At 68.1% G+C, this 230,686-nt stretch carries 191 protein-coding genes, 4 tRNA genes and 1 other RNA gene (2 of these 196 only partly in view); 82 read left to right on the forward strand and 114 right to left on the reverse strand.

Annotated features, from left to right (window positions below; translation table 11 throughout):
• The 3 genes from BCL67_RS00245 to sucB form a co-directional block, all read left to right on the forward strand.
• Positions 1-901, forward strand: the 3' portion of a protein-coding gene (locus BCL67_RS00245; protein WP_106121479.1) for a leucyl aminopeptidase. 689 nt of this gene lie to the left of the window's left edge; the window shows 901 of its 1,590 coding nt (coding positions 690-1,590); the start codon falls outside the window, past its left edge; its stop codon occupies positions 899-901.
• A 143-nt stretch (positions 902-1,044) separates the two neighbouring features.
• Positions 1,045-2,424: a dihydrolipoyl dehydrogenase gene (gene lpdA, locus BCL67_RS00250; RefSeq protein WP_374955612.1), complete on the forward strand. Its 1,380-nt coding sequence runs from the start codon at positions 1,045-1,047 to the stop codon at positions 2,422-2,424.
• Positions 2,425-2,538: 114 nt separating this feature from the next.
• A complete protein-coding gene (sucB, locus tag BCL67_RS00255; protein WP_106121480.1) occupies positions 2,539-4,392 on the forward strand; it encodes a 2-oxoglutarate dehydrogenase, E2 component, dihydrolipoamide succinyltransferase in 1,854 nt (617 codons plus the stop codon).
• Positions 4,393-4,570: 178 nt separating this feature from the next.
• Here the strand turns inward: sucB and BCL67_RS00260 are convergent, their stop codons facing one another.
• On the reverse strand, positions 4,571-6,412 hold the full coding sequence (locus BCL67_RS00260) for a serine/threonine protein kinase (protein WP_181255825.1): 1,842 nt from the start codon (positions 6,410-6,412) through the stop codon (positions 4,571-4,573).
• 102 nt (positions 6,413-6,514) lie between these two features.
• Here BCL67_RS00260 and lipB point away from each other — a divergent pair, with 102 nt between their 5' ends.
• The 7 genes from lipB (at position 6,515) to BCL67_RS00295 (ending at position 14,312) form a co-directional block, all read left to right on the forward strand.
• Entirely contained in the window at positions 6,515-7,252 is a 738-nt protein-coding gene (lipB, locus tag BCL67_RS00265) for a lipoyl(octanoyl) transferase LipB (protein ID WP_106121482.1), read from the forward strand.
• Positions 7,249-8,256: a lipoyl synthase gene (gene lipA, locus BCL67_RS00270; protein WP_106121483.1), complete on the forward strand. Its 1,008-nt coding sequence runs from the start codon at positions 7,249-7,251 to the stop codon at positions 8,254-8,256. The genes lipB and lipA overlap by 4 nt, the downstream gene beginning before the upstream one ends.
• Positions 8,257-8,279: 23 nt before the next feature.
• Complete coding sequence (locus BCL67_RS00275) at positions 8,280-9,080, forward strand: DUF4191 domain-containing protein (protein WP_106121484.1); 801 nt, start codon at positions 8,280-8,282, stop codon at positions 9,078-9,080.
• Between the two features lie 308 nt (positions 9,081-9,388).
• Positions 9,389-10,021 (forward strand): 30S ribosomal protein S4, encoded by a 633-nt coding sequence (rpsD, locus tag BCL67_RS00280; protein WP_106121485.1) that lies wholly within the window; start codon positions 9,389-9,391, stop codon positions 10,019-10,021.
• Positions 10,022-10,207: 186 nt separating this feature from the next.
• Positions 10,208-12,907, forward strand: a complete 2,700-nt coding sequence (alaS, locus tag BCL67_RS00285) for an alanine--tRNA ligase (RefSeq protein WP_106121486.1) — start codon at positions 10,208-10,210, stop codon at positions 12,905-12,907.
• Positions 12,900-13,430 carry a Holliday junction resolvase RuvX gene (ruvX, locus tag BCL67_RS00290; RefSeq protein WP_258174633.1) on the forward strand — a complete coding sequence of 177 codons (531 nt, stop codon included), beginning with the start codon at positions 12,900-12,902 and terminating at the stop codon, positions 13,428-13,430. The genes alaS and ruvX overlap by 8 nt, the downstream gene beginning before the upstream one ends.
• Before the next feature lie 111 nt (positions 13,431-13,541).
• Positions 13,542-14,312: a hypothetical protein gene (locus BCL67_RS00295; RefSeq protein ID WP_146131038.1), complete on the forward strand. Its 771-nt coding sequence runs from the start codon at positions 13,542-13,544 to the stop codon at positions 14,310-14,312.
• Positions 14,313-14,375: 63 nt separating this feature from the next.
• Here BCL67_RS00295 and BCL67_RS00300 read toward each other — a convergent pair whose 3' ends face one another.
• The 8 genes from BCL67_RS00300 to BCL67_RS00335 form a co-directional block, all read right to left on the reverse strand.
• On the reverse strand, positions 14,376-16,640 hold the full coding sequence (locus BCL67_RS00300) for a RelA/SpoT family protein (RefSeq protein WP_106121700.1): 2,265 nt from the start codon (positions 16,638-16,640) through the stop codon (positions 14,376-14,378).
• A gap of 185 nt (positions 16,641-16,825) precedes the next feature.
• Entirely contained in the window at positions 16,826-17,953 is a 1,128-nt protein-coding gene (gene secF, locus BCL67_RS00305) for a protein translocase subunit SecF (protein WP_106121489.1), read from the reverse strand.
• A complete protein-coding gene (secD, locus tag BCL67_RS00310; protein WP_106121490.1) occupies positions 17,953-19,968 on the reverse strand; it encodes a protein translocase subunit SecD in 2,016 nt (671 codons plus the stop codon). The genes secF and secD overlap by 1 nt, the downstream gene beginning before the upstream one ends.
• Before the next feature lie 10 nt (positions 19,969-19,978).
• Positions 19,979-20,320: a preprotein translocase subunit YajC gene (gene yajC, locus BCL67_RS00315; RefSeq protein ID WP_106121491.1), complete on the reverse strand. Its 342-nt coding sequence runs from the start codon at positions 20,318-20,320 to the stop codon at positions 19,979-19,981.
• A 77-nt stretch (positions 20,321-20,397) separates the two neighbouring features.
• Complete coding sequence (gene ruvB / locus BCL67_RS00320; protein WP_106121492.1) at positions 20,398-21,390, reverse strand: Holliday junction branch migration DNA helicase RuvB; 993 nt, start codon at positions 21,388-21,390, stop codon at positions 20,398-20,400.
• A 35-nt stretch (positions 21,391-21,425) separates the two neighbouring features.
• Positions 21,426-22,031: a Holliday junction branch migration protein RuvA gene (ruvA, locus tag BCL67_RS00325; protein ID WP_106121493.1), complete on the reverse strand. Its 606-nt coding sequence runs from the start codon at positions 22,029-22,031 to the stop codon at positions 21,426-21,428.
• Between the two features lie 82 nt (positions 22,032-22,113).
• Positions 22,114-22,821, reverse strand: a complete 708-nt coding sequence (ruvC, locus tag BCL67_RS00330; protein WP_106121494.1) for a crossover junction endodeoxyribonuclease RuvC — start codon at positions 22,819-22,821, stop codon at positions 22,114-22,116.
• 10 nt (positions 22,822-22,831) lie between these two features.
• The gene (locus tag BCL67_RS00335) at positions 22,832-23,590 is read right to left on the reverse strand and encodes a YebC/PmpR family DNA-binding transcriptional regulator (protein ID WP_106121495.1); all 759 of its coding nucleotides are present in this window, start codon (positions 23,588-23,590) and stop codon (positions 22,832-22,834) included.
• A 103-nt stretch (positions 23,591-23,693) separates the two neighbouring features.
• On the opposite strand from BCL67_RS00335, the gene BCL67_RS00340 reads away from it, so the two are divergent.
• A complete protein-coding gene (locus BCL67_RS00340; protein ID WP_106121496.1) occupies positions 23,694-25,913 on the forward strand; it encodes a M3 family metallopeptidase in 2,220 nt (739 codons plus the stop codon).
• Between the two features lie 64 nt (positions 25,914-25,977).
• Here the strand turns inward: BCL67_RS00340 and BCL67_RS15320 are convergent, their stop codons facing one another.
• The 8 genes from BCL67_RS15320 to BCL67_RS00375 form a co-directional block, all read right to left on the reverse strand.
• Positions 25,978-26,148 carry a hypothetical protein gene (locus BCL67_RS15320; RefSeq protein WP_219886329.1) on the reverse strand — a complete coding sequence of 57 codons (171 nt, stop codon included), beginning with the start codon at positions 26,146-26,148 and terminating at the stop codon, positions 25,978-25,980.
• A 107-nt stretch (positions 26,149-26,255) separates the two neighbouring features.
• Entirely contained in the window at positions 26,256-27,140 is an 885-nt protein-coding gene (locus BCL67_RS00345) for a hypothetical protein (RefSeq protein ID WP_106121497.1), read from the reverse strand.
• Between the two features lie 224 nt (positions 27,141-27,364).
• Complete coding sequence (locus tag BCL67_RS00350; protein WP_258174634.1) at positions 27,365-28,144, reverse strand: DUF429 domain-containing protein; 780 nt, start codon at positions 28,142-28,144, stop codon at positions 27,365-27,367.
• 60 nt (positions 28,145-28,204) lie between these two features.
• The gene (gene pgsA, locus BCL67_RS00355; RefSeq protein WP_106121498.1) at positions 28,205-28,819 is read right to left on the reverse strand and encodes a phosphatidylinositol phosphate synthase; all 615 of its coding nucleotides are present in this window, start codon (positions 28,817-28,819) and stop codon (positions 28,205-28,207) included.
• Positions 28,820-29,362 (reverse strand): HIT family protein, encoded by a 543-nt coding sequence (locus BCL67_RS00360; RefSeq protein ID WP_106121499.1) that lies wholly within the window; start codon positions 29,360-29,362, stop codon positions 28,820-28,822.
• A gap of 6 nt (positions 29,363-29,368) precedes the next feature.
• Positions 29,369-31,438 (reverse strand): threonine--tRNA ligase, encoded by a 2,070-nt coding sequence (gene thrS, locus BCL67_RS00365; RefSeq protein WP_258174636.1) that lies wholly within the window; start codon positions 31,436-31,438, stop codon positions 29,369-29,371.
• Positions 31,439-31,512: 74 nt separating this feature from the next.
• The gene (locus BCL67_RS00370) at positions 31,513-32,415 is read right to left on the reverse strand and encodes an Fpg/Nei family DNA glycosylase (protein ID WP_106121501.1); all 903 of its coding nucleotides are present in this window, start codon (positions 32,413-32,415) and stop codon (positions 31,513-31,515) included.
• Positions 32,416-32,418: 3 nt separating this feature from the next.
• Positions 32,419-32,892 (reverse strand): ribose-5-phosphate isomerase, encoded by a 474-nt coding sequence (locus BCL67_RS00375; RefSeq protein WP_106121502.1) that lies wholly within the window; start codon positions 32,890-32,892, stop codon positions 32,419-32,421.
• 369 nt (positions 32,893-33,261) lie between these two features.
• On the opposite strand from BCL67_RS00375, the gene BCL67_RS00380 reads away from it, so the two are divergent.
• Positions 33,262-33,690 carry a globin gene (locus tag BCL67_RS00380; RefSeq protein ID WP_258174664.1) on the forward strand — a complete coding sequence of 143 codons (429 nt, stop codon included), beginning with the start codon at positions 33,262-33,264 and terminating at the stop codon, positions 33,688-33,690.
• A gap of 74 nt (positions 33,691-33,764) precedes the next feature.
• Here the strand turns inward: BCL67_RS00380 and BCL67_RS00385 are convergent, their stop codons facing one another.
• Together BCL67_RS00385 and BCL67_RS00390 are read right to left on the reverse strand one after the other, a co-directional pair.
• Positions 33,765-34,487 carry a hypothetical protein gene (locus BCL67_RS00385; protein ID WP_258174637.1) on the reverse strand — a complete coding sequence of 241 codons (723 nt, stop codon included), beginning with the start codon at positions 34,485-34,487 and terminating at the stop codon, positions 33,765-33,767.
• Positions 34,488-34,492: 5 nt separating this feature from the next.
• On the reverse strand, positions 34,493-35,191 hold the full coding sequence (locus BCL67_RS00390; RefSeq protein WP_106121505.1) for a FadR/GntR family transcriptional regulator: 699 nt from the start codon (positions 35,189-35,191) through the stop codon (positions 34,493-34,495).
• A 185-nt stretch (positions 35,192-35,376) separates the two neighbouring features.
• Here BCL67_RS00390 and BCL67_RS00395 point away from each other — a divergent pair, with 185 nt between their 5' ends.
• The 3 genes from BCL67_RS00395 (at position 35,377) to BCL67_RS00405 (ending at position 38,405) form a co-directional block, all read left to right on the forward strand.
• Positions 35,377-35,892: a gluconokinase gene (locus BCL67_RS00395; RefSeq protein WP_308737932.1), complete on the forward strand. Its 516-nt coding sequence runs from the start codon at positions 35,377-35,379 to the stop codon at positions 35,890-35,892.
• Positions 35,889-37,289, forward strand: a complete 1,401-nt coding sequence (locus tag BCL67_RS00400) for a GntP family permease (protein WP_106121507.1) — start codon at positions 35,889-35,891, stop codon at positions 37,287-37,289. Before BCL67_RS00395 ends, BCL67_RS00400 begins: the two co-directional genes overlap by 4 nt.
• Before the next feature lie 78 nt (positions 37,290-37,367).
• Positions 37,368-38,405 (forward strand): acyl-CoA thioesterase, encoded by a 1,038-nt coding sequence (locus BCL67_RS00405; protein ID WP_106121508.1) that lies wholly within the window; start codon positions 37,368-37,370, stop codon positions 38,403-38,405.
• A gap of 97 nt (positions 38,406-38,502) precedes the next feature.
• Here BCL67_RS00405 and BCL67_RS00410 read toward each other — a convergent pair whose 3' ends face one another.
• The 3 genes from BCL67_RS00410 to BCL67_RS00420 form a co-directional block, all read right to left on the reverse strand.
• Positions 38,503-39,789 carry a glycosyltransferase gene (locus tag BCL67_RS00410; RefSeq protein ID WP_181255827.1) on the reverse strand — a complete coding sequence of 429 codons (1,287 nt, stop codon included), beginning with the start codon at positions 39,787-39,789 and terminating at the stop codon, positions 38,503-38,505.
• A 78-nt stretch (positions 39,790-39,867) separates the two neighbouring features.
• Positions 39,868-41,325: a DUF2079 domain-containing protein gene (locus tag BCL67_RS00415; protein ID WP_258174638.1), complete on the reverse strand. Its 1,458-nt coding sequence runs from the start codon at positions 41,323-41,325 to the stop codon at positions 39,868-39,870.
• A 1-nt stretch (position 41,326) separates the two neighbouring features.
• A tRNA-Arg gene (locus BCL67_RS00420) sits at positions 41,327-41,399 on the reverse strand.
• Positions 41,400-41,652: 253 nt separating this feature from the next.
• On the opposite strand from BCL67_RS00420, the gene BCL67_RS00425 reads away from it, so the two are divergent.
• Positions 41,653-42,189: a single-stranded DNA-binding protein gene (locus tag BCL67_RS00425; protein WP_106121511.1), complete on the forward strand. Its 537-nt coding sequence runs from the start codon at positions 41,653-41,655 to the stop codon at positions 42,187-42,189.
• A 170-nt stretch (positions 42,190-42,359) separates the two neighbouring features.
• Here BCL67_RS00425 and ettA read toward each other — a convergent pair whose 3' ends face one another.
• Entirely contained in the window at positions 42,360-44,042 is a 1,683-nt protein-coding gene (ettA, locus tag BCL67_RS00430; RefSeq protein WP_106121512.1) for an energy-dependent translational throttle protein EttA, read from the reverse strand.
• 70 nt (positions 44,043-44,112) lie between these two features.
• Positions 44,113-44,922 (reverse strand): YaaA family protein, encoded by an 810-nt coding sequence (locus BCL67_RS00435; RefSeq protein WP_106121513.1) that lies wholly within the window; start codon positions 44,920-44,922, stop codon positions 44,113-44,115.
• Positions 44,923-44,999: 77 nt separating this feature from the next.
• Between BCL67_RS00435 and rnpB the strand changes: the two genes are divergently transcribed.
• Both rnpB and BCL67_RS00445 read left to right on the forward strand, forming a co-directional pair.
• An RNA gene (rnpB, locus tag BCL67_RS00440) (RNase P RNA component class A) lies at positions 45,000-45,405 on the forward strand.
• 145 nt (positions 45,406-45,550) lie between these two features.
• Complete coding sequence (locus BCL67_RS00445; RefSeq protein ID WP_106121514.1) at positions 45,551-47,050, forward strand: glyceraldehyde-3-phosphate dehydrogenase; 1,500 nt, start codon at positions 45,551-45,553, stop codon at positions 47,048-47,050.
• A gap of 412 nt (positions 47,051-47,462) precedes the next feature.
• Here BCL67_RS00445 and BCL67_RS00450 read toward each other — a convergent pair whose 3' ends face one another.
• From BCL67_RS00450 to BCL67_RS00460, 3 genes are all read right to left on the reverse strand, one after another.
• Positions 47,463-49,088: a dihydroxyacetone kinase subunit DhaK gene (locus tag BCL67_RS00450; protein ID WP_106121515.1), complete on the reverse strand. Its 1,626-nt coding sequence runs from the start codon at positions 49,086-49,088 to the stop codon at positions 47,463-47,465.
• Positions 49,089-49,474: 386 nt separating this feature from the next.
• Entirely contained in the window at positions 49,475-49,927 is a 453-nt protein-coding gene (locus tag BCL67_RS00455; RefSeq protein WP_106121516.1) for a reverse transcriptase-like protein, read from the reverse strand.
• Positions 49,928-49,990: 63 nt separating this feature from the next.
• Positions 49,991-50,878 carry a Nif3-like dinuclear metal center hexameric protein gene (locus BCL67_RS00460; RefSeq protein ID WP_106121517.1) on the reverse strand — a complete coding sequence of 296 codons (888 nt, stop codon included), beginning with the start codon at positions 50,876-50,878 and terminating at the stop codon, positions 49,991-49,993.
• A gap of 62 nt (positions 50,879-50,940) precedes the next feature.
• On the opposite strand from BCL67_RS00460, the gene msrA reads away from it, so the two are divergent.
• The 3 genes from msrA (at position 50,941) to epsC (ending at position 53,166) form a co-directional block, all read left to right on the forward strand.
• Positions 50,941-51,495: a peptide-methionine (S)-S-oxide reductase MsrA gene (msrA, locus tag BCL67_RS00465; RefSeq protein WP_106121702.1), complete on the forward strand. Its 555-nt coding sequence runs from the start codon at positions 50,941-50,943 to the stop codon at positions 51,493-51,495.
• Position 51,496: 1 nt separating this feature from the next.
• On the forward strand, positions 51,497-52,432 hold the full coding sequence (cysK, locus tag BCL67_RS00470) for a cysteine synthase A (protein WP_106121518.1): 936 nt from the start codon (positions 51,497-51,499) through the stop codon (positions 52,430-52,432).
• 146 nt (positions 52,433-52,578) lie between these two features.
• Positions 52,579-53,166: a serine O-acetyltransferase EpsC gene (gene epsC, locus BCL67_RS00475; protein WP_106121519.1), complete on the forward strand. Its 588-nt coding sequence runs from the start codon at positions 52,579-52,581 to the stop codon at positions 53,164-53,166.
• 73 nt (positions 53,167-53,239) lie between these two features.
• Here epsC and BCL67_RS00480 read toward each other — a convergent pair whose 3' ends face one another.
• From BCL67_RS00480 to zapE, 4 genes are all read right to left on the reverse strand, one after another.
• The gene (locus BCL67_RS00480) at positions 53,240-54,367 is read right to left on the reverse strand and encodes an NAD(P)H-dependent flavin oxidoreductase (RefSeq protein ID WP_106121520.1); all 1,128 of its coding nucleotides are present in this window, start codon (positions 54,365-54,367) and stop codon (positions 53,240-53,242) included.
• A 45-nt stretch (positions 54,368-54,412) separates the two neighbouring features.
• Positions 54,413-55,873 (reverse strand): NADP-dependent phosphogluconate dehydrogenase, encoded by a 1,461-nt coding sequence (gene gndA / locus BCL67_RS00485; RefSeq protein WP_106121521.1) that lies wholly within the window; start codon positions 55,871-55,873, stop codon positions 54,413-54,415.
• 234 nt (positions 55,874-56,107) lie between these two features.
• Positions 56,108-57,031 (reverse strand): polyphosphate kinase 2, encoded by a 924-nt coding sequence (ppk2, locus tag BCL67_RS00490; protein ID WP_106121522.1) that lies wholly within the window; start codon positions 57,029-57,031, stop codon positions 56,108-56,110.
• A gap of 108 nt (positions 57,032-57,139) precedes the next feature.
• A complete protein-coding gene (gene zapE, locus BCL67_RS00495) occupies positions 57,140-58,195 on the reverse strand; it encodes a cell division protein ZapE (RefSeq protein ID WP_106121523.1) in 1,056 nt (351 codons plus the stop codon).
• 88 nt (positions 58,196-58,283) lie between these two features.
• Here zapE and BCL67_RS00500 point away from each other — a divergent pair, with 88 nt between their 5' ends.
• Entirely contained in the window at positions 58,284-59,174 is an 891-nt protein-coding gene (locus BCL67_RS00500; protein WP_106121524.1) for a sulfurtransferase, read from the forward strand.
• Positions 59,171-59,644, forward strand: a complete 474-nt coding sequence (locus BCL67_RS00505; protein WP_106121525.1) for a SufE family protein — start codon at positions 59,171-59,173, stop codon at positions 59,642-59,644. The genes BCL67_RS00500 and BCL67_RS00505 overlap by 4 nt, the downstream gene beginning before the upstream one ends.
• On the opposite strand, the gene BCL67_RS00510 is transcribed toward BCL67_RS00505, so the two are convergent.
• Entirely contained in the window at positions 59,589-60,971 is a 1,383-nt protein-coding gene (locus BCL67_RS00510) for an alpha/beta hydrolase family protein (protein ID WP_146131039.1), read from the reverse strand. The two genes, BCL67_RS00505 and BCL67_RS00510, sit on opposite strands and share 56 nt — an antisense overlap.
• A 45-nt stretch (positions 60,972-61,016) precedes the next feature.
• On the opposite strand from BCL67_RS00510, the gene msrB reads away from it, so the two are divergent.
• The 6 genes from msrB to BCL67_RS00540 all read left to right on the forward strand — a co-directional run bounded on the left by msrB (position 61,017) and on the right by BCL67_RS00540 (position 67,295).
• Positions 61,017-61,433 carry a peptide-methionine (R)-S-oxide reductase MsrB gene (gene msrB / locus BCL67_RS00515; RefSeq protein ID WP_106121526.1) on the forward strand — a complete coding sequence of 139 codons (417 nt, stop codon included), beginning with the start codon at positions 61,017-61,019 and terminating at the stop codon, positions 61,431-61,433.
• A gap of 3 nt (positions 61,434-61,436) precedes the next feature.
• Positions 61,437-62,495 carry a threonine aldolase family protein gene (locus BCL67_RS00520; RefSeq protein ID WP_106121527.1) on the forward strand — a complete coding sequence of 353 codons (1,059 nt, stop codon included), beginning with the start codon at positions 61,437-61,439 and terminating at the stop codon, positions 62,493-62,495.
• 35 nt (positions 62,496-62,530) lie between these two features.
• The gene (locus tag BCL67_RS00525) at positions 62,531-63,232 is read left to right on the forward strand and encodes a DUF3000 domain-containing protein (RefSeq protein WP_308737933.1); all 702 of its coding nucleotides are present in this window, start codon (positions 62,531-62,533) and stop codon (positions 63,230-63,232) included.
• Between the two features lie 19 nt (positions 63,233-63,251).
• Positions 63,252-64,481 (forward strand): ribonuclease D, encoded by a 1,230-nt coding sequence (locus tag BCL67_RS00530; protein ID WP_106121705.1) that lies wholly within the window; start codon positions 63,252-63,254, stop codon positions 64,479-64,481.
• A 108-nt stretch (positions 64,482-64,589) separates the two neighbouring features.
• A complete protein-coding gene (locus tag BCL67_RS00535) occupies positions 64,590-66,767 on the forward strand; it encodes a 3-hydroxyacyl-CoA dehydrogenase NAD-binding domain-containing protein (protein WP_181255828.1) in 2,178 nt (725 codons plus the stop codon).
• A 96-nt stretch (positions 66,768-66,863) separates the two neighbouring features.
• Positions 66,864-67,295 (forward strand): Rieske (2Fe-2S) protein, encoded by a 432-nt coding sequence (locus BCL67_RS00540; RefSeq protein WP_181255829.1) that lies wholly within the window; start codon positions 66,864-66,866, stop codon positions 67,293-67,295.
• A gap of 53 nt (positions 67,296-67,348) precedes the next feature.
• Here the strand turns inward: BCL67_RS00540 and BCL67_RS00545 are convergent, their stop codons facing one another.
• The 7 genes from BCL67_RS00545 to dut all read right to left on the reverse strand — a co-directional run bounded on the left by BCL67_RS00545 (position 67,349) and on the right by dut (position 76,628).
• Positions 67,349-67,840 carry a hypothetical protein gene (locus BCL67_RS00545; protein ID WP_106121529.1) on the reverse strand — a complete coding sequence of 164 codons (492 nt, stop codon included), beginning with the start codon at positions 67,838-67,840 and terminating at the stop codon, positions 67,349-67,351.
• A 2-nt stretch (positions 67,841-67,842) separates the two neighbouring features.
• Complete coding sequence (dxs, locus tag BCL67_RS00550; RefSeq protein ID WP_106121530.1) at positions 67,843-69,858, reverse strand: 1-deoxy-D-xylulose-5-phosphate synthase; 2,016 nt, start codon at positions 69,856-69,858, stop codon at positions 67,843-67,845.
• 211 nt (positions 69,859-70,069) lie between these two features.
• On the reverse strand, positions 70,070-72,889 hold the full coding sequence (locus BCL67_RS00555; protein WP_106121531.1) for an aconitate hydratase: 2,820 nt from the start codon (positions 72,887-72,889) through the stop codon (positions 70,070-70,072).
• A gap of 127 nt (positions 72,890-73,016) precedes the next feature.
• Positions 73,017-74,558 carry a class I SAM-dependent RNA methyltransferase gene (locus BCL67_RS00560; RefSeq protein ID WP_106121532.1) on the reverse strand — a complete coding sequence of 514 codons (1,542 nt, stop codon included), beginning with the start codon at positions 74,556-74,558 and terminating at the stop codon, positions 73,017-73,019.
• Positions 74,559-74,565: 7 nt separating this feature from the next.
• Entirely contained in the window at positions 74,566-75,312 is a 747-nt protein-coding gene (locus BCL67_RS00565; protein WP_106121533.1) for a DUF3159 domain-containing protein, read from the reverse strand.
• Positions 75,302-76,156, reverse strand: a complete 855-nt coding sequence (locus BCL67_RS00570; protein WP_106121534.1) for a DUF3710 domain-containing protein — start codon at positions 76,154-76,156, stop codon at positions 75,302-75,304. The genes BCL67_RS00565 and BCL67_RS00570 overlap by 11 nt, the downstream gene beginning before the upstream one ends.
• 31 nt (positions 76,157-76,187) lie before the next feature.
• On the reverse strand, positions 76,188-76,628 hold the full coding sequence (gene dut / locus BCL67_RS00575; protein ID WP_258174639.1) for a dUTP diphosphatase: 441 nt from the start codon (positions 76,626-76,628) through the stop codon (positions 76,188-76,190).
• A gap of 60 nt (positions 76,629-76,688) precedes the next feature.
• Here dut and BCL67_RS00580 point away from each other — a divergent pair, with 60 nt between their 5' ends.
• Positions 76,689-77,216, forward strand: coding sequence for a DUF3093 domain-containing protein (locus BCL67_RS00580; protein ID WP_106121535.1), 528 nt, complete (start codon positions 76,689-76,691; stop codon positions 77,214-77,216).
• 76 nt (positions 77,217-77,292) lie between these two features.
• Here the strand turns inward: BCL67_RS00580 and BCL67_RS00585 are convergent, their stop codons facing one another.
• Positions 77,293-77,592: a DUF4193 domain-containing protein gene (locus BCL67_RS00585; RefSeq protein ID WP_106121536.1), complete on the reverse strand. Its 300-nt coding sequence runs from the start codon at positions 77,590-77,592 to the stop codon at positions 77,293-77,295.
• A 384-nt stretch (positions 77,593-77,976) separates the two neighbouring features.
• Here BCL67_RS00585 and sepH point away from each other — a divergent pair, with 384 nt between their 5' ends.
• Positions 77,977-79,485: a septation protein SepH gene (gene sepH, locus BCL67_RS00590; protein WP_106121537.1), complete on the forward strand. Its 1,509-nt coding sequence runs from the start codon at positions 77,977-77,979 to the stop codon at positions 79,483-79,485.
• Positions 79,486-79,561: 76 nt separating this feature from the next.
• Here sepH and BCL67_RS00595 read toward each other — a convergent pair whose 3' ends face one another.
• Positions 79,562-80,770: an alkaline phosphatase family protein gene (locus tag BCL67_RS00595; RefSeq protein WP_106121538.1), complete on the reverse strand. Its 1,209-nt coding sequence runs from the start codon at positions 80,768-80,770 to the stop codon at positions 79,562-79,564.
• Between the two features lie 13 nt (positions 80,771-80,783).
• A complete protein-coding gene (locus tag BCL67_RS00600) occupies positions 80,784-81,440 on the reverse strand; it encodes a DUF5998 family protein (protein ID WP_106121539.1) in 657 nt (218 codons plus the stop codon).
• Between the two features lie 62 nt (positions 81,441-81,502).
• Here BCL67_RS00600 and BCL67_RS00605 point away from each other — a divergent pair, with 62 nt between their 5' ends.
• From BCL67_RS00605 to BCL67_RS00620, 4 genes are all read left to right on the forward strand, one after another.
• A complete protein-coding gene (locus BCL67_RS00605) occupies positions 81,503-82,531 on the forward strand; it encodes a 3-oxoacyl-ACP synthase III (RefSeq protein ID WP_106121540.1) in 1,029 nt (342 codons plus the stop codon).
• Positions 82,525-85,305 (forward strand): alpha/beta fold hydrolase, encoded by a 2,781-nt coding sequence (locus BCL67_RS00610; RefSeq protein ID WP_106121541.1) that lies wholly within the window; start codon positions 82,525-82,527, stop codon positions 85,303-85,305. The genes BCL67_RS00605 and BCL67_RS00610 overlap by 7 nt, the downstream gene beginning before the upstream one ends.
• Positions 85,302-86,324 carry an NAD-dependent epimerase/dehydratase family protein gene (locus tag BCL67_RS00615; protein WP_258174641.1) on the forward strand — a complete coding sequence of 341 codons (1,023 nt, stop codon included), beginning with the start codon at positions 85,302-85,304 and terminating at the stop codon, positions 86,322-86,324. Before BCL67_RS00610 ends, BCL67_RS00615 begins: the two co-directional genes overlap by 4 nt.
• Before the next feature lie 132 nt (positions 86,325-86,456).
• A complete protein-coding gene (locus BCL67_RS00620; RefSeq protein WP_146131040.1) occupies positions 86,457-87,734 on the forward strand; it encodes a hypothetical protein in 1,278 nt (425 codons plus the stop codon).
• Here the strand turns inward: BCL67_RS00620 and BCL67_RS00625 are convergent.
• Positions 87,721-90,456: a bifunctional GNAT family N-acetyltransferase/acetate--CoA ligase family protein gene (locus tag BCL67_RS00625; protein ID WP_106121543.1), complete on the reverse strand. Its 2,736-nt coding sequence runs from the start codon at positions 90,454-90,456 to the stop codon at positions 87,721-87,723. The genes BCL67_RS00620 and BCL67_RS00625 overlap by 14 nt on opposite strands.
• 128 nt (positions 90,457-90,584) lie before the next feature.
• Between BCL67_RS00625 and BCL67_RS00630 the strand changes: the two genes are divergently transcribed.
• From BCL67_RS00630 to BCL67_RS00640, 3 genes are all read left to right on the forward strand, one after another.
• Entirely contained in the window at positions 90,585-93,161 is a 2,577-nt protein-coding gene (locus tag BCL67_RS00630) for a DNA gyrase/topoisomerase IV subunit A (protein WP_106121544.1), read from the forward strand.
• A 137-nt stretch (positions 93,162-93,298) separates the two neighbouring features.
• Positions 93,299-93,640 (forward strand): BlaI/MecI/CopY family transcriptional regulator, encoded by a 342-nt coding sequence (locus BCL67_RS00635; RefSeq protein WP_106121545.1) that lies wholly within the window; start codon positions 93,299-93,301, stop codon positions 93,638-93,640.
• Positions 93,641-93,688: 48 nt separating this feature from the next.
• Positions 93,689-94,744 carry a M56 family metallopeptidase gene (locus BCL67_RS00640; protein ID WP_258174643.1) on the forward strand — a complete coding sequence of 352 codons (1,056 nt, stop codon included), beginning with the start codon at positions 93,689-93,691 and terminating at the stop codon, positions 94,742-94,744.
• Between the two features lie 40 nt (positions 94,745-94,784).
• On the opposite strand, the gene BCL67_RS00645 is transcribed toward BCL67_RS00640, so the two are convergent.
• Entirely contained in the window at positions 94,785-95,546 is a 762-nt protein-coding gene (locus BCL67_RS00645; protein WP_106121546.1) for an SDR family oxidoreductase, read from the reverse strand.
• Positions 95,547-95,636: 90 nt separating this feature from the next.
• A complete protein-coding gene (locus BCL67_RS00650) occupies positions 95,637-96,344 on the reverse strand; it encodes a beta-ketoacyl-ACP reductase (RefSeq protein WP_106121547.1) in 708 nt (235 codons plus the stop codon).
• Between the two features lie 156 nt (positions 96,345-96,500).
• Between BCL67_RS00650 and BCL67_RS00655 the strand changes: the two genes are divergently transcribed.
• The 3 genes from BCL67_RS00655 to BCL67_RS00665 are packed head-to-tail and all read left to right on the forward strand — an operon-like array spanning position 96,501 to position 98,238.
• Positions 96,501-97,040 (forward strand): DUF3099 domain-containing protein, encoded by a 540-nt coding sequence (locus tag BCL67_RS00655; RefSeq protein ID WP_106121548.1) that lies wholly within the window; start codon positions 96,501-96,503, stop codon positions 97,038-97,040.
• Positions 97,040-97,309 (forward strand): acetone carboxylase, encoded by a 270-nt coding sequence (locus BCL67_RS00660; RefSeq protein WP_106121549.1) that lies wholly within the window; start codon positions 97,040-97,042, stop codon positions 97,307-97,309. Before BCL67_RS00655 ends, BCL67_RS00660 begins: the two co-directional genes overlap by 1 nt.
• The gene (locus BCL67_RS00665; RefSeq protein WP_106121550.1) at positions 97,306-98,238 is read left to right on the forward strand and encodes an SURF1 family cytochrome oxidase biogenesis protein; all 933 of its coding nucleotides are present in this window, start codon (positions 97,306-97,308) and stop codon (positions 98,236-98,238) included. Before BCL67_RS00660 ends, BCL67_RS00665 begins: the two co-directional genes overlap by 4 nt.
• A gap of 59 nt (positions 98,239-98,297) precedes the next feature.
• Here the strand turns inward: BCL67_RS00665 and BCL67_RS00670 are convergent, their stop codons facing one another.
• A complete protein-coding gene (locus BCL67_RS00670; RefSeq protein ID WP_106121551.1) occupies positions 98,298-99,896 on the reverse strand; it encodes an ABC-F family ATP-binding cassette domain-containing protein in 1,599 nt (532 codons plus the stop codon).
• Positions 99,897-99,960: 64 nt separating this feature from the next.
• Between BCL67_RS00670 and BCL67_RS00675 the strand changes: the two genes are divergently transcribed.
• Positions 99,961-100,650 carry an energy-coupling factor ABC transporter ATP-binding protein gene (locus BCL67_RS00675; protein WP_106121710.1) on the forward strand — a complete coding sequence of 230 codons (690 nt, stop codon included), beginning with the start codon at positions 99,961-99,963 and terminating at the stop codon, positions 100,648-100,650.
• Between the two features lie 38 nt (positions 100,651-100,688).
• On the opposite strand, the gene BCL67_RS00680 is transcribed toward BCL67_RS00675, so the two are convergent.
• The 15 genes from BCL67_RS00680 to BCL67_RS00750 all read right to left on the reverse strand — a co-directional run bounded on the left by BCL67_RS00680 (position 100,689) and on the right by BCL67_RS00750 (position 119,408).
• Entirely contained in the window at positions 100,689-102,149 is a 1,461-nt protein-coding gene (locus BCL67_RS00680; protein WP_106121552.1) for a sugar transferase, read from the reverse strand.
• Positions 102,146-103,276, reverse strand: coding sequence for an ATP-grasp fold amidoligase family protein (locus tag BCL67_RS00685; protein WP_106121553.1), 1,131 nt, complete (start codon positions 103,274-103,276; stop codon positions 102,146-102,148). Before BCL67_RS00685 ends, BCL67_RS00680 begins: the two co-directional genes overlap by 4 nt.
• 5 nt (positions 103,277-103,281) lie before the next feature.
• A complete protein-coding gene (locus BCL67_RS00690) occupies positions 103,282-104,271 on the reverse strand; it encodes an ATP-grasp fold amidoligase family protein (protein ID WP_146131041.1) in 990 nt (329 codons plus the stop codon).
• 5 nt (positions 104,272-104,276) lie between these two features.
• Positions 104,277-105,734 carry a hypothetical protein gene (locus BCL67_RS00695; protein ID WP_146131042.1) on the reverse strand — a complete coding sequence of 486 codons (1,458 nt, stop codon included), beginning with the start codon at positions 105,732-105,734 and terminating at the stop codon, positions 104,277-104,279.
• On the reverse strand, positions 105,727-106,686 hold the full coding sequence (locus BCL67_RS00700; protein ID WP_219886331.1) for a glycosyltransferase family 2 protein: 960 nt from the start codon (positions 106,684-106,686) through the stop codon (positions 105,727-105,729). Before BCL67_RS00700 ends, BCL67_RS00695 begins: the two co-directional genes overlap by 8 nt.
• Positions 106,686-107,429, reverse strand: coding sequence for a WecB/TagA/CpsF family glycosyltransferase (locus BCL67_RS00705; protein ID WP_106121557.1), 744 nt, complete (start codon positions 107,427-107,429; stop codon positions 106,686-106,688). Before BCL67_RS00705 ends, BCL67_RS00700 begins: the two co-directional genes overlap by 1 nt.
• Before the next feature lie 98 nt (positions 107,430-107,527).
• Complete coding sequence (locus BCL67_RS00710) at positions 107,528-109,096, reverse strand: polysaccharide biosynthesis tyrosine autokinase (RefSeq protein ID WP_106121558.1); 1,569 nt, start codon at positions 109,094-109,096, stop codon at positions 107,528-107,530.
• Positions 109,097-109,403: 307 nt separating this feature from the next.
• Complete coding sequence (locus tag BCL67_RS00715) at positions 109,404-112,340, reverse strand: helix-turn-helix transcriptional regulator (RefSeq protein WP_106121559.1); 2,937 nt, start codon at positions 112,338-112,340, stop codon at positions 109,404-109,406.
• 126 nt (positions 112,341-112,466) lie between these two features.
• A complete protein-coding gene (locus BCL67_RS00720) occupies positions 112,467-112,799 on the reverse strand; it encodes a metal-sulfur cluster assembly factor (RefSeq protein ID WP_106121711.1) in 333 nt (110 codons plus the stop codon).
• An 85-nt stretch (positions 112,800-112,884) separates the two neighbouring features.
• A complete protein-coding gene (sufU, locus tag BCL67_RS00725; protein WP_106121560.1) occupies positions 112,885-113,343 on the reverse strand; it encodes a Fe-S cluster assembly sulfur transfer protein SufU in 459 nt (152 codons plus the stop codon).
• The gene (locus BCL67_RS00730; RefSeq protein WP_106121561.1) at positions 113,343-114,692 is read right to left on the reverse strand and encodes a SufS family cysteine desulfurase; all 1,350 of its coding nucleotides are present in this window, start codon (positions 114,690-114,692) and stop codon (positions 113,343-113,345) included. Before BCL67_RS00730 ends, sufU begins: the two co-directional genes overlap by 1 nt.
• Positions 114,693-114,699: 7 nt before the next feature.
• Entirely contained in the window at positions 114,700-115,461 is a 762-nt protein-coding gene (gene sufC, locus BCL67_RS00735; protein WP_106121562.1) for a Fe-S cluster assembly ATPase SufC, read from the reverse strand.
• Positions 115,462-115,571: 110 nt separating this feature from the next.
• Positions 115,572-116,861 carry a Fe-S cluster assembly protein SufD gene (gene sufD / locus BCL67_RS00740; protein WP_106121563.1) on the reverse strand — a complete coding sequence of 430 codons (1,290 nt, stop codon included), beginning with the start codon at positions 116,859-116,861 and terminating at the stop codon, positions 115,572-115,574.
• A gap of 139 nt (positions 116,862-117,000) precedes the next feature.
• A complete protein-coding gene (sufB, locus tag BCL67_RS00745; RefSeq protein WP_106121564.1) occupies positions 117,001-118,458 on the reverse strand; it encodes a Fe-S cluster assembly protein SufB in 1,458 nt (485 codons plus the stop codon).
• Entirely contained in the window at positions 118,455-119,408 is a 954-nt protein-coding gene (locus BCL67_RS00750; RefSeq protein ID WP_106121565.1) for a helix-turn-helix transcriptional regulator, read from the reverse strand. Before BCL67_RS00750 ends, sufB begins: the two co-directional genes overlap by 4 nt.
• Positions 119,409-119,616: 208 nt before the next feature.
• Here BCL67_RS00750 and BCL67_RS00755 point away from each other — a divergent pair, with 208 nt between their 5' ends.
• Genes BCL67_RS00755 through BCL67_RS00765 form a run of 3 tightly spaced genes read left to right on the forward strand, consistent with a single transcriptional unit; the run spans position 119,617 to position 122,449 of the window.
• The gene (locus BCL67_RS00755) at positions 119,617-120,591 is read left to right on the forward strand and encodes an ABC transporter ATP-binding protein (RefSeq protein ID WP_258174645.1); all 975 of its coding nucleotides are present in this window, start codon (positions 119,617-119,619) and stop codon (positions 120,589-120,591) included.
• The gene (locus tag BCL67_RS00760; RefSeq protein ID WP_106121567.1) at positions 120,588-121,349 is read left to right on the forward strand and encodes an ABC transporter permease; all 762 of its coding nucleotides are present in this window, start codon (positions 120,588-120,590) and stop codon (positions 121,347-121,349) included. The genes BCL67_RS00755 and BCL67_RS00760 overlap by 4 nt, the downstream gene beginning before the upstream one ends.
• Positions 121,346-122,449: a COX15/CtaA family protein gene (locus tag BCL67_RS00765; protein ID WP_106121568.1), complete on the forward strand. Its 1,104-nt coding sequence runs from the start codon at positions 121,346-121,348 to the stop codon at positions 122,447-122,449. The genes BCL67_RS00760 and BCL67_RS00765 overlap by 4 nt, the downstream gene beginning before the upstream one ends.
• 12 nt (positions 122,450-122,461) lie before the next feature.
• On the opposite strand, the gene BCL67_RS00770 is transcribed toward BCL67_RS00765, so the two are convergent.
• Both BCL67_RS00770 and BCL67_RS00775 read right to left on the reverse strand, forming a co-directional pair.
• Positions 122,462-123,007 (reverse strand): redoxin domain-containing protein, encoded by a 546-nt coding sequence (locus BCL67_RS00770; protein ID WP_106121569.1) that lies wholly within the window; start codon positions 123,005-123,007, stop codon positions 122,462-122,464.
• Positions 123,004-123,480 carry a DUF3052 domain-containing protein gene (locus BCL67_RS00775; RefSeq protein WP_258174647.1) on the reverse strand — a complete coding sequence of 159 codons (477 nt, stop codon included), beginning with the start codon at positions 123,478-123,480 and terminating at the stop codon, positions 123,004-123,006. Before BCL67_RS00775 ends, BCL67_RS00770 begins: the two co-directional genes overlap by 4 nt.
• 245 nt (positions 123,481-123,725) lie before the next feature.
• Here BCL67_RS00775 and aceE point away from each other — a divergent pair, with 245 nt between their 5' ends.
• The 6 genes from aceE (at position 123,726) to fabF (ending at position 131,666) form a co-directional block, all read left to right on the forward strand.
• The gene (gene aceE / locus BCL67_RS00780; protein ID WP_106121571.1) at positions 123,726-126,467 is read left to right on the forward strand and encodes a pyruvate dehydrogenase (acetyl-transferring), homodimeric type; all 2,742 of its coding nucleotides are present in this window, start codon (positions 123,726-123,728) and stop codon (positions 126,465-126,467) included.
• Positions 126,468-126,645: 178 nt separating this feature from the next.
• On the forward strand, positions 126,646-127,821 hold the full coding sequence (locus BCL67_RS00785) for a PucR family transcriptional regulator (protein ID WP_106121572.1): 1,176 nt from the start codon (positions 126,646-126,648) through the stop codon (positions 127,819-127,821).
• A gap of 91 nt (positions 127,822-127,912) precedes the next feature.
• Positions 127,913-128,836 (forward strand): ACP S-malonyltransferase, encoded by a 924-nt coding sequence (locus tag BCL67_RS00790; RefSeq protein ID WP_106121573.1) that lies wholly within the window; start codon positions 127,913-127,915, stop codon positions 128,834-128,836.
• 142 nt (positions 128,837-128,978) lie between these two features.
• A complete protein-coding gene (locus tag BCL67_RS00795) occupies positions 128,979-129,983 on the forward strand; it encodes a beta-ketoacyl-ACP synthase III (RefSeq protein ID WP_106121712.1) in 1,005 nt (334 codons plus the stop codon).
• Between the two features lie 83 nt (positions 129,984-130,066).
• Complete coding sequence (locus BCL67_RS00800; RefSeq protein ID WP_106121574.1) at positions 130,067-130,312, forward strand: acyl carrier protein; 246 nt, start codon at positions 130,067-130,069, stop codon at positions 130,310-130,312.
• A 94-nt stretch (positions 130,313-130,406) separates the two neighbouring features.
• Positions 130,407-131,666 (forward strand): beta-ketoacyl-ACP synthase II, encoded by a 1,260-nt coding sequence (gene fabF / locus BCL67_RS00805; protein ID WP_106121575.1) that lies wholly within the window; start codon positions 130,407-130,409, stop codon positions 131,664-131,666.
• A gap of 255 nt (positions 131,667-131,921) precedes the next feature.
• On the opposite strand, the gene BCL67_RS00810 is transcribed toward fabF, so the two are convergent.
• The 14 genes from BCL67_RS00810 to ffh form a co-directional block, all read right to left on the reverse strand.
• Complete coding sequence (locus BCL67_RS00810) at positions 131,922-132,428, reverse strand: DUF3145 domain-containing protein (protein WP_106121576.1); 507 nt, start codon at positions 132,426-132,428, stop codon at positions 131,922-131,924.
• A 147-nt stretch (positions 132,429-132,575) separates the two neighbouring features.
• On the reverse strand, positions 132,576-133,535 hold the full coding sequence (locus BCL67_RS00815; protein ID WP_106121577.1) for a tyrosine recombinase XerC: 960 nt from the start codon (positions 133,533-133,535) through the stop codon (positions 132,576-132,578).
• A gap of 48 nt (positions 133,536-133,583) precedes the next feature.
• Positions 133,584-134,993: a DNA-processing protein DprA gene (locus BCL67_RS00820; RefSeq protein ID WP_106121578.1), complete on the reverse strand. Its 1,410-nt coding sequence runs from the start codon at positions 134,991-134,993 to the stop codon at positions 133,584-133,586.
• Between the two features lie 14 nt (positions 134,994-135,007).
• Complete coding sequence (locus BCL67_RS00825; RefSeq protein WP_106121579.1) at positions 135,008-136,639, reverse strand: YifB family Mg chelatase-like AAA ATPase; 1,632 nt, start codon at positions 136,637-136,639, stop codon at positions 135,008-135,010.
• Positions 136,639-137,019 (reverse strand): YraN family protein, encoded by a 381-nt coding sequence (locus BCL67_RS00830; protein WP_106121580.1) that lies wholly within the window; start codon positions 137,017-137,019, stop codon positions 136,639-136,641. Before BCL67_RS00830 ends, BCL67_RS00825 begins: the two co-directional genes overlap by 1 nt.
• A gap of 278 nt (positions 137,020-137,297) precedes the next feature.
• Positions 137,298-137,966: a ribonuclease HII gene (locus BCL67_RS00835; RefSeq protein WP_106121581.1), complete on the reverse strand. Its 669-nt coding sequence runs from the start codon at positions 137,964-137,966 to the stop codon at positions 137,298-137,300.
• Between the two features lie 28 nt (positions 137,967-137,994).
• The gene (gene lepB / locus BCL67_RS00840; RefSeq protein ID WP_258174649.1) at positions 137,995-138,750 is read right to left on the reverse strand and encodes a signal peptidase I; all 756 of its coding nucleotides are present in this window, start codon (positions 138,748-138,750) and stop codon (positions 137,995-137,997) included.
• Entirely contained in the window at positions 138,716-139,336 is a 621-nt protein-coding gene (gene lepB, locus BCL67_RS00845) for a signal peptidase I (protein ID WP_258174651.1), read from the reverse strand. The genes lepB (BCL67_RS00840) and lepB (BCL67_RS00845) overlap by 35 nt, the downstream gene beginning before the upstream one ends.
• A 158-nt stretch (positions 139,337-139,494) precedes the next feature.
• On the reverse strand, positions 139,495-139,890 hold the full coding sequence (gene rplS, locus BCL67_RS00850) for a 50S ribosomal protein L19 (RefSeq protein WP_106121584.1): 396 nt from the start codon (positions 139,888-139,890) through the stop codon (positions 139,495-139,497).
• 206 nt (positions 139,891-140,096) lie between these two features.
• Positions 140,097-140,831 (reverse strand): tRNA (guanosine(37)-N1)-methyltransferase TrmD, encoded by a 735-nt coding sequence (trmD, locus tag BCL67_RS00855; RefSeq protein WP_106121585.1) that lies wholly within the window; start codon positions 140,829-140,831, stop codon positions 140,097-140,099.
• 14 nt (positions 140,832-140,845) lie between these two features.
• Positions 140,846-141,430, reverse strand: coding sequence for a ribosome maturation factor RimM (gene rimM / locus BCL67_RS00860; protein ID WP_106121586.1), 585 nt, complete (start codon positions 141,428-141,430; stop codon positions 140,846-140,848).
• Between the two features lie 19 nt (positions 141,431-141,449).
• Positions 141,450-141,692, reverse strand: coding sequence for an RNA-binding protein (locus tag BCL67_RS00865; protein ID WP_036476533.1), 243 nt, complete (start codon positions 141,690-141,692; stop codon positions 141,450-141,452).
• A 17-nt stretch (positions 141,693-141,709) separates the two neighbouring features.
• Positions 141,710-142,117 (reverse strand): 30S ribosomal protein S16, encoded by a 408-nt coding sequence (gene rpsP, locus BCL67_RS00870; RefSeq protein ID WP_106121587.1) that lies wholly within the window; start codon positions 142,115-142,117, stop codon positions 141,710-141,712.
• Between the two features lie 230 nt (positions 142,118-142,347).
• Positions 142,348-143,952, reverse strand: a complete 1,605-nt coding sequence (ffh, locus tag BCL67_RS00875) for a signal recognition particle protein (protein WP_106121588.1) — start codon at positions 143,950-143,952, stop codon at positions 142,348-142,350.
• Between the two features lie 97 nt (positions 143,953-144,049).
• Here ffh and BCL67_RS00880 point away from each other — a divergent pair, with 97 nt between their 5' ends.
• The 3 genes from BCL67_RS00880 to BCL67_RS00890 are packed head-to-tail and all read left to right on the forward strand — an operon-like array spanning position 144,050 to position 150,256.
• Positions 144,050-147,070: a glycosyltransferase family A protein gene (locus BCL67_RS00880; protein WP_106121589.1), complete on the forward strand. Its 3,021-nt coding sequence runs from the start codon at positions 144,050-144,052 to the stop codon at positions 147,068-147,070.
• Complete coding sequence (locus BCL67_RS00885) at positions 147,063-147,455, forward strand: hypothetical protein (protein ID WP_106121590.1); 393 nt, start codon at positions 147,063-147,065, stop codon at positions 147,453-147,455. The genes BCL67_RS00880 and BCL67_RS00885 overlap by 8 nt, the downstream gene beginning before the upstream one ends.
• The gene (locus BCL67_RS00890) at positions 147,452-150,256 is read left to right on the forward strand and encodes a glycosyltransferase family A protein (protein WP_106121591.1); all 2,805 of its coding nucleotides are present in this window, start codon (positions 147,452-147,454) and stop codon (positions 150,254-150,256) included. Before BCL67_RS00885 ends, BCL67_RS00890 begins: the two co-directional genes overlap by 4 nt.
• Before the next feature lie 24 nt (positions 150,257-150,280).
• Here the strand turns inward: BCL67_RS00890 and BCL67_RS00895 are convergent, their stop codons facing one another.
• Positions 150,281-152,476, reverse strand: coding sequence for an acyltransferase family protein (locus BCL67_RS00895; protein WP_181255830.1), 2,196 nt, complete (start codon positions 152,474-152,476; stop codon positions 150,281-150,283).
• 203 nt (positions 152,477-152,679) lie between these two features.
• On the opposite strand from BCL67_RS00895, the gene wecC reads away from it, so the two are divergent.
• Positions 152,680-153,915, forward strand: coding sequence for a UDP-N-acetyl-D-mannosamine dehydrogenase (wecC, locus tag BCL67_RS00900; protein WP_106121593.1), 1,236 nt, complete (start codon positions 152,680-152,682; stop codon positions 153,913-153,915).
• A gap of 3 nt (positions 153,916-153,918) precedes the next feature.
• On the opposite strand, the gene BCL67_RS00905 is transcribed toward wecC, so the two are convergent.
• Positions 153,919-156,102: an acyltransferase family protein gene (locus BCL67_RS00905; RefSeq protein WP_181255831.1), complete on the reverse strand. Its 2,184-nt coding sequence runs from the start codon at positions 156,100-156,102 to the stop codon at positions 153,919-153,921.
• A 202-nt stretch (positions 156,103-156,304) separates the two neighbouring features.
• On the opposite strand from BCL67_RS00905, the gene ftsY reads away from it, so the two are divergent.
• Positions 156,305-157,504 carry a signal recognition particle-docking protein FtsY gene (ftsY, locus tag BCL67_RS00910; protein WP_106121595.1) on the forward strand — a complete coding sequence of 400 codons (1,200 nt, stop codon included), beginning with the start codon at positions 156,305-156,307 and terminating at the stop codon, positions 157,502-157,504.
• A gap of 57 nt (positions 157,505-157,561) precedes the next feature.
• On the opposite strand, the gene BCL67_RS00915 is transcribed toward ftsY, so the two are convergent.
• Positions 157,562-158,278: a FadR/GntR family transcriptional regulator gene (locus BCL67_RS00915; RefSeq protein WP_106121596.1), complete on the reverse strand. Its 717-nt coding sequence runs from the start codon at positions 158,276-158,278 to the stop codon at positions 157,562-157,564.
• Positions 158,279-158,803: 525 nt separating this feature from the next.
• Here BCL67_RS00915 and eat point away from each other — a divergent pair.
• The 6 genes from eat to BCL67_RS00945 all read left to right on the forward strand — a co-directional run bounded on the left by eat (position 158,804) and on the right by BCL67_RS00945 (position 165,833).
• The gene (gene eat / locus BCL67_RS00920; RefSeq protein ID WP_374955615.1) at positions 158,804-159,946 is read left to right on the forward strand and encodes an ethanolamine permease; all 1,143 of its coding nucleotides are present in this window, start codon (positions 158,804-158,806) and stop codon (positions 159,944-159,946) included.
• A 121-nt stretch (positions 159,947-160,067) separates the two neighbouring features.
• Positions 160,068-161,414, forward strand: a complete 1,347-nt coding sequence (locus BCL67_RS00925) for a glutamine synthetase family protein (protein ID WP_106121597.1) — start codon at positions 160,068-160,070, stop codon at positions 161,412-161,414.
• A gap of 85 nt (positions 161,415-161,499) precedes the next feature.
• A complete protein-coding gene (locus BCL67_RS00930; RefSeq protein ID WP_374955613.1) occupies positions 161,500-162,213 on the forward strand; it encodes a gamma-glutamyl-gamma-aminobutyrate hydrolase family protein in 714 nt (237 codons plus the stop codon).
• The gene (locus tag BCL67_RS00935; protein ID WP_106121599.1) at positions 162,210-163,568 is read left to right on the forward strand and encodes an aldehyde dehydrogenase family protein; all 1,359 of its coding nucleotides are present in this window, start codon (positions 162,210-162,212) and stop codon (positions 163,566-163,568) included. Before BCL67_RS00930 ends, BCL67_RS00935 begins: the two co-directional genes overlap by 4 nt.
• Before the next feature lie 48 nt (positions 163,569-163,616).
• On the forward strand, positions 163,617-164,393 hold the full coding sequence (locus BCL67_RS00940) for a 3-oxoacyl-ACP reductase (protein ID WP_106121600.1): 777 nt from the start codon (positions 163,617-163,619) through the stop codon (positions 164,391-164,393).
• 159 nt (positions 164,394-164,552) lie between these two features.
• On the forward strand, positions 164,553-165,833 hold the full coding sequence (locus BCL67_RS00945; RefSeq protein WP_106121601.1) for an ammonium transporter: 1,281 nt from the start codon (positions 164,553-164,555) through the stop codon (positions 165,831-165,833).
• A 165-nt stretch (positions 165,834-165,998) separates the two neighbouring features.
• Here the strand turns inward: BCL67_RS00945 and BCL67_RS00950 are convergent, their stop codons facing one another.
• Entirely contained in the window at positions 165,999-167,231 is a 1,233-nt protein-coding gene (locus tag BCL67_RS00950) for an MFS transporter (RefSeq protein WP_106121602.1), read from the reverse strand.
• Positions 167,232-167,365: 134 nt separating this feature from the next.
• Here BCL67_RS00950 and BCL67_RS00955 point away from each other — a divergent pair, with 134 nt between their 5' ends.
• Complete coding sequence (locus tag BCL67_RS00955; RefSeq protein ID WP_106121603.1) at positions 167,366-167,602, forward strand: hypothetical protein; 237 nt, start codon at positions 167,366-167,368, stop codon at positions 167,600-167,602.
• Between the two features lie 34 nt (positions 167,603-167,636).
• On the opposite strand, the gene smc is transcribed toward BCL67_RS00955, so the two are convergent.
• Both smc and wecB read right to left on the reverse strand, forming a co-directional pair.
• Complete coding sequence (gene smc, locus BCL67_RS00960; protein ID WP_181255832.1) at positions 167,637-171,377, reverse strand: chromosome segregation protein SMC; 3,741 nt, start codon at positions 171,375-171,377, stop codon at positions 167,637-167,639.
• 10 nt (positions 171,378-171,387) lie between these two features.
• The gene (gene wecB, locus BCL67_RS00965; RefSeq protein ID WP_106121604.1) at positions 171,388-172,560 is read right to left on the reverse strand and encodes a non-hydrolyzing UDP-N-acetylglucosamine 2-epimerase; all 1,173 of its coding nucleotides are present in this window, start codon (positions 172,558-172,560) and stop codon (positions 171,388-171,390) included.
• A 334-nt stretch (positions 172,561-172,894) separates the two neighbouring features.
• Here wecB and BCL67_RS00970 point away from each other — a divergent pair, with 334 nt between their 5' ends.
• The 5 genes from BCL67_RS00970 to BCL67_RS00990 are packed head-to-tail and all read left to right on the forward strand — an operon-like array spanning position 172,895 to position 179,410.
• A complete protein-coding gene (locus BCL67_RS00970; RefSeq protein WP_181255833.1) occupies positions 172,895-174,169 on the forward strand; it encodes a glycosyltransferase in 1,275 nt (424 codons plus the stop codon).
• A 38-nt stretch (positions 174,170-174,207) separates the two neighbouring features.
• Positions 174,208-175,245 (forward strand): hypothetical protein, encoded by a 1,038-nt coding sequence (locus BCL67_RS00975; RefSeq protein WP_146131044.1) that lies wholly within the window; start codon positions 174,208-174,210, stop codon positions 175,243-175,245.
• A gap of 7 nt (positions 175,246-175,252) precedes the next feature.
• Positions 175,253-176,860, forward strand: a complete 1,608-nt coding sequence (locus BCL67_RS00980) for a glycosyl hydrolase family 28-related protein (protein WP_146131045.1) — start codon at positions 175,253-175,255, stop codon at positions 176,858-176,860.
• A complete protein-coding gene (locus BCL67_RS00985; RefSeq protein WP_106121607.1) occupies positions 176,857-178,110 on the forward strand; it encodes a glycosyltransferase in 1,254 nt (417 codons plus the stop codon). Before BCL67_RS00980 ends, BCL67_RS00985 begins: the two co-directional genes overlap by 4 nt.
• Positions 178,111-178,141: 31 nt before the next feature.
• Positions 178,142-179,410, forward strand: a complete 1,269-nt coding sequence (locus tag BCL67_RS00990) for a polysaccharide pyruvyl transferase family protein (RefSeq protein WP_146131046.1) — start codon at positions 178,142-178,144, stop codon at positions 179,408-179,410.
• Here BCL67_RS00990 and BCL67_RS00995 read toward each other — a convergent pair.
• The 3 genes from BCL67_RS00995 to BCL67_RS01005 all read right to left on the reverse strand — a co-directional run bounded on the left by BCL67_RS00995 (position 179,364) and on the right by BCL67_RS01005 (position 185,034).
• Complete coding sequence (locus tag BCL67_RS00995) at positions 179,364-181,112, reverse strand: hypothetical protein (RefSeq protein ID WP_146131047.1); 1,749 nt, start codon at positions 181,110-181,112, stop codon at positions 179,364-179,366. The two genes, BCL67_RS00990 and BCL67_RS00995, sit on opposite strands and share 47 nt — an antisense overlap.
• The gene (locus BCL67_RS01000) at positions 181,109-181,891 is read right to left on the reverse strand and encodes a glycosyltransferase (RefSeq protein WP_181255834.1); all 783 of its coding nucleotides are present in this window, start codon (positions 181,889-181,891) and stop codon (positions 181,109-181,111) included. Before BCL67_RS01000 ends, BCL67_RS00995 begins: the two co-directional genes overlap by 4 nt.
• A gap of 377 nt (positions 181,892-182,268) precedes the next feature.
• Positions 182,269-185,034 (reverse strand): glycosyltransferase family 2 protein, encoded by a 2,766-nt coding sequence (locus tag BCL67_RS01005; protein WP_181255835.1) that lies wholly within the window; start codon positions 185,032-185,034, stop codon positions 182,269-182,271.
• Positions 185,035-185,220: 186 nt separating this feature from the next.
• Between BCL67_RS01005 and BCL67_RS01010 the strand changes: the two genes are divergently transcribed.
• The 3 genes from BCL67_RS01010 to BCL67_RS01020 all read left to right on the forward strand — a co-directional run bounded on the left by BCL67_RS01010 (position 185,221) and on the right by BCL67_RS01020 (position 189,473).
• Positions 185,221-187,353 carry an acyltransferase family protein gene (locus BCL67_RS01010; RefSeq protein WP_106121715.1) on the forward strand — a complete coding sequence of 711 codons (2,133 nt, stop codon included), beginning with the start codon at positions 185,221-185,223 and terminating at the stop codon, positions 187,351-187,353.
• Between the two features lie 147 nt (positions 187,354-187,500).
• Positions 187,501-188,439, forward strand: a complete 939-nt coding sequence (locus BCL67_RS01015) for an ABC transporter permease (RefSeq protein WP_106121612.1) — start codon at positions 187,501-187,503, stop codon at positions 188,437-188,439.
• A complete protein-coding gene (locus tag BCL67_RS01020) occupies positions 188,436-189,473 on the forward strand; it encodes an ABC transporter ATP-binding protein (RefSeq protein ID WP_258174655.1) in 1,038 nt (345 codons plus the stop codon). The genes BCL67_RS01015 and BCL67_RS01020 overlap by 4 nt, the downstream gene beginning before the upstream one ends.
• Before the next feature lie 101 nt (positions 189,474-189,574).
• On the opposite strand, the gene ndk is transcribed toward BCL67_RS01020, so the two are convergent.
• The 4 genes from ndk to ileS all read right to left on the reverse strand — a co-directional run bounded on the left by ndk (position 189,575) and on the right by ileS (position 195,291).
• Positions 189,575-189,988 carry a nucleoside-diphosphate kinase gene (gene ndk / locus BCL67_RS01025; protein ID WP_106121613.1) on the reverse strand — a complete coding sequence of 138 codons (414 nt, stop codon included), beginning with the start codon at positions 189,986-189,988 and terminating at the stop codon, positions 189,575-189,577.
• On the reverse strand, positions 189,981-190,460 hold the full coding sequence (locus BCL67_RS01030; RefSeq protein WP_106121614.1) for a DUF4233 domain-containing protein: 480 nt from the start codon (positions 190,458-190,460) through the stop codon (positions 189,981-189,983). The genes ndk and BCL67_RS01030 overlap by 8 nt, the downstream gene beginning before the upstream one ends.
• 86 nt (positions 190,461-190,546) lie before the next feature.
• Positions 190,547-191,923 carry a bifunctional folylpolyglutamate synthase/dihydrofolate synthase gene (locus BCL67_RS01035; RefSeq protein ID WP_106121615.1) on the reverse strand — a complete coding sequence of 459 codons (1,377 nt, stop codon included), beginning with the start codon at positions 191,921-191,923 and terminating at the stop codon, positions 190,547-190,549.
• Positions 191,920-195,291, reverse strand: a complete 3,372-nt coding sequence (gene ileS / locus BCL67_RS01040; RefSeq protein WP_106121616.1) for an isoleucine--tRNA ligase — start codon at positions 195,289-195,291, stop codon at positions 191,920-191,922. Before ileS ends, BCL67_RS01035 begins: the two co-directional genes overlap by 4 nt.
• A gap of 409 nt (positions 195,292-195,700) precedes the next feature.
• On the opposite strand from ileS, the gene BCL67_RS01045 reads away from it, so the two are divergent.
• A complete protein-coding gene (locus BCL67_RS01045) occupies positions 195,701-196,408 on the forward strand; it encodes an MgtC/SapB family protein (protein WP_258174657.1) in 708 nt (235 codons plus the stop codon).
• A 147-nt stretch (positions 196,409-196,555) separates the two neighbouring features.
• Here BCL67_RS01045 and BCL67_RS15325 read toward each other — a convergent pair whose 3' ends face one another.
• On the reverse strand, positions 196,556-197,641 hold the full coding sequence (locus BCL67_RS15325) for a thermonuclease family protein (protein WP_181255836.1): 1,086 nt from the start codon (positions 197,639-197,641) through the stop codon (positions 196,556-196,558).
• Between the two features lie 263 nt (positions 197,642-197,904).
• Positions 197,905-200,592 carry a valine--tRNA ligase gene (gene valS / locus BCL67_RS01055; protein WP_106121718.1) on the reverse strand — a complete coding sequence of 896 codons (2,688 nt, stop codon included), beginning with the start codon at positions 200,590-200,592 and terminating at the stop codon, positions 197,905-197,907.
• A gap of 81 nt (positions 200,593-200,673) precedes the next feature.
• Here valS and BCL67_RS01060 point away from each other — a divergent pair, with 81 nt between their 5' ends.
• Positions 200,674-201,438, forward strand: coding sequence for an SDR family oxidoreductase (locus tag BCL67_RS01060; RefSeq protein WP_106121618.1), 765 nt, complete (start codon positions 200,674-200,676; stop codon positions 201,436-201,438).
• A 100-nt stretch (positions 201,439-201,538) separates the two neighbouring features.
• On the opposite strand, the gene BCL67_RS01065 is transcribed toward BCL67_RS01060, so the two are convergent.
• Both BCL67_RS01065 and BCL67_RS01070 read right to left on the reverse strand, forming a co-directional pair.
• Complete coding sequence (locus tag BCL67_RS01065; RefSeq protein WP_106121619.1) at positions 201,539-202,141, reverse strand: mycothiol-dependent nitroreductase Rv2466c family protein; 603 nt, start codon at positions 202,139-202,141, stop codon at positions 201,539-201,541.
• Between the two features lie 147 nt (positions 202,142-202,288).
• Complete coding sequence (locus BCL67_RS01070) at positions 202,289-203,737, reverse strand: mycothione reductase (RefSeq protein ID WP_106121620.1); 1,449 nt, start codon at positions 203,735-203,737, stop codon at positions 202,289-202,291.
• Positions 203,738-203,900: 163 nt separating this feature from the next.
• Here BCL67_RS01070 and BCL67_RS01075 point away from each other — a divergent pair, with 163 nt between their 5' ends.
• Entirely contained in the window at positions 203,901-204,230 is a 330-nt protein-coding gene (locus BCL67_RS01075) for a putative quinol monooxygenase (RefSeq protein ID WP_106121621.1), read from the forward strand.
• A 65-nt stretch (positions 204,231-204,295) separates the two neighbouring features.
• Positions 204,296-205,081 (forward strand): ParA family protein, encoded by a 786-nt coding sequence (locus tag BCL67_RS01080; protein ID WP_106121719.1) that lies wholly within the window; start codon positions 204,296-204,298, stop codon positions 205,079-205,081.
• 104 nt (positions 205,082-205,185) lie between these two features.
• On the opposite strand, the gene BCL67_RS01085 is transcribed toward BCL67_RS01080, so the two are convergent.
• The 14 genes from BCL67_RS01085 to BCL67_RS01150 all read right to left on the reverse strand — a co-directional run bounded on the left by BCL67_RS01085 (position 205,186) and on the right by BCL67_RS01150 (position 217,450).
• A complete protein-coding gene (locus BCL67_RS01085; protein ID WP_106121622.1) occupies positions 205,186-205,794 on the reverse strand; it encodes a MerR family transcriptional regulator in 609 nt (202 codons plus the stop codon).
• Between the two features lie 193 nt (positions 205,795-205,987).
• A complete protein-coding gene (locus tag BCL67_RS01090; protein WP_106121623.1) occupies positions 205,988-206,491 on the reverse strand; it encodes a bifunctional nuclease family protein in 504 nt (167 codons plus the stop codon).
• A 14-nt stretch (positions 206,492-206,505) separates the two neighbouring features.
• A complete protein-coding gene (gene ftsR / locus BCL67_RS01095) occupies positions 206,506-207,270 on the reverse strand; it encodes a transcriptional regulator FtsR (RefSeq protein WP_106121624.1) in 765 nt (254 codons plus the stop codon).
• Between the two features lie 91 nt (positions 207,271-207,361).
• Complete coding sequence (locus tag BCL67_RS01100) at positions 207,362-207,805, reverse strand: FHA domain-containing protein (protein WP_106121625.1); 444 nt, start codon at positions 207,803-207,805, stop codon at positions 207,362-207,364.
• 36 nt (positions 207,806-207,841) lie between these two features.
• Positions 207,842-208,228: a glycine cleavage system protein GcvH gene (gene gcvH, locus BCL67_RS01105; protein ID WP_106121626.1), complete on the reverse strand. Its 387-nt coding sequence runs from the start codon at positions 208,226-208,228 to the stop codon at positions 207,842-207,844.
• A 183-nt stretch (positions 208,229-208,411) separates the two neighbouring features.
• The gene (locus BCL67_RS01110) at positions 208,412-209,659 is read right to left on the reverse strand and encodes an ABC transporter ATP-binding protein (protein ID WP_106121627.1); all 1,248 of its coding nucleotides are present in this window, start codon (positions 209,657-209,659) and stop codon (positions 208,412-208,414) included.
• A 21-nt stretch (positions 209,660-209,680) separates the two neighbouring features.
• Entirely contained in the window at positions 209,681-210,532 is an 852-nt protein-coding gene (locus BCL67_RS01115) for a carbohydrate ABC transporter permease (RefSeq protein WP_106121628.1), read from the reverse strand.
• Between the two features lie 2 nt (positions 210,533-210,534).
• The gene (locus BCL67_RS01120) at positions 210,535-211,545 is read right to left on the reverse strand and encodes a carbohydrate ABC transporter permease (RefSeq protein WP_106121629.1); all 1,011 of its coding nucleotides are present in this window, start codon (positions 211,543-211,545) and stop codon (positions 210,535-210,537) included.
• The gene (locus BCL67_RS01125) at positions 211,542-212,852 is read right to left on the reverse strand and encodes an extracellular solute-binding protein (RefSeq protein ID WP_106121630.1); all 1,311 of its coding nucleotides are present in this window, start codon (positions 212,850-212,852) and stop codon (positions 211,542-211,544) included. Before BCL67_RS01125 ends, BCL67_RS01120 begins: the two co-directional genes overlap by 4 nt.
• 136 nt (positions 212,853-212,988) lie before the next feature.
• Positions 212,989-214,281 carry an ATP-dependent Clp protease ATP-binding subunit ClpX gene (gene clpX, locus BCL67_RS01130; RefSeq protein ID WP_106121631.1) on the reverse strand — a complete coding sequence of 431 codons (1,293 nt, stop codon included), beginning with the start codon at positions 214,279-214,281 and terminating at the stop codon, positions 212,989-212,991.
• Positions 214,282-214,404: 123 nt separating this feature from the next.
• Positions 214,405-215,073 carry an ATP-dependent Clp protease proteolytic subunit gene (locus BCL67_RS01135; protein WP_106121632.1) on the reverse strand — a complete coding sequence of 223 codons (669 nt, stop codon included), beginning with the start codon at positions 215,071-215,073 and terminating at the stop codon, positions 214,405-214,407.
• 65 nt (positions 215,074-215,138) lie between these two features.
• Positions 215,139-215,747 (reverse strand): ATP-dependent Clp protease proteolytic subunit, encoded by a 609-nt coding sequence (locus tag BCL67_RS01140; RefSeq protein ID WP_036476421.1) that lies wholly within the window; start codon positions 215,745-215,747, stop codon positions 215,139-215,141.
• Between the two features lie 203 nt (positions 215,748-215,950).
• Entirely contained in the window at positions 215,951-217,336 is a 1,386-nt protein-coding gene (tig, locus tag BCL67_RS01145) for a trigger factor (protein ID WP_106121633.1), read from the reverse strand.
• Between the two features lie 40 nt (positions 217,337-217,376).
• Positions 217,377-217,450: transfer RNA gene (locus BCL67_RS01150), tRNA-Pro, on the reverse strand.
• A gap of 294 nt (positions 217,451-217,744) precedes the next feature.
• Between BCL67_RS01150 and BCL67_RS01155 the strand changes: the two genes are divergently transcribed.
• Positions 217,745-217,817: transfer RNA gene (locus BCL67_RS01155), tRNA-Lys, on the forward strand.
• A gap of 132 nt (positions 217,818-217,949) precedes the next feature.
• Here the strand turns inward: BCL67_RS01155 and BCL67_RS01160 are convergent.
• Positions 217,950-218,468 (reverse strand): hypothetical protein, encoded by a 519-nt coding sequence (locus tag BCL67_RS01160; protein ID WP_106121634.1) that lies wholly within the window; start codon positions 218,466-218,468, stop codon positions 217,950-217,952.
• An 89-nt stretch (positions 218,469-218,557) separates the two neighbouring features.
• Here BCL67_RS01160 and bcp point away from each other — a divergent pair, with 89 nt between their 5' ends.
• Complete coding sequence (gene bcp, locus BCL67_RS01165) at positions 218,558-219,025, forward strand: thioredoxin-dependent thiol peroxidase (protein ID WP_106121635.1); 468 nt, start codon at positions 218,558-218,560, stop codon at positions 219,023-219,025.
• A 182-nt stretch (positions 219,026-219,207) separates the two neighbouring features.
• A tRNA-Leu gene (locus BCL67_RS01170) sits at positions 219,208-219,291 on the forward strand.
• 72 nt (positions 219,292-219,363) lie between these two features.
• Here the strand turns inward: BCL67_RS01170 and BCL67_RS01175 are convergent.
• Positions 219,364-219,615, reverse strand: a complete 252-nt coding sequence (locus tag BCL67_RS01175; RefSeq protein WP_106121636.1) for a DUF4287 domain-containing protein — start codon at positions 219,613-219,615, stop codon at positions 219,364-219,366.
• Positions 219,616-219,785: 170 nt separating this feature from the next.
• Here BCL67_RS01175 and BCL67_RS01180 point away from each other — a divergent pair, with 170 nt between their 5' ends.
• From BCL67_RS01180 to BCL67_RS01190, 3 genes are all read left to right on the forward strand, one after another.
• Positions 219,786-221,432: an ABC transporter substrate-binding protein gene (locus BCL67_RS01180; RefSeq protein ID WP_146131049.1), complete on the forward strand. Its 1,647-nt coding sequence runs from the start codon at positions 219,786-219,788 to the stop codon at positions 221,430-221,432.
• 118 nt (positions 221,433-221,550) lie between these two features.
• Positions 221,551-223,062: a malate:quinone oxidoreductase gene (locus tag BCL67_RS01185; protein WP_106121638.1), complete on the forward strand. Its 1,512-nt coding sequence runs from the start codon at positions 221,551-221,553 to the stop codon at positions 223,060-223,062.
• Between the two features lie 3 nt (positions 223,063-223,065).
• Positions 223,066-223,854 carry an alpha/beta fold hydrolase gene (locus BCL67_RS01190; RefSeq protein WP_106121639.1) on the forward strand — a complete coding sequence of 263 codons (789 nt, stop codon included), beginning with the start codon at positions 223,066-223,068 and terminating at the stop codon, positions 223,852-223,854.
• An 8-nt stretch (positions 223,855-223,862) separates the two neighbouring features.
• On the opposite strand, the gene BCL67_RS01195 is transcribed toward BCL67_RS01190, so the two are convergent.
• Genes BCL67_RS01195 through BCL67_RS01205 form a run of 3 tightly spaced genes read right to left on the reverse strand, consistent with a single transcriptional unit; the run spans position 223,863 to position 229,593 of the window.
• Positions 223,863-225,167: a hypothetical protein gene (locus BCL67_RS01195; protein ID WP_146131050.1), complete on the reverse strand. Its 1,305-nt coding sequence runs from the start codon at positions 225,165-225,167 to the stop codon at positions 223,863-223,865.
• Positions 225,164-228,409, reverse strand: coding sequence for an AAA family ATPase (locus tag BCL67_RS01200; protein WP_146131051.1), 3,246 nt, complete (start codon positions 228,407-228,409; stop codon positions 225,164-225,166). The genes BCL67_RS01195 and BCL67_RS01200 overlap by 4 nt, the downstream gene beginning before the upstream one ends.
• Positions 228,406-229,593 (reverse strand): exonuclease SbcCD subunit D, encoded by a 1,188-nt coding sequence (locus tag BCL67_RS01205; protein ID WP_106121642.1) that lies wholly within the window; start codon positions 229,591-229,593, stop codon positions 228,406-228,408. The genes BCL67_RS01200 and BCL67_RS01205 overlap by 4 nt, the downstream gene beginning before the upstream one ends.
• Positions 229,594-229,660: 67 nt before the next feature.
• Here BCL67_RS01205 and BCL67_RS01210 point away from each other — a divergent pair, with 67 nt between their 5' ends.
• Positions 229,661-230,518, forward strand: coding sequence for an ADP-ribosylglycohydrolase family protein (locus BCL67_RS01210; RefSeq protein ID WP_106121643.1), 858 nt, complete (start codon positions 229,661-229,663; stop codon positions 230,516-230,518).
• Here the strand turns inward: BCL67_RS01210 and BCL67_RS01215 are convergent.
• Positions 230,502-230,686, reverse strand: partial view of an exonuclease domain-containing protein gene (locus BCL67_RS01215; protein ID WP_106121644.1) — the end only. It continues 907 nt past the right edge of the window; the window shows 185 of its 1,092 coding nt (coding positions 908-1,092); its start codon lies off the right edge, out of view — the gene reads right to left on this strand; it ends in the stop codon at positions 230,502-230,504. The two genes, BCL67_RS01210 and BCL67_RS01215, sit on opposite strands and share 17 nt — an antisense overlap.

The following is a 230,686-nucleotide window of genomic DNA, read 5'->3' on the forward strand; positions in this document are numbered from 1 at the left end:
CAAGCTCAAGATCAAGGTCTGGGGTGAGAAGGAGCTGGCCCGCGACGGCTTCGGCGGCATCCTCGGCGTCGGCGGAGGGTCCTCGCGCAAGCCGCGCCTGGTCCGGATGGAGCACTCCCCCGCCAAGCCGGTCGCGCACATCGCGCTGGTCGGCAAGGGCATCACCTTCGACTCCGGCGGGCTCTCGCTGAAGCCTGCCGCGGCGATGACCACCATGAAGCTCGACATGGGCGGCGCCGCCACGGTCGCCGCCGTCGTCCGGGCGGCCGCGGACCTGAACCTGCCGGTCAAGGTCACCGGCTGGCTCTGCCTGGCCGAGAACATGCCCTCGGACACCGCGCAGCGCCCTGAGGACGTCATCACCATCCACGGCGGCAAGACCGTGGAGGTGCTCAACACCGACGCCGAGGGCCGTCTGGTCCTGGCGGATGGAATCGTCGCCGCCTCCGCCGAGCAGCCCGACGCCATCATCGACGTCGCCACGCTCACCGGCGCGCAGATGATCGCCCTGGGAGTGCGCACCACCGGCGTCATGGGCAACGAGGACCTGCGTGAAGCCCTGGTCATGGCCTCGAAGGAGGCCGGCGAGAGCGTCTGGCCGATGCCGATCCCGGAGGAGGCCCGCTCCGGCTTCGACTCCGAGGTGGCGGATCTCACGAACCTCGGCGATCGCTTCGGCGGCATGATGAACGCCGCGGCCTTCCTGCGCGAGTTCGTCGGAGACCGCACCGGCGCGCCCACCGACCCGCTGGACCCCGAGACCACCCGCATCCCCTGGGCCCACCTGGACATCGCAGGTCCGGCGTTCAACGAGAAGGGCGCCTACGGCTACACCCCGAAGTCGGGCACCGGCGTGATGGTCCGCACACTGATCAGCTACCTCGAGGGCCTGAGCCGCTGATCCAGTGGCTGATGCCTGCGCACAAGCGATAGGCTGAATCCAGTGAACACCTGGGAGAGGCTCCTCGGCGGGCCTCAGCGCCTGCCGAGGGGCTCTTCCAGACCGAACAATGATCTTCACGTCTCACTCAATGCAAGGGAGCAATGACCGTGGCCGACCAGCCTCAGGAATTCGACGTACTCGTCCTCGGAGGAGGCAGCGCAGGCTATGCGGCCGCGCTTCGCTCAGTCCAGCACGGACTCACCGTGGGCCTCATCGAGAAGGACAAGCTGGGCGGGACCTGCCTGCACTGGGGCTGCATCCCGACCAAGGCGTACCTGCACTCCGCTGAGCTCGCCGACGAGGCGCGCAATTCGGAGAAGTACGGCGTGAAGATGAACTTCGAAGGCGTGGACATGGCCAAGGTCCGCGAGTACAAGGACGGCATCGTCGCCGGGAAGTTCAAGGGCCTGACCGGTCTGCTCAAGATGCGCAAGGTCACCGTGATCTCCGGCGAGGGCAAGCTGGTCTCGGAGAACGAGATCGAGGTCGACGGCACCCGCTACACCGGCAAGAACATCGTGCTGGCCACCGGCTCGACGTCGAAGACCTTCGGTCTGCCGCTGAGCAAGAAGATCATCACCTCCACCGAGGCCCTCGAGCTCGACTACACCCCGAAGTCGGCCATCGTGCTCGGCGGCGGCGTGATCGGCTGCGAGCTCGCCTCCGCCTGGACCTCCTTCGGCACCGAGGTCACCATCATCGAGGGCCTGCCCTCGCTGGTGCCCAACGAGGATCCCTCGATCGTCAAGCAGCTCGAGCGCAGCTTCAAGAAGCGCGGCATCACCTTCAACACCGGCACCTTCTTCAACGAGGTCAAGGAGACCGACGACGGCGTCACGGTCACCCTCGAAGACGGCAAGACCTTCGAGGCTGAGATCTGCCTCGTCGCGGTCGGCCGCGGACCCGTCACCGAGGGCTTCGGCTTCGAGGACGCAGGCATCACCCTGGACCGCGGCTTCGTGATCACCGACGAGCGGCTGCACACCGGCGTCGGCAGCATCTACGCGATCGGCGACATCGTCCCGGGTCTGCAGCTGGCCCACCGGGGCTACCAGCAGGGCATCTTCGTGGCCGAGGAGATCGCCGGAAACAAGCCGATGATCGTCGAGGACATCAACATCCCGAAGGTCACCTACTGCGAGCCGGAGATCATGTCCGTGGGCTACACCCAGCCCGCCGCCGAGGAGAAGTACGGCAAGGACAAGATCGAGATCACCGAGTACAACCTCGCGGGCAACGGCAAGTCCTCCATCCTGGGCACCGGCGGCCTGATCAAGATGGTCGGGGTCAAGAACGGCCCGATCGTCGGAGTCCACGGCATCGGCACCCGCATCAGCGAGCAGGTGGGCGAGGCCCAGCTGATCGTGAACTGGGAGGCCTACCCCGAGGACGTCGCGACCCTGCTCCACGCACACCCCACGCAGAACGAAGCCATGGGCGAGGCTGCGATGGCGCTCTTCGGCCACCCGCTGCACGGCTGATCGGCACCGCCCGCACTTCCCGGACCAGCTCCGGGGCCCGCCCAGAACCGCCCGTAGAGATAAATGTTCCAGCCGTGAGGCTGTGTCGAACTTTGAGAGTAGGAGTCGGACACCATGTCTGAAACCGTTAACCTTCCAGCCCTAGGTGAGTCAGTCACCGAGGGCACCGTAACCCGCTGGCTCGTCGAGGTCGGTGACACCGTCGAGGTCGACCAGCCGCTGCTGGAGGTCTCCACCGACAAGGTCGACACCGAGGTTCCCTCCCCGGCTGCCGGCACGATCGAGGAGCTCCTCGTCGCCGAGGACGAGACCATCGAAGTGGGCGCCCCGCTGGTAAGGATCGGCGACGGGTCCGGCTCCGATGACTCCGGCTCCTCCGATGACTCCGCGGAGGAGTCCGCCGAGTCGGAACCGGCCGAGTCCGAGCAGTCCAGCGACGACGCAGAAGACATCGAAGATGCCGCCACCGAGGCGGCACAGCCCGAGGCCACCGAGGAGGCCGCCGAGGAGAACACCTCCGACGAGTCCTCCTCGGACTCCTCCGAGGGCGGCGAGAGCCAGGAGATCACGCTCCCCGCACTGGGTGAGTCGGTCACCGAGGGCACCGTGACCCGCTGGCTCGTCGAGGTCGGCGACACTGTGGAGGTCGACCAGCCGCTGCTGGAGGTCTCCACGGACAAGGTGGACACCGAGGTTCCATCCCCCGTGGCAGGCACCATCCAGGAGATCAAGGTCTCCGAGGACGAGACCATCGAGGTCGGCGCCGTGCTCGCCCTGATCGGGTCGGGCTCAGGTTCCGGTTCTGGCTCAAGCGCGGGCGGCTCCACCGATTCCGCCGATGCCGAGCAGGACGCCGACGCCGAGGAGAAGGCCGCAGAGCCAGCCACCGAGGAATCGGCCCCGAAGCAGTCACAGGATGAGAAGACTGAGCCCGAGAAGACTGAGCCCGAGCAGGAGCCCGCTCCCGAGGAGCGGACCAAGCAGGAGTCCCCGGCCAAGAGCGAGCAGAAGAGCGACACCTCGGACTCCTCCGCGGAGGGCTACGTCACGCCGCTGGTGCGCCGCCTGGCCAAGAACGAGGGCGTGGACCTCGCCGACGTCAAGGGCACCGGGGTCGGAGGTCGCATCCGCAAGCAGGACGTGGTCGACGCCGCCGAGGCGAGCAAGTCTCAGGCACAGCCCGAGGCTCCCGCCGAGGCTCCTGCCGCCGCGAAGTCCGCACCCAAGGTCGAGGTGGACACCACCAAGCGCGGGACCACCGAGAAGGCACCACGCATCCGCCAGGTGATCGCCCAGCGGATGAACGAGTCCCTGGACATCGCCGCGCAGCTGACCCAGGTCCACGAGGTCGACATGACCCGGATCGTGAACCTGCGGGCCAAGGCCAAGGCGTCCTTCAAGGCGCAGAACGGTGTGAACCTCACCTACCTGCCCTTCATCGGCACCGCGGTCACCGAGGCCCTGAAGCAGCACCCCAAGCTGAACGCCGAATACGACGAGGCCAACCAGCAGATCACGTACCACGACAGCGAGCACCTCGCACTGGCCGTGGACACTGAAAAGGGCCTCCTCGTGCCGGTCATCAACGACGCCGGAGATCTCAGCATCGCCGGACTGTCCAAGAAGATCGCCGATGTGGCGGAGCGGACCCGCCAGTCCAAGATCGGTCCGGGTGAGCTCTCCGGAGGCACCTTCACGATCACGAACTTCGGTTCGGTCGGGGCGCTCTTCGACACGCCGATCATCAACCAGCCCCAGGTCGCGATCCTGGGCACCGGCACGATCGTGAAGCGTCCGATGGTCGTGACCGACGGCGACGGCAACGAGTCCATCGGCATCCGCCACATGATGTACCTCTCACTGACCTACGATCACCGACTGGTCGACGGCGCCGACGCGGGCCGCTTCATGCAGACGCTGAAGGCACGTCTGGAAGAAGGCAACTTCGAGGCCCAGCTGGGTCTGTAGCCGCCGCCAGACGTTCGGACGCTGACTTCAGCGGAGTCAGCGTCCGAACGTCTGGGCGTCAGGTGGCGGAGGCTCCTGCGCCTCCAAGTTCACCGCAGCGAACAGGGCTCGTCCATCCGGACGGGCCCTGTTCTGCGTCTCAGCCGACCACACCCCGCTCATCCGGTCTCAGTCCCGCTCAGCCGTCCTCAGCCGCCGAGGCGGACCCGCCCGCCGTCGCAGGGTCCACCTCGCGGACGGTGTGCAGCAGCCACCGGCCTTCCTGCCGCTGCAGCACCAGCACCACCTCCTGGGATTCGGGCGCGCCGCTGCCCATACCGGTGGCCGTCACCGTGGCCCGCAGCTCGGCGACCCTCCCCCGATCACCCTCCGCGTCACCGGCGCTCCAGCCGTCGGCCTCCCCGCCCTCCCGGCTCTCATCCCGGCTCTCAACCTCGCTCTCAACCGGGCCGGTGTCCTGATCAGACTGCTGGTCCAGGTCCGGCTGCTCGTCCCCGACGCTGATCACCAGGGGCTCCCCCCGATAGCTCAGCCCGGCCTCGGCGAAGTCTCGCACCAGGCGCACATCGGCCGCCCGAGCCGGGGCCTCCGCCACGGTGTAGCCCCGCACCTGCTCCACAGACGCCTCGCGGAGCGCCTGGGTCCGCAGCGCCGCGATGCCCTCCACCGCGCGCTCTGCGTCGGGGTGACCCAGCAGCTCCGCGGGACTGAGCCCGGCAGGATCCGGGGCGCGCGGGCGAGGATCCTCGGGGCTGCGCGGACCATCCGCGCTGCGCTGCTCCGTGGTCTCGGTCTCGGGCGGTGCTGTCTGTGCGATCGGCGCGAACGTCGTCGTCGGGGTGGGGGTGACGAGCCCGGCCGCGAACCAGAGCCCGAGGAACCCCAGCGCACCCAGAGCCAGGGCGCTGAGCCGGGGCGCCCGCCGTCGCGCGCTGGTCTCTGCTCCGGGCCGGGTCGGCAGCTCCGGCACCACCTCCTCGTGCACATGCGGCGTCAGGTCCAGCGCGGCCGGGGCGGAGCAGCGGAACAGCTCGACGGCGAAGTCCTGCGCGCTGGGCCGCAGACCAGGATCCTCCTGCAGGGCCGATTCCAGCAGCAGCGCGATGGTGTCCGGCAGCTCCGGGCGCAGGCTCGGCAGCGGCGCCCGCTGGCTGCTCCGAGCCGGAACCGAGCCGGTCAGCGAGAACCAGGCGACCGCCCCGAGAGAGTACACATCGGCTTCCGGGGACAGTCCGGAGCGAGCCTCACGCCGCGTGGCTGAATCGGCCCCTGGCGGCAGTCGTCCCTCCAGCTCACGCTCCGGTGCCGCGAACCCGGGAGTCCCGGACGCCGAGCGCGCGGTGCCCAGGATCGCGGCGTCGGCCAGGTCCCCCAGGGCCGGCTTGCCGTCCGCGGCGAGCAGGATGTTGCCCGGCGAGACGTCTCCGTGGGCCACACCGCCGAGATGCAGCGCCCCCAGGGCGGTCGCGATCGGAGTCAGCACGGTGACCACCTCCCCCAGGCTGAGCCTGCCGACGCTGCGCAGGAGCTGACCCAGCGACCCGGTGTTATAGGGCTCAAGCATCAGTCCGAGTCCCTGGGAGGTCTCCAGGGCGCCATAGGCCCGCACCAGATGCTCATGACGGAGCATGTCCAGCGCCTGAAGCTCCGCGGCGACTCGCTCCACCGGCTCCCGGCGCCGCCGCCCGGCCGTCTCGCCCGCTCCCCCGCCGACCTCCTGGCCTGCTCGCTGAGCTCGGGGAACCTTCAACGCGAAGGCCGCCGGCGGGCAGCCGTCGACCAGCTGCCAGTCCGGCTCATCGGGAGAGTCCCACCAGACCAGCCAGACCAGGGCGTTCCCGCCGGCGCCGAGAAGTCGCTCCACGGTGATGCCCGGGGCCGACGGAGGGTCCCAGCCGCGGGTGACGGAGTCGTCGAAGGTCCGCCGCATCCGCTCCAGCGGTGCGGCCTGCTCGGGGCTGCCAGCAGTGCGATGCGAGGTGCGGCGCCCCAGGAGGCGCCCGGTGATGTCACCGTTCATGACATCCATTCTCACCGGACGCAGAGCCGGTCTGCGGGTTATCCACAGGTCATCTCTGCATCAGGTTCCCGCCGCGTGGTCGGTTCGGTCTAGTCTGGTGTCATGGAGCTCACTTTCACGAGGCTGGGGTTCGATCCTGCGCTTCTCGACTACTCCGAGACGCTCGCCCTCCAGCGGCGTCTGCACACGGCGGTGCAGGAAGGCTCGGCGCCCTCCACCGTGCTGCTGCTCGAACATGCCGACGTCTACACCGCAGGTCGGCGCACCGAACCGGCTGATCTGCCCGAAGACGGGACCCCCGTGGTGGACGTGGATCGCGGCGGGAAGATCACCTGGCACGGCCGCGGACAGCTCGTCGGCTATCCGATCCTGCATCTGCGCGACCGGTCACTGGTCAAGGACTACGTCTGCGTGCTGGAGAAGACCCTGATCCGCATCCTGGCCACCGACTTCGGCATCACCGGCACCCAGGTGGCGGGACGCTCCGGGGTCTGGATCACCGGAGACGGCCCGGACCGGAAGATCGCCGCCATCGGACTGCGGGTGCACCGCTCGGTCACCATGCACGGGTTCGCGCTGAACTGCTCCAACGACCTCGCCCCGTTCGAGAACATCATCGCCTGCGGGATCACTGACGCGAAGACCACCAGCATCAGCGCCGAGCTGGGCCGGCAGGTCACCCCAGAACAGGTGGCCGACCGGGTCACCGAGGAGCTGCGCCATGCGCTGCCTCCGCTGCTGCACGACGACGACGCGCCCGTCCTTGCCGGATCCCCCGGCCTCGGCGCAGACCAGGACACCTGTGTGATGTCCCGAACAACAGAAGGAGCACCACAGTGACTGTGGCACCCGAAGGCCGACGCATGCTGCGCGTCGAAGCACGCAACGCCTCGATCCCCGTGGAGCGCAAACCCGAGTGGATGCGCACCAAGGTCAAGATCGGCACCGAGTTCACCGAGATGAAGAAGCGAGTGGGCGAGAAGGGCCTGCACACGGTCTGCGAGGAAGCCGGGTGTCCGAACATCTTCGAGTGCTGGGAGGACCGCGAGGCCACCTTCCTCATCGGCGGCTCCGCCTGCACCCGACGCTGTGACTTCTGCGAGATCGACACCGGCCGCCCCGGCGCCGTGGACGAGTCCGAGCCGCTGCAGGTGGCGCAGTCCGTCCAGGAGATGCAGCTGCGCTACGCCACCGTCACCGGCGTCGCCCGCGATGACCTCCCCGATGAGGGGGTCTGGCTCTACGCCGAGACCATCCGCAAGATCCACGAGCTCAACCCCGGCACCGGCGTGGAGATCCTGATCCCGGACTTCTCCGGGCGCGAGGAGAACATCGCCGGGATCTGCGAGGCCGCCCCCGAGGTGTTCGCGCACAACGTCGAGACGGTTCCCCGGATCTTCCGGCGCATCCGCCCGGCCTTCCGCTACGAGCGCTCCCTGGACGTGCTGACCCAGGGCCGCCGCCACGGGATGATCACCAAGTCCAACCTGATCCTCGGCATGGGCGAGACCCGCGAAGAGGTCTCCGAGGCGCTGCGCGACCTGCACGACGCCGGCTGCGACCTGCTCACCATCACCCAGTACCTGCGGCCCACCCCGCGGCACCTGCCGGTGGACCGCTGGGTCAAGCCCCAGGAGTTCCTCGACATCTCCCAGGAGGCCGAGGAGATCGGCTTCCTCGGCGTGATGTCCGGGCCCCTGGTCCGCTCCTCCTACCGTGCCGGATCCCTCTGGGCCAAGGCCATGCAGAAGAAGGGCTGGGAGATCCCCGCCGCGCTGGCGCACATCGAGCCCTCCGGAGCCACCAAGCAGGAAGCATCCACGCTGGTCGCCGCAGGGTACTGAGCCTGCGGTAGACTGAGATCACTATGGCACCAGCAGACTCCACTCCTCCCAAGGCTTCCTCCAAGGCAGAGGCAAAGGCCGCGCTCAAGAACCTCAAGGCCGAGCAGAAGGCCGAACAGCGGGACCGCAAGGCCCGCAAGAAGGCCAATAAGCAGGAGGGCTTCTTCGCGCGGATCAAGCAGGTCTTCACCATGACCCGCTCCTACGATCCGAACATCGGATGGTGGATGGCGCTGGCCTTCTTCGTCACCTTCGGCGTGTTCTTCCTGATCTTCACGTTGACGCTCAACTGGGTGACCGGTCTGCTGATCGGTCTGCCCTTCGGCCTGCTGGCCGCGATGATCATCATGAACCGCAGAGCCGAGAAGGCCGCGTTCTCCCGGATCGAAGGCCGCCCCGGTGCCGCCGCCGCGGCGCTGAGCACGCTCAAGCGCGGCTGGATCGTCACCGAAGAGCCGGTCGCGATGGACCCGAAGACCCAGGACGCGATCTTCCGAGTCCTGGGCAAGCCCGGTCTGGTGCTGGTCACCGAAGGCCCCGCCGGGCGGGTGAACAAGCTCGTGGAGAAGACCCGCAAGCGGTTCAGCCCGATCCTCCGTGACACCGGTGTGCCGATCCACGTCATCCAGTCCGGACGCGGCGACCAGCAGGTATCGCTGCAGAAGCTGGCCAAGACGATCAAGAAGCTCGACAAGAAGCTCACCAAGCACGAGGTCAACGCGGTGGACCGCCGGCTCACCGCGCTGCCGATCTCTCGGCCCCCGATCCCCAAGGGCGTGGACCCCTACCGCACCCGCCCCGATCGCAAGGCGTTGCGCGGATAGCTCCAGCCCCGTCTGATCTGCACCTCACAGAACCCCGATCATCCAGCTGATGATTGGGGTTCTGTCATCCCCGGTGCTAGGCTGTTGTGCTGTCTGGCAGGCTTCGCATCTTAACCGAAGATCCCCTGCACACAGGCTCCCCCTCCGGTTCATCCTGATGGGGTTCCCGTGTGCCGGTGCGACGTCGCAGTGCCGTGAGCCTTCGGCGGCTCACACTCTCCGAACCACGGATCTCGGAGGCCAGGTACCTGATCGTTTGTCGCGATCAGGAATAAACATCATTCGCCGACAAGACAGGAAGGCATTCAATGCCCACATCACCATTGCGCAGTCGTCGTACTGTGAAGGCATCGCGAGCCCTTGGCATCGCGCTGACCCCCAAGGCCCAGAAGTACCTGGATCGCCGCCCCTACGGCCCCGGCCAGCACGGCCGTACCCGTCGTCGCACCGACTCGGACTACGCGGTGCGTCTGAAGGAGAAGCAGCGTCTCCGCGCCCAGTACGGCATCCGCGAGGCGCAGATGCTGCGTTACTACGAAGAGGCCAAGCGCATGCACGAGGGCCTGACCGGTGAGAACCTGGTCGAGCTGCTCGAGTCCCGGCTTGACGCCCTGGTCCTGCGTTCGGGCTTCGCCCGCACCATCGCCCAGGCACGCCAGTTCGTGGTGCACCGCCACATCCTGGTCAACGGCAAGCGCGTGGACCGCCCGTCCTTCCGCGTGAAGCCGGGTCAGATGATCCACGTGCACGAGCGCTCCGAGGTCTTCGAGCCCTTCCAGGTGGCCGCCGCAGGCACCCACCAGGATGCGCTGCCCACGGTCCCCGGCTACCTCACCGTCGAGATCGAGAAGCTCCAGGCGACTCTTTCCCGCAAGCCCAAGCGCGAAGAGGTCCCGGTCACCTGCGAAGAGCAGCTCGTGGTCGAGTTCTACGCACGCTGATCCGCATCGGATCGCTCAGAACATCGTTCTGAAACCCACAGAGCCCGCTGCCCTCCCTCACCGGAGGCCGCAGCGGGCTCTGTGTTTCCACTAAGCTGGTCCCGGCGCAGATCCGTCGGTGGTCACAGACATGAGACCTCCACGGCCGACTCGCAGCGACCATCAGCAGGAGGACCCGAGAAACTCATGAAGACCGAGGACATCGCCCGGACGTGGTACGACTACTTCGCCGCCAAGGGGCATGAGCGCGTCCCCTCAGCATCGCTGATCTCTCCAGATCCCTCGGTGCTGTTCACCATCGCCGGGATGGTGCCGTTCATCCCGTACTTCATGGGCACCGAGAAGCCCCCCTACTCCCGCGCCGTCTCCGTGCAGAAGTGCATCCGCACCGCCGACATCGAAGAGGTCGGCAAGACCGCGCGCCACGGCACCTTCTTCCAGATGTGCGGCAACTTCTCCTTCGGCGACTACTTCAAAGAGACCGCCATCCCGATGGCCTGGGAGCTGCTGACCCACCCCCGCGAGACGGATCCGACGACGGGCCTGCGCGGCTACGGGCTCGACCCCGAGCGGCTCTGGATCACCGTCTACCAGGACGACGACGAGGCCTATGCCATCTGGCGCGATCAGGTGGGCGTGCCTGAAGCCCGGATCCAGCGCTTCGGCCCGGAGGACAACTACTGGAACACCGGTCAGCCCGGCCCGGGCGGCCCCTGCTCCGAGATCTACTACGACCGAGGCCCCGCCTACGGCGTCGAGGGCGGCCCCGCCGCCGACGAGACCCGCTACGTCGAGATCTGGAATCTGGTCTTCATGCAGTACCGGCTCTCCGCGGTGCATTCGAAGACCGAGTTCGAGGTGGCCGGCCCGCTGCAGAACAAGAGCATCGACACCGGCCTGGGCCTCGAGCGCCTCGCCATGGTCCTCCAGGGCGTGGAGAACATGTACGAGACCGACCAGGTCCGCCCGGTCCTCGACCGCGCCGCCGAGCTCGCCAGCATCGAGTACACCTCCACCGAGGACCCGGCCGACCCGCACCACGCCAATGACGTGCGACTGCGGATGATCGCCGACCACGTGCGCAGCTCGCTGATGCTGATCTCCGACGGCGTTCGCCCCTCCAACGAAGGCGGCGGCTTCGTGCTGCGCCGTCTGATCCGCCGCGTGATCCTCGCGATGCGGCTCATGGGTGTGGAACAGCCGGTGTTCGGTGAACTGGTCGGAGTGTCCAAGGACGCGATGAAGGGCACCTACCCCGAGGTCGAGACCGGCTTCGAGAAGATCCACCAGACCGCGGTCAAGGAGGAGCAGGCCTTCCTGCGGACCATCTCCGCCGGAACCGCGAAGCTGCAATCCGCCGTGAGCTCCGCGCAGACCGCCGGAGCAGCCGTCACCGGCGCCGACGCCTTCGCGCTGCACGACACCTACGGCTTCCCCATCGACCTGACCCTGGAGATGGCCGCCGAGGCCGGAGTCGGGGTGGACGAGACCCGCTTCCGCGAGCTGATGACCGAACAGCGCGAACGGGCCCGGGCCGACGCCAAGGGCAAGAAGTCCGGGCACGCCGACACCCAGGTGTACCAGGAGCTGCGCGCCGACTCCCCCACCCGCTTCACCGGCTACACCGAGCACACCACCGAGTCGCGGATCCGCGGCCTGCTGGTGGGCGGGGAGACGCGCAGCAGCGCCTCCGCCGGGGAAGACATCGAACTGGTCCTCGACGCGACCCCCTTCTACGCCGAAGCCGGCGGCCAGGCCCCGGACACCGGGCGGATCACCGGCGACGGGTTCGAGCTCGAGGTCCTCGACGTGCAGTCCCCGATCAAGGGGCTCTCGGTGCACCGCGCCCGGGTGCTCTCCGGTGAGGTGCCCGTGGGCGCCGAAGCCCTGGGCGCCATCGATGTGCGCCGCCGGCTGGACGCCGAGAAGGCCCACACCGGCACCCACCTCATCCACGCTGCCCTGCACGACGTGCTGGGACCCGAGGCGGTGCAGGCCGGCTCCTTCAACAAGGAGGGCTACCTGCGCTTCGACTTCACCTCCGAGGCCGCCATGAGCAGCGCCGCCCGGCAGGAGCTCGAAGCCGCCGCGAACCTGGCAATCCGCGACAACTACTCGGTGCAGACCCGGGTCACCTCCCTGGAGGAGGCCCAGGCGCAGGGCGCGATGATGCTCTTCGGCGAGAAGTACGGCAACGAGGTCCGGATGGTCGAGATCAACGGCGCCTGGTCACGCGAGCTCTGCGGCGGCACCCACGTGGACACCACCGCCGAGATCGGCACCCTGGCCCTGCTGTCGGAGGCCTCCGTCGGCTCGGGCAACCGCCGCGTCGAAGCGCTGGTCGGCCTCGACGCCTTCCACCACTTCGCCGCGGAACGCACCCTGGTCAACCAGCTCACCGAGATGCTCAAGGTCCCCGCCGACCAGGTCCCGGACCGGATCGCCGCGACCCTGGCCAAGCTCAAGGACGTGGAGCGCGAGCTGGAGAAGCTGCGCAGCGCCCAGCTGCGCGCCAAGGCCGGCGAGCTGCTCTCCCAGGCTGTGGATGCCGGTGGAGTCGATGTGCTCGCACACAACGCCGGCGCCGTGGCCGGGGCCGATGATCTGCGCGCCCTCGCGCTGGACCTGCGCGGACGCTTCGGCTCCCGCGCAGCAGCCGTCGCCGTCGCCGGCGAGTCCAAGGGCCGGCCGGTGATCGTGGTGGCCACCACCGAGGCCGCCCGTGAGCAGGGCGTCTCCGCCGGTGAGCTGGTCAAGCGCGCCTGCGCGGTGCTCGGCGGCGGAGGCGGCGGCAAGGCCGACCTCGCCCAGGGCGGCGGCCAGGATGCTTCCAAGATCCCGGCCGCGCTCCAGGAAGTCACCTCCGCGGTGGGCCAGCGTGGCTGATCACCCCGAACACGACGCCGCCGGCCCCGACTCTGCCGGGCCGAAGCCCAGGGCCGGGGTGCGGCTGGGAATCGACGTCGGCGATGCTCGGGTCGGGCTCGCTGCCTCGGACCCCGACGCGCTGATCGCCACCCCGGTGATGACGCTGCGCCGGGACCCCAACCGATCCTCGGACCTGACCATGCTGATCACGATCATCAGAGATCGGCAGGTCCGCGCGGTCTACGTGGGTCTGCCGATCTCGCTCTCCGGCAGCGAGACCCTCTCCACGAAGAAGGCCCGCGACTATGCCGGTCAGCTGGCCGGGATGATCGCGGCCGCTGAGCTGCCCACCGAGGTCTATCTCATCGACGAGCGGCTCTCCACGGTCTCGGCCGCGACCAAGATGCGCGCCTCCGGCGTCGCATCGAAGGATCAGCGCACGCGCATCGACCAGGCCGCTGCCGTGGAGATCCTCACCCACGCCTTGGACCTGCGTCAGTCCTGGGGCCGGGAGCCCGGCTCACCGGTCTCCGCGACCTGACCCGGCGGCGCCGCCGTCCACAGTCAGGCCGGAGCGGGTCTGCGCGCTGGTGTCCTCCACAGCCCTGCCCGGCCCCTGGGACCTGGCCTCCCGGTGCGCCAGGCTGTAACCATGCCAACCAGCCTCGCGCCGAGTCTTCCCCCGGGGTTCTACCGCCCGGGCTCCCGGTTCTCCGCCGCTGAGCTGCAGGTGATGGACCACGAGGGGGCGGTGCGCCCGCTGCTGGGCGACCTCTACATCTGCAGCGCTCTGCCGGATGCGCCGGGCCCCCGTGCTCTGGCGTGCCAGACCCTGCTCGGTGCCGGGCTGCGGGCACATGCAGTGCTCTGTGGCGAGTCCGCCGCCTGGGTGCATCTGGGCGCCGGGAACGCCCCGACACGGATCACCGTGATCACCGCGGGGGTGTATCGACGACGCACGGCGGGTCCGCTCCCCTGGCAGGTCCATCAGGTCCCGCTGGGCGCGGAGGAGCAGTCAGAGCTGCAGGGAGTGCCGGTGACCACCCCGCTGCGCACGGCAGCAGATCTCTTTCTGGGCATCGGCACCGTGGAGAGCCGCCGAGCCCTGGATGCGCCGCGAGCCACCGCTGCGCGCACGGCCGGTGCAGCCGCCCAGTCAGCAGCCGATCCAGCAATCGTTCCGGCTGCCGATCCAGCAGCCGGCCCGGAGGCGGGTCCAGCAGGGCTCAGCCGTGACAGCTCCGCTCAGCGCTGGGCGGCGATCCGTCGGCTCCGCCTGGCGAATCCCGAGCAGCTCCAGCTGAAGGCCCTCCTGCGGCAGATCACGGCGCAGCTGGAGCGGCGCCCCCGGGAGGCAGGCGCCACGAACCGACGTCTGGACCGGATCGAGGCGCTGCTCAGCACCCGCGTGTTCCACGGCTGAGCGACTCGGTGCGATCCGCTCCCCCGGTGTCGAGATCAGTGTTCCGGGGTCAACGTTCCGGGATCAGTGTTCCCGGCGTTTGCCCACCGTCCGGTAGACGTCGTAGACCCCGTCGATCCGGCGCACCGAGTTCAACACGTGGTTGAGGTAGCGCGGGTCTCCCATCTCGAAGGAGAACCGCGACAGCGCCACCCGATCCCGGGAGGTCTGCACGCTGGCCGAGAGGATGTTGACCTGGGATTCGGCGAGGATCCGCGTCACGTCGGAGAGCAACGACTTCCGGTCCAGCGCCTCGACCTGGATCTCGACCAGGAACACCGACGACTTGGTCGGGGCCCATTCCACCTCGACCAGGCGGCCTGGCTGTTCGCGCAGCTGCTGGACGTTGCGGCAGTCTGCCCGGTGCACCGAGACGCCCTGGCCCCGGGTGACGAATCCCTCGATCTCATCCGGGGGCACCGGGGTGCAGCAGCGGGCCAGCTTCACCAACACGTTGCCCGCGCCCTTGACGATGACTCCGGCGTCGGAATACTGGTTCGCCGGGGTGCCTGGGGAGGTGATCGGGGTGGTGTCGTGCTCCTCAGACTCTTCCTCCTCCGGCTCGAAGAGGGCGGTCAGGTGCTCGATGACGTTCTGGGTGGAGACGTGCTCCTCGCCCACACCGGCGTAGAGGCCGGCGACCTCCGTGTAGTGCAGCTGCTTGGCGACGGTGTCGAGCACCTCGGGGTTCATCACCTTCTGCAGCGGCAGCTGGGACTTACGGATCGCCTTGGTCAGGCTCTCCTTGCCGCGTTCGATGGACTCCTCGCGGCGCTCCTTGGAGAACCAGTGCCGGATCTTGTTCCGGGCGCGGGGGCTCTGGACGAACTGCAGCCAGTCGTTGCTGGGCCCGGCCGTCTCGGACTTGGAGGTGAAGATCTCGACCCAGTCACCATGCTGCAGCTCGGAGTTCAGCGGCACCAGCTTGCCGTTGACCCGGGCGCCGATGGTCTTGTGCCCGACGTCGGTGTGGATCGCGTAGGCGAAGTCCACCGGAGTGGAGCCCGCCGGGAGAGCCATGACCTCACCCTTGGGGGTGTAGACGAAGACTTCCTTGGCGTTGATCTCGAAGCGCAGCGAGTCCAGGAACTCGTCGGGGTCCTTGGTCTCGGACTGCCAGTCCACCAGGGACCGGAGCCAGCCGATGTCCTCGGTGGCCTGGGACTGCTGGGTCGCGGTCCCGGCCAGGGACCCGCCGGCCGGCTGGTTGGCCGGAGAGTGCGGCGCGGTGGATGAGAAGTCCTGCTTGTACTTCCAGTGGGCGGCCACGCCGTACTCGGCGCGGCGGTGCATCTCGTGGGTGCGGATCTGGATCTCCACCGGCTTGCCCGCCGGGCCCAGCACGGTGGTGTGCAGCGACTGGTACATGTTGTACTTCGGCATCGCGATGTAATCCTTGAACCGCCCGGGCAGCGGGTTCCAGCGTGCGTGCAGAGCACCGAGCACCGCGTAACAGTCCCGGATGGTGTCCACGAGCACCCGGACACCCATGAGGTCGTGGATGTCGTCGAACTCTTTTCCGCGCACGATCATCTTCTGATAGATCGAGTAGTAGTGCTTGGGCCGGCCGGTGATGGTGGCCGAGATGGAGGCCTCGTTGAGGTCATCGGCGATGGTCTCGCGCACCTCGGAGAGGAACTTCTCGCGCTGCGGGGTGCGGTCCCCCACAAGCCGGACGATCTCTTCGTAGACCTTGGGGTACAGGGCGGCGAAGGAGAGGTCCTCGAGCTCCCATTTGATCGTGTTCATGCCCAGCCTGTGAGCCAGCGGGGAGAAGATCTCCAGGGTTTCCTTGGCCTTGCGGGCGCTGGACTCTGCCGCCACATAGCGCCAGGTCCGCGCGTTGTGCAGCCGGTCGGCGAGCTTGATCATCAGCACGCGGATGTCCTTGGCCATGGCCAGGACCATCTTGCGCACGGTCTCAGCCTGCGCGGCGTCGCCGAACTTCAGCTTGTCCAGCTTGGTGACCCCGTCGACCAGCAGCGCGATCTCGGGACCGAACTCCTCGTTGAGCTGATCCAGCGAATAGGCGGTGTCTTCGACCGTGTCGTGCAGCAGCGCCGCGGCCAGGGTGGAGCCGGTCAGTCCGAGCTCGGCGAGAATCGTGGCCACCGCCACCGGGTGGGTGATGTACGGGTCCCCGCTCTTGCGCTTCTGGTCGCGGTGATGGTGATTCGCGACGTCGAAGGCGCGCTGGACCAGCGGGAAGTCCTGCTGAGAATCATTGGCCCGCATGGCGCGCAGAAGCGGCTCGAGCAACGGCGAGGATGAGGCCTCATCACTGACCATTCCGACGGCGCGAGCGCGCCGGACCACGGGCGGTGAGGCTGCGCTCGCTGCTGCGAGCTGCGTGTTGCCCTTTGCTGCCGGGCGTTCCTCGTTCACCAGTGCGGACCTGCTTTCCCTAGGGCTGAGTCGGGATGCTGAAGACGGCGTGTCGGCAATTGTAGCCCCATTTCAGCGGCTGCTGAGACTCAGTGCTCGTGCGGAGCCTGAATGACGACCTGGTAGTCATCCTCAGACTCCAGATCCTCCTCGGGTTCCGGCTCGGGAAGCGGCGGGAACTTCACCGGAGAGCCGGTCTCATCCAGCGCGGTGCCGGACCAGGTGACCGCGTAGACGCCTCGGAGCTCGCGCAGCCGCAGCACCTCTTCGGTGTGGGCCTTGATCTCGGGGTCGTTGCGGCGCATCCGCGCATAGAGCGGAGCCTGGACGAAGATCGTGGCGAAGGTGCCCACGATGATGCCCACGAAGAGTGAGAGCGAGATGTCGCGCAGCGTGCCCGCGCCGAGCAGGAACGCCCCGATGAACAGGATCGACCCGACCGGAAGGATGCCGACCACGGAGGTGTTCAGCGACCGGACCAGGGTCTGGTTCACCGCCAGGTTGACTCTCTCGGTGAACGTCTGGTCCTTCTGCGCGTGCAGCCCTTCGACGTTCTCGCGGATCTTGTCGAAGACCACCATGGTGTCGTAGAGCGCATAGGACAAGATCGTCAAGAACCCGATGATCGCGCTGGGGGTGACCTCGAACCCGGTCAGCGCGTAGATGCCGACCGTGGTGACCACCACGAACCCGAGTCCTACCATGGCCGCCAGGGACATGGTCCAGGTGCGGAAGTAGAAAGCCATGTAGAGCGCCACGAGCACCACGAAGATCACCAGGCCCAGCAGCATCTGTTGGGAGATCTGCTCACCCCAGACCGGACCGATGAAGGTGGAGCTGACCTGCTCATCGGAGACGCCGTACCCCTGCTGGAGCGCGTCGGCGACCTCGAGGGTCTCGGTGTCGGAGAGTTCAGCGGTCTGCACGCGCACCGTGTTGGGCGCGACGTTTGTGACCACTGCCTCCTGGCCGGAGATGTCCGACACCGCGTCCTCACCGATGGCGATGTCGGTGTTGTCGGTCTGCGAGACCGTGAACTCGGAACCGCCGGTGAACTCGATGCCGAGGTTGAAGCCGCCCCGGAAGAAGGGCACCGCGATGGAGGCGAGCACCAGGATCCCGGCGAGCAGGAACCAGAGGTTCGATCGCTGGATGAACGGGTAGGACCGTTCACCGGTGTAGAGCTGGTTGCCGGTCTTGGCGAATCCTGCAGCCATCAGCGGTCCTCCTCGGTCTCTCTCGATGTGGAAGTCCCTCGGGATGAATGCGCCTCACGGGATCCCGTGCGCTCATCCGAGGTCTCGGTGTCAGCCGCTGACTCGCCGACTTCGGGTGCGGAGCTGCGCTGGCGCGCGGCCTCGGCGCGGGCGCGGCGCCGTTCCGCGATGGTCATCCGGCTCCACTCGAGTTCCGAGATCTCCGGCAGCTCCTGGATCCGCGCCTGCTTCGCATCGTCGGGACTTATCGCCGAACGAGGCAGCGGAGTGCTCGGGGGACCCTCCTCGCCGGGGTCCGCGGTGGAGTCCCTCGGGGTCATCGGCCCCGCAGGGCCGGCGGAGACCACGTTGCTGCGCGCGAAGCGGCCGCGGCCGCGGTAGAGGACATCCACCCCGAGCTCCTTCTCGGAGAGGCCCGAGAAGCGCTTGCCCGCCGCGAAGAACTTCCTCCGGGCGATGAGCTGCATGAGCGGGTGGGTGAAGAGGAACACCAGGATGATGTCGATGATCGCGGTCAGGCCGAGGGTGAAAGCGAAGCCGCGGACGTTGCCCACCGCGACGAGGTAGAGCACCACGGAGGCGATGATGTTCACGGCCTTGGACGCCAGGATGGTCCGGCGGGCACGGGCCCAGCCGGCTTCCACCGCTCCGGGCAGGGATCTTCCCTCGCGCAGCTCGTCCTTGATGCGTTCGAAGTACACGATAAACGAGTCAGCTGTCAGACCGATCGACACGATCAGGCCCGCGATGCCGGCCAGCGAGAGGCGATAGCCGTCGCTCCAGCCCAGCAGGGCGATGGCCCACCAGGTCATGACGCCGGCGACCACCAGGGAGGCGATCGTGACCAGGCCCAGCGCGCGGTACTGGAACAGCGCGTAGCCGGCGACGAGCACCAGGCCGATGATGCCGGCCAGCAGACCGAGCCGCAGCTGCTCGTCACCCAGGGTGGCGGAGATCTGCTGCTCGGACTCGATCTCGAAGCTGATCGGCAGCGAGCCGTAGCGCAGCTGCTCGGAGAGCCCGCGGGCCTCCTCCTCGGTGAAGTCACCGGTGATCTGCGGGCGCCCGTCCACGATCGCTGCCTGCGTGGTCGGGGCCGAGATCACCTGTCCGTCGAGCATGATGGCGAACTGGTTGCGCGGGGGCTCGAGGTTGACCAGGCGGGTGGTGGTGTCGCGGAAGGCCTCGGTGCCGTCGGCGTCGAAGTTGATGGTCACGGCCCAGCGTCCGGTGGACTGCCCGCTGGGCGACTGCTCCATGCCAAAGCTGGAATCGGCGATGCTGGTGCCGGGCACCTCCACCGGACCCAGCAGGTACTTCACACCGCTGGTGGGGTCGCAGGCGCTCAGCGGCTCGTCGTCGGCCGCCTCGGCGCGCTCCTCAAGGCTGATCTCGGTGCTGCAGGTGAAGTTTGCGAAGTCCGCGGCCACCTCGGGGGTGATCCAGTTCGGGTCGGAGCCGTTCTCCGGCTCCGCCGTGGGCTCTTCGAAGTCCTCGGGCTGGGCGGCGGGCTCGTCGTCGCCCTCCTCCTCCGTGGCCGCGAGCTCCTCTTCGAGCGCCTCGGCCTCTTCCTCGGTGAGGTCCTCATCCTCGAGCAGCGTCTGCTGGAGGAAGTCCAGATCCTGCTCCACCTGGAGGACTGGACGGAACTCCATGTTCGCCGAGGCCTGGATCAGCTCTCGGGTCTCCTGGTCGGGCACGCCGGGCATGCCCACCACGACGTTCTCCGCGCCCTGGGTGGCGATCTCGGACTCGGTCACACCGGAGCCGTCGACGCGCTGGCGGATGATCTCCACGGCCTGGTCAAGCTGCTCGGCGTCGATCTCTTCTCCGCCCTCGACCTGGGGCGAGAGGACCATCTGGGTGCCGCCTTCAAGGTCCAGGGCGAGCAGCGGCGCCCATTGGGCGCGGCCGTCCTGGACGGCGAAGGCAAGAAGTCCGCCCATGCCGAGAAGCAGCACGAGCAGGGCGATCAGGGCGCCGCGGGCACTCGCGACGGGGGTGCGTGGAGCCATAGGAGGCGGATCAGTCCTCTGTGGTGACGGCGGGGTCAACCACCTGCTGGATGGCGCCGATCAGGAAGTCCACGCGGTCACCGGAGCTGAACTCCAGGGTGACCCGCTGGGCCTCCTCATCACGGGACACCACAGTCCCGACGATGCCGCCGGCGGTGACCACCTGGGCGCCCACCACGGCGCCGCCGCGGGCCTTGTTCTGCTCGTCGCGCATCTTCTTCCCGCGACGGAAGGTCAGGAACATGAAGATCGCCAGGATGGCGATCATGATCAGCAGGAACGGGTCCAGGGCGGGAGCATCCCCGCCGCCTTCAGCGGCTGACAGCTGGGCGTAGTAGAGCGAAGCGTTCACAGATTGGGCCAATCTCTCGTCGCGGGATGTTCTCGGCCAGCGGGCGGATGTTCAACCCCTGGGAGCTGGCCGGGCATTCAACCCGACAGACTATCAGGGTGACGCTCCGGCGGAGTCAGCCCCAGATGCCGCCAGGCCTGGTCAGTCGCGACGCGCCCGCGCGGGGTCCGGGCGAGCAGCCCCTCCCGGACCAGGTAGGGCTCGGCGACCGTCTCCACGGTCTCGGTCTCCTCCCCCACCAGCACCGCCAGCGTGGAGAGCCCGACCGGGCCGCCGTTGAACTTCAGGCACAGCGCCTCGAGCACCGAGCGGTCCAGCCGGTCCAGGCCGCGCTCGTCGACCTCGTACATCTCCAGCGCCTCTGCGGCGGTGGCCCGATCGACCTCGTGCACCTGATGGACCAGCGCCCAGTCCCGCACCCGGCGGAGCAGCCGGTTGGCGATGCGCGGGGTGCCGCGAGAACGGGCCGCGATCTCCGCGAAGCCCTGACCGGCGACGTTCATGTCGAGCATCGCCGATGAGCGGCGCAGCACCAGTTCGAGCTCCGCGGTGCTGTAGAACTCGAGCTGAGCGGTGAAGCCGAACCGGTCGCGCAGCGGCCCGGGCAGCAGGCCAGCACGGGTCGTCGCGCCCACCAGGGTGAAGGGCGGCAGCTCCAGCGGGATCGAGGTCGCCCCGGCGCCCTTGCCGACGATCACATCGACCCGGAAATCCTCCATCGCCATGTAGAGCAGCTCCTCCGCCGGACGGGACATCCGGTGGATCTCGTCGACGAAGAGCACCTCGCCCTCGGTCAGCGAGGACAGGATCGCGGCGAGGTCGCCGGCATGCTGGATGGCGGGTCCGGAGCTGATCCGCAGCGGGGCGTTCATCTCGGCGGCGATGATCATCGCCAGTGTGGTCTTGCCCAGGCCGGGCGGCCCGGAGAGCAGCACGTGGTCCGAGGCGGTGCCGCGGATCCGGGAGGACTCCAGCACCAGGGAGAGCTGACGGCGGACCGTCTGCTGGCCGACGAAGTCGCTGAGCGCCTTCGGGCGCAGCGCGGCCTCCATGGCGCGCTCCTCGGTCATCGAGTTCCCGCCCACGAGTTCGCGGGGAGCCTCGCTCACCGGGCACCCCCGAGGCTGCGCAGCGCCTGGCGCAGCACGGTGGAGACATCAGCGGTGATCAGCTCCGGCTGCGCGGCCAGCAGCTTCTCCACCGCGGTCCGGGCGTCCTTCTCGGTCCAGCCCAGGGAGACCAGCGCCTCCCGGACCTGCATGGCGACCTCGGGCTCCTCCGCTGCCGCGGCGGTCGGAGCCGGCGGGTCGATCACGAGCTTGCCGGCCAGCTCGAGCAGGATCCGCTGTGCGGTCTTCTTCCCGATGCCCGGGACCTTGGTGAACGCGTCGGTGTCGGACTCGGCGATGGCCTGATGGACCTCGCGCGGGGTGTGCACGGCCAGCACGGCCAGCGCCATCTTCGGGCCGATGCCGGAGATCGCGACCAGGGTGGTGAAGATGACCCGCTCGGAGAGCTCGGAGAAGCCGAAGAGCAGCGGCGCGTCGTCCTGGCGGGGCACGAAGCTGGTGTGCAGCCGCGCCTCGGTGCCGCGGTGGAGCTCTCCCAGGGTCCGCGGGGTGGCCGAGACGTGCAGGCCGAAGCCGGAGACCTCGACCACCGCGTGGTCGATGCCGACGTGGAGCACGTCGCCACGGATGGAAGAGATCATTTCTCACCTCACCGTCGCCGCCGGCGACTGGTCACGGACCAGGGGGTGACCCCGGCGCCATTAGAACATGTATTCGAACACTCTAGCGCGCTCGCTTCGCGGCTTCCATCCAGGCGCGCTGTGCGGGAGTCAGCGCGTCGCCAGACCCGGCCGCGACCGGCGCTGAGCCTCGCGGTGTCGAGCCGGCCGCCTGCTGAGCGCGCTGCAGCGCCGTGGTGGCGCCCTGATGGGTCTGCGTGGAGCCTGACATGTTGAACCGGGCGCCGATCCCGGAGCGCCAGCCGTGGCAGATGGCCACTGCGTAGGCGTCGGTGGCGTCCACCGGGGTGGGCAGCCCGGGGAGCTTCAGGATCCGCTGCACCATCCTCGCGACCGCCTGCTTGTCGGCGTTGCCGTCGTCGGTCACGGCGGCCTTGACCTCCGAGGGAGTGTGCCAGGCGACCGGGATCCCGCGGGCGGCGGCCGCCGCGATGATCACTCCGGAGGCCTGGGCCGTGGCCACCACGGTGGGCGCGTTGTTCTGCGCGAAGACCCGTTCGATGGCCAGCACGTCAGGGGCGAACCGGTCCAGCAGCGCCTCGGCGGCGCGCTGGATCGCCAGGATCCGCTCGGCGAGGTCCTGCGCCGCCTTGGTGCCGGTGACCTCCACGTGCAGGGACTCCCCGGTGCGGTTCAGGTTCATCTCCACCACGGCGAACCCGCAGCGGGTCAGCCCCGGGTCCACCCCGAGGATCCGCTGCGCGGTCCGCGAGGTCCCGGCCGTGCCCGAGACGACTCCGGCCGGGCTCATCACGGCTGCCTCAGTCCTCGGCCTCGAGCGCGGCGAGCGTCTCAGGGCTGAGGTCGGCGTTGGTGTGCACGTTCTGCACGTCGTCGAGGTCCTCCAGGGCGTCGTGGAGCTTGAAGAACTTCTTGGCCGCGTCGACGTCGAGGTCCACCGTGACATCCGAGACGAATTCGACCTCGTCGCTGTCCCAGCTCATGCCGGCCTCCTCGAGGCCCTTGAGCACTGCGTGCAGGTCCTGCGGCTCGGCGCGGATCTCGAAGCTGGTGTCGTGTTCGATCAGATCCTCGACGCCGGCCTCGAGCACGGCAGCCAGGACGTCGTCCTCACTGTGCTCCGCCTTGGGCAGCTGGACCACGGCCTTGCGCTGGAACATATAGGCCACCGAGCCGGGATCGGCGACGGTTCCGCCGGAGCGGGTCACCGCGATGCGCACCTCCGAGGCTGCCCGGTTGCGGTTGTCGGTGAGGCACTCCACCAGGAGCGCCGAGCCCTGCGGGCCGCGCACCTCATAGGTGATCTCCTCGTATTCCACGCTGTCGCCGGAGAGGCCGGCGCCGCGCTTGATGGCCCGGTCGATGTTGTCGTTGGGCACGGAGTTCTTCTTCGCCTTGGAGACTGCGAGCTCGAGCCCGGGGTTGCCGGCGAGGTCGGGGCCGCCGTTGCGGGCCGCCACCTCGATCTGTTTGATGTAGCGCCCGTTGAGCTTGGCGCGCTTGGCATCCACAGCAGCCTTGCGGTGCTTGGTGTTGGCCCATTTCGAATGGCCGGCCATGGTTCTCCTCGTGAATGACGTCCAAATGATCACAATCAACAGTTGCCCGAAGCAACCGTCATATAGTCTTGCCACCAGCCTATCGGAGAGGACGTTGAGTCTCATGGAGCACATCGACCGCCCGGACGTCACAGACGGCACGACGACGAGCCAGCCTAGCCCCGAGAATCCGCTGCTCGCAGAGAGCACCCTCGACTATGGGCTGACTGACCTCTCCCGGATCCGGGACGAGCACTGGCTGCCCGCCCTGGAGGCCGGCATCGCCGCCCAGCGCGAGGCCGTGGAGGCCATCGCCGCCCGGAACGTCCCCGCGACGGTCGCCACCGTGCTGCACCCGCTGGGGCTCTCCCACCGGCTGCTCTCCCGGGTGGAGCGGGCCTTCTCCTGCATGTTCTCGGTCCACGCGACGCCTGAACGTCAAGTGGTCCAGCAGGAACTGGCGCAGCAGCTGGCCGGGCACCGGGACTGGCTCACACTCCATCCAGGTCTCTTCCGCCGGCTCTCCGCTCTGGAATCCCCGCTGGCGCAGGATGAGACCAGCGCCACCCCGGAGCAGCACCGCATGCTGGAGAAGACGCTCGACGAGGCCCGGGCCGCCGGCGCCGGACTCGACGACGCCACCCAGCAGCAGCTGCGCGCGATCAATCTCGAGCTCACCACCGCCGAGACCGCCTATGAGCAGCTGCAGCGGCACGAGGCCACCGCCCACGCCGCCTACTTCCCCGACCTCGCAGAGCTGGCCGGACTCACGCCGCAGGAGCTGGCCGCAGCCGAGGCGGCCGCGCAGGAGGCAGGACACAGCAGCGGAGCCCTGCTGCCGCTGAACCTGCCGGTGCAGCAGAGCCCCCTGGAGAAGATGACCCGACGCTCCGCCCGCCGCCGGCTGCACCAGGCCTCCATCGCCCGGGGCACCCTGACCGACGCACAGGGCCGGACGACGAGTCAGATCGGGGCGCAGATCGCCGTGCTGCGCGCCCGGCGTGCCCGGATGCTGGGCTTCGAGCACCACCTGGACAGCGTCCTGCCCGCGCGCACCGCGCAGGACCGGGCCAGCATCGAGGCGATGCTGCGCCCCATCGCCGACGGCGCGCTGGCCCGGCTCGACGCTGAGCTCCAGACCCTGCGCGAGGCGGGAGTGCTGGACGCGGAGGCATTGCAGGGCGCCCGGTCTGACGATGCCCGAGCGGACCGCACCACCGAGCTCGAGCCCTGGGACATCAGCTTCGGCTTCGCCGCCGTGGCGAAGCAGCAGGCCTCGGACTCCTCGACCAACCCCGCGCAGCCCGCGGACGCGACGTCGGGTGGAGACGTGCCCGTGGATGAGGCGCTGCGCCAGGTCTTCGACGCCGCATCCCGGCTCTACGGGATCACCGTGGTGGAACGCGACGACCTTCCCAGCTTCGCCCCCGGGGCGCGCAGCTTCGAGGTCTTCGAACGCTCCGCCGAGCAGCGCCCGGGAGCGGGCATCGGACTGTTCCTCCTGGACCTCTACGCCCGACCGAGCAAGTCCGGCGGGGCCTGGATGAACTCCTTCTCGGTGGCCTCGACCCTGACCGGATCCTCACCGGTGGTCATCAACGCGTTGAACATCGCCGCCCCCGCCCCCGGAGCAACAGCGGCGCTGACGCCTTCGGCGATGCGCACGCTCTTCCACGAATTCGGCCACGCCCTCCACGGCCTGCTCGCCGAGGCCGAGTTCGAGGAGCTCTCCGGCACGGCGGTTCCGCGGGACAACGTCGAGTTCCCGTCCCAGGTCAACGAGATCTTCCAGGAGCTCTACGGCGGTGGCCTCGCCGACGCCGGACAGCAGCCCGCCCCGGTGGACCTCTGGGGCAAGGGGCTCAGCACCTTCGAACACGTGGCCGCCGTCGTCCTGGACCTCGCCTGGCACACGCTCTCGGTGGAGGAGGCCGAGGCTGCCGCAGAGGATCCCGAGGCGTTCTCCGCCGCGGCGCTGGTCGCCTGGGGGCTGGATCACCCGTTGGTGCCGCCGCGGTACGGGACCGGATTCTTCAAACACATCTTCGCCGGCTCCGGCTATGCCGCCGGGTACTACTCCTACCTGTGGGCACAGGTGCTCGCCGCCGACGCCTCACAGTGGTACCGCGAGCAGCTGGGACAGCGGCACGACTCTGGTCCGGCCGACGCATCGGCCAAGTCGGGCAGCCCCGCGCGGGACGACGAGGCGCTGGCCACAGCGGGGGCACACGTGCGCCGCGAGCTGCTGGCGCGGGGAAACACCCGGGATCCGCTGGAGTCCTACCGGATCAGCTTCGGCCGGGATCCTGAGATGGATGCCCTGCTGCGCCAGCTGGGACTCTGAGGCGACGAGCTCGGCGTCTGGGAAGCATCCTCCCGATCAACGCGTCATCGAATGGCATGGGCAGTCAGTCGAACAGACCAGAGAACATGGCGAGCCCGCCGAGTATGACCGCCCCGATCATGCGCAGGATCGAGAATTCCGGCGGCCCATCGGCGAGAACCTCTCCATCAGGGTCTTCCGGTCCGAACATCAGGCGGTGCACCCGCTTGTAGCTGGGGAGTCCGGATATCCCCATCAAGACGCCAGCTGCCCCAGCGAGGGTGAGCCATATATTGATGACGCTGCCTCACATTTGGTCACGTGGAGTCGTTCTTCTCGACGAGCATCCGCACGGGATGCGGCTCAGCTGCAGAGACCGCTGTCGCCCACGCCGCGATAGCAGAAAGCGGTCGCTCGGACCTCGGTGAGCTGATACCCATCTGCGTGCTGCTCTACGTGGACGAAGTATCGATGACCGGCCCCGGAGTCGCTCATCGCCCCCGTGACGTCCACCCGGTAGAACTCCTCTCCGAAGTCCTCCGGTTCTGTGATCACGACCCAGCGCGGCCCATAGTCATCCGCATCTGCGTCTTCCTCGCCGGGGTCACCGCCGGTGGCGCGCTCACCCACCGATTCGGCCAGGGCGCGAGGCTCCTGCGTCGGTGGGACGTCCTCGATGTAGTCCTCCGTGACATCTTCGGTGGCACTCAAATAGAGGAAATGGGATACCTCGGCCCAGCCGTAGCCGTCGGCGAGCTGCACCTCGGTCCAGAGGCTTTGCCCTTCGTCCCCGGAGGCGTTGAGGTTCCGTTCTCGTCCTGCGAGATCGACGGCGTCGGTGGGATGCAGCTCCGCGACCACCTCGGCTGGGGCTTGGCCGAAGTAGCTCACGCTCGGGTCTTCTCCGGGCAGATCGCCCTCCTCGGCCTGCGGCGCACCCCCTGCCGGCGGACCCTCGGGCGGGCCGGTCTCTTCCCCCTCCGGGCTGGCCTGGTTCTCTGAAGACGGCGACTCAGAGTCATCCTCGGTCTGATCTGCCTCATCGGCGTCGTCGCCATCTGCAGAGGGCGTGGCGGACTCCTCGGCGGCCTCAGGTTCGGGCGTCGCCTCTGGTGCGTCTTGTTGCTGGGTGGCCTGATCCGTCGGGGTGGCACCGGCCTCGGGGTCTTCCTCGGCGGAACCGCAGCCGGTGATGGTCAGTGCACCCACAGCGAGCGCTGCAGTGAGAAGAGCGGGACGGCGGGTCATGAATTCTGCCTCCAGAGGGCTCCGGGGTCACAGGTGGTTACTCCACCGTAGGCAGAGTCATCTCCAGCGCACCAACCCCTGACCTGGATCGTTAGTGGGTTGTGCCCCAAGATCCGGGGACAGCATGACCAGGACGGAGAGTGCCACCGTGGTGACATAGGTGCCGAAGTCCGAGACTGTGGAGGCGATCCAGAAACATGTGAAGGCCTGATTCTGGCGCAGCTTCATGAGTCCGCCGACAACAGCTCGTCGAGCCGACAGCTGGGAAGCACGATCCAACCCTCGCGTTCGGCTCGGGCCTGGTGCTCGGGCGGCGGCGGTTCATACCGACCCAGGGCGGCAGCCCGCGCGGCAAGGGCCGCCACCACCGCATCGAAGGCGTCGGTGGACGTCACCATCAGCTCCGTGTGCGCCCCGAGATCCAGCCAGGGCGTGTCGCGCTGCATCTGCGCCACCAGGCGGCCGCGCACCTCGGGATCGGACCGGTATCCCCGGATCTCCCACTCCCACAGTCGCAGCGTGGCGCCCGGGTACACCTCCACGACGACGCCGTCGCGGCCCGAGCGGTCGACGAGAAGTCCGCTGGCGGTGAGTCGCCCGAGGAGGCCCGCGCAGCGCATCGCTGTGAGACCGATCCGGTCGGTCGAGACGCTGAGCGGCCACCGACCGAGCGTCTCCCGCACCTGCCTGTCGGTCTCGCGATAGGCGAGCGTCCGACGCCACTCCATGCGTCCGTCCGGCGTGTGGGCCCGGGACAGATCACTGTGGTCCGCGACGAAGGCGACGAACTCATCGGGCCAGCCGAAGGCGCAGTCGATGCCGATCTTGGCCACACCGGCCGCGGCCTCGGTGATCTCTACATCGCCGACCTCGAGAGTCAGCTGCTCCAACCGGGCCTCTCGGTCGGTCCACTCGATGACTGCGAGGGCTGTCCCCTTGTTCTCGGCGGCCAGATCGACTCCGGCGGTGCGCATCGGGAGGAGGTTCATCGAGACGGGGCTCATGACCATGACGCTACCGAATCCTGCGGATCTACGAGAGCTCCGGTCCCACTCCGGTGCAGCTCAGTCGGTCGCGGCGGCGGTCTGGGCGATCACGGTGCGGAAGCGCTGGACGATGGTGACCACCGACGCGATGCCGAGCAGGATCAGCACCACCAGCAGCACCGAGGAGTGCAGACCCAGTCCGGTGAAGCCGGTGAAGACCAGGGTCAGCACCATCCGCTCGGAGCGTTCGGCGATGCCGACGTCGGCGGTGTAGCCCAGCGCCTCGGCCTTGGCCCGCACATAGGAGACCAGGTTGCCCGCCAGCAGGCAGAAGGCCGAGGCGATGCCCAGCCAGACGTGGTCTCCGCCGGTGAAGAACCAGATCAGCAGGCCGAGGAACACTGCGCCGTCCTGGACCCGGTCCAGGCAGGAGTCCAGGAATCCGCCCAGCACGGAGCTCTTTCCGCTGATCCGGGCCATCAGCCCGTCGACGAGGTCGGAGAAGACGAAGACGGTGATGAACACCGTGCCCCAGAACAGCTCCCCCATCGGGTAGAAGACCAGGGCGCCCAGGCACACGCCGATCGTCCCGATCACGGTCACCATGTTCGGGGTCATGCCCAGCCCGATCAGAGCCTTGGCGATCGGGGTGAACAGTCCGCCGAAGAAGGCGCGCGCGTAGCGATTGAGCATCTAGCGGTTCGCCTCCCAGGCCTCGGCCACCAGGGCGCGGGTCTCCCCCAGCGTCTGGGAGAGGTTCTTGGTCTGCGCGATGATCGGCATGAAGTTGGTGTCCCCGTTCCAGCGCGGGATCACGTGCTGGTGCAGGTGCGAGGCGATGCCGGCTCCCCCGACCTTCCCCTGGTTCACCCCGAGGTTGAAGCCGCCCGGATTCGCCGTCGCGCGCAGCACTCGCATGCACTGCTGGGTCAGGGTGATGAACTCCGCTGACTCTTCGGCGTCGAGGTCGGTGAGGTCAGGCACGTGCCGGTAGGGGCAGACCATCAGGTGACCGGGGTTGTACGGGTAGAGGTTCAGCAGCACGAAGCACCGCTCGCCTCGGTGGACGATCAGCGACTCCTCGTCGCTGCGCCGCGGTCCCTGGCAGAAGGGGCAGTCGTCCGCCCCGCTGACCTGGTCCTGGCCGCGGTTCTGATAGGCGGCACGATGTGGGGTCCAGAGGCGCTGGAAGGCGTCGGGAACGCCTGCCAGTTCGAACTCGTCGCCGGACCCCACGCCGGCTCAGCCTTCCTTGGATTCGATGGCCGCGAGGATCCGGGCAACGGCCTCATCCACGGGCACCTGGTTGTCCTGGCTGCCGTCACGGAACCGGAAGGAGACCGCGCCGGCGTCGACGTCGTCGCCTCCGGCGATCAGCACGAACGGGATCTTATCCTTCGAGGCCGTGCGGATCTTCTTCGGGAAGCGGTCGCTGCTGTCCTCGAGCTCGGCGCGCACTCCGGCGGCCTTGAGCTTGTCCACGACCTCGGTGAGGTAGCCGTTGAACGGCTCCGCCACGGGGATCGCGCGGACCTGGACCGGGGAGAGCCAGACCGGGAACGCACCGGCGTAGTGCTCGGTGAGCACGCCGAGGAAGCGTTCGATGGAGCCGAACTTCGCCGCGTGGATCATCACCGGCTCCTGGCGGGTGCCGTCGGCGGCCTGGTACTCCAGGCCGAAGCGCTCGGGCTGGTTGAAGTCGTACTGCACGGTGGACATCTGCCAGGTCCGGCCGATGGCGTCGCGGGCCTGAACGGAGATCTTCGGTCCGTAGTATGCCGCGCCGCCGGGATCGGCGACCAGCTCCAGGCCGGTCTCCTTGGCGACGTCTTCGAGCACCTTGGTGGCCTCTTCCCACTGCTCGGCGCTGCCGATGAACTTCTCCGAATCCTCGTCCCGGGTGGAGAGCTCCAGGTAGAAGTCATCCAGGCCGAAGTCGCGCAGCAGCGAGAGCACGAAGCTCAGCAGGTGGCGGACCTCGTCGGGAGCCTGCTCCTTGGTGACGTAGGAGTGGGAGTCGTCCTGGGCGAAGCCCCGCACGCGGGTCAGCCCGTGGATCACGCCGGACTTCTCGTAGCGGTAGACCGAGCCGAACTCGAAGAGCCGCATCGGCAGCTCGCGGTAGGAGCGTCCGCGGGAGCGGTAGATGAGGTTGTGCATCGGGCAGTTCATCGCCTTGAGCCGGTAGTCCTGGCCCTGCTTGGTGATGTTGCCCTCGGCGTCGCGCTCTTCATCCACATGCAGCGGCGGGAACATGGTGTCGGCGTAGTAGGGCAGGTGTCCCGAGGTGTGGAACAGGCCGTCCTTGGAGATGTGCGGGGTGCCCACGTACTGGAATCCGGCCTCGATGTGCCGGGTCCGGACGTAGTCCTCCATCTCGCGCTTGATGATGCCGCCCTTGGGATGGAACAGCGGCAGCCCGGAGCCCAGCTCGTCGGGGAAGCTGAACAGGTCCAGCTCCGAGCCCAGGCGGCGGTGGTCGCGGCGCTCGGCCTCGGCCAGACGCTCCTTGTAGGCCTTCAGATCTTCCTTGGTCGGCCACGCGGTGCCGTAGAGGCGCTGCAGCTGCGGGTTGGACTCCTTGCCGCGCCAGTAGGCGGCGGCCGAGCGCATCACGGCGTAGGCGTTGGCGATCAGCTTGGTGTTGGGCAGGTGCGGTCCGCGGCAGAGGTCGGACCAGATCCGCTCGCCGTGGCGATCGACGTTGTGGTAGATCGTGATCTCCCCGCCGCCGACCTCGATGCTGGCGCCCTCGGCGGCCTCGGCCGCGCCGCCTGCGCTGGTGGCATCGCTGGCGACGCCGAGCAGCTCGAGCTTGTACGGCTCGTCTGCCATCGCGACCTTCGCCTGGTCTTCACTGACCACCTCGCGCTCGAACTGCTGGGTCTGGTTGATCAGCTTCTGCATGGCCTTCTCGATCTTCTTCAGATCATCAGGTGTGAAGGGCTCGGCGACGTCGAAGTCGAAGTAGAACCCGTCGGTGATGTAGGGGCCGATGCCGAGCTTGGCCTCGGGGTAGAGCTGCTGGACCGCCTGGGCCATGACATGGGCGGTGGAGTGGCGCAGCACGTTGAGCCCGTCGGGGCTGGAGATGTCCACAGCCTCGACGACGGCGCCGGCCGGGATCTCCCGGGAGAGGTCCCAGAGCTCGCCGTCGACCCGCATGACCACGGTGGTCTTGTCCGCGGCGAAGAGCGTGGTGCCGGTGGTGCCGCGCTCGATGCTCGCCGTCTCGCCGTCGCGGGTGATGCTGATGGATTCAGCCGGCGCTGCGGCCTGGGACGGGGCTTCCGATGCTGCGTTTTCGGACACTTGGGATGTACTCCTCATGGATGTTCTGCGGACCCAGGTGATTCTACGGGAACCCCGGCGGAACTGGTGCGGGCTCAGTCGCGCTGGCACCCCGGGCACCAGTAGAGCCGCCGGCCCACCAGCTCGGCCGCTTCGATGACGGCACCGCAGCGCTGGCACGGTGTGCCCTGGTGCTTATAGACCCAGTGGCGACGCGGGCCGCGGGTGCGCACGGTGCGGATCCGACCCTCGTCGACGCCGTCGCGCAGCTGCTCGGTGAGCCGGTCCCAGAGCGCGGCGGCCCGTTCCGGGTCCAGCTGGTTGCTGGGGGTGTACGGGTCGAGGCGCTCGAGGAAGAGCGATTCGGCGCGGTAGATGTTTCCCACCCCGGCGATGACCGCCTGGTCCATGAGCGCCGCGGCGATGCTGATCCGGCGTCGGCTGAGGTTGTGCAGGAACGTCGCGCGCAGCTCGGCGTCGGTCTGTGCCGGCAGCTGAGGACCGGACTCTCCCTGACCGGGCATCACCTGGCGCAGCGGGTCCGGACCGAGCCGGTCGATGACTGCCTGGTACTCCGTGGGGTCGAGCACCGCGCAGGTGGTGGGTCCGCGGAGATCCGCCCAGCCGTGCCGCGCGCTGACCCGGGCGCGCACCGCCCCCTTCGGGGGTTCGGGGATGAGCCAGCCGTCGTCGTCGTAGGTCGGCTCGAAGGTCACCGCGGCGGCCCGGGGCGCACCGATGGTGGCCTCAGCGGCGAAGTCCGCGTCGCCGCGGAAGCTGAACGCGCCGTAGAGCCCCAGGTGGACCTGCCAGACCGCGGGTCCGAGGTGCACGAACAGGTGCTTGCCCCAGGCTTCGGCGTGCTGCGGCACCTGTCCGTCCAGCCGTTCCGCGCCCGCGCTGAACCGTCCCTGCGGGGAGCTGACCCGCCACGGATGACCGGCGAAGACCGTGTTGATCTGCGCGGCGAGCCGGTGGAGGGTATGGCCTTCAGGCATGGATCAGTCGAGGATCTCGCCGGTGAGCTCGTAGTGGGAGATCTTCCCGATCCGGCGGGCGTGGCGCTCGTCCCCGGTGAAATCGGCGCCCAGGAATGCCTCGACGATCGTGGTGGCCTCCTCGAGGCTGTGCTGGCGGCCGCCGAGGGCGACGACGTTGGCGTCGTTGTGCTCCCGGGCGAGGACCGCGGTGTCGTGGTTCCAGGCCAGCGCGGCGCGGACGCCGGCGACCTTGTTCGCGGCGATCTGCTCGCCGTTGCCGGACCCGCCCAGCACGATCGCCAGCGCGTTCCTCCCGGCGCTGCGGGCCGCGACCACGGCTTCGGCGGCGCGGATGCAGAAGGCCGGGTAGTCGTCCAGCGCGTCATACTCCTGGGGTCCGTGGTCGATCAGGGTGTGACCGAGGCCGCGCAGGTGATCCACCAGGTGGGCGGAGAGCTCCATCCCGGCGTGATCGGTGGCGATGTGGACTTCCATGCTGTCTACCATGATCTCTTCTCAGACCTTTCGGGGCGAGGACGCTGGTGGCCCGGGGGCCGGGTCAATCCTACGTGGCGCGGGCCGGGTCCGGAGTGGCCCAGGCGGCCGACGGGAACAGGGCCCGAGCGAGTATCGTTGCACCCTGCACAGCGCAAGAGGAGGAACATGTCTGACGAAGAGTCCCAGCCCGCCCGTGAGCTCCCGAAGTTCTCGAACCGCCTGGGGGCGCCGATCGCCACCGTGCGCCCCGTGGGTCGGCCTCCGTCCCAGGTCTCGGGTCTGCCCGGCCGCCCTGCCGCGGACCAGCCGGCACCCTCCGCCGGCGACCGGCCGAGCCCGGCCGACGCGATTCCGCTCAGCCCCGCGCTGCCGCATCCCGGGCAGCCGAGCACCGGGCAGCCGAACGTCGAGCAGTCGGGGGCCGAGCAGCAGAGCTTCTACGACGCGGTCGGTGGACGCAAGACCTTCGAGACCATCGTCGAGGTCTTCTACAGCCATGTCGCCGAGGACGAGGACTTCCGGGCGATGTACCCCGAGGCGGACCTGGAACCGGCCAAGGAGCGGCTGCTCACGTTCCTGGAGCAGTACTGGGGCGGCCCGCGCACCTACCAGGAGCAGCGCGGACACCCCCGGCTGCGGATGCGGCACATGCCCTTCGCGGTGGACGCCGAGGCTCGCGACAAGTGGCTGCGCTTCATGCGCGCCGGCGTCGACGCCGCCGATCTCTCCCCGCTGCACGAACAGATCCTGTGGGACTACCTGGAGCGCGCCGCGCACTCGATGGTCAACAGCTGAGCCTCAGCGGCTGGTTACATCAGACGCTGGGTTCTTCAGCGGCTCAGCGGCTGGGTTCACAGCCGTCGCATCTTTCAGAGGCTCGCAGGCTCCCGGGTGCTGCGGCAGAGGATGTAGCCGCCCTGGGAGCTGAGCCGGACCCAGCGGCCCCGGCGGTGCACCGCGGTGGATCCCCCGGCGCCCTCGGCGGCGAGGAAGTTCAGCGCGTGCGCTCCGAAGGCCGCGCCCGCCGGGATGGCGGCATCGCGCAGCGGCTGCGCTTCTGCGGCGTCTGCGCCCTCGGCCGGGACGGCGTTCTCCGTCTCCAGGTCCCGGCCCCAGACCTGTTCCCGGACCTGCTCGACGACGGCGGCGCCCGCCGTGGTCGGCACGGCCTGCGTGATCTGGGCGATGCCTGCGGCCGCCTGGGAGCGCAGGTGGTCGTCGGACAGGCGTCCCAGCGACTCCCAGCCCGAGCGCGGAGGCGTGACCGCGGCCCAGGGCACGCTGAGCCGGCTCGGCGGCAGCGAGAGCTCGGTCTCGGCCGGGTTCATCCGGGCGATCCGCTCGCTGATCGAGCTCAGCTCCGTGGTGACGTCTGCCCGAGACTCCTCGGCCAGGGCGACGGTGCGCAGTCCGAGCACCGCCGGCAGCTGGCTCAGCAGCGACCCCGGGGTCATCACGGGAACCCAGGCGGCCAGCACCTGGCCCACGGCCTGGAGCCGGATGCCCTGCTCCTGGATCCGGCGGGCGCGCTTGATGTAGGTGGAGAGGTCCTGGAGCGAGACGGCTTCAGCGAATCGCAGCGAGTCAGTCATGGGGCTCATTGTTCCAGAGCAGAGCGCACCTCATCGACCAGGATCTCCATATAGCGTCGGGCCTCGCGCGGGTCCTTGTCTGCGATCGCCCGGGCGACGCCGTCGTGGGCGTCCAGTGCCTCGGGCATCGGGCGGGTCGGCATCAGGCCGTGCTTGGTGCGTCCGGTGAGGACCTCGGCGACGACGTCGGCCAGCGCGGCGAACATCGAGTTGCCCCCGGCCTCGAGCATCAGTCGGTGGAACGCGATGTCTGCCGTGATGAATTCGGTGAGCTGTTCGGACTCGCCGAGCCGGCGCATGGTCGCGGCCAGATCCAGCATCTGCTGGGCCTGGACCTCGGTCCGCCGCGCGGCGGCCAGAGCCGCGGCCTCGGTCTCCACCGCGATGCGCAGCTGGGTCAGCTCGATGAAGGCGCCGCGCGCGTCGGCGGAGGCCAGGCGCCAGCCGATCACCGACGGGGACATCACGTCCCAGTGCTCTGCGGCGGTCACCACCAGCCCGATGCGTCGCTTCGAGTAGAGCAGCCCATGAGATTCCAGCACCTTGACGCTGTCTCGGGCCACGGTGCGCGAGACGCCGAACCGCTGCTGCAGCGACTCCAGGGTCAGCACAGCCCCCGGTCGGTGCGCCCCATCGACGATCTCGCGCCCGAGGGTCTCGGAGATCGCATCCCTGCCCACACGCGCTACGGAAGAGTGCGCCACCGAGCCTCCTTCATCAACGCAGAAATAAACATCACACCTTTCGGCCTGAAAGGTGCTATCTTAGCTGGCACGTGGTCCCCGTCACAGGAGACCGAGACCAATCCCAAGCTCAAAGGAATTCGATGACGAATCCCCCACCTCAGCGTAGCCCGGGCGAACCGGCTCCCCCTTGTCACCTCGTGGTGATGGGGGTCTCAGGCTCCGGGAAGTCCACTCTGGCGGCCGCACTGGCCACCGAGCTCAACCTGCCGATGGCCGAGGCGGATGAGTTCCATCCCCCGGAGAACATCGCGAAGATGGCGTCCCAGACCCCGCTCACCGACGAAGATCGCTGGCCCTGGCTCGACGCCCTGCGCGACTGGATGTCCACCCAGGCCGAGACCGGCAGCGTGATCACCTGCTCCGCACTGCGTCGCAGCTATCGCGACGTGCTGCGCACGGCCACCGGTCGGGTGGTCTTCCTCCATGTCGATGTGGAGATCCCCCGGCTGAACACCCGGCTGGCCCACCGCAGCGGACACTTCATGCCGCCCGCGCTCCTGGAGTCCCAGCTGGCCACCCTGGAGGCCCTCGACCCGGACGAGGACGGCGTGGTGCTCCCCAACGACACCACCGTCGACGACCTCCTCGAGGCGGCGCGGACCTGGCTCCGCACCCAGAACGCACCTACCGACCACAGCGAAGAACGGAATCACTCATGACCATCGAAGGCTGGGAACAGACCCTCGGCACCGGACCGCTGCTGGCCATCGCGGCCGGCTCCATCGCGGTGCTGCTCGTACTGATCATCCGCTTCAAGGTCCACGCCTTCGTGGCCCTGATCCTGGTCTCGCTGCTCACTGCGGCCGTGGCCGGGATCCCCACCTCCGAGATCGTCCCGGTGCTCACCTCCGGGTTCGGCTCCACCCTGGCCTCGGTGGCCCTGCTCGTCGGCCTCGGCGCGATGCTCGGTCGTCTCGTGGAGGTCTCCGGCGGCGCGAAGGTGCTCGCCGACCGGCTGGTCAACAGGTTCGGGGAGAAGCGCGCACCGCTCGCCCTCGGCGTGGCCTCGCTGCTCTTCGGCTTCCCGATCTTCTTCGACGCCGGACTCATCGTGATGCTGCCCGTGGTCTTCGCCGTGGGCCGCCGCCTCGGCGGCTCGGTGCTGCTCTACGGCCTTCCCGTGGCCGGCGCATTCTCCGTCATGCACGTCTTCGTGCCTCCGCACCCCGGCCCCGTGGCCGCCAGCGAGTTCTTCGAGGCCAACGTCGGCATCCTGCTGCTGGTCGCGCTGCCGATCGCCGTGCTCACCTGGTATGTCACCAGCTACCTCTTCGGCAAGTGGGCCGGACGTCGCTGGGAGCTGCCGATCCCGATGCTGCTGGGCCAGGCCGATGAGGCCGCCGAGAAGAACCCGCCGAAGTTCGGCACCGTGGTGATGGTTCTGCTGCTGCCGATGCTGCTGATCTTCCTCAACACCGGACTGAGCACGCTGGCCACCGCCGGTGTGGTCTCCGCAGACCAGACCGAATCCGCCTGGTACGGCATCCTGATCACCCTCGGCCAGACGCCGGTGGCCCTGCTCATCACGCTCTTCGTCGCCCTGGCGACCATGGGCACCCAGGGCGGCCGCGGCATGAGCGGCGCCCAGGACATCATGGACCAGGCGCTGGCCCCGGTCTGCGCGGTCATCCTGATCACCGGCGCCGGCGGCATGTTCGGCGGCGTGCTGCGCGAGTCAGGCATCGGCGAGGCGCTCTCCGACTCGCTCTCCGGCGTCGGGATCCCGCTGATCGTCGCCGGCTTCGTCATCGCCGGCGTGCTGCGGATCGCGCAGGGCTCCGCCACCGTCGCGCTGACCACCGCGGCCGGGCTGCTGGCCACCGGCGTCGCCGCCGCGGACTACAACGAGCTCCAGCTCGCCGCCATGGTCATCTCCGTGGCCGCCGGCTCGGTGATCGCGTCCCACGTGAACGACTCCGGATTCTGGCTGATCTCGAAGTTCTTCGGCATGGACGTGAAGACCACGCTGAAGACCTGGACCGTGCTGGAGACCCTCATCGGCATCATGGCGTTCCTGCTCGCCTGGGCCGTGTTCGGGGTGGCCACGCTGATCTGATCGGGCTCCCCCGCTCTGCGGCCGAGGGGCCGATAGAGTGGGGGCACCTGACCTTGTCCGCGCCCGAAAGGACGTCGCATGCCTGATCGCCGTTATGAGGTGCCCGCCGCCGCCGAGTCGGTGCAGCAGCTCGTGGACATGCTGCAGCTGAAGCACCTGGACCCCAGTGACGCCGAAGCCGCGGCGGGACGCGGCGGTGAGGATCACTTCCTCGGGCCGGTGTTCAAGCAGGCCTACTGGCGGGTCTTCGGCGGGCAGGTGCTGGCCCAGGCCGCCACCGCCGCGATGGCCACGGTGGAGCCCGACCGGCTGATCCACTCGGTGCACGGCTACTTCCTGCGCCCCGGAGACGCGAACAAACCGATCCAGGTCTCCGTGGAGCGGCTGCGCGACGGCGGCTCCTTCTCGGCGCGGCGCAGCCAGGCCTACCAGGACGGGACGCCGATCCTGTCCATGATCGCCTCGTTCCAGCGCCCCTCCGCCGGGGTGGCACATCAGCGTCGGATGCCTGAGGGGGTCCCGGACCCAGAGGATCTGGCACCCCCTCAGGAGCTGGTGGGACATGTGAAGCACCCGATCGTGCATGAATGGGCCCACGGACGTCCCTTCGACATCCGGCACGTGGACCGCCCGATCTACCTCGAGGCCGATCAGGACCCGCATGCGACCAGCGCCGTGTGGCTCAAGACCAAGGCCGCGCTGCCCGATGACCCCAACATCCACCGCGCGGCGATCCTCTACGCCTCGGACTACACGCTGCTGGAACCGGTGCTGCGTCGCCACGGCCTGTACTGGGCCAAGCCCGAGATGAAGGTCGCCTCGCTGGATCACGCCATGTGGTGGCACCGCGACGCCCGGGCCGATGAATGGCTGCTCTACGTCCAGCAGAGCCCGAGCGCGCAGAACGCCCGCGGCCTCGCCCAGGGCTCGATCTACAGCCGCAACGGCGCCCTGGTCGCCTCGGTGGCCCAGGAGGGCATGGTGCGACCACCCGAGGGTCTGCGGCCGAAGCTCTCCGAGAAGATGCAGCAGACCCTGGTGAACAGCTCCCGGGCCACCCGGAGCATCAACAAGAAGTACGCCCAGACCTGGACCTCGCGCTACCTGGAGACCTGAGTCGGCGGTCCTCGGTTGCCAAGGCGGGGTGCCGGGGCGCGCCTGATCCAGACCGGCTGCCCGTTCGCCTAGGTCTGCGGAATCGGTGGGCCTGGACTCAGCGGCTGTTGATCAGGCTCACGCTGCGGTAAGCCTGCAGGGTCGCGGCCGCCGTCGCGTCCCAGGAATAGAACCGGGCGAGCGTCGCCGCCGTCGTGCTGTAGCGGCTCCAGGCGCGGCGGTGCAGCACCAGCCAGCGCAGCTGCTCGGCCCACAGCGCCGGGTCCAGGCTCGGGATCAGCCGGCCGCTGCGGCGGTGGGTGATCAGGGACGAGAGGCCGCCGACGTCGTGGGCGATCACCGGGGTGCCGCAGGCCATCGCCTCCAGGGCCACCAGCCCGAAGGATTCGCTGAACGAGGGCACCAGGACCGCATCGCTGCCGCGGAAGAGCTCGGCGAGCTCACCGTGCGGCATCGGGGGCAGCGCGTGGACCGCGTCCGCGACCCCTGCCTGTTCGGCCAGGGCGTTGAGATCCAGCACATCGTCGCCGCTCTGGCTTCCGGCGACCACGAGCTGGACCGGCACCTCGGGCATCATCCGGCGCAGCTCACCGAGGGCTTCGACGGCGACCTGCGGTCCCTTGTGCGGCTGCAGCCGACCGGCGAAGGCCAGGCGCAGCGGACGTCCCGCCAGCGGACCGGAGCGTGGGTCGGTCCCGACCGGCGGGTGGAAGATCTCGAGGTCGACGCCGGGCCGGACCAGCGCGAGCGAGGCGTCGTGCAGGCCGAAGAGTCGTTTGAGATCGGCGATCTCATGCTCGGTGTTGGCGGTCACCAGATCCGCGGTGCGCGCGATCATGGCTTCGGCGACGCTGCGCCGGGGACTCTCCGGTGTGGTCGGGTCGAGCTCCTGCTTCACCGCCGCGATCGTGTGCATGGTGTGCACCAGCGGCGCCGACAGGGCCTGGGCCAGCTGGATCCCGGCCAGGCCGGAGATCCAGTAGTGCGAGTGCACGGTGGTGACCTGACTCTCGTCCACGGACTCCAGGCTGCGCAGCGCGCGGGCGGCCAGGGCGTCGACCTGCGCGGGCAGCAGCGACTTCTCGGCCCGGGCCGGCTCCCCCACGGCGAGGGTGTGGATCCGTCGACCGTCTTCGAGGAACGTGACGTCGTCCGCCGGGGCCGGGGTCTCGGCGTCGACGTCGGTGGTGACGATGTCCACGGTGAGCCCCGCCTGGGCCAGTGCGCTGCTGAGCGCATTGACGTACACGTTGAGTCCTCCGGCGTCCCGGTTGCCGGCCTGGGCCAGCGGAGAGGTGTGCAGGCTGACCATGACCACGCGCGCCGAGTCCGCCTCGGTCTGCGGGGTGCCGCAGACTCCCGCGGGGACGCAGTCGGTGGACATGTGGCTCTCCATGACGCCGCGCGGCATCGCGACGCGGCTGAGGGGTGGGGGTGGTTCGATCCTTATGCTACAGCGAGGTCATCGCCGCAGGTATTCCGCGCAGTCGGCGGCCGCCGCGGGGTCCCCGGCGGTGTCTCGGCTCAGCAGCCAGAGTCCCTCGGCATCCTCGATCACCGGTTCGAAGCCCAGCCGTTCGGCGCGGGCGAAGGCCTGCTCAGGGGTCAACGGGTTCGACCCGCCGAGCTCCTCTGCGGTGTCGTCGATGATGATCCAGGTCAGCGCGTCCTCATCGGTGGTGCCGTTGAGCCCCACCGAGGTGCGGTCCACCAGGTGCGGCACCGCGGTGTCGGCGGCTTCGACGCAGACATCATCGGGCACGGCGTCGGTGACCTCTTGGTGGGCCAGCGCCCGCTCCCCCATGCTCCAGTTGTCCCCGGTCACGGTGCGCTGCAGCGGGAAGACCCCGGGGAACGCGAGGGTCCCGACCAGGCCGACGGCGATGACCGCCCCGGGCAGCCCGACGGCGAGCGGCCTGAGTCGGGGCCACCGCGCGATGAGCCGGCGGGCCACGTCGAAGCCGGCGAGCAGGAAGATCGGGGCGAGGATCGCGTCGTACTGGTAGATCACGGACCAGACGTTCTCGCGGTCGTTGAACAGCCTGGAGAGCAGGATCGGGGCGCCGAGGATCACATAGGGCGAGGCGAAGGGCAGCAGCAGCAGCGGCAGGAAGTGCAGCGCCCAGAGGCCCACCTTGGTGGGGTGGTCGAAGAGGATCACGATCGCGTTCCAGGGCTGGGTCAGCAGGAAGACGATGGCGGCGCCCGCGCTGGACCCCAGCGCGGTGAATTCCCAGTAGCCGAACTCGCCTGCGGCGGAGAAGTGCGGGATCACCAGCTCCACCGCGAACCAGTAGCCGAAGACTCCCAGGACCGCGGTGACCAGTGCGGGCAGCCAGGCCCGTTTGAACGCGAAGACCAAGCTCAGCGCGATCAGCGTGACGCCCATGTCCTCGCGGACCAGCAGCAGCACCGCGCCGAGTCCCACGGCCAGCCACATCCGACCCCGTTCGATGGCCCAGATGATCCAGGCCACCAGCGGGACGCCGAAGGCGATCTCGTGGAAGTCCCAGTTCACCAGCGCCTGGAAGGGCCAGAAGAGCAGCAGTCCGACGGCGGCGAGCAGGGCCGGCAGGTGGCTGAACCAGCCGCGCACCACCAGGTAGACCGGGATCGCGGTGGAGACCAGCAGCGCGATCATGCCGATGTTGAGCACCCGCGGGTCGTCCCAGATCCAGTAGAGCGGGGCGAAGGCGGCGATGATCGGGTGGAAGTGATCTCCCAGGAGGTGGAAGTCCTCCCCCTTGATCGGCACGATCGGGGCCTTGAACAGCGAGTACTGCCGCACCGCCTGGTCGAAGATGCCGAGGTCGTAGCCCTTGGCCTCGAAGTTGCGGAAGCGCAGCAGCGAGTGCGTGAGATACAGCAGAGCGGCCGCCGTCATGACGGCGGCCAGCTGGAGTCTATGCGATATGGACAAGTGCCCCGGGAGGGATTCGAACCCCCGACCGGCGGATTAGAAGGCCGCTGCTCTATCCCCTGAGCTACCGAGGCTTGGACACGCAGAGTCTCAGCATCCTGAGCAGGTCCAGGCAGAGAGTCTACCTGCTCGGCACCGCCCTGGTCTTCCCCAGCCCGCGTCGACACGCCGCGTCCGCGCTGGTCATCCACACCCATCGGGGACGATCAACGCACCGGGTTCGACGCCGCGAACACTGGGAGCACCCCGTCCGACTGCCACGGCCTGCGGCGGGGCCGGGCACGCCGTGCCGAGACTCAACGGCCGTGACAGAGATGGAGGAGAGCAATGAGCGAAACGATCACCGTCCGCGGATTCCTCGGCGGCGAGGTGGAGGAGTTCATCACGCCCCAGGGGTTGCCGATCTCGAACTTCAGGCTCGGGTGCACTCCGCGGCGCTATGACCGCAAGACCGAACGGTGGGTCAACGGGGACACCAACTGGTACACCGTCTCCGCGTTCCGCCAGCTGGCCCAGAACGTGAAGAGCAGCCTGCACAAGGGCGACCCGGTGCTGGTGACCGGACGGCTGCGGGTCCGGCAGTGGGAGAACGACAAGGGTCAGCGCGGCACCTCCGTGGAGATCGACGCGGAGGCCATCGGCCACGACCTGACCTTCGGCTCCGGGTCCTTCACCCGACTCGGCGGCGCGGGGTCCGGGGAGGACAACCCCCGCGCCGGGGCGGAGTCCCCCGCGGGGTCCTCGAGCGACTCCCCCAGTTCCGCCGCTGACTCGGTCTGGGGCACAGACGCTGACGACGCCCAGGGTCAGACGCAAGAGCAGGCCCAGGACCAGTCCCAGGAGAAGGAGGCGGCCCCCTTCTGAGCGGCAGGACGTCGCGGGACTGCCAACGGGCCGCCAGCGGGGCGACAAGGGGTGGGCACATGACTCGGCCCGCCCACGATCACCAGAGGGTGTCGCGGGCGGGCCGGATCAGCGTCGCGTGCTCACGTGCGTGCTGTTCGCACAGCTCAGTCGATGACTGGGCGGGCAGATCAGTCGCGGGTGAGCCTGCGGTGGGTCACACGGTGCGGACGTGCCGCATCGGCGCCGAGGCGCTCGATCTTGTTCTGCTCGTAGGACTCGAAGTTGCCCTCGAACCAGTACCAGGCGGCGGGGTTATCATCCGTGCCCTCCCAGGCCAGGATGTGGGTGGCCACCCGGTCGAGGAACCAGCGATCGTGCGAGATGACCACGGCGCAGCCGGGGAAGTCCAGCAGCGCGTTCTCCAGGGAGCCGAGGGTCTCCACGTCGAGGTCGTTCGTGGGCTCATCGAGCAGCAACAGGTTGCCGCCCTGCTTCAGCGTCAGCGCGAGGTTCAGCCGGTTGCGCTCACCGCCGGAGAGGACACCGGCCTTCTTCTGCTGATCAGGTCCCTTGAAGCCGAAGGCTGAGACATAGGCGCGCGAAGACATCTCCACGGCACCCACATGGATGAAGTCGAGTCCGTCGGAGACGACCTCCCAGAGGCTCTTCTCCGAATCGATGCCGGCGCGCGACTGGTCGACATAGGAGAGCTTCACGGAGTCGCCGACGGCGAGCTTGCCGCCGTCGAGCTCTTCCATGCCCACGATGGTCTTGAACAGCGTGGACTTGCCGACGCCGTTCGGGCCGATGACTCCGACGATGCCGTTGCGCGGCAGCGAGAAGGAGAGACCGTCGATGAGCTGGCGGTCGCCGAAGCCCTTCTGAAGGTTCTCGGCCTCGATGACCTGGGTGCCCAGGCGCGGGCCCGGCGGGATCTGGATCTCGTCCATGTCGAGCTTCTTGGTGCGCTCGGCCTCGGCGGCCATCTCCTCGTAGCGGTTCAGACGGGCCTTGGACTTGGTCTGGCGCCCCTTGGCGTTGGACCGCACCCAGTCGAGCTCCTCGGAGAGGCGCTTGGCCATCTTGACGTCTTTCTTGCCCTGGACCTTCAGTCGGGCCTGCTTCTTCTCCAGGTAGGTGGAGTAGTTGCCCTCGTAGGGGTAGAGCCGACCGCGGTCGACCTCACAGATCCACTGGGCGACGTGATCGAGGAAGTAGCGATCGTGCGTCACGGCCAGCACGGCGCCCTCATAGGCGGCCAGGTGCTGCTCGAGCCAGAGCACGGACTCGGCGTCGAGGTGGTTCGTGGGCTCATCGAGCAGCAGCAGGTCCGGCTTGGAGAGCAGCAGCTTGCACAGCGCCACGCGTCGGCGTTCACCGCCGGAGAGCACGCTGACGTCGGCCTCCGGGGGCGGGCAGCGCAGCGCGTCCATGGCCTGCTCCAGCTGGGAGTCGAGGTCCCAGGCGTTGGCGGCGTCGATGGCCTCCTGCAGGGTGCCCATCTCGGCCATCAGGGCGTCGAAGTCTGCGTCAGGGTTCGCCATCTCCTCGGAGATCTGGTTGAACCGCTGCAGCTTCTCGTAGATCTCGCCCACGCCCTCCTGGACGTTGCCGAGCACCGTCTTGTCCTCGTTGAGCGCGGGCTCCTGCATCAGGATGCCGACGGAGTATCCCGGGGACAGACGTGCCTCGCCGTTGGAGGGCTCATCGAGCCCCGCCATGATCTTGAGGATCGTGGACTTGCCCGAACCGTTGGGTCCGACCACGCCGATCTTGGCACCGGGGTAGAAGGACATAGTGACGTCATCGAGGATGACCTTGTCGCCCACTTTTTTGCGGGCGCTGATCATGGTGTAAATAAACTCTGCCATGGTCCCCAGGCTAGTCGGCGGGGCGGAGAATCTGCTAATGGACCGGCTGCTGGGGCAGGCTCGCTTCAGCTCAGTCGATGAGGTCCAGCTGGTGCGGGGTGCTCCTGGTGGCTGGGCGCAGCTCCACCCGCCACCGCTGGGAGGCGAGCTCCGCGACGTCGTCGACCGTCTCGGGCTCCGGACCCTGCGCACGCAGCAGCATGCCGGTGAGCAGGCCACGAGCATGCTTGGCGAAGTGGGTGACGACTTTCCGCTTGCCGTCGCGCTCGGTGAAGCTGCTGACCATCAGGGTCCGTTCGGGTGCCGGCCGGTGCGCCTGGGCGTAGGAGCTGGAGCGGCAGTCGACCACCAGCTGATCCCCGATGCGCTCGGCCAGCGGTTCACCCAGGGCGGCCTTCCAGAAGCTGCCCAGCCGTCCCGGGGCGGGATGTGCCGGAGCTGCCCCCGGCCCCTGGCCGCTGCCCGGGGCGCTGAGAGTCACGCCCATGGAGAGCCGGTATGCCGGGATCCGATCGGTCAGGGAGGTCACGCCGAAGAGCCCGGAGAAGATCAGCACCTGCCGCGAGGCGCGGTCCAGCTGCTCGGGAGTCAGCCCCGCGGGGTTCAGGGCCTCGAAGAGCACTCCCGTGTAGACCTCATGTGCCGGCGCGGTCGGGGCGCTGGCCAGCTGCGCATTCGCGCGCACCTGGGGCATCACGGTCTTGCCCACGTTGAGGATCTGCTGGGCCTGGTCCTCGCCGCTGACTTGGATCAGCGCGTCCATCACGGAGGCGCGCGCCTGGTCGAGCTCCGGCAGGGTGAGTTTACGCAGATCCACGGGCGGCGCACCGGGATCGGTCGGAGGTGTCTTGCCCTCGGAGGGCGGCAGGAAGATCAGCACCGAGCAAGGCTAGCAAGCGGTGGGTGGGCTGAGTGCCAGGTGGCGGTGTGGAGATCCCGTACCATGGTGAGCCGGGACGGGTCGGTCAGACCATCGCGGCTCGAGACTGAGGCCCGCCGGAGACGGCGGATAACTGCCTCGGGTCGAGGAAAGTCCGGGCTCCACAGGGCAGGATGGTGGGTAACGCCCACTCGGGGTGACCCGCAGGCCAGTGCCACAGAAAACAGACCGCCGGCGGCGCTCGCCGTCGCAGGTAAGGGTGAAACGGTGGTGTAAGAGACCACCAGCGCCCCAGGTGACTGGGGCGGCTAGGCAAACCCCATCCGGTGCAAGGTCGAACAGGATGTGTTTGAGGGCTGCCCGCCCGAGCATCCGGGTTGATCGCTTGAGGTCCGTGGCAACACGAGGCCCAGATGGATGATGGTCCGTCTCGGTGAGCAATCACCGCGGCGACAGAACCCGGCTTATCGACCGACCCGTCCCCCACCCGCTCCCCCGTGCCCTCCGTCCGGGGCGTCCAGGTTCGGCTAGACTCGCTTACGGACACATCGCGGTGTTCGCCATGAACTGAGCACCCGATGGGTCCACGTAGACAATGACGTCTAGACGAGTGAGGACACGTCCAATAATGACCACTGAAGCAGACGAACAACTGCGCAGCTGGATCGACCGAGAGTCCCAGGCCGAGGCCATGATCCCTCTGCTGGGCAAGCTCTACCGTGAGAACAATGTGGTCACCGGGATCTACGGTCGCCGACTGGTCAATCGGTCCGCCATCGAGATCCTCAAGGCGCACCGCTTCGCCCGCCAGGTCGACGAGACCGAACTTCCCGTCTCTCAGACCCTGCCTCTGGTCCAGGCGCTTACCGAACTGGATCTCGGTGCCGCCAGCATCGACGTCGCCCGACTGAACTCCCGCTACCAGTCTTCTGCGTACGCGGCCTCCGGGGACATGGACGGCTTCCTGCGTGAGGAGCTGGCCGAAGTCATCGGCCGCGGCGGCGAAGGCATGAGCGAGCCCCGCGATGTGGTGCTCTACGGCTTCGGCCGGATCGGCCGGCTGCTGGCCCGGATCATCGTCGGCAACGCCTCTTCGGCTTCGGGACTTCGGCTGCGCGCCATCGTGGTGCGCCAGGGAGCCGAGGACGACCTTGCCAAGCGCGCCTCGCTGCTGCGCCGCGACTCGGTCCACGGCCCCTTCGAAGGCTCCATCCGGGTGGATCAAGAGAACCAGGCGATCATCGCCAACGGCACCTTCATCAAGGTCATCTACGCCTCCGACCCGGCCGCGATCGATTACACCGCCCATGGGATCAGCAACGCCGTGGTGGTGGACAACACCGGTCGCTGGCGCGATGAGGAGGGACTCAGCCAGCACCTGAAGGCCAAGGGCGTCTCTCGGGTGCTGCTGACCGCTCCGGGCAAGGGAGACCTGAAGAACGTCGTCTTCGGCGTGAACCAGGACCAGATCACCGACGAGGACACGATCATCTCCGCGGCATCCTGCACCACCAACGCCATCACCCCGGTGGCGAAGCTGATGGATGAGGCCTACGGGATCGACCACGGCCACGTGGAGACGGTGCACTCCTACACCAATGATCAGAACCTGATCGATAACTTCCACCCCGGTGAGCGGCGCGGCCGCTCGGCGGCGCTGAACATGGTGATCAGCGAGACCGGTGCCGCGAAGGCGGTCGCCAAGGCGCTGCCCCAGCTGACCGGGAAGCTCTCCGGCAACGCCATCCGCGTCCCCACCCCGGACGTCTCGATGGCGATCCTGAACCTGGAGCTGAACCGCGAGACCACCAAGGAGGAGCTCAACCGGTTCCTGCGCCGTGAATCCCTCGAAGGCCCGCTGCATAAGCAGGTCGACTACATCGACTCCGCGGAGGTGGTCTCCACCGACTTCGTGGGCACCCGGGCCGCGGGGATCGTGGATGGTCTGGCGACCATCGTCAACGGCAGGCAGGCGATCCTCTACGTCTGGTACGACAACGAGTTCGGCTACTCCGCCCAGGTGGTCCGCGTGCTCGAGCACATGACCGGCAGCGCACCCGTGAAGTACCCCAAGGTGGAGCCGCGCGAGGCCGCGGCGAACAACGGCGCCGCTGCGCCGGCGCGCTGAACACCGGACCCGCACACGTCTGGACCTGAAGACGACGACGGCGACCCCTCCCCGCCGGGGTGGTCGCCGTCCTCGTCTTACTGGTCTGGGAGGCACCCTGACTCTGATGGAACATCCGGACCCGGATTTCCTGACTCGAGGCGTACTGATGCCGAGTCCATGGAGGCTGCACTGGCCGGCGCTTGTCTTCGGGTGGTTGACCAGCGGAGAAGAAGCGATTGTGCGGTCCTACGCTGTGCACTCGCAGACCAAGAACGTCCATCAAACAGGTCAAGCGGACCGGGCGGTGCTGCCGCAATCAGACCAACTGCCGATCACACGACCTGAGCCGGAGCTTTCAACAGACACACCGATGCCCCAAGTCCGCCCTCCAGCAGAACTCCAAGCTCAGGTGTGACGATGACGAGCCGATTCAGTTTCTGCTGATAGCGGTGAGGAATGCGGCAACTGCCTTGGCTCCTGGGTCTTCAACGACGGAAGAGGCAGCATCGGGAACATAGGCGGCTCGACCAGCACGGGCTACAAGTTCAGCCGTTCCACGGGCACCTGATTCCGCGTCTCGGGCAGCTTCAACCAGGCTGCCGCCCGCGTACAGGGCCCTGGACGCAGGGGCAAGAGCGTCCACCATGGTTGAGTGTCCTTCTTCGGCGCCGCCATGGTGCATCATCGCGTTGAGTCCAGCACCTAAGGCGTCTGCCCAGTTGGCGTCTCGGGATAACACCTCTGACATAGTGGTCGTGAGTATCGCAAGAAGAACTCCCGAGGAGCCGCCCATTCGTGTTTCTAGGATTGTTGCCACGCGGTTCATGCCTGCGGCAGGGTCGGCGAAGCCCAGCGTGCCCGCGTCGAGTTCCGCTAGTACAGCTTCGGCGCCAGCGCGGAACGTCGTTCCTGCGTCGCCGTCTCCGGTGGACCTGTCAAGGTCGTCGAGTACAGCTTTCAGGTCGATAAGGGTCAAGCACCCCTGTCTAACCCTTTCTTCAATGTGGTTTCCAGAGGAGGACCCCATCGGTGTGTCTTGTTGCTCATTGTTCCGGATTTCTGTTCGCCGAGGCGATTCTTTGACCTGCTTTGGAGCCATCCAGGCAGGAGCAGTCGTCGGACTGGCCAATGCAGCTAGCAAGGCATCGTCCGCAGTCATGGCCGTGACGGAGAAACCGTGCATTCCAAGAGATGTCATGGCCCTCACCGGGCCGATGAAGCGTGCGATGCGGGTCGGACCGATCTGGCGAATCAGTTCGTGAGTGAGAACAAGGCCCTCCTGTACTGAACATCCTCCGAGGTCGTTGAGCATGATCACCATCGCCTGGGGCTCAGCGTCGAGCTCCAGAGACTCGACGACCCGTGCGACCGCGTCGGCAGCAGTGTCGATAGAGATGGTCTTCGCCCCGGGTTCGTTGTGGATCCCCATGCCCAGTTCGGTTCCACGCTCGAGATCAGGTGCATCACCTGGCAACTGAACCGGTCCAAGCGCCAGTCCAATGGTGCGGATCGACCCCGCCGCGTGGCGCGCAGCTTCTGCTACTTCGGTGAGACCCTTACCCCTCGAGGCGGCGGCTCCCGCCACTTTGTGCACCAGTACCGTGCCGGCCAGCCCGCGCGGCTGCTCGAAGCCAGGGAGTGCGACATCGTCTGCCACCAGGACGGTTTCGACGTCGTAGCCCTCTTGACGCGCGCGCTCAGCAGCAAGTCCGAAGCTCAGTCGATCACCGGTGTAGTTCTTGATCACCAGCAGGCACCCTGCCGGACCGGAAACATGTCGAATAGCCTCAAGCACAGAGGTGACCGAGGGAGAGGAAAAGATTGCGCCAGGTATGGCCGCATCCAACATGCCCTCGCCGATATATCCCGCATGCGCAGGCTCGTGACCTGACCCACCACCCGAGATGACGGCGACTCGAGATGGGTCTCGCTCTGACGCAGCTCCAACAAGAACTGTCGTGCCTTCAGAAGTCTCGAGTTCTTCTAGTGCAAGAGTCTGCGTCATGGCCGACAGCATCTCGGGCACCAAGGTCTCACGAGTGTTGTAGAACGGCATCGCGCTCTCCTACTTGTGTTCTTGAGCGTGCGCGTCAGGCGCCTGGACGTGATCCACCAGCGATTGAATGTGAAGCGTAACACATCATGATTCTCGAACCGCCCTGGGATTCTTGGAGTGGTTGGCCTGCCCAGCGGTCGGTTGGTCGGCCTTGAGCGCAAGAGTTCCCAGTGGTCGTATCGGTGCTGCTCGAGCTCGATCGGGACGCCGGCCGAGCTTCTACGAGATCGACCTCAGCGACGACCGCGCCCAGGAACTGCGCGAGACGCTGAAGAAATACATCCGTCGATGTTTGCCGCAGCGCCAAAAAGCGCGGACCCACCACACGCTGGTCATGTCCATAGGCGTGTCTGTGCACGTTTGGGCTCCACCCCAGGCAGGGGCGATCAGCCCACCGGGCGGATCCGGCTGCGGCTCGGATCCCATTGGGTCCCGGCGGCGCAGGCGTCCATCGCCTCGTTGCTCAGTGCGTCGGCGTCGCCGTTCTCCTTGCGCGGGATCCAGGTGTAGCGGACCTGCATCGGGGGCAGGATGGTGGCGGCCTCCGCGGCGAGACGCTTCATGTCCTCGTGCTTGATCTTCCAGCGCCCGCTCATCTGCTCGACCACCAGCTTGGAGTCCAGTTTGACCTCCACGAACGCCTCCGGGTCCAGGTCGCGGGCCAGCCGCAGACCCTCGATCAGTCCGGTGTATTCAGCGACGTTGTTGCTCGCCTTCCCCAGCGGGGTGGCCTTGGTGGCGAGGATCTGACCCGCCTCGTTGCGGACCAGGGCGCCGGAGCCGGCGATTCCAGGATTGCCGCGGCTTCCGCCGTCGGCCTCGACGAACAGAGTGGTCATGGCTCACGCACCTTCAGGTCAGTTCAGGTCTTGTATGTGGGGCGCCTCAGGCACGCGGGCAGCTCAGTGGCCGGGTGTGAGCACGAAGTCCCAGGGGTCGGTGTTGATGCCGCTGACGGCAACCTCCACATCGTAGCCGCGATCGGTCAGCGCGCGGTGGAGGGCCTGCGCGGCGGTGGGCAGCCAGAGCCACTCCGAGGCGAAGTGCGAGACATCGATCAGGTAGGGGCGCCCCTCCGCTGCGGCTTCACGGGCCTCCGAGGCCGGATGGTGACGCAGATCCGCGGTCAGGAAGACATCGGCCCCCTCCTCGGCGGCCGCGCCCAGCAGCGAGTCCCCCGCCCCGCCGCACAGCGCCACCCGCAGGACCAGACCGTCACGATCACCGGCCGCCCGCACCCCGCCTGCCACGGCCGGCAGCACCGAGAACACTCGGGCAGCGAACTCTCCGAGCGTCAGCGGCTCGGGCAGCGTGCCGATCCGGCCGAGTCCCTCGGCGGCCAGGCCGTCCTCGGCGGGCGCCAGCGGTGCCGTGTCTTCGAGTCCCAGCGCTTCGGCGAGGACATCGTTGACCCCGCCGATCGCCGAGTCCCCATTGGTATGAGCCGTCAACAGGGCACAGCCGGATTCGATCAGCCGGTGGACCATCTCCCCTTTGAACTGCCCGGCCTCCACCGAGGTGACCCCGCGCAGCAGCAGCGGGTGGTGGGTGATCAGCAGGTCGGTCCCGGAGCTCGCGGCCTCCTCGATGACCGCCCGCACCGGGTCCACGGCGAAGTTGATCCGCCGCACCAGCGCGTCCCGCCGGCCGGTCACCAGACCGACGGCGTCCCAGGACTCCGCCAACGAGCGCGGCCAGAGCTCCTCGGCGGCGTCGAGCACCTCATCGAGGGTCGGCACCTGGGAATCGGTGGTCGTATCATCTGGGCGCGGAGCAGGGCTGAGCGACATGTCTCTTTTCTACAGGCTCCAGTTCAGGAATAGAGCCCGGGACACGGACGGTTGTGCTGGTCATGGACAACTCTCATAAGACCGTGGTGCTCGCCGCCGGCTGCTTCTGGTGCCTGGATTCCCTGGCACGTCGACTCCGCGGCGTGCATCACGTGCGCAGCGTCTACACCGGAGGCTCCGGTCCGGCCATCTACGAGGCCGTGGCCTCCGGCGGTACCGGCCACGCCGAAGCCGTGGAGATCACCTATGACCCGAGCGTGCTCCCGGACCAAGTGCTCTACGACGTGTTCTTCTCCAGCCACGACCCCACCACGCTGAACCGGCAGGGCTACGACGTCGGCACCCAGTACCGCTCGGCGATGTTCTACACCGATGAGGCCGAGCACGATGCGTTCGCCGCCGCGATCCAGCAGGCGCAGAGCTCCTTCGACCGGCCCATCGTGACCACCCTGGAGCCGCTGGGCCGGGTCTTCGAAGCCGAGGAGGTCCACCAGGACTTCCACGCCCGGCGTCCAGATGTCGGATACTGTCAGGTCATCATCGATCCCAAGGTCTCGAAGCTCCGCAGAGACTATGCTTCATGGTTGAAACCCGAGGAAGAAAGGTCCACACACTGATATGGCCAAGATTCTTGACAACATCACGCAGGCGGTCGGCAACACCCCCCTGGTGCGGCTGAACCGGCTGGGTGCAGGCCTTCCGGGCAACATCGCGATGAAGCTGGAGTTCTACTCCCCCGCCAGCTCGATCAAGGACCGCATCGGTGCGGCCATCGTCGACGCCGCAGAGGCCTCGGGCATGCTCAAGCCCGGCGGGACCATCGTGGAGGGCACCTCGGGCAACACCGGGATCGCGCTGGCCATGGTCGGCGCCGCCCGCGGCTACCGCGTGGTGCTCACCATGCCGGAGACCATGTCCACCGAACGTCGCGTGATGCTGCGCGCCTATGGCGCCGAGATCGTGCTGACCCCCGGCGCAGAGGGCATGCGCGGCGCCGTGGAGCGGGCCAAGGCCATCGTCGCCGACACCGAGAACTCCATCTGGGCCCGCCAGTTCGCCAACGAGGCCAACCCCGCCACCCACTACCGGACCACCGGTGAAGAGATCTGGCGCGACACCGACGGCGAGGTCGACATCTTCATCGCCGGCATCGGCACCGGCGGCACCATCACCGGCGCCGGCCGCCGACTCAAGGAGTACAAGCCCAGCATCCACCTGGTCGCCGTGGAGCCCGAAGACTCCCCGATCCTCTCCGGCGGCACCGCCGGTCCGCACAAGATCCAGGGCATCGGTCCGAACTTCATCCCCGACATCCTGGACCAGGAGATCTACGACGAGGTCTACCAGGCCAACCTCGAGAAGGCCGTGAGCTGCGCTCGCGATCTGGGCACCCAGGAAGGCATCCTCGGCGGCATCTCCACCGGCGCGAACGTCGCGGCAGCCCTGGAGCTGGCGTCCCGCGAGGAGAACCGTGACAAGCTCATCGTGACCTTCGCCTGTGACTTCGGAGAGCGCTACATCTCCACGCTGCTCTACGAAGACATCCGCGGCTGATGCCGCCCGGCGGGTCCGTCCCGCCGCGAAGAACCAGCTGCACAGCTCCGCTGTGCGCGTCGCCACCTCTCCGCCCCGCGCGGACGCGTGGCGACGCGTACAGCATGAGCCGACACGTACGATCCCTGTGAAAGGTTGACTCCCCCTTGGGCCCTCTGAAGCGTCTGCGCGAGGACATCAAAGCCGCGCGTGAACACGACCCCGCCGCGCGCAGCACCGCCGAGGTGGTGCTGGTCTACTCTGGGCTGCACGCGGTCTGGTCGCACCGCATCGCCCACCGGATGTGGCAGCACGCCCCGCTGAAGACCCCAGCCCGCGCACTGTCCCAGCTGACCCGCGGACTCACCGGCATCGAGATCCATCCCGGTGCGCAGATCGGCCGGCGCTTCTTCATCGACCACGGCATGGGCGTGGTCATCGGTGAGACCGCCGAGGTCGGCGACGACTGCATGCTCTACCAGGGCGTGACCCTCGGCGGACGCTCGCTGGAACAGACCAAGCGGCACCCGACCCTGCGCGACGGCGTCGTCGTCGGCGCCGGTGCCAAGGTCATCGGCCCGGTGGAGATCGGCGCCGGCTCGGCGGTGGGCGCCAACGCCGTCGTCGTGAAGTCCTCGCCGCCCAACTCAATCCTGACCGGCATTCCCGCCAAGGCCCGGGAGCGCGGCGTCGCCGAGCGCAAGCCGCACGTGGATCCCGCCGAGTACGCCCTGGACCCGGCGCTCTTCATCTAGCGACTGGTCCGCCCAGCGGCTGTCTGTCCAGAGACGGCGGCTCAGACGGCCGTCGACTCAGCAGGCTCCTCGGCTAGAGCCGGTGGCTGCCGGCCAGCCGGCGCATGATCACCGCGGCCGGCTCCGAGGTCGCGGACGCGAACCCGGTGCCCGCCCAGAGGTTCAGCCCATGGGCGTCCCCCGCCACACCCGCGGCACGGCGCAGCCCGCCGCTGAGCTGATGCAGGGCGGGAAAGCCCGACGGCGAGGACCCGGTCAGCGCGTCGGTGAAGCTGTTGCGCAGCGCCCGCGCCGGACGTCCGGAGAACGCAGTGGTGATGACGGTCTCCGGCTCCCCCGGCGGTGCCGCCAACGCCTGCTGATGCTGCGCATGCGCCCCGCTCTCGGGGCTGCGCAGCAGCGCGGTGCCCAGGACCGCGGCCTCGGCGCCCGCCGCGAGAGCCGCACTGACCCCTTCCGAGTCGGCGATGCCGCCGGCGGCCCAGAGCGGCAATGAGGTGATCCGGGCGATCGCGCCCAGCAGCTCAAGAAGCTCGGTGTGCTCGGGAACCCGCTGCGGCGTCCAGCTTCCGGAGTGCCCGCCGGCAGAGGATGCCTGGACGATCAGCGCGTCGACCCCGGCGGTGGCAGCGGCCAGGGCCTCCCGGGTGGAGGTGACCGTCTGGAGCACCTTTGCCCCGGTGGCCTGCAGCCGGGCGATGTCTGCGACGCCGGGCAGCCCGAAGGTGAGGCTGATCAGCGGGACCGGGTGGGCTTCGAGGACGGCGAGCTTCTGCTCCCAGAAGTCGTCCCAGAGGTCAGCAGGGTCATCGGCGGAGGCCCCTTCTGAGGACCCGACCCCGTCCAAGCTGGTCAGCTCCGGCAGCTCCACGGCGGCCGCCCAGTGCGCGCCGTCTCGGGCGTGATCACCCAGCCACCCCCGCACGGCGTCGCGATGCCGGGTGAGATCTGCCGTGCTGATCGGGACCGGGTTGGGCACGAAGAGGTTGACTCCGAAGCGCGGCGTGGAGCGCTGGACCTGGTGGATCTGTGCGGCGAGGTCCTCGGGCTTCTTGTATCCGGCCGCGAGGAAGCCGATGCCGCCTGCTTCGGCGGCCGCTGAAACGAACTCAGGACGGCTCGGTCCGCCGGCCATCGGGGCTGCCACCACTGGAATGGTGGCGCCCGAGGTGGCCAGCAGACCGGCCGTCCTGATGCTCATAGCTTCAGCTCCGTGAGCTCAGCGTGGAACGCTGATCCGACCGGATCAGGCGTCGATCTCGCTGCGGTCACCGGACCACTGCGTGTGGAAGGTGCCTTCCTTGTCCACGCGCTTATAGGTGTGCGCGCCGAAGTAGTCGCGCAGACCCTGGGTCAGCGCGGCGGGCAGGCGTTCCCGGCGCAGGCTGTCGTAGTAGGACAGCGAGGAGGAGAACACCGGCGCGGGCACGCCGTAGGTCGCGGCGGCCGCGACCACGCGGCGCCAGGCCGGGAGGCACTCGTTGATGGCCTCGTTGAACTCCGGTGCCAGCAGCAGGTTCTTGGGCTGCTGATCGCGGGGCGCGTCGTAGGCCTTCATGATGGTGTCCAGCAGGTCGGCCCGGATGATGCAGCCGGCGCGCCAGAGCGAGGCGATGGCCTTCAGGTCCAGCTCCCAGCCGTACTCCTCGCCGGCGGCGACGAGCATGTCCAGTCCCTGGGCGTAGGCGACGAGCTTCGAGGCGTAGAGCGCCTTGCGCACGTCTTCGACGAAGTCCTGGCGGTCCTCGGCGCTGCCGTACTTCTCCGTCGCCGAGAGGGTCTCGTCGACCCCGGCGCTGAAGGTGGCGTTGGTGACGGCGCGCAGCTCGCGCTGGGAGGAGATCGAGCGGGCGAAGACCGACTCGGCGATCGCGGTGACCGGTGAGCCCACCTCCAGGCCGGAGATCGCGGTCCAGCGTCCGGTGCCCTTCTGGCCGGCGGAGTCCACAACCACGTCCACCAGCGGGCGGCCGGTGGTCTCGTCCTCCTGCTCGAGCACCTCGGAGGTGATCTCGATCAGGTAGGAGGCCAGGTCGGTGGTGTTCCATTCGCGGAACACGCCGGCCTGTTCGCGGGGTTCGATCCCGGCGAGGGAGCGCATCAGGTCGAAGGCTTCACCGATGACCTGCATGTCGGCGTACTCGATGCCGTTGTGGACCATCTTGACGTAGTGGCCGGCGCCGTCGGTGCCGACCCAGGCGCAGCAGGGCTCGCCGTTGTACTTCGCGGAGATCTTCTCCAGCATCGGGCCGAGGGAGTCATAGGACTCCTTGGAGCCGCCGGGCATGATCGAGGGGCCGTTGAGCGCGCCCTCTTCACCGCCGGAGACGCCGACGCCGACGAAGTGCAGGTTCTTCGCGCGCAGGCTCTCCTCGCGGCGCCGGGTCTCCTCGTAGAAGGAGTTGCCGCCGTCGATGATGATGTCGCCCTCGTCGAGCAGGGGCACCAGGTCAGCGATGACCGAGTCGACCGGCGCTCCGGCCTGGACCATGATCAGCACGCGCCGGGGGCGCTCGAGGGAGTCCACCAGCTCGGCCAGGGTCTCGGTGCGGACGAAGTCGCCGTCGCCGCCGTGGGCCTGCAGCAGGGCGTCCGTGCGGGCGACCGAGCGGTTGTGCAGTGCGACGGTGTAGCCGTTGCGGGCCAGGTTGCGAGCCAGATTGGCTCCCATGACGGCCAGGCCGGTCACTCCGATATGGGCACTCATGCATTCTCCTTCGTCGAGGTCAGTCAGACATTCTCACAGCGCAGCGTGTTCCCTGCCCGCAGGCGCGGGCCGCAGTGATACGGGTCCCGGGCACCGTGCGCGCGGCAGGCGCGCTGGAGAACTGACATGGGATCCCGCCGTCGTGAACCTCGGTGTCCCCGAGGCGAGCACTGCAACTCTACCGCTTCGGCATGCGCGCAGGCCCAGGTCTGCCGGTGCGGTGCAGATCGTGGCTCAGTCACCGACGGCGTCGCGGCCGCGACGCACGATCAGCGGGTCAGGCTCTCCGACGATCTCGTGGTCCTTGCCCTCGTACTCGAACTGCGCCAGGAAGCTCTTCATCGCGTTGAGCCTGGCGCGCTTCTTGTCATTGGACTTGATCGTCATCCAGGGCGCGTGGTCGGTGTCGGTGCGCAGGAACATCTCTTCCTTGGCCTCGGTGTAGGCCTCCCAGCGGTCCAGGGACTCCAGGTCCATGGGTGAGAGCTTCCACTGCCGGACCGGATCGATCTGCCGGATCGCGAAGCGGGTGCGCTGCTCCTGCTGGGTGACGGAGAACCAGAACTTGGTCAGGTGGATCCCGGCGTCGACCAGCATCTGCTCGAACTGCGGCGCCTGACGCATGAAGAGTTCATACTCCTGATCCGAGCAGAACCCCATCACCCGCTCCACCCCGGCCCGGTTGTACCAGGACCGGTCGAAGAGCACCATCTCCCCGGCGGTGGGCAGGTGATCGACGTAGCGCTGGAAGTACCACTGGCCCTGCTCGCGGTCCGAGGGCCGGTTCAGGGCGACCACGCGGGCGGTCCGCGGATTCAGATGCTCGGTAAAGCGCTTGATCGTGCCGCCCTTGCCGGCGGCGTCGCGGCCCTCGAAGACGATCACATGCTTGAGCCCGTAGTCCTCGGCCCAGTACTGGAACTTCAGCAGCTCCACCTGCAGGTGGTACTTCTCGATCTCGTAGACGTCGCGGGAGAGCCGGTTCTCATACGGGTAGTTCTCGTGCCAGGTCTCGACCGCGCGGCCCTGCGGGTCGATCAGGTCCGGGTCAGGGGTGTGACCGTCGAGCACCGTGTAGCCGCCCTCGCGGAGCTCGTCGATGAACTCACGAAGGTTCTTGCGCGCGGTGCCATCGACCTGGAAGATCGGGTCATTCATCAGATCAGCCTTTCTCGAGATGCGGCTGCTGCCAGCTCATCAGATGTCCATGAACACATTGTTGACCGTCTCGGCCCGATCTGGAAGCCCGTGCCGGGCCGCGGCTGCTCAGAGCGCCTGCTCACCCATCTGCCCGGCGCGCGCGAGCGCGGTCAGACGGGAGACCGTGCGGTGATATTTCTTCATATAGCCGCCGGACATCATCTCTTCGGTGAAGAGCTGGTCGAAGGGCTTCCCGGAGGCGACGATCTTGATGTCCTGGTCATAGAGCCGGTCGGCGAGCACCACGAAGCGCAGCGCCAGCGACTGGGCCTCGATGGTCTCCACATCCTTGAGCACCAGCACGTCGATGTCGGAGACCAGCTGCCGGTAGCGGCTGGGGTGGACTCCGGTCATGTGCTCGCAGACTGCGCCGAAGTCATCCACGGCGATCCGCGCCTCGGGGTACTCCTTGACGGCGAAGTCTTCGATCTCCTCGGAGCTCAGCGGTGCCGGCGCCTCCGGCAGGCCGCGGTGGCGGTAGTCCTCGCCGTCGACCTTGATCACGGTGAACTGGTCCGCGAGCACCTGGATCTCGCGCTGGAAGTCTGCCGCGGCGAAGCGACCCTCCCCCAGGGATCCGGGGATGGTGTTCGACGTCGCGGCGAGCTTGACCCCCGCGTCGGCCAGTTCCCGCATCAGCCGGGACATCAGCACGGTGTCGCCCGGGTCGTCGAGCTCGAACTCATCGATGCAGACCAGCGAGTAGTCGCTCAGCACGTCCACGGTGCGCCGGAAGGACAGCGCGCCGACGAGGTTGGTGTACTCCACGAAGGTGCCGAACGCCCGCTGGCCCTCGACCGAATGGTAGAGCGAGGCGAGCAGGTGGGTCTTGCCCACGCCGAAGCCGCCGTCGAGGTAGATCCCGGCCGGCACCTGGGGGCGGGCCGGGGCGCGGCCGAAGAGCTTGCCGAAGAAGCCGCCGCCGCCCTGGCTGGCGCCCACCGAGGCGGAGAACTCACGCAGCGCGGTGACCGCCTTCTCCTGCGACGGGTGCGCGGGATCCGGGATATAGGAGTCGAAGGAGACCTCGGCGAAGCGGAAGGACGGCCGCAGGCCCTCCAAGAGCTGACCGACTCCGAGCTGAGGGGTCCGCTGGCTCAGCGGAGTGGCGTTTGACGGCATATGACCACTCTACCCACGACTGCGTGTTTCCCCGGCTGATTCCCTATCCTGGAAGGTGACCCAGTGACGACGGAAGGTTCTGTACATCATGACCGAAGAAAAAGACTTCTCCCAGTACGCCCATCCCGATGCCCTGGTCTCCACCGAGTGGGTGGCCCAGCACAAGGACGACCCCTCCGTCGTGCTGCTGGAATCCAATGAGGACGTGCTCCTCTACGAGACCGGCCACATCCCCGGAGCCCAGAAGATCGATTGGCACACCGACCTCAACGACCCGGTCACCCGGGACTTCCTGGGCCCGGAGCAGTTCGCCGCCTTCGCCGCGGCCAAGGGCATCACCCCGGAGACCACGGTGGTGTTCTACGGGGACAAGTCGAACTGGTGGGCGGCCTACGCCCTCTGGGTCTTCACCCTGTTCGGCCACGCCGACCTGCGCCTGATGGACGGCGGCCGGCAGAAGTGGGCCGCCGAGGGCCGCGAGCTGGTCACCGAGGTGCAGACCCCTGCCGCGACGACCTACCCGGCGCCGGCGCAGCGCGACGACTCGACCTTCCGCGCATTCCGCGAGGATGTGCTCGCCCACTTCGGCAAGCCCATGATCGACGTGCGCTCCCCTCTGGAGTACTCCGGTGAGCGCACCCATATGGAGGGCTACGAGCAGGAGGGCGCGCTGCGCGGCGGCCACATCCCCTCCGCCGCCTCCGTCCCGTGGGCCAAGGCCGCCAACGAGGACGGGACATTCCGCTCGCGCGCCGAGCTGGAGGCGATCTACACCGAGCAGGCGGGCCTGGGGTCCGCCGAAGAGGTCATCGCCTACTGCCGGATCGGTGAACGCTCCTCGCACACCTGGTTCGTGCTGCAGCACCTGCTCGGCTACGACAACGTCCGCAACTACGACGGCTCATGGACCGAGTGGGGCAACGCGGTGCGGCTGCCGATCGCCACCGGCGAGCAGCCCGGCGAGGTGCCCGGGACATGAGCCAGACCCCGAACCCGCAGCTCCCGGAGCAGCTTGCCGAGGTCATCGAGGAGTTCTCCGAGCTGTCAGACCGGGAGAAGCTGGAGCTGCTGCTCGAGTTCTCCCGCGAGCTGCCGGAGCTCCCCGAGCGCTACCTCAACAGCTATGACCAGATGGAAGAAGTGGTGGAGTGCCAGTCACCGCTGTTCCTGACCCTGGAGTACGACGACGACGCCGGGACCGCCGCGATCTTCTTCGCCGCGCCCCCGGAGGCGCCGACCACCCGGGGCTTCGCGGCGATCCTGCATGAGGGGCTGAGCGGTCTGCGCTACGAGGAGATCCTCGCGGTGCCCGAAGACCTCTCCGAGCGCCTCGGCCTGTCCAAGGCGATCACTCCGCTGCGGCTGCGTGGGATGACGGCGATGCTGGGCCGGATCAAGCGTAATATCCGGGCTCACCTGGCCGAGTCTGCCCCGGCGCAGGCCGGCTGAACAGGTCGGTGACCCAGTCGATCACGGAGGAGTCCCAGCGCTGCGGATCGTGGTTCCACTCCTTGACGTGGCGTGCCTGGGCGAAGCTGACATAGGTGACCTTCGGGTTCTTCCGGGCGAGATCCCGGGAGGCCCCGTAGGGCACGATGTTGTCGTCGACGCTGTGCATGATCAGCACGTGGTCGCGGAGCTGATCGGCTCGGTCGATCCAGTTCATCGCCTGCAGGTCCACCGGGGCGGCCAGCCCGGTGACCCGGCGTCCGCCCGGGTTGGAGATGAACCACTGGCCCAGCCGGCCGACGACGTCGGGGATCCGGTTGGCCTTGGCCTGGTGGGCGAGCACGTCCATCCAGTCGATCACCGGGCCGGTGAGCACGAGGCCGCGGATGTACTCCGCGTAGCGTGAGCGGTCGGCGGTCTGCAGGCTGATCGCTCCACCCATGGACCAGCCGAAGAGGATGATGTCCTGGGCGCCGCGCCCCAGGGCGTACTCGATGGCCGCCTCCACGTCCTCCCACTCGGTGACTCCGAGGCCGTAGCGGCCGTCCACGGCGGCGGGGGCCTCGCCGTCGTTGCGGTAGGAGATCAGCAGCGTCTCAGCGCCCAGCGCCGAGGTGGCCGCCAGCGCCCGGATCCCCTCGGTGCGGTTGCTCCCCCGGCCGTGGACGGCGATCGCCCAGACGTTGCGCCCGGCCAGCGGGCCCTGATGCTCCGCGGGCAGACCGGCCACGGCTGGCTGCGGGGCGACGTACCAGGCCGGGGAGGGCCCGCCGGGCAGGGTGATGACGACCTCGTCACTGGCGAATCCGGCGTCGGCGGGGTTCAGGTAGACCACCGAGGTCCACCAGCCGCGCACCGCGGTGCGCAGGTCACCGCCATAGACCTTCTCCACCGGACGCGTGACGGTGCCTCCCTTGGGCTCCAGCGCGGAGATCGGCCCGATCCGCGCCAGCGAGCGTCCGCCGTGGAAGAACAAGCCATAGGTGCCGTCGACCACGGTCTCGGCGGTGATCGGCAGGATCACCTCGTCCCCGTCGGGTCCTCGGGTGACGGCGAGGATCTCGAGATCCTCGGCACGTTCGCGCACCGGGGTGACCACGGCGCGCGCGAAATATCCGGCCAGCCCGGAGGCCGCCGCCGCCAGCGTCATCCCGGCGGCGAGTCCGGTGCCCACGCCCAGGGTGGTGGCGCGGATCCAGGGGGTGTGCGCCGAGGTGTGCGCCGCGGACCGGCGTCGGAACCGGGTGGTCCAGCGGTGTGCTGCGCGCCGGACAGAGGCATTCGCCCGGGCCGCTGCGGCCCCGGGTTCGCTCATCGTGGACGTCATGGAGCACAGCTTACGCGGGCGCGCGGAACGTGATGAGATAGAGCGATGAGCCAGAACCAGAACCCCGCAACCGGCGCCGATCAGTGGCGCGAGAAGCTCAGCCCGCAGGAGTACCAGGTGCTGCGCCAGGGCGGCACCGAACGCGCCTACACCGGCGAGTACTGGGACAACAAGGCCGCCGGCACCTATTCCTGCCGAGCCTGCGGCGCGGCGCTGTTCACCTCCACCGAGAAGTTCGATTCACGCTGCGGCTGGCCCAGCTTCTTCGAACCCGCCGCCGACGCGAACATCCGCTACCTCACCGACACCTCCATGGGGATGGAGCGCACCGAGGTGCGCTGCGGCTCCTGCGACTCCCACCTGGGACACCTGTTCACCGGGGAGGGCTTCAACACCCCCACCGACCAGCGGTACTGCATCAACTCCATCTCGATGGACTTCCACGAAGCCACCGAGAGCTGAGCGGTGACGGCCACCGAGACGCAGCCGCGGCTGCTCGACGCGTCCTTCGCCTCAGACAACGTCGCCGGAGTCTCACCCGAGATCCTGCAGGCGCTGAGCCAGGTCAATGTGGACGCCGCGCTGCCCTACGGCGCCGACCCGGTGACCGCCCAGCTGCGCGATGTGATCAAGGAGACCTTCGGGGCGCGCGCGGAGATCCTGCCGGTCTTCAACGGCACCGGCGCCAATGTGGTGGCGCTGCAGGCGCTGCTGCCGCGCTGGGGGGCCGCGATCTGCTCGGCCCAGGCCCACGTGAACAACGACGAGGGCGCCGCCCCGGAGCGCCTCGGCGGAGTCAAGCTGCTGCCCCGCCCGACCGCGGCCGGGAAGCTGACGCCGGTCGACGTCCACGCGGAGCTGAAGGCCCTGGGCTTCGTCCACGCCGCCCAGCCGCTGGCCGTCACGCTCACCCAGTCCACCGAGCTGGGCACCGTCTACACCGCACAGGAGATCGCCGAGGTGGCCGAGGCCACCCACGCCCACGGGCTCGGGGTCCACCTCGACGGCGCGCGGATCTCCAACGCGGCCGCAGCGCTGGGCTGCTCGCTGGGTGAGATCACCGCTGAGGCCGGCGTCGACGTGCTCAGCCTCGGCGGCACCAAGAACGGGGCCATGGCCGCGGAGGCCGTGGTGGTGATCAACCCGGACCGCGTCGCCGGCACCGACTTCATCCAAAAGTTCTCGATGCAGCTGGCGTCGAAGCAGCGCTTCGTCTCCGCCCAGCTGCTGGAGCTCTTCGGCACCGACCTCTGGCGGCGCAACGCCACCCAGGCCAACGACCAGGCGGCCAAGCTCGGAGCCGCCCTCGCCGAGATCCCCGGGGTGACGCTGTCACGGCCCACCGAGGTCAACGCGACGTTCCCGGAGGTCCCGACGAAGATCGCCGACGCGATCCGGGACCGGTACCTGGTCCATGTCTGGGACACCGCTGCCAGCGGCAATCCGGTGCTGCGCATCATGTGCTCCTTCCAGACCACCGACGCGCAGATCCAGGAGCTGGTGGACGTCGCGCGGCGCGCCTAGCACGTCAACCTGAGAGTTGTTCCTAATCTGGTGCCGTGACAGCTTTCGGTCCCCTCGGCGGACCCGACCAGCAGGGCGCAGGGCGCGTCGCGCCCGGGCCGCCCCACGGTGCCACCGGCATCGAGGGGCTCCCTGACTCCTTCCTGCGCGCCCTGAGCAGCCTGCGCCAGGCCGCCCCGCGTCCGGAGGCGTCGGTCCAGGAGGTTCCGGCCCCCTCCAAGCTGGCCCCCTTCGCGGTGGCGCTGCGCGCCGAGGTGCACACCAACGGTGGGATGGTCCTGGGGGCGCATCCGGTCACCCGGCTGCGCCCGGCGCCGGAGGACACCGAGGTCCTGGCCACCGGACGGTTCATCCTGCTCCACGATCCCGCCGGGCAGCAGGCCTGGGGCGGTACCTTCCGGGTCGTGATCTATATCCGCGCGGAGCTCGATGCCGATATGGGCAACGATCCGCTGCTGGGCTCGGTGGCGTGGACCTGGCTCTGTGATTCCCTGGCCCAGCATGGGGTGGAGTACAGTCATGCGGGCGGCACGGCCACCCGGATCCTCTCCGAGAGCTTCGGGAGCATGGAGAACCGGCTGCCGAGCAACGATGTGGAGCTTCGCGCCTCGTGGAGCCCCACCGGCATCGGTTTCGGCTCCCACCTGCAGGCATGGGCCGATATGGTCTGTTCCTTCGCGGGACTGCCGCCTTTGCCCGATGGAGTGATCGCCCTGCCACATATCAGGAGGAGCTGACGCAGTGCCGGAGACCTCGATGGACTCCCCCGAGGAGGGGCCGCCGCCGCTGCTGACCGAACCCGAGGATGGGGTTCCCTTCGTCATCGACACCGCTCGAGGACTGCAGCGCTGCGCCGACGCCCTGGCCGCCGGCACCGGCCCCGTGGCCGTGGACGCCGAGCGGGCCTCCGGCTTCCGCTATGGTCAGCGCGCGTTCCTGGTCCAGCTCAAGCGGGAGGGCTCCGGGCTGTGGCTCATCGACCCCGAACCGTTCACCACCCTGGCCCCGGTGCAGGAGGCCCTCGACGGCGTCGAGTGGATCCTGCACGCCGCCAGCCAGGATCTTCCCTGCCTCGCGGAGCTGGGCATGCACCCGCACAGCCTCTTCGACACCGAGCTCGCCGCACGCCTGGCCGGGCTCCCCCGGGTCAGCCTCGGCGCCGTGGTGGAATCGCTGCTGGGCGTCCGCCTCGCGAAGGAACACTCCGCGGCCGACTGGTCCAAGCGTCCGCTCCCGCAGGACTGGCTGCGCTATGCGGCGCTCGACGTCGAGCTGCTGATCCCGCTGCGCGAGAGCCTCACCCAGCTGCTGCGCGACCAGGACAAGCTGGACTGGGCCGAACAGGAGTTCGAGCACCTGCGCACGCACCGTCCCGTCACCATCCCGCGCAGCGAACGCTGGCGCAAGGCCAGCGGGGTCAACCGGCTGAAGTCCCCGCGCAAGCTCGCGGTGCTGCGCGAGCTCTGGGCGGCCCGGGAGAACATGGCCGAGACCAAGGACATCGCCCCCGGACACATCCTTCCCGACTCTGCCCTGGTGGCCGCCGCGGACGAGGTGCCGCGCACGGTGCCCCAGCTGCTCTCGATCAAGGGGTTCTACGGCCGGGCCGCCAAGCGCGAGGCGCCGAAATGGCTGCGTGCGATCGAATCCGGGACCAAGAACACCCAGGCGCCGGATCCGAAGCGCCGCGCCGTCGGGCCGCCGCCGCCGCGCACCTGGAAGGACCGCAATCCGCTGGCCTTCCGGCGCTACCGCACCGCCCGGGACTGGCTGAACCACCGCGCCGATGAGCTCGAGCTCATGCCCGAGACCCTGCTGACCCCTGCCGTGCTCAAGCAGCTCTGCTGGACGCCGCCGGAGGTCCTGGACCTCGACGGTGTCAGCGCCGCGCTGCGCGACCTCGGGGCACGGCCCTGGCAGATCGAGCAGTGCGCCGCCATCGTCACCGTCGCGATGTTGGACCCGGAGCCGCTGGAGAGCTTCTGAGGCTCGCCGGGATGGTTTCCCCCGTGGTTACTCATGGGTAGGATGTGAGCTGAGACTCATCCTCAGGCGCGGTCCACCCGCGCCGACCCGACGCCACGGAGGCCCCACATGACAGCAGCGCACTCACCGGAGATCCCCGCGGAGGCCCTGGACTTCTCCGGGTTCAGCGACCTCGCGGCGGCCTTCAGCGACGAGGTCATCACCCACTCCCGGGCCGAGGACGTGGTGCTGCCCGACGGCGCCGGCACGCTGGTCCTGATCCGCCTGGACAACGATCACCCCAAGCGCCCCTCCACGCTGGGCCCGAGCAGCCTGATCCAGTTCGGCCAGGTCCTCGCCGCCCAGCTGCCGCGGGCCCGCGCCGGAGAGATCTCCGGCATCGCCGTGATCGGCAAGCCGGGGGTGCTCGCCGCCGGAGCCGACCTGGGTGCCGCCGAGCGGGTGGACTCCCGGGACCACTCCACCGCGATGGCCGACCTGGGCCACCACGCCTACCGGCTGCTGGAAGACTTCCCGGTCCCGAGCTTCGTGTTCATCAACGGCACCGCGCTGGGCGGCGGGCTCGAGATCGCGCTGGCCGCCCAGCACCGCACCGTCTCCACCGCCGCGAAGGGCATCGGACTGCCCGAGGCCTTCCTGGGGCTGGTCCCCGGGTGGGGCGGGATCTACCGGCTGCCGCACCTGATCGGCCCGGAGGCCGCCGCCGAGGTCATCTTCACCAACGCGCTGAACAACAACCGCACCCTGACCGGGCAGAAGGTCCACGCGCTGGGCATCGCCGATGCGCTCTTCGACGCCGAGAGCTTCGAGGCCGAGAGCCTCGCCTACGCCGCCCGGATCATCACCGGGGACGCGGACGCTGCGCAGCAGCTGGCCGCCCAGCGCAGCCACGACGACTCCCCCGAGGCCTGGACCCGCGCGATCGCGTCCGCCGAGCGGACGGTGGCGACCAAGCTGGGCCCCTCCGCCCCCGCACCGCGCCGTGCCCTGGATCTGTTCACCCAGGTCCCGTCCCGCACCCGGGAGCAGAGCCGTGAGGCCGAATGCGAGGCGCTGGGTGATCTGATGCTCACCGATGAGTTCCGCAACACCGTGTATGCGTTCCTGAACCTGCTGCAGAAGCGCGCCAAGCGTCCCGCGGGGGTGCCCGAGGTCCCGCCGCGCAGCATCACCAAGGTCGGAGTCGTCGGTGCAGGGCTCATGGCCTCGCAGCTCGCGATGGTCTTCGCCGCGCAGCTGCGGGTCCCGGTGGTGCTCACCGACATCGACCAGGCCCGCGTGGACAAGGGCCTGGAGCATATCGCGGCCCAGCTCGAGAAGCAGGCCAAGAAGGGTCGGCTCAGCGTCGAACAGGCCGCCGGGCTGCGCGGACTGATCACCGGCTCCACGGACAAGTCCGTCTACGCCGACGCCGACTTCGTCATCGAGGCGGTCTTCGAGGAGATCAGCGTCAAGAAGCAGGTCTTCGCCGAGCTGGAGCAGATCGTGCCCGCCGAGACCATCCTCGCGACGAACACCTCATCGCTCTCGGTCACCGAGATGGCGGCCGACCTGGCGCACCCCGAGCGGGTGATCGGGTTCCACTTCTTCAACCCGGTGGCCGCCATGCCGCTGGTGGAGATCGCCCGGGCGCCGCAGACCGCCGATGAGCCCATCGCGACCGCCTTCGCCCTCGCCGCCGGACTGCGCAAGACCCCGGTGCTGACCAGCGATTCCACGGCGTTCGTGGTCAACCGGGTGCTGCTGCGACTGATGGCCGAGGTGCAGAAGGCCTTCGACGAGGGCACCGACCCCGCCACGGCCGACGCCGCGCTGAAGCCCATCGGGCTGCCGATGAGCCCGTTCACGCTGCTCGCGATGGTCGGCATTCCGGTGGCGCAGCACGTCACCGAGTCGCTGCACGCAAGCTTCGGGGATCGCTTCCACGTCTCGGCCAACCTGCAGCGGCTCATCGATGCCGGGGTCACCGAGATCTGGAGCACCGACGACGACGGCCGGCCCAATGTCGCTGGTCAGCCTTATATCAAGGACAGCACCACGGATCTGATGAGCTTCGGGAGCTCGCCGCGCACCGCCGAGGAGCTGCTCACCACGGTCCAGGATGCTCTCGCCGAGGAGATCGGGATGATGCTCGATGAGGGCGTCGTCGCCTCCCGCCAGGACGTGGACCTGTGCATGATCCTCGGGGCCGGCTGGCCGCTGCACCGCGGCGGGATCACCCCGTACCTGGATCAGGTGGGCGCCAGCGAACGCGTCAACGGTCGCGCGTTCAGCACGCGCGACTGAGCCGCTGCGGGGCCGGGTCCAGGAGATGGTGCAGGCGCAGGTCAGCGCGCCGACACAGAGCCTGGGCCCGGACCGATCACTCGTAGAATGGGCACCATGACCTCGCCATGCTGTGACCGCCGTCGATTCCTGCACGCCTCTGCACTGACCGCAGGCTCGGCGGCGCTGCTGACCGCATGCGGCGTCGACGGGACCCCCGAGTCGGCGACTCCGACCCTCGCCGAGGGCGGCACCTGGACCGAGGTCATGCCGCTCGATGAGCTGGAGGTCGGGGCGAGCAGCACAGCTGAGGTCGGCGAGACCCAGCTCCTGCTGCACCGCAGCGACGAGTCCACGATCCACGCGTTCTCCGCGGTCTGCACCCATCAGGGGTGCGCCGTCGGCACAGAGCCGGAGCGCTTCGCCTGCCCCTGCCACGGCTCGATCTTCAACCTCGAGACCGGTGCCGCCGAGGGCGGTCCGGCGAGCGATCCGTTGACCCGCTACCCCGCCGAGATCAGCGGGGACACCATCCGGGTCCAGGCCTAGGCGCGACTGCCTGGCGGCTCAGCCTGGATGCTCGGCTCGGCCTGGATGTCGGCTCAGCCAACGCGCAGCTCGATCTTCGAGGCAGGCACGTCGCCGCCGCGCATGGCGGCCTTCACGGCTTCCCGGGCCTTGCCCTGGTGCAGCGTCGTGATCTGCATGACCGAGGCATGCCCGCCGTCGTGGGCTTCGATCACTGGATCGCTGAGCAGTCCCAGGCCGCGCCAGGCCAGGATGGCCAGCACGTCACGATGCACGGCACCGATGTTGCGCTCCTCGGAGGCGCTGGGCGTCTCGCCCTTGAGCGGGTAGAGCAGCCGCAGCTGGATCTGCGACTCGGCCGGGGGTTCGGTGTAGCCGTCGGCCCGGCACTGGGCGATGAAGCTCTCGAGCAGCTGCTCGGCCTCCTCGGCAGCGGCCTTCTCGGAGGTCAGCTTGCCGTTGGCGCCGAGGACGCCGTGGTGGATGACGAACTCTCCGGCCGCTTCGTCGTGCCAGGCTTCGCGGTAGTTCCAGGCCTGCTCGTCGCGGCGGTAGAGAGTGATCAATGTCAGGCCTTTCGGGTACGGAGACTGGGGATCTGGCCGGTGGGGAACGGTTCGCCGGGCAGCGGGCGTGCGTAGGGCACCTTCGTGCCGAGGACCTGTCCGACAGCGTCCTGGGTGATCTTCTGGGCGGTGAGGCCCACGCGTTCGAGGACCTCGCCGCGGGTGCCGTGGGCTAGGAACTCCACGGGGAGTCCGACCTCGTTGAGGCCGGTGTCCACGCCTGCCTCACGCATGCTCTGCCGGATGCGTGAGCCGACGCCGCCGGCCTTGACGCCGTCCTCGATGCAGATGACGGTGCGGTGCCGAGCGGCCAGGGAGACCACCGAGTCCGGGACGGGCAGGACCCAGCGCGGGTCCACCACGGTGGCGCTGATGCCCTGATCGGCGAGCCGCTGGGCGACGTCGAGGGAGAGCTCGGCCATGGTGCCCACGGAGACGATGAGCACATCGTGGGCGTAGGGCTTCTTGGTCTCCGCCGTCGTCTCCGGGCTGGCGGCCGTGCGCCAGAGCACGTCGACTCCGTCCTCCAGCCGCTCTAGCGCGTCGATCTCGCCGTTGACCGAGCCCTTGGAGAAGCGCAGCACGGTCGGGGCGTCGTCCACGGCCACCGCTTCGCGCAGCTCCTCGCGCAGCCGGGTGGAGTCTCGCGGCGCCGCGATCCGCAGCCCCGGGACGATCTGCAGCAGCGAGAGGTCCCACATGCCGTGATGGCTGGGACCGTCAGGTCCGGTGACGCCGGCCCGGTCGAGGACCACGGTGACGCCGGCCTTGTGCAGCGCGACGTCCATCAGCAGCTGGTCGAACGCGCGGTTCAGGAAGGTCGCGTAGATCGCGACCACCGGGTGCAGTCCGCCGAAGGCGAGCCCGGCGGCGGAGGTCAGCGCGTGCTGTTCGGCGATGCCGACGTCGAAGACCCGCTCGGGGTGCTTCTGCGCGAAGCTGCGCAGTCCCACCGGGATCATCATCGCTCCGGTGAGCGCGACGATGTCCTCGCGCTCATCGGCGATGGAGGTGATCTCTTCCTCGAACACCGAGGTCCAGGAGCGCGATCCGCCGCGGTGCACCGGCTCGCCGGTCTCCGGGTCGATGACCCCGACGGCGTGGAACTGGTCGTTCTCATCCGCGCGGGCCGGGGCGTAGCCCTTGCCCTTCTCGGTGAGCGCGTGGACGATGACCGGACCGCCGTAGTTCCTGGCGTCGGTGAGGGCCTCTTCCAGCGCGCGCTGGTCGTGGCCGTCCACCGGTCCGATGTACTTCATGCCGAGGTCTTCGAAGAGTCCCTGCGGGGCCCAGAAGTCTTTGGCGCCCTTCTTCGCGGCATGCAGGCTGCGGTAGACCATCTGGCCCATCGGTCCGCCGTTCTGCAGCTTCTGCTTGGTGCCGTCCATGATGTTCTCGTAGGTGCGGTGGGTGCGGACCTTGTCCAGGAAGTTCCGGCGCAGCCGGCCCAGCTGGTCGGCCAGTCCCCCGACGGTGGGCGCGTAGGAGCGGCCGTTGTCGTTGACCACGATGATGACGCGGCGGTCTTTGTCCGCGGCGATGTTGTTCAGCGCCTCCCAGGCCATGCCGCCGGTGAGTGCGCCGTCGCCGATCACCGGAATGACGCAGCGCTCGGACTCCCCGGCGAGCCCCCGGGCCTTCGAGATGCCGTCGGCCCAGGAGAGCGAGGAGGAGGCGTGGGAGGACTCCACGATGTCATGCACGGACTCGGCCCGATCCGGGTACCCGGCGATGCCGCCGGCCTGGCGCAGCGTGGAGAAGTCCTGACGCCCGGTGACCAGCTTGTGCACGTAGGACTGGTGGCCGGTGTCGAAGATGATGGAATCGCGCGGGGAGTCGAAGACCCGGTGGATCGCCAGGGTCAGTTCGACCACCCCGAGGTTGGGTCCCATATGTCCGCCGGTCTTGGAGACGTTGGCGATGAGGAACTCTCGGATCTCTGCCGACAGCTTCTCCATCTGCTCGTCGCTGAGCTTGGACAGCTCCTGCGGAGACGTGATTGTCTGCAGAATACTCATTGCCGCAGTCTACCTCTCGCGCCCTGCGCGGCGGGACCTTGACGCGTCGTGAAGACACGTTCACCGACGCACACGGGCGAGGCAGATGCCCGGCAGGTTCACCGATACGCAGCAGGGGCGCCCCGATCCGAAGATCGAGGCGCCCCTGATCGGGTGAGCCGCCCGAAGCGGCTCAACAGCTCAGCTGCTCAGCAGTCTGGGATCAGACCGTCTACTTCTTCACCAGCGAACGCAGCACGTACTGCAGGATGCCGCCGTTGCGGTAGTAGTCGGCCTCGCCCGGGGTGTCGATGCGCAGCACGGCGTCGAAGCTGACCTCGGTGCCGTCCTCCTTCACCGCGGTGACCTTGAGCGTCTTCGGGGTGGTGCCGTTGTTCAGCTCGGTCACCCCCGAGATGGAGAAGGTCTCGACGCCGGTCAGGCCAAGGGTGTCGGCCGATTCGCCCTCGGGGAACTGCAGCGGCAGCACGCCCATGCCGATCAGGTTCGACCGGTGGATCCGCTCGAAGGACTGCGTGATGACCGCGCGGACGCCGAGCAGGCTGGTGCCTTTGGCGGCCCAGTCGCGCGAGGAGCCGGAGCCGTATTCCTTGCCGCCGAGGACCACCAGCGGGATGCCGGCCTCCTGGTAGTTGACCGCGGCATCGTAGACCGCAGCCTGCGGAGCGCCTTCCTGGGTGAAGTCGCGGGTGTAGCCGCCCTCCACGCCGTCGAGCAGCTCGTTCTTGATCCGGATGTTCGCGAAGGTGCCGCGGATCATGACTTCGTGGTTGCCACGGCGGGAGCCGTAGGAGTTGAAGTCCTTGCGGGCCACGCCGTTCTCCAGCAGGTACCGACCGGCCGGGGTGTCCGACTTGAAGGAGCCGGCCGGGGAGATGTGGTCGGTGGTGACCGAATCGCCGAGCTTGAGCAGCACGCGGGCGCCCTCGATGTCGGTGACCGCGGAGGGCTCGAGCTCCATGCCCTCGAAGTACGGGGGCTTCCGCACGTAGGTGGAGTTCTCGTCCCAGGCGAAGGTGGAGCCCTCGGGGGTCTCCAGCTCCTGCCAGCGGTGATCGCCGTCGAAGACGGTGGCGTACTTGGAGGTGAACATCTCGGTGTCGATGGACGCGTCGATGATCTCCTGGACCTCCACCGGGTCCGGCCAGATGTCGGCCAGGAAGATGGCCTTGCCGGACTCGTCGTGGCCCAGCGGCTCGTTCTCGAAGTCGAAGTCCATGGATCCGGCCAGGGCGTAGGCGACCACCAGCGGCGGGGAGGCCAGGTAGTTCATCTTCACGTCCGGGTTGATCCGGCCTTCGAAGTTACGGTTGCCCGAGAGCACCGAGGTCACGGCGAGGTCCTGCTCCTGGATCTTCTGCGAGATCTCCTCCTCCAGCGGACCGGAGTTGCCGATGCAGGTGGTGCAGCCGTAGCCGACCAGGTAGAAGCCGATGTTCTCGAGGTACTCGGTCAGGCCGGACTTCTCGTAGTAGTCGGTGACGACCTTCGAGCCCGGGGCCAGCGAGGTCTTGACCCACGGCTTGCTCTTGAGCCCCTTCTCCGAGGCGTTGCGAGCCAGCACGCCGGCGGCCATCATCACGTTCGGGTTCGAGGTGTTGGTGCAGGAGGTGATCGAGGCGATGGAGACTGCGCCGTGATCCAGGTGGAACTCGCGACCATCCGGCATGGAGACCGGAGTCGGGTTCGAGGGACGGCCATCGACCGGGGCGCCCGAGGTGTCGCGGGGCTTGTCGGCCTCGGTCTGCTCGTCGGTCGCATCGTGGGACGGCGCGTCAGAGGCCGGGAAGGACTCCTCGGAGGCGTCGTCGACGGCTCCGTTGGTGACCGAGCCGTCCTTGGCGTAGTTGTGGATGTCCTTGCGGAACTGCTCCTTGGCGTCGGTCAGCTCGATCCGATCCTGGGGACGCTTCGGGCCGGCGATGGAGGGCACCACGGTGGAGAGGTCCAGCTCGAGGAACTCCGAGAAGCGCAGCTCGCGGGACGGGTCGTGCCACATGCCCTGTTCCTTGGCGTAGGCCTCGATGAGCTTCAGCTGCTCCTCGGTGCGCCCGGTGAGCCGCAGGTAGCCCATGGTGACCTCGTCGATCGGGAACATCGCCGCGGTGGAGCCGAACTCCGGGGACATGTTGCCGATGGTGGCGCGGTTGGCCAGCGGCACTGCCGCCACACCTTCGCCGTAGAACTCCACGAACTTGCCGACCACGCCGTGTTCACGCAGCATCTGGGTGATGGTGAGCACGACGTCGGTGGCGGTGGCGCCGGCGGGGATGGACCCGCTGAGCTTGAAGCCGACCACGCGCGGGATCAGCATGGAGATCGGCTGGCCGAGCATCGCGGCCTCGGCCTCGATGCCGCCCACGCCCCAGCCGAGCACGCCCAGGCCGTTCTCCATGGTGGTGTGCGAGTCGGTGCCGACACAGGTGTCGGGGTAGGCGCGCAGCGTGCCGTCGACCTCGCGGGTCATCACGGTGCGGGCCAGGTTCTCGATGTTGACCTGGTGGACGATGCCCATGCCCGGGGGGACGACCTTGAAGTCGTCGAACGCGGTCTGGCCCCAGCGCAGGAACTGGTAGCGCTCACCGTTGCGCTGGTACTCCATGTCCATGTTGCGTTCCATGGCGTCGGAGTTGCCGAAGGAGTCGATCTGGACGGAGTGATCGATCACCATCTCGGCGGGTGCCAGCGGGTTGATCTGCTCGGGCTTGCCGCCGAGCTCCTTGACGGCCTCACGCATGGTCGCCAGGTCCACCACGCAGGGCACTCCGGTGAAGTCCTGCATCAGGACTCGGGCGGGAGTGAACTGGATCTCGGTGTCGGGCTGCGCGTTCTCATCCCACTGCGCCAGAGCCTTGATGTGCTCGGCAGTGACGTTGGCACCGTCTTCGGTGCGCAGGAGGTTCTCGAGCAGGACCTTCAGGCTGTACGGGAGGGAGTCATATCCCTCCACTGCGTTGAGTCGGAAGATTTCGTAGTCGGTGCCGTCGACGTTGAGGACGCCTTTGGCCCCATAGCTGTCCGCATTATTCACTCGGGACTCCTTATTAGTTGCCAGTCGTGCCAGCCCGCGCTGATGAGTCACGGGACTGATGGATCGATGTCCAGTCTACTCTTTCAGATTTCATGAGACGCCCGTCATAGGGCCCCTGGCGCGCCGTTCACCTGCGATGAGGTGCGCGGAACAGCGCCACTGATTCCATGTGGTGGGTGTTGGGGTAGAGGTCGAAGACCTCCAGGTCTGCGAGCTCCCAGCCGCGGCTCATCAGGGACTTGGCGTCCCGGGCGAAGGAGGAGGGTTCGCAGGAGACGTAGACGACCTCGCGGGCACCGGAGGCGTCGATCCCGGCGATCACCCGCTCGCCGGCCCCGGTGCGCGGCGGATCCAGCACGATCAGCTCACGCTGCGCCAGCTTGTCCAGAACCGCCTCCACCGGCGCCTGCAGCACCTCCACCTGGGGCGAGCCGGAGAACAGCTGTGCCGCGCTGGCGCTGGAACCGGGTGCACCCTCGACGCTGAGCACCGAGCCGCCGGGGCCTGCGAGCTGCGCGGCCCAGGCGGTGAAGAGTCCGGCTCCGGCGTAGAGGTCGGCCACGGAGGCACCCTCGGGCACCTGGGCCATCGCGTCCACGGCCTTGACCAGGCAGCTGGGGGCGTTGCGATGGATCTGCCAGAAGTCCTCGGGCTGGATCTCCACCGTGGAGAGCGCCGGCTGAGGCGCATTGACGTCCGGGCCCGGGCTGGGGCTCGACGGCAGAGGCAGTGGAAGCGGCTCGGTGATGGTCCGGCTGCCGGCGACCACGACGTAGCTGATCCGCTCCGGGCGCGGCGCCGTCGACCGGCTCTCTGCGCGGGCTCCGGGGCCGGGACGCTCTCCGCGACCACGGCGTCCGGCACCGCGCGCGCCGCCGCGACTCCGGCTGGGTGCCCGTTCCGGCTGCGAGGTGCCGAGCACGATGTTGGCGATGTCCGGCTCCCGGCGGTGCAGCACCAGCAGCCGTTCGATGAGCTCCTCGCGCTCGGGCTCCTCGAGACCGGTCCGCGCGTGCACGACCAGGGTGACCTGCGGTCCGGCCCCGGCGGCCACGGCGTCCACTCGATCGGCACCCTTGAAGCAGAAGCCGAAGATCCCACTCTCGTGGATCGATGAGACGGCCAGCGGCATCCCGCGCAGCTCGATGAGCTCGTTGCTGCGGTGCGGCTTCATGCTCAGCACCCCCTCGGCGCTGACAGCGAAGCTCGCCCGGGTCCGCCAGTGCAGACCGTGATAGGGGCCGTCGGAGAGCACGTCCTGGACGTGGACCTCCCCGTCGCCGGAGGCCAGCGGCAGACGCTGGTCGTGGATCGAGAATCCGCCGATCCGCTGCATGGTGTCGCGGAAGACCTGGCCCTTGAGCCGGCGCTGGTGCTGATCGGTGATGTGGCCGAACTCGGCGCCGCCCACCGGGAGCCGGTCGTTCTCGTGGGCGCGCAGCGAGTCGGCGAGCTTCCAGATGTGCCGGCGGCGGTAGTCGGAGGCGTTGAGCACCTCGACGACGTCGGCCCGCCAGTATTTGGCCCCGGGGCCGCCCTCGGTGACCCGGGCGCGCACGGTCTCCCCCGGGATGGCGTGGCGCACGAAGACGACGCGACCCTCGTAGCGGGCCACGCAGTGGCCCCCGTGGGCCATCGGACCGATGTCCAGCGTCAGGGTCTGCGTCATCGCGGAATCACCCTCTCTTGTCTTGTTCGGCCGGGTGAGTGGCCTCGTGTGCGCCCGCCTCGAGCGGGCTCTGCGGCGGGCGCGAGATCAGCCAGCCCACCCAGAGCGCGAGCGCGTAGAGCGGGATCCCCATGACCAGGCGGGCGGTGCCGAGTCCGGCCACGTCGTCGGCCAGGTAGAGCGGGACCTGGATGATCAGGCGCAGCGCCGGGACCGCGAGCAGCAGCCAGGTGGCCAGGGAATACCGACGCCGACGCTCCGGATCCTTGCGCCAGTCCAGGCCCTCGCCGCGGACCACGCCGAAGAGCAGACCGAGGAACGGCCACTTGATCAGGATCGAGACCAGGAAGGCCACCAGGTAGCCGGCGTTGATCAGGAAGCCCCAGGCGTAGAAGTCCCGGGCGTCTCCGGTCCGGTAGGCCACCAGGGCGCAGATCAGGATCCCGGCGAGTCCGGCCAGGGACTGCACCAGGGAGCCCTTCTGCACCAGCCGCGCGACGGCGAACCCGAGACCGATCACCACCGAGATGATCAGAGCGGTCATCAGCTCCTCGGTGACCAGGAACGCGATCAGGAAGGCCGCGGCGGGCAGCGAGGACTCCACGAGTCCACGCACTCCGCCGACCGAGGCCAGCACGTCGATGGAGCCGTCATCCCCGGTGCGCACCCGGGAGGCGGCGGCCGTGGAGAACTGGGCCGCCGGATCGGGCGCGGAGTGCGGCTCGTGGCGCGGCTGGCCTGGGTCAGCGGTCATCGCTCACCGGGGCGGCCGCGGGGTTGGGACTGGGGGTGTCGTCGCGGCGCTGGGCCCGGTTGCGCGGGACCACCACTCGCTTCGCGCCCTCGGGGGGCTGCAGTCGGAGCAGCTCGCGCGGCGGCAGCGGGTCGTCGCCTCGGACGACCACGATCTTGGCGAAGAGGTCTTCCACGGCACGTGCCGCCGTGGCGTCGATCGCGCCGCGGCCGCCGACGACTCCGCGCAGGAACCAGCGCGGGCCCTCGTAGCCGATGAAGCGGGCCACGCGCCAGCCTTTGCGTCCGTCCTTGAGCACGGTGGGCACGCGGGCGGCCAGCTCCTTGCCGAAGCGTCCGTCGACCCGTTTGACCTTGCCCTCCTGCTTGATGACCGACTCTTCGATCTGCTCGAGCACCTCGTTCCAGGTGCCGCCGGACTTCGGGGCGGAGAAGGGCTGGACCTGGATGCTGGCCTGGTCGACCATGATGGTCAGCGCGACCACGCGCTTGGTCTTCTGATCGATGTCCAGCCGGACCTGCTGGTTCTTCGCCGTGGGGATCAGCAGCGCACCGAAGTCGAGGTAGCCCTTCTTGGACTCGAGCTCGCGGGAGTCCCGCGGCACGGCCAAGGGTGTGGACTCGGTGACCGGCTGCGCGACGGAGGTCACCGACGAGCTGGCGACGACAGCGTCGTCGGTCCCCGGCGCCTGGGTCGGGGCAGCCTCGTCTTGGGCGGTTCCGTTCTGAGCTGTCTGGCTCTGCCCGGTCTGGGTCTGTTCTGGTTCTGCCTGCGGAGCTGCTGCCGGGGCCGCGTCTGTCTCCGGTGTCTGCTTCGCTGGGGTCTTCTTCTTGCCGAAGAGCATGCCTGTCCTCCTGGTCGGTCCTGCTGCTGTCCTATCGCCCGGTGGAGCCGAAACCGCCTGCACCCCGGTCGCTCGTCTCGAGCTCGTCCACCAGGGTGAAGTCAGCCTGCTCCACCTTCTGCAGAAGCAGCTGAGCGATCCGGTCTCCACGGGCGAAGTGGACCGCCTCGTGGCGGTCCGTGTTTAGCAGGCACACCTTGATCTCCCCACGATACCCAGCGTCCACCGTCCCTGGGGCATTGACCACGGTGATCCCGTGGCGCACCGCGAGTCCGCTGCGCGGATGCACCAGACCCACCCAGCCCTGGGGAACTGCCAGCGCGACCCCGGTCGGGACCAGCCGGCGCTCCCCCGGCTCGAGCGTGAACTCCTCGGCGGTGAGCAGGTCGGCCCCGGCATCACCGGGATGGGCGTAGCGCGGCAGGTCGAGGCCCTGATCCAGCTGCTTGAGTGGTACTGAGATGCGATTCACAGCCCCGAGTCTACCGTCGTGCTCAACCCCACTCTCAGCCGGACATGCGACGATAGAGACATGAGTGACGAGAGTGCCAAGAGTGCTGAAGCTGCATCCCCCGGCGCCGCGCGCGACGCCGCACCGATCTACAGCGAGAAGCTGTGGCCGGCCTGGTGGCTGTGGGTCGCCGGGGTCATGGTGGGCGCTTCGATCTCGCTGATCTTCTTCCCGATCAGCGTCACCTTCGGGGTGCTGACGATGTTCATCGGAATCGGCCTGGTGATCTTCGGGCTGGTCATCACCACCCCGACCATCGAGGTCACTGACGGGTGGCTGCGGGTGGGACGTGCCCGGATCCAGACGGTGCACCTGGGCCGGATCGTGGCGCACAGCGGAGACGCCGCCCGGGAACAGCTGGGACCCGGCTTCGATGCGAGCTCCTACCAGTGCATCCGTGGCTGGATCGGGCCGGTCATCACCGCGCAGATCGTCGACCCCAGGGACGCCACCCCGTACTGGCTCTTCTCCACCAGAAAGCCAAACGCCGTGCTCTCCGCGTTGGGCTCCGTGGAACCCGTGCAGGAGCACGGCGTCAGTTTCGAGTGATGTGAGTTTCGAGTGACGCGGGCGCCCTCAGGCCTTCACTGGCTGAGGGCTTCCGCGTCTGTCTGTCGCGAGGCGTTCAGCCCTCGCAGTCCTTGCAGAAGAACATGCCGTTCGCCTCGCGAGCCACCTGGGAGCGATGACGCACCAGGAAGCAGGAGGAGCAGGTGAACTCATCCGACTGAGCGGGCAGCACGCGAACCTGCAGCTCCTCCTCGGAGAGATCGGCACCGGGGAGTTCGAACCCTTCAGCGGCCTCGGTCTCGTCCTCATCGACCACAGAGGACTGCCGTGACGTGTTCCGGTTCTTCAGCTCCTCGATCGAATCTTCGCTGCTTTCGTCGTCGTTCTTCCGCGGGGCGTCGTAATCGGTTGCCATAAGAGGTGCTCCACACTCCGAATTCTTGAGATCGAAGCGCTCGTTGACCGGCTTCGGGTTGAAGCTGATTGAGCGCGATTTCCCTGTGCGTAGCCCCCTGCCGGTCCGGGCTGCTGCCCGTTCCGCAGAACACGTGGGAAATTCAGGTCGGACAGATTGTGTCCTATCCGGATCACAGGACCAAATCCTGGCGAACCGTTGAGCCCTGGGCTGACACGGGGGTCTCACCACACAGCTGGTAGGCGGGATGAGGACCAAAGAATGTCACGAGAGGCCCGATTGAGCAATCCTTCCAGGAGTGGTTGAGCACCACGCCGGATTTTGAACCTGCCCGCGATACAGTGGCCCGAATAACCACCAGCTCGTTCTTCGGAGGAAGCCCAAATGCAGCACCTGCGCATCGTCGGGGTCAATGACGAGGAGAACATGGCGCAGCTCATCCTCTCCGACGAATCAGGGCGGGAGTTTGCGCTGCCGATGGATGAGGCCCTGCGTCACGCCGCGACCCGCCCCCCTGTCCGTCCGTCCCAGTCCAGCCATGCCTCAAGTCCGCTGACGCCGCGGGAGATCCAGGCGCGGCTCCGCGCCGGGGCCACCGTGGACCAGGTGGTCGCAGCCTCCGGGCTGACCACCGCCCACGTGGACCGCTACGCCGGACCGGTGCACGCCGAACGGGCCTACATGGCCCAGCGCGCCCGCGCCACCCAGGTCGCACCGGCCTCCTCCGCCGAGGCCCACCGGGCGGCCTTCGGCGACGATCCGGCCAGCCTCGACGCCATGGTCAAGGTGCGGCTGCGCATGATGGACGTCGACCTCACCAGCCTCACCTGGGACTCCTGGCGACGTGAAGACGGCCTGTGGCAGATCACCTGCGTCTTCGACGTCGACTCCTCCTCCACCCACGGCGCCGGCATCGGTCTCAGGCCTCCGGCGGAGTGGACCTTCCAGCCGGAGACCTCGCACCTGCGCGCGGTCAACCGCTGGGCGGAATCGCTCAGCGCGCTCACCGCGCCCGCCCCGACCTCCTCACACGGCGGGGAGACGCAGACCGCTGCGTCAGGCGCCCGCAGGCGACTCAGTGCCGTGGACTCGGTCTTCGACGTGGAGAACGCCGCGGATCGGCGCGGGGGCTCAGTGCCCGCGCAGGCCCCCGCGACACCCGCGCCCGGCGCGGCCTCCGAGTCTGCCGGGCACCGGCAGCCCGAGGCGAGCCCGCGCAGTGCTCGCACCGCGGCGCCGGGGAACGGGTCACCGGCTCGCCCCGAGGCCGGCCCCCGCGGTGAGGGGCGCGAGCATGAGGACCTGCTCGACGTCCTGCGCGCCCGCCGCGGCCAGCGTCTGGGCGCCGACGCCGAGGCCGACGATCGGCTCGCGCTGATGCTCAACCGGCAGGACCCGCAGGACCGCGACAGCTCCGCAGGGACCGCAGCGACTCCGGTCAGCTCCGAGACGTCGGGGGCCTTTGGAGCTGCTGACCAGGACGACGACGAACACTCCACCGTTCCGCTCCCCCGACTCCGGCCGGTCAAGAACCGTCCGACAGCTCAGGACGACGCGGGCGTCTCCGGCCCATCGGATGCGAAGGATGCCGCGACCCTCACCCCCGCCGAGGACGGCGGAGGCTCGGACGCCGCTGAGTCAGGGTCAGGCTCGAGCGCGACGGAATCCAGCACCGGAGCAGGCGATGGCCGGCTCGACGCCTGGGGCTTCGCCTACGAGGGTGAGCCCGAGGAGCGCGCCGGCGCGACGGGACAGACCGCGCCGTCGGGCTCCGAGAACGCAGAACCGACCGAGCCTGAGACCACCACGGAGAAGCCGCGGAAGCGAGCCCCGGCGCGGCGGGCCAGCATGCCGAAATGGGACGACATCCTGTTCGGCTCCAAGAACGACTGAAGGCAGTCGGACCGCTGAGATTCGCGGCCAGGAGCTCCGCATCCTGGTCGCGGCCTTCGGCGCAGCGTCGAGCGCTCTAGCCGCCCAGACGCAGCAGCGGCACGCGGCGTTCGGCCTCGGTGAGCGAGCCATGCTGGCCCACCATCTCCATCGGGGCCTGGCCGACCCGGTCGCAGTGATAGAGCGCGATATCGCTGTGCGTGGCCACCAGCACGTCGCCGATGCGCGCAGCGACGCGATCCTCCACGGTCCCGAACCAGCCCGCGGTGCGCGCCTGGTCCCGGGTGAGGATCCAGGCCCGCTCCCCATACTCCTGCTCCCAGGCGACGGCGATGGTCTCGGGCTCGGTGCCCGGCTCCGCGTAGAGCTGCACCAGGCGCGGCTCGCCTCCGGTGTGCCGGACCCCTTCGAGGAGCTGCGGCTGGGCAGAGAAGTCCAGGCGGTTCTCCGCAGAGATGTCGACCATGCCGTGGTCTGCCGTGAGCAGCACCGAGACCTGGTCCCCGTAGCGGCGGCGCAGATCCGTCGTGAACCGCTCCGCCTCGGCGTCGAGCATCTCGAGCATCTCCAGCCACTGCGGGGAGTCCACCCCGTAGCGGTGGCCGGTCTTGTCCAGCTCGTCCACGTAGAGATACACCAGCTGGCGCGGAGCGGGCCCCTGGCGGACCGCGCCCTTGGCGGGTCGCTGAGCCTGGATCCACTCCGCGGTGAGCCGGAAGCGGGCGTCCATCCGAGCCGCGCCGCGGAACTCACCGCCGCGCAGCACAGCCTGGGTGAGTCCGGAGTCCACAAACTTCGGCCGGGAGGCGGTGAGCACACCCGCGCCGGCCGCGGCGGCGCGGGCCAGCACGGAGGGGTGCGGCTGCCACTGCGCCGGGTCGACCTCGGGGTCCCAGCCGCCGAGCATGTTGACCATCCGGTCCAGCTGGGGAGCCAGGATGTCGTAGCCCACGAGTCCGTGTTCGCCCGGCGTGGTCCCGGTGCCCAGCGAGCCCAGGGAGGCCGCCGTCGTCGTCGGCACCCCGACGTCGAGGATCTGCGCGCTGGAGCTTCGCCAGGCCGACGCCAGGAAGCGGGCGTGGCCGGAGTAGCGGGCGAGCAGCGCATCGCCGAGCCCGTCGACCATCAGCACCACGGTGGCGGTGGCCTCGGGCAGGCCCAGCCGATTCTCGAAACCCTCGAGGCCCAGCGACGCGGCGGCCGAGGTCAGCACGTGACGCAGGTGCGCGCCGTCGTAGTCCGGGGCGGGCGGCAGCGGGCGGGACCGGCGGTTCTCAGGTGTCATCGCGGCGCGCGGCTCAGCGCGCGTGTTTGATGCAGGCACGACGCAGCGCGCGGACGAACCCGCGGGCCTCGTCCACGGCAGTGTCACCTTCGGCGGTGGCCGCGATGCGCAGCGCGATGTCCTCGGGCACCCAGTTGCCGGTGTCACCGTGGTCGGCCACGCACTCAGGGTTCCCGCATTCGGCGGGGTAGGTGTCGAACCGCGCGCCCCCGGTCCAGGTCAGGTTCAGCGAGACCTCAGCCAGTGACCGCTCAGGGGTGAAGTTCTCCGGAGTCCTGTGCACCTCGGAGAGGATCAGCGAACGGATCCGGCTGACCGGGACCACCTCGGTGGAGATCCGCGCCACGGTGTCGGCGCGCCGCGGATGTGGGGAGTCTCCGTGGCCGAAGGCGGGCCCGTCGTCGGCCTCGAGGTCGTGGTCATCGAGATGCGCGACCACGATGATGTCCTCGGCCAGGGCGAGCACCGTGATGTGTCGGTGGACCTCCTCCATGTCGAAATGGGTGTCCACATGCACGATCTGATGGCTTGCCTCACGCTCGTCGAGCGCCTCATCGAGCGTATGCAGCACCAGAGATGGATAGAAGCCGCCGCGCTCGACTGCTTCCTTGAGGCTTGAGGTCGAAGCGGGGCTGCCCTGCTCCCCGGACCCGTGCTGGCTGAACGTCATGGTTTCCATGCTATCCGGTGGCGGGATTCGCCGGTGCGCCCCACATACGGGATACTGGTCCGGTGTCAGGAAACGCTACTTTTCATCACCGCAACGCCGCCCTCCTCTCCGTGACGGAGGTGCTGGCCCCGGAGGTCCTCACATCGAAGGACCTCGATCGGCGCCTGGCGGATGCGCTCAAACGTCTCAAGCTGCCCACCGGGCTGCTCCAACGGGTCGCGGGGGTGAAGACGCGCCGCCACTGGTCAGGACCCGGTGATGTGCGTGCCGGCACCGCAGAGGCCGGGCGCCGGGCGCTGGCCGCCGCCGGGATCGCACCCGAGGACGTCTCCATGATGATCAACACCTCGGTGTCCCGCGAGCATCTGGAGCCCTCCGTGGCCGTGGGGATCCACCATGACCTCGGGCTGCCCACCTCGGCGATGAACTTCGACATCACCAACGCCTGCCTGGGCTTCGTCAACGCGATCACCCTGGCCAGCTCGATGATCGACGCCGGCCAGGCCAAATACGTGCTGATCGTCAACGGGGAGGACACCCGGAAGGTCCAGGACGCCACGATCAAGCGGATCAACTCGCTCGAGAAGATGGCCTCCCGGGAGGACTTCATGGCGGAGTTCGCCTCGCTCACCCTGGGCTGCGGGGCTGCCGCGGCAGTGATCGGGCCCGCGGATCAGCACTCGGAGGGTCACCGGATCGTCGGCGGCGTCACCCGGGCGGCGACGCAGCACCATGGTCTCTGCGTGGGTGACCACAACGGCATGTTCACCGATGCCCGCGGCCTGCTCGACGGCGGCCTGGAGCTGGTCATGGACGCGTTCAACGAGGCCCGCGAGCACTTCGACTGGGATTCGATGGACTCCTACATCACGCACCAGGTCTCCCAGCTGCACACCTCCTCGATCGTGAAGGCCGCCAAGCTGGACAAGAAGCGGGTCCCGATCACCTACCCGGAGCTGGGCAACGTCGGACCGGCCTCGCTGCCGATCACCCTTGCCCGGGAGACCGAGCGGCTCCAACCCGGAGACCGCGTGCTCTGCATGGGCGTCGGCTCCGGACTCAACACTGCGATGCTGGAGATCGAATGGTGAGCCTGAACCCGCGCTTCACGCCGATTCCCGCCGCCCCGGCGCGGCTGCCCGCCGACCACGCCCCCGGGACTCGGTTCCCGGGCCTGGACCCTGCATGGTCCCGCCTGGTGACCGCCAAGACCGACGACGGCGCCCGGACCTTCCACGTGCTGGACACCGGACCGGCGCTGGCCGCCCGCGGGATCACCCCCACCGGCACGATCCTCGCGGTGCACGGCAACCCCACCTGGTCCTACCTGTGGCGCAAGGTGATCGCCGGATCCCTGGAGCGCGCGCAGAACGGCGCCGCCTGGCGGGTGATCGCCCCCGACCAGCTGGACATGGGCTTCTCCGACCGGCTCTCCCACCCGGTCCCCCCGGCCGCCGACGCGGTCAGCTACCGCCGGCTCGCGACCCGGCTGGGCGACCTCGACGCCCTCATGGACGCCCTGGACGTGGACACCAGCTCCCGGCTGGTCACGCTCGGACACGACTGGGGCGGCATCATCTCGCTGGGCTGGGCCGTCCGTCAGCGCGGCCAGGTCGACGCCGCCATCACGCTGAACACCGCCGTGGACCACCCCGAGGCCGATCAGGTGCCCGCCGCGCTGCGCGCCGCGATGGCCCCAGCGGTGCTGCCCGCCGCGACGGTCACCAGCGAAGGATTTCTGAAGGTCACTCTCGGACTGGCCGAGCAGACCCTGCCGGACGAGGTCCGCGACGCCTACCGGGCCCCCTACACGTCCCGGAACGGACGCGGCGGCATCGGCGGGTTCGTCGCCGACATCCCCGCGGAGAACTCCCACGTCTCCCGCGCCGCGCTCACCGGAGTCTCCTCCGGCCTGCGCGAGTGGAACAAGCCCACGCTGCTGCTCTGGGGACCCAAGGACCCGGTGTTCCAGGACCGCTATCTCGCCGATCTGCAGTCCCGGGTGCCGCACGCCGACCTGCACCGCTTCGAAGGTGCCGGGCACATGCTCGCCGAGGACCGCGACCTGAGCACCCCCATCTTCACCTGGCTCGATGACCACTTCGGCGCCGGCAGAGAAGTCCGCGCCGCGCTGAGGTCTCCCGCCCCGGCGCGGAAGGTGCTCGGGCTGCACGAGCAGATGACCGAGCTGGCCCGCTCCGAGCGCCGGATGAGCCCCGCCGTCGTCGACATGACGGCCGAGCCTGAAGCCTGGAGCAGCGCCGAGGACGCCGCCACCGGTGACCGTGCGCTGAGCTGGGCCGAACTGCACGCTCAGGTGGACGCGCTGGCCGTGGGCCTGACCCATACCGGTGTCCGCCACGGCGACCGGGTCTCGCTGCTGGTCCAGCCCGGCGCCTCCCTGACCGTGATCCTCTACGCCTGCATGCGCATCGGCGCCGTGGCCGTGGTCGCCGACGCCGGCCTGGGAGTGCGCGGGATGACCCGCGCCGTCCGGGCCGCACGCCCCGACTGGGTCATCGGCGAGCTGCCCGGCCTGACCCTGGCGCGCAGCCTCGGCTGGCCCGGCAAGCGGATCAGCGTGCAGAACCTCTCCTCCCGCCGCGCGCGCCTGCTGGGCACCGTGACCTCCGTGGAGGCCCTGCTGCGCCGCCACGAGGGCGCCACCCCGGACCAGCTGCCCACCCCTGACGCTGAGGATCCCGTGGCGATCCTGTTCACCTCCGGCTCCACCGGACCGGCCAAGGGCGTCATGTACACCCACGGTCGGCTCGGCGCGCTGGTGGCGCTGCTGGTCGAGCACCTGAACATCAGCCCCGGAGCCTCGCTGATCGCCGGCTTTGCGCCGTTCGCGCTGCTGGGCCCCGCCATCGGCGCCACCTCGGTGACGCCCGACATGTCGGTGACCCGTCCGTCCACGCTGACCGCCCAGGCCGTGGCGGACGCCGCCCTGGCCGGGGACGCCACGATGTTCTTCGGCTCCCCCGCGGCGCTGCGCAACGTCGTCGCCACCGCCGGCGAGCTCAGCGCGCTGCAGCACCGCGGACTCTCCGACATCAAGCTGGTCCTCTCCGCCGGAGCGCCGGTGCACCCGGACCTGCTCGACGCGGTCCAGGAGATCTTCCCGAACGCCGAGATCCACACCCCCTATGGCATGACCGAGGGTCTGCTGCAGGCGGACATCGAGCGCCGGCAGGTGATCGAGGCGATCGCCACCGGCCAGTCCGGCGTCTGCGTGGGCACCCCGGTCGCGGGCGTGCGCTTCGCACTGGCTCCGCTGGACGGACTGGGCCGACCCTCCGAGGAGCTGCTGGATCCCAGCCAGGCCGTCGGCAGGCTGGGCGAGATCGTGGTCTCCGCCGCGCACCTGAAGGCCGGCTACGACCGGCTCTGGCAGACCGAGCGGGACTCCAGCCGGGACACGTTGGACGGGCTGATCTGGCACCGGACCAACGACATCGGACATTTCGACGCCGAGAACCGGCTCTGGATCGAGGGTCGGCTGCAGCATGTGCTCACCACCCCCGCCGGGCCGCTCGGCCCCGGGACCGTGGAGACCCCGGTCGACGCGCTCGAGGAGGTGGCCCGCAGCGCCGCCGTGCCGGTGGGTCCGCAGGGCACCCAGGCCGTCGTCGTGATCGTGGAGCCGGGCTCCGACCGCAGCCTGCGCACCGGCCGCTCGCCGGTGGCCGAGACCAGCTTCGCCGCCCGGGTCCGCGAGGCCGCGGGCTCGGTGCCGGTGGCCGCGGTGCTGGTGCTCGAGGAGCTGCCCACCGATGTGCGGCACAACTCCAAGATCGATCGCACCCGGCTGGCCCGCTGGGCCGAGAAGGTGCTCGCCGGCGAGAAGGTCGGGGCTCCGTGAGCCGGCTGATCGAGCCCGGTGCCTCGGTTCTGGTCACCGGCGCCTCCGGGCTGCTCGGCCGCAGCGTGGCCCAGCGACTCGTCGAGGAGGGCTATCGGGTCACGGTGCTGCAGCGCGGCGCCTCCGGACTGGCCGGGGTGCACGAGGTGCGCGGCTCGCTCAGCGATCCCGCCGCCGTCGCCCGCGCCGCCGCCGGCCAGGACGCCGTGATCCACATGGCCGCCAAGGTCTCGGTCTCCGGTCGGCACGAGGACTTCGTGGAGGTCAACGTGCGCGGCACCCAGCGGATGCTCGACGCCGCGGTGACCGCCGGCGTGACCGACTTCCTGCATGTCTCCTCCCCCTCGGTGGCCCACGCCGGAGCCTCGCTCATCGGCGCGGTGGCCGGCCCGGCCGATCCGCAGCACGCCGTGGGCAGCTACGCGCAGACCAAGGCCCAGGCCGAGCTCATCGCCGAGGCCCGCGGGGCGAGCGATCTCAATGTGCTGATCCTGCGTCCGCATCTGGTCTGGGGCCCCGGCGACGGGCAGCTGACCAGCCGGATCATCGACCGCGCCCGCTCCGGACGGATGCCGATCCTCGGCTCCGGGGCCGCGCTGGTGGACATGCTCTACATCGACAACGCCGTGGACGCCTTCCTCGCCGGACTGCGCCGGCTCCCGCAGATCGCCGGACAGCGGCTGGTCCTCACCAACGGCGAGCCCCGCCCGATCGCGGAGCTGATCACCGGCATCGCCGCGGCAGGCGGCGCCCCGGCACCCCGGCTGCGCCTGGCCCCCGGGCTCGCCAAGGGACTGGGCGCCGTCGTCGAACGCGTCTGGGCACTGAGCGAGAAGCTCGCCGGCCCGCGCGCCGACGAGCCCCCGATGACGAAGTTCCTCGCCGAGCAGCTCTCCACCGCGCACTGGTTCGACCAGCGCACCACCCGGCAGGCGCTGGACTGGACCCCCAAGGTCAGCCTGGACCAGGGCCTGGCGCTGCTGCGCGAGCACATCCAGACCACCGGCAAAGTCCTCTAACCCCTCCTGGGCAGTTGCAGATTCCGGTAGCAACGTATCCACCGGAATCTGCAACTGCCCAGGAGGGGTGGGGTTCTCCACAGCTCAGTGGTCGCTCTGGTCGGTGGGTCCGGCCTGCGGCACGGTGGAGCGATGACGCGCAATGCTTCCACCGATCTCGACGTCCCCGAGCCGATCCGGCTGATCCGCTCCGCCTGGCAGCCCGATGACCTGCACAGCGCCACCCGGCTCTCCGCCCGCGTGGCCGCCGCGGAGCTGCTGCGGGTGCGCCGCGGCATCTATGTCGACGCCGACGCGTGGGTGAGCTCGCCGCCGTGGATTCGCGCGCAGATCGCCGTGGCCGCCATGGCGCACCGCCGGCCGAACTCGCTGTTCTGCCGTGAATCCGCGCTGCTGCTCCATGGGCTCCCGCTGACGACGCCGCCGCCGCACGTGACCCTGCGCACGCAGGACCCCAGCCTGGTCGGGATCGGCAGGCGCGAGCCCATGACCGGGACCACCAGCGCGGAACGCTGGCTCACCGCCTACGAGACCAGATATCCGCACGACGGCCCGACGCCGGCCGCGCTGCTGAACGTGCCGACCCGGCGCTTCGAGACGGTGCTGCCGCGTGGGATGACCCGCGGCGCCGCCCGGGAGGCGCAGCGGTGCGGCGAGCTTCGCCAGGCGCAGATGCGGCTGCCGGCGTCGGTGCTGCCCGCCGTGACCGGACCCGAGACGGGATACTGGGTGGAGCCGCTGGAGCTCGCCCTGCCCGACGCCGTCTCGCGGCTGGACTTCCCCGAGGCCGTGGCGGTGGTCGACGCGTTCCTCGCGCAGCGGACCCAGGACCAGCTGGCGGCGCCGCCGGGGGTGAGCACAGATCCGCTGACCTGGGGAGATACCTTCCTGTCGCCGCGGCTCAGCAAGCGCTGGAGGACCGCGCTGTCTTTCGCCGATGCTCGCGCCGAGTCCCCCGGCGAATCAGTCTCGCGGGCGGTGATCCACCAGCTGGGCTTCGCCGCCCCGAATCTCCAGGTGTGGATCGGCACCGACGTCGGAGACGAGCGCGTGGACTTCGAATGGATCGTGGAGCACGGCTCCCGGACCGGATCATCCCGCCGGCGGATCGTCGGGGAGTTCGACGGGCTCGGGAAGTACTTCGATGAGGCCCTGCTCCAGGGACGCTCCGCCAAGGAGGTGCACTACGCGGAGAAGCTGCGCGAGGACGCGATCCGGCGCACCGGACGCGGGCTGATCCGCTGGGACTGGACCGATCTCAGCCACCCGGAGGCGCTGGCGGCGAAGCTGCTCCAAGCCGGAGTCCCCCGGGTCCGTCCCGCCCCCCATCCTGGGTGGTTGCGTTTTCCGGTCCGAACGTCAGGACCGGAAAACGCAACCACCCAGGAAGAGGGGGTCAGTAGCGGCTGATCGCGCGGCGGGCCGAGTCGGTGCGCTGTTCGGGGTTCGCGATCTCGATCGCGGCGTGCAGCACCTGGACCCCCTCCGGGGACGCCAGCACCGGAGTCAGCTCCAAAGACGCCACCTGAGGGTGGTTGTCCTTCAGCGTGGCCACGCGCTGCAACGTGTCCTCCAGGGCGGGGATGTCCACCGCGGGCACGCCCTTATAGCCGAAGAGCCGCTTCGCCGCGCGGGGACTCTTCACCAGGCCGCGCACGTCCTGGTCGGTCAGCGGCGGCACCGCGTGCGCCCAGTCGTCCAGCAGCTCCACCGCATCGCCGGAGAGCCCGAAGGAGACCACCGGACCCATCAGCGGATCCTCGATCGCGCGGATCACGCAGCCCTGACCGGCCGGCGCCATGGACTGCAGCTCCAGGCCCGCCGCCCCGTAGTCGGCCAGCACCCGGCGCATCTCTGCGATGGCTCGGCGCAGCGCCTCGGGGTCCTCGATGTTCAGCTGCACCCCGCCCAGGTCCAGGCGGTGACGCAGGTAGGAGTTCGTGGACTTCACCGCCACCGGATAGCCGAGGGTCTCGGCTGCGGCCAGCGCCTCCTCCTCGGTGGAGAACGCCACCGAACGCAGCAGCGAGAGCCCATAGGCCTCCAGCAGCTCCGCGCAGCGCTCCGGCTCGAGCTGCCGCACCTGCGCGCCGGAGACCTCTTCGAGCCAGCCGTCGAGCAGCTCGTCCCCGCGCCGGGCCACCGTGGTGCCCTCGAGCCCGGCAGGCACATAGGGCTCACCGATGCCCTGGGAGCGCCAGCGCTGGTAGCGCACGATCTTCGCCAGCGCGGTCAGCGACCGCTCCGGGGAGGAGAACACTGGGAAGCCCTGCTGCAGCGACCCCTTCTCGATCACCGGCGCGGCATTGCCGATGTGGTTCAGCGGCACGCTGGTGTCGAGCACCCCGATCCAGGACGCGACCATCGGCTTGGTGTGCTGGCGCGCCGTCTGCGAGATCAGCCGGCTGTGGTCATAGTGCTCCCCGGTGACCGCGGGCTGCAGGCACAGCGCCACCGCGTCCACGTCCTCTGCGGTGAAGAGCGCCTCCAGGGCCCCGGCCAGCGCGGCGTCGGCCTCGGCGCGGGGAAGATCAAGGTCGAGGTCCCCGACGACGCGGGTCGCGGTCAGGTCCAGGGTGCCGGCGGTGTCGGCGAGGATCCGGCTCATCGACGGCGAGTTCGAGAGGATCCCGACGCGTCCGCCGCCGGGCAGCGGCTGGGTGGCGAGCACCTGGAGCACGTCCATGAGCGAATCGTGGTTGCCCACCTGGATCACCCCGGAATGCTCCAGCATCGAGTCCACCGCTCCCATCGGCGCCCGGGTGGTGCGCACCTCATGGCCCGGGGGCAGGCTGCGTCCCATCACATCGGACTTCGCCACGACCACCGGTTTGGTGCGCGAGAGCCGACGAGCGATCCGGGAGAACTTGCGCGGATTGCCGAAGCTCTCCAGATAGACCCCGACGGCGCGGGTGGAGTCGTCGTCCTCGAAGTACTGCATCGCGTCATTGCCGGAGAGGTCCGCCCGGTTGCCCGCGGAGATCACCGAGGAGAGTCCGAGCTCGCGCCGATTGGCCTGCGCGAAGAGCGAGACCCCGATCGAGGCGGACTGGCTGAACAGGCCCACGCCCCCGCGCAGCGGCATCGTCGGAGACAGCGAGGCGTTCAGCGAGACGTCCGGGTCGGTGTTGAGCAGCCCGACCGACGCCGGACCGATCACCCGCATCCCCCAGCGTCGGGCCAGCCTGACCAGCTCCCGCTGGTCCAGCCGTCGGGTGTCCTCCTCGTCAGTGTCCCGGCCCAGGTCCGGGGCGGTGATCACCAGGATCCCCTTGACCCCGTTGCGGCCGCAGTCGGCGATCACCTCCGGCAGGTGCTCGGCCGGCACGGCGACGACGGCGAGGTCCACCTGCTGCTTGATGTGCGCCAGCGAGGCGTAGGCCTCCACCCCGCCCACCTCGAAGGCCTCCGGGTTCACCGAGTGCACGCCGCCGGTGAAGTGGCCCTCGATCAGGTTCTGGACCAGGTGATAGCCCACCGAGCCGTATTCCCGGGAGGCCCCGATGACGGCGACCTGTTCCGGGGCCAGCAGCTCCGCGACGCTGCTGGACTCGGCGCGATGCTCACGGGCCTCCATCACCGCCCGGGACTTCTCGGTCGGGTCGATGGGAAACTCCACCATCACCACGCCGTCCTCGAAGCTGCGCTGGGTCTCATAGCCGGCCTCGGAGAACACCCCGAGCATCTTGCGGTTCTCCGGGAGCACCTCGGCGGAGAAGCGCTCCAGTCCGCGCTCGCGTCCGGCGGCTGCGAGGTGCTCGAGCAGCACCGAGCCGAGTCCGCGGCCCTGATGCCGGTCGGAGATGTTGAACGAGACCTCGGCCTCTTTGGTGCCCTCGATCCGGTCGTAGCCGCCGACCCCGATGATCTCCTCGTCGAGCAGGATCACCATCGCGACCCGGTCCACGTGGTCCACCCGGGTGAACCGGGCGAGCTCCTTTTCGGTCAGCGCCGACTTGAAGGTGAAATAGCGCAGATAGATCGAGGACTCGGACTGGGAGGAGTGCAGGCGCTGCAGCCGCTCCGCATCCTCCGGGCTGATCGGGCGCAGATGGGCCGCAGCCCCATCGCGCAGCACGACATCTGCTTCCCAGTGCGCCGGATATCCGCCGGTTCGGGGTGTCTCACCCATAGGATCAAGACTAACCACCTCCGCCCGGAGATAGATACCCAGCCCCTGACAGCCTCCGGGCCTCTCGGCTGCCCGGCAGCCGGGGACTGCACCTGCCCACCGAGAGATACAGGACCAGCACACCCGCTATGGCCCGCCGTTCCAAGAGCGCCGACACTCCCCCGGTCACACCGGAGGAGAACATCATCGACATCGACGTCTCCGCGGAGATGGAGACCTCCTTCCTGGAGTACGCGTATTCGGTGATCTATTCCCGCGCCCTGCCTGACGCCCGGGACGGCCTGAAGCCGGTGCAGCGCCGGATCCTCTACATGATGGCCGACATGGGCCTGCGCCCGGAGAAGGGCCATGTGAAGTCCGCCCGCGTCGTGGGCGAGGTGATGGGCAAGCTGCACCCGCACGGCGACGCCGCGATCTACGACGCGCTGGTGCGGATGGCGCAGTCCTTCGCGCTGCGCCTGCCGCTGGTCGACGGCCACGGAAACTTCGGCTCGCTCGACGACGGGCCCGCCGCCCCGCGCTACACCGAGGCGCGGATGACCGCCGCGGCGCTGTCGATGACCGCCGACCTCGACGAGGACGTCGTCGACTTCGAGCCCAACTATGACAATCAGCTCACCCAGCCCGGGGTGCTGCCCAGCGCCTTCCCGAACCTGCTGGTCAACGGGGCCTCCGGCATCGCGGTGGGCATGGCGACGAACATGCCTCCGCACAACATGCGCGAGGTCATCAACGGCGCCAAGCACCTGATCCTGCACCCGGAGTCCACGCTCGAGGACCTGATCCAGCACATCCCCGGCCCCGACCTGCCCTCCGGCGGACGGATCGTGGGGCTTGAGGGCATCCGCGACGCCTACCGCACCGGCCGCGGCTCGTTCAAGACCCGCGCGAAGGTCTCCATCGAGCAGGTCTCGGCCCGCAAGACCGGGATCGTGGTGACCCAGCTGCCCTATATGGTCGGGCCCGAGAAGGTCATCGAGAAGATCAAGGATGCGGTGCAGGCGAAGAAGCTCACCGGCATCTCCGACGTCCTGGACCTCACCGACCGCAAGCACGGGCTGCGCATGATCATCGAGCTCAAGGCGGGCTTCAACCCGCAGGCGGTCCTGGCCCAGCTCTACCGGCACACCCCGCTGGAGGACTCCTTCGGGATCAACAACGTCGCGCTGGTCAACGGCCAGCCGCGCACGCTGGGTCTGCTGGAGATGCTGCAGGTCTATGTGGACCACCGGCTCAACGTGGTCCGCCGACGCAGCGCCTACCGGCTGCGCAGGCGCCAGGCCCGGCTGCACCTGGTCGAGGGGCTGCTCGTCGCGATCCTCGACATCGATGAGGTCATCCAGATCATCCGCGCCGCCGAGGACACCGCCGCGGCCCGGACCCGGCTGATGACGATCTTCGATCTCAGCCAGGCCCAGGCCGATCACATCCTGGAGCTGCGCCTGCGCCAGCTCACACGGTACTCCGCGCTGGAGCTCGAGCAGGAGAAGGAGCGCCTGGAGGCCGAGATCGCCGAGCTCCAGGCGATCCTGGGCTCCGAGGCACGGCTGCGCGGCCTGGTTGCCGACGAGCTCGACGAGGTGGCCGCGAAGTACGGCGATGACCGACGCACCGAGCTGCTCGACGCCGAGGCCGCACCCGCCGTCTCCGCGCAGGCGGACCCTGCTGCGCCCGCCGCCGGAACCAGCCTGCAGATCCCCGACGCCCCCTGCTGGGCGGTGCTCTCCAGCTCAGGACAGCTCGCCCGCACCACCAACCGCTCCTCCCTGGTGCACCCGACCCGGCGCGCCCGCCACGACGCGCTGATCTCCGTGGTGCCCACCAGCGCCCGCGGCGAGATCGGCGCGGTCACCACGGCCGGCCGGATGATCCGGGTCCCGGTGGTGGACATGCCCGCCGTGGAGATGTCCTCCGGAATGGTCAATCTCAACCAGGGCGTGAAGGCCAAGGAGTTCCTGCACCTGGAGAAGAACGAGGAGCTGCTCGCCTTCGTCCCGCTGGATGCCGTCATCGCGCTGGGCACCGCCCAGGGCCGGGTGAAGCGGGTCAATCCCGACTACCCGCTGAACCGCGACGACTGGGAGGTGATCTCGCTCAAGGGCGAGGGTCGCGCCCAGGACCGGGTCATCGGGGCAGCCGTGGCCGCCGACGACGCCGATCAGCTCTGCTTCATCACCGCCGGCGCGCAGCTGCTGCGCTTCGAGGCGGCGCTGGTCCGGGCCCAGGGCCGCACCGCGGCCGGGATGCTCGGGATCAAGCTGGCACCCGAAGACGCTGTCATCGCGTTCTCGGTGGTCCCCGCCGCGGGGGCGCAGGACGACGCGGCGGATCAGGGACGCGTCGAGGACCAGGGAATCGCCGGCGCGCTGGTCGTGACCCTCGCCGCCGGGGACACCCCGCTGGAGGGCTTCGAGGCCGGCAGCATCAAGCTCACCGACTTCTCCGAGTTCCCCGCCAAGGGTCGCGGCACCGCAGGGGTCCGGGCCCACCGCTTCATGCGCGGGGAGGACCATCTGCGGCTCGGCTGGGCCGGGATCGGTCCGGCGCTCGGGGCCGCGCGCAACGGCGTGGCTCGGAATCTGCCCTCCGAGATGGTGCGCCGCGACGGGTCGGGCATCCCGCTGGAACGCGGGGTCGACGCCGTCGCTCCGAGCCCCGAGGCGCTGGCCGCCGCAGCGGCCGCCGCAGCGGTCGCCGCAACATGACACACGATTACTACAGCGTGTAGAAATCGGAGCGTCGGCAGGAGTATCCTTTTGACATCAACTGACCGAGATGCCGCTCTGATGAACGCTCTCAGCAGCATTGTCGACGTGTCACCGCACTAAGGAACCCAATCACGATGGCCACTCTCGGAGGACTTGAGCGCTCAGTCATGAGCCTGCTCTGGGACAGCGCCGAATCGCTCAGCGCGAACGACGTTCGCGATCGGCTCGGCGAGGATCTCGCCGTGACCACCGTGCTGACCGTGCTCTCTCGACTGGAGCGCAAGGACATGGTCCGGCGGGAACGCTCCACCCGCCCGCACCGCTACTCCGCCGTCGCCTCCCGCGAGGAGCACACGGTGGAGATGCTCAACGAGGTGCTGGGCACCGCCGGGGACCGCGAAGCCGTGCTCGCCCGGTTCATCGGGGGCATCCCTGATTCAGAGGCCGCCGCGCTGCGTCGCCTGCTGCAGAAATAGCCGGTCAGCCGCGGAATCCGCGCCTGCTCCGGAGATTAAACTGGTCCGGTGACCATTCTCGCCGTCTGCCTCGCCGCGCTGGCCCTCGCGCTGGCCATCCCCGTGCCCCGGGTGCTGAGCCACGCGAAGTTCAGGGTCCGCTCGCCCTGGGCGGCGATGCTGCTCTGGCAGGCGATCGCGCTGGCCGGGGGGCTCTCCATGGTGGGCGCCCCGATCGTCTACGGGCTCGGGCCCTTCGGCGACTCGGTGCCCGAGGCCGCGGTCCACGTGCTGCGCCTCTCGGCGGCCGCTGACTTCGCCGCGCTGACGGCGCTGCACGTCCATCCGGGCCACATCTTCGCGCTCTGCCTCGGCGTGCTGCTGGGCGCTCACCTGCTGCTGACGCTGCTGCTGACCTATGTGCGGGTCCTGGGTCAGCGACGCCGGCACCGCGACGTGGTGCGGCTGCTCTCCACCCCGGTGGACGGCAACCAGGCCGCGGCGCTGGGGCGGCATCAGAACCTCTCCCCCGAGCTGCTGCACGCCCATGTGCTTGAACACGACGCGCCGCTGGCCTATTGCCTGCCCGGCCGGACCCATTCCGGCTCGGTCACGGTGCTCTCGCGGGGGCTGCTGGACCAGCTCTCGGAGGCGGAGCTTGCCGCCGTCGTCGCTCACGAGAAGACCCATCTGCAGCAGCGGCACCATTTCCTCACCATGGCCTTCGAGGCCTGGTACCGGGCGCTGCCGTGGCTGCCCACCACCCGGCACGGACGCGCCGCGGTCACCGAGCTCACCGAGATGCTCGCCGACGACGGCGCTCTGCGCGCCCACCACAGGGAGGATCTGGTGCGCGCGCTGGCGCTGAGCGCGGCCGGGCAGGACCACAGCGATGTACGTCGTGAGGGATCAGGCGTCGACGCTCAGCCCGGTGGCGGGGCGGCAGAGCTGACCTCGGCCACAGATGCCCCAGGGCGGGACCGGTCGACGCTGATCACCACCGCCAGGCTGAGCCGGCTGCTGATCCCGCCGGAACCGCTGGGCACCCCGGCGCTGGCCGGGATCGTCGCGATGGTGGCGGCCCTGATCCTGATCCCGACCGCCTCCCTGCTGTTCGGACCCTAGTCCGAGGTCTTCCACGCGCGGATCGCCCGGGACGAGCGGCTCAGCCGTTGGCGGCCAGGAAGTCCTCGGCGCCGCCGACGAGCTCCGTGTGCCCCTGCTGAAGATCCTTGCGTCCGATGAGTGCGGCGATCTCTGCGGCGAACTCCTCCACGCTGTAGAGCCTGCCGGCGGCCTCGCGACGGGTCTCCAGGGCGCCGGGCTCGGCGCGCTCCAGCAGCGTCGCGGTGATGGTGCCCTCGATCATGTCCCCGGAGACCACGGTGAGCGTGATGCCCTTCGCGTCGAGCTCCGGGATGAGCTCGAGCAGCGCGTCCTCGCCGGCCCGCTTGGAGCGCGCCACCGGCTCGTAGGCGTCCATGGTGGCGGTCTGCTCGATGAAGTGCGCCTGGTGGCTGGTGACGAACACGATCTGTGAGCCCGAGGGCATCACCTCGATCGCGGTGCGCGCCATCTGCACCTGAGCGTCGCGGTTGAGCTTCAGCGCATAGTCCTCGCCGCGGCCGGACTCCATGCCGCCGGAGGCGTTGAGCACCAGCAGGTTCAGCGCACCGAAGTTCTCCACCGCGGCGTCGACCAGCGCCCGGGCGCCTGCGGCCTCGGTGAGGTCCGCACCCACGGCGACGGCGCGGCCGCCCTCGGCCTCGATGCCGGCCACGACCTTCTTCGCCCGGGGCGCCTTCTGCCGGTAGTTGACGACGACGCCGGCGCCGCGCGCCCCGATCAGGGCCGCGGTGGCGGCACCGATGCCGCGCGATGACCCGGTGATGATGGCGCCGATGCCGGCGAGATCCTGCTCTGTCATGACTGTGTCCTCAGTTCTGCTCGTGCTGATGCGTGCTGGAATTCTTGTGCTGCTCGAATGCTGGTGCTGCTGGTGTTCGGAAGGTCCGGCTCAGTGGCCCATGCCCAAGCCGCCGTCGACCGGGATGACCGCGCCGGAGATGTAGCCGGCCTCCTCGGAGGCGAGCCAGCGCACCACCGAGGCGACCTCGGTGGGCTCCGCGAAGCGACCTGCCGGGATGTTCTGCAGGTACTTGGCCTGCGTGGCGTCGTCGAGCTCGTCGGTCATGTCCGATCGCACGAAGCCCGGGGACACGACGTTGGCGGTGATGCCGCGGCTGCCGAGTTCGCGGGTCAGCGAGCGGGCCATGCCCACCAGGCCTGACTTCGAGGCGGCGTAGTTGATCTGCCCCGGGGAGCCGTAGAGCCCGACCACCGAGGAGATCAGCACGACCCGTCCCTTCTTCATCCGGATCATGCCCTTGGAGGCCCGCTTGAGCACCCGGAAGGCTCCGGTGAGGTTGGTGTCGAGCACATCGGTGAAATCGTCCTCGCTCATCCGCATCAGCAGGGTGTCACGGGTGATCCCGGCGTTGGCGACCAGGATCTCGACCGGGCCGTGTGCCTGCTCCACCTCGGTGAAGGCGGCGTCCACGGAGGCGGCGTCGGTGACGTCGGCGGCCACGCCGAGCGCTCCCTCAGGGGCGTCTCCGTTGCGCGTGGTGACGGCGACCTTGTCCCCGTTGGCGATGAACGCCTCGGCGATGGCGCGGCCTATGCCGCGGTTTCCTCCGGTGATCAAAACGCTGCGTGCGCTCATGAGTCTCCTTGTTACGGGTCTGGGTCCGAAGACGCGCCCGCGTGGATGCGGGGCCGACGGCACGGATGGTCGTCTCGGCACAGCCTATGCCAGCCGGTATGTGACCGTCGCGTCACATCGCCGTCGCCGACCAGGTTGGGCACCTAGAATGGACCGGTGAGCGACCAGGTCCACTCGATCACTGATGCTCCTCAGAAGCACAGTGACGAGCAGCACTCGAGATTGGTGCGCTATGCGGTGTCGATGGGCATCCGTATGGTGTGTTTCATCCTTGCGGTGATCCTGCAGAACTGGATGACCTGGGTCCTGCTGGCCGCCGCGGTGATCCTGCCCTACGTCGCCGTCACCACCGCCAATGTCGGGGCCGACCGGTATATGGGCCGCCGACAGTCCGAGGACCTGGACGCCCCCGCCCTGTTGACCACCACGCATGAAGAGGGTGAGCCGGAGGCAGACCAGCAGTGGTGGGAGCAGGACGAGCCCACCTCCGAGAACGGCTTCGCCAACGGCGTCGCCGAGTCCGAGGTGATCCCCGGGGAGCTCGTCGAGTCCGAGGATCACGAGCCGCCCGAGTCACAGAACGGCTCGGCGGTCCAGAACGGCTCAGCAGAGCCGGTGGATGCCCAGGATCCCCGTGATGACGGGCCGCAGGACCGATCGACCCAGCCCCTCGATGATCAGGACACGCACCGCTGATGGACCTACTGAACACCCTGGGCGGCGCCGGCGCGCAGCCCGGACCGCAGACTCCCCAGTGCTCGCGCAAGGACTGCCGGCAGGACGCGATCTGGCAGGTGCTCTGGAACAACCCCAAGGTCCACACCCCGGAGCGGCGCAAGATCTGGCTCGCCTGCGACGAGCACTGCCCATGGCTCGAGAACTACCTCACCCAGCGGCTCTTCTGGCGCAGCACCGAGCCGCTGGAGACCGGTGCCGCCGATGAGTCACCGCGGAGCGACCTGTGAACCGCTACCGGTTCCTGCTCACCCCCACTTGGCTGGGCTGGCTGGGCATCTGCGTGCTCTTCGCCGTGGCCTGCGTGTTCCTCGGTCAATGGCAGATCGATCGCCGCGAGATCGCGCTGGAGGAGATCAACCGGATCGTGGACAACTACGACCAGGACCCGATCGCCTACGCCGAGGCCCGCGAGCTCTTCGACGCGGCCGATGAGCAGGACGAATGGACCGTGGTCGAGCTGCGCGGCGAGTACCTGACCGAAGACTCCCGGCTGGTCCGCAACCGCGGACACAGCGGCTCGGTGGGCTACGAGTCGGTGGTCCCGTTCGCGGTGGCCGGCACCGACGACGTCGTCGTCATCGATCGCGGCTGGCTGCCCACCGACAGCACCGACGGCTCCCAGCCGGCGCTGAATCCTGCTCCCCCGGAGGGCGAGGTGGACCTGGTCGCCAGGATCCGCCCGGCCGAGCCGGAGATCAACCGTGGCGCACCGGAGGGTCAGCTGGCCTCCATCGATCTGGAGGGATACCAGGATCAGCTGGACTACGATCTGCTGACCGGCGGCTATGGACTCATGGCCGAGGAGTCACCGGCGCCCGAGGTCGCGCCGCGACAGCTGATCCGCCCCTCCCAGGACGAGGGCCCGCACCTGTCCTATTCGATGCAGTGGATCACCTTCGGGCTGCTCGGCTTCATCGGCTGGGGCTATGCCGCCCGGATCCACGCCCGCAATCGGGACTATGAGGAGGCCGAGGCGCTGATCTCGGACGCGCCCCATCACGCCGAGGGTGCCGACGGCGCCCCGGTGCACGCCGCCTCCTCGGCACCGGCGCAGGATCGGGTCCGCGAGGCCAGGCGTCGACAGCGGATCAAGACCGGCAAGCTCTCCGACGAGGACCTCGAGGACGCCTGGGTGGACCAGCGGCTGCACCGCTGAGGCCCACCCCGCGGGCGGGGACTCGTCCTGCGCGCAGGGCTCCACCCGGCACCCCTGGCTCAGGCCAGCGTGATCAGGTCTTCGTAGTCCTTGGTGTAGAGGTCTTCCTCGCCGTCGGGAAGCAGGAGCACCCGGTCCGGGCTCAGCGCCTCGACGGCGCCGGGGTCGTGGCTGACCAGGACGACGGCGCCCTCGTAGGTGCGCAGCGCGGCGAGGATCTCCTCGCGGCTGGCCGGGTCCAGGTTGTTCGTGGGCTCATCGAGCAGCAGCACGTTCGCGCTGGAGGCGACCAGCGAGGCCAGCGCCAGGCGGGTCTTCTCACCGCCGGAGAGCACCGAGGCCGGCTTGCTGACGTCGTCGCCGGAGAACAGGAAGGATCCGAGGATCTTGCGCTGATCGGTGTCGTTGAGGAACGGTGCGGCGGTCTTCATGTTCTCCAGCACCGAGCTCTCGGTGTCCAGGGTGTCGTGCTCCTGGGCGAAGTAGCCGAGCTTGAGCCCGTGACCGCTGATGACCCGGCCGGAGTCGGCCTCGGCGGCTCCGGCGAGCAGGCGCAGCAGGGTCGTCTTGCCGGCACCGTTGTAGCCCAGGATGACCACGCGGGATCCGCGGTCGATCGCCAGGTCGAGCCCGGTGAAGATCTCCAGCGAGCCATAGGACTTCGAGAGTCCCTCGGCCATGAGCGGAGTCTTGCCGCAGGAGGCCGGGGCGGGGAAGCGGATGTTCGCGACCCGCTCGGCGGCGCGCTCACCTTCGAGCCCGGCCATCATCCGGTCGGCGCGCTTGAGCATGGACTGCGCGGCCACGGCCTTGGTGGCCTTGGCGCGCATCTTCTCGGCCTGGAAGCGCAGCGTGGAAGCCTTCTTCTCCGCGTTGGCGTACTCGCGCTTGCGCCGGGCGGCGTCCTGATCGCGCTGGACCAGGTACTTCTTCCAGCCCATGTTGTAGACGTCGAGCGTGGTGCGGTTGCCGTCGAGGTAGAACACCTTGTTCACGGTGGACTCGATGAGCTCCACGTCGTGGGAGATCATCAGCACTCCCCCGGCGTAGCTCTGCAGGTGATCGCGCAGCCAGACGATGGAGTCGGCGTCGAGGTGGTTGGTGGGCTCATCCAGGAGCAGCGTGTCGGCGTCGGAGAAGAGGATCCGAGCGAGCTCCACGCGGCGGCGCTGACCACCGGAGAGGGTCTTCAGCGGCTGGGTGAGGATCCGCTCGGGCAGGTCCAGGTTGTTGCAGATCATCGCGGCCTCGGCCTCGGCGGAGTAGCCTCCGGCGGCGTCGAACCGGGTCTGGATCTTGCCGTACTGGACCATGGCCTTGTCGCGCACGTCGTCGTCGGTGCTCATCATGTCCTGCTCGGCGCTGCGCAGCTTCGCGGTGATCACGTCGAGCTCACGGGCGGAGAGGATCCGGTCGCGGGAGAGCTGCTCCATGTCGTCGATCTTCGGGTCCTGCGGCAGGTAGCCGATGCTTCCCCGGCGCTCCACCTGACCGGCGGCGGGCTGGGTCAGCCCAGCCAGCACCTTGGTCATCGTCGTCTTGCCCGCACCATTGCGACCGACGAGCCCGACCTTGTCGCCGGAGTCGATCCGGAAGTTGACCTCGTCCATCAGCAGGCGCGCGCCGGCGCGGAGTTCAAGATTGGATACGCTGATCAACGGTGCAGCTTCCCTTCGGGCCGAACAGAGTGCGGCGGCCTGACAGTTTCAGATCGGTGGTTTGGTGGACAACCTCTCTAGTGTAACGACGACGCTCGATGCCGTCGCATTCGAGGTCGATACGGCCGAGGGTGCGCGGCGGCGGATCCTGCATCCGCTGACCCTCACGCTGCGCGAGCATCGGATCGCCGTGATCGGCGCCAACGGCTCTGGGAAGTCCACGCTGCTGCGCCTGATCGCGGGACTGGTGACGCCCACGGAAGGGTCGCTCCAGCTCAGACCCGCGGGTGTGCGTCCTGGGTTCATCTTCGCGAATCCGCAGGCGCAGCTGATCATGCCGGTCGTCGGTGAGGACATCGCGTTCTCGCTGCGCCGCAGCATCAGCTCCCCCAAGGGACGCCGGGAGCGCAGTCGTGAGATCTTGGACACCATGGGCCTCGGGGACCGGGAGAACTCGAGCATCTATGACCTGTCCTCCGGGGAACGGCAGAAGGTCGCCCTGGCCGGTGTGCTCGCCGCAGAGCCCGAGCTGGTCCTAGCCGATGAGCCGACCACCCTGCTGGATCTGCGCAGCACCGTGGAGTTCACCGAGCTGCTGATGGGTCTCGAGGCCCCGATGATCGTGGCCACCCACGACCTTCAGCTCGCCGCGCGCGCGGACCGGGTGCTGGTCTTCGAGGCGGGCCGGCTCATCGCCGACGGCGCGCCTGGCCCGGCGATCGCCCGCTACCGCGAGGTCGCCGGCGCTGCCTGACCTGCCTGCCCTGCCCTGCAGAGCTCGAACGGGCCGCGTCAGTAGGCCCCGGCCCCGCCGAAGACCGCACGCGCGGTGCGAGCCACGATCTGGATGTCTCCGAGCAGCGTCCAGTTCTCCACGTAATAGAGGTCAAGCCTGACGCTCTCCTGCCAGGAGAGGTCCGAACGGCCGGTCACCTGCCACAGCCCGGTGATCCCGGGTTTCACCAGCAGCCGCCGGTGCGTGTGGTCGTCGTAGGCGTCCACCTCATGCGGCAGCGGCGGGCGCGGCCCCACCACCGACATCTCCCCGCGCAGCACGTTGTAGAACTGAGGCAGCTCATCCAGGCTCAGCCTGCGCAGCACCGCGCCGATGCGCGTGACCCGCGGATCCCGGTGCATCTTGAAGAGCACCGCATTGCCTTCAGACTGGGCTCTGAGCGTCGCGAGCCGGTCTTCGGCGTCGACCACCATCGAGCGGAACTTCAGCATCGAGAAGCGTGAATGGTTGATCCCGACGCGCTCCTGCCGGAAGAGCGCCGGCCCGGGGCTGTCCCACCGGACCCAGAGCGCGAGCGTGATCAGCAGCGGGGCCAGCATCAGCAGTGCCAGCGCGGAGAAGAGGATGTCGAAGGTGCGCTTGGTCAGCCGCGCTGTGCCGGTCAGTCGCGGGTAGGCCACATGCAGCAGCGGAACCCCTGCGACCATGTTGGAGGTGATCCGCGAGCCGGCCGTCTCCGTGATGGAGGGCACCACGACCAGGTTCACATCCAACGCGTCAAGCGCCCAGCCCAGCTCCCGTACCCCCTGGGCAGAGAACAGATCCGTCTCGGTCAGGAGCACCAGATCCGCGGCACCGCGGGTCACGACGTCAACGACCTGCGCGACGACGCGCTCTCGAGTCTCGACGTCATCGACGGCGTGATCGCCGCGCACCTCGTGGATCGCTGTGACGCTCGTGCCGGTCACGGACTTGGATCCCTGCACCGCCGAGACCACGTGGCGGACCTTCGCGGGATGTCCCACCACCACGGCACGGTGGGTCCACCTCCCTCGACGCCACTGGGCATGCAGCACCCGGCGCCACAGCCACCGCCCCGCCAGCACCGCGCTCGCTCCGATCGGCAGCGACCAGAGTAGGTGTTCGCGCGGGACGGCAAGGTCGAAGGCGACCAGCGCGGTGAACAGCAGCCCGAAGCTCGCGCAGGTGGCCACCAGCACCCGGCGGTACTCCGTCACATCAGCCCCGATATGGCGCCAGTCCCGAGACCGACTCACGCTCAGCGCAGTCATCCAGAGCACGCCGAGGACGGCAGTGGTCGCCGCCGGAGCCGCAGGCAGGGCCAGCTGATGGACCACGGCGAGGACCCCGCCGATGACCCCGAGATCGGTGACCACCAGCCACCTGGCATAGCCTCGCTGCCAGCGCCGGGCCGTGGCCGGACCCGCCGGAGAGCCCATCCAGTCCAGGCTCGGCGCGACGCTGGCGATGTCCACCATCGAAGGCTGACTGGTCATGGAAGCGACTCCTCGTTCTGCGCCTGGCGACGGAGCCGCTCAGCGGCAGCCAGGACGGCACGCTCGGTGGGAGGCTCGATGACGATGGTGTCAGTCCGGGCGAGCGCATCCTGCAGCACCACCGTGCTGTTCAGCTCGACGAGGTCTTCCAGGGCGAGGTTCTCCGACCCCAGGGTGATCTCTGGACCCACGGTGTCCTCCGAAGCGACCGCATCCTTCCGGATCGAGCGACTCGCTGAGTCGGCTGCGGCGTCCATCAGCCGCGGCAGCCCGTCCGGACACTCCTGCGCGGTGTCGCGTCCCGCCCACCAGGCGCCCAGCTGGAAGTCCGCCGAATCAGGTGTGAAGGGGTCCATTCCCCCAGAGGGGTACGGCGTCAGTTCCCCGAACCACAGCTCACCGTCGAGGTTGTACAGGTCCACCCGCATGAAGTCATACCTGGCGCCCAGAGCCTCCGCGGCGCGCACCATCTGATCGAAGTTCTTCGGGCGAGGGGCGACCGGCCCACGGGGAGCCTCATTGATGAGGTCCAGCGGCTCCCACTCGCGGGTGTAGAACAGCTCATGGAAGTCCTCGGTGAATCGTCCCGCGTCGGTGTGCAGGATCCGCATGCGTCCGCAGAAGACGTAGGTCTTGAAATCGATGAGCGGGCGCCCGTTTCCGATCCTCGGCTCGACGATGAGTTCACGCCGCGCCTGCGTGTAGGCCCACTCCCCGACCGCGATCCGGTCATAGGGACGCAGCCATCCCCTGGTGACCCGGCGCAGCTCCTCGATCGTGGTGCTGCGATCCCCGAAGTGCACGGCCTTGCATCGGTGGTTCGGCTTGATCACCCAGTGATCGGGCAGGGTGGAGAGGTCCAGCTCGTCCAGGTCGGTGCCGTGCCACAGCGTCTCCGGCACGTTGATCCACGGGGCCCGCTCGGCGGCGTAGTCCTTCATCGCCCGCTTGTCGCAGGTCCAGGCGATCTCGGGACTGCGATCTTCGAGCATCCGCTTGCTCAGGAACTCGGTGAACCGCGAAGGGGTCTCGAAGTTCCCCCACCGGCCGAACCTGCGCCGGTACATGATCCGGCGCAGCAGCGGATCCGGGACGGGGCCCAGCAGCCTGCGAAATGAGGTGTGCATGGTGACTACCTTTCAAGAGGAACGGCCTGCGGCACAGGCCTCGAGGAGGGTGCGCGGCGCGCTCTGCGCACGACCGGTTCCACAGCTGGCGGGGGCGTCGCAGCGCTCGACGGGGTCTGATCAGTCAGGTCTCGCAGCTCTGCCGGGTAGTCCTTCACATCGTCGAATCCAGCCCACCAGGCGCCCATCTGGATATCCACCGACTCCGGGGTGAAGGGGTCCATCCCGCCGGAGGGGTAGGGCGTGAGCTCCCCGAACCACAGCTCCCCGTCGACGTTGGCCAGGTCCACGCGCATGAACTCGTAGCCCGCGGCGAGGGCTTCGGCCGCGCGCACCATGTCGTCGAAGTTCTTCGGCCGTGGTTCCACGGCTCCTCGGGGCCCGCCGTTGCTGATGTCCAGCGGCTCCCAGTCCCGGTCATAGAACACCTCGGCGAAGTACTGCCGGAAGCGGCCCATATCGGTGTGCAGGATCTTGAACTCGCCGTGGAAGACGAAGATGTTGAGCTCCCGCAGCGGGGCTCCGTCACCGGTGCGGGGCTCGATGATCAGCTCCCGCCGTGCCTGCCCGTAGGCCCACTCACCGACCGCGATCCGGTCATACGGGAGCAGCCACCCCTTCGTCACCCGGCGGAGGTCCTCGATCGTGGTGCTGCGGTCCCCGAAGTAGACCGCTTTGCTGCGATGGTTCGGTTTGATCACCCAGTGATCGGGCAGGGTGGAGGGGTCCAGCTCATTCAGGTCGGTGCCGTGCCACAGCGTGTCGGGCACGTTGATCCACGGGGCCCGCTCCGCGGCGTAGGCCTTCATCGCCCGCTTGTCGCAGGTCCAGGCGATCTCGGGGCTGCGGTCCTCGAGCATCCGCTGGGTCAGGAACTCGGTGAACCGCGAGGGTGAGCTGAAGTTGCCCCACCGGCCGTACTTGCGCCGGTACATGATCCGGCGGAGGAGCGGATCGGGGACGGGAGTCAGCAGCCTGCGAAATGACGGGTGCATGATGATCACCTTTCTAGGGAAGCGGCCTGCGGGGCCGGCGTCGGGGATGGTGCAAAGAGGTCGGCCTCGGCGGCAGCGGTCGGTCCGATGTCCGGCCGGCGGACCAGACGGGAGGCCAGGAGGAGCCCTGGGATCACCTGAGCCAGCGTCACCCCGATGGCCATGGAGACTCCCGGCGCCGCCGGGCCCAGTCCCAGCTGGATGCCGAGCAGCGTGCCGGGCACCACGACGAGGAGCAGAACCAGTGACATCGCGGCCTGGAGCCAGAATCCTCGGCGGTCGGTGAAGAGGTTCGTCTGGGTCAGATGCGCCGACTGGGCGACGAGGGCCGCACCGAGCCCGAGCACGACGCCCCAGGAGGGCACGAGGCTGCCGCCGGTGACGAGATCCGCCACGGGCCGTGCGAAGACGACATACCCAAGGGCGGCGGCGCCGCCGAGACCGGTGAGCATGAGGTTGGCGCGGCGCCAGAGGTCAGGGCCCGGGTCCACGGCGAAGCGGGGCCAGAGCACCGTGGCTGCCATGTACAGGACCGAGTAGATCGGCATGTAGAGCTGCAGGGCGATGGCGTACTCACTCAGATCCAGCGCTGTGGCCGCGCTGGCCAGCACGATCCGGCCGTGCTGCTCGGAGAGCACCGTCCCCGCGGTGGCCAGCAGGACCGGCAGCCCGCCGAGCAGGATCAGCTTGATCGAGGTCCCTTCGGCCGCCCGCCTCCGGCGGTCACCGCGTTCGGCGGAGAGCGGCACGGCTGCGGCGGCGATCCCCCGGATGCCGATGCGCGGGTGCAGGAAGGCGAGATAGCCGCAGACGCCGAGGAAGCCCAGCGTGCTCAGCGGCAGTCCCAGCGCCAACCAGGCCACGGAGATGCCCAGCTGCCCCAGGACCAGCACCACCAGCAGGTTTCCGACCGAGGGCAGCAGCCCCAGCACGACCAGGACATCCGCACGATCTCGACCCACCAGCACGCGCTCCGCGATCCCCAGGGGGAGGCTCAGGAAGAAGATCACCAGCACCAGGCTCATCACCAGGTCGATCTGCGGCGCCAGCGCGGCAGGCACGTCGAACACCCTGGACCAGAAGCCGTATACCCCGCTCAGTGCGGAGGCCAGCGCCCCGAGAAGTCCCACCACGGTCAGCAGCAGCGCGGTGCGCCGGATCAGAATGCGCACCTCCTCCAGCGACTTCGCCGATCCGTCGGCCCGGGCCACTGCTCGAGCGACAGCCGCTCCCATCCCGAGATCGGCGAACGGCAGCGCAAGCTGCAGCTGCGCGACCAGGGTGATGAAGCCGAAGGCGAGCACCCCCGCGTAGTGCACGGTGAGCCCCGCCGTCGTGAGAGCGCAGATCGCACTGATCGGGAGCACGGCGATCCGCAGACCCGCGGTGCGCATGAACACCGCGGTCCAGCTTCGGTGCGGCCCGGGAGTCGGCGTGACCCCGGCTGCCGGAGAGTCAGCCATGACCACCGACCTGCAGCATTCCGGACATCGCGACCACCACGGCCGCCGCATGCGGACGAGCCCGCAGACATTTCGCCAGCTGGCGGATCCCCTGATTCCAGGCCCCGGAGGCGAAGGCGTCCCGCGCCACCACCGAGGCTCGGAAGTCGGCGCGGGAGCGTGGCGAGATCTCGGTTCCCGCCGCGTCGATCGAGTCGATCCAGCGTGAACTGGCCTGCCAGTCTGCGCTGCGCGAGATGGAGCCGTCGCTGGCCTGGTGCACCCGGACCAGCACCTCGGGCAGCATGGTCAGCGTCTTGCCGGCAGCTTCGAGCCGGGCGAGCCAGTCCCAGTCCTGGTGTCGAGTCAGCGCGTCGTTCCAGGGGACCTCCAGTGCGGTGGCTCTGCTGCACAGCAGCGAGGAGGTCTGCATGAAGGTTCGACGCAGTCGCAGCGTGGAACGGTCGAGGATGTAGTCCACCACCGGCTGCGCATCCTCAGACTGATACAGCCGTTCGGGGACCACGCGGCTCGACGATCCCACGAGCAGCGACCGCGAGCTGACGACGGTGTCATCATCGACCACGGCCATCTGCAGCGCGGCCTTCTCAGAGACCCACTCGTCGTCGTCGTCGAGGAACGCCACATGCGTCGTGCTGGCGCTGCGCACCCCGAGGTTGCGGGCACCGGCTCCCCCGAGACCCCCCGGGGTGACCACCATGATGTGCGGCAGCCCGGCGAGCAGCCGCTCCACGCTGGCGGCGTTCTCGGGACGGTCCAGGACCACCAGCGCCGTGGTCTGCCAGGACTGGCGCAGCACCGAACGCACGGCGCGCTTGAGCGACCGGCGGCCCACGGTGGGGATGATGGCGGTCAGTGAGCGGGCATGTGCAGCGGCGAAGCGTGCTTCGAGCTCGGTGCGCAGCGGCACGGTGTTCCCGGTGTCGACCCGGGAGGGGGTGTCGATGCTCATCATGGCCTCAACATCAGCAGGGCTGCGAGCTTCATGGGCTCCAGCAGGTAGCGACCGGCGAGCCGTCGCGGATCGTTGGCCAGTCGCCACGCCCACTCAAGACCCATCGCCCCGAGGCGACGGGGAGCCAGCGACTGGGTGCCTCCGAGCTGATCCAGCGCGCCGCCCACGGTGGCGATCACCGGGACGTCGAGGCGGGAGGCCAGCTGGTCGGCGATGCGCTCCTGCAGCGGCATGCCCATGCCGATCAGCAGCACCTGCGGGTCGTGGTCCCGGATGGAGCCGGCGATCTCTTCGATGTTCTCCGCGCGCCACGGGTCTCCGGGGATCGCCTGCCAGTCCACCTGCCCGCCGAGTGAGCGCAGGTGCTTGAGCACCGCGTCGCTTGCGGCCGGGGTGCCGCCGAGCAGGGTCACCCGGTCGATGCCCTCCAGATCCGCCAGGCCCTCCACCCAGTCGGTGGAGCCGATGCGATGCTCGGTGCGCAGCGGCACCTTCAGCCCGATCCGCATCAGCGCCAGCAGCGGCATGCCGTCGACGACGACGGCGCCGGCACGATCATAGAAGTCGCGGAACTCCGGCAGGCTGTACCAGAGGTAGACCGAGTGCAGATTGTGTCCGGCGACGAGCATCCGCCGGTGTTCGCGGGCGGCGTCTCGGATGTGGGCGAGCAGCTCCTCGCGGCGCAGCGGAGTGACATCGACGTTGAGCAGTGGAACATTCAGGGACGGGATGACAGTCATCTCAGCTCTCCTCAGGAATGGATCGACGGTGCAGGTGACGTGACGTGGGGGCGAGGGGCGAGGGGTGAGCTCAGGGTGGGGGTCGGCATGGCAGGAGATCACGTCCTGTCCTGTGGAAGCCGGAAGATCCGGGCGGGGGCCGGGGCGCCCTCGGACAGCGCCAGGGTGCCGTCGGGGAGCCGACGCCGCCGTGCCGAGGAGAGTCCGGCGGCCCTGGCGCTGAGCCGCTGTCCGGTGTCGCCGTCGGCTCTGCCCGTGCCGTCATCCGGACGCCGCCGACGTGCACCGGGAGCGCGGAGGTCCCGGAGGCTGTCGGGTCCGCGCAGCGGAGCCCCGGAGAGCACCACTCCGACGAGTCGGGCACGTGCTCGGGTCAGCAGATCGAGTCCGGTGCCCAGCTGCACCCGCGTGACCTCGCCGTAGCGGACCACCACGATGACGCCGGTGGTGATCTGGGCCAAGAGCGCAGCGGCGGATCGGCTCAGCAGCGCGGGAGCGTCGACGATGGTGACGTCGTAGGTCTCGGCGCAGCCTTCGAGCAGGGCGGCCATGGCGTCCATGCTGGAGGCCTCCAGGCCGTGGTCCTGCCCCCGGCCGGCGGGCAGGACGTCGAGTCCCGGTTCCGCATCGGTGATGATCACATCCTCGAGATACGCCCGACCGGCCAGCACCTCGCTCAGGCCCGCCGGGGTGAGGTCGGTCACCTGACCTCGGCTCTGCGCTCCCGCGCGGAACCAGTCCACGATGTCGGGGTTCCCGAAGTCTGCACCGATCAGCAATGTGCGACGCTCACCCTCGACCAGGGATCGCGCGAGATTCACCGCGACGGTGGTGCGCCCCTCCCGCTCCACGGAACTGGTGATCACATAGGAGCTCGGCGAGTCCGGGGACTTGTTGGACATCAGCCGGATGCGCATCTCCCGGAACGAGGCCACCGAGTCCACGGGACGCGGGTGGGTGCCGTCCTTCTCGCTGGGAGTCCTGTGTGCGCGCCTGCTGACCCCGATCAGCGGGGCGGCGGTGAGATCCTTGAGGTCTCGGGGGGTGCGGATCGAGGTGTCGCGGGCTTCACGCAGGTAGGCCAGGATGAGTCCGAAGAGAAGTCCGACGCCGAGGCCGGTGCCGAAGATGAGCTCCGGCCTCGGGCTGTGCGGGCGAGCGGGCAGCTCCGCCTCCCGGACCACCGACAGCTCGACGAGCTCATCCCCGGCAGCCACAGGGGCGCCTCCCGGAGTCTCGATCTCGTTCACCAGATTCTGCAGGCTGGCCACCGTCGCATTGGCGAGGTCCGTCGCCGCCTGGGGCTCACCGGCGCTCGCGGTGATCTCCAGCAGCAGGGTGTCGCGAGGCACCTGCGCGACGATGTCCTCGGCGAGCTCGGCCCGAGGCAGGGCGAGTCCGAGATCTTCGATCACGGGATCCAGCACGGCGGGGGTGGTGACGAGGTCGGCGTAGGTCTGGACTCGCTGTCCGGCGACCATGCTGCCCTGGGGAAGCTCATCGAGGTTCTCGCCGGACCCGGAGGAGACGTAGATCGTGGTGGTGGCGGTGTAGATGGTCGGCTGTGCGATGAAGAACACCGCCGCCACGACCACGGCGAACACCGTCGGGAGCAGGATCGACGCCCATCGCCGGCGGCAGATGCGCACGTGGTTGTGCAAGGTCATAGGTGACAACTTCCCGGTGCAAGGTCAGTGGTCACCGTGCAGACGCCCCGGGAACGGAGGGGCGCCTGTCACGGTGCGTTGCCCACGCTAGGCCGGGAGGGGTGCGCTTCATCACGGTGCTGAGCGAACCCCCGCAGGGATTACGGGGGAACCCCCGTGATTCCCCGTGGTCAGGAGCTCCGCAGCCCACCCTGTGCGCGCCGGTGCACCTCAGCGGCTTCGGATGCCAGGCTCCGGGAGTCGCGGTCAGGAAACCCGGATCAGGAGCTTCGGTGCGGTGATCCCCAGGCTCGACGGACCATCAAGATCAGGCGCTGCGCAGGTCGCCGTCGTCCTCATCCTGGAGCATGCGGCGCAGGGCGTGACGCGATTCGAGCGTGAGCTTCCCCAGGGCGTTGGCGACGTGGTACTCCACGGTGCGCACCGAGAGGACCAGCTCTTCGGCCACATCCTTGTTCGACAGACCCTGACCCACCATCAGCGCGATCTCGCGCTCGCGGCTGGTCAGCCCGGTCAGCGCGAACCGCGCCTTGGAGCTGAGCCCTTCGGGCAGGTCGATCATCCGGATGCGCTCGCTGCTGTCCGCTGCGGGTCCCGGCCTGTGCAGGGTCCTGAAGATCTCGTCGGCCTGATGGAAGAGCCCCTCGGCACCACAGCCCTGGAACATCGAGGCGGCCCAGAGCACCCACTCGGAGGCCTGCTCCACCTTGTCCTGCAGGGCGTCCCTGCCTTCTACGACGCAGTGCCCGAGGTCCAGGGCCAGGAGCCCGCGGTAGATGCTCAGCGCACCCCCGTCGCCGGGCACGTGGGGTGACTTCAGCGACGGGGTGGCCGAGATCGTCGCCATCGCGGCGCTGAGGTGCTCATGCGCCGCGACGTGCTTGCCGGTCCCCATGGATGCCAGCCCACGCAGGTGCCGCAGCACGTACTCCCGCTGCGGGGGCGCTGAGTGCTCATCGGCGCGGACCTTGTTGATCAGCGCCGGGAGCGCCTGAGCCTTGCCGCTGTGGAACAGGGACCGGCCCAGCAGCACCACCGGGGTGATCGCGCGGGACCAGATGTTCAGTTCGACCTGCAGACCCAGGACGCTGCTGACGACGCGCTCGTGGTCCTGGACGGAGGTCGCACCCCAGGCTTCGACGAAGCCTCGCCCGGCGCGGCCCAGGCTGGTGCCGGTCATCCGCCGGGTCTGCGCCCGCAGGTCGAACGCCATGGCCTGCACCGGCCCGCGGGCGGTGGGCACCAGGTGGGCTGCGTTGAAGGCCACCGGGGCGACATTGTCCTCACGGATGTCGAGCACCTCGGCGGCGGCCGACTCGGCGAAGGCCTGTGCCTCGCTCCAGAGCCCGGCCTCGAAGAGCAGGTAGGTGACGTGAATCTCCGCATGGGCCAGCGCCCGGCGATTGCGTCCGGGCCAGTTCTCGATTGCGGTGATCAGGTCCGCGTAGGCGTCGGTGAGATGGCCCGCGGTGCGGAGCAGCGCGCCTCGGGCCACCAGGAGCACCATCTGCGCAGATTCGGTGCCGGGCACGCTGCGGACTTCGTCGAGGAGCTTCTGCACCTCCGCGGAGAAGGACGACGGCTCGGCGTCGACCATGCCTTCCAGGAGCCGCCAGAGCTGCAGGCTCACCCGCAGGCCGCGGGTCTCGGCCAGCAGCTGCTCGGGCGTGGCGATCCGGGTGCGCACGGATGGGTCGTCGGCTTCGAGCTTGGATTCGAGGTGGCGCAGCACCTCGACGGTACGTTCTGCGATCTTGAACAGGTGCCAGTAGGAGCCGCGCAGCCCGGTGGTGCGCGAGGCCTGCAGCACGGTGTCGGCGTAGCACAGCAGCGACTTGGGAGACGCGTCAGCCAGATCCTCGCCCCCGGCCAGGAAGCGCAGAGTTCCTTCCAGATCGCCGCAGTCCAGCCGGTCACGGGCCAGGATGCCGCGGCGCAGCACCTCGGGCACGTCGTCGTGGCGGTGCGCCCAGCTGATCGTCGATTCGATGTCGATCCTGGTGCCCGCGCGCATCGCGACGAAGGAGAGCGTCTCCAGCGTGGCCCCAGACCGTTCCACCTCGAAGGCGAGCCGGCTCAGCTCCAGGCTCTCGCCGGTGTCCCCGGTGCGGCTGGCGGTGCGGGCCGCGTCGGTGAGCGCCTCGACGATTCCAGTCCGATCCCCGACCGAAGGGTCCAGCAGCGCGGCCTGCGCCCGGTGTCGCACGGCGCCGGGGCCGCCCTCCAGCCGGGCCAGGCGCATGTGCAGGTCCACCCGCTGCTCGCGGGGCAGATCAGCGATGAGGCAGCGCTGGAACATCCGGTGCTGGAGCCAGAATCGCCCGGATCGCATCGATTCCTGGACCAGGCTGGAGTTCCGCAGCGCCTCGACGTCGACGGATTCGACTCCCAGCAGGTCGCGAATCTCATGGACCGCCAGCGGGTAGCGCGCCAGGGCCAGCAGCGCCAGCACCTCTTGGACGTCCGCAGAGGTCTCCTCGAAGATCTGTCGGATGAGCAGCCGCTGGGTCTCGGCGGGGCCCTCCCCCCGGTCGAGATCCTGCAGCGCCGAGTCGAGGGCGGCGGCGGAGATCACCTCGTCGGGCACGGTGAGCTTCTCGATCACGTAGTCCAGGAACGCCGGGAAGCCGCCGGTGGCATCGTGGATGCGGGCGGCGACGTTGCTGCTGATCGGCAGCCCCGTCTCCTGCTGGATCAGCTCCCGGACCTCGGTCTGGGTGAAGGGTTCCAGCACGATCCGCAGCGCCTCACCAGCCGTCGCGGTGTACCGGGTCAGACGCTGCAGCTCGGGACGCGTGGTGGGTCGACCGGTCACCAGGCAGAGCACCGGGACGTCTTCGAGCTCCCGGATCGTCTGATAGATCACCGCCGCGGAGACCGGGTCGGTCCACTGGAGGTCCTCGATGACCAGCACGACAGGTTCCCTGATCCGGTCGGCCTGCTCCTGGACCAGAGCGGCCAGCTCCCGCGCCTCGGTGGGCGCTCGATAGCGCAGCGGCTTGCGCAGCAGGTGCGCGGCGGCATAGCCCGGCGTCTCCTGGTCGGCGGCATCGAGATAGACGTTCGCTCGCGACCACCCGGCGAGTCGAGACATGGCCTCGTTGAGCAAGGTGGTCTTGCCGACACCTGGTGGGCCTTCGATCAAGATGAATCGCGGCTCGGAGGAGGTGTGAACGGTCTCCGCAGTCGCCACGATGGTTTCAAGCTGTGATTCCCGGCCCAGAAAAGCGTTACTTCGTGACATGAATGCTCCCTGGCACAGGTGGCATCCTGTTTGCTTCAGGGTACAAACATGGATGCCACCTGCTTCGGGACAGCTTATGTCATGGTTCTTCCCAGCAAAAGACCTGGCAAGAACCTTTGTTCAAATTTAAATATTGAACCCGAGGGCGCGCATCTGCTCGCGGCCGTCGTCGGTGATCTTCTCGGGGCCCCACGGCGGCATCCAGACCCAGTTGAGTCGCCATTCGTCGACCAGGGTGCCGATGTGCTGTCCGACCTGCTCTTCGAGCACATCGGTCAGCGGGCAGGCGGCGGTGGTCAGCGTCATGTCGATGAGAAGCGCACCGTCCTCCGCGTAGTGGAGGCCGTAGAGCAGGCCCAGGTCGACGATGTTGATCCCGAGCTCGGGGTCGATGACGTCCTTGAGGGCTTCCTCGACATCTTCAAGCGGCGTCTGAGCCGCGGTGACAGCGTCACTCATGGCGCTCTCCTTTCCTTCGAAGTTCTGCATACGTGCGGTGGTCTGTTTCGATCATCTGTGCGGTGCAACATCGGAAGTCAAGGGTCTATGCCCTGCCGCGGGCCTGCACGAGTGCATCGCGCAGTGCCATCCATCCCAGCAGAGCACACTTGATCCGTACCGGATAGCGTGCCACACCGGTGAAGGCGGAGGCATCTTCCAGCGCCTCCAGGCGTGTGCCCTCGAGCTCCTTGCCCCGTGCCGCCATAAGCTCGCGGAAGTAGCCTCCGAGCTCCTCAGCACGGCTGACCGGCTGATCGATGACGAGTTCGTGCATCACCGAGAGCGAGGCCTGGGAGATCGAGCAGCCCTGCCCTGTCCAGCCGAGGGCCTGGATCTTCTCCCCCGCCGGATCCAGCTGGACCCGCAGGGTGACCTGGTCTCCGCAGGTGGGGTTGATCTGGAAGGACTCGCCTCCGTAGTCGGCCAGCTCGCCCTCGCCCTGGCGCACCCGGGCGTGGTCGAGGATGACCTGCTGGTAGAGCTGCTCCATCGCATCGGCCATCAGACTCGCCCCTTTCCGGACTCGACCGTCGAGGCCTGCATGGTGGGCGTCTCCGGCGTGGCGAAGAACCGCACGACCTCGTGCAGGCCCTCGATGAACGCCTCGATGTCGGCGATGGTGGTATAGACCCCTGCCGAGGCCCGCGCGGAGGCATGGACCCCGAGCCGACGGTGGATCGGCTGGGCGCAGTGGTGCCCCACCCGTACGGCCACCCCGGCATTGTCGAGGACCTGGCCGACGTCGTGGGGGTGCACCCCGTCGACCTCGAAGGCGACGACGGCGAGCCGGTCGGCGGCATCCTGCGGGCCCAGCACGCGGACGCCGGGCACCGCGGCGATGCCCTCGAGCAGCAGCTGGGTCATCGCGGCCTCGTGGGCCGCGACCTGCTCCATGCCCAGCTCGCGCAGGTACTCGACGGCGGCTCGGAAGCCGACGACCTGAGCCACCATCTGCGTCCCGGCCTCGAAGCGCTGCGGCGGAGGCATGAAGCTGGTGGCCTCCATCGTGACGACCTCGACCATCGAGCCTCCGGTGAGGAAGGGCGGCAGATCCTCGAGCAGCTCTCGACGTCCGTAGAGCGCGCCGACCCCGGTGGGGCCGACCATCTTGTGGGCCGAGAACGCCGCGAAGTCGACGTCGAGCGCGTGGAGGTCCACCGGCATGTGCGCGGCGGTCTGGCAGGCGTCGAGCACCACATAGGCTCCGACGGCCCGCGCCCGGGACACCAGGGCGGCGACATCGGTGATGGCCCCGGTGACGTTGGAGGCGTGGGTGATGGCCAGGACCCGGGTCCGATCCCCGATCACCGAGTAGGTCTCGGGGTCCAGCCGACCCTCCGCCGTGACGCCGATCCAGCGCAGCGTGGCGCCGGTCTTGGCCGCCAGCTGCTGCCAGGGCACCAGGTTGGCGTGATGCTCGGCCTCGCTGACCACGATCTCGTCACCGGGGACCAGCGCGTAGCGCGTCCGTGCCTCGGGCGAGACGGCCTCGGCGGCGGGGCTGCCAGGAGCGGCCGCTGCGGCGAGGCTGGCGTTGAGGAACCCGTACGCGACCAGGTTCAGCGCCTCGGTGGCGTTCTTGGTCCAGACGATCTCGTCGACGTCGGCACCGACGAACTCGGCCACCACCGTGCGGGAGCTCTCGTAGGCCTCGGTGGCCTCCTCGGCGATCTGGTGCGCCCCGCGGTGCACCGCCGCATTGGTCTGCGCGTAGAACGCCGACTCTGCGTCGATGACCTGCTGCGGCTTCTGCGCGGTGGCCCCGGAGTCCAGGTACACCAGGGGCTTCCCGCCGCGGACCGTGCGGCCCAGCAGCGGGAAGTCAGCCCGGACGGTGTCTGGATTCAGCATGATTCGCTCAGGCCTGGACCGGTGCCAGGAAGCGGTCGTAGCCGTTGGCCTCGAGCTCGTCGGCCAGCTCGGGTCCACCCTGCTCGGCGACGCGGCCGTCGACGAACACGTGGACGAACTGCGGGGTGATGTAGTTCAGGATCCGCGTGTAGTGCGTGATCAGCAGCGTGCCCATGTCGTTCTCGGAGTGCGCACGGTTCACGCCGTCGGAGACGACGCGCAGAGCGTCGATGTCCAGGCCGGAGTCGGTCTCGTCGAGGACTGCGAACTTGGGCTTGAACAGCTCCATCTGCAGGATCTCCACGCGCTTCTTCTCACCGCCGGAGAAGCCTTCGTTGACGTTGCGGTTGGCGAAGTCGGCGTCGATCTTGAGCTTCTCCATGGCGCCGCGGACGTCCTTGGCCCAGGTGCGCAGCTTGGGAGCCTCGCCGTCGATGGCGGTCTTGGCGGTGCGCAGGAAGTTGGTCATGGTCACACCGGGGACCTCGACCGGGTACTGCATGGCCAGGAACAGGCCGGCGCGGGCGCGCTCGTCCACGGACATCTCCAGCACGTCGACGTCGTCGAGCGTGATGCTGCCGGAGGTGACCTTGTAGCGGGGGTGCCCGGCGATGGTGGACGCCAGGGTGGACTTGCCGGAGCCGTTGGGACCCATGATGGCGTGGATCTCACCGGACTTGATGGTCAGGGTGACGCCTTTGAGGATCTCTTTGGTGCCCTGCTCGGTCTCGATGGAGACGTGCAGGTCCTTGATCTCGAGAGTAGACATTCTTTGCGTGTCCTTTGCTTGGTTCGTAAGTGCTGCTGGTGGTGGAGCGAGCGAGTCGCGGCGGCCGGCCGGGTTTCCGGCGGCCGGTGCCTGTGAGGCTGCGGGAGCGCCTAGAAGCCGGCGATCTTCAGCTCGTTCTCCAGGTCCTGCTGGATGGTGTCCTCGATCGACTCCACGCCGATGGCCTGGACGATCTCGTTGAGGAAGCCGCGCACCACGAGCTGGCGGGCCTCCTTCTCCGGGATGCCGCGCGCCATCAGGTAGAACAGGTGGTTCTCGTCGAAGCGTCCGGTGGAGGAGGCGTGTCCGGCTCCCTCGATCAGTCCGGTCTCGATCTCCAGGTTCGGGATCGAGTCGGCGCGGGCGCCGTCGGTCAGGATCAGGTTCTGGTTCTTCTCGTAGGAGTCGGTGCCCTCGGCGGCCTTGCGGATCAGCACGTCGCCGACCCAGACGGTGCGCGCGTCCTGGCCCTGCAGCGCGCCCTTGTAGAGCACGTTGGAGGTGTTGCGCGGGGAGTTGTGGTCCACGAAGCTGCGGTGTTCCAGGTGCTGTCCGGCATCGGCGAAGTAGAGGCCGTACATGGCCGCCTCTGCGCCTTCGGCGGAGTAGCGCACGTTGGAGTTCAGCCGCACGACCTCGCCGCCCAGGGTGACCGAGACGTGCTTGTACTTGGCGTCGCGGCCGACCTCGGCGTCCTGCTGGCCCACGTGGATGGCGTCGTCGTCCCAGCGCTGCAGGGAGACCACGGTGACATCGGCGCCGTCGCGCACGATGACCTCCACGTTGAGGTTCGCATCGGCGGAGCCGCGGTGCTCCATCACGAAGACCACCTTGGAGTGGGTTCCGGCTTCGAGCACCAGGTGGCCGTTGGCGCGGTGGCCTGCGGCCTCACCGGTGATGTCGAGGAACACCGGCTCGCTGAGCTCGGTGTCGGCGGCGACGGAGACGTAGTCGGCCTTCGCGGTCTGGCTGTAGCCGACGACGGCGGCGCGGTCGGCCGCGGAGAACACGGTGCCGCGCGGGGACTGGGCCTGGGCGAGCTCAGCCTGGGTGACGCCGGCGGCGAGGTTTCGCACCTTCAGCGTGACCGGGGTCTGGGTGGCGGCGTCGGAGAGGACGCGGCCGAGCTTCTTCAGCGGGGAGAAGCGCCATTCCTCCTCGCGCCCGGTGGGCACGGCGAAGTCGGCCACGTTCAGGCTGGTGGTGCGGTCGGCGCGGGAGCCGCCGGACTTGGCCTTGGTGGTGGACTCGCCGAGGCCGCCGTGGGTGTGTTCGGTCTCTTCGTGGGCGGTGGCGAGGTTCTCGCCCTGCTCGCTCATGCCTGGGATCGAGATGCGGGCTTCGCCGACCTCGACTCCTGCGACCTGTTCCGCCTGATCGGCGGACGCGGAATTCGTCATGTGTTTCTCTTCCCTTGTTTCTTCATGCGCGTGTCTGCGATGCGCGGTTCAACGGAGGCTGCTCCATGGGCGGCAGGCCCCCAGCCGCCCGGAGTGCGTGACCCCGGGCGGCTGGGTGGACTGCCTCAGCGAGGGCTGATCAGCCGACGGAGCCTTCCATCTGCAGCTCGATGAGGCGGTTGAGCTCCAGGGCGTACTCCATGGGCAGCTCCCGGGCGATCGGCTCGATGAAGCCGCGCACGATCATGGCCATGGCCTCGTCTTCGGCGAGTCCGCGGGCCATCAGGTAGAAGAGCTGATCCTCGGAGACCTTGGAGACCGTGGCCTCGTGGCCCAGCGTGACATCGTCCTCGCGGATGTCGATGTACGGGTACGTGTCAGACCGGGAGATCGTGTCCACCAGCAGCGCATCACAGACCACCGAGTTCGCGGAGTTCTTGGCTCCCTCGTTGATCTGGACCAGACCGCGATAGGCGGCGCGGCCGCCGTTGCGGGCCACCGACTTCGACACGATGGTCGAGGAGGTGTTAGGCGCCATGTGGACCATCTTGGAGCCGGTGTCCTGGTGCTGACCTTCGCCGGCGAAGGCCACCGAGAGCGTCTCGCCCTTGGCGTGCTCACCGGTGAGGTAGACGGCCGGGTACTTCATGGTGACCTTGGATCCGATGTTGCCGTCGATCCACTCCATGGTGCCGCCGGCGTCGACCACGGCGCGCTTGGTCACCAGGTTGTAGACGTTGGTGGACCAGTTCTGGATGGTGGTGTAGCGAACGCGTGCGTTCTTCTTCACCACGATCTCAACCACTGCGGAGTGCAGCGAGTCAGAGTCGTAGATCGGCGCGGTGCAGCCTTCGATGTAGTGGACGTAGGAGTCCTCGTCCGCGATGATCAGGGTCCGCTCGAACTGACCCATGTTCTCGGTGTTGATGCGGAAGTAGGCCTGGAGCGGGATCTCCACGTGCACGCCCTTCGGCACGTAGACAAAGGAGCCGCCGGACCACACCGAGGTGTTCAGTGCGGCGAACTTGTTGTCGCCCACGGGGATGACCGAGCCGAAGTACTCCTCGAAGAACTCGGGGTGCTCCTTCAGCGCGGTGTCGGTGTCCATGAAGATGACACCCTGCTCCTCGAGATCCTCGCGGATCTGGTGGTAGACCACCTCGGACTCGTACTGGGCTGCGACGCCGGAGACCAGACGCTCACGCTCGGCCTCGGGGATTCCGAGCCGCTCGTAGGTGTTGCGGATGTCCTCGGGAAGGTCTTCCCAGGTCTTCGCCTGCTTCTCGGTGGAGCGCACGAAGTACTTGATGTTGTCGAAGTCGATGCCGGAGAGGTCTGCGCCCCACATGGGCATGGGCTTGCGCTGGAAGTACTTCAGGCCCTTCTTGCGCAGCTTGAGCATCCACTCGGGTTCGCTCTTCTTGGAGGAGATGTCCTCCACGACCGACTCATCGATGCCACGCTTGGCGTTGGCTCCGGCGGTGTCGGAGTCCGACCAGCCGTATTCGTAGGAACCGATGCCCTGGAGCTCGGGGTTGCGCTCCAAGATGTCGGAGGTGACCCCCTGGTCCTTTTCGCGCTGGATCTGCTCGGTCATGACAACCTCTCTTGTTGACGGGGGGAGATGACGATTCGCTTTCGTCCGCCGCTGACCTTGCGCGACTGATGTGTCGCACCGTCTTCGGCGCTGATCTGTAGTTCCGCCTCGGCATGTGCCGCGGCGCGGGCCCGCTGCTCGGCGGCGAGCTTCTCGCGACCCACAGGGACGTGGGTGGTGCAGACATGGGCACCGGCCGCCTGGGTGGAGAGCCGCCTGACATCGACGTCGAGCAAGCGGGAGATCATATCGGTCTCCTCCTCACAGAACACCGGATGGGCCGCGGCTATTTCCCGGATCGGGCAGTGACCCTGACACAGCTGCGTGGACTGCATGGCCAGAAGCGGGTTGTCCCGGCCCACCAGCCGGGTGAAGCCGGCGAAGCCCTCCTCGTTGAAGAGCTCCGAGAGTCGGTCGGTGCGCGCATCGAGGTCTTCGATCTGCGCCAGCTCCGCCTCCCAGCGCTGCTCGAATCCGGCGAAGTACTCGCGGGCCAGCCCGGCGGCCGCCTCGGGAGCAGCGCCCTCGCCCTGGGAGACGCCGCCGTCCTGCACGGTCTGGGAGGCGCTGCCGTCCTGGAGCAGCGCCAGCGCTGTCTTGACCAGCCCGAGGTAGTCGTCGCCCATGGTGCGCTGTCCGCGCTGGGAGACGACGTAGCGGCGGGAGGGACGTCCGGCGCCGCGACGCCGGGTGGTGACGTTCTTGACCTCGAGAATGCCCTGCTCGGTCATCGCGTCGAGGTGACGGCGCACGGCCGCGGCGGTGAGCTGCAGCTCGCTGCCCAGAGCGGCGGCGCTGATCGGGCCTTCCTCGACCACCAGCTGCAGGACCCGCTGGCGGGTGGTGCTCTCCGCCTCACGGATCATCTCGCCGGGTGCAATCGAGTCAGGGGTGTCCACATCGCGTGACTGAGCATCTGCGGAGGCAGACTCGGAAGCGGTGGAATACATGACCCTATTCTGACCTATTCAGAACAAAGCCGCCAGCAAGGTGGACCTAAGTCGGCGGAGACCTTCCCCACTGCCTCCGCTGACACCGCCCCTTTGCCCGCCGCTCCCCCGCCTCTCCTGCCCTGCTGGAGGCATGTCTGGACGCATGGTCTGCTTCGCATGCCGTCGCTGCAATCTTCTACGCGGTGTAGAAATGTAGACTGGTGCAGTGCCCCAGCATCCACCCTGTCTGACCCTGCGCCATGTGCGCTATGCCGTCGGCTCAGCTCGCAGCCCCCAGGGACTCAAAGAGATCCTGCGGGGCGTGGACCTCACCGCCCGATCCGGCGAGGTCACCGTGCTTCTCGGACCCAACGGCGCGGGCAAGACCACCACACTGAGCTGCGCCCAGGGCCTGCTGCACCCCTCTCAGGGAAGCGTCGCGCTGCTGGGTCAGGATCCCTTCCGTGCGGGCGCCGAGCTCCGCGCCCGGGTCGGGGTGATGCTCCAGGACGGCGGCATGCCCCAGTCGGTCCAGCCCCGCGCGCTGCTCAAGCATGTGGCCTCGCTGCATCAGGACCCCTGGCCCGTGGATGATCTGGTCTCCCGCCTCGACATGGGCGACTTCATGCGCACCTCCATCCGCCGGCTCTCCGGCGGGCAGAAGCAGCGCGTCGCCCTGGCTGCCAGCCTGCTCGGCCGACCCGAAGTGGTGTTCCTCGACGAGCCCACCGCCGGGCTGGACCCGCAGTCCCGGCAGACCGTCTTCGGGCTCATCGATGAGCTGCGCGAGATGGGGATGGGGATCATCCTGACCACGCACCTGCTCGAGGAGGCGCAGAAGCTCGCCGATTCGGTCTTCATCCTCAAGGACGGCGAAGTGGTGCGGCACGGATCCGTGGCGGAGCTCACCGGCGCGGCCGCTGCAGGCGCAGCGTCAGCAGACGGCGCCGCCCGGCGCATGGTCTTCACCGCATCGCGGACGCTGACCCGGGCGGAGATCGGCAGCGCCCCGGTGAGCATCGAGCTCGACGGCGGCGCCGACAACGCTCCGGGCGCGACCTGGATGACCCCGAGACTGTCCGGTCCGGGCCAGCTGCGCGAGCTGGCCGCCTGGTGGGAACTGATCGACATGATGCCCGTGGAGGTCCGGATGGAAGCCCGCACGCTGGAAGACGTCTTCTGGGAGGTCTCCGTCTCATGACTGCCCTCCACGCCCCGCTGGCCCCGGCCCCGCGTCCGGCGGTACGCCGGATCCTCTCGCACGGGATCTACGAGACCCGCAACGTGCTGCGCAACGGCGAGCAGCTGCTGGTCTCGTTGATCCTGCCGCTGCTGGTGCTCTTCGGCGCCCACCGCCTGGAGCTGATCACCTCGGCCGCCACTCCCAGCATCGACGTCATCACCCCCGGCGTGCTTGCACTCGCGGTGATGGCCTCCGCCTTCACCGGCCAGGGCATCGCCACCGGCTTCGAGCGTCAGTACGGAGTGCTGGCGTATCTGGCCACGACTCCGCTGGGGGCGACGGGGCTGATCCTTGGCAAGGCCATCGCCGTACTGGCGGTCGTCGCCGTGCAGGTGCTGGTGATCGGCACCGCCGGTCTGGTCCTCGGGTGGAACCCGGACCCGGTGGGCCTCTTGTGGCTGGGCGTCGTCGTCGTCCTGGGTGCCACCGCGTTCACCGCGCTGGGACTGCTGCTGGCAGGCACCGTGCGCGCCGAGGCGACGCTGGCGCTGACCAACGTCATCTGGGTGCTGCTCGGCGCCGCGGGCGGCTCGGTGTTCCCGCTCGACCACGACGGCGCCGGCGCGCTGCTGCTGCTCCTCCCCTCCGCGGCGCTGGGCGAAGGCCTGCGCACCGCCGCACTGGAGGGATCGTTCCCTGTTCTCGAAGCTCTGATTCTGGCTGGGTGGGCCGCGCTGGCCGTCCTGGCCGCACGAAGGTGGTTCAACTGGCGATGAAGTTCCCGATGAATGTGATCGAAGCCTTCCGCACCAACCTGCCCACCCGGATCACCCGGGCCACGAAGGTGGCCGCCTGGGCGACGCTGATCAGCAACATCGGCATCATCCTCACCGGTGGTGCGGTTCGGCTGACCGCCTCGGGTCTCGGCTGCCCGGAGTGGCCGCGCTGCACGCCCGAGTCCTGGGTCGCGACCCAGGAGATGGGCCTGCACGGCGCCATCGAGTTCGGAAACCGGCTGCTCACCTATGTGCTGGTGCTGATCTGTGCGCTGATGTTCTTCGCCCTGCTGCGTCTGCGCCGCAGCCACCGTGCGCTGTTCCGGATGAGCCTGGTGATCCTCGCCGGGATCCCGTTGCAGGCGGTCATCGGGGGCATCACGGTGTGGACGAACCTGAACCCCTGGATCGTGGCGCTGCACTTCCTGCTCTCGGCGGCGCTGGTCATGATCGCCACCATGCTGCTGAATCGGATCCGGCTCGAGCTGCGATCCGCGAAGGACGCCTCCGCCGATGCCGCCGGGGATGCCTTGCCGAGCTCTGACCAGGGCTCCTCACCTGACTCTTCCCGGCGCCGGGCGCAGTCCGACGGCGTGGCCGGGGTCCGGATGAGCCATGGCGGCTCCGACGCGGTGACTTCCGCCATGGCCCCGGTGATCCTCGTCGCGACCTGGGTCTCGGTGTTCCTCGGCACGGTGGTGACCGGCACCGGTCCCCACGCCGGGGACCCTGGTTCGCCGCGGCACCTCTTCGACCCGGATCTGGTGACCCGGATGCACGTGGTCCCGGTCTACGTGCTGTGCTTCGCGGCGATCGCGCTCGTGGTGCGCCAGTACCGGATCGACACGGCGCCGAACCAGCGCCGCTCCGCCTGGGGGCTGATCGCGGTCGTCATCGCGCAGGGGGTCATCGGCTACGTCCAGCACTTCACCGGGCTGCCGGTCCTCCTGGTCGGACTGCACATGCTCGGCTCTGCCCTGCTGGTGGTCACCGCCACCGCGGTCTTCGACAGCTACCGCGCCCGGTACGTCACCCGGGGACTGAGCAGCCTGGCGGCTCCGGCGGTCGCGCCGCGGCCGGAGCCGGCGCCGACCTCCTGAACCGGTCGGCGCTCAGCGCAGCCGACCCAGCAGGAGCAGCGCCTCGTCGAGGTCTCGGGCCTCGGCGGCCGGCACCGCCTGGACATGTGCGATCCGCAGTGCGGAGTCCAGCAGGAAGCTTCTTCGCTGCGCCGCGCCCTTGATCGCGTCGAAGGCGCCGTAACGCTGCGCAATCTCCCCGTGCGGCCAGAAATCGCTGACCAGGTCGAAGGGCAGCTCACCCGACTCCGCCACGGTGGGGTCGGTGGAGTTCGCGGTGGGGTCGGCGGTGGAGTCCCTGGTGGAACCAGCCGCGAGCAGCTGGGCGTAGGCGCGCAGGCTGTGCACCGGATCGCAGCTGATCGCCAGCACTCTCGCGCCTGAGGCGCGGACCTGGTCCCGGTGCGCCACCAGGGCCTGCAGCTCGGAGCCGCAGACCCGGCTGAAGGCAAAGGGGTAGAACATCAGCAGCACCGGCGTCCCGGCGAGCCGGGCGAGCTCGATCACCTCGCCATGATGGGTGCGCCCGGAGAAGCCCGGCGCCTGCTCCCCTGTCACCGGGAGCGGCGGGACGGTCACTGCTTCTTGCGCCCCATCAGTCGGGTCGCGGCCCAGTGGGTGCTCACTCCGGCGGAGGAGGTCACATGCAGTCCGGCGTTGGGTGCCGCGTCCTGGATCTCCACCGGCGCCACGTAGCCCTCGCGGCCTGAGCGCGGGGTCAGCAGCCACAGCACGCCGCCCTCGTCGAGGGTGCCCAGGGCATCCACGAGCGCATCCGTGAGATCGTCGTCGCCGTCTCGGAACCAGACCAGCACGGCGTCGACGACCTCCTGGACGTCCTCGTCGAGCAGGTCCTCATCGAGAAGGTCCTCCAGACGGTCGCGGAAGTCGTCGTCGACATCCTCATCCACACCGATCTCCTGGACCAGGGAGTCGGGCTTGAGCCCGAGCTCCTGGAGCAGGTCGCCGAGCGAGACAACATTGGTTCCGGCGTCGTTCTTGTGGTCCGTCGAGATGCTCGACGGATCCTCGGCTGCAGAAGCCTGACTCACCTGAGGTTCCCTTCCCATTCATGAACGTCTGAAGCGCAGCTCCCACCCGAGGATGGGGCTGCCACCAGCAACGTTACGCGGACCCCTGTCGGTTCGGGAAGTACGACACCACCCGAGCGGGTAGAGTTGAGCTGAAAATCGGCCGCTGAACAACCTGTGGCAGATGACCTCGTGGGTCCCGCTCGTGGAACATCCCTGTCCGCGGACCGCATGGCCCAGACCCCTTACCCCTTGAGAGGTGACCCGTGAGCGCTGGTGAAGAGAACTCCCATATCCGCAGCGGACTGACGAACCAACTTCCGGACCTGGATCCGGAGGAGACCCAGGAATGGCTGGAGTCTTTTGACCAGCTCGTGGAATTCCACGGCACTGAGCGCGCGGAGTACATCGTCCGCTCGCTGCTCCAGCGAGCCGGCGCGAAGTCCATCGAGGTCCCGATGGTCACCACCACGGACTACGTGAACACCATCCCGGTGGATCAGGAGCCCGACTTCCCCGGCGACGAGGAGATGGAGCGCCGCGTGCGCCGCATCCTGCGCTGGAACGCCGCGATCATGGTGCACCGCGCCCAGCGCGGCGACATCTCCGTGGGCGGACACATCTCCTCCTATGCCGGCGTGGCCACCCTCTACGAGGTGGGCATGAACCACTTCTTCCGCGGCGCCGACCACCCGGGCGGCGGAGACCAGGTCTTCTTCCAGGGCCACTCCTCCCCCGGCAACTACTCCCGCGCCTACCTCGAGGGGCGCCTCACCGAGGAGCAGCTCAACGGCTTCCGCCAGGAGATGTCCAAGGCCCCCGACGGCCTGAGCTCCTACCCGCACCCGCGGCTGATGCCGGAGTTCTGGCAGTTCCCGACCGTGTCCATGGGCATCGGTCCGATGAACGCCATCTACCAGGCGCAGTTCAACCGCTACCTGCACAACCGCGGCATCAAGGACACCTCGGACCAGCAGGTCTGGGCGTTCCTCGGCGACGGCGAGATGGACGAGCCCGAGTCCCGCGGTCTGCTGCAGCTCGCGGCCAACGAGAAGCTCGACAACCTGAACTTCGTGGTGAACTGCAACCTGCAGCGCCTCGACGGTCCGGTGCGCGGCAACGGCAAGATCGTCCAGGAGCTGGAAGCGTTCTTCCGCGGCGCCGGCTGGAACGTCATCAAGGTCCTCTGGGGCCGTGAATGGGACGAGCTGCTGGATCAGGACGACGACGGCGAGCTGGTCCGGGTCATGAACGAGACCCTCGACGGTGACTACCAGACCTATAAGGCCGAGTCCGGCGCGTTCGTCCGCGAGCACTTCTTCGGGCGCTCCGCCAAGACCAAGGAGCTCGTCGCGGACATGTCCGACGACGACATCTGGAACCTCAAGCGCGGCGGACACGACTATAAGAAGGTCTATTCCGCGTACAAGGCCGCCACCGAGTTCTCCGGCAAGCCCACCGTGATCCTGGCCCAGACGGTCAAGGGCTACGGTCTGGGACCGAGCTTCGAGGGCCGCAACGCGACCCACCAGATGAAGAAGCTCACCGTCGATGACCTCAAGCGCTTCCGCGACACCCTGCGGATCCCGGTCAGCGACGAGGAGATCGAAGCCGATCCCTACAACGTCCCCTACTACCACCCGGGCAAGGACTCCGACGAGGTCAAGTACACGCTTGAGCGTCGGTCGCACCTCGGCGGGGCCGTGCCCGAGCGTCGGACCGCCGGCGAGGGGCTGATCCTCCCCGAGGCCAAGACCTACGCCCAGGCGAAGAAGGGCTCCGGCAAGCAGAAGGCCGCCACCACCATGGCGCTGGTCCGGCTGCTCAAGGACCTGATGCGGGACAAGAACATCGGTCACCGGATCGTGCCGATCATCCCGGATGAGGCGCGCACCTTCGGCATGGACTCGTTCTTCCCGACCGCGAAGATCTACAACCCCAAGGGACAGAACTACATCTCCGTGGACCGCGAGCTGATGCTGGCGTACAAGGAGTCCCCACAGGGTCAGATGATCCACCCGGGCATCAACGAGGCAGGTGCCACCGCGGCCTTCACCGCCGCCGGCACCTCCTACGCCACGCACGGCGAGACGATGATCCCGTTCTACATCTTCTACTCCATGTTCGGCTTCCAGCGCACCGGTGACTCCTTCTGGGCCGCCGCCGATCAGCTGGCGCGCGGATTCATCATCGGCGCGACCGCCGGGCGCACCACGCTCGCCGGTGAGGGTCTGCAGCACCTCGACGGTCACTCCCCGCTGCTGGCGGCGACCAACCCCGCGGTGAAGCACTTCGATCCGGCCTTCGGCTACGAGATCGCCCACATCATGGAGAACGGCCTGTTCGAGATGTACGGCGATCACGACGGTGACCACAACGTGATGTACTACCTCACCGTCTACAACGAGCCGGTCCAGCACCTTCCCGAGCCCGAGGGCCTGGACATCGAAGGCGTCAAGCGCGGCATCTACAAGCTCTCCAGCTCCGAGCAGGACGGCCCCAAGGTCCAGCTGCTGGCATCGGGCGTCGGCGTGCCGTGGGCCAAGGAGGCCGCAGAGATCCTCGCTGACGAGTGGGGCGTCTCGGCCGATGTCTGGTCGGTGACCTCCTGGAACGAGCTGCGCCGCCAGGCGCTGCACGTGGAGCAGTCGGCGATGCTGGACCCCGAGCGCGAGCCCGAGGTTCCCTTCGTGACCCAGCAGATGGAAGGAGCCGAGGGTCCGATCATCGCGACCACCGACTTCGCCACCCAGGTCCCGGACCAGATCCGCCAGTTCCTGCCCAACCGCTTCGCGACCCTGGGCGCCGACAACTTCGGCTTCTCGGACACCCGCGCAGCGGCACGTCGGCACTTCAAGATCGACGCCCACTCGATGGTGGTGCGCGCTCTGCAGATGCTCGCCGACGAGGGCGCCGTCGACGCCTCGGCTCCGGTCGACGCGATGAAGAAGTACGATCTCGGCAACGTCCGGGCCGGCACCTCCGGTGAGGCCGGCGGCGACGCCTGACACTCGACGCCCCAAGTGCGGGGCATCCACGATGAACACCCAGCGGGGGCCCGGAGCATCAGCTCCGGGCCCCCGCTGGGTCTGAATCCACGCTGCACACCAGGGACTTTCCCGTCGGCGAGGTTTGTAGGGATCACACAACTGGCGGGGGAACCCCACACGCTCTAGGCTCCAGAGCATGACTGCATCTGCTCCGACGACGCCCGGGCCCGTACCGGTCTCCTGGGAGGCCCTGGAGGTGCTCCGCTCCGACGCGGGCAACCTCACCCACGAGGTCAACTGCCACCTGGAGGAGACCCTCACCTGGTACCGCCACCTGAGCACCGATGAACGGGCGTCGCTGCGGCTGATCGCCCAGCGCGGCATCGGAGGCCTGATCACCTGGTTAGAGAACCCGACCTCGCGCTCGCTCCCGCTGGTCAACGAGCTGCTCGGCAACGCCCCCACGGATCTGATGCGCACCATCTCGCTGCAGCGTGCGCTGCAGCTCATCCGCAGCATCGTCGAGGCGGTGGAGCAGCGGCTGCCAGGGCTGGTGCCGGCGCAGGACCAGCAGCTGATGCTGGAAGCCGTGCTGCGCTACTCCCGTGAGGTCGCCTTCGCGATCGCCGACGTCTACGCCCGCGCCGCAGAGTCCCGCGGCGCCTGGGACTCCCGCCTGGAGGCGCTGCTGGTGGATGCGGTGCTGCGCGGGGAGCCCGCCGAACAGATCGCCTCCCGCGCCGCAGCCGTCGGGTGGCGCAGCCACGAGGGAGTGGTCGTCGTCGTCGGAGAGGCGCCGGAACAGGCCGACGCCGTGTTCATGTCCCAGCTGCGACGCCAGTGCATCCGCTTCTCCGCCGACGCGGTGGTCGGCGTCCACGGGGACCGGCTGATCCTGCTGCTGGGCCGGGTCAGCGAGCTCGCCGAGGGGCTCGAACGGATCCTCCCCCGCTTCGGACCAGGCCAGGTGGTCTTCTCCAGCTTCGAAGGATCGATCAGCCAGTCCCACGGCAGCGCACAGTCGGCCTTCACCGGATTCACCGCCGCCGGCGCCTGGACCACCGCCCCCCGCCCGGTGGCCGCCGCGGACCTGCTTCCGGAACGCGCCCTCTGCGGGGACGAGACCGCAAAGTCGGTGCTGCGCGAGAGCATCTTCGAGGTGCTCAGCGCAGCGGGCAACGGGCTGCTCGACACCGTGACCGCCTATCTCGAGGCCGGACATTCGCTGGAGGCCACGGCACGGGAACTCTTCGTCCACACCAACACCGTGCGCTACCGGCTGCGCCGGGTCACCGACATCACCGGCTGGGACCCCGTGGTCCCGCGCGACGCCTACGTGCTGCAGACCGCGCTGGCCGTCGGACGGCTGTGAACCCGCGTTGTAGGGTACCTACAAAGGCCACGGTGGAGCTTGGTGAGCCCATACCCCGTGAAAACCACCCGCAATATGGGAAGTTGGAGTTGTGCTTGCCATAGTTTGCCCCGGACAGGGGTCCCAGACCCAAGGCTTCCTCGCGGAATGGATCAGCGACGAGGCCTCCCGCGCCACTCTCGATACCTATTCCCGGCACTCAGGGACCGACCTGATCACCCACGGAACGGTCTCTGACACCGAGACGATCCGGGACACCGCCGTCGCCCAGCCGCTCATCGTGGCGGCATCGCTGCTCAGCGCATCCGCTCTGGACCTCTCGAGCCTCGATCCCGCTCGGGTGCTCTACGCCGGCCACTCCGTGGGCGAGGTCCCCGCCGCCGTGCTGGCCGGAGTGCTCACCAGTGCGCAGGCGCTGGAGTTCATCAAGGTCCGCGCAACCTCCATGGCCGCCGCGGCGGCCGCCGTGCCCACCTCCATGGCCGCCGTCGTCGGCGGCGTCGAGGAGGAGGTCCGCCAAGCGATCGCCGACGCCGGACTGACCCCCGCCAACGCCAACGGCCCAGGACAGATCGTCGCCGCCGGAGAGCCCGACAAGCTTGCGACCCTGGAAGCCAATCCGCCCGCACGGGCCCGGGTGATCCCGCTGACCGTGGCCGGCGCGTTCCACACCGAGTTCATGGCCTCGGCCCAACAGGCGCTCGGCGCGGCCGCGGCCAGCTTCGAGGTGACGGATCCACGCCATCGGCTGATCTCCAACCGCGACGGCGACTATGTCGCTGACGGGGCCGAAGTGCTGCAGCGCCTGGTGGACCAGGTGACCCGTCCGGTCCGCTGGGACCTGTGCATGGAGACCATGGCGCAGGCCGGGGTCACCGGGGTCCTGGAGCTGCTGCCCGGAGGCACACTGACCGGTCTGGCCAAGCGCGGGCTCAAGGGTGTGAAGTCTCTGGCCGTCAAGACTCCCGCAGACATCGCCGCCGCCCAGGAATTCATCGCCGAGCATGCAGGTTGAGCCGAGGGGCCCGCTGTGAAGGCCCCAGACACCTTCTGCGCAGGCGAGACCGCCGCGCAGCTATCCCCAATGATCCACAAAGGACGTGCCTGACGTGACTGTCGCATTGAATCAGCCCACCGCCGTGGCGGGCACCCGCGTCATGGGACTGGGCGCCTACCGTCCTGAGCTCGTGATCGACAACGAGCAGATCTGCCAGTGGATCGATTCCTCCGACGAGTGGATCCAGCAGCGCACCGGCATCAAGACCCGCCATCGTGCGCCGCGCGACGTCTCTGTGGTCGACATGGCCGAAGGGGCCGCCCGCGAGGCGCTGGAGCACGCAGGGATCTCCGGTGATCAGCTCGGGGGAGTCATCGTCGCGACCGTCACCCACCCGTTCGCCACACCTTCGGCAGCCGCCGATCTGGCGCACCGCCTGGGCGCCACCCCCGCCGCGGCCTTCGACATCTCCGCGGCCTGCGCCGGCTACTGCTACGGCATCGGCCAGGCCGATGCCATGGTCCGCTCCGGGCTGTCCCCCTACGTCTTGGTGGTCGGGGTGGAGAAGCTCTCCGACTTCATCGACAACCATGAGCGCACCATCTCCTTCCTCCTCGGCGACGGCGCCGGGGCCGCGATCATCGGCCCCTCCGAGGTTCCCGGCATCTCCCCGTCGATCCTCGGCTCCAACGGCGAGAAGTGGGAGGCCGTGGCCATGGACAGCACGCTGCTGAACTTCCGTGACGCACTGGCCCGCGCCCGCGAGACCCAGGACGCCACCGAGCTGCTCGACGCGGAGAACCGCTACTGGCCCACGCTGCGCCAGGACGGCCCCACCGTCTTCCGCTGGGCCGTCTGGGAGATGGCGAAGGTCGCCCAGCAGGCGCTGGACGCCGCAGGAGTCACCGCCGATGACCTCGTGGCTTTCGTCCCGCACCAGGCGAACATGCGCATCATCGACGAGATGGTCAAACAGTTGAAGCTTCCTGAGCACGTCAAGGTCGGGCGAGACATCGCAGACGCGGGCAACACCTCCGCCGCCTCGATCCCGCTGGCCATGCATCGCCTGCTCAAGGAGAACCCAGAACTCTCCGGCGGTCTCGCTCTGCAGATCGGCTTCGGAGCCGGACTGGTCTACGGCACGCAGGTCATCCGGCTGCCGTAGCCCCGGGCCCGGGACTGCGACGCAGGTCCGGGACAGATTCACCACGAACCCCAAGATCCACCCACAGAAAAGGAGTCGCCGATATGGCTGACAAGAACGAGATCCTCGCAGGCCTGGCAGAGATCGTGAACGAAGAGACCGGCCTCGAGGTCGAAGAGGTCCAAACGGACAAGTCCTTCACCGAGGACCTGGACATCGACTCGATCTCGATGATGACCATCGTGGTCAACGCCGAAGAGAAGTTCGACGTGAAGATCCCCGACGAGGAGGTCAAGAACCTCGCCACCGTCGGCGACGCCGTCGACTTCATCGCCAACGCACAGGGCTGATTCAGCCCCGCATCGGACGGGAGGGCTCCGGCGCACCGCCGAGCCCTCCCTTCCACTCCCCCACCTGCTGTCCCACTTTCATTGAGGTAGATCCATGACACGTCGTCTTGTCATCACTGGTCTCGGCGCCACCACCCCCATCGGCGGCGACGTGCAGACGCTCTGGACCAACGCACTGGCCGGCACGCCAGGGGCCAAGACCCTCGAGCACGACTGGGTCGAGAAGTACCAGCTGCCCGTCACCTTCGCGGCCGAGGTCGCCATCGAACCGGCCGAGGTGCTTGCGCGACCCGAGACGCGCCGGATGGACCGCTCCACCCAGCTGGGCATGGTTGCGGCCCGGCAGGCCTGGGACGACGCCGGACTCAGCCGCCCCGGCGACGAGGGCTATGACCTGGACCCCGAGCGTGTCGCGGTCTCCTTCGCCACCGGCATCGGCGGCGTGTGGACGCTGATCGACAGCTGGGACACCCTGCGCGAGCGCGGCCCGCGCCGCGTGATGCCGATGACCGTGCCGATGCTGATGCCCAACGGCGCCGCCGGGGCGATCAGCCTCGACCTGGGCGCCCAGGGCGGGGCGCGCACCGCGGTCTCCGCCTGCGCCTCCGGCGTCGAGGCCCTGGACGTGGCCCTGGAGATGCTGCGCAAGGGCGACGCCGACGTCGTCCTCGCCGGCGGCACCGAGGCGGCCATCCACCCCCTGCCCATGGCGGCGTTCGCCTCCCTGCAGGCCCTCTCGAAGCGCAACGACGACCCCGCCTCGGCGTCCCGGCCCTATGACCTGGACCGCGACGGCTTCGTCATGGGCGAGGGCGCGGGCGCGCTGGTGGTCGAGACCGAGGAGCACGCCAAGGCTCGTGGCGCGACGATCTACGCGGAGCTCGCCGGATCGGCGATCACCTCCGACGCCCACCACATCACGGCACCGGATCCGGAGGCACTGGGCGCCTCCCGCGCACTGCGCCGCGCGCTGGAATCGGCCGGCGCTGAGCTCAGCGACGTGACCCACGTCAACGCCCACGCCACCTCCACCCCGGTCGGGGACAAGCCCGAGTATGCGGCGCTGAAGTCGGTGTTCGGGGATCACCTCGAGAACGTGTGCATCTCCGCCACCAAGTCCCAGACCGGACACCTGCTCGGTGCCGCGGGTGCCGTGGAGTCGGTGCTGACCGTCAAGGCGCTGCATGAGCGCCGGGCCCCGGTCACCATCAACCTGGACAATCAGGATCCGGAGATGCCGCTCGACGTGGTGACCGGATCCCCGCGCGACCTCGGAGACAAGCAGCAGGTGGCGCTGTGCAACTCCTTCGGCTTCGGCGGGCACAACGCCGTGGCGGCCTTCCGCACGTACTGAGCGTCCCTGCCCGGGCACGCCCCGGCTGCGAGCACAGAAAAAGACCCCCGGTCAGGATCCTGAAGGATCCCGGCCGGGGGTCTTTGCTGCTTCACGGAGAAGCTGCCGCGCTGGGAAGCGATGGCCCGCTGGAAGCGGGCTCTGTGCGGCAAGTCTTGTTGTGCGGCTGTGGGCGGTGGCGGCCCAGCTTCTGGCGGGGGCCGAGCTGCTGGCTGATGCCGGGCGGTGGAGGACGCTCGGCCGGTCAGCCTCGGCTCAGCTGACCACCTGGTGAAGCCAATGGACGGGGGCGCCCTCTGCTGCGTGGCGGAAGGATTCAAGCTCCTCGTCCCAGGCCTCACCCAGCGCGAGGGAGAGCTCCTGGTAGACCACCGAGGGGTCGCCGGCGCCCATCTCATAGGCGTAGCGGATCCGGTCCTCGGACACCACGATGTTGCCGTGGACGTCAGTGGTGGCGTGGAAGATGCCAAGCTCGGGCGTGTGCGACCAGCGCCCGCCGTCGCAGCCGGGCGAGGGGTCCTCGGTCACCTCGAAACGCAGATGACTCACGGCGCGCAGCGCTGAGGCCAGGGTCGCGCCCAGACCGGCTGGACCCTCCCAGGAGAGCTCCGCCCGGAAGTCTCCGGGCGCGGCGGGCTGAGGGTGCCATGTGAAATCCACGCGGGCGTCGACTGCCGAGGACACTGCCCATTCGACATGCGGGCAGAGCGCGGCAGGCGCCGAATGGATGTGAAGCACACCTCGGGCCATATTTTGCGACATATCCATCCTCCACTGTGCTGTTGGTACGTCTTCCCCTACGACCAGACAGCAGCCAGGTGGCTGATGGTTGTGATGCTCTGCCAAGGTTAACACCTCGTGCGCCGAGCAACACTACTGATGTTAACAGATCCAGGTCAGATCGCCTTGTCAGGCACGAGGATGAGCCTGCCCATAGGCGTCGCGAAGCGAGTCGATGGTGACATGGGTATAGAGCTGGGTGGTGCTCAAGGAGGCGTGGCCCAGCAGCTCCTGGACCGTGCGCAGATCCGCACCGCCCTCCAGCAGATGGGTCGCGGCCGTGTGTCGCAGCGCGTGAGGCCCGCGCGCTGCGGTGGTTCCGAGCCGGGAGAGTCCCTCGTCGACGACGCGGCGGACTGTGCGCACATCGATCCGACCTCCGCGGCGACCCAGGAAGCAGGCACTTCCCGAGGCGGGTGCAGCCAGCACGGGGCGTCCCTCTGCGAGCCAGCGGCTCAGCGCTGTCTCTGCCGGCACGCCGTAGGGAACGATTCGCTCCTTGTTGCCCTTGCCGAGCAGCCGCACCATCCGGCGGCCCGTCTCGAAGGAGGACAGGTCCAGTCCGCTCAACTCGGAGACGCGCATGCCGGTGGCGTAGAGCAGCTCCACCATCGCGGCGTCGCGCAGGCTCATCGCCTGCGCCGCCGGATCGGGTTCGGCCGCATGGGCGGCCTCCTGCGCGGCCGAGGCCAAGTGGCTGGTGAGCTGTTCCACGTGCTGGTGCTGCAGCACATCCGGGAGGTGGTTGCTGCGCCGGGCGGTCCGCAGCCGGGCGGATGGGTCCTCGGGCAGGTGGCCGCGGCGATGCGCCCAGGCGGTGAAGGCCCGCACGGAGGCGGTCTTCCGGTTCAGGGTGTTCCGGGAGAGTCCTGCTTCGTGCAGCTCCCCCAGCCAGCTGCGGATGCCGGCCAGGCTGATCTGCTCCAGCGGGCCGCGGCGTTTGGCGAGCTGAACCAGATCGCCGCGGTACGCGCGGATCGTCTGGGCGGAGAGGCCGCGCTCGTGGCGGAGATGATCGATGAACGCCGTGATCAGCTCGGGTTCCGCTGACGCAGCGGGGTCTGCTGATCGATCCTGTCCGGGGGCCATGGCGAAAGTCTACGGCCGCGGTGGCCCGCTCGTGGCTCTGTAGGGATCTCATGCGCGTCCCCAGTGTCCGTTGACGTCTCGGGCGTGGCCGGAGCGCTGAAGTCGAGTGAGCTCGGCGAGGACCTTGGGCAGCGGGAGGCCCGAGACCGCTGAGAGCTTGCCGGGGGCGCTCAAGCCGCGTCGGGGAAGGGCATCGAAGAGCAGTCGCTGCGCCTCATCGAGTCCGTCCTGAGGGTGCTCCCGCTCTGCCGGCAGAGTGAGATCGGATGAGGCTGCGTCTCGGGACATACCCGCAGAGACCGCGGGAAGCGAAAGGCCGTTCGATGACGAGCCGCCGGGTCTGTGCTCCTCGGAGGTCCCTCCCGGCGGGCTGCCGGTGACCAGACTCAAGACGTCGGTCGCGTCACGCACCAGCTGGGCCGGGGTCTCACGCAGCAGCCGGTGACAGCCGGCCGAGGACGCCGAGAAGACGCTTCCCGGGACCACGCCGACCTCCCTGCCCAGTGTGAGCGCATGATGAGCCGTGGACTGCGCCCCGCTGCGCCAGCGCGCCTCGGTGACCACTGTGACCATGCCCAGAGCCGCGATGAGGCGGTTCCGCTGCAGGAACCGATGCCGCGTAGGCGCCGACCCGGGTGCCATCTCACTGAGCAGCACACCGTTCGACGCCACGTCGCGGAGCAGACTCTCGTTGCCGGCCGGGTAGAACCGATCCAGTCCCCCGGCCATGACGGCGAGCGTGGGCGCGGCATGGGCGATCTCCGCGGAGGACGCCGGTGTGGGAGCGGCTGATGCCGGCCCCGGCACCGGGCGCGGGTCGCATTCCAGGCCTGCGCGCAGGGCCGCTCGGTGTGCTGCTGCGTCGACGCCATAGGCGCCGCCGGAGACCACGCAGAGTCCGGCGCGCACCAGATCTTCGGTGATCTCCGCCGTGATTCGAATGCCGTAGTCGGTGATCTCCCTGGATCCGACGATGGCCACGGTCCGGTGCGGCCCGGGGATCCGTGCCAGCGACACCCGCCCGGATTCCCCCGCGGCCCCGCGGAACCACAGCGCCACGGGCGCCAGCGGTCCGAGATCCTGGAGCGACTGCGGCCAGGCAGAATCCTCGGGTGTCAGCACGCCCCCGCCGAGTCTGCTCATCGCCGCGATGTCTGCCGCGCCGTGGAGCTGCCCACAGCGAGTGCGCCAGCGAGCGAGCCCGACCCGAAGATCGCGCTGTCGCGGTCCCAGTCCCGCTGACTCCGCGGTCTCGGCGAGGCTCTGCTGCTCCGAGGCGGAGGGAGCCTGCTCCGAGGTGATCAATGCGTGCAGATGGGCTGGGCCGAAGCACTCCAGCGCGAGCCCGGCCAGCAGGTCGCCCGGTTCGATCAGTCGCGACAGGTCAGCGCGGATGATCCGTTGCCGGTGCGGCACGGGTGCGCAGATCGACGGTGCCTGGGGTAGATCTGATGTCATCGGTCCTCCTGAATTCAGTGGATCTGCGACCTCTGCCGCAGCTGCAGGGCGGCATCGACCTCGTCGACGCCGGGCCGGTCTTGGTCCATGAGGTCAGCGATGGTCCAGGCCAGCCTGAGCACACGCAGGTAGCCGCGCAGCGAGATCGAGGCACGATCCAGTGCGGCGTCGATGTCTCGGGTGGCCCCGGCAGGCAGCCTCAGCTCCCCGGTCAGCAGCTGCAGCGGAGCCTGCGCATTGGTCCTCAGTCCCCACGTCTGCAGGCGCTGGGCCTGTGTCGCGCGGGCGGCGAGGACCCGGGCACGGACCGCCGCGGAGCTCTCCCCCGGCGGCCCGAGGGCCGCAGCGGCTGAGCGGGGCCGGTCCACCTGGATCTGCAGGTCGATGCGGTCAAGCAGCGGTCCAGAGAGCCTCGCCATGTAGTTGCGCCGCTGGGCCACCGAACAGCGACAGCGAGTCCCGGAGCCGACGTTGAGGCCACAGGGACACGGATTCGCCGCCAGGACGAGCTGGAATCGGGCGGGGTAGGTCACGCTGCCGGCCGAGCGGTGCAGCGAGATCCTTCCGGTCTCCAGCGGCTGACGCAGGGCATCCAGCGCGTGACGCGGAAACTCTGGAGCCTCGTCGAGGAAGAGCACTCCCCGGTGCGCACGAGTGACGGCGCCGGGCCGTGCGATCCGGGACCCGCCCCCGACGATCGCCGCCATCGAGGCGCTGTGGTGCGGCGCCTGGAACGGAGGCGTCCGGCGCAGCCTGGTCACGGTGCGCGGATCTGCCGAGATCGACTCGATCGCGGTGGCCTCCATCGCGGCCTGGTCATCCAGCGGTGGCAGGATCCCGGACATGCGCTCGGCGAGCATGGTCTTGCCCGCTCCCGGAGCGCCGATGAGCAGAAGATGATGGCCACCGGCCGCCGCGAGCTCCAGCGCGAACCGGGCTTCCTCCTGGCCGCGCACCTCAGCGAGGTCTGGGCCGGCGACGTGTGGGGTGAAGTCCCCGGCGTCCTGTGTCTGGGGCGTGCCGGTCCGGTCCTGTGCACTACACGATCGGTCAGTGAGGTCCTGTGCAGAGCCCGGTTCGGATCGGCCTGCCGACCAGTGCTCGACCCCGGGCGAATCACGCGCCAACGGTTCCAGCGCTGCAGCGGCGAAGGACGTCACGACCTGTCCCACATGCGATGCGGCGAGAACCTCCATACCCGGCACCAGGGCGGCCTCCTGGGCATTCTCTCGGGCGACCACCACGGTCTGCGCGCCGGCTGCCTGGGCGGCGGCCACCGAGGGCAGGACGCCGCGGACCGGGCGGAGTCGGCCGTCCAGACCCAGCTCCGCGAGGAACACGACCTCAGCGGTGCCGCGGACCTTTCCATCGGCCGCCCAGGCGCTCATCAGGATCGCGAGGTCCAGCACCGAGCCGGACTTCGGCAGCGACGCCGGGAGCAGATTGACGGTGAGCCTCCGGGCAGGGAGATCGAATCCGGTGTTCTTGGCGGCGGAACGGATGCGGTCCTGGCTCTCGCGCAGGGAGGCGTCGGGGAGGCCCAGCAGGATGAACGCGGGCAGAGCCCGGCCGATGTCGGCCTCCACGTCGATCAGATGCCCATCCATGCCGAAGAGGACCACCCCACGGGCTCGACCCATGCTCATCAGCCGACATCCTTCAGATGTTCCAGGCCGCGGATCAGATGCTCCGCAGAGTGGGCCGCGGAGGAACCGCTCAGCACCACGGCGACCACGTCCACCCGGCGCTGGTCGTGCATCCGGTGCTCGGCGGCGCAGTACTCGAGCAGCAGTCGATGCAGCCGGGCGAGCTTGGGTCCCGTGATCGCCTCGAACGGGTGGCCGTAGCCGGTGCCCCGACGGGTCTTGACCTCCACCGCCACCAGCTGGGCGCCGTCCCTGGTGATCAGATCCAGCTCACCGCGCGCTCCGCGCCAGCGGCGTTCCAGGACCTGATGCCCCTGCCGGGACAGATACTCGGCCGCGATCTCTTCTCCGACGATGCCCGTGACGTCCTTGGCTCGCATCTGCGCTCCTCTCGTGGAAGCACCAGCATCGGGCACGTTGCGAGGTCGCAACCGGGAGTCCGGTGTGCTGTGGAGAACCAGCGTGGAGAGGAACGGCGGAACTCAGCTGAGGCAAACTGGTCCAGGTGACCCGCCCACGCCTGGACCCGGCACTCGGGACCGCATCAGGCGCCCGAAGTGGCATCAGACGGCGAGCACGGAATCAGGCGCCCGACATCGTGTCAGGCGCCCGTCGCTGGGTCAGACGTCGGAAGTTGGTTCAGGCGATGGAAGCTGGTTCAGACGCCCAGGTTCCAGCTGAGCCGGTGCTGGGCGGTGACTCCGAGCTCCAGCAGGGCGCTGCGGTGGCCCTGGGAGCCGTAGCCGCGGTTGGAGTCCCAGCCGTACCCGGGGTGCTCTGCGGCGAGCTCCTCCATCAGCCGGTCCCGCTCCAGCTTCGCGAGCACCGAGGCGCAGGCGACCGTGAGCGCCTTGATGTCGGCCTTGACCATGGTCTGCACGCGGGGTGAGGCCCCGTGGGTCAGCCAGTCGTAGGACCCGTCCAGGATCACGGCGTCCAAGGGCCGCCCGAGCTGCACCTCCACCGCGTTGAGCCCAGCCAGTCCTGCAGCGCGCAGCGCCCCGTTGATCCCCAGGGAGTCGATCTCCCGAGGGGCCCGGTGTTGGACGCTGAAGGCGGCGGCATGTTCGCAGATGTGCGGGTGCCAACGCTGTCGCGCCTTGGCGCTGAGCAGCTTGGAGTCCCGCACGCCGTCGAGCTGGGAGCAGACTCCGCTGGCCTTCGGCGTCTGGGCGAACACCGGGGCGGCGAGGTCGAAGACCACCACTCCGATGCTGACCGGACCGGCCAGGGCACCCCGGCCGACCTCGTCGATGCCGGCGATGTAGCGGACGTTGCGCTGCGCGGCGATGGCCAGCTCGGGCAGCAGCGTGGCGTTCTCAGGCATCAGCGCGTGACTGCGGCGGAACGGGTGCTCACGGCGCAGGGACCGATTCGAACGGGTCGCGCTCGGTCCCGCCGTCGCCGAAGTGCTCGAGCGGCCAGATCACAGCGCTGGATCGACCGATGACGTCGTCCAGCGGGACGGCTCCCATATCGGGCTCATCCACGTGGGACCGTGAGTCGGCGGAGTTCCCGCGGTGATCGCCAAGCAGCCAGACGTTGTCCTCCGGCACGGTCACCGCGAACTCGCCCTCGCTGGGGACGTCGCCGGGGAAGATGTAGGGCTCATCGATGGGTTCGCCGTTGACCAGGATCCGTCCCTGGTCATCGCAGCACTCGACCTCATCTCCGCCGACGCCGACGACTCGCTTGACCACGTAGTGCGAGGAGGTGTCGGGCATCAGTCCGAAGAAGATCATCGCGTCCTGGAAGGTGTTCGTCTCGATCTGGGTGCCGGCGCCCCACCACTGACGGGTGTCTTCGAAGACGACGACGTCGCCGCGCTCCACCTCCATGACCTCCGGCGCCAGCAGATTCACGATGATCCGGTCATCGACCTGCAGCGTGGGCTCCATGGACTCCGAGGGGATGTAGAAGGCGCGGAACAGGAAGGTCTTGACCACGAAGGAGATGACCAGCGCGAACACCAGGACGGTGGCGATCTCAATCAGGAAGGCCGCCACCGGGTGTCGGGCCTCTCGGGCCTGGCGACGTCGCTCGCGTCGGCTCTGGGGCTGCGGCGCCGGAGGCGTGTCACTGCTGCTGATGATCGGCCTCCGGGAGCTCACGTCGTTCATTCCAGGGCCAGAACACGCCGGTGACGCGACCCAGGATGCGGTCTTCGCTGATCATACCCCCGCCGGGGGCACCCAGCAGCGCCCGAGAATCCAGGGAACGGTCGCGGTTGTCGCCCATGACCCAGAGCCGACCGGTCGGCACCTCAGCCTCGAAGCTCAGCTCCGAGGCGGGCGTCTCCGCGGTGACCTCGCGGCCCAGATATGACTCTTCCACGGGTTCACCGTTGACGGTGAGCTGCCCGGAGTCTGTGCAGCAGGCCACGACGTCGCCGCCGGTGCCGAGCACCCGTTTGACATAGGTCGCAGGCGGTGTGGCCAGGCCGAACCAGTGCCCGACCCGCGCGCCGAGCTGCTCCAAGGTCGAGCTGCCGCCCTCATAGGGGGTGAAGGAGCCTTCGCCGTCGAACACGATCACGTCCCCGCGCTGGACGCCTGATCCTCGGGGGTAGTCCTTCTCGACCACGATGCGCTCGGCGTCGGCCAGGGTCGGCGCCATGGAGACCTGGGAGACCGTGTAGACATCGACCACGAACAGTCGCAGTCCGGTGGCGACGAGCACCGCGATGACGGCGGTCACGAGCACCGCCACCCAGGGACGGAAGCCGCGGTGATGAGAAGAGTCCTTCAGACGCCGAGAACCCCGCGCCGTCGAGTCAGACTCGGACGGCTCGGGGTTCTCTGCGCTATTCATAAGACGTACAGGTTCTCAGCGGTGCGCCGAGGCTGATCCGCAGATCAGGCCTCGGTGACCTCTTCGACCTTCTCGCCCTGCTGGCGAGCAATGGTGGACTCACGCTTTTCCTTGATGCGTGCAGCCTTGCCATGGCGATCGCGCATGTAGTACAGCTTGGCGCGACGGACGTCACCGCGAGCGAGGACCTCGATCTTCTCGGTCACCGGGGAGTGCACCGGGAAGGTGCGCTCCACGCCGACGCCGAAGGAGACCTTGCGGACCGTGAAGGTCTCACCGACGCCGTGGCCCTGGCGACCCAGGACGTAGCCCTTGAAGACCTGAACACGGGTGTTCTTGCCCTCGACGATGTTCACGTGCACGCTGACGGTGTCGCCGGGGCCGAACTCCGGGATGTCGGTGCGCAGGCTGGCTGAATCGATGAAATCAAGCTTATGCATATGCTTCTCCTTGGACGACTGCCACAGGTCATTCATCCGGGTTGCGACCTCTTCGGATCGACGCGCAAGGCGCCGATCACGCCGGAATCCGGCGCAGGTCAAAGCGTGGAGATCCGGATCGGGAGGACTTCCCTCTCCGGCGGCCTGTCTGTTGACGGTCATCCCCTATGGCAGATGAAGCCGCCCAGCAGGCACGGTGGTCAATTCTATGCCAGATTCTGTTCCTGTGCGACCACGTGTCTGGCCCACAGATCGGGGCGCAGCTTCCGGGTGCGCAGGTCCTGCTGCTGCGCGCGCCAGGCAGCGATCTTGGCGTGATCGCCGGAGAGCAGGATCTCCGGCACGTCGAGGCCGCGCCAGCGTGCGGGCTTGGTGTACACGGGGTACTCCAGGAGGCCGTGGGCGTGGGACTCCTCCGCGAGCGACTCCGGGTTGCCCAGCACGCCGGGGATCAGCCGGGTGATCGCTTCGACCATGACGACGACGGCGGACTCGCCGCCGTTGAGCACGTAGTCCCCGATGGACATGGGGCGCACCTGGAAGTGCTCCGGCGCCCAGTCCATCAGTCGCTGATCGATCCCCTCGAAGCGTCCCGGCGCGAAGACCAGGTGCTCTGCCTGGGCGAGCTGCTGGGCGGTCCGCTGGGTGAGCACCTCCCCCGCGGGGGTGGGAATGATCAGGATCGGTGGTTCCGCCGCCGTCGGGGTCTCGCGCTGGGTGAGCACATGCTCCAGCGCCAGCGCCCACGGCTCGGGCTTCATGACCATGCCGGCGCCGCCGCCGGTGGGGGTGTCATCGACGCTGCGGTGCTTGTCGAAGCTGAAGTCGCGCAGCTGGTGCCGATGCACGGTGAGCAGCTCGTCGCGCTGGGCCTTCCCGATCAGGGATAGGTCGAGGACGTCGAAGAATTCGGGGAAGATCGAGATGAGGTCGATCCGCATGGCGCGCCTCCGCCTCAGAAGAGGCCGGGCGGCGGGGTCAGCACGATGCGCTGGTTCTCCACATCCACCTCGGGCACGATCTCTTCGACGAAGGGCACCATCACGTCCTCGCCGCTGGTCGCGGTGACCACGAGCAGATCCTGCGCGCTGCCGGTGATGAGCTCCTTCAGCGTGCCCAGGGGCTCACCTGCGGAGTCCACACAGGCGAAGCCGGCGAGCTCGTGGCTGTACCAGCCGTCGTCGTCGGAGTCTTCCTCCATCGGAACCTCGACGTAGAGCGTGGAGCCGCGCAGCGCCTCTGCGCTGTCGCGGTCGTTGATCTCGCGGAAGCTCAGCAGCGCGACGCTCTTGTTCCAGCGCTGCCGGGTGACGGTGAGCAGCGTGGTGATCCGATCCACCGTCTGGTCTCCGGCGATGCGGATGATCACCGATCCGGGAGCCAGTCGCTCCTCCGGCTCATCGGTGAAGAGTTGGGCAGTGACCTCGCCACGGATGCCGTGGGGCTTGCCGATGCGAGCGACCCGCAGGCGCTCTGCCGAATCTGGCAGTGCCTGCGGGTCGGTCTCATGTGCTTCCTGGCCTTGGGCGCCAGCAGTCATGGTGCAGTCCTCAGATCCGTCAGCGGCTGCGGTCGGTATCGACCACGTCCACGCGGACATCGCCCCCACCAGGGAGGGCGGAGACCACAGTGCGCAGTGCCTTGGCGGTGCGCCCGGCCCGGCCGATCACTCGACCGAGATCATCCGGATGAACTCGCACCTGAAGCACGTCGTAGCGACGCCCGCCCTTACGGCGGACATCGACGTCATCGGGTGCGTCCACGATTCCGCGGACCAGGTGTTCGAGCGCGTCACTCAGCACTGCATCAGCTCCCATGATTACTCTGCGTTCTCCTGCGAAGCAGACTCAGCTGCATCGTCGGCAGGAGCCGGAGCCTTGGTCTTCTTCTCCTGGATGACTGAACCCTTGTTAGGAGCGACGAACTCCTCCTTCGGGGCCTTGATCCGCAGAGTACCCTCGGAGCCTTCAAGGCCCTTGAACTTCTGCCAGTCACCGGTGACCTTCAGCAGTGCATTGACCTGCTCGGTGGGCTGTGCGCCCACGGAGAGCCAGTACTGAGCGCGCTCGGAATCGATCTCGATCAGCGAGGGCTCCTGCGTCGGGTCGTACTTGCCGATCTGCTCGATGGCGGCGCCATCCCGCTTGGTGCGGGAGTCGGCGACGACGACGCGGTAGAACGGTGCACGGATCTTGCCCATGCGCTTCAGACGAATTTTAACTGCCACTTGAGTGGTCCACTCCTGTTTCTTGTTTCAGGGGCGCGGTCAGGCATCTGATTGCGTGGGGACGTGCTGCACAATCGATGCGACCACTTCAGAACATTGTCCCTACGGCGGGTTTAGAGGGTGCCCTCCGTCGAACAAAGTACCTGCCTATTGTGCCAGAGATCGGCCGAACACGCGATCTGAGGCCTTGTCCGTCCTGATCAGCGCAGGTCGGGCCGGAACTGCCCCGCTCAGCGCAGGTACTTCTCGAATCCCTTGGGCAGGTTCAGGTCCTCGGGCTTGAGATCCTTGGTGCCGGCTCCGAAGCTGGAGCCGTCCATCCGCTTGGCGGCACCCTGGGTGCGCCTGAGCTCGGCCTCGCGGGCCTCCTGGGCGGCCTTCGCCGGGTTTCCGGACTTCTTCTTGGGCTTGGGCTGCGGCTTGCGCTTCTTCGAGGCGCCTCCGCCGCCGCCCATTCCGGGCATGCCGCCCATCCCTGGCATGCCGCCGCCGCCGGGCATCTGGGGCATGCCCCCGCCGCCGGCCATCTTCTTCATCATCTTCTGCGCCTGGGTGAAGCGTTCCAGGAGCTGATTGACCTCGGAGACGTGCACGCCGGAGCCCTTGGCGATGCGCGCGCGTCGAGAGCCGTTGATGACCTTCGGGACGTTGCGCTCATACGGGGTCATCGAATAGATGATGGCCTCGACCCGGCCGATGGAGGATTCGTCGAACTGCTCCAGCTGCTGACGCATCCCCTGGGCGCCGGGCATCATGCCCAGCAGCTTCTTCATCGAGCCCATCTTCTTGAGCTGCTGCATCTGACCCAGGAAGTCCTCGAGCGTGAAGTCCTCCTGGTCGGCGAACTTCTGCGCCATCTTCTCGGCCTCGCCGCGGTCCCAGTTGGCCTCGGCCTGCTCGACCAGGGACAGGATGTCGCCCATGTCGAGGATCCGGCGCGCCATCCGGTCCGGGTGGAAGACCTCGAAGTCCTTCAGCCCTTCACCGGTGGAGGCGTACATGACGGGCTTGCCGGTGACCGAGGCGACCGACAGCGCGGCACCGCCGCGGGCGTCGCCGTCGAGCTTGGTCAGCACCACGCCGGTGAAGTTCACGCCTTCGTTGAACGCCTGGGCGGTGGTGACCGCGTCCTGACCGATCATCGCGTCGATCACGAAGAGGGTCTCGTGGGCGCCCACGGCGGCCTTGATGTCGGCGGCCTGACGCATCAGCTCAGCGTCGACGCCGAGGCGGCCGGCCGTGTCGATGATGACGACGTCGTGGAGCTTGCCGCGCGCCTCGGCCAGACCATCCGTGGCCACCTTGACCGGATCGCCAGTGGCGGACTCGAACTCGGAGGAGACGCCAGGGTGCGGCGCGTAGACCGGGACCCCGGCGCGCCTGCCGCCGACCTGCAGCTGGGTCACCGCGTTGGGACGCTGAAGGTCACAGGCGACCAGCATCGGGGTGTGCCCCTGATTCTTCAGGTGATGCGCCAGCTTCCCGGCGAGCGTGGTCTTTCCCGCGCCCTGGAGGCCGGCGAGCATGATCACCGTGGGCGGGTTCTTGGCGAACGTGAGCTCGCGGGTCTGCCCGCCGAGGATCCCGACGAGCTCCTCGTTGACGATCTTCACGACCTGCTGGCCCGGGTTCAGCGCCTGGGCCACCTCGGACCCGAGCGCGCGCGCCTTGACCTTGGCGATGAACTCGCGGACCACCGGCACCGCGACGTCGGCATCGAGCAGCGCTCGGCGGATCTCTCGCGCGGTGCCGTCGATGTCGGCCTCGGAGAGCCTCCCCTTGCCGCGGAGGTTCTTGAAGGTGGCGCTCAGGCGATCGGAGAGGGAGTTGAACACGTCTGGGATGTCCCTTGGGTCGTGGGTGGTGGCTGCGCAGCGCGAAGCAGAGTGCGTCCACCGCGCAGTGGATGTACCGAGGCTCTAGAGTATCAATGTGCGATGGATAGACCTTCACCCCAGTGACGCCGCCTCCGAGACAACCACCGTCGCGGAGCGGGACGCTGCCACCGACGCCGACGTGCTCAGCGCCGCCCGGGTCGCGCATCAGACCGCCCTCGCCTCCGCCGCCCAGGCGCACCGGGCAGCCGCGAAGTCCTGGTCGGGACTCGCGCAGGACTCCATGGCGACGAGTCTTCATCAACGGCACGCATCCGCGCACCTCAGCCGCGCCGACGCACTCTCCGAGACCGGTTCTCCCGCCACGCTCGCGGGCGCAGACCAGCTGGAATCACCCACCCTCGCGTGGCGGAAGGCGCTCAGCGCTGCGACGCAGCTGCCCCCCGCCGAGGCCGGGGTGTCCAGGCCGCACCTGGATCTGCGCGTGGGTCTGGTCGCCGGGCCGCGACTCCACGCCGGGTTCTTCGGCCTCGCCGAATTTCGTGACCTCACCTCAGAAAACTGGGAGACGCAGCTCGAGAACCTCGACCTGGTGTTGATCGGCTCCGAGGCAGAGGACTCCCGCGAATTCCTGACCGAGACCCTGATCCCCGCAGCCCGCGCCCAGGGACTGAGCGTGGCTCTGGTCGTGACCTCCGGACCTCGGCTGGGACCCTGGTCGGTCATCGCCGAGAGCTGCACGCACGTCTTCGCCACCGACCCGGAGGCTGCCACCCTGCTGCGCAGCCACTGCCCCGAGAACACTCCGGTCGAGGTCATTCCGCATCCGGTCAGCCCGATGCTGCACTCCCCGCTGGGGACCCGCCCGGCGCCGACCCGGCTCATCGCGCTGCTGGGCATCGAACAGCTGCGCCCCGCGCCGCACCTCGACGAGCCCCAATTCATCCCCCCGCTGTTCGACGGGGTGCTGGGCTCCGGCCGACCGACGGCGCTGCTCCCCCCTCATCTAACCCCTGGCTTCCAGGCGACGTCGGCGCCGACACCTCGGCCGGCGTCGGATCCCTCCCCGAAGCGCCGGTCACCACTGGCCTCACCGCCGGCCTCCCGCGAGCCCCAGCCGTATCACTGGGCCATCCCGGCCGACTATGCGCCGTGGACCCTGACCCGCGCAGAAGCTGCCCTGCTGGGAACCGCCGCGGAATCGGCGCGGATGCAGCGGGCGATGGACGTCGGGCTGGCGGTCAATGCCGTGAAGGACTCCCAGGCGGTGTTCGATCCGCAGATCCTGCAGCTGCAGGCATGCGGCACCATGGTCTTCTCGACCTACAACCAGGGCGTGAACTCCTATTACCCCCAGGTCCACATCGCGAACTCCGCGGAGGACGTCTCCAAGACGCTCGAGACGATGTCGCTCGATGAGCTCCGCCGGGTCCAGGGCGACGGCATCAGGAGGATCTTCACCGATCACCACGGCAGCGACGTGCTGACCCGGATCGCCCGCACCGCCGGGTGCGCCGTCGAAGCAGCCCAGGATCGAGTCCTGGTGGTGGTCGATGACCTCACCGATGCCCTGCGAGCGGACATCGCGTCTCAGACCCACCCCAGGGTCGAGACCACCAGCTGGGCCGAGCTCGCCGCTGGTACCCCGCCGACAGGCGGCTTCGAGATTCTGGTGCCGTTGGACCCCACCCGGCGCTACAGCCCGGAGTACCTCGCCGACCACGTGGCCGCGTTCCGGTACCAGGGAGCTTCAGTGACCACGAAGCTCGACGGCGACGCCGCCAGCACCGACGACGCCGCCCACCAGCGTCGGGCCGGCGTGACCGACCTGGGCCTCTCCGCCTGGTGGCGGCCTGCATTCGCGGCCCTGCGGTCCCCCGATGCGCTGCTGAAGACCCTGGAAGCTGGCCAGGGTGCCTCGAGCTCCACCATGCCGGTCTACGCCCTGGACCACCTGGGACACCGGCCCGTCGGAGCCAGGCGCGACATCGATCGCGAGCAGGGCACCGACATCGCCGAGGCCCGGGAGGAGTTCCGCCGGACCGTCGAGGAGCAGGGACTTGAGCTCGCCGTCGTCGTACCGATCTACAACAACGGGGACCACCTGCGGCACAAGGCCTTCGCCTCGCTGCGCCGTTCATCGATCTTCGAGAAGATGCACATCCTGCTGATCAACGACGGCTCCACCGACGCTTCCACGGTGGAGACCATCGAGGAGCTCGCACACGCCTGGCCCAACGTCTCGGCGTTCCATCACTCCCTGGGCGGGTCCGGATCAGCCTCCCGTCCGCGCAACACCGGGCTGGCGCTGAGCTTCACCGAGTTCGTCACCTACCTCGACCCCGATGACGAGGAGCTCGAAGACGGCTACTGGGAGCTGCTGGAACGGCTGCGTGAGGCGCCCGCGGCCGACTATGCGCTGGGCACCATGGCCGTCTGGACCCGCAACTACGCGGTTCACGACTACCACGAGCGGTTCCAGGCCGGCGTCGAGCACCGGGACGGTCTGGACTGGCCCAAGCCTGAAGCCCTGGTCGCACTGAACTTCCGGCCGGCCTCCATCGAGGCACTGGTCGCGCGCACCGCCTGGCTCCAGAGCCTCGGCCTCGTGCAGCCCGTGGGCGCGGTCGGACAGGACACCTACTTCTTCCAGCAGATGTTCTTCCACACCCGGGCCTATGTTCCGGTGTACCGACCGGTGTATACCTACTACGGAGCGGTGGAGACCTCCATCGTGAACGTGATCTCCCCGAACTACTTCCGAAAGTACCTGATCCTGGAGCAGGATCGTGCGGCGTGGCTGCGCGAGGTGGGACTGCTCGAGGTCTACCTCGAGCAGCGTTTCGAATCCTTCTTCGTGTCCTGGTACCTGCAGAAGTTCAAGCATGTGTTGCCACACGAAAGGGAAGAGGCGGCAGGCGTGCTCCGCGAGCTCATCGCCGCGTACGGAGACGTGCGCTGGCGAGACCCGCGCGGACGAAGCTTCTTCCGCAGCTCCCAGGGGCGCCCCGATGAGACAGCCGGACAGCTTCAGACGCGGTGGCAGGACCGAAGATCGCAGCAGGGCCGGAACCGGCCGGGCACCATCGATGTGAAGGACAGTGAAGGCGATGACTGAGACCGAGCAGACGAGCAGCACCGCCGCGGCGCGGACCGAGGACGCGCGCACCGCCGGGACCGACCTCAGCGAGAATGCTCGTGAGGTCGTGGTCGAGCTGCTCAAGCAGCACCAGGCGCTGCTCGCCGAGCTTCACTGGGCCTACGGTCAGCTCGAACGCGTCCAAGAGGTCGACATCGCCGCGCTCAAACAGCGCGTCTCGGAGCTCGAAGACCATCGCCCCGGCGGAAAGGACTCACGGGCGGCGTCCGCGGCGGGGTCCTCGAAGATGCGCAAGCGCGTGGAGTTCACCCTGCAACACCCAGACAAGGCTGCGCGGGCCGCCGGACGCAAGCTCTCGAGACCGTTCGAACGGGTGGCCCGCAGAGCAGGGTTCAACCGGTGACACCGCAGCCGGGCCGGACCGGTCCGACCCTGCGCGGGGACCGCTTGGAGGCAGGTGCCGCGCGGATCGCTGAGCTCCTGGCCGCACCCGACCCGCTGCGCGCGCTGCACGAAAATGGGACGATGGCGCTTCTGGGCCCGACTCCCGGAAGCCCGTTCTCTCGCGGCAGGACAGACGCCTCGGACCTGCTCGACCAGCTGGCTCCGGCGATGGGCGCGCTGCCGGACCCAGAGCCCGGGGTCTCGAGGCCGCGCCTGGCGCTGCGAATAGCAGTCATCGACGACGAGCAGACCCAGCAGGTGCTGCGCGGGGCCGCTGACGTCACCGGCTTCCCTGCGACGCGACTCAGGCAGGAACCCTCAGCGCTCGACGGGGTCGATCTGGTGATCCTGACCCCGGTCAGCATCGGCGCGCGATACAGCGTCCCGCCGGAGGGAACCGTGGAGGGCACCGAGGACCAGCGCCAGGCCTGGGTGAAGCTGCTGCTGACCGAGGTGATACCCGGCTGCCGCCGCCGAGACGTCCCCGTGGTCTTCTGGGACCGTACGACGCGCAGCACCACCGCCACCGGCCGCGACCTGGCCAACGCCTGCGACAGGGTCTTCGCGGTCTCAGACGAGGCCGCCCGCCGCTATGCCGCCACGCGGAGGGACGAGACTGAGGTCCTCCGCGTGCCGATGGTGGTCAATCCGCTGCAGAACACGCCGCTGGGCACCCGCGGCGCCAGCTCCGCCGTGATCACCTTCGGCGACGCCCAGGTCGACCAGAACCCCGAGGACCTGCGGATGATGGCGGACTGGATCCTCGACGGCGTCAGCGCCCTTGGTCTCCCCGCCGCCCTGCTGCGCCGGGGTGAGGCGGACACCTTCCCAGCAGGGATCGGGGCCGGCTTCGCGGCACGTCATTGGCCGCTGCTCGTCAACAGCCCGGGATCCGCCGCGATCGCGGCCATCGACCGGGTCACCGACATCGGCATCGTGCTCAATGACGTGCTCCGCTCCCAGACACTCTATGACCGGCGCATCATCGAGCTGCAGGCCGCCGGTTCCCTGGTGCTCAGCGGCTATAACCAGGGTGTCAACTCTTACCTCCCGCACGTGAGGGTCCCGCAATCAGCGGTGGACGTCTCCGATGCCCTCGCCTCGCTGACCCTCGGAGAGCTCCGACGCGTCCAGGGGGACGGGATCCGCACCGCCTTCAGCAACCACCACGTCTCGGACGTGCTCGCGATCATCTGTGCGGCGGTGGGCTTCTCCCCAGCGCCACCTCCAGAACGGGTGCTCGCGGTCGTCGAGCAGAGCGGGCGGACTGGGCACCAGGACCAGCTGGACCCGGTGCTGAGCGCAGAGATGGCGTCGCAGACCCACGCGGAGGTTCCTCTGGTCTCCTGGGACCAGGTGCCGGCCCGCCACGGCAGCTATGACATCCTGCTGCCGGTCTCCGTTGAGCGCCACTACTCCCCCACCTACGCGGCAGACATGGTCACCGCGTTCCGCTATCAGAGCGCCGGCATCGTCTCGAAGCTGGACGGAACTGCCGAGCAGACCGATCACTCGGCGCTGCGCCACGAGACGCTGTCTCCGGAAGCGACCGAGACTCTGTGCCTAGACCTCACGGCCTGGTGGCATCCCGCCGTCTCCGCGACCGCCAGCGCTGCGGCGCTGCGAGCCCATGCCCGAGGCGAGCGGACCTTCTTCGGTGATCACCTCGGTCATCATGCCCGTCGGTCCGGCGCCTCGGCGCGTCGAGATCGCCCCGAGCTGCTGGTCGATGAGGATCGCGCGGCAAGCTCAGCGCTCATCGCCGCCACCGCGGACGCGCTGGATCTGCAGCTGACGGTGATCGTGCCGGTCTACAACAACGGCGACCATCTTCGACACAAGGCCTTCGCCTCACTGCGCCGATCTTCGGTGTTCGAGAAGATGCACGTGCTGCTGGTCAACGACGGGTCCACCGACCCGGTCACGGTGGACACCGTGGAGGAGCTGGCCCACGAGTACTCCAACGTGACGGTCTACCACCACGGCGGGGGCGGCTCAGGCTCTGCCTCCCGACCGCGCAACACCGGCCTCGAGCTGACCCACACTCCCTTCGTCACCTACCTGGATCCCGATAATGAGGCGGTGGAGGACGGCTTCGCGAGCCTGCTGTCAGACCTGTCATCGCACGAGGACGTCGACTTCGTGCTGGGCGATATGACCCAGTGGGCCAGTCGGTTCGGCAGGCTGCGCTACAGCCAGCTGCTGAGGGAGGCCCTTGCTGAACACCAGGATGCCTCGGGCACGATCACCGTGCCCCGCGATGCCCTCGAGCGACTGCGCTTTCGGCCCATGGGGATCCAGACCGTCATTGCGCGCACCGAGTGGCTCAAGGGCTGCGGACTCGAGCAGCCCGTGGGGGCAGTGGGCCAGGACAGCTACTTCTTCCAGCAGATGCTCTACTGCGCCCGCCGCATCCGGGTGCAGGACATCGGGGTGCATACCTATTACGCCGTGGTCAGTGACTCCACGGTGAACACCATCAACCCGGGCTACTTCGAGAAGTACCGTCCGCTCGACGCCGCACGCGCCGACTGGCTGCGCGAGGTGGGCAAGCTGGAGGACTACAGGGCCCTGCGTCTGGAGCCGTTCTTCGTGAGCTGGATGCTCCCGAAGCTGCGCCGGCTCGAGTCAGATCCGGCGAGCTGGCTCTTCGCAGCCGAGACCCTGGCAGACATCCTGGGCTACTACGGGGATCACCAGTGGACCACTCCCGCGGCGATAGAGTTCTGGGACCATCTGGCAAAGGCGCGTCGCGGCTGAACACGTAGATGATGCCCGCGCCGATCATTCCTGCAGCGCGGGCTCCATCCGTTCGTCCAGCTCCGCGGTGACCGAGCGGACGAAGTTCTGTGAGACGTGGCTGTTGTCGTTATAGGTGATCGCCCCGCCCAGCACCGCGTAGCAGGTGGCCTCCTCCTCTGAGCAGAGCAGATCCTCCGTCGGTACGAAGTGGTAGTTCTCCGCTTCGGCGAAGACCGTCTCGGACTGGGTCAGCCAGCGCTCAGTCACCCTGGTGTCCTCGAGGTCGTCGTTGCAGGCTGACGGGTCGTCCTCGTTCAGCGCCACGCACTCTGGCAGCGTCTCCTCGTCATTGCGTTCGACGTTGAGCCGAGGGATCTCGCCCAGGACGACGACCTCCTTCTCGGCGTCGAGCCAGAACTGGATGGGAGTCAGCATGCTGCGCGCCGGAGCGGTGAGCTCCACCTCGGAGTCCGGCAGGTCCACCTCGACGTCGGGGCCCGCGAAGCCACTGGTCATCTGACTCCCGGCCACCACGACGGTCTCCACCTGGTCATCCTCGGCGAGCATGTCGAGGATCTCCAGGTTGGCCTCTCCGCAGGGATCCTCTGCTTCGGCGTAGGTCGCGGCTCGCGGGGTGCAGCTGGAACGGGTCAGCACGAGCAGCTGTTTGCCGGCCTCCTGAGCGATCTCGTCGAGGGCCGGCAGCCACATGGTGGCGTGGGAATCACCGAACACCGCGATGGTGCCGTCGGCCTCGGACTCGTCGGCGCCGAGCCAGCACTCGGGGACCCCCGGGTCCTCAGCTTCGGCCTGGCACCCGGGATACACCGGCGCCCGTGGCTGCTCGGCGACCTCGGCCGCCGAGGGCGCGAGCCCCAGCGTGCCTTCGAACGGGTCCCCACACTGATCGGGATTCGCCAGCGCCCGGTAGCCATAGCAGGGGTGGTCCTCAGAGAGCTCCGAGGCGGTGAACTCCTGCTCCACGACCTCCACCGAGTAGTGGGCGATGCCCACCACCAGTGCCATCCCTGCGCCGGCGGCGACCATAGTGCGCCAGGTGGGCAGCAGGACCCTCGCCCGGCGCAGCGGAGTCTCGTAGAATCTGGTGCTCAGCGCGGAGATCACGACTACCCCGAGGATCAGTGCGACCTTGACCTCCCACTGCTCGGCGGTCTCCAGCAGGTAGGGCGCGAAGATCACCACCGGCCAGTGCCAGAGGTAGATCGCGTAGGACCAGTCGCCGATCGCGGTGGCGGGTCGCAGCGAGAGCCACCAGTGGATCCCGGTCCAACGCGCTTTGCCGCCGCAGGCCATCAGCAGGGTCGCTCCGACGGTCGGGATCAGTGCCGTCCAGCCGGGGAAGGGCGTCATCTCGCTGTAGGCGTACGCCGAACCCAGGATCATTGCGAATCCAGCCCAGCCCAGCAGGTTTCCCCACCGTCCGGTGAACTGGCTGGCACCGAGGACCAGGGCGAGCAGAGCGCCCAGCGCGAACTCCCAGATCCTGGTGGGCGTGATGAAGTACGCCTGGGCTGAGGAATCGGCGGTGTAATAGATCGAGAAAGCCAGGGAGCTCGCGCCGAGAAGTCCGATCACCCAGAGGAAGATCCTTCGAGTGTAGTTGCGCGGCACCGCCTCTCCATCGGCAGCAGGCCGGCCGCGCCGAGCCAGGAGAGCGATGCCCAGGACGACGGCCAGCAGCACCGGCCACAGGACGTAGAACTGTTCTTCCACGGAGAGCGACCAGAAGTGCTGCACCGCGGTGGCGCGCTCGTCGGCCTTGGAATAGTCGATCGCATCATCAGCCAGGACCCAGTTCTGCACATACAGCGCCGAGGCCATGATCTGCCGGCGGGTGCTCTGCCATTCGGTGCTGGGCAGGACCATCACCGCCGCGATTGCGGTGAGCCCGAGCACCAGCAGGCTCAGTGGCAGCAGGCGCCGAATCCTGCGCGCCCAGAACCGTCCCAGCCGTATCCGGCCGGTCCTTGCCGCCTCCTTGAACAGGTGGGCCGTGATCAGGTAGCCGGAGATCACGAAGAAGACGTCCACGCCCACATATCCGCCGGTCAGATGCTCCGGCCAGAAGTGATAGGCGACGACGAGCAGCACCGCCAGCGCGCGCAGGCCCTGGATCTCCGGCTGGAATCGTCCGCTGCGCGAGGTCCGTCCGCCGGCCTCCGGCACGGTCGGCGAAGCGACCGGCAAGGCGGAGGTGGGCTCAGCGCGTGTGGACATAGACGGTTCTTGGATTCCTTCGACGCTCGATTGCAACCGAACTAAGATATCGCCGTTTTCTGAGAATCCCCGACCCCACACCGGACCCCGGATTCTGGAGCTCGAATCAGGTAGTGACCGCATGAACCCGCTGGGATAGACTCGCGTGCTGTCAGCCCCTCGGGCTGCCAGCTCCACCGTGTCGCCTAAGAAAGTGATCCACCTTGCCCAGGAACCTCTCGCGCGTCGCTGTCATCGGCCTCGGCTACATCGGTCTGCCCACCGCCGCCATCCTCGCGGACCATGGCGTCACCACCATCGGCATGGACGTCTCCGAGCGCAATGTCGCGGCGATCAACAGGGGTGAGGTGCCCTTCGTGGAGCCCGGGCTTCGTGAGGTCCTGCAGCGCGCGGTCACCAGCGGCACGCTGAGCGCCACCACGCAGACGCCGGAGGCCGATGCCTATATCGTCGCGGTCCCCACTCCCTTCACCGAGACCCACTCGGCTGACCTGTCCTATATCGAGGCTGCCGCAGACGGGATCGCCGCGAAGCTCACCGGTGGGGAGCTGGTCATCCTTGAATCGACCTCTCCGCCCGGCGCAACCGAACATCTCGCGCAGCGCATCCTGTCCGCCCGCCCCGATCTCAGCGCCGACGACATCCTGGTCGCCCACTGCCCTGAACGCGTGCTGCCGGGGAAGATCATGGAAGAGATGATCACCAATGACCGGATCATCGGTGGCTTGACGCCGGAGGCTGCGGAGGCCGCCCGTGATCTCTACGCGGCCTTCTGCAAGGGTGAGTTCCTGCTCACCGACGCCCGCACCGCAGAGATGGCGAAGCTCACGGAGAACAGCTTCCGCGACGTCAACATCGCGTTCGCCAACGAGCTCTCGGTCATCAGCCACAAGCTCGGGATCGATGTCTGGGAGTTGATCGAGCTCGCCAACCACCACCCGCGGGTCAACATCCTCCAGCCCGGTCCCGGAGTCGGGGGTCACTGCATCGCGGTGGATCCGTGGTTCATCGTCGACGCCGCTCCGCAGGATGCAAACCTCATCCGCACCGCGCGTCAGACCAACGATGCCAAGCCCGAATGGGTTCTGGGCAGGATAGAACAGGCGCTGGAATCTGCAGGGGCCGGAGCCACGGTGGCGCTGCTGGGACTGGCCTTCAAGGCGAACATCGATGATCTGCGCGAGTCCCCGTCGCTGCACATCGCCGAGCAGCTCGCCCGGCGCGCCCCCGATGCGCAGCTGCTCGCAGTGGAGCCGCATATCGAGGCGCTTCCCGCCTCACTCACCGGGTTCGGCAACGTCACGCTGAGCGGACTCGAGGAGGCCCTGGACCGTGCCGACGTCGTCGTGCTGCTGGTCGATCATCAGGTGTTCAAGGAGCTCCCCGTCTCCCGCCTGGACGACGCGACGGTGATCGACACCCGCGGCATCTGGCGCTGAGGCTCACTGGGAGTTCCCGGCCAGGCTGCCGGACAGCGCCGGCTCCATCCGGTCGGTGAGCTCGGCCGTCGTGGAGCGCACGAACGTCCGGGCGAGGTGGCTGTTGTCCGAGTAGGTGATGGCACCGCCGAGCACGGCGTAGCAGGTATCCTCGCGGCACACCAGATCCTCGGTGGGCACGAAGTGGTAGTCCTCCGCATCTGCGAAGACCTCAGCGGAACGGGTGAGCCAGCGGTCCCCCACCCGCGTGTCCTCGAGCGTCTCATTGCAGGCAGAGAGGTCATCCTCGTTGAGCGCCACGCACTCCGGCAGGGTCTCCTCCTGCTCGTCGTTGCTCATCCGGGGGACCTCGCCGAAGACCACGACGTCCTTGTCCGCCTCGAGCCAGCGCTGGATCGGCTCGTACATCGCCAGGGCCGAATCGTCGAGGTCGTATTCCTCGGCGTCCAGGCCGAGGTCGCGGCTGGGCCCACCGAACTCGAAGTGCCGCTGGCTGGCCGCAATAACCACCGTGTCGACGCTCTCATCCTCAGAGAGCTGATCGATGATCTCGGCATTGGCCTTGAGACACTCGCTGGAGTCGTCCCCCACCTCTCCGCCTCGCGGCGTGCAGGCTGAACGCGTGAGCACCAACAGCTGCTTCTCCTGCTCCTGGGCGATCTCGTCGAGAGCCGGGAGCCACATCGTGGCGTGGGAGTCGCCGAAGACCGCGATCGTGCCGTCGGCCTCAGACTCCTGCGCCCCGAGCCAGCACTCCTGCACGCCGGGGGCGTCCTCCTCGGCCTGGCAGCCGGGGAACGCCTCTTCCTGGTACTGCTCGGTCACCACCGCGGGCGACGGAAACAGCCCGAGCTCCCCTTCGAACGGGGCGCCGCACTCCTCGGGGTTCGCCAGCGCCTGGTAGCCATAGCACGGGTGGTCTTCGGTCAGTGTGGAGTCGGCGGCGCCGGACTGCATGGTGGAGACCGCAGCGATCCCGGAGACGATGACCAGCACCATTCCGGCACCGGCGGCGACCATTGTCCGCCAGGTGGGCAGCAGGATCTTCGCGCGACGTATCGGGGTCTCGAAGAATCGGGTGCTGAGCGCCGAGAGGCCGATGATGCCCAGGATCAGCAGGACCTTCACGTACCAGAATCTTGCGGCGTCGCTGATGTAGGGCGAGAAGATCACCACCGGCCAGTGCCAGAGGTAGATCGCGTAGGACCAGTCACCGATGGCCGTGGCGGGTCGCAGCGAGAGCCACCAGTGGACTCCCGTCCCGGGTTCGCGGCCCCCACAGGCCAGCACCAGGACGGTGCCCAGGGTCGGCACCAGCGCGGTCCATCCGGGGAACGGGGTGGCATCGGTGTAGAAGACGGCCGCGGCGGCGATCATCAGGAACCCCGTCCAGCCCAGGAGATTGCCCCACCGGCCGCTGAACTGCCGGGATCCCAGCACCAGTGCCGCGATCGCCCCCAGGGTGAACTCCCAGATCCGTGTCGGGGTCACGAAGTAGGCCTGCGCGGGTGCGGCGGCGGTGTAGTAGATGGAGAACGCGAGTGAGGACGCCCCGAGCAGCCCCACCACCCACAGGAAGGCAGCCCGGATCTGGCGGCGCTCGAGAGCGGGGGCGCCGGAGCGGCGCTGCCGGAACGCCAGGACCATCAGCGTCAGCGCCAGCAGGACCGGCCACAGGATATAGAACTGCTCCTCGACCGAGAGCGTCCAGAAATGCTGGACGGCTGTGGCCCGCTCGTCCGCCTTGGAGTACTCCACGGCGTCGGCCGCCAGGATCCAGTTCTGCACGTAGAGCGTGGAGGCGATGATCTGGCGCAGCGTGGCCTGCCACGCGGTGCTCGGGAGGATCAGCACGGCGGAGATCGCGGTCAGCAGCAGCACCAACAGGCTCAGCGGGAGCAGCCGACGGATGCGGCGGGCCCAGAACTGCCCCAGCCGCACTCCCCCGGTCTTCACCGCCTCCTTGAACAGATGCGCGGTGATCAGGTAGCCCGAGATCACGAAGAACACATCGACGCCGACATATCCACCCGTGAGGCGGTCGGGCCAGAAGTGATAGAGTAGCACGACCAGCACCGCCAGCGCACGCAGCCCCTGGATCTCGGGCTGGAAGCGGGTCGGGGCTCCGCCAGCGGCCGGATAGGGCCGTCCTGAGGCCGTCGCCTCCGCCGAAGAAGTCGAAGTCACGCTCATATGAGCCTTCCGCCTTGTCTGATCATCGCCGCCGGGGCGCCGCTGGGTTCACGTCCATCGAGGATCGGTCTGCAACCTGGATGGTCGCCGAAGAGTCCGATGCCGCACCTTACTCCAGCGTCCTGGTGGTTCGCGGGAGGCGGGAATCCTCGTGGCCCTGGCCTCCGGCTCGGCAGGTCTGTGACAGACTGGGCCCGTGGATTTTGACGTACTTATTCTGTTCATCGTTCTTGCTGTGACTCTGCTCGGCACCCTGGGATTCTTCCTGGTGCAGGGTGGCAAGCTGCTGCCCAAGGACAAGCGTGAGCAATACCTGACCCAGCGCGACCCGGATGACCTCCCCTCCGGCGGCGTGGACACCCTCGAGGCCCCCACCGAGGACCGCCCGGGGACCGCTGAGCCGACCCTCGGCGACGGCGTCGACCTGGTCGAGGAGCCGACGGTCCTTGAGCCGACCGTCGAGACACCGGAGCCGGTGGCGGGCCGGCTGGCGCGGCTTCGCGCCCGGCTGATCAAGTCGAACAACATCTTCGGCAAGTCACTGCTCGCCCTGCTCTCCCGAGACGAGATCGACGAGGACGTCTGGGAAGAGATCGAAGAGGTCCTGCTGATGGCAGACCTCGGCACCGACCCCACCATGGAGCTCGTCGACCGGCTCCGCGAACGCGTCAAGGTCGAAGGAACCAAGGACCCCGCCGTGGTCAAGGCGATGCTCACCGAAGAGCTCACCGCCCTGGTCGATCCCACCCTGGACCGTCGCCTGACCGTCACGGCCGAGGGCCGCCCGGCCGTCGTCATGGTCGTCGGGGTCAACGGCGTCGGCAAGACCACCACCGTGGGCAAGCTGGCCCGGATGCTGGTCGCCGAGGACAAGGACGTCCTGCTCGGTGCGGCCGACACCTTCCGGGCCGCCGCTGCAGAGCAGCTGAGCACCTGGGGCCACCGGGTCGGAGTCCCGACCGTGAAGTCCGACGTCGAAGGCGCAGACCCGGCCTCGGTGGCCTACGAAGCCGTGGACCGCGGCATCGAGCTCGAGGTCGATGTGGTCATGATCGACACCGCCGGCCGGCTGCAGAACAAGTCGAACCTGATGGACGAGCTCGGCAAGGTCAAGCGCGTCGTGGAGAAGAAGTCCGCCGTCGACGAGGTCCTGCTGGTCCTGGACGCGACCACCGGACAGAACGGGCTGAACCAGGCCAAGGTCTTCGCCGAGGTCGTCAACGTCACCGGCATCGTGCTGACCAAGCTCGACGGCACCGCCCGCGGCGGCATCGTGGTCGCGATCCAGCGCCAGCTGGGCGTCCCGGTGAAGCTCATCGGCCTCGGCGAGGGGCCCGACGATCTCGCGCCCTTCGACGCCGCCGAGTTCGTCGCCGCGCTGCTCGAAGACCGCTGAGCCGGGCTCGGCCTCCCGCAAGGAGACCGAGCAGCTCTGTCCACCCCCAAGGGCGGCCTACGTCAGGAAGCCGCGCAGCAACGAGGCCGTGCCCTGAAGATGATCGATCATGAGTGACTTCGCGCGGGCCCCGTCTCCGTCGAGGATCGCCTCGGTGATCGCGAGGTGCTGTTCGTTGGAATGCTCGAGATTCGCCGGCAGCAGCGGGATCTCGTCCAGGAGCGCGCTCACCCTCGCCCGGGTGTCGGTCACCGCTGTGATCAGCGACTGTGACCCGCTCAGCTCCGCGATCGCGATATGGAACCGAGAGTCCCGGGCCCGATAGCTGCCCCGATCGGCGCTCTCCAGGTCTGCCAGACAGGCCAACAGGTGCTCCCGCGCCGAGGTGCTCAGCTGCGCCTGGGCGGCAAGCTCGGCCGCCGCGGGCTCGAGCACCTCCCGGAACACCAGCACGTCCTGGCGCTGGGCCGGCTCCAGCGGCACGCTCCCCTGCCGCCCGGCATCGCGGGCCTCCAGCACGTAGGTCCCGCCATGGCGTCCTCGCCGGATGTCAAGAAAGCCGGCCTGCTGCAGCTCCGCGAGCGCCTCCCGCAGCGTCGCGCGGGAGACCCCGAGATGCTCGGCCAGTTCACGCTCAGCGGGCAGCTTCTGCCCCGGAGGGAAGAGCCCGACCCGGATCGCCTGCAGCAGATGCTCGATCGTCTCTTCGAACGTGTTGCCCGAACGCACCGGACGCAGCACCGCATAAGGGTCGCCGTACTCTGCCGCCGTCATCTTCTGCCTCCGTTCCGACTCGCGCCCTGGTTCACCGCCCAGGACTGACATCCCCGCCCGCCTCGGCCCCAGCCTACGGGCTGCCCCGCTCCAGACCCCCCGGTCAACGCGCTGCGGTCGACAACCTCTTGACGGTCCTGGGTCCAGCTGTCAGGCTTCCGCACAACACCATGGACTGAAAACAGTCCATTGGAGGTGTTCTAGCCGGTTCAAATCCACAGGGGTGGACTGCCATGCCGCACAACAAGACCACAGCATCGGCCGCTGATTCCAGCTACCACGAACATCGTCGGCTCAAGGCCGGGGCCGCAGGCTGGATCCTGCTGGCCGGTCTGGGCGTCTCCTACGTCATCTCCGGCGACTTCGCCGGATGGAACATCGGTCTGGCCGAGGGCGGGTGGGGCGGTCTGCTGATCGCGTTCATCCTCATGGGCCTGATGTACACCTGCATGGTCTTCGGCCTCGCCGAGATGTCCTCCTCGCTGCCCACCGCCGGGGGCGGGCTATGGCTTCGCCCGGCGCGCACTGGGACCCCTCGGCGGGTTCGCCACCGGGGTCGCGGTGCTCATCGAGTACGCAGTGGCCCCCGCCGCGATCGCCACCTTCATCGGCGGCTACATCGAGGCGCTGGGCCTGTTCGGCATGACCAACTCCTGGCCGGTCTATCTGGTGACCTATGCGGTGTTCGTCGGCATCCACCTCTATGGGGTCGGTGAGGCGCTTCGGCTGATGTTCGGCATCACGGTGGTCGCGCTGCTCGCGCTCGTGGTCACGGTCTTCGCGCTGATCCCGCACTTCGACGTCGCCAACCTCTTCGACATCGTGCCGGACGACGCCGTGGGCGCCAGCGCGTTCCTGCCCATGGGCTACGCCGGGGCGATGGCCGCGCTCGTGTACGGCATCTGGTTCTTCCTCGCGATCGAAGGCGTGCCGCTGGCCGCCGAAGAGACCACCGATCCGGCACGCGACATGCCGCGCGGAATCATCGTGGGCATGCTGATCCTGCTCGTCACCGGAGCACTCATGCTGGTCCTGGTCCCCGGGGCGGCCGGCTCTGAGGCGATGAGCACCTCCGACAACCCGCTGCCCGAGGCGATCCGCGCCGTCGACGGCTCCGGCAGCGTCGTGGCGAGCATCGTGAACTACGCCGGGCTCGCCGGACTGATCGCGAGCTTCTTCTCCATCATCTACGCCTATTCACGCCAGCTCTTCGCGCTCTCCCGCGCCGGGTATCTGCCGCGCTGGCTCTCGCTGACCGGTGGACGCCGGACCCCCTGGGTGGCGCTGATCGTGCCCGGCACCATCGGCTTCGTGCTCGCGGCGGCCACCGGCGACGGCGGACTCCTGATCAACATCGCAGTGTTCGGCGCCACCGTGTCCTATGTGCTGCTGAACCTCTCACACATCGTGCTCCGGATCCGCGAACCCGATCTGCCGCGCGCCTATCGCACCCCCGGCGGAGTGGTCACCACCGGCATCGCCCTGGTGCTGGCAGTGGTCGCGGTGATCGCGACCTTCCTGGTCGATGTGCTCGCGGCCTCGATCACCGCCGGGGTGTTCCTGCTCTTCCTGGCCTACTTCTGGTTCTACAGCCGACATCACCTCGTCGCCAACGCCCCCGAGGAGGAGTTCGCGATGCTCGACGACGCCGACACCACCCTGCACTGAACCCGCCCCCAAGGCGCCGCGCGGCTCCCCGCCCCGCGCGGCGCAGAACCTCCGCCCCACCCCTGTTACCCAAGGATCGGATCCCGTGACGACATCATCTGCACACCCCCGCAACGATCGTATGCTCACCGTGCCCGAGCTGCGCCAGGAGATCACCGAGGGACGCATAGACACCGTGGTCCTCGCCTTCACCGATATGCAGGGTCGACTGCAGGGCAAGCTCTGCCATGCGCAGTTCTTCCTGGACTCGATGCTCGAGGAGGGCGCCGAGGGGTGCAACTACCTGCTCGCGGTGGACACCGAGATGAACACTCCCGGCGGCTACGCGATCAGCAGCTGGGAGGCCGGCTATGGGGACATGAGCTTCGCCATGGACCTGGACACGATCCGGCTGATGCCGCACAACCCCGGACAGGTGATGATCCAGTGCGACCTCACCGCCCATGACGGTCAGCTGATCCCGATGTCGCCGCGGGCCATGCTGACCCGGCAGCTCGAGCGCGCCCGAGAGATGGGGTATCGGATGCTCACCGGGACCGAGCTCGAGTTCTGCGTCTACAACACCAGCTACGAGGATGCCTGGGACTCCAACTATCAGAGCCTGGTCCCGGCGAACCGGTACAACGTGGACTACAACATCCTGGGATCCCAGCGCGTCGAACCGCTGCTGCGCGAGATCCGCAACGCGATGTACACCGCCGGGATGACCGTGGAGAGCGCCAAGGGCGAATGCAACTTCGGCCAGCATGAGATCGCGTTCCGCTTCGATGAGGGGCTGGTCACCGCCGACAACCATGTGGTCTACAAGCTGGCCTCGAAGCAGATCGCCCAGCAGCAGGGCAAGTCCATCACCTTCATGGCCAAGCCCAATGAGCGTGAAGGCAGCTCGTGTCACATCCACATGTCCCTGCGCGGGCTCGACGGCGAGCTGAGCTTCTGGGACGAGGAGAAGAACGCCCGCAGCGCCACCTATGACTTCTTCATCGCCGGGGTGCTCAAGGGCATGCGGGAGCTCTCGATCTTCTACGCGCCGAACATCAACTCCTATAAGCGCTTCGCGAAGGGCAGCTTCGCGCCGACCGCCGTGGCCTGGGGCATCGACAACCGCTCCTGCGCGGTGCGCCTGGTCGGCAGCGGTCAGTCCGCCCGGATGGAGAACCGGCTTCCCGGAGGCGACGTGAACCCCTACCTCGCGCTCTCGGCCATGCTCGCCTCGGGTCTCTACGGCATCGAGCATCAGCTGGAGCTGGAACCCATGATGGAGGGCAACGCCTACGAGTCCGACGCCCAGGTCGTGCCCAAGGCCATGCGCGAGGCCCGCGACCTGCTCGAGGGCTCGGCACTGGCCCGTGAGGTGTTCGGCGAGGAGGTCGTGGAGCACTACGTCCACTACGCCGATGTGGAGCTGGAGGCCTTCGAGTCTGCCGTCACCGACTGGGAGCTGCACCGTGGGTTTGAGCGGCTCTGAGAATTCGGGGACGAGCCTGAGCCGCCGTCCCCGCATCGCACTGACCACCTATTACCAGGAAGGGTCGTGGGGAGACTGGAGCTCGGTGGCCGCGATCGTGCCGGGCGCCTACGTGGAGGGCATCGCGGCGGCCGGGGGCACCCCGCTGCTGCTGCCCCCGGTGGGAACCGATCCCTCGGTGCTGGAGCTCGTCGACGGGCTGATCGTGATCGGCGGGGTCGACGTGGATCCGCGCTTCTACGGCGCCGACCGGCACGAACTGACCTCCTCCCAGCCGAGCCGGGACTTACACGACATCGCGCTGACCCGCGCGGCCCTGGAGATGGGTGTGCCGCTGTTTGCGATCTGCCGGGGCGCCCAGATCCTGAATGTTGCGCTGGGCGGCACCCTCATCCAGCACCTTCCCGACGTCAACCCGAACGCCGGGCAGTACCAGCCCGGCCCGGGTCGCTATGGAAAGGTCCAGTTCAGCACCGTACCCGGCAGCCGCTGCGCCAGTCTGCTCGGTGAGAGCGCGGAGTCCCCCTGTTATCACCACCAGGCATTGGATGAGGTCGCCGAAGGCCTCATCGTCACCGCCCGTGCCGCGGACGGCACCATCGAGGCGGTGGAGACCACCACCGGCGCCTGGACCCTGGGAGTCCAGTTCCACCCCGAGGAGAACCGCAAGGACGCGCGGCTCTTCGAGGGATTCATCGACGTCGCCCGGCGATTCGCCGCGGAACGAGACCACCACGACGACCACCGGGGCGCCGAGCGGCAGCCCCAGCACGACCGAGAGGACGCACTGCACCCATGACCGTGACCGAGATCCTGGACCCCGCCACCGAGGAGATCATCGAGACCATCGAGCTGGCCTCGCTTCAGGAGACCGACGCCGCCATCGCCCGGGCCCAGCGTGCGTTCTCGACCTGGCGCACCGTGGACCCCGCGGATCGCGCCCGGCTGCTGCGACGCTTCGCCGAGGCGGTGGATGCGGACCTGGAGCATCTCGCCGCCCTGGAGGTGCGCAACGCCGGGCACACGATCGGCAATGCCCGCTGGGAGGCCGGCAATGTCCGGGACGTGCTCAACTATTACTCCGGGACCCCGGAGCGGCTCTCCGGTCGGCAGATCCCCGCCCCGGGAGGGGCGAATCTGACCTTCCACGAGCCGCTGGGAGTGATCGGGGTGATCGTGCCCTGGAACTTCCCGATGCCGATCGCCGGATGGGGCTTCGCTCCGGCCCTGGCGGCGGGGAACACCGTGGTGCTCAAGCCGGCGGAGATCACCCCGCTCACCGCCATCCGGCTGGGCGAGCTGGCACTGCAGGCGGGCCTGCCCGAAGGGGTGTTCACCGTGCTCCCCGGCAAGGGCTCGGTGGTCGGCGAGCGCTTCGTGACCCACCCGGGGGTGCGCAAGATCGTCTTCACCGGCTCCACCGCCGTGGGGAAGCGCATCATGGCCGGCTGCGCGGACCAGATCAAGCGGCTCACCCTGGAACTGGGCGGAAAGAACTCCAACATCATCTTCGCCGACGCCGACCTGGAGCAGGCGGCCGCCTCCACCCCCGGAGGTGCCTTCGACAACGCTGGCCAGGACTGCTGCGCCCGATCCAGGGTGCTCGTGCAGCGCTCGGTCCTGGACCGTTATCTGGAGCTGCTGGAACCTGCGGTGCGCGACTTCCACTGCGGGGACCCGCGCCTGGAGCAGACCGACATGGGCCCGCTGGTCTCCGCCACGCACCGGGACTCGGTCGCCGCCTACCTCGACGACGACGCACCGATCGCTTTTCAGGGATCCGCGCCCAGCGGGCCGGGGTTCTGGTTCCCGGCGACCGTGCTCACCCCGTCGCCTGATTCTCGGGCCTTCCACGAGGAGATCTTCGGACCGATCATCGCCGTGGTCCCCTTCGAGGACGAGGCCGACGCGATCCGTTTGGCCAATGACACTGACTACGGGCTGTCCGGCTCCATCTGGACCCGTGACGTGGGTCGCGCGCTGCGGGTCTCCCGAGGGGTCGACGCCGGGAACCTCTCGGTGAACACCCACGCCTCGGTGCGCTACTGGACCCCCTTCGGCGGGTTCAAACAGTCCGGCTTCGGCCGCGAGCTGGGCCCGGACGCGGCAGAGGCCTTCACCGAGACCAAGAACGTCTTCATCTCCAGCAGCTGAGAAGCCGTGCAGAACATCCCGACCGCCATCCCTCGATCAAGGAGCTCCATGCAGATCAATGCCCGCCGTCTCGTCGACCGCAGCGCCGTCATCACCGGAGGTGCCAGCGGCATCGGTCTGGCCAGCGCTCGTCGGATGGCCGCCGAAGGTGCCCGCGTCGTCATCGCCGACCTCGACGCGGTCGCCGGCGAGCGAGTCGCCGCCGAACTTTCAGGACTGTTCGTCAAGGTCGACGTCACCAACCCGGAGGAGGTCGAGGACCTCTACGCACGGACCCACAGCGAGTTCGGCAGCGTGGACATCGCCTTCAACAATGCCGGCATCGCCCCACCGGAGGATGCGTCCATCCTGGACACCGACATCGATGCCTGGCGCAGGGTCCAGGACGTCAACCTCACCTCGGTCTACTACTGCTGCAAATACGCGATCCCCTATATGCAGCATCAGGGCAAGGGATCGATCATCAACACCGCCTCCTTCGTGGCCGTGATGGGGGCCGCGACCTCGCAGATCTCCTACAGCGCCTCGAAGGGGGGCGTGCTCTCGATGAGTCGGGAGCTCGGTGTGGAGTTCGCCCGGCAGGGCATCCGGGTCAACGCCCTGTGCCCGGGACCGGTGAACACGCCGCTGCTCAAGGAGCTCTTCGCCACGGACCTGGAGAAGGCGGCCCGCCGACTGGTCCACGTCCCGCTGGGCCGGTTCGCGGAGCCCGAGGAGCTCGCGGCCGCCGTGGCGTTCCTCGCCAGCGATGATTCGTCCTTCATGACGGCCTCCACCTTCCTGGTCGACGGCGGCATCTCTGGCGCCTATGTCACACCGTTCTGAGTCTGCGTCGCTCCCCCGGGGCGCAATATCAAGACCTGGGGAAAGGTTTAACGTTCCCGAAACATCACGGCGCGTCCGGTGAAACACGAGCCAGCCACCATAGAACTCAGCTCGCATCGGTGAGATTCACCGATGACCTGATGTTTCCTGGAGGGACACATGGAACTTGGATCTCTTGACGTCTGGATGCTTGTGGCAAGCGCGCTTGTCCTGCTCATGACGCCTGGCCTGGCCTTCTTCTACGGCGGTCTGTCTCAGGCCAAGTCCGCCATCAACATGATGATGATGAGCTTCGCGGCCATGGGCCTCGTCGCCGTGGTCTGGGCTCTCTGGGGCTCCGCCATCGCAGGTGGAGAGTCGATCGGCGGCCTGTTCGGCAACCCCGCGACCGACTTCGGCCTCTACAGCACCCTCAACGAAGCACCTGAGGGTCTGATCGGCATCGGCTTCGGCGCCACCTTCGCCATCATCACCACTGCACTCATCTCCGGCGCGATCGCTGACCGCGCCAAGTTCTCCGCCTGGATGGTCTTCGTTCCCATCTGGGTCACCCTGGTCTACTGCCCGCTGGCCTTCATGGTCTGGGGCGATGGTGGACTCCTCGGCGAGGGCGGCGCCGTCGGCGACGCTGTCGGTGAGGCAGTCGACTACGCCGGTGGCCTTGTCGTCCACATGTGCGCCGGCCTCGCCGCCCTGGTCCTTGCACTGATCCTGGGCAAGCGTCGCAACTTCACCGAACGCTCCTCGCACCGCCCCCACAACACCCCGTTCGTGCTGCTGGGCGCCTCACTCCTCTGGTTCGGCTGGTTCGGCTTCAACGGCGGCGCCGCTGCCGAAGCTGGCGAAGCTGGCCTGATCTGGGTCAACACCCTGCTCGCACCGGCTGCCGCGCTGGTCGTCTGGCTCATCACCCAGCGGGTCCGTGGCGAGAAGCCGACCGCGCTCGGTGCCGCATCGGGCATCGTCGCCGGCCTCGTGGCCATCACCCCCGCCTGTGCCCACGTGGACCCGGTCGGTGCCATCATCATCGGCGCCATCTCCGGCTTCATCTGCTACCTGGCAGTCGGCCTGAAGTACAAGCTCGGCTTCGATGACACGCTCGACGTCGTCGGCCTTCACTTCGTCGCCGGCCTCTGGGGCACCGTGGCCATCGGCCTGCTGGGCCGCGCCGAGCTGATCGACGGCGAACGCGCCGGCCTGTTCTACGGCGGCGGTCTGGGCCTGATGGGCTCGCAGGTCGTCGCAGTCCTGGTGACCCTGGTCTTCACCGTGGTGATGACCGCGATCATCGCCTACGCCATCCACGCCACCATCGGCTTCCGCGTCACCTCCGATGTCGAGACCGTGGGCATCGACCGTTCCGAGCACGACGAGGATGCCTACATCTTCGAGACGGTCAACGGTGCCAGCAAGACCTCAGCAGGAGCACCACGCGAGTGACCACCTCCTAGGTCCGCTCCGCAGCACAGAAGAAGCCCGGGTCCGGTCCATCGAGCATCCCGCTCGATGGACCGGACCCGGGCTTTGTCTGTGCCCCACGGCTTCTTCGGTGCGTCAGGGTCTCTTCGGCGTCCCAGGGTTTCCTCGGTACGTCAGAGCCGTGTGTCAGGGCCGTGCGGGCGCAGCCTGCTCCTCCGCAGGCTCCAGGGTCTCCGGAGCTCGAGTCCAGGCCAGCGCGCCGAACATCAGGATCACCCCGGTGACACCGAAGGCCCAGGCATAGCCGAGCTGGTCCACCAGGAATCCGGCCAGGAGCGGGCCGACGATCGACCCCAGATCCTGGGTCATCTGGAAGGTGGAGACCACGGACCCGCCGTTGCGGCCCGAGCCGACGATGTCCGCGATGGCGGCCTGCTGAGCGGGGTTCATCAGCCCTGTGCCCACCCCGGCGATCACACTGAGCAGCAGCAGCCAGAGCGGGCTCGGCGCCAGACCGAGCAGTCCTGTGGCCAGTGCAGAGATGATGAGCCCGATGATGATGGGGCGTCGTCGTCCGTAGCGATCCGAGCGGCGCGAGAACAGCAGCACGGCCGCCACGTTGCCCGCGGCGAAGGTGGCCAGCGCGACCCCGGCCAGCTGGCTGGAGTCCAGCACCCATCCGGAGCCGACGAAGGCGGTGGCGGCGAAGAGCGGCACCACGGAGTTGCGGAGCCCGAAGGTCGCCCATCCGTTCGCGAAGCCCGCGGTCAGCGCCGCGCGGTACCCGCGGTGCTGCCAGGCTTCAGCCAAGGTGGCGTTCTCACGCTCCTCCTTGCGACCGCGGTCTTCCAGCCGGGACTGGCGCAGCATGACGAACACGATCGCCGCCGCCACCACCAGCGCTCCTCCGTAGACCAGGAAGGGCACCCGGGGACCGAAGACCAGCAGCCCCGATCCCACCAGTGGACCAGCGACGCTGCCGATCAGGAACGCCGAGGCGTAGGCCCCGGAGACGCGGCCGCGGATCGTGGGCGGGGACTTGCGCGCCAGGAACGTCATGGCCGAGACGGTGAAGAAGGTCGACCCGATGCCGCCGAGCGCCCGGAAGAGCAGCAGCAGCTCATAGCTGGGGGCGTATGCGGTGGCGATCATGGACGCCGCCACGATGAGCAGCCCGATCACATACACGGGGGTCTCCCCCAGCCACTGGGTGAGCTTGCCCGAGGCCGGCGCGAAGAGCAGCCGGAAGAGTCCGAAGGCCGAGACCACGGCGGAGACCGCCATCGCGGAGACTCCGAAGTCGGAGGCGTACTGCGGAAGGATCGGCGCCACGATGCCGAAGCCGATCGCGATCACGAAGGCGGAGGCGATCATCACCTTCAGCTCAGGAGGGATCCCGATCTCCGTGCCACGTGCCATTGAGCCACTCCTGTCATTGCGCCACCGGTCGTCCTCGTTGCTCAACGCAACGAACCCGGGACCCATTCCCTGCCCTGCCCTGCAGAAACCTCACCGTGCCACCATGGGAGCACACCATCACGAGAGGCGGTCTCATGGACCGCTACGAGTCGGGCCGCGAGGGGGACGCCCCCGCCGCCGGATTCGCTCCCCGTCGGGCGGTGACCACCATCTACCTCCCGGAGGGGGTCGACGCCCATGCCGAGCGGCCGTCCCGGCTCGGCGAGCACAGCACCGGGGTGGGCTGCCTGTACGTGCCGCGTCTGGAGCAGGCGGATCTCAGCGTGCTGGAGGAGATCATCGCCGACTCCTATCGGAGGGTCACTGGGTAGTGACTCGCCGGGTGGTGAGTTACCGGATAGTGAGTCACGGGGTGGTGAGCTCAGCTGTGGTCAGCTCCTGCGTCGCCGCCAGTCGCTGGGAGACCACCCGGGTGGAGCCGTCCTGCCGCATGGAGACCCCATAGAGCGCGTCGGCGATCTCCATGGTGCGCTTCTGGTGCGTGATGATGATCAGCTGGGAGGACTCGCGGAGTTCCTCGAAGATCACCAGCAGCCGGGAGAGGTTCGTGTCATCGAGGGCGGCCTCCACCTCGTCCATCACGTAGAACGGGCTCGGCCGTGCCTTGAAGATCGCGACCAGCAGCGCGACGGCGGTCAGCGAGCGTTCTCCTCCGGAGAGCAGCGAGAGCCGACGGATCCGTTTGCCCGGTGGCCTTGCCTGCACCTCGATGCCGGTGTTGAGCATGTCCTCCGGGTTCGTCAGCTCCAGCCGACCTTCGCCGCCGGGGAAGAGCCGGGCGAAGACCCGTTCGAACTGCACCTTGGTGTCGAGCCAGGCTTCGGTGAAGACCTTCTCCACGGTGGCATCCACGTCGGCGATGATGTCGAGCAGGTCCTGCCGGGACTTCTTGAGGTCGGCGAGCTGGTCCTGCAGGTAGGTGTGGCGCTCCGCGAGGGCCGAATGCTCCTCCAGTGCCAGCGGGTTGACCTTGCCCAGTGCCTTGAGGTCCCGGCGGGCCTGGGCGAGCCGCTTCTCCTGCTCCGAGCGGTCGAAGGGAACCCCGGACTCGGGGGCGTCGGCGGTATCGGTGGTGAAGGCTGCATCGTCAGACACACCAGGCTCACCAGCCTCACCAGACTCCGCTGAGGCGGCGGGCTCTGCTGGATCGGGGCGCTCCACGCTCCTCACGGTCTCGGCATCCGGCACCAGCTGGTCCGGACCGTAGTGCTCGATCAGATACTCCGGGGTGAGGCTGAGCTCCTCAAGCCCGCGGGCCTCGGCGGCCTCCAGGCTCAGTCGCAGCTCGGTGCGGGTCAGCTCGGCCTGATGCAGCGCCGCAGTCAGCGCCTCGAGCTCGGCGGCCTCGGTCTTGCGGGCGGCACGCAGGGTGCGGACCCGCTCGCCGGTCGCTGTCCCGGCGGTCTCCGCGGCGGCACGGGTGCGCTGCGAGCGGTCCAGCACCGCGGTCAAGGCGTGGACGGCGGTCTCGGCCTCGGCCTGCACAGCCTCGGCCTGGGCGGCCCGGGAGCTCCGCGCCTGCGCCACCTTCCGGGCCTCTTCTCTGCGAGCCTCTTCAGCGGCGGCGCTGCGGCGCAGCGCCGCGGCGCGTTCGAGCATCTGCTTGTGCTGCTCTTCAGCGGCACGCAGCTCCAGCCGGGCGTCCACCTCTTCGCGACGCTGGGCGGTCGCGGCGGCCGAGAGCCGGTCCCGGTCGACGCTGGAGGGCTCTTCCTCGATGTCCTCGCTCTGCGCCGCCTGCAGGCGGGACTGCGCTTCCTCCAGGAGGTGCTGCGCCTCGACCGCGGACTCCTGCGCCTCGCGGATCTCCTGATCGGAGTGTTCGATCCGTTCGGCCGAGCGCTCCAGCTCAGCATGGAGCCGGCCGAGCTGTTCGGTGGTGGCGTGCATCTCGGCGTCGTTCGCGTGCAGGGCCTGGAGGGTCTCTTCGACCTTGAGCTCCGCGGCGTTGACCTCGGACTCATCAGCCGCCGCCACGGCGGTCAGTTCATGGAGCTCCAGCTCGGCCTGCCGCAGGGTCTCGGTGAGCTCGGTGATCTGCGCGGTGATCGCCACATCGGAGTTCTCCAGCACCGTGCCGCCGATCTGCTCTCCGGCGCGCAGCACGACGCCGTCAGCGGTCACCACGCAGCGCACCTCGGGACGTTCCAGCAGTGCTGCGGCCTGGTGCTGGTCGGCGCAGAGCACGACGCCGGTCAGAGCTGCGTGGACGGGGACTTCGACGTCCTCGGTGACGCTGACGACCAGTTGGGCCCACATCGCCCCGTCCGGCAGTTCACCGGCCGGCTGTGCTCGGGCTGACGACTCAGGGGCAGATGGTGCAGGGGCGGCGTGCTCGGAGGCGGTCTGCTGGCGCGTCGGCGCGGACTCGGCTGCCACCGGGTGGATCAGGTGCGCGCGGCCGGCGTCTTGCGCGGCCAGCCAGTCCAATGCCTGCGCCGCGGTCTCGGCATCCTTGACGATGAGCGCTGCGTCGAGGCTGCCCAGACAGGCGGCGATCGCGGTCTCCCACCCCCGGGTGACCCGCAGCCGCTGCGCCAGCGGTGCCTCGACGTCGGCGGCCCGGTCGCGGAGCAGCGCCGCCGCCCCGTCACGAGGTGTCCGGGCGGCGGAGAGACCGGAGAGCCGCGCGCGGTGCTCGCTGATGGCCGTCCGCAGACGCTGCTGCTGGGTGCGCTGCTCGTCATAGGCGCTGCGCAGCGCCTCGAGTCGCTGGTGCGCGGCCTCGTAGGCGACGTCCAGGTCCTCCTCGCCGGTCTCGACGCCGGCGACGCGCTGTTCGAGCTCCGCGAACTCCCCGCGCGCTCGCTGTTGCGCCGTTCGGGCGGCGTCGCCCTGTTCCTGCGCCCGACGTCGGCGCGATTCGGCGGCGTCGATGCGTCCCTGCGCGGTGTCCACCCGGCCGCGCAGCGTGGCCAGCCCGGCGCGCCGGTCCGCGACGGCGCGGAGCTGCTCGGTCAGGCGGGTCTCCTCGAGCTTGAGCGCATCTTCGGCAGCGGCGCGTTCGGCGGAGGACCGCTCGAGCCGGTCCCGGGCCGCGGTGACCTCGGCGTCGAGCTCTGCGGCCTGCTCGGCCACGCTCTGGGCCTGGGCGCGGAGTGCCTCCGGGTCACGGCCGGTCTGCTGGACGACCGCTGAGGCGTGCAGGCTGCGGGCGCGCTCCTCGGCCAGGGAGGCCACCGAGCGGAGCCGCTCCTGGACCTGCTCGAGCCGGTGGTGGCCTGCGAGAAGCTTCTCCGCATGGGCGCGCTGATCCGCCGCCTGCTGCTCCAGCTGGGTGATCTCCGCGTCCTGGGCTGCCAGCCAGGCGCGCAGCTGCTCAGCCTGCTCCCGGTCTTCCGCCTCACCCTGGCTGGATTCGTTCAGCGCGGTGGCGGCTCGGACCAGGTCATCGGCGATCAGCCGGGAGAGCGAGTCGCGGAGATCGTGCTGGATGCGCTGGGCGCGACGGGCCACCCGGGCCTGGCGACCCAGCGGGGCGAGCTGCCGGGAGATCTCACTGATCAGGTCTTCGAGCCGGGAGAGGTTGGTCTGCATGGATTCGAGCTTGCGCACGCTGCGTTCACGGCGGCGGCGGTGCTTGAGGACTCCGGCGGCCTCCTCGATGAAGCCGCGCCGCTGCTCCGGCGTGGCCTGCAGGATCTGATCCAGCTGCCCCTGCCCCACGATCACGTGCATCTCCCGGCCCAGCCCGGAGTCCGAGAGCAGCTCCTGGATGTCGAGCAGCCGGCATTTGGCCCCGTTGATCGTGTAGTCGCTGCCCCCGGCGCGGAACATCGTCCGGGAGATGGTGACCTCGGAGTATTCGATCGGCAGCGCGCCGTCGGAGTTGTCGATGGTCAGCGACACCGAGGCGCGGCCCAGCGGCTGCCGCTCGGTGGTGCCGGCGAAGATGACGTCCTCCATGGTGCCGCCGCGCAAGGACTTGGCGCCCTGTTCGCCCATGACCCAGGCCAGCGCGTCGACCACATTGGACTTGCCCGAACCGTTGGGGCCGACCACGGCGGTGACGCCTGGCTCGAACTCAAAGGTGGTGGCCGAGGCGAAGGACTTGAATCCCCGGACCGTGAGGGTCTTCAGATGCACGGGCGCGGACTCACGCTCCGCTGGACTCGGCGAGCCCTGGAAGCGGGTGGAAGTCCGCGAGCCGGTCACCGAGGCCGAACATCGCTGCGATCGCCGCCACGGTGCGCTTCGCCGCGTGGCCATCGCCATAGGGGTTCACCGCGTTCGCCATCGCCGCGTAGGCGGACGGGTCGTCGAAGAGCGTCGCGACCTCCTCGACCACGCGGTCCTCGGCGGTGCCGATGAGCCGGACGGTGCCGGCGTCGACGGCCTCGGGGCGTTCGGTGTTCTCCCGCATCACCAGCACCGGTTTGCCGAGTGAGGGAGCCTCTTCCTGCACGCCGCCGGAGTCGGTGAGCACCACGGTGGCCAGGTTCATCAGGCGGGTGAACTCGCCATAGGGCAGCGGCTCGGTGACGATCACGTTCTCGTGACCGGCCAGCGCGGGAAGAATCGCTTCGCGGACCACCGGATTGCGGTGCGCCGGGAGCACGATCAGCTTCTCCGGGTAGCGCTCGGCGAGGCGGGCCAGTGCTCGGCCCACGCCCTCCATGGCGGAACCCTGGTTCTCCCGCCGGTGGGTGGTCACCAGCAGCACCTCGCGGCCGGAGGCCGCAGCGTCCTCAAGCTGCGCGTCGGAGAAGGGCACGTGCTTGCTTGCCACCTCCAGCAGCGCATCGATCACGGTGTTGCCGGTGACCACGATGTCCTGCGCCGGCAGCGCCTCACGCAGCAGGTTGTCCCGGGACTGTGAGGTGGGCGCCAGGTGCAGCGCGGTGATCTGGCTGGTCATCTTGCGGTTCGCCTCTTCAGGGAACGGCGAGTAGAGGTTGAAGGAGCGCAGCCCGGCCTCGGCGTGGATCACCGGGATGCCGGAGTAGAACGCGGCCATCGCGCCAGCCGTGGTGGTCGTGGTGTCGCCCTGGACGACGACGGCGTCCGGCTTGTGCTGCGCGAAGATCGCGTCCAGGCCGGTCACGGTGCGGGTGAGCACGCCGTTGAGCGTCTGCCGAGGCTGGATGATGTTGAGGTCATGGTCCGGCTCGATGCCGAAGAGCTCGTTGACCTGGTCCAGCATCTCCCGGTGCTGTCCGGTCACGGTGACCTCGCACTCGAAGAGATCGCTGGCCTGCAGCGCCTTGACGATCGGCGCCATCTTGATGGCCTCCGGCCGCGTCCCATAGATGGGCATGATTCGCTTCATCCGACCATCCTATCCACCCGTGGGACACCTGCTTCTTCGATCTGATCCCGGCGTTCCTGCTTGGCAGGCCCGAGCTCTGGTAGACGTGCGGCGCATTCGGTCGGACGACGCTCGCCCACGGATCGTCAATCACGGGGAGGAGCTCAGTCCATTGTTATACTCGCCCGGATGCCAAAGCGCCTCGGAGACGCGCATACGTGCCAGATTCTCGACAGGCTCCGCCATTCAGTACCGAAAGGGCTCCTTCATGGTCAATATCTTCCGGAAGTTACGGCGGAGTGAACCCTCCACGACCGCTGCCTCGAAAGGGCCGGCGCAGGAGACCTCCCCTGTCGTGGAGTCCGGAAAGCCGCGAACCCTGTTCATCGGACATACCCGGTTCAGCGTGCACCAGCACGGATCCGGGTATTTCAACGCGACTCGCGATGCTGATGCTGGTGCGGGCTTCACCGAGGACGAGTACACCTCGTGGCTCTACTCCGAGACACGTCTGGCACCTCGCACCGAGATCTTCACGACTCTGAGCCTGCCCCAGCTCGCCCTCGCCGCGCGGGACCACGACGTGGTCCATTTCGTCTCCTACTCCCCCTCCCTGCCAGCCCACCATCAGCAGGCGTTGAAGGAAGCTGCGCAGAAGCATCCGTTTCTGCGCCTGAACGAGACGACCAAACCGGTGAACTCCACGCCTTCGCGCAAACTCGTCGAGCAGGCGCTTGCAGAGCGTGACCTCGGCTCACGTCCCTTCGGCGTCTACCGCCTGGACGACGACGATCTCCTCTCGGTGAGGTACTTCGACCAGATGGCGCCGTACGTGACTCCCCGACACGTAGGCTGGTGGGTCTCATTGGGCACCGGGTTCTCCGCGATCCGCGTCGATGGCAAGTACGCCTACACGCGTGAGCTCTACTACCCCAAGAGCGCCTTCGGGCCGATGGCCATTGCGGCCGTCGATCAGGACGGCGAGATCGAGAATCTGAGCGCCCCGAAGCACACGGTGATGGACAAGTTCAATCCCACGATCCTGGACTCACGCGAGCCCGCCTACTTCCACATCCGCCACGAAAGTCAGGACAGCACGGTCAAGGGCTCGATCGCGCCGTTCTACCCCGAGGCGATGAGTCGCATCCTCGGCGAGGGACCTGCAGACCTGACTCAGGCCGCAGAGCTCTTTCCCGTGCTCGACGGGCTGGCTGCCCATGAACCGGGCGCCCCGGAGTCGGGGGTCACGCTCTCCGCAGCACCGCTCTCGCTCAGCCGTGAGGCCGTCACCTTCGACTGGCCGCACGAAGGACCTCTCTCCCTGGTGCTCATTCCTGCTGAAGGGGGTCGCGTCAATTCCAACCAGGTCCAGGTGCGCCTCACCGTGACGGAGACCTCCGAGGACGAGGAAACATCGAAGTTCTTCGCCCAGGGACGATTCCGCCACTCAGAACGCGACGGCACCTATTGGACCTACATGCCGCACAAGACCTCAGGCTTCGGACATGTCCTGCCCATCGAGCCGCCCAAGGGTGTGTCGGTCTCTAAGATCACTCTGATCACCAGCAGGAAGGACCAGGTCGATCTTGACTCGGTCACTGCCTACCCGCTGCCGGCCCGGCGAGTCTGACGCATCGAGAAGCCCAGCCCGGCAACGAAGGACGCCAGATGAATGACCACGTGAGGGCCTTCCTCCAGTCTTTGGGCCCGAGACGGCCGATGAACTTCGGAGGACGACGAGCAGATGCCCCCTCCGCCCTGCTCAGCCGGGCCGCTCGACGGAACAAGCTTAGGGTCACGAAGGCTAGGAACAACCACTACGTGGTGACCGGTGGGCGCCGCGTCGTCGGCGGCTTCGCGGTGCACGTGACCAGCCTGCCGAGTTCAGAGTCGGTACGTGCCTCCCTGTCGATGCCTCTGGCCAAACGGTACCTGGAACTTGATGGGCTTCCCGTACCGATGGGTGCGCAGTTCCTTCCGGAGGACATCGACGAGGCACTGTCCTTCTTCGACGGGCTCTCGGCTGCGGCCGTCGTCAAGCCCGCATCACCGTCCCGGGGCGCCGGAGTGCACACCGGAATCACCACTCGCGAGGAGTTCCTCGACGCGTGGCAGTCTGCCAGCGGGCGGCGTCCCACGGAGGTCGGAGCGGACACCCGCCTCATGGTCGAGGAAGAGGTCCGGGGACTCGATGTGCGAGCCTTCGTGGTCGGTGAAAAGGTCGTCGCCGCCGTGGCGCGGGTGCCGCTCTTCTGCATAGCAGACGGTGTCAGAACTCTCGGGGATCAGATCGAGGAGCTCAACGCCCTGCGAGCCGCGCATCCGCTCCTGGGCAAGTTCGACCACGACGCCGAGAGCTATGCTCGAGCGGCCGGACACCCGCTCGGGCGCATCCCCTCCTCGGGAGACCTGTTTCAGCTGGCTCCCGGGATCAACATGCGCACAGGCGGTGTGACGGTCGACGTCACTGACCTGCTCGGCACCTCGGTCATTGATCTCGCGGTCGCCGCGGCATGGTCCGTTCCGGGAAGCAAGGCTGCCGGAGTTGATCTCATCGTCCCGGAGACGTCGACGTCGGCAGGGGCCAAGGTCCTGCACGTGGACGTCCAGACCGGCTTCACGACCCACCACTATCCCTGGATCGGTGAGCGTCGCCCGGTGGCCAACGCGTTGATCGAAAAAATGCGTGAAGTCCGGGGCGGCTGAGGGTTCCATGAAGCGCCTCGCCCGACTTCTCGGTCGACCCGACGTGGTCCTCGACCAAGCCGCCAGCGCTTGGGAGCAGTACCAGCAGGGTCCCGACACCCATCCCCAGATTCCGAACGTCTCCTATGCCGGGTACCACCGCGGCGAGCGGGCGCTGCCCAGAACCGGAGGCCCAGAGTTCGACGTCCGCAGCTACGGCGCAGTCGGCGACGGCGCCGCCGACGACACGGAGGCGTTCACCACGGCGATCGAGGCAGCCGGTGAGCATGGCGGGGGCGTCGTCTTCGCGCCACCCGGTCAATATCTGATCACCGGGGTGCTATGGATCCACCACTCTGGAGTCGTGCTGCGCGGCGCGGGACCTGAGCTGACCTCACTGACCTTCCAGGAGCCGCTAGAAACCGCATACCGAGCACCGGAGAAGGGCGAATGGTCCTGGACCGGCGGGCTGGTCTGGTTCATCCCGCTCCCGCTCCGCCGGGAGCTCGAACATTCCCAGTGGGGCTGGGGAAGCAACGAGGGGTGGCTGGACAATGAACCGCTCTCTGGAGTCAGAGGCCAGGTCAAGCGCGGACAGACCCGCATACCCGTGGTTGATGCTCGGCGCTTCAGAGCCGGAGATCAGGTGCTGCTCGTCATGGACAACATCCCCGACAGCTCGCTGCTCAGACACATGAGCGGCGATATGCCTCAGGAGAGCTACCCCTGGGGCGTGGAAGACTCCTCGCTGCACCGACAGCCCAACTACCAGAGATTCCGCTATCCGGTTCAGGTCAAGTCTGTCCAGCGCAGGGCCATCGTGCTGGCCCAGCCGAGCAGGCTCGATCTCAGGCCGCAGTGGAACCCCCGCTTCGAAACCCTGGGACCGCGGATCGAAGAGTCCGGGATCGAGGACCTCCGCATCGACATGCGCCTCGTGGAACCGCGTCCACACAACCAGGACCACGGCTTCAACGGACCGCACTTCCAAGCGGCCTTGAACTGTTGGGCGCGCAACGTCGTCGTCCGCGACAGCGACAACGGATTCGGCATCACCGGCTCGAAAGGCGTCACGCTCACAGACGTCACGGTGGAAGGTCGGGCCCGCCACCACCCCTTCATCTGCCGTGAGCAGTCGCATGACAACCTGGTCCAGAGATTCACCATCTCAGAACCGACCACCGACCTCCCTGCCGCGGCACTCACCCATGGCCTCAACATCGAGGGCTATTCGGCGGGGAACGTCTGGTCAGACGGTCACATGGTGGGAACCTTCGACTCGCATCGCCGATTCCCCTTCGAGAACGTGAGGACCGAGATCACGGTGAAGAACAAGGGCGTGGTGGGTGGAGCCCGAAAAGCCGGTCCACACTGGGGCGCGAGGTTCTGCCACTGGAACATCAAGGTCACCAATGGACGGTCCTACGCGATCAGGTTGGAGAACCACGCGCCTTTCAGCGCCATGGTCGGGGTTCAGGGCACCAATAAACCATCGCAGCAGGACCCGGAGTTCACTGGAGATCTGCATACGATGATTGAGACCCTGGACAATCAGCCCACCCCGAAGAACCTCTATCAGTCACAGCTGCAGCACCGACTCGGCTCCCAGGCTCCCAGCAACAGGAAGAACTCATGAGCAAACTTTTCATCGGGCACACTCGTTTCAGCGTTCACCAGTACAAGTCGGGCAGCTTCAAGGCCACCCGTCAGGGAGATGCTGGCCTCTTCACCGAAGAGGAGTACACCGCGTGGCTCTACGACGAGGCGCGGCTCGGCCCGAGGACAGAGATCTTCATCGAGGAGAGCCTGCCGCAGCTGGCAGCCTCGGCCGATGTGTGCGACGTGGTCCACATCGTCCACTACTCCTCAAGCCTGCCGCAGAAGTACCAGGACATCCTCCGACAGGCTGCAGAGAAGTACCCCTTCCTGCACCTGAACGAAGCTCCCGGGCTCGTTGCTCCCAGTGCGCCCAATAAGAAGGTCCTCAACACGGTCCTGCGCGGTCGCCTGCCCGAAGACGGGGTGTTCGGGATCTATCGACTCGATGACGACGACGTGCTGCCGATCAACTTCTTCGAGCGGATGAACCCCTATCTGGTGGAGGAGCACGTGGGGTGGCGCATCTCGTTCCCCGAGTCCCTGACTGCGATCAGGACCAGGTCCGAGTACATCCTTCCTTGGCGCCGATACTTCCCTAAGGCGGCTGCGGGGCTGCTCTCGATCCATCAGAAGACTGCCGAGGGCACTTTCCTGGGAATGCACGACAGTTCCCTCAGCAAGGGGCACATGAAGCTCGACACCGCCTACCCCACGGTTCTGGATTCCCGCGAGCCCGGATTCTTCCAAGCCCGCCACGTGAGTCAGGACAGCACCCTGGGAGACGGCGCATCGCCCTTCTTCGGCGAGCTCATCCCCTCCGCGGCCAAGAAGGAACCCGTCTCGGTCGAGCTCCTCGACGAGTACTTCCCCTTCGTGAGCAGAAGGATCCGCCGTGACCTGGCCCAGCGTTCAGACGTCCTGGAGCTCGATGGAGCCACCGCGTTGGGACCTGATGCCGAAGTCACCGTGAACCTGCAGTCTGACCACGCTCAGCTGCTCCTCGCGGAGATCTCCGGGGAGGATCTCCCCTCGCCGACTGTCTCGGTGGAGCTGACGGTGGCCCGTGACGAAGGCCTCTCGGACACCTCGGTCAAGACCTATCTGGAGGCCGCCGGTCTGCACCGCGTGGGGCCGGACCTGTACCGTGGGTCCTTGACTTTCGGCAGGCACTCTGAGTACGGCCACCTGGTGCTGGAAACCCCAGACGGCAGCACTGTCACCAGTGTTCGATTCAGCTCCACGGATCCGCTGGAATTGAAGTCACTGCGCTCCTACCGCCTCGCCTGACGCCCCGACACCAAGAAGGTTCTGCGAAACAATGCCTACCCCGACCGTCCTTGCCGCACTCTACGACGCATCGCGCGCTGCCGCGTGGACGAACGACCCTGAAGTTGTCGCCAACTCCGAGCTCGGCGATGAACTTCTGACCTGGGACGTCCCCACAGCGTATGGGCTCGTCAGTGTCCACCTCCGGGAGACGGGCCGTTTGACGGCAACGGGTGAGACCGAGAATCTCCGGCGTCTGCTGCGCAACGTCCTGGTCACCAAGGCCCTGCTGAGAGCGACACCTCATGAGCACCACGTGTTGGACGAGACGGTGCCCATGCGCGGTCGCGCCGACCGGACGCTGAAGGTCGTTCATTCATGGGTGAGGAGCATCCAGACCGACATCGACGCCGCTCAGGCGATCGAGAACGGTCAACCGGTTGCCGGGGAGGCGCCTCTGCAGGCCTTCTGGTGGGACCGGAAGGCGAACTTCGGCGATGCTGTGGGTCCATGGCTGGCGGCCGCACTGACCAAGCGCGATGTCGTCAATGTGCGTCCGACGAAGGAGAATCCGATACCGGTACAGGGACGCGCCACTGCATTGGTGGGTTCGATCATCCACATGATCAACCGTGAGGACATGGACATCTGGGGTGCAGGCCTGATGCGCCCGCTCAGTGCGAAGTCGCCGCTGCGGAAGTTCACCGGGATCCGGGTCCACGCGGTTCGTGGGCATCTGACCCGGCACGAGCTTCAGACGAAACTGGGCTGGGACGTCCCCGAGGTGCTTGGGGACCCTGCGCTGCTGCTGGCACGCCACTACACGCCCCGCCCCAGCCGTCACGCTGAGCCGAAGATCGCCTTCGTGCCGCACATGTCGCATCGGCCGAGGTTCAAGACAATCGACGATGATGTGTTCGACGTCGTCGATGTGCGCGATGACCTCACACTCGTCGTGGATGCGATCGCCAACTCGACCGCCTGCGTATCCACGTCGTTGCATGGTCTGATCGTGGCGCAGACCTACGGCGTCCCGTGGGTCTGGCTCAACATCACCGATGCGGAGCTGGGCGGCGGTGACTTCAAGTTCCGAGACTTCTTCTCGACGCTTCGAGGAGCCACTCCCGCGCAGGTCGATGTCACCCTTGAGGGGCTCGCGGACCTCGACCTCGCAGCCGTCGCACGTCGGTGTTCGCTGCCCGAACTGGACATCGATCTCGAGGCCCTGGAGGCCGCGCTGCCGATGAAGGCCGATGAGCCCAAGAACGTTTCGCTCAGGCAGCGTCTCGGGCGCCTCGTCCGTCGGCTTCAGGGACGCTGAGCCGCGGTTTCTTGCTGAGCATTCGACGCTTCTCCATGACTCGACGACGCACCGTCAAGGAACGCGAAGCCTGGTCTGCTGCGATCGTGAGGTGCTCGGCATCCGTCTGGATGGACCGCTCGGCTCCGTGGATCAGCTCGAGGCTCGCCACACCGCGTGCCTTTGGCCCAGAGATCTGGACCGACACCGAGTAGTCGGCGTCAGGTTCGAAGTCTTCGATCGCGGAGGCCAGGACCCAGTGGCCGGACTCAGGTCGGCGAGTGACCGATCCGTGGACGTCCGTGGACTCTTCTGCGGCGAAGACGACGTCGGCGTCCAGGACCACCCCGGCGGGAACCAGGAGCAGCAGCTCGAGGCGCCCTTGGACGGGCATCACACTGTAGCAGGTCAGTGTCTCGGGAAGTGGGAACGGCGGGTTGAACAGAGTCGGATCGCTGCAGATCAGCGCCTCATGCAGGGCCAGCTCCCGCGATGACGGGTCTCGTATCTCTACGGACAGCCGATCTCCATTGCGCTGCACCCGCAGCGCATCCGCCAGCTCAAGGATCGTCGGGTCATCAAGATCCAGCTGCGCCGCTGGTCTGATCAGGAGCTCCGCGTAGTAGCGGGACAGGGCGAGCTCGTCCACAAAACGGGAGCGGGCCAATCGATCAAGAAGCCGGGCACGCCGGACGAGGTCCTGGACGGAGTTCTCCCCCTCGCGAGCGTCCCAGAGCCGCCAGACCACCGGTACCAGGTCTGCGTCTCCTTCCGCCAGAAGGGAGAACGCCGCGCGGAGGCGCGGCTGCAGCCGCTGCCATTCGTCAGCATCTCGCCGCAGCAGGAAGTTCCGAATCTGCCGCCTCAGCTCAGGAGACACGGTCGCCCCGGCAGCTCTTGTCACGACGTCGGTCAGAACCGGGCGGAGGTGGGCATCGAGGGAGCCGCGCCAGAACCCCTTCCAGAGTTCCACAGACCCAGTGTCCAAGAGCAGGTCTGCGGTCGCGTTCTCCGATTCAAGCAGCGTGGTGACCTGGTCCTCCCAGGAATCGGACGCGTTGGAGCGCCTGATAGATGTAACCGCGTCGAGGGCAGCCACTCGTGAGAGCTGCAGCAGCAGCGAGACCGTCACCGTTCCGTGGGCGTCGAGGAGACCTTCTCCCGGAATCAGATCCAGCTGCTCCACCGTCTCGGCCTTCAGGAGCGCGGCGCGGGTCCGACGAACACCGAGCAGACCGGGCTCGTGCACGGCGTTGGTCGCACCGTGTGAGTCGTTCACAGGCACGTGCTTCCATGCGATGTCCATGCTTGTGGTCGCCTGGGACGTGGTCACCAGATGGCGACCGACGGCGCATTGAGCGGCTTCCCGGACTGCCGCGGCGTAGAGCACGACCAAGGCATCGGGTGCCAGAAGGTCCCGCAGCGTGAGGAACAGCAGGAACTCTCCGTGGGAGGCATCTCTGCCGACCCGCCACTGATCCGCGGTCGACCCCACGGTCGCCGCGGCCGCTACGCAGCTCACTCGGGGATCCGCATCGGCGTGTGACAGACACCTGTCCCAGACCGAGGGCGAGGCTCCGCCGTCGAGCAGGACCAGCTCCACCTCGCACCCTCGCTGGGAGAGGACGGAGAGGATCGACTCGTCCATCCAGGCGCCGTCATCACCGACGACGGCAAGGACCGTGACTTGTGGCGCACCGAGGGGTCGTCGCAACGTGCTCATCTGGTTTCAGCCTTCGACGGATGGCCCCGAAGAATCTCGAGGAACTGAGCGGACATGGTCCATGGCAGGTGTGTCCGGGAGAACTGCGCGGCCGAGGCACCCAGGGGTCCAGGCGAATCGAGCATGCCCTGGAGGACCGATCTCAGGTCATCTTCATCGTCTGGATCGAAGAGACCCACCCACTCCTCGTCGTGGAACAGCTCCTCGAACTGAGGTTCACGGGGAAGCACACAGGGCGTTCCGAAGCTTGCCGCGAGATACGCGCTGCCGGAGTTCAAGACCTTGCGGTAGGGGAAGACCATGACGTCGGACGCGCGGAACCACAGCTGCAGATCCTCATCATCGATGAACTCGAAGCTGCTCACGCAGCGGACATCATGCTCGGCGACCAGCTCGAGGATCTTCTTGTCGACCCCGCCTTGAGGTCGACCCGCAATGAGCACCGTGATCGAACGGCCCGCCTTCTGGAGGTCCGCGGCAACCTCGATCAGACGCTCGACTCCCTTATACGGTCGAACCTGTCCCAAAAAGCCGATGACGGCATCGTTGGGCTCCACGCCGAGCGCGCTGCGTGCCTCAGAGGCGGACACTTCGTCGGAGTAGACCCCCTGATACGAGGAGTGAGGGATCGTGACGAACTGGGCATCCCCGATGCTGAAGTCCTCCCGGCACACCTGTTCTGTGTAGTCGTTGAGCTGAATGATCACGTCGGCGCTGCGCCCCATGAAATTGTTGAATCGAGACTCCAGCTCCATGAACTGGGAATCGTGTGATGCCATATTGTGCACCGTCCAGAGGAGCTGAACTCCTCGCTCGCGACAGCTCTCGACCGCCCCGCAGAATGCGTCGACGGCGGCCGCCGCGTCAGCGGTCGTCCCGGTGCTCCGGAACAGCGGCCAGCTCCACTGCACGTGGAACACGTCTCCGGCCGTCAGGCGGCGAAGATGCCCCAGGAGTCGCTGCAGCTGGCTCGACTCGATCACCTTCCACCCGGCGGCCCGTGGGTGCAGGTACAGCATGTTGCTGTATGGATTGAGACCGGCGTGGGGGAACGACACAAGGGTGCGGCTCATCGGACGTCGATTCCGGAGAGGGATCCAGTCATGGACGCAGGTCCCTCACCTGTTCGCAGACGTGCTGACGCGCAGGCTCACGGCTAGGGAGCAACCTTTCCATAGGACTGCAACACCCCCAGATAGTCTTCGGCCGAGCGCTTCTCGGTCAGGAAGCCGAAGCCGCGCTCGCGCTGTGCCTCATAAGCGGCCTCATCCCAGTGGGCCTCCACGGTCTCCCGAAGCTCCTCGGGCTTCGCGTAGACCAGCGCGTCTCCGTAGACCGGCTCCAGGTGGGGCGAAGCGATGCACACGGTGCCCACCCGAAGAGCTTCCACGACACTGGGCTCGATGGACTGGTCCCATGAGTCCGCAGGGTAGACCAGCAGGAAATCGATCTCGTCCAGGTACTCCTGGAAGGTGTTGATCGAGTGATCCTGCACGATCCAGCCTTCCGGCACCTCGCCTCCGCTGACGTGGCCCTGCCGCTGCAGGGCATTGACCTGGGATCGCATCGATACCGTGAGAGAGCCGTCGCGGGGAAACAGCAGATCTCGCTTCCGGCGGGAGGACGGCCAGTTGAGCTCGTCCTCGTCCCACGGCCTGCCGACGACCGGAACCCTGGAATCGGAGAAGGTCTTGGACAGCGGGCGCCGAATCGGGGTGCCGGCTCCGGTCCAGAGGTGCGGCACCATCTCCTGGGCCGGGATGAGCTTCGCGAGGTGCTCGCGCATGATGCTGCTCTGAGCTGCCCAGTGAGGACGCTGCCCGAAGGTCTGGAAGCAGTTCTCGGAGACGTCGTGGACGTCGTAGCCGTTGTAGACATCGCTGAGGACCGAGGGGATCTCATTGGCGACGGTGACGACGTGAGCTGCTTCGATCGTGGAGAGCTCGCTGGGGAGCAGCTGCATGATCGCAGGCCAGTGGATCACGACAAGATCCGTGGTGACGTCGCGGTGAAGGTGGAGCCGGTCGACGCGGCCTTCCAGGAACAGGCGCCTGAGCTCTGGCACCATTCGTCGACGAGCCGCTGCCGGGACCAGGCCGTTCTGCAGCGGAATGATGCCGACCTTGAGGCCTCCCGAAAGGGCCGTCTCGATCTCCTGCAGCAGCGTCAGAGAGTTCCCGCCCCACAGTCCGAATTCCGAAAGGTAGATGACGTCGTAGTGCGGGACGTGGCTGCCATCTCGCTCGGGCAGGAACGAGGGTGGCCCGATCCACCTGCGCTCGGCACTGTTCTTGGGCAGGTATGCCGAGGTGCCGAGCTGCACGTTCTCGTGCCACGCGGTGTAGGCGTCCTGGTAGATCTCCCGATCCGGGTGTCGGTAGCCCAGTCCGAAGTCATTGCTGGTCAGATTGCCGTCTCCCAGGAGCGAAAAGGCGAGCGGAACCAGGTCTTCGGCGACGAGCTTCTCGCCGTAGGTGATCTCGTATCGAGTTCGGTATTCCCCGTCCGCCGATTTGCGCACCGCATCCCAGTAGCCGAGTTCCTCTTGGATCACCTTGCGCCGGTACATGATGGACGCGAAGCTCGGGTGCACGACTCGGTCGGGGCCCCAGCGGACGAGGAACTTCAGATCCTCATCCACACGGACCCAGTTCACGATGTTGGCGTTCTTCTCGGACTTCTGGATCAGTTCACGGGCCTGGCGCTCGATCTTCTGGGGGTGGTGCCAGTCATCCTTGTCCGCGACGGTGACGAACTCACCACGGGCGGACTCGAACGCATCGTTGCGCACCGCGTAGGCGCCGCGGTTCTCCTCGCACAGGGTAAGCCGGATCCGGCTGTCGCGGGCTGCCCATGATTCAAGCTGCTCACGATAGGGCGTCGGAGTCCCGTCCGGGAACGTCTTGGGCGAGGCATCGTCCATGATGAGGACTTCGATATTGGTCCAGCTCTGGTTAAGCAGGGAAGCGATCGCGACGTCGGTCGCCTCATCCGGCTCGTAGATCGGCATGATGATCGACACCAGCGGGAGGTCCTCGGCCTGCAGGACGGGAACCGTGGTCTTGATGTTGAAGAAGGAGGGAGTCTCACCCTCGGGGAACTCAAGCGGTGCGAGGCCGCTCTCGGCGAGGCGGGCGTTCAGTCGCGCCAGCCATTCGCCCTGCTTGTAGGCGGCACCGGTGACGTTGGGGTTCACGGCGTTGAACTGCAGAAAGCGCTGAGAATCGGCTCGCGACTCGTTGTCCTCGTCATAGTCGAGCAGCTCATCGGCGCGGGAGTACTGACCGTCCCAGGTGAGCAGGTCCGAATACAGCGAGCGGTCGACGCCCTCGAAGACCCCGTCCAGTCCGTAGAGACGATCTGCGAGTTCGTAGAACGTCAGGCAGTTGCGCAGGTCCCACTCGCTTGACCGCTGGCTGTAGAGGACGCGGGCCAGTGCGAAGAAGCCTGGACGCCAGAGGACCCGGCCCAGCTTGGCAAGCTCGTCGCTCGACTTCGGATGGAGACGCGTCTGGTCCGCGACCTTCACCAGATCCCGGTAACGGAATGCGCCTCGTGTCGCGCACAGCGCCAGCACGTCACGGGAACCACGCGAACGTGTCTCTCGGGCGAGCATGATGAACCAGTTCAGACGCCCGGGTCGCTCGCGCAGCGACTTCGCCCACTGCTCGAGGACGTCCTGGGCCATGAGCTCTGCCTGCCACTCATCTCCGGACTTGGTGATGACCGGGGCACTCGGACGCATGGACTGAGCGTCTGACGTCTGGGCCACTCGGTCCAGGCGGGTCTGGATGCGCCGAGTCAGCTGCCTGAAGCCGAACATCTGGACGCCCAGGAGGATCGCGAGGACTGAGACCAGCGCCAACACCGCGAAGGCCCACCAGCCGAGCGCCGCCGCGATGACTGCGGCGACTGCGGTCACACCGAACAGTCCCAAGGCCGCCCACTGCATCCTGGTCAGACTGGGGGTTCTTCGGGATGACTTGCGGGCACGACTCACGATGAATTGTTCCTTAATCTCAGATATTGGTCTATTGAAGAAACCGCGATTCAGTATAGGCCAAGTCGCGCCGGTTGATCCGGGGACACTCCCGTAGCCTAGGACACTATGCCCTCGACACATCCCTCTGCGCAGGCGCTGCGCCGGTCCCAGAGCGGATCGACTCTTCGGCCTGCCGGCTGGGCCCTGCCGGAACGCCGCTACCGGCCCGAGCTGCACGGCCTGCGCGGGCTCGCCATCGCCGGCGTGGTGCTGTTTCACCTCTTCGGCGCGGGCCGGGTCTCCGGTGGCATCGACATCTTTCTCGCCGTCTCGGGCTTTCTCTTCACCGCCATGTTGCTGCGCGAGGCGGGCACCACCGGGCGCATCGACCTCATCCGATACCTTGCGCGGCTGGCCCGACGAATTCTGGCTCCCGCGGCGCTGGTCATCACCGTCACCACCCTGGCCGGGCTGGTGCTGCTGCCGCTCACCCAGCACGCACAGCTGCTCACCGAGGCTCGAGCATCGCTGCTGTACTTCGAGAACTTTGAGCTCATCCACTCGCAGCTCTCCTACGAAGCTGCCGGAGCCGGGACGAGCCCCTTTCAACACTTCTGGTCCCTCTCCGTGCAGGGCCAGTTCTACTTCGTCTGGCCCGTGGTGGCGCTGCTCGCCGTCTGGCTCGCACGCCGGACCAGGTTCTCCCCCACCGTCACCATGGGCTCACTGATCGGCCTGCTCATGGTGGCCTCCTTCACGACGGCCATCGTGGTCCAGCAGCAGGACCAGGCGGAGGCTTATCTGCTGACCCAGACACGCCTCTGGGAGCTTGGATTCGGCGGCCTCCTCGCGCTTCTCGGAGCCAGGCTCGTGCTGCCTGCTCGACTGCGCACTCTCGCGGGATGGATGGGGCTCGCGCTCGTGATCAGCTGCGGGTTCGTCCTGGACGGAGCCGCGCTCTTCCCCGGTCCGTGGGCGCTCTGGCCGTTGGCAGGCATGGCGCTGATCCTCGCCTCGGCATCGCCCGGAGTGTCGGACCGGAACCCGGCGCAGGTCGGCACGGCCGCCGGCCTGCTGGCCAGGGCCCCCTTCACCAGGCTGGGCGATATCGGCTACGGCCTGTTCCTGTGGCACTGGCCGCTGTTGATCTTCACCTTGGAATTCCGGGACGCCCCCGGACTCTCCCTCCCGGACGCTTGGCTAGTGCTCGCCGTCTCGCTCCTGCTGGGCTGGCTGACTTTCCGCTTCGTAGAACAGCCGCTTGCACGCGCGGGGCGCTCCCCGGAGCGACCGGCCCGCACGGCGGGACTCGTGACGCTTTCCCTCGCCGCTGGAACCATGGTCATCGGCGGGGTCGCCAGCACGACCTACGTGCAGATGACCACCGCTCCGCAGGAGGATGGGATGGCGATGGCGGGGGTGGACCGCATGCTCTATCCGGGTGCTGACATCATCCATGCTGACGACTCAGCCCGCGACGTCGAGTTCTATCCCGAGCTCGGCGGCATCTCCCGCCGGGTGCCCGAGTATGCCAGGACCGACTGTCACCAACCCACCGGCGATCAGCCCGGTACAGGCGAGGTCCTGGTCTGCGAGGATGCCGCACAGCCGGAGGACCCCGCCAAGACGATCATGCTCGCAGGCGGTTCTCACGCGGGACACTGGCACAACGCGTGGATCGTCCTGGCCGAGAAGCACAACTGGGAAGTGCTGGTGTCGACGAAGGGCGGTTGCGTCTTCCGCGCCAATGACCCTGCGGAGCCATCGACCTGCGACGAATGGAACGACCAGTTCCCAGAGGTGCTGGCCGAACGTGAATCTGACCTCGTGGTCACGCCCGGCACGGCGATTCCTCAGGAAGACGGGGATGAGGAGATCCACGACGGCGCGCCGGAACGTTGGGAGGAGATCACCGACACCGGAAGTGATCTGCTGCTCATGCGCGGCACTCCGCGCACCGAAGAGAACATCCCGGACTGCTTGGCGGATGGCGGAGATGAGCTGGTCTGCGCCCCGGAGTTCGGGAAGTTCGCCGACACCGATCCACTGAGCCAGATCGAGCTTCCAGAGAACACCTACAGCCTTGATCTCACCGAACACTTCTGCCCCGAAGAGAAGTGCTCTGCGATCATCGGCAATGTCCTGGTCTACCGAGACAGCCACCACCTGACCAACGAATACGTCGAGACCATGGTTCCCCACCTCGAGCGGGAGCTCCAACAGGCGCTTCCGGACCTCTTCGCAACCCAGGCAAGTTGACCAGGGGCGGATGAGCCACGCTGATAGACTGGCTCGCGCTCGGCCGGTCCTGAGTCTCACCTCCGCTAAGCGGCAGGACGAGGAGCTTTGGCACAGAGCACGAGACGGCACACCTGCCGATTCGAGGCATCAGGAAGGAAGTCAGCCATGGCCGCACCTGTTCTAGAGCGCGCCGATGACGCACCAGAGCCCGGGGAAGCTCGCCGGGTCGCCCAGCTTGATGGCAGCAACCTCATCCGCGTGGGCGCTCGCCCCGGGCTGTTCAGGTATATCCGAGAGATCTGGTCCTTCCGCCACTTCCTGTACTACGACTCACATTCACGCGTCTCCTCGGCCAACAGCTATGACTCGCTGGGTCGCGTATGGATGATCTTGAACCCGATTCTCTTCGGAACTGCTTACTTCTTCGTCTTCGGGGTGCTCCTGCAGACCGGCCGCGGCGTGGACAACTTCCTGGGCTATCTGATCATCGGCGTGTTCACATTCCGGTTCTTCACCACTGCGGTGTCTGGCGGCGCCAATGCCATCGCCGGCAATCAACGTGTCGTCCAGGCCTTCAACTTCCCCCGAGCCTGCCTGGTCATCTCCACCACCGTCCGCGAACTGTTCTCCAGCATCCCGATGTTCTTCGTCATGGCACTTCTGGTGTTGACGGTCGGAGATACGCAGCTCGGTGATGCCGCGGACATGCCCATCTCCCTGACCTGGCACTGGCTGCTGTTCTTCCCGTGCATCGCACTGGCCCTGATGGTCATGCTGGGCTGGTCGCTGGCGCTGGCACGCGCGGTCAACGCGCATAACGACGTCAAGCACCTGATCAGCTTCGGCACCCGAATCCTCTTCTACACCTCCGCCGTCTTCTTCGGGACCGAGCGCTGGACAAACGCTGGACAGGATTGGCTGGTCACGGTGATGAACCTCAACCCGTTGTTCTGTGTTCTGGACATCATTCGCCATGCCTGGATCTATGACGGCTTCGCCGACCCGGCCCGCTGGATCGTGCTCGGTTCCTGGGCTGTTGGCTCTGTCGTCGTTGGATTCCTGATCTTCTGGCACGGTGAAGAGAGCTACGGGAAGGAACGATGAGCACCTCCACGCCTCAGGCTCCGCGTCGGAACAAAAACTCGGATGCCGATCTGATCGCTGAAGACCTGGCCATCGAGTTCGATGACCGCAATGGAGAGCCCGTGGACTCCTGGGACGACAGTCCGTTCACACAGCAGACGCCGGTGGTGCAGCCGGTGGACCAGAAGAACATCTGCATGGTCGTCGACGACGCATCGATGACTTACAGGGTCCGTTCCGGAACTGACAAGCACGAGTCCTCAGGGCGCGTCTCTCGCGTCATCAAGCGGATCACTGGGTCCGGCTGGGCCGAGGTCCCCGCTCTGTCTAACCTGAGCTTCATCGTGAGCCGTGGTGAATCCGTCGGGGTGATCGGCACCAACGGTTCGGGAAAATCCACCCTCATGAAGCTGCTCACCGGGAAGGTCCGTCCGACCAGTGGGGAGGTCTACGCCACTTCGACCCCGGTGATGCTCGGGGTCAACGCCGCGCTCGTGAAGGAGATCTCCGGCAGGGAGAACATCCGCCTCGGCTGCCTGGCCATGGGACTCTCCCCGGAACAGACCGCCGCGAAATATGACCAGATCGTCGAGATCTCCGGGCTCTCCGACGCTCTGGAGATGCCCCTGAAGACCTACTCCTCGGGCATGTCCTCGCGACTGCAGTTCGCGATCGCGACCTCGGTCGACCCAGACATCCTGCTCATCGATGAGGCGCTGAACACCGGTGACGCGCAGTTCCGGCAGCGCACCAAGGAGCGCCTCGATGAGGTGCGGGCCAACGCCGGCGCGGTCTTCCTGGTCTCGCACTCCCTGGGCACCATCAAGCAGATGTGCACCCGGGTGATCTGGATCGAGCAGGGCGAGATGCTCGCTGACGGTGATCCGCAGTGGGTCTGCTCGCAATACGAGGAGTACACCTCGCACAAGTCCAATGGCCGAAAGAGAGCCGCCCAGGTGGTCTATGAACGCACCCGGCTCCAGCTGGATCCGGTCAAGATCGACTTCACCAGCGAATCGCGCCCCAAGAAGGCCGGCTCCGGCCGGAGCCGCTGAGCACACAGGAACGGCGGTCCCAGGGTCAGCATCCCGGGACCGCCGTTCCTGTGTCTGCTCACACGCTCAGCGGATCAGTCCGAGCGTGCGTCTGACCCGGTTCAGCCGAACCAGATGCCGATCTCACGCTCGGCGGACTCCACCGAGTCGGAGCCGTGGACCAGGTTCTTCTGCACCTTCTCGCCCCAGTCCCGGCCGAGGTCTCCGCGGATGGTGCCCGGCGCCGCCGTCGTCGGCTCGGTGGTGCCGGCCAGGGAACGGAAGCCTTCGATGACTCGCTCACCCTCCAGCACCGCGGCCACGACCGGGCCGGAGAGCATGAAGTCCACCAGCGGCTGGTAGAACGGCTTGCCCTCGTGCTCGGCGTAGTGCTGGGCCAGCTGCTCGGTGGTCGCGCTGAACTGCTGCAGCGCGGCGATGCGATAGCCCTTGGCCTCCACGCGGCGCAGGATCTCACCGGTCAGCCCTCGTTCAACACCGTCGGGCTTGACCAGGATCAGGGTACGTTCAGTCATTCGTGTTCTCCTCACTTGTCGGGTTCTCTGCCAGGGCCTCTTCGGCCCGGAATCTGTCGAGCTTCTCGTCGTCGAGCTGGTCGCCCTTGTTCAGCGCGTACCACCAGCAGGCCATGAAGGCCACACCGGGGATCGCCGCCAGCGGCACGATCAAGCCTTCGCTGGTCACCAGGGCCACCCCGATGAAGCCGAAGAGCATCACGAACTGCAGCACCCAGCCGACGATGTAGCCTCCGGGGCGCTGCAGGATCGCACAGGTGAGCACCAGGATGACGGCCAGGGCGATCGAGCCGCCGAACAGCCACCAGGCGTAGGACTCGTTCTGGTTCAGCCCCCAGGCCATCAGGCTGAAGAAGAACATCAGCACGCCCTCCAGGCACAGCACGGTGGAGGCGAACAGCGTCTTCACCGACCGTGGCGGCTTGACCTGTCCGGGGCGCCATTCGCGCTGTGCGCGGGTCTGTCTGGGCATCCTCTGCTCCTGCCTCGTGCCGCGTGCTGGCTGCGGCTCTGATTCCTGAGGTGGTTGTGGTTCGCGGTTCGGCTCGCCGGTCGGGCTCATGACCCCTCAGGGGCGCCCAGCAGCGTCCGGGCCTCCCCCACCAGGGTGATCGATCCGGTGATCAGCACGCCGCCGATCAGGCCGGGGTCGGCCTCGTCGGCACGTCCGACCGCCCAGTCGATGGCGTCGTCCAGGCGTTCGGTGACGTAGATGTCCTGCTCCGCGTAGCCGACGTCGAGGGCGAGACTTCCCAGCACACCGGCCGGGATGGCGCGCGGCGAGGTGGACTGGGTGAAGCAGATGTCATCGACCAGCCCCTCGTACTCCTTGAACAGTGCGGTGAGCATCTCGCGGGCGTCCTTGTCCTGCAGGATCCCCACGACAAGCACCAGTCGAGAGAGCCCGAAGCTCTCCTTGAGCGCCTGGGCGCTGGCGGTGATCCCGGCGGGGTTGTGCGCGGCGTCCACGACGATGCTCGGCCCGGTGCGCAGCGTCTCCAGACGACCCGGGGCGCTGATGTTCTCCGCGGCCAGGCGCAGATTGTCGATGTTGAGCTCCTGCTCTCCTCCACCGATGAATGCCTCCAGGGCGGCCACCGCCACCGCGAAGTTCTGCGCCTGATGGGCTCCGTGCAGGGGAAGCAGGATGTCCGGGTAGCGCCCGGCCAGTCCGGAGACGGTCAGCTGCTGGCCGCCCACCCCGGGGACCCGGGACTCGACGCCGAACTCCACGCCTTCGAAGCGGTAGGGCACGTTCTTGGCCCGCGCCTCGGCGAGCAGCACGTCGGCCGCCGCCGGGACCTGCGCCGCGGAGATCAGGAACCCGTCGGTCTTGATGATGCCGGCCTTCTCCAGGGCGATGTCGCGTTCGTCGTCGCCGAGCAGATCGGTGTGGTCCAGGCTGATCGGGGTGATCACGCTGACCGAACCATCGGCCACGTTGGTGGCGTCGGTGATGCCGCCGAGCCCGACCTCGAGCACCATCACATCCACCGGGGCGTCGGCGAAGACCGCGAAGGCCAGGATCGTGACGCACTCGAAGTAGGTCAGCGGCACCTCCCCGCGCTCGGCGAGCTTGTCGTCGACCAGGCTGATGAAGGGGCGCACCTCGTCCCAGATCCGCACGAAGGTGCCATCGTCCACCGGCTGCCCGTCGAGGCAGATGCGTTCGGTCACCGAGGAGAGATGCGGGGACGTGTAGCGGCCGACGCGGAGGTCGTGGGCCAGCAGTCCGGCCTCGATCATCCGTGCCGTGGAGGTCTTGCCGTTGGTGCCGGTGATGTGGATGACCGGCGCGGTCCGGTTCGGCTCCCCCAGCAGGTCCATGACCTCGACCATGGGCTGCATCCGCGGTTCCATCTTGTTCTCCGGCGCGCGGGAGAGCAGCTCTGCGTAGACGCTGGCCACGGAGAACTGGTCCAGTTCCTGATTCATGCTCGAGCTCCTTCGACGACGGACACATGGATGCTCGGTTCGGTGGCAGTCTCGCAGGGAACCGGGTGCAGATCCACCGTGAGTGTCTCCTCGCAGACGAGCTGCCGGTGGGCCTGAAGCGCCGCGACGACGCTCGGGGACGCGGTGACCGTGGTCTCGATCCGGTCCGAGACCCGGAGGTCGGCGTCCTTGCGGGCCTGCTGGATGCTGCGGATCAGGTCCCGGGCGGTGCCCTCCATGACCAGCTCATCGCTGAGCTCGGTGTCGAGCACCAGGAATCCTCCCGTAGAGTCCAGGACCGTGACGGCCTTCTCGCCGAGCTGTTCCGAGACCGTGGTGCTCAGCGTGTACTCGCCCTCGAAGAGCTCGAGGCCTCCGGCGGTGACCACGCCGTCTGCGACCGACCAGTCACCGGACTTCGCGCCCTTGATCGCCTGCTGGACCTGCTTGCCCAGCCGGGGGCCGACGGCGCGGGCGTTGACCACCAGCTGCTGCCCGATCCCCCAGTCCGCGGCGTCGGTCACCGCGGCGTCGAGCAGCTGGACCTCCTTGAGGTTCAGCTCATCGGCGATGATCTGCTGATAGGTCCCCTCCAGCGCCAGAGCCTGCGGCACGACCACGCTGAGCTTGGCCAGAGGCTGACGCACCCGGAGGTTCGCCTGCTTGCGCAGCGAGGAACCGGCAGAGCTGACCATTCGGGTGAGCTCCATCAGCTCCACGGCGCGCTCATCGCTCAGGTAGTCCTCGGGGTCGGGCCAGTCGGCCAGGTGCACCGAGCGGCCGCCGGTCAGGCCGCGCCAGATCTCCTCGCTGATCAGCGGCAGCAGCGGGGCAGAGACCCGGGCGAAGGTCTCCAGCACCGTGTAGAGCACATCGTAGGCGGCGAAGTCCTCGGCGTAGAACCGCGCGCGGGAGCGTCGGATGTACCAGTTCGTCAGCGTGTCGGAGAACCGGCGCAGCGACTCACAGGCGGCGGAGACGTCGTAGGCGTCCAGCGCGGAGGTGACCTCGCGGACCAGATCACCGGTGGCGGCGAGGATGTAGCGGTCGAGCGGGCTGGCGACGTCGTCGGCGCCCACGGACTTCGCCTGATAGCCGGCGCCCTGGTTGGCGGTGTTGGCGTAGAGGCCGAAGAAGTGCCAGGCGTTCCACATCGGCAGCAGCACCTGGCGCACGCTCTCGCGGATGCCCTCCTCGGTGACCACGAGGTTGCCGCCGCGCAGGATCGGCGAGGACATCAGGAACCAGCGCATCGCGTCGGAGCCGTCACGGTCCAGGACCTCGGAGACATCCGGGTAGTTCTGCAGCGACTTGGACATCTTCTGCCCGTCGGAGCCCAGCACGATCCCGTGGCTGATCACGTTGGTGAAGGCCGGGCGGTCGAAGAGCGCGGTGGCCAGCACGTGCATGGTGTAGAACCAGCCGCGGGTCTGCCCGATGTACTCCACGATGAAGTCGGCCGGGTGATGATCGGCGAACCACTGTGCGTTCTCGAAGGGGTAGTGGACCTGGGCGAACTGCATCGACCCGGAGTCGAACCAGACGTCGAGGACGTCCTCGACCCGGCGCATCGTGGAGGCGCCCGTGGGGTCGTCGGGGTTCGGGCGGGTCAGCTCGTCGATCCAGGGCCGGTGCAGGTCAGGCTCACCCTGGGCATTGCGCGGGTAGTCGCCGAAGGCCTCCTTGAGCTCCTCCAGCGAGCCGTAGACCTCGGTGCGCGGGTATTCCGGGTCGTCCGAGACCCAGACCGGCAGCGGGCTGCCCCAGTAGCGGTTGCGGGAGATCGACCAGTCGCGGGCGTTCTCCAGCCATTTGCCGAACTGGCCGTGCTTGACGTTGCCAGGGATCCAGTTGATCTGCTCGTTGAGCTCGAGCATCCGCTCCTTGACCTGGGTGACCGCGACATACCAGGAGGTCACCGCCTTGTAGATCAGCGGCGTGCGGCAGCGCCAGCAGTGCGGATAGGAGTGCACATACGACGCCTCGCGGATCAGGCGGCCGGAGGCCTTGAGCTCGTTGATGATGGTGCGGTTCGCCTCGAAGACCTGAACTCCGGCGATCGCGGCCAGCGGGGCCGCACCCGTGGGCGTGGGCTGGGCGAACATCGGCAGGAAGCGGGCGCCCTCGTCCACCGAGAGGATCACCGGGATCCCGGCCTCCTCGGAGGAGCGCTGATCCTCTTCACCATAGGCCGAGGCCTGGTGGACCAGTCCCGTGCCGTCGGTGGTGGTCACGTAGTCCTCCACCAGCACCTGGAAGGCATGCTCGGTGCCCCAGGTCTCGGTGTCGGTGTAGTAGTCCCAGAGCGGCGCGTACTTGATGCCGGCCAGCTCGGCGCCCTGGTAGCGGGCGACGACGGCGGCGGCCGCGGCCTCGGCGGCGGTGCTCGGCGCCGCCTCGCCGTCGGCGTCGGGGGTTTCAGCGTCGGTGGTTTCAGCGTCGGTGAAGCCCAGGTCCTTGGCGTAGGCACCGAGCAGCTCGGCGGCGATCAGGTGGCGGCCGGGCAGCTCCGAGGCTGCCGGGGCCTCGACGACCACGTATTCCACCTCGGGTCCCACGGCCACGGAGAAGTTGGTGGGCAGCGTCCAGGGGGTGGTGGTCCAGGCGAGCAGGTTGACCCCGGCGAGGGCATCGCCGTGCGTGCCGCCTCCGGTGATCGGGAAGGCCACCGTGACCGAGGGGTCCTGACGGTCCTTGTAGACGTCGTCGTCCATGCGCAGCTCGTGGTTGGACAGCGGGGTCTCGTCCTTCCAGCAGTACGGCAGCACGCGGAAGCCCTGGTAGGTCAGGCCCTTCTCGTGCAGCTGCTTGAACGCCCAGATCACGGACTCCATGTAGTCCACGTTGAGCGTCTTGTAGTCGTTCTCGAAGTCCACCCAGCGCGCCTGGCGGTGCACGTAGGACTTCCACTCGCCGGTGTACTTCAGCACCGAGGCGCGGCAGGCGTCGTTGAACTTGTCCACGCCGAAGGCCTCGATCTCGGCCTTGTCCGTCATGCCGAGTTCCTTCATCGCGGTCAGCTCGGCGGGCAGTCCGTGGGTGTCCCAGCCGAAGCGGCGCTCCACCCGGGAGCCGCGCTGGGTCTGGTAGCGGGCCACGAGGTCCTTCACGTAGCCGGTGAGCAGGTGCCCGTAGTGCGGCAGACCGTTGGCGAAGGGCGGGCCGTCGTAGAAGACGAACTCATTGCCCTGACCGGAGGCATCCACGGCGGGCCGGTTGTCGATGGAGGCCTGGAAGGTGCCGTCCTTCTCCCACTCCGCGAGCACGCGCTCTTCGATCTTCGGGAAGCGCGGGGAGGCGGGGATCCGGCGGGCACCGGAGTCGGCGGCGGAGGCGCGGGGATACACGGGAGAGTTGTTCTCGGTCATGGAGGTCCGTCCTGCAGTGGTGCTGAGCGATGGTCTGATGCACTCACAAGGACGCCTGCCGGGCGCGGTACCACCTTGCTTGCCCTCCGTCTGCCGCCCCAGCCCCGTGGACGAGGTGGGGACGCCGCCGTCGGGCCTCTCCATGACTGCTGTGACGGGCTTACCCGTCCGGCTCTACTGAGGCGCCGCGACGGTCATGCCGCGGAGCCGGTTCTTCCGGAAGCTCACCGGTGATGGCCGGGTCGAAGCTGCTGGGCCCAAGTCTACTGGGTCCGCGGGCGGGTAGCCATACGGGGCCGGTGCCGCGGGCATGTCCGGGAGTGCTGCGGCGCTGTCCGGAGGTGCTGCGGCGCTGTCCCCCGCGGCGGGGTCGCTATAGGGTGATGTGGGATCTCGAGAGGAGACCGTGGTGACCATCGATGTCTGGCCGGAGACGGCCCCGACGCAGATTCTGCTTCTGACCCTCGCGTTCCTGATGTCGGCGGCCATCGGGATCGAGCGTGACCTCCGGCAGAAGTCCGCCGGGGCGCGCACCCACATCCTGGTCGGCATGGGCTCGGCGTTGTTCACCCTGGTCTCCGCCTACGGGTTCTCCCACCTGATCGGTGGAGACGTGGTCCTCGACCCGTCACGGATCGCGGCGCAGATCGTCAGCGGGATCGGCTTCATCGGCGCCGGGGTGATCTTCGTGCGGCAGAACGCGGTCTCCGGATTGACCACCGCCGCGTCGATCTGGGTGACGGCCGCGGTCGGCATGGCCTGTGGCGCCGGGATGCCGGTGATCGCCGGACTCACGGTGGTCTTCTATCTGCTCTCGGTGACCGTAGTGACGAACCTGGTCCGCCGACTCCCCCGACATGACCGGTCCGAGCGCTACATCGTGCGCTACGCGGACGGGCACGGGGTCCTGCGCGAGATCCTCGGGGCCGCCTCGCAATGGGGGTACGAGACTCGTCTGGTGCGCACCCGCCGGCTCGAGGTCGGCGACGGATTCGCGGTGGACGCCACGATGACCTTCACCCGCACCCAGCGTGTGGGCCGCGAGCATCTCTTCGAAGCACTCCAGGAGCTCGACGGCGTCCTGGAGATCCGCACCGTCACCGAAGAGAACGACTGAGCCAGCCGCCTCCCCGGGGTCAAAAAATCGTAGAGCTGCGGAAAAATCGTAGAGCTGCAGCCCTACGATCGGCTGCAGCTCTACGATCATCTCCACGATTCGTTCAGGCTGAGAAGGAAACTGTCCGTTCAGGTCCCATACCCATACTCAGCATGGCTTCCACCAATTGCCACCGGGCAGGAAGCACCTCGGTCCTGTGTAGCTTGTCGGTTCATCACGGTGGGTATAGCCAGCGGGTCGGTCGGACGGTCCAAGGTTCGGAGTTCCACCACCTCCCCCGGAAGATCCGTTGGTGGGGGAAGGCGCCGGAGCTGGGGCAGGGGCGGGTGCAGGGGCTGGCGCAGGCGCAGGCGCCGGAGCTGGGGCAGGTGCAGGTGCTGGGGCTGGGGCTGGCGCAGGTGCCGGGGCTGGCGCAGGTGCCGGCTGCGGAGCAGGGGCGGGTTGAGGTGCGGCCGTCTCTCTTTCGCGCTCGAGCTCTGCCTGGCGTTGCTCTGCCTCACGATCCGCTTCGGCTTGATCTGCGGCCGCCTCCTGCGCCTCTCGCACCGCGTCGACACGCTCAATCTCGGCTTGGTCTTCCGAGGCTCGTCGTTCGCCCTTCGTGATCGCCTGATCGAGGCTTCGCTCGTAGGCATTCAGGTAAGAGCCGTGGGCACGGTGATGCACCCCTGACTCCTCTGGGTCCAGGGAGAGCACGAGGTCTCGGGCTTCATCCGCCAGCACGACGGCGGCAACAGCGGCCGCGGCAGATTCCTCGAGCTCCTCGTACCCCTGAGGCCCGTCCGTGGGCAGGTCGTCCACCGCGTCGAGGGCGTCCTGGACCTGCCCCGGAACCGTGCAAGGCAGAGAGTCGTCGAATAGGCCCCGGCCGGCAGACTCGGCTTCCTTCTGCGCTTCCTCGACCGGCGGTAGGAATCGTTCATTCGGTTCGTAGTAAACAGCGATCCCAAAACCGGCCCGTGCGACAGCAGCGTTGATGAGATCGTCATCTTTGAACACGCCGGCAAGCAGTCGGTCGTACTGATCGGTGCGCTCCTCGTCGAACTCGAGGCGAACGGCGTCGCCGGGCGCGAGCAACTCTTCTAGGAACTGTGAAGCCTCCGGCCCCAAGCACTCCACTCCTCGATCAGGATGCTTCGTCTCTGGAGTGTCGATATTGAGAAGCCGAACGCTGTGAGTATCACCGGCATGTTCGACGCGGATGGTGTCGCCGTCAATGACATCGACCACCACTGCATCAACTGAACTGTCACTCGTAAGCGAGGAAGCGGGCGCGCAACCCCCGCTACCGAGTAACCCGATGAGAACCGCTGGCACGAGAAGGGGTCGCTTCAAACTGATTACTCCCACTATGAAGTCTTGGCAATACCTGTACACAGAATACAGGTGCTGCTTCAGGGGACACAGCGAAAATTGTCGTAGAGCTGCGGAAAAATCGTAGAGCTGCAGCCCTACGATCGGCTGCAGCTCTACGATTTTTTGACGCGTCGGGGAGGTCAGACCTGGGCGGGCTGTTCTTCCTCGGCGAGCTCCACCTGCGTGACCACCACGGCCTGGGTGCCGTCGGTCTGCGGGCGCAGCTCCAGCGCACGCGATCGGGTGGCGGCCTGGACGTCCGCGATGGCGGCGTCGATGTGGGCCAGCGTGCGCTCCGGCGCGGAGACCGTCGCGGTGACCACTTCCGTGCGCTGCTTCACCTTGGCCTCGGACTTGACCTTGCGCAGCCCGGAGAGCACCTGCGCCACGGAGTCCAGCATCCCGGCGGAGCCCTGCACGGACTCGAGCCCGGCGGTGGTGGGCCACTGGGTGGAGTGGACCGACCCCTGTCGCCACCAGCGCCAGACCTCGTCGGTGACGAAGGGCAGCACCGGGGCGAAGAGCCGCAGCAGCGAATCCAGCGTGGTGGCCAGGGCTGCGAGCACCGAGTTCTGTGCCTGCTCGCCGCGTGAGCCGTAGGCCCGGTCCTTGACCAGCTCCACGTAGTCGTCGGTGAAGGACCAGAAGAAGGACTCCACCAGCTGCAGCGCCCGAGCGTAGTCATAGTCGGCGAAGTGCTTGGTCGCCTGGTCCACCACGGTGCGCAGCTCGGCGATCAGGGCGCGGTCCAGCGCCTCGGTGAGGACCTGGGCGCCGGCGTCGTCGGTGATGATGTGACCCTCGGTCACCCCGAGGTTCAGCGCGAACTTCGAGGCGTTGAGCAGCTTGATCGCCAGGCGGCGCCCGATCTTCATCTGCGCGACCTCATAGGCGGTGTCCGCACCGAGCTTGGCCGAGGCCGCCCAGTAGCGCACCGCGTCGGAGCCGAACTGCTCCAACGGCTCGGTGGGCACGACCACGTTGCCCTTGGACTTGGACATCTTCTTCCGGTCCGGGTCCAGGATCCAGCCGGAGATTGCGGTGTTGGTCCACGGCACGGAGTCGTTGAGCGAGTTCGCGCGGACCGCGGAGGCGAAGAGCCAGGTCCGGATGATGTCGTGGCCCTGCGGACGCAGGTCGAACGGGAAGACCTTGTTGAAGAAGTCGTTGTCCTTCTCCCAGCGGCCCGCGATGTGCGGAGTGATCGCCGAGGTGGCCCAGGTGTCCAGGACGTCGGCCTCACCGACGAAGCCGCCGGCGGCGCCGCGCTGGGACTCCTCGTACCCTGCGGGGACCTGCGAGGCGGGATCCACCGGCAGCAGCGCCTCGTCGGGCAGCAGCGGGTTGTCGTAGTCGGGCTCGGCGTCGGCGTTGAGCGGGTACCAGACCGGGATCGGCACGCCGAAGAAGCGCTGCCGGGAGACCAGCCAGTCCCCGTTGAGTCCCTCCACCCAGTTCTCGTAGCGGGACCGCATGAAGGCGGGGTGCCAGGAGATCTCCCTGCCGCGGGCGACCATCTTGTCCCGGCGGACGGCGTCGCGGCCGCCGTTGCGGATGTACCACTGCCGGGAGGTCACGACCTCCAGCGGCTTGTCGCCCTTCTCGTAGAAGTGCACCGCGTGGGTGATCTTCTTGGGCTCGCCGTCGAGCAGGTCTGCGGCCTTGAGCAGCTCCACCACGGCCTCCTTGGCCGAGTGCACGGTCTTGCCGGCGAGCTGGTCGTAGTTGGTCCGTCCCTGCTCGGAGCTGATCCACTCCGGGGTCTCGCGGGAGAACCGGCCGTCGCGGCCGATCAGTGCGCGGGTGGGCAGCTGCAGCTCCCGCCACCAGGTCACGTCGGTCATGTCGCCGAAGGTGCAGATCATCGCGGCGCCGGAGCCCTTGTCCGGCTGCGCGAGACCGTGCGCCTTGACCTCGACCTCGACGTCGAAGAGCGGGGAGATCACGGTCTTGCCGAAGAGGTGCTGGTAGCGCTCGTCGTCGGGGTGCGCGACCAGGGCCACGCAGGAGGGCAGCAGCTCAGGCCGTGTGGTCTCGATGAAGACCTGCTCCCCGGTGTCCTTCACCGTGAAGGGGTACCGGTGGTACGCCCCGGGGTGGTCCTTGGCCTCGAGCTCGGCCTGGGCCACCGCGGTGCGGAAGGTGATGTCCCACAGCGTCGGCGCCTGCGCGGTGTAGGCGTTGCCCGCGTGGACGTCGCGCAGGAAGGCACGCTGGGAGGCCGCGCGGGAGTCGTCGTCGATGGTGCGGTAGGTCTGGCGCCAGTCCACCGAGAGGCCCAGCCGGGAGAAGAGATCCTCGAAGATCTTCTCATCCTCCACGGTGAGGGTCTCGCAGAGCTCGATGAAGTTCTGCCGGCTGATCGCGTCCCAGTCGCGCTGGTTCTTCGCGGGCTTCTCCGGCGGGGTGTAGTCCGGGTTGTAGGGCTGTGCCGGGTCACAGCGCACCCCGTAGTAGTTCTGCACCCGACGCTCGGTGGGCAGCCCATTGTCGTCCCAGCCCAACGGGTAGAACACGTTCTTGCCGGACATCCGCATGAAGCGTGCCATCACGTCGGTCTGGGTGTAGGAGAACATGTGCCCCACGTGCAGGGACCCGGAGGCCGTCGGCGGCGGGGTGTCGATGGAGTACACCTGGGCGCGCTCGGTGTCCTCGTTGAAGTGGTAGATCTCCTCCGCCTGCCAGGCGGCGTGGAGCTTCTCCTCGAGGCCCTCCAGCGCCGGGCGGTCCGGGACCACGGGGGTCCTGGTCTCGGCGGTGCCGTGGGAGGAGTCTGCGGAAAGGGTCTCGGTGGCGGGCGCGTCTGTGCCCGGAGTCTGATCAGCCATGCTGGCCATTCTCTCACGGTGGGAGTGTCACATACTGAACCCCCGGTTCTCCGCAGGCACCCTGCTCACTAGGCTGTCTCCATGATCCAGACTGATGTCTCCACTCGCAGCGCCCTGGTCACCGGCGCCTCCTCCGGGATCGGCGCGGCCACCGCGCACCGACTCACCACCGAGGGCTGGCGGGTCTTCGCCGTCGCCCGGCGTGCCGAGAAGCTCGAAAGCCTGGCTGAGCAGGAAGGGATCATCCCGATCATCTGCGACGTCACCGACCCTGAGCAGGTGGCCGCCGCGTTGGAAGAGGTCACCGCGGCCGGCGGGATCGACACGCTGATCAACAACGCCGGCGGCGCGCTGGGCATGGACTCGGTGGCCGAGGGGCGACCCGAGGACTGGCGCTGGATGTTCGACGTCAACGTGCTGGGCGCCTTGAACATGATCAAGGCCTTCGTCCCGATGCTGCGTGAGCATGGCGAGGGCACGATCCTCACCGTGACCTCCACCGCCGCGCTCGCCCCCTACGAGGGTGGGGCCGGCTACAACGCGGCGAAGTTCGGCGAGCACGCGCTCACTGGGGCGCTGCGTCTGGAGGAGGCCGAGCACAACATCCGCGTGATCGAGGTGCTGCCGGGGATGGTGGCGACCGAGGAGTTCACCGCCAAGCGGCTGCGCGGCGATGTGGCCGCCGCCGAGGCCGTCTACCGCGGGGTCAAGCGTCCGCTGGTGGCCGAAGACATCGCCGAGGTGATCGCCGCCGCGGTGAAGCTGCCGCACCATGTGAACCTCGACCAGGTCGTGGTCCGCCCGGTGGCCCAGGCCGCGCAGCACAAGGTGATCCGCGAGGAGTGATCCCGGCTCTGACCTGAGCGAACAGACGACGACGCCGGCGCGGGCCCTCAAGCCCGCGCCGGCGTCGTCGTGTGGTGCTGCTATGTCTTGCGAGTCCCGATCAGTCGAAGGCTGGGGACTCCGTGCGGGAGCGCTTGAGCTCGAAGAAGTACGGGAACTGGGCCAGGGCCACAGCGCCGTCGAAGACCTTGCCGGCATCCTCGCCGCGCGGGATCCGGGTCAGCACCGGGCCGAAGAACGCCGTGCCCTGGAAGGCGACGATCGGGGTGCCGACGTCCTGGCCGACCAGGGAGATGCCCTTGTCGTGGGAGGCGCGCATCTCGACGTCGTTCTCATCGGTCTTGGCCTCGGCGAGGAGGTCCTCCTCCAGGCCCACGGCGCGCAGCGCGTTGAGCGTGGCGGCCTCAAAGTCCTTGTTGCCGTTGTTGTGGATCTCGGTGCCGGCGGCGGTGTAGAACTCGCCGACCTTGGCCTCGCCGTGCTTCAGCGCGACGGCGGTGGCGGTGCGGGCGGGGATCCAGCGGGAGAGCTGCTCGGGGTCCTCGGCGGGTGAGGGGTTCTTGTCCTCGTTGAGCACGCCGAGGCTCATCACGTTCCAGTGCACCTCGATGTCACGGACCTTCTCCGCCTCCAGGATCCAGCGTGATGTCACCCAGGCGAAGGGGCACAGCGGGTCAAACCAGAAATCGACGCGTTCAGCCATGAGGAGCTCCTCTCGGCGCGGGGCGATCAGCCGCCGCGCACGGTTTTAGTGTTCGTTGGGTTCAGCTCCAGCGCGTATCGGGCTTCGCCCGGGTGCAGCTGGTGCTTCTTCTCGTCCCAACCGGGACGGCGCGGGATCCATTCCTGCTCAGAGCGGGGCGTCCTCCGGGATCGGGACCTCCAGGCCCAGCAGCGCGTTCTCGGTGACCTCCATCAGCGCCGGATGGATCCAGTACTGGCCGCGAGCCGTCGTATAGGCGTCCTGGCCGAAGCTCATCGCCTGGATGATCGGCTGGATCAGGTTCGACGCCTGATAGCCCATGACGTGGGCGCCGAGGATCTGACCGCTGCGACGGTCGGCGATCACCTTGAAGATGCCCTCGCCGTCCTCCATCGCCCAGCCGTAGGCGGTGTCGCCGTAGTTCTGGATCTTGGTGGTGAGGTGCTCGGCGCCGATGGCTTCCGCCGCCTGGGTCTCGGTGAGTCCGACCTGAGCCATCTCGGGGAAGGAGAAGATCGCCGCCGGGATGGCCTCCTGCCGGGAGGGGCGGATCCGGTCGGGGTGTTCCAGGTTGTGCGCCACCACCCGGGCCTCCTGGTTCGCCACGTGCTTGAGCATCGCCGGCGAGCTGATGTCCCCGAGCGCGTAGAGGCCCTCCACCGGTTCGCCCTGGATGAGCACCCGCTGGCAGGCGTCCACCGCGAGGCGACCGTCGGGGTGGACGTCCAGGCCGGCCTCGCGGGCGCCGATCAGGTCGGTGTTCGGGGTGCGGCCGATCGCCACCAGGACCGTGTCCACGTCGTGGCGCTCCACGCTGCCGTCGGAGGTGACCAGCTCGACCCGCAGTCCGCCGTCCTGCTCGCTGATGTTGGTCACGGCGCGCTCCAGATGCACCGTCCAGTTATTATGCGCCTCGGCGGTGAAGGCGGCTGAGATGTCGGCGTCCATGGCGGTCATCAGTCCGCGGCTGCGGTTGACCTGGATGACCTCGGTGCCGAAGGCGGAGAAGACCCCGGCGAACTCACAGGCGATGTATCCGCCGCCGATGATCAGCAGCTTCTCCGGCCGCGCCTCGATGCGCATGATGCTGTCCGAGGTGTGGACGCCGGGCAGGTGGATGCCGGGGACCTGCGGCAGCGCGGGGCGGGATCCGGCGGCGATGACCATCTGGTCGGCCTCGGCGTGGACGCCGGAGTCGGAGACGAAGGCGAAGGGGGGCTGGCTGAAGTCACCGGTCAGCGTCACCTTCTCGGACACGAGATCGACGAACTCCTGCTCCACCGCGCGGTAGTGCCGACCACCGGCCGAGATGGCGTCGATGCGCGAGAAGATCCGGTCCCGCATGGCGGGGAAGTCCACGTCGGTGGTCGCCTGGGTGACATTGAGCCGGGCCGCTTCCACGGGCCCGCGGGCCAGGGCGGCCGGGCGGACGAACATCTTGGTGGGGATGCATCCGACGTTGAGGCAGGTGCCGCCGAAGGCTTCCGTGCTGCCTGAGCCCTTGTCCGCCAGGACGACGCGCTTGTCGTCCCAGAAGGGGGTGATCAGGGAGTTTCCGGAGCCGGAGCCGATGATGGAGAGGTCGTAGTGGGCCATGCGGCAATCCTAGACTCCCCCGTCGGGTCGTTCTTCCCGGCGACGTCTCGACGTCTCTGCGGGAATCCCTGGACGCTCGTCTGGGTTGTCGTGGAGGAATCACCTGTCTGCGCGGGTCCGCTCGTCAGACTCACATCACCGACCCCACCTCAAGGAGCAGCCCATGATTCTCATCGTCGTGAAATTCCAGGTCAAGCCGGAGCTCGCCGATCAGTGGCCCGCCATCACGGCTGAGTTCACGCAGGCCACCCGCGCCGAGCCCGGCAACAAGTGGTTCGACTGGTCGCGCAGTGTGGAGGACCCCAACGAGTACGTGCTGATCGAGGCGTTCGACGACGACGCCGCAGGCCCGCACGTGGAGTCGGCGCACTTCCAGAAGGCGGTCAGCTCGGACGGGGCCATGGCGCAGGCGCTGGTCTCGACCCCGAAGATCATCTCTCGCCAGGTCGAGGGTGATGGCTGGGAAGAGATGGGTGAGATGAAGATCGGCTGAGCCGACTTTCACTGCGCGGAGCGCCGGGGCAAGGAACACTCCAGATCATCCCTATGATGGGTAGCGTGCAGATCTTGAGCGTTTCCAGTTTGAAAGGCGGGGTCGGTAAGACCTCGGTCACCATGGGCCTTGCCTCGGCCGCCCTCCACCAGGGGGTGCGGACCCTCGTCGTCGACCTCGACCCCCATGCGGACTCCACCACCGGTCTCGCCGTCACCCGCGGCACCGGCACCGAGGCCGGGCAGCTGCTGCGCGACGCCAAGCGCGCCGACATCAACGACCATTTGGTGCGCTCCGGCTGGGTGGACCTGCTCCCCAAGGAGCAGCGCGCCAAGGCGAAGCTCGACGTCGTCGTCGGCTCGGCGCTCTCCGCTGCGTTTGATCGTCCAGACATCCGGCCCCGCGATATGCGCCGGCTGAAGCTGCTCCTGGACCGGGTCACCGGCTACGACCTGGTGCTCATCGACTGCCCGCCGTCACTGGCCGGACTGACCCGCATCGGTTGGGCGGCCTCCGCCGGGGTGCTGCTGGTGGCAGAGCCGAGCCTGTTCTCCGTGGCCGGAACCGAGCGCACGATGCGCGCCATCCGGATGTTTTCCAATGAGTACGCCCCGCAGCTGAAGTCGGCCGGGGTCGTGGTCAACCGGGCACGCGCCGACTCCACCGAGCATGAATACCGGCTGCTCGAGATGGAGCGGCTCTACAAGGACAAGCTGATGCTTCCGGTGCTGGAGGAGAACCCCTTCTGGCAGCAGATCCAGGGCGCGGCATACCCGGTGCACCAATGGCCCGGCGATCAGGTCAGGGACCTGGCGAAGTCCTTCGACCAGCTGCTCAAGCAGCTCGTCTGAGGAAGCAGCTTCTGGGCGCAGAGCAAGGCAGCAGCACATAGCGGAAGGACCGCTCCTCCTCGAGGGGCGGTCCTTCCGCTATGTCACCGTGCCGGGACGAGGCCTCAGGAGGCCTGGGAGCGGCGGGCCCTGAGCTGAGCCAGCTCATCCCCGGCGGAGGAGTCGAGGACCTCGAGGCCGGGCACCGTCTCGGGCTCTGTGCGCTCGCGCGGCAGCTCGACCAGGCTGGCCTCAACCTCGCGCCAGACACGACCCACCGCGATGCCGAAGACGCCCTGTCCGCCCTGCACGAGGTCGATGACCTCGTCCGCGGAGGTGCATTCATAGACCGAGGCGCCGTCGGACATCAGGGTGATCTGTGCCAGATCGTCGACGCCGCGTTCACGCAGGTGCTCGATGGCGGTGCGGATCTGCTGCAGCGAGACGCCGGTGTCCAGCAGCCGCTTGACCACCTTGAGCACCAGGACGTCCCGGAAGGAATAGAGTCGGGCCGAGCCGGAGCCGGCGGCATTGCGCATGGAGGGCTGGACCAGCTTCGTGCGAGCCCAGTAGTCGAGCTGACGGTAGGTGATCCCTGCCGCCGCGCAGGCGACCGGACCGCGATATCCGAGCTCTTCGTCCAGCTCGGGCAGGCCGTCGCTGAACAGGGGCTGCTGGGCAGCTGCCTGCCCTGGCCGTACACGCTCGAAGTCCGCGTGCGATTCTGGACCCACCTGGTAGCCTCCTGAAGTGCTGGACTCCGCTGGGGAAGCGCATCCCTGCGCCGCGAGAGCGACGAGGAAGGTGCATGCGAAGGCCTTGTCCCTAGACGGTATTGCCGCAGCCGCGCCGGGTCAAAGACATTTGAAATTTACTCTACGGCGTGTCGTGGGATTGCACTAGTCGCGAGACCGCATCCTGGGCGGTTCACTCGAAATCCTCCGGCTCGGCATTGTCCAGCAATCGGCGAAACTCCTTGATCTCATCCTCGGAGATCGGACGCTGTCCGGTGGCCGCGGTGCGCGGGGTGATCCCGACCCGGGTGAGCATCTCGCGGTCCATCGTGACCAGGCACTGCACCCGCACGGCGACCGCGATCGCGTCAGAGGCTCTCGCGTCGAAGCTGCGACCGCTGCCCAAGGTGATGGTGCCGCGGTAGGTCGAGGAGTCCAGCATGCCGATCTCCACGGAGCGGACTCCGGAGCCCAGCCGGGTCATGACTTCGGCGAGCAGGTCGTGGGTCATCGGTCGGGGCGGGAACTTCTTCTCCATGGCCATCGCGACCGCGTTGGCCTCCGCAGGTCCGACCAGGACGGCCACGTGAAGGTTCTCCAGTCCAGGTTCGGCACCGCGGAGCACCACTACAGGCTGCTTCGAGGGAAGCTCGATCCGAACTCCCACGACATCCAGCGGCACCAGCTGGCTCTCCATGGATCAAGTCTAAGTCAGTTTTTGTCCAACTGCTCGACCGATGTGTCCATGATTGAGGCACGGAGTTCTTTGAGGCACTGCAACATCTCTTTGGAGGACTCTGCCACTCGCGCCCGGGCCGCGGTGTCCTTGCGGGCCGCGTGCGGAGCCATGGCCCGTGAGATCAGATCCAGCTCGTTGTCTGCCGAGCGTCGAATGTTGACCAGGTGTTTCGGTTCGAGCCCGTAGCGCGCGAGCACGCGGACCGCCTTGACGGCCTTCAGATCGTGGTGGCTGTAGTTGCCCTCGGCGTCCGCCTGGATGATGCGGAACTTCTCCAGGGTGTCGAGCATCCCCCGGGTGGCGCCGGAGTGGGCGCGCAGCTCCTTGCGCGACATCGGACGGATGCGCCCGGTGATCTGTGCGGCCATCTCATCGGTGACCTCGCGGGGACCCACAGGCGCGGCCTGCGGGAGCGCCTCCGGGGTCTCCCCCGAGTCGATGGCGTCCATCGTCTGCTTGATGACGTCCAGCGGCATGTAGCGGTCCCGCTGCAGCGCGAGAATGAATCGGAGGCGCTCGACGTCGGCCGCGCAGTACTTGCGGTAGCCCGACGCGGTGCGGGCCGGCTCGACCAGGTCGCGCTCCTCGAGGAAACGCAGCTTGGACGCGGTCAGGTCGGGGAACTCGTTCTGCAGCTCGCGCAGCACTTCGGAGATGGTGAACACGTGTGTGGCGGCACGCTCGGTCGAGGTCTCGGCCGGTTTCGGCCTTGGCTTCGGCGCTGGTGAAGCACTCACTGCGTGTCCTCTTTCAGGCTGGCGGGAGGGAACGAACTCACCCTCAGGATAGCGTTCCCGTCCGGTCCGCCCGGGGATCTCGTCTCACCGGTCAGTCGGATTCTCTTGACCCGGCATAGAAGGTGAGCCGGAACTTGCCGATCTGGACCTCGTCGCCGGGCTTCAGCGCGTACTCATCCACCCGGTCGTGGTTCACATACGTGCCGTTGAGGCTGCCGAGATCTCGGATCTGGAAGCCTCGGCCTTCGCGGGTCAGCTCGACGTGGCGCCGGGACACGGTCACGTCATCGAGGAAGATTCCCGCCTCTGGGTGCCGACCCACGGTGGTCAGGTCCTGATCCAGCAGGAAGCGGGCTCCCTGATTCGCGCCGCTGTGCGCGATGAGCAGAGCCGAGTTCCTCGGCAGCGCTGCAATGGCCTGCTTGTCATCCTCTGAGAGATGAGGCTCCCCGGGGTGCGCGTCAGCGGGCGGCAACGAAATGCTCGTCGTCTCCGCCGCACTCTGACCGTTGTCATGTTCTCGCGTGCTTTCCACGTCGCCTCCTCTCGCCGGCCTGTCTGCTGGCGGCTTTCAGCCTACTTGCTTTTTGTAATCCTCGGCAGAGAGCAGCGAGTCCACCGCCGAGGTCTCTGCGAGCTTGATCTCGAAGAGCCACCCCGCTCCGTAGGGCGCGGAGTTCACGGCTCCCGGATTCTCGTCGAGCTCCGTGTTGACCGCGACGATCTCGCCGCCCACCGGAGCGAAGATGTCAGAGACCGACTTGGTGGATTCGACCTCGCCGACCACATCACCGGAGGTGACGGTGGAGCCGACCTCGGGGTGCTCCACGTAGACGACCTCGCCGAGGGCGTCCTGGGCGAAATCGGTGATGCCTACGCGCACCACGAGAGCGTCGTCGGTGGTGCCGATCCATTCGTGCTCGGCACTGTACTTGAACTCTTCGGGGACGGTGCTCATGATTGCGCTCCACTCTTAGGCCTGGTGTTGACTGCACAGCGGCCAGCCACCTTGCGGCGGGCTGGCCTGCTGAGCGTCAGGTCTGTCTGCGAATAACTTAGCACCCCAGGCTGGCCTGGGGATATGACCGCTGCGGTCTGTCTGGGCGGTGGCTGCGGCGGTGACACCTGGATCGACCGCGGCTCAGCTCTGCCGGGAGACGAACCGTTCGGCGTCGCGCTTGCGGTCCTCCCGGGCTTCGCGGGTCAGCTCCGCGCCGGCTTCCGCGTCCCGGGTCAGGTTCTCGCCGGTGGCCGGGTCGAAGAGGTGCATCCTGCGGGTGTCGAGCCAGAGCTCGGCGGTGTCGCCGCTGCGGAACCGGGACGTCGCGTCGACCTCGACCACGAGCTGGGTGCGCAGCTCATCGGCATCCATCTCCTCGGCGAGGTTGCGCAGCGTGTCCTGCACCCGTTCGTCGGTCTCGTAGGAGACGTAGGCGTACTGCTCGTTGCCCATCCACTCGCTGTGGCTGATCTCGGCCGTGAAGGTGGTGCCTTTGGAGAGCTGCGCCTCGCTGAGCTGGGAGGCGTCGTCGAAGAACTCCGGACGGATGCCGGCAAGCACGATCTCGCGTCCCGCGCCGGCCTTCGCCGCGCGGTCCGGGATCTCGATCTTGCCCAGCGGGGTGGAGAAGACATTGCCCTCCACGGTGCCGGGAAGGAAGTTCATCGAGGGCGAGCCGATGAATCCCGCGACGAAGAGGTTGGCCGGCTGCTCATAGAGCTCGCGCGGGGACGCGATCTGCTGGAGCAGGCCCTTCTTCAGCACCGCCACCCGGTCCCCCAGCGTCATCGCCTCGGTCTGATCGTGCGTGACGTAGACGCTGGTGGTGTTGAGCTCACGCTGGAGCCTGGCGATCTCCGCGCGCATCTGGCCGCGCAGCTTGGCGTCGAGGTTCGAGAGCGGCTCGTCGAAGAGGAAGGCGTCGGCCTCGCGGACGATGGCCCGGCCCATGGCGACCCGCTGCCGCTGACCGCCGGAGAGGTTCGCCGGCTTCCGATCGAGGTGCTCGGTGAGCTCGAGCATGGTCGCGGCATGGCGGACCTTCTCGTCGATCTCCTCCTTGGTGAACTTGCCCTTGGTCAGTCGCATCGGGAAGGCGATGTTCTCGTAGACCGTCAGGTGCGGGTAGAGCGCGTAGCTCTGGAAGACCATGGCGAGGTTGCGCTCGCGCGGGGCCTTCTCGTTCACCCGCTCACCACCGATGAGCAGATCACCCTCGGTGATGTCCTCGAGCCCCACGATCATCCGCAGCAGCGTGGACTTGCCGCAGCCGGAGGGTCCGACCAGGATGATGAACTCGCCGTCTTCGATGTCGATGGAGATGTCATTGACGGCGGGGAAGCCGTCGTCGTATTTCTTGACGAGATTCTGAAGCGTGATGGATGACATTGCAGTGGAGTCCTTATCTACTCAGCCCTTGACGGCGCCCTGGGTCAGTCCGGAGACGATCTGGCGCTGGAACAGCAGCACCAGGACGACGACGGGGATGGTCACGATGATGGCGGCCGCGGAGATCGCGCCGGTGGGTTCCTCGAACTGTGAGGCGCCGGTGAAGAAGGCCAGTGCGGCCGGAACGGGTCTGGCGGCTTCGGTGGAGGTCAGCGATATCCCATAGACGAAGTCGTTCCAGGCGATGAAGAACGCGATGATCGCGGTGGTGAACACGCCGGGCATCGCCAGCGGGACGATCGCCCGGCGGAAGGCCTGCCACTGGGTGGCACCGTCCACCTGCGCCGCCTGCTCCAGGTCCCAGGGGATCTGGCGGAAGAACGCCGCGAGGGTCCAGATGGAGATCGGCAGGGTCAGTGACAGATACGGGATGATCAGACCGAGCCAGGTATCATAGAGCCCGATGTTGCGCCACAGGTTGAACAGCGGGGTCACCACCGAGATGACCGGGAAGATCGAGACCGCCAGCGCGGTGCCCAGGATGATCCTCTTGCCCGGGAAGTTCAGCCGGGCGATGGCGTAGGCACACAGCGTGGCCAGCACCACCGCGATGAACGTGGCGATCAGCGTGATGCCGATCGAGTTGCGGAAGGCGGTGAGGAACAGCTCCTGGGCGTCGCCGACCAGGATCATCTCGTAGTTCGCCCAGGTCCAGTTCGACGGCAGGAAGGCCGCATTGCCGAGGTCCGCCTGGGTCTTGAAGCTGGTCGCGAGGATCGCTGCCACGGGGAAGAGCGCATAGAGCAGGACGACGACGGTGAGCACCGTCCATCCCAGGCGCTGCTTCCCGGTGAGCTTGCCGTTGGAGGCCATCTCTACTTACCTCCCTTTGCATCGGTGCCGCTGGCGAGATCGACCTTGAAGAACTTGATCGCGATCAAACAGATCAGCAGCACGCAGATGAAGAGGATCACCGAGACCGCGGAGCCCAATCCGATCTCGAGCCGTCCGATGGAGGTCCGATAGGCCAGCAGCGAGAGCACCTCGGTGCCCGCGGCGCCATTGGTCATGATGAAGACGTTGTCGAATATTCGGAAGGCATCCAGTGCGCGGAAGAGCACCGCGACCATGATGGCGGCCTTCATATTGGGCAGGATCACCCGGGTCATCTGCTGACGCCAGCTGGCGCCGTCGACCTTGGCGGCTTCGACCAGCTCATCGGGGACCTGGGCGAGTCCGGCCAGAAGCAGCAGCGCGATGAACGGCGTGGTCTTCCAGATCTCCGAGGCCATGATCACCGTGATCGCGGTGCCGAAGTTGGCGAACCAGTCGAGGTCGCTGTCGATGCCGGGAACCCAGCCGAACCAGTTGTTCACGAAGCCGGAGTTGATGTCGAACATGTAGTACCAGGCGAAGGCGGAGACCACCGTGATGATGCCATAGGGCACCAGGATCGCGGTGCGCAGCGCCCCGCGGATCCGCAGCAGCGCCTTGTGCATGACCAGCGCCAGCCCGAAGCCGAGCACCAGCTCCACGGCCACGGTCACCACGGTGACCAGCACCGTGACACCGAGGGCGGACCAGAAGACCTCCGTGTCGGAGAGGATGGTCATGTAGTTCTGCAGGAATACGAAGGAGCGGTCATCCGGGGAGGTGAGCCGGAAGGAGAACAGCGAGTCGTAGATCGCCTGAGCGATGGGATAGGCGGTGACCGCCAGCATGATGAAGAACGCAGGTCCGGCGATCAGCCAGCCCAGTCGCGCCTCTGACTTGGCGCGGTTGGTCCGCTTCGTGCCGTTGCCGTTCCTACGAGCGCTGCTCTTGTTGTTTGACGCCTCGGCGGCTTCGCGCTTCTGCCGCCGCGAGGTCTCTGGTGCGGTTGTCACAGGAGACGCTCCCCTCTGAGCACTTCAACGATGAAGGCATCGGTCTGTGTAGGAGTCTGTTCGGCACTGACCCCTGAGATGGGGGTGAACTCCTGCTGGATCGCGGTAGAGATCTCGTTGTAGAAGGGGGTCTGCGGTCGCGGGGCGGCGTTGTCGAGCGCCTCGCGGATCGCGTCGGCCATCGGGTAGTCGTCTTCCAGGGCCGGATCATCGTAGGCGGCCTCCGAGGACGGCGGGTTGCCGTTGGTGATGAAGTACTCGGTCTGGTTCTCCGGAGCCACGATGCACTCGATCGCCTCGAAGGCGAGCTCCTGGTTCTCCGAGTCGGCACCCACTCCGAGGTTGATGCCGCCCAGCGGAGGCGCTGAGGCGGTGTCCGCATCGACCCGGGGGTACTGTGCCCAGCCGATGTCGTCGACGAGTCCCGCGTCGACCACGCCCTCTTCGGCGGAGGCGTTGGTGGCGGCCCAGACGAAGGGCCAATTCACCATGAAGGAGCCCTCATCCCCCTGGAAGAGCAGCATCGACTGGTTCTCGTCCATCGAGGCGACACCTGGACCGGCCAGTCCCTCGCTGCCGATCATCGAGATGACCTCGGCGGCGCGGCTTCCCACCTCCGAATCGAGGTTGGTCTGAAGCTCGGCGGCGGGCGCCTCGGGATTGGCCAGGATGGACTCGTCCTGCGACTCGACCAGCGCGTTGAGCCAGACGGTCATGGATTCTGCGCGGATCCCCTGGACGCCCAGCAGCTTCTCCTGCTCCAGGGCGGTGTCGATGACCTGCTCCCAGGTGATCGGCTCGTCCATGTCGAGGCCAGCCTCCTCGACCACGGATTCGCGATACCAGAGCAGCTGGGTGTTGGCCCAGAACGGGACGGTGACCAGTTCGTCATTCCACATCGCCCCGGCGAGGGCACCTTCGAGGGTGTCTTCGGTGGTGCGTTCAGCGACCTCGTCCGGGACCGGTGCGAGGAATCCCGGCTCTGCCAGTTCGGGGATGAACGGGGGGTCCAGCGACATGATGTCCAGCGATGCGTCGTTCGCCGCAAGGCGCCGGGCCAGCTGTTCACGTTGGGAGGGGGCATCAGCCGGGAGCAGCGAGGTCTGGATCGAATAGGCACCCTCGGACTCTTCGGTGCAGAGCTGCGCGAGCGCCGCCTGCCCGCCGTCGTCCGGGTTGATGTACCAGGTGAGGACGGGCGGGCCCTCACTGTCTGAACAGCCGCTCAGCAGGATGGCTGCCGCGAGTGCGGTGCCGGCTGCGCGAACCGTCCGTCCCCTCCGCGGGGAGCCTTGGGATTCACCCATGAATCTTCCACCTCTCGTCACCCGGCGCGAAGGCCCGATCACTTGATGTGGCCTAGGCCACTTGCGTGTGATCGAGCCTACACCTCAGCTTGCGCCCAGCAAATAGACAGGCTCTGAAAAGGGTGAAAGCGGCAGGTCAGGCGGACTTCTTGCGGAACTTCTTGGCTTCGGACAGGGTGACCAGCTCTGCCTCGGCGCCCTCGCGGACCACGGCCGCGGTGATGGTCACCGACGCGATGTCGTCCCGGGAGGGCAGCTCGAACATCACGGGACCCAGCACGTTCTCCAGGATCGAGCGCAGACCGCGTGCACCGGTGCCGCGCAGCTCGGCCTGCTCCACCACGGCGCCGAGCGCCTCGGGGGTGAACTCGAGGTCGATGCCGTCGATGGAGAAGATCTTCTGGTACTGCTTGACCAGCGCATTGCGGGGCTTGGTGAGGATGTCGGTGAGGGCGGCGGCGTCGAGCTGTTCGACGGTCGCGATCACCGGCAGCCGACCGATGAGTTCGGGGATCAGACCGAACTTGTGCAGGTCCTCGGGTTCGACGTCGCCGTAGCTGGCCTCGCTCTTGGTGATCGTCGACAGCGGTGCACCGAAGCCGATCCCCTTGCGGCCCGCGCGGGACTCGATGAGCTCCTCCAGTCCGGCGAAGGCGCCGGCGACGATGAACAGGATGTTCGAGGTGTCGATCTGGATGAACTCCTGCTGGGGGTGCTTGCGCCCGCCCTGCGGGGCCACCGATGCGACGGTCCCCTCGAGGATCTTCAGCAGCGCCTGCTGGACCCCTTCGCCGGAGACGTCGCGAGTGATGGAGGGGTTCTCTGACTTTCGCGAGATCTTGTCGATCTCGTCGATGTAGATGATGCCCTGCTCGGCCTTCTTGACGTCCCCGTCAGCGGCCTGGATCAGCTTCAGCAGGATGTTCTCCACGTCTTCCCCGACATAGCCGGCCTCGGTGAGGCTGGTCGCGTCGGCGACGATGAAGGGCACCTGGAGCTTGCGGGCCAGCGACTGTGCCAGGTACGTCTTTCCGGAGCCGGTGGGGCCGACCATCATGATGTTGGACTTGCCGATCTCGACGTCGTCCAGCGGGCCCTTCTCCAGGGAGGTGGTCTTCTTCGCCGAGCCCGTGGCCTGGATCCGCTTGTAGTGGTTGTGCACGGCCACGGAGAGGGTGCGCTTGGCCTTGTCCTGGCCGACGACGTACTCATCGAGGAACGCGTAGATCTCTCGCGGTTTGGGCAGCTCGAAGTCATCGGGCTCCTGGACCTCGTTGAGGTATTCCTCGATGATCTCGTTGCAGAGCTCGATGCACTCGTCGCAGATGTAGACGCCGGGCCCGGCGATCAGCTTGTACCGGACCTGCTTCTGGCTCTTGCCGCAGAACGAGCACTTGAGCAGATCTGCGCTCTCACCGATGCGTGCCATGGACGTTGGATCCCCTTAAGAACTGATGTGCTTACCGGCTATAGCGTACTTCAGGGCACTGACACGTTCGGGGACGTTCCGATGGAACGTCCCCGAACGGGTCGAGCTGCGGCTGAGAAAGCCTCAGAGCGGAAGCTTGCGGGAGGCGAGAACCTCGTCCACCAGGCCGTAGTCCTTCGCGCCGGCGGCGGAGAGGAACTTGTCCCGGTCGATGTCTTCGGCGATCTCATCCGGGGACTTCTTGGTGAGGTCTCCGAGCACGTCTTCCATCCAGGTGCGAATCCGGCGCACCTCATCGGCCTGGATCTGCAGATCCGTGGCGGTGCCGCGGGTGCCGCCCACGGCGGGCTGGTGGATCAGCACGCGCGCGTTCGGCAGTGCCAGGCGCTTGCCAGGCGTGCCGGCGGCCAGCAGCACGGCGGCGGCAGAGGCCGCCTGTCCGAGGCAGACCGTCTGGATGTGCGGGCGGACGAACTGCATCGTGTCGTAGATGGCGGTCATGGCCGTGAACGAGCCGCCGGGCGAGTTGATGTAGAGCGTGATGTCACGCTCGGAGTCCATCGACTCGAGGACCAGCAGCTGCGCCATGATGTCATCGGCGGAGGCGTCGTCGACCTGGCTGCCCAGGAAGACGATGCGATCTTCGAAGAGCTTCGCGTAGGGGTCCTGGCGCTTGAAGCCGTAGGGGGTCCGCTCCTCGAAGGAGGGGAGGATGTAGCGTGAGTCCGGCATCGAGGGGCCGCTGGGCTGTGCCGAGGGGCGGCCTGGTGCCGAAGGATCAAGTGGGTTCATGTCAGATGTGCTCCTGTGGTCCTGGTGCGAATCGTGGGCTGAGGCTGGCCTGCTCCCGTGAGGGCTCAGACTCCCCCGCCGCCGGAGACGGTGGAAGACCGCTGGGCGATCTTGTCGAAGAAGCCGTACTCGAGGCCGTCCTCAGCGGTGAACCACTTGTCACGGGCGTTGTCCCGCAAGATCGTCTCGAGGCTCTGGCCGGTCTGCTCCGCGGTGAGCTCAGCCATGACCTGCTTCATGTGCTGGATCAGCTGCGCCTGGATCCGGACGTCGGACTCGGTGCCCCCGATGCCGCCGGAAGGCTGGTGCATCAGGATACGGGCGTGCGGGGTCGCGAACCGCTTGCCCGGGGTGCCCGAGGAGAGCAGGAACTGCCCCATCGAGGCGGCGAGGCCGGTGGCGACGGTGACGATGTCGTTCGGGATGAACTTCATCGTGTCGTAGATCGCCATGCCCGCGGTGACGGAGCCACCTGGAGAGTTGATGTAGAGGTAGATGTCCTTCTCGGTGTCCTCGGCGGACAGAAGGAGCAGCTGGGAACAGATGGCGTTGGCGTTGTCGTCGCGGACCTCTGAACCGAGCCAGATGATCCGCTCTTTGAGCAGACGGTTGTAGATGTAGTCGTCGCGGGACGCGGGGTCCACGCTGGACATGCTCGGCAGGCTCTGGGTCATGGACTCATCCTCCACTGGTGGGTCAAGCTGGGGTCGGCACTGGCAGTGCCCTCGGCAAGAACAATACTGGTTCTCCCGCCCCGGGTGAGCCCCCGGCATGGGACTGTTCGCTGTTGGCACACGGTTTCAACTGGGAGAGAACACCTGGATGCAGAGAAGGGCCCCACCTGTGCGGTGAGGCCCTCCTGCTGTCGCGAGCTGGATCAGCTCTGCTTGGTGTCCTCGGAAGCCTCAGCCTCGGTGTTCTCGGTCTCTGGGGTCTCAGCCTCTGGGGCCTCGACCTCATCCTCGTCCCCGGCAGGGGTCACGAAGTCGGTCAGGTCCACGAGGTTGCCCTCGGTGTCCTTGACGACGGCGAGCTCGAGCACCTTGGCAAGCGCCTTGCGACGGCGAACCTCGCCCATGATCATCGGGACCTGGCCGGCCTGATCGAGCATCTGCGCGAACTGGTTCGGCTCCATGCCGTACTGCGAGGCGGTCGAGACGATGTACTCGATGACCTCGCTCTGCTCCACGCCGATCTCTTCCTTCTGCGCGATCTCGTCGAGGACGAGCTCGTTGCGGAAGGCCTCAGCGGTCTGCTTGGAGAGCTCCTCGCGGTGCTCCTCGGTGTCGTGATCGTCGCCGGGCTGGTGGCCCTGGGAGGAGAAGTGCTGCTCGACCTGCTCGGCGACCACGGACTCGGGCACCGGCACCTCGATGAGCTCCATGAGCTTCTCCAGGACCTTGTCGCGTGCTTCCACGCCCTGCTCCACGACGAGGTTCTCCTCGGCCTTGGACTTCAGGTCTGCGCGAAGCTCCTCGATGGTGTCGAACTCCGAGGCGAGCTGAGCGAACTCGTCGTCGGCCTCGGGAAGCTCGCGCTCCTTGACGGCCTGCAGGGTGACCTTGACCGATGCGGTCTCACCTGAGTGGTCGCCGCCGGCCAGAGTGGTCTCGAACGTGGCGTCCTCGCCGGCGGAGAGACCCTCGAGGGCCTCATCGATGCCCTGGAGCATGGTGCCTGCGCCCACCTGGTAGGAGAGGCCGGAGGCGGTGTCGACCTCTTCCTCACCGACGGTGGCGATGAGGTCGATGGTGACGAAGTCGTCGTTCGCGGCGGGGCGCTCGACGTCCTTGAGCGTGCCGAAGCGGCCGCGGAGCTCGTCGAGCTGCTCCTGGACTGCTGCGTCGTCTGCGGAGCGTGACTCGACCTCGACCTCGAGGCCGGAGTAGTCGGGCAGCTCGATGACTGGCTTGATGTCCAGCTCGCCGGTGAACTTCAGCACGCCTTCGTTGGTCTTGACGTCGGGGATCTCCTCGATCTCCACCTCAGGACGCGACAGCGGGGCGAGGTCGGCCTCGGCCAGACCCTGCTGGTAGAAGTCGTTGAGGCCATCGTTGATGGCCTGCTGGATGACGTACTCGCGACCGACGCGCTGGTCGATGATCGGAGCCGGCACCTTGCCCTTGCGGAAGCCTGGAACCTGGACCTGCTCGGCGATGCTCTTGTACGCCGCCTTGATCTTTGGTTCCAGCTCCTCGGAAGTCACCTCGACGGTGAGCTTGACGCGGGTCGGGTTCAGATTCTCTACGGTGCTCTTGACCACGTGTGGGGCTCCTGATCGATGACTGGTGAATCGTCTGCTGTCGGGGTGACAGGATTTGAACCTGCGGCCTCACGCTCCCAAAGCGCGCGCTCTACCAAGCTGAGCTACACCCCGATTGACCGCCCATCCTGATCGTGCGGTCTGACCGTGTGCACGGCGGACCTCCGTGAGGACTTCAGGCGGACCGGTCCACAGTACCGTGTCCTCCCCCAAGGCGGCGAATCCTGAGCCTTGCGCCCAGGTGAGCTGCTCAAGGAGCCGTTGGGAGCGGCAGATCCGGTGACACCGGGAGTGAGACGACGGTCACCCATTCTCAATTGGCGCACCCGCCGACCTGGTGCTAGAGTTCTATGTCGTTGCCCTGCTGAGATGCAGAGCAGCGATCATCGGTACAGCGCTTGTGAATAAGGGCCTCTAGCTCAATTGGTAGAGCATCAGACTCTTAATCTGCAGGTTTCGGGTTCAAGTCCCGAGGGGCCCACTATCAACGGGCAGGCGCTGTCTGAGGATCAGGCCGCCGGATCACGATTCAATCGTGGACCGGCGGCCTTTTTCATGTCCGGATCCGGTCCGCCTCTGGCTGCCAGATCACAAGATGCTGCCTGCGGACTGCTCAGGCGGCGTTCATCCGCTCGACGATGTCCATGAAGTAGTCGATGAAGTCATAGAAGTCGTTCACGTCGCGGCGCTGATGCAGCTCGACCTCCGGGAACTCGTCGAAGCGCACCTGCTCGTGCAGATCCAGCTTCATCCGGCGCCCGGTGGAGAGGGTCAGCTCGACGAAGTTGTCCTCAGATGCCATTCCGGCGAGGTTCGTGAGGTTCACCAGGGTGGGAATTGCCGCCGCAGCGGGGCCTGGTTCCTCACCCTGGCGCAGCGCGTGCACCCTGTCCAGCGCGTCATCGAGGTCGACCGGGCAGAGCACGATCTCGACCGGCTCGCGGCGGTAGCCGACCAGAAGGAGGGATCCACCCCAGGCCCGGGCGGCTCCGCTCCTCGCGGGGTCGCCCAGCCGGTCCACCGTGCAGAGGATGTTGTAGGAGCCGAAGTTCATCACGGAGGCGTCGAAGCTTGCACGCAGGGCGTCCACCAGGTGCTGTTCCGGCTCGCTGCGCTCGGTGACGATGACCATGGGTGCCTCGACTCTCGCGGGGGCTGGGTCGACCTATTCTACGGATAGGCTTGTTCCGGCGCATCAGCCACACCGTTGAAAGGACTTCAATGAGCATTCGACTTGAGACCGGCGACGTCGCTCCCACCTTCACGCTGCCGGCCGCCGGCGGCGACTCGGTGAGCCTGGACGAGCTGCGGGGCAAGAAGGTCATTCTGTACTTCTATCCCAAGGCCTCCACTCCCGGATGCACGACCCAGGCCTGCGACTTCCGGGACTCCCTGGACTCCCTCGCCGCGTCCGGCTACACGGTGCTGGGGATCTCCCCGGACCCGGTGTCGGCTCTGGACTCCTTCACCGAGGAGCAGTCCCTGAGCTTCCCGCTGCTCTCCGATGAGGACCATGCCGTGGCCGAGTCCTACGGCGCCTGGGGCGAGAAGAAGAACTACGGCCGCGTCGTGGAGGGACTCATCCGTTCCACCATCGTGCTCGACGAGGACGGCAAGGTCTCCCTCGCGCAGTACAACGTGAAGGCCACCGGCCACGTGGCGCGCCTGCGCGAGAAGCTCGCCGCCTGAACCACCCCGTAGATCCCCAGCCCGAGTTTCAGCCTGACTCATCGCACGGGTCATCAGGTGAGGCAGCGCCGGCATCTGGTGTCGACCCCTCGCTGAGGGCTCACCGAACCCGGGCTGGGGACCGACGCTCCTGTAGACTGAGGCGTCGCTGCGGGAAGCCCAGACGCTTCCCGGCGAACGCTGCGGGCGTGGCGGAATTGGTAGACGCGCTGGATTTAGGTTCCAGTGTCTTAGACGTGGGGGTTCAAGTCCCCCCGCCCGCACCATCGGAAGGCTGAAACCAGCCGCCGAGTCCCCGGGCGCCGGAGGCGCACGACCGGGCGCACCTGATCCACCCGTCACCGGGCGAGTTCAGCCTTGACGTAGGCGACGATCGCATTGGCGTGGCCATGTCCGAGCCCGTGGTCCGCCTTCAGTCCTCGGACGATGTCCATATGGGTGCTTCCGGCATCGAACGACTGCACCACCAGATCGATCCAATGCTGCATGGGCTGCCCATACTTCTCTTCGATGCTCGGAAAGTACGAGGCCGGACCTTTGACAGTGGGGGCCGCGGTGACCTGGGGCGCGATGACTCGATGCGGGTCCATGCCAGGATTATCCCTCTGCACAGTCCCGGAACACCAGATGACCCGGATGCCGGTCCATAGGTCACTCGACGCGCTCAGACGGGTTCCCCGGAAGGGGCTCAGGTAGTCTGAACCGCGACCAGCAGGGTGCGGGATTCCTGCCGGTCCTGCCCCGATCGAAAGGACGCGAGATGCGGTCACCCATGCAGCGCCGTCGCTTTCTCGGTGCCATGGGGCTTGCCAGCACCGCCGGCGCCCTGCACTGGCCCAGTTCGCCCCTCACCCCCGGCTCCGCCGTCCAGACCGGCGCCGCTGCGTCCCCGGGAGAGGCCGAGCCGCGCGGCGTCGTCCTCTCGGCGGTCTCCGCGGTGACGTCGATGGACCCGGCCCTGTCGGTGGACACCGAGACCGAGCGGGTCTGCCGGCAGGTCTTCGAGACTCTGGTCGGGATCGACGGCGAAACAGGTGCCACCGCCCCGCTGCTGGCCACCGATTGGGAGGCCAGCCGGGACGGACTGACCTATACCTTCACGCTGCGCGAGGACGTTCAATTCCACGACGGCAGCGAGCTGACCGCCGAGGTGGTGGTCGCGAACTTCCAGCGCTGGGGTCGGATGAACGAGCTGCTCGGCGGCGGAGCTCCCGCCCGCACCACGCTGGCCTTCGAGTCGCTCTTCGGAGGATTCTTCGACGACGAGGACTGCCTGCTGCAATCCATCGAGGCTCCAGCGGAGTTCACGGTGGAGCTGACCCTGTCCGAGCCGCTGGTCTTCCTGCCCCAGGCGCTGGCGATGCCGGCCTTCGGGATCGCCTCCGCGGAGGTGCTCTCCGACAGCGACCCGGGGCTCCTCGCCCGCGAACCGCGGGGCACCGGCGCCTACCGACTGGTCAGCGTCAGTGCCGACGAGGTGGTGCTCGAGGCGTTCGAGGACTACTGGGGCGGAGAACCTCCGGCCGAACGCGCAGTGGTGCGCACCCTGCCGCGCTCCTTCGATCGGCTCCGGGAGCTGCAGCGCGGCGGGATCGACGTCTATGACTACATCACGGCGGACAATCTGCGCTCCCTGGTGCAGTCGGGTCGGCTGATCCTGCAGCGCGACCCGTTCTCGGTCCTCTACCTCGGGTTCAACCTGGATCACCCCGTGATGGGAGACCCGGAGGTGCGTGAGGCGGCCGCCCGGGCGATCAATCTCACCACCCTGGTGGAGTCCTACTTCCTGGAGGGCAGCCGACCCGCCTACCAGTTCACTCCGGCGGCGTTGGGCGTGCATTCCGAGGAGTCCGCCCGCTACGGCTACAACGTCGAGGAGGCGCAGGAGCTGCTTGCAGAGACCGGCTACGACGGTGAACCGCTGCGCTTCTACTACCCGATGAACGCCACTCGCAGCTATTTCCCGCGTCCGGAGGCGGTGTTCGCCTCGATCGCCCGCGACCTGACCGCCGTCGGCTTCAACATCGTGCCCCGCCCGGTGTCCTGGGACGACGGGTATGTGGATTCGCTGCTCGACGACGATCAGCGGGCGATGCATCTGCTGGGACGCAACGGCGGCTACCGCTCGCCGCACTCGTTCTTCGGTCCGCTGTTCTCGCACCAGACCACCGAGTTCAACTACGACTCCCCCGAGGTCCGCGAGCTGATCCGCAGCGCCCGCAGCGAGAACGGTGAGCAGTCACGCAATGACATATACCGGGAGATCGCCGACCTGGTCGCCGAGGATCTCCCGGCGCTGCCGCTGGTGCATCCGATCTCCGGCGTGGCGCTGGGCCGGGGCGTCGCGGATTATCCGATGTCCCCGGTGCTGCACGAGCTCTTCAAGGACATCATCCCGGCGGATTAGCCCCCGCCCCTGGCCGATGGTGGATTTCCCGGGCCCGCGCGGGCGCGGGTAGAGTCGATTCTCGGACATCACGTACCACCCCCGGGTCTCATCAGGGGGAACACTCAAGGAGAATTCTGTGGCCAAGTCATCGTCGACCAGCGCTCAGCAGTCCAGTGAAGGGCAGAAGTTCGACGTCGTGCTCATCGGCGCCGGAATCATGTCCACCACCCTCGGCGCCATGCTCAAGGAGCTGGAGCCGAACTGGTCCATCGGACTGTTCGAAGCTCTGGACCAGGCGGGCCAAGAGTCCTCCGATCCCTGGAACAACGCCGGCACCGGTCACGCGGCGCTGTGTGAGCTCAACTACACCCCCCGCGGCGCCGACGGCAAAGTCTCCACCGCCAAGGCGCAGGGCATCAACGAGCAGTTCACCGTCTCCAAGCAGCTCTACTCGCACTGGGTCAAGGCCGGCACGATCGGCTCCCCGCGCACCTTCATCAACGGCCTGCCGCACATCAGCTTCGTCTGGGGGGATAAGAACGCGCAGTACCTGAAAGACCGCTACGAGGCGATGAAGGCCCAGCCGCTCTTCTCCGACATCGTGCACACCGAGGATCACGCCGAGATCGCCGAATGGGCCCCGCTGTTGATCGAGGGACGCGATCCCTCCCAGCGGATCGCCGCCTCGAAGTTCGACAGCGGCACCGACGTCGACTTCGGCTCGCTCACCCGTCAGCTCGCGACCCACCTGGACAGCAACGGCGTGGACCTGCGCTACGGCCACGAGGTCCAGTCGATCAAGCGCGGCGTGGACGGTCGCTGGGACATCAAGGTCAAGGACAAGTCCACCGGAGACCGCAGCGTGGCCAGCGCCCGCTTCGTCTTCGTCGGCGCCGGCGGCGGCGCCCTGGGCCTGCTCCAGGGTACAGGCATCGACGAGATCAAGGGCTTCGGCGGCTTCCCCGTCTCAGGGAAGTTCCTGCGCAGCACCGATCCAGCAGTCGCCGAGCAGCACCACGCGAAGGTCTACGGCCTGGCTTCGGTGGGCGCACCGCCGATGTCGGTTCCGCACCTGGACACCCGGTTCGTCGAAGGACGGCGCACGCTGATGTTCGGCCCCTACGCCGGGTTCTCCACCAACTTCCTCAAGAGCGGCTCCTTCATGGACCTTCCGCTCTCGGTCCGCCCGCACAACCTGGTGCCGATGCTGCAGGTGGGCAAGGACAACACCGACCTGGTGACCTACCTGGTCAAGGAGGTCACCAAGTCTTCGCGCTCGAAGTTCGACGAGCTGCATGCGTTCTTCCCCAGCGCCGGATCCGATGCCTGGGAGATGATCACCGCCGGACAGCGGGTGCAGGTGATGAAGAAGAACGAGAAGGGCAAGGGCGTGCTGCAGTTCGGCACCGAGCTGATCTCCGCCCGGGACGGTTCCATCGCCGGACTGCTCGGCGCCTCCCCCGGCGCCTCCACGGCGCCGTCGATCATGTTCTCGCTGCTCGAGCGCTGCTTCGGCGCGCAGATGGACCGCTGGCGTCCGAAGCTGGAACAGATGGTCCCCTCCTTCGGTCGGGCACTCAACGACGACCCTGCACTGCTCTCCGAGGTCACCGCCGAGACCGTCGCAACCCTGCAGCTGCAGCCCTGATCCATGGCTCGCTTGGAGTTCCCTGCCCCGGAGTCTGTCCGCACCCCGTCGGGTCTGACCCTGCACACCTGGACGCATCAGGATCCCACCGGGCCTCCGGTGCTGCTCATCCACGGCTTCGCGAGCAGCACGCTCTACAACTGGGTGAAGACCGGCTGGCTCGACCCGCTGGCGAAGACCGGGCGCAGCATCATCGCCGTCGACCTTCCCGGTCACGGTGAGTCCCAGGATCTCAATCCCGTCCGGGTCCGGGTCCGGGACATCCTCGCCGACCTCAGCGAGCACCTGCGCCAGCAGGGCCACGACAGCGTCGCCGTGCACGGATACTCGCTGGGCTCGCGGCTTGCCTGGGAGTTCAGTGCGGCGCACCCCGAGATGGTGACGCACCTGATCATGGGCGGCTCCCCCACCGATGATCGTCTCGGTGCGCTCAAGGCCAAGCAGGCCCGGCTCTGGGTCCAGGAGGGCGTGCGCCCGGTCGATGACCTGACGCGCAACCTCGTGACCCTCGCCGGCGCGCTGCCCGACGCGAACGTGCCCCACACCGTGGAGCTGCTGCTGAGCCTCTCGGTGGACCCCTACGACCCCGCCGCGGCCGTCCCGCCGGTGCCCACCCTGGTGGTCGCCGGCGCCGAGGATGACATCGCAGCCGAGGCCGCCTCCCTGGTGCCGCTGGTCACCGCGAAGGGCGCCGTCGCGGCGTTCGTCCAGATTCCCGAGCGCAATCACATCAACGCGGTGACCTCGAGGGACTATAAGTCAGCCGTGGTGAGCTTCCTGCAGACCTCCTGAGCTGCGGCTCAGTCACCGTCCGGAACGGGCACGGGGTGGTCGACCCGGCGCTCGGGGCTCCCCCAGAGCTGACCCGAGAAGACGACGACGCCAGCCAGCAGGCTCCCGGCCAGGGCCACTGCGGCTGACGCACCGAGACCGATCTCATCCGCGCCGATCCCGGCCAGGGTGAGGCCCAGGGCGATGCCCAGCAACACTCCCCCGGCGACGGCGGGCATCGCGACGGGGAGCCGGCGCGTCGGCACACCGAGGGCCAGACCCGCATAGAGTCCCAGGACCAGTCGCCCCAGCACGGCCGACTGCAGCACCGCGATCCCGCTGATCACCAGCAGCGACACCAGGCCCACGGGAATCACCACGGCCAGCAGCACCAGCAGCAGGCTCAGCCCGAGCAGCGCGACGACGTGAAGCCGCCTGCGCCGCAGGACCAGCGGCTCGGTGAAGCGGGATGGCTTCCAACGGGCACCGAGCACCGCCGCGGCGGCCAGCAGACCGAGCGTCAGGGCGAACAGGCTGGGTCGGGCCAGCGCCTGCGCAGCACCCAGCACCGAGATCCAGAGACCGCCCAGCACCAGGCCCAGCGCGCCGGCCAAGGCGATCGCCGCGCTGATCCCGCGGGCCCAGGCTGGGGCCTGTGCGGGTGCGAGCCGTCGATGTTCCAGCAGCTGCTGCTGGGCGTGCTCGGCGCCGCCCAGGGGCAGCCGCGCGGTCTCGGTGGGAACCTCGAGCGGATCCGTGCGCTCCACCGCGTAGAGCGGCACCGCCACCGCGGTGAGCACCGCGGAGCTGAGCAGGCCCACGGTGGGTCCGAAGCTGAAGCTCAGTCCGGCCAGCAGCAGGGGCGCGGCGATGAGGGCGGCATCGTCGAGCCGACCCTCCACCCGCAGTCCGTGCCACACCGAGACGCCCTGCTTCCGGGTCCAGGTGTCGGCGCGGCTGAACGTGGCCACCGCAGGGACGCTCAGACCGGCGATCAGGGTGAAGAGCAGCAGCAGCGTATAGATCGTGGCATCGGCGGTCAGCGTGTCGCCGCGGGTGAGCCGATCGACGCTGCTCACCATCAGCACCAGCATCAGCACATGGGCGATGGCGCTGACCAGCAGGACGTTGCGGGCGCCGAACCGCTCGGCGCTCGCGCTGGCTGCCGGGGCAGAGATCGAGATCCCCACCAGGGCGGCCGCGGTGAGCGTTGCGGTGGTGAACATCGACCCGGTGCTGGCGGCGGCCGCTGCCATGACCCCCATCGGCAGCAACGGTCCCGGCATCCGAGCGGCCAGTGACACCGCACGGGCCAGAGTGGTCGGGCCGCTCATGGGATGACCATCTCGGTGGTGGATCCGGCCCGATGCCGGTGGATGCGCAGCTGGGTCGGGATCGCGCGGTGCATCTCGGTGACGTGGCTGACGAGTCCCACCCGGCGGCCCTCGCCCTGGAGCCGGTGCAGCGCGCTCATCACATGTTCCAGCGTGTCCTCATCCAGTGAGCCGAACCCCTCATCGATGAACAGGGACTCCATGCCGATCCCGCCGGACTCGGACTGGACCACCTCGGCGAGCCCCAGCGCCATCGAGAGCGAGGCCATGAAGGTCTCGCCGCCGGAGAGCGAGGAGGTGGGCCGCTCGACGTCGCTGTGGTCATCGTGGACCTTCAGCTCCAGCCCGCGCAGTCCGCGTCCGCCGGCCTCGTCGCTGTGGTGGAGCCGGTACCGGCCCTCAGACATGGTGGCCAGGTGCCGGGTGGCCGCTTCGGCGACGCGCTCGAGCCGGGCGGCCAGGACGAAGGTGGTCAGCGTCATCTTCAGCGCGTTCTCGGGCCCGGCGCCGTTGAGCGTGGCCGCCAGCTCGCTCCTGCGGCGCTGCTCGCCGAGTGCCGAGTCTCGATGGCGCAGCGCCGCCACGAGCTTGGCGCTGTGACCTTCGATCGCTTCGCCCTGGGCGTCGAAGCGAAGCAGCCTGGCCGTCGCGTCCCGGGCGGCCTGCGAGGCGGCCACGGTGAGCTCTGCAGCCCGATCCAGCTCCTCGGCCCCCGGTCGGGCCTGACCCTCACGGTGGCGGCGCTGGCCGGCCTGGATCAGCTCCTGCTCGGACTCGTAGTCGAGCGCTCGCTTCAGCTCGTCCCAGGTCTCGACGGCGCTGCGGCTGCTCTGCAGAGTCTCCCCGGTCAGCAGCGAGGCCTCCAGATCCGACTGGTCGGCGAACTCCGAGTCCTCGAGCCGGGTCGCGGCAGATGCGTGTGCACGGTCCCGATGGGCTCGTTGAACAGCTGCCGCTTCGATCCGGGCCTGGGCGACTCGCAGCTCGTCCAGCACACGCTCGAGGTCCTCTCGGCGTCGGGCCACCGAATCGTAGCTTCCGCGCAGCCCGCTCAGCGCCGCTTCGAGCTCACCGGCCTGGGTGCGCTGCTGCAGCAGTGCGGCCTGGTCCCGTTCGGCACCATGCTGCGCCTCGACCAGTCGCGTCTGGGTGCGCTGCCGCTCGGCGGCGTTGGCGTCGAGCTGCTCGCGCAGCTCGCGCTGGAGGGACCTGTGCTGTTCGGCGAGCCGGAGAGCCTCTCGCGCCTGGGCCAGGTCGGCCTCGGTGCGCATGATCTCGACCTCGGCGTGCTCGCCCAGCTCGGCGAGCAGCGCGTCGTGCTGGTCGGTGACGCTGCGCAGCTGGATCTGGGCCTCGCTCAGCTCATCCCGGGCGTCCTGCAGCTGCAGCTGGGTCTGCTCGACCTCCTCCTGGGTGATGGAGGGGTCATCATCCACTGCTGGATGTGGATGCTCGGTGGATCCGCACACCAGGCAGGGCATGCCGTCTTCGAGCTCTCCCGCCAGCTGCAGCGCGATATTGCGCAGGTAGCTCTGCAGGCGCCGCTGGTGCTGCTCCTTCAGCTCCGCGTGGGCCTGCTCGCGCTCGGCCTGCCGGACGCGCCAGTTCCCACACCGGACGGCGAGCTCATCGCGGGTGCGCTGGGTCTGCACCCGTCCGGTGAGCGTCTCGGCGGTGGTGCGGGCGGCGTCCCGGGCGGCCTCAAGCTGCTCGGGATCCTCCAGCTGCGCCTGGAGGTCGCGATGCGTGGCATCGAGGGCCTCGTGCTGGCCGGACAGGCGCACCGTCTCGGCCTCCGTCTGGGCGAGCTGCTGCTCGGTGCGAGACGTCTGCTGGAGAAGCTCGGTCAGCCGGGTCTCGAGCTGACCGGCATCTGACCCGGAGAGCCTGGCGCGCAGCGCGATCAGCTCCTCGATGGCGGCAGTCAGCGCGGCGGGCTCCGGTTCGGGCGGGCGCTGGGCGTCTGAGAGCTGGGCGTCTGGCTGCTGAGCTTCTGGCTGCCGGCCGCCTGACGGCTCGGCGAGCAGGCCGCGGGCGGTGATCTCCTCGGGCTGGCGTGCCGCGAAGCCGTCCAGGGTTGATTCGGCCTGCTTCGTGGCGGCCACGGCGGCAGCGACGGCGGCGTCGTGCTCCTTGGCGGCGTCGGCGGCGGTGGTGAACCAGGTCTGGATGCCCTGGGCGGCCTCATGCCGATGCAGCTGGGCTCGCAGGGCACTGACCTGCGGCTCCTGCTCCTTGTGGGCTGCGAGCCGTTCGGTGTGCTCCGCGAACCTGCGCAGCGCGTCCTCGCGCTGGCGGAGTTCGTCCTGGGCGGAGGCCGCGTCCTGCGCGGCGGACTCCGCCGCCGCTGATCCCGCGCGCAGCCGGGCGCGCTGGGCGTCGATGGCCAGCGTGACCCGTTGGGTCAGCTCGGCCTCGGTGAGCCCGGCCAGCTCCGCCTCGCTCAGCGTCGTCGGAGCGTCGGGATCCGTCGGCGCCTCCGTGCTCGGCGCCTGCGGACTCAGCGCCTCGGTACTCGGCGCCTCGGTGTCCTGCGCCTCGTCGGGTCCAGCCTCGGAAGCTGCCGGGAACATGACCAGCGCAGCCTGGGTGAGGTTCTCGCGGTGGGTCTGGATGCGGGTGTCGCTGTCCTTGAGCTGCTGTTCGGCTTCTCGGGCGAGTTCGCGCAGGTGCTTCTCCAGCAGGGTGAACCGGTCGGTGTCGAAGAGCCGCTCGAGGAGGTCCTGCTTGTCCTTGCTGCTGGCGTGCAGGAAGTGCGCGAAGGCTCCCTGCGGGAGCAGGATGACCTTGGTGAACTGGTGCAGGTCGAGCCCGAGCATGCGCTGCATCTCGTCGTTGGCGGCCTGGATGCCGGAGGTGTAGGGCTCCCAGGTGCCGTCCTGGAGGAACTCCACGACGACGCGCTGGCCGACCTCGCGCTGCCGGCTGGCATCGCGCTTCTGCGGCCGTCCGTGATGTGGTGAGCGCCAGACCCGGCAGCGGCGCCCGCCCTGGGTGAACTCGAGCTGCACGTAGGGCTCGCTCTCGGCGGGAGCGTGGGTGCTCTTGAGCTGGGTCTTGTCTCGCTGGCCCGGCACATCGCCGTAGAGCGCGAAGCTGACCGCGTCCAGGATCGAGGTCTTGCCGGCGCCGGTGCGCCCGCGCAGCAGGAACAGCCCGTCGGCGCCGAGTCGGTCGAAGTCGATCAGTTCGGTGCCGGCGAAGGGGCCGAAGGCGTGCAGGGTGAGCTGGTGGAGCTTCATGGCCGCACCGCCTGCAGGCTCTGCGTGATCAGGTGGGTCTCTTCGGCGCTGGGTCCGCGACCGCCGCGCACGTGTTCCAGGAACGCCTCGATGACCTCGGTGTCGGTCCGGGCCTGCTCCACCTTCGCCGAGTAGGTGCGGTGCGGAGTCTCCTGGCGCCCGATGTGGGAGAACGAGGCCATATAGGGGTAGACCTCCTGGAGCCGCTGGAATGCACGGGCGGGCCGGATCGGGTCGGTGAGCTTGACCTGGACGTAGGACTCCCGATGCCGCTGAACCGTCGCCGGGCTGAGCAGCTCCTCGAGGGTCGATTCCAGCTGCGCCAGCGTCCGCCCGATGCTCCAGTCCAGCGCCTGAGCCGGCTCCTCCGAGCGCGAGTCCCAGAGCCATGCCCCCTTGGCCTGGCGGGTCTCGGAGAAGGACAGCCGCAGCGGGGATCCGCTGTAGCGGACGGTCTCGGAGAGCCGCTGCCGTCCATGCAGGTGACCCAGCGCCACGTAGTCGAAGCCCTCGAAGAGGTCCAGGGGCACCACGGCGAGGCCGCCGATGCTGTCCTCGTGGTGCTCCGGCTGGTCTCCGGCACCGACGTCGACGCCGATGTTGCGCTCGGAGTCCGAGGCGGCCCCCGCAGCGGCGAACAGATGCGCCATCAGCACCACCGTGGGCTCCGGAACGCCCTGGCGGCGCTGCGCCACGTCCTCCCAGATCCGGGCGATCACTTCTGCGGTGACCCCGGTATGGTGGCCGCGGTCGAGCCCGAGCGTGGGCGCGAACAGCTGGGGCTCCAGGTAGGGGATGCCGTAGACCAGGGTGGTGGAGCCGTCAGGCTCCGAGACCTCCACCGGGGTCCACGCGTCGCTCAGCGCGCTGCGGATGTGCACCCCGGAGCCGCGCATCAGGCCACGCCCGAAGCCCAGCCGCTGGGCGGAATCGTGGTTGCCCGGCGTGATGATCACCTGGGCTCCGGCATCGGTCATGCGCTGCAGCGTCTCCTCCAGGGCCGCGACGGCCCATTCGGGGGGAAGCGCGCGGTCATAGACGTCTCCGGCGATCAGCACCACGTCCACCTGGTGCTCGATCACGGCGGCGCAGACCGTCTCCAGCATCTGCTCCTGCTCGGTGCGCAGGGAATGTCCATGGAAGCCGCGACCGAGGTGCCAGTCCGAAGTGTGTAGCCAGCGCATGCCACCACGCTATCGGGTGGCACGGACATGGCCCGAGCACCACCCCGCAGGCGACTATTCTGAAGGTGTGGAAACCGCCGAGATACTGATCAGTCGCTTCGGCCCGGTGCTGGCCGCCGCCGTGGAACCCTCGACCCCGGACGGCCCGGCCGCCCCCGCGGATCCCGCGGCTCCGCCGGCAGCCGTGGAACCGGTGGTGGTGCACGCCGAGGTGCTGCACCAGCTGTGCACCGCGGATGGCCTGATGGAGCTCCTGGACTGGAGCCGCCAGGGCCTCGGCGCCGACCCGCTGGCCTGCATGTGGCTCGGCTCGCTGCGCTGGTACCGGCTCATCACCGGGTCCTACCCGGAGAATGCGCCGCAGCCGCCCGCTCGCCGACTCGATGAGCAGCTTCAGCGGCTGAGCCGCGACGGCGGGCTCGCGGTGCAGGTCGGAACCGGCGCGACGAGCCTGCGTGGACTCAGCCAGGGGCAGATGTCATATCCCAGCGCCCCCGCGCAGCCAGAGTCCACCGATGCCGCGGCGCTGCTCCGCGCGGTGCCGGTCGGCCTGGCCCCTTATATCGACGCCTCGATGCGGCGAGCCTGGGCCCGCCAGACCATGGCGCTCACGCACGGGCACGCGGACCTGAGCCAGAAGGCCGAGGACCTCGCTGACCTCGTGCACCTGCTCGCCAGCGGCGCACCCGCAGATGCGCTGCCCGAGGCGGCGCTCGCGCAGCAGGAGCGGATCACCACCGGGCTCGACGACGACGTCGCCGCGATCCTGGACCGACAGCTGCGCGCCGCGGCAGGAGCCTCGCCCGCTCCCCAGCCCGCGCCCTCGAGCGGCCCCGCCGCCGACTCCGGGCGGGAGAGCCGACGCGTCTATGGCGTGATCGGCGCGCTGGCCCAGGACTGGGAAGAGGTCACCCGCGCGCGCTGAGCGGCGGCGCCTCCCCGGATCCGGCCGCGGCCGGGCCGCTGACCGGCCAGCGGGAGCCGAGCAGGGCGCGGAACTCCTCCTCGGCGATGAGTCGCAGTGGCTGGCCCTCGCGCTGCCGGCGCAGCGCGTCGCGCGCCTTGCTGCTGCGCAGCGGGAAGGACTGCTCCG

The organism is Nesterenkonia sandarakina (assembly GCF_003003175.1).
In the GTDB taxonomy this organism is placed as follows: domain Bacteria; phylum Actinomycetota; class Actinomycetes; order Actinomycetales; family Micrococcaceae; genus Nesterenkonia; species Nesterenkonia sandarakina_A.

Excerpts from the sequence above, each read along its gene's own strand:
- BCL67_RS00645 (WP_106121546.1), bottom strand. The coding sequence starts at position 95,546 with ATGACAGAGCAGGATCTCGCCGGCATCGGCGCCATCATCACCGGGTCA.
- BCL67_RS00450 (WP_106121515.1), bottom strand. The coding sequence starts at position 49,088 with ATGCCGTTCTACAACACTCGTGAGACCTTGGTGCCCGAGATGCTGTCG.
- BCL67_RS00340 (WP_106121496.1), top strand. The coding sequence starts at position 23,694 with ATGGAGCACATCGACCGCCCGGACGTCACAGACGGCACGACGACGAGC.
- BCL67_RS00565 (WP_106121533.1), bottom strand. The coding sequence starts at position 75,312 with ATGACCGCTGACCCAGGCCAGCCGCGCCACGAGCCGCACTCCGCGCCC.
- BCL67_RS00760 (WP_106121567.1), top strand. The coding sequence starts at position 120,588 with ATGACTGCCCTCCACGCCCCGCTGGCCCCGGCCCCGCGTCCGGCGGTA.
- BCL67_RS00570 (WP_106121534.1), bottom strand. The coding sequence starts at position 76,156 with ATGCTCTTCGGCAAGAAGAAGACCCCAGCGAAGCAGACACCGGAGACA.
- BCL67_RS00630 (WP_106121544.1), top strand. The coding sequence starts at position 90,585 with ATGGCCCGCCGTTCCAAGAGCGCCGACACTCCCCCGGTCACACCGGAG.
- BCL67_RS00350 (WP_258174634.1), bottom strand. The coding sequence starts at position 28,144 with ATGAGCCCCGTCTCGATGAACCTCCTCCCGATGCGCACCGCCGGAGTC.
- BCL67_RS00940 (WP_106121600.1), top strand. The coding sequence starts at position 163,617 with ATGCAGATCAATGCCCGCCGTCTCGTCGACCGCAGCGCCGTCATCACC.
- BCL67_RS01135 (WP_106121632.1), bottom strand. The coding sequence starts at position 215,073 with ATGAACCCACTTGATCCTTCGGCACCAGGCCGCCCCTCGGCACAGCCC.
- ndk (WP_106121613.1), bottom strand. The coding sequence starts at position 189,988 with ATGACTGAACGTACCCTGATCCTGGTCAAGCCCGACGGTGTTGAACGA.
- BCL67_RS00370 (WP_106121501.1), bottom strand. The coding sequence starts at position 32,415 with ATGCCTGAAGGCCATACCCTCCACCGGCTCGCCGCGCAGATCAACACG.
- trmD (WP_106121585.1), bottom strand. The coding sequence starts at position 140,831 with ATGCGGATCGACCTCATCTCGATCTTCCCCGAATTCTTCGACGTCCTC.
- BCL67_RS00795 (WP_106121712.1), top strand. The coding sequence starts at position 128,979 with ATGGGACTGGGCGCCTACCGTCCTGAGCTCGTGATCGACAACGAGCAG.
- fabF (WP_106121575.1), top strand. The coding sequence starts at position 130,407 with ATGACACGTCGTCTTGTCATCACTGGTCTCGGCGCCACCACCCCCATC.
- lpdA (WP_374955612.1), top strand. The coding sequence starts at position 1,045 with ATGACCGTGGCCGACCAGCCTCAGGAATTCGACGTACTCGTCCTCGGA.
- ettA (WP_106121512.1), bottom strand. The coding sequence starts at position 44,042 with ATGGCAGAGTTTATTTACACCATGATCAGCGCCCGCAAAAAAGTGGGC.
- BCL67_RS00830 (WP_106121580.1), bottom strand. The coding sequence starts at position 137,019 with ATGCGAGCCAAGGACGTCACGGGCATCGTCGGAGAAGAGATCGCGGCC.
- msrB (WP_106121526.1), top strand. The coding sequence starts at position 61,017 with ATGAGCCAGAACCAGAACCCCGCAACCGGCGCCGATCAGTGGCGCGAG.
- BCL67_RS00395 (WP_308737932.1), top strand. The coding sequence starts at position 35,377 with ATGGGGGTCTCAGGCTCCGGGAAGTCCACTCTGGCGGCCGCACTGGCC.
- ruvA (WP_106121493.1), bottom strand. The coding sequence starts at position 22,031 with ATGATCTCTTCCATCCGTGGCGACGTGCTCCACGTCGGCATCGACCAC.
- BCL67_RS00700 (WP_219886331.1), bottom strand. The coding sequence starts at position 106,686 with ATGAGCATCGACACCCCCTCCCGGGTCGACACCGGGAACACCGTGCCG.
- BCL67_RS00445 (WP_106121514.1), top strand. The coding sequence starts at position 45,551 with ATGACCACTGAAGCAGACGAACAACTGCGCAGCTGGATCGACCGAGAG.
- BCL67_RS00835 (WP_106121581.1), bottom strand. The coding sequence starts at position 137,966 with ATGCCTGAGAACGCCACGCTGCTGCCCGAGCTGGCCATCGCCGCGCAG.
- valS (WP_106121718.1), bottom strand. The coding sequence starts at position 200,592 with ATGGCTGATCAGACTCCGGGCACAGACGCGCCCGCCACCGAGACCCTT.
- BCL67_RS01140 (WP_036476421.1), bottom strand. The coding sequence starts at position 215,747 with ATGACCCAGAGCCTGCCGAGCATGTCCAGCGTGGACCCCGCGTCCCGC.
- BCL67_RS00785 (WP_106121572.1), top strand. The coding sequence starts at position 126,646 with ATGACTGCATCTGCTCCGACGACGCCCGGGCCCGTACCGGTCTCCTGG.
- BCL67_RS00560 (WP_106121532.1), bottom strand. The coding sequence starts at position 74,558 with ATGACGCAGACCCTGACGCTGGACATCGGTCCGATGGCCCACGGGGGC.
- BCL67_RS00815 (WP_106121577.1), bottom strand. The coding sequence starts at position 133,535 with ATGGCCCCCGGACAGGATCGATCAGCAGACCCCGCTGCGTCAGCGGAA.
- BCL67_RS00375 (WP_106121502.1), bottom strand. The coding sequence starts at position 32,892 with ATGGAAGTCCACATCGCCACCGATCACGCCGGGATGGAGCTCTCCGCC.
- BCL67_RS00825 (WP_106121579.1), bottom strand. The coding sequence starts at position 136,639 with ATGAGCATGGGTCGAGCCCGTGGGGTGGTCCTCTTCGGCATGGATGGG.
- ileS (WP_106121616.1), bottom strand. The coding sequence starts at position 195,291 with ATGACCGAGAACAACTCTCCCGTGTATCCCCGCGCCTCCGCCGCCGAC.
- BCL67_RS01125 (WP_106121630.1), bottom strand. The coding sequence starts at position 212,852 with ATGGGTGAATCCCAAGGCTCCCCGCGGAGGGGACGGACGGTTCGCGCA.
- BCL67_RS00660 (WP_106121549.1), top strand. The coding sequence starts at position 97,040 with ATGGACCTACTGAACACCCTGGGCGGCGCCGGCGCGCAGCCCGGACCG.
- BCL67_RS00510 (WP_146131039.1), bottom strand. The coding sequence starts at position 60,971 with ATGACGTCCACGATGAGCGAACCCGGGGCCGCAGCGGCCCGGGCGAAT.
- rpsD (WP_106121485.1), top strand. The coding sequence starts at position 9,389 with ATGCCCACATCACCATTGCGCAGTCGTCGTACTGTGAAGGCATCGCGA.
- BCL67_RS01070 (WP_106121620.1), bottom strand. The coding sequence starts at position 203,737 with ATGGCCCACTACGACCTCTCCATCATCGGCTCCGGCTCCGGAAACTCC.
- BCL67_RS00705 (WP_106121557.1), bottom strand. The coding sequence starts at position 107,429 with ATGACTGTCATCCCGTCCCTGAATGTTCCACTGCTCAACGTCGATGTC.
- BCL67_RS00985 (WP_106121607.1), top strand. The coding sequence starts at position 176,857 with ATGAGCAAACTTTTCATCGGGCACACTCGTTTCAGCGTTCACCAGTAC.
- BCL67_RS00690 (WP_146131041.1), bottom strand. The coding sequence starts at position 104,271 with ATGCACCCGTCATTTCGCAGGCTGCTGACTCCCGTCCCCGATCCGCTC.
- BCL67_RS01000 (WP_181255834.1), bottom strand. The coding sequence starts at position 181,891 with ATGGCATCACACGATTCCCAGTTCATGGAGCTGGAGTCTCGATTCAAC.
- BCL67_RS00345 (WP_106121497.1), bottom strand. The coding sequence starts at position 27,140 with ATGACCCGCCGTCCCGCTCTTCTCACTGCAGCGCTCGCTGTGGGTGCA.
- BCL67_RS00885 (WP_106121590.1), top strand. The coding sequence starts at position 147,063 with ATGACTGAGACCGAGCAGACGAGCAGCACCGCCGCGGCGCGGACCGAG.
- BCL67_RS00765 (WP_106121568.1), top strand. The coding sequence starts at position 121,346 with ATGAAGTTCCCGATGAATGTGATCGAAGCCTTCCGCACCAACCTGCCC.
- BCL67_RS00925 (WP_106121597.1), top strand. The coding sequence starts at position 160,068 with ATGCTCACCGTGCCCGAGCTGCGCCAGGAGATCACCGAGGGACGCATA.
- BCL67_RS00300 (WP_106121700.1), bottom strand. The coding sequence starts at position 16,640 with ATGGTCAGTGATGAGGCCTCATCCTCGCCGTTGCTCGAGCCGCTTCTG.
- BCL67_RS01115 (WP_106121628.1), bottom strand. The coding sequence starts at position 210,532 with ATGGCCTCCAACGGCAAGCTCACCGGGAAGCAGCGCCTGGGATGGACG.
- BCL67_RS00530 (WP_106121705.1), top strand. The coding sequence starts at position 63,252 with ATGGACTCCCCCGAGGAGGGGCCGCCGCCGCTGCTGACCGAACCCGAG.
- alaS (WP_106121486.1), top strand. The coding sequence starts at position 10,208 with ATGAAGACCGAGGACATCGCCCGGACGTGGTACGACTACTTCGCCGCC.
- BCL67_RS00800 (WP_106121574.1), top strand. The coding sequence starts at position 130,067 with ATGGCTGACAAGAACGAGATCCTCGCAGGCCTGGCAGAGATCGTGAAC.
- BCL67_RS00580 (WP_106121535.1), top strand. The coding sequence starts at position 76,689 with ATGAGTGACGAGAGTGCCAAGAGTGCTGAAGCTGCATCCCCCGGCGCC.
- BCL67_RS00695 (WP_146131042.1), bottom strand. The coding sequence starts at position 105,734 with ATGGCTGACTCTCCGGCAGCCGGGGTCACGCCGACTCCCGGGCCGCAC.
- BCL67_RS00980 (WP_146131045.1), top strand. The coding sequence starts at position 175,253 with ATGAAGCGCCTCGCCCGACTTCTCGGTCGACCCGACGTGGTCCTCGAC.
- secF (WP_106121489.1), bottom strand. The coding sequence starts at position 17,953 with ATGGCTGCAGGATTCGCCAAGACCGGCAACCAGCTCTACACCGGTGAA.
- rplS (WP_106121584.1), bottom strand. The coding sequence starts at position 139,890 with ATGCATAAGCTTGATTTCATCGATTCAGCCAGCCTGCGCACCGACATC.
- BCL67_RS00335 (WP_106121495.1), bottom strand. The coding sequence starts at position 23,590 with ATGGCCGGCCATTCGAAATGGGCCAACACCAAGCACCGCAAGGCTGCT.
- BCL67_RS00460 (WP_106121517.1), bottom strand. The coding sequence starts at position 50,878 with ATGTCGCTCAGCCCTGCTCCGCGCCCAGATGATACGACCACCGATTCC.
- BCL67_RS00480 (WP_106121520.1), bottom strand. The coding sequence starts at position 54,367 with ATGAGCATCAGGACGGCCGGTCTGCTGGCCACCTCGGGCGCCACCATT.
- BCL67_RS00585 (WP_106121536.1), bottom strand. The coding sequence starts at position 77,592 with ATGGCAACCGATTACGACGCCCCGCGGAAGAACGACGACGAAAGCAGC.
- BCL67_RS00750 (WP_106121565.1), bottom strand. The coding sequence starts at position 119,408 with ATGTATTCCACCGCTTCCGAGTCTGCCTCCGCAGATGCTCAGTCACGC.
- BCL67_RS00260 (WP_181255825.1), bottom strand. The coding sequence starts at position 6,412 with ATGAACGGTGACATCACCGGGCGCCTCCTGGGGCGCCGCACCTCGCAT.
- clpX (WP_106121631.1), bottom strand. The coding sequence starts at position 214,281 with ATGGCACGCATCGGTGAGAGCGCAGATCTGCTCAAGTGCTCGTTCTGC.
- BCL67_RS00625 (WP_106121543.1), bottom strand. The coding sequence starts at position 90,456 with ATGGGTGAGACACCCCGAACCGGCGGATATCCGGCGCACTGGGAAGCA.
- BCL67_RS01090 (WP_106121623.1), bottom strand. The coding sequence starts at position 206,491 with ATGGAGAGCCAGCTGGTGCCGCTGGATGTCGTGGGAGTTCGGATCGAG.
- BCL67_RS00295 (WP_146131038.1), top strand. The coding sequence starts at position 13,542 with ATGCCAACCAGCCTCGCGCCGAGTCTTCCCCCGGGGTTCTACCGCCCG.
- gndA (WP_106121521.1), bottom strand. The coding sequence starts at position 55,873 with ATGAGTGCCCATATCGGAGTGACCGGCCTGGCCGTCATGGGAGCCAAT.
- BCL67_RS00955 (WP_106121603.1), top strand. The coding sequence starts at position 167,366 with ATGGACCGCTACGAGTCGGGCCGCGAGGGGGACGCCCCCGCCGCCGGA.
- cysK (WP_106121518.1), top strand. The coding sequence starts at position 51,497 with ATGGCCAAGATTCTTGACAACATCACGCAGGCGGTCGGCAACACCCCC.
- BCL67_RS00720 (WP_106121711.1), bottom strand. The coding sequence starts at position 112,799 with ATGAGTGACGCTGTCACCGCGGCTCAGACGCCGCTTGAAGATGTCGAG.
- BCL67_RS01160 (WP_106121634.1), bottom strand. The coding sequence starts at position 218,468 with ATGGTCATCGTCACCGAGCGCAGCGAGCCGGAACAGCACCTGGTGGAC.
- BCL67_RS00945 (WP_106121601.1), top strand. The coding sequence starts at position 164,553 with ATGGAACTTGGATCTCTTGACGTCTGGATGCTTGTGGCAAGCGCGCTT.
- BCL67_RS01190 (WP_106121639.1), top strand. The coding sequence starts at position 223,066 with ATGGCTCGCTTGGAGTTCCCTGCCCCGGAGTCTGTCCGCACCCCGTCG.
- BCL67_RS01030 (WP_106121614.1), bottom strand. The coding sequence starts at position 190,460 with ATGCCCAGACAGACCCGCGCACAGCGCGAATGGCGCCCCGGACAGGTC.
- sufU (WP_106121560.1), bottom strand. The coding sequence starts at position 113,343 with ATGGCCGATGCGATGGAGCAGCTCTACCAGCAGGTCATCCTCGACCAC.
- BCL67_RS01200 (WP_146131051.1), bottom strand. The coding sequence starts at position 228,409 with ATGAAGCTCCACCAGCTCACCCTGCACGCCTTCGGCCCCTTCGCCGGC.
- BCL67_RS00540 (WP_181255829.1), top strand. The coding sequence starts at position 66,864 with ATGACCTCGCCATGCTGTGACCGCCGTCGATTCCTGCACGCCTCTGCA.
- BCL67_RS00610 (WP_106121541.1), top strand. The coding sequence starts at position 82,525 with ATGGTGAGCCTGAACCCGCGCTTCACGCCGATTCCCGCCGCCCCGGCG.
- BCL67_RS00935 (WP_106121599.1), top strand. The coding sequence starts at position 162,210 with ATGACCGTGACCGAGATCCTGGACCCCGCCACCGAGGAGATCATCGAG.
- BCL67_RS00715 (WP_106121559.1), bottom strand. The coding sequence starts at position 112,340 with ATGTCACGAAGTAACGCTTTTCTGGGCCGGGAATCACAGCTTGAAACC.
- sucB (WP_106121480.1), top strand. The coding sequence starts at position 2,539 with ATGTCTGAAACCGTTAACCTTCCAGCCCTAGGTGAGTCAGTCACCGAG.
- BCL67_RS00915 (WP_106121596.1), bottom strand. The coding sequence starts at position 158,278 with ATGACGGCGGCAGAGTACGGCGACCCTTATGCGGTGCTGCGTCCGGTG.
- ruvC (WP_106121494.1), bottom strand. The coding sequence starts at position 22,821 with ATGAGCCCGGCCGGAGTCGTCTCGGGCACGGCCGGGACCTCGCGGACC.
- wecB (WP_106121604.1), bottom strand. The coding sequence starts at position 172,560 with ATGAAGCGAATCATGCCCATCTATGGGACGCGGCCGGAGGCCATCAAG.
- BCL67_RS00500 (WP_106121524.1), top strand. The coding sequence starts at position 58,284 with ATGACCGAAGAAAAAGACTTCTCCCAGTACGCCCATCCCGATGCCCTG.
- BCL67_RS00385 (WP_258174637.1), bottom strand. The coding sequence starts at position 34,487 with ATGACTGACTCGCTGCGATTCGCTGAAGCCGTCTCGCTCCAGGACCTC.
- BCL67_RS01110 (WP_106121627.1), bottom strand. The coding sequence starts at position 209,659 with ATGTCATCCATCACGCTTCAGAATCTCGTCAAGAAATACGACGACGGC.
- BCL67_RS00595 (WP_106121538.1), bottom strand. The coding sequence starts at position 80,770 with ATGACACCTGAGAACCGCCGGTCCCGCCCGCTGCCGCCCGCCCCGGAC.
- BCL67_RS01020 (WP_258174655.1), top strand. The coding sequence starts at position 188,436 with ATGAGCACCTCCACGCCTCAGGCTCCGCGTCGGAACAAAAACTCGGAT.
- BCL67_RS00275 (WP_106121484.1), top strand. The coding sequence starts at position 8,280 with ATGGCACCAGCAGACTCCACTCCTCCCAAGGCTTCCTCCAAGGCAGAG.
- BCL67_RS00400 (WP_106121507.1), top strand. The coding sequence starts at position 35,889 with ATGACCATCGAAGGCTGGGAACAGACCCTCGGCACCGGACCGCTGCTG.
- BCL67_RS01205 (WP_106121642.1), bottom strand. The coding sequence starts at position 229,593 with ATGCGCTGGCTACACACTTCGGACTGGCACCTCGGTCGCGGCTTCCAT.
- sufC (WP_106121562.1), bottom strand. The coding sequence starts at position 115,461 with ATGTCTACTCTCGAGATCAAGGACCTGCACGTCTCCATCGAGACCGAG.
- BCL67_RS00680 (WP_106121552.1), bottom strand. The coding sequence starts at position 102,149 with ATGACCAGTCAGCCTTCGATGGTGGACATCGCCAGCGTCGCGCCGAGC.
- BCL67_RS00455 (WP_106121516.1), bottom strand. The coding sequence starts at position 49,927 with ATGACCACTCTGTTCGTCGAGGCCGACGGCGGAAGCCGCGGCAATCCT.
- sufB (WP_106121564.1), bottom strand. The coding sequence starts at position 118,458 with ATGACCGAGCAGATCCAGCGCGAAAAGGACCAGGGGGTCACCTCCGAC.
- msrA (WP_106121702.1), top strand. The coding sequence starts at position 50,941 with ATGGACAACTCTCATAAGACCGTGGTGCTCGCCGCCGGCTGCTTCTGG.
- BCL67_RS00685 (WP_106121553.1), bottom strand. The coding sequence starts at position 103,276 with ATGCACACCTCATTTCGCAGGCTGCTGGGCCCCGTCCCGGATCCGCTG.
- BCL67_RS00405 (WP_106121508.1), top strand. The coding sequence starts at position 37,368 with ATGCCTGATCGCCGTTATGAGGTGCCCGCCGCCGCCGAGTCGGTGCAG.
- BCL67_RS00710 (WP_106121558.1), bottom strand. The coding sequence starts at position 109,096 with ATGACCTTGCACAACCACGTGCGCATCTGCCGCCGGCGATGGGCGTCG.
- rimM (WP_106121586.1), bottom strand. The coding sequence starts at position 141,430 with ATGACTGCTGGCGCCCAAGGCCAGGAAGCACATGAGACCGACCCGCAG.
- gcvH (WP_106121626.1), bottom strand. The coding sequence starts at position 208,228 with ATGAGCACCGTCCCCGAAGAGTTCAAGTACAGTGCCGAGCACGAATGG.
- BCL67_RS00730 (WP_106121561.1), bottom strand. The coding sequence starts at position 114,692 with ATGCTGAATCCAGACACCGTCCGGGCTGACTTCCCGCTGCTGGGCCGC.
- bcp (WP_106121635.1), top strand. The coding sequence starts at position 218,558 with ATGAGCATTCGACTTGAGACCGGCGACGTCGCTCCCACCTTCACGCTG.
- BCL67_RS00950 (WP_106121602.1), bottom strand. The coding sequence starts at position 167,231 with ATGGCACGTGGCACGGAGATCGGGATCCCTCCTGAGCTGAAGGTGATG.
- BCL67_RS00425 (WP_106121511.1), top strand. The coding sequence starts at position 41,653 with ATGAGCGAAACGATCACCGTCCGCGGATTCCTCGGCGGCGAGGTGGAG.
- zapE (WP_106121523.1), bottom strand. The coding sequence starts at position 58,195 with ATGCCGTCAAACGCCACTCCGCTGAGCCAGCGGACCCCTCAGCTCGGA.
- BCL67_RS00810 (WP_106121576.1), bottom strand. The coding sequence starts at position 132,428 with ATGTCGCAAAATATGGCCCGAGGTGTGCTTCACATCCATTCGGCGCCT.
- BCL67_RS01180 (WP_146131049.1), top strand. The coding sequence starts at position 219,786 with ATGCGGTCACCCATGCAGCGCCGTCGCTTTCTCGGTGCCATGGGGCTT.
- BCL67_RS00635 (WP_106121545.1), top strand. The coding sequence starts at position 93,299 with ATGGCCACTCTCGGAGGACTTGAGCGCTCAGTCATGAGCCTGCTCTGG.
- BCL67_RS00535 (WP_181255828.1), top strand. The coding sequence starts at position 64,590 with ATGACAGCAGCGCACTCACCGGAGATCCCCGCGGAGGCCCTGGACTTC.
- BCL67_RS01060 (WP_106121618.1), top strand. The coding sequence starts at position 200,674 with ATGATCCAGACTGATGTCTCCACTCGCAGCGCCCTGGTCACCGGCGCC.
- secD (WP_106121490.1), bottom strand. The coding sequence starts at position 19,968 with ATGGCTCCACGCACCCCCGTCGCGAGTGCCCGCGGCGCCCTGATCGCC.
- BCL67_RS01075 (WP_106121621.1), top strand. The coding sequence starts at position 203,901 with ATGATTCTCATCGTCGTGAAATTCCAGGTCAAGCCGGAGCTCGCCGAT.
- BCL67_RS00895 (WP_181255830.1), bottom strand. The coding sequence starts at position 152,476 with ATGTCCACACGCGCTGAGCCCACCTCCGCCTTGCCGGTCGCTTCGCCG.
- BCL67_RS01065 (WP_106121619.1), bottom strand. The coding sequence starts at position 202,141 with ATGGCTGAACGCGTCGATTTCTGGTTTGACCCGCTGTGCCCCTTCGCC.
- BCL67_RS00505 (WP_106121525.1), top strand. The coding sequence starts at position 59,171 with ATGAGCCAGACCCCGAACCCGCAGCTCCCGGAGCAGCTTGCCGAGGTC.
- BCL67_RS00650 (WP_106121547.1), bottom strand. The coding sequence starts at position 96,344 with ATGAGCGCACGCAGCGTTTTGATCACCGGAGGAAACCGCGGCATAGGC.
- BCL67_RS01035 (WP_106121615.1), bottom strand. The coding sequence starts at position 191,923 with ATGAATCAGGAACTGGACCAGTTCTCCGTGGCCAGCGTCTACGCAGAG.
- BCL67_RS00975 (WP_146131044.1), top strand. The coding sequence starts at position 174,208 with ATGAATGACCACGTGAGGGCCTTCCTCCAGTCTTTGGGCCCGAGACGG.
- BCL67_RS01175 (WP_106121636.1), bottom strand. The coding sequence starts at position 219,615 with ATGGACCCGCATCGAGTCATCGCGCCCCAGGTCACCGCGGCCCCCACT.
- pgsA (WP_106121498.1), bottom strand. The coding sequence starts at position 28,819 with ATGCTCAATCGCTACGCGCGCGCCTTCTTCGGCGGACTGTTCACCCCG.
- ruvB (WP_106121492.1), bottom strand. The coding sequence starts at position 21,390 with ATGACCGAGGAGCGCGCCATGGAGGCCGCGCTGCGCCCGAAGGCGCTC.
- BCL67_RS00820 (WP_106121578.1), bottom strand. The coding sequence starts at position 134,993 with ATGACATCAGATCTACCCCAGGCACCGTCGATCTGCGCACCCGTGCCG.
- dxs (WP_106121530.1), bottom strand. The coding sequence starts at position 69,858 with ATGAGTATTCTGCAGACAATCACGTCTCCGCAGGAGCTGTCCAAGCTC.
- BCL67_RS00600 (WP_106121539.1), bottom strand. The coding sequence starts at position 81,440 with ATGACGTTCAGCCAGCACGGGTCCGGGGAGCAGGGCAGCCCCGCTTCG.
- BCL67_RS00990 (WP_146131046.1), top strand. The coding sequence starts at position 178,142 with ATGCCTACCCCGACCGTCCTTGCCGCACTCTACGACGCATCGCGCGCT.
- lipB (WP_106121482.1), top strand. The coding sequence starts at position 6,515 with ATGGAGCTCACTTTCACGAGGCTGGGGTTCGATCCTGCGCTTCTCGAC.
- BCL67_RS01195 (WP_146131050.1), bottom strand. The coding sequence starts at position 225,167 with ATGAGCGGCCCGACCACTCTGGCCCGTGCGGTGTCACTGGCCGCTCGG.
- BCL67_RS00995 (WP_146131047.1), bottom strand. The coding sequence starts at position 181,112 with ATGAGCACGTTGCGACGACCCCTCGGTGCGCCACAAGTCACGGTCCTT.
- BCL67_RS15320 (WP_219886329.1), bottom strand. The coding sequence starts at position 26,148 with ATGGGGATATCCGGACTCCCCAGCTACAAGCGGGTGCACCGCCTGATG.
- sufD (WP_106121563.1), bottom strand. The coding sequence starts at position 116,861 with ATGACGAATTCCGCGTCCGCCGATCAGGCGGAACAGGTCGCAGGAGTC.
- BCL67_RS00410 (WP_181255827.1), bottom strand. The coding sequence starts at position 39,789 with ATGTCCACCGACTGCGTCCCCGCGGGAGTCTGCGGCACCCCGCAGACC.
- BCL67_RS01015 (WP_106121612.1), top strand. The coding sequence starts at position 187,501 with ATGGCCGCACCTGTTCTAGAGCGCGCCGATGACGCACCAGAGCCCGGG.
- ppk2 (WP_106121522.1), bottom strand. The coding sequence starts at position 57,031 with ATGAATGACCCGATCTTCCAGGTCGATGGCACCGCGCGCAAGAACCTT.
- BCL67_RS00620 (WP_146131040.1), top strand. The coding sequence starts at position 86,457 with ATGACGCGCAATGCTTCCACCGATCTCGACGTCCCCGAGCCGATCCGG.
- BCL67_RS01010 (WP_106121715.1), top strand. The coding sequence starts at position 185,221 with ATGCCCTCGACACATCCCTCTGCGCAGGCGCTGCGCCGGTCCCAGAGC.
- sepH (WP_106121537.1), top strand. The coding sequence starts at position 77,977 with ATGCAGCACCTGCGCATCGTCGGGGTCAATGACGAGGAGAACATGGCG.